This window comes from Streptomyces sp. 71268, from assembly GCF_029392895.1.
Taxonomy (GTDB): domain Bacteria; phylum Actinomycetota; class Actinomycetes; order Streptomycetales; family Streptomycetaceae; genus Streptomyces.
In genome coordinates this window covers 5,169,143-5,399,828 of record NZ_CP114200.1, presented here as the reverse complement: position 1 = coordinate 5,399,828, position 230,686 = coordinate 5,169,143, and the positions used below count along the sequence as shown (strand labels likewise).

181 protein-coding genes, 2 tRNA genes, 5 pseudogenes and 1 riboswitch (1 of these 189 only partly in view) are annotated in these 230,686 nt (G+C 73.7%); of the genes and pseudogenes, 73 read left to right on the top strand and 115 right to left on the bottom strand.

Annotation, left to right across the window (positions count from 1 at the left end):
* Positions 1-898, bottom strand: the 5' portion of a protein-coding gene (locus tag OYE22_RS21350) for an ATP-binding protein (protein ID WP_277321908.1). The gene continues 356 nt to the left of window position 1, outside the view; only the first 898 of its 1,254 coding nucleotides appear in the window; it begins with the start codon at positions 896-898; the stop codon falls past the left edge of the window.
* A gap of 167 nt (positions 899-1,065) precedes the next feature.
* On the bottom strand, positions 1,066-1,746 hold the full coding sequence (locus OYE22_RS21345) for a response regulator transcription factor (protein WP_277321907.1): 681 nt from the start codon (positions 1,744-1,746) through the stop codon (positions 1,066-1,068).
* Positions 1,747-2,595: 849 nt separating this feature from the next.
* On the opposite strand from OYE22_RS21345, the gene OYE22_RS21340 reads away from it, so the two are divergent.
* Positions 2,596-4,125, top strand: a complete 1,530-nt coding sequence (locus tag OYE22_RS21340; RefSeq protein ID WP_277321906.1) for an oligopeptide:H+ symporter — start codon at positions 2,596-2,598, stop codon at positions 4,123-4,125.
* Between the two features lie 685 nt (positions 4,126-4,810).
* Here the strand turns inward: OYE22_RS21340 and OYE22_RS21335 are convergent.
* Together OYE22_RS21335 and OYE22_RS21330 are read right to left on the bottom strand one after the other, a co-directional pair.
* Complete coding sequence (locus OYE22_RS21335; protein WP_277321905.1) at positions 4,811-5,296, bottom strand: ATP-binding protein; 486 nt, start codon at positions 5,294-5,296, stop codon at positions 4,811-4,813.
* Positions 5,297-5,467: 171 nt separating this feature from the next.
* On the bottom strand, positions 5,468-5,836 hold the full coding sequence (locus OYE22_RS21330; protein ID WP_277321904.1) for an STAS domain-containing protein: 369 nt from the start codon (positions 5,834-5,836) through the stop codon (positions 5,468-5,470).
* Positions 5,837-6,088: 252 nt separating this feature from the next.
* On the opposite strand from OYE22_RS21330, the gene OYE22_RS21325 reads away from it, so the two are divergent.
* On the top strand, positions 6,089-7,036 hold the full coding sequence (locus OYE22_RS21325) for an RNA polymerase sigma factor SigF (protein WP_277321903.1): 948 nt from the start codon (positions 6,089-6,091) through the stop codon (positions 7,034-7,036).
* A 254-nt stretch (positions 7,037-7,290) separates the two neighbouring features.
* On the opposite strand, the gene OYE22_RS21320 is transcribed toward OYE22_RS21325, so the two are convergent.
* Positions 7,291-7,989: a TetR family transcriptional regulator gene (locus OYE22_RS21320; RefSeq protein ID WP_277321902.1), complete on the bottom strand. Its 699-nt coding sequence runs from the start codon at positions 7,987-7,989 to the stop codon at positions 7,291-7,293.
* Between the two features lie 126 nt (positions 7,990-8,115).
* Here OYE22_RS21320 and OYE22_RS21315 point away from each other — a divergent pair, with 126 nt between their 5' ends.
* Positions 8,116-9,102, top strand: a complete 987-nt coding sequence (locus OYE22_RS21315) for a zinc-binding dehydrogenase (RefSeq protein WP_277321901.1) — start codon at positions 8,116-8,118, stop codon at positions 9,100-9,102.
* A gap of 235 nt (positions 9,103-9,337) precedes the next feature.
* On the opposite strand, the pseudogene OYE22_RS21310 reads toward OYE22_RS21315, so the two are convergent.
* Positions 9,338-9,904, bottom strand: a pseudogene (locus OYE22_RS21310) (TetR/AcrR family transcriptional regulator); the annotation flags it as partial.
* A 234-nt stretch (positions 9,905-10,138) separates the two neighbouring features.
* On the opposite strand from OYE22_RS21310, the gene OYE22_RS21305 reads away from it, so the two are divergent.
* Positions 10,139-10,555: a nuclear transport factor 2 family protein gene (locus OYE22_RS21305; protein ID WP_277321900.1), complete on the top strand. Its 417-nt coding sequence runs from the start codon at positions 10,139-10,141 to the stop codon at positions 10,553-10,555.
* A gap of 95 nt (positions 10,556-10,650) precedes the next feature.
* Here OYE22_RS21305 and OYE22_RS21300 read toward each other — a convergent pair whose 3' ends face one another.
* From OYE22_RS21300 to OYE22_RS21275, 6 genes and pseudogenes are all read right to left on the bottom strand, one after another.
* Positions 10,651-12,042 carry a class I SAM-dependent methyltransferase gene (locus OYE22_RS21300; protein ID WP_277321899.1) on the bottom strand — a complete coding sequence of 464 codons (1,392 nt, stop codon included), beginning with the start codon at positions 12,040-12,042 and terminating at the stop codon, positions 10,651-10,653.
* A 240-nt stretch (positions 12,043-12,282) separates the two neighbouring features.
* On the bottom strand, positions 12,283-13,533 hold the full coding sequence (gene hutI, locus OYE22_RS21295; RefSeq protein ID WP_277321898.1) for an imidazolonepropionase: 1,251 nt from the start codon (positions 13,531-13,533) through the stop codon (positions 12,283-12,285).
* 17 nt (positions 13,534-13,550) lie between these two features.
* The gene (locus OYE22_RS21290) at positions 13,551-14,936 is read right to left on the bottom strand and encodes a formimidoylglutamate deiminase (RefSeq protein ID WP_277324248.1); all 1,386 of its coding nucleotides are present in this window, start codon (positions 14,934-14,936) and stop codon (positions 13,551-13,553) included.
* A 183-nt stretch (positions 14,937-15,119) separates the two neighbouring features.
* A pseudogene (locus OYE22_RS21285) lies at positions 15,120-16,346 on the bottom strand (allantoate amidohydrolase); the annotation flags it as partial.
* Positions 16,347-16,513: 167 nt separating this feature from the next.
* On the bottom strand, positions 16,514-18,178 hold the full coding sequence (gene hutU, locus OYE22_RS21280) for a urocanate hydratase (RefSeq protein WP_277321897.1): 1,665 nt from the start codon (positions 18,176-18,178) through the stop codon (positions 16,514-16,516).
* Positions 18,179-18,377: 199 nt separating this feature from the next.
* Positions 18,378-19,127 (bottom strand): class I SAM-dependent methyltransferase, encoded by a 750-nt coding sequence (locus OYE22_RS21275; protein ID WP_277321896.1) that lies wholly within the window; start codon positions 19,125-19,127, stop codon positions 18,378-18,380.
* Between the two features lie 187 nt (positions 19,128-19,314).
* On the opposite strand from OYE22_RS21275, the gene OYE22_RS21270 reads away from it, so the two are divergent.
* The gene (locus OYE22_RS21270) at positions 19,315-20,328 is read left to right on the top strand and encodes an AraC family transcriptional regulator (protein WP_277321895.1); all 1,014 of its coding nucleotides are present in this window, start codon (positions 19,315-19,317) and stop codon (positions 20,326-20,328) included.
* Between the two features lie 353 nt (positions 20,329-20,681).
* Positions 20,682-21,989: a multidrug effflux MFS transporter gene (locus OYE22_RS21265; RefSeq protein ID WP_277321894.1), complete on the top strand. Its 1,308-nt coding sequence runs from the start codon at positions 20,682-20,684 to the stop codon at positions 21,987-21,989.
* Between the two features lie 80 nt (positions 21,990-22,069).
* Here the strand turns inward: OYE22_RS21265 and OYE22_RS21260 are convergent, their stop codons facing one another.
* The 5 genes from OYE22_RS21260 to OYE22_RS21235 are packed head-to-tail and all read right to left on the bottom strand — an operon-like array spanning position 22,070 to position 28,341.
* Complete coding sequence (locus OYE22_RS21260) at positions 22,070-23,182, bottom strand: proline racemase family protein (RefSeq protein ID WP_277321893.1); 1,113 nt, start codon at positions 23,180-23,182, stop codon at positions 22,070-22,072.
* Positions 23,182-24,267, bottom strand: a complete 1,086-nt coding sequence (locus tag OYE22_RS21255; protein ID WP_277321892.1) for a dihydrodipicolinate synthase family protein — start codon at positions 24,265-24,267, stop codon at positions 23,182-23,184. The genes OYE22_RS21260 and OYE22_RS21255 overlap by 1 nt, the downstream gene beginning before the upstream one ends.
* A 10-nt stretch (positions 24,268-24,277) precedes the next feature.
* Complete coding sequence (locus OYE22_RS21250) at positions 24,278-25,945, bottom strand: FAD-dependent oxidoreductase (protein WP_277321891.1); 1,668 nt, start codon at positions 25,943-25,945, stop codon at positions 24,278-24,280.
* The gene (locus OYE22_RS21240; RefSeq protein ID WP_348652235.1) at positions 25,942-27,540 is read right to left on the bottom strand and encodes an FAD-dependent oxidoreductase; all 1,599 of its coding nucleotides are present in this window, start codon (positions 27,538-27,540) and stop codon (positions 25,942-25,944) included. The genes OYE22_RS21250 and OYE22_RS21240 overlap by 4 nt, the downstream gene beginning before the upstream one ends.
* A 39-nt stretch (positions 27,541-27,579) precedes the next feature.
* On the bottom strand, positions 27,580-28,341 hold the full coding sequence (locus OYE22_RS21235; RefSeq protein WP_277321890.1) for a helix-turn-helix domain-containing protein: 762 nt from the start codon (positions 28,339-28,341) through the stop codon (positions 27,580-27,582).
* 246 nt (positions 28,342-28,587) lie between these two features.
* On the opposite strand from OYE22_RS21235, the gene OYE22_RS21230 reads away from it, so the two are divergent.
* A complete protein-coding gene (locus OYE22_RS21230; protein WP_277321889.1) occupies positions 28,588-30,099 on the top strand; it encodes a diaminopimelate decarboxylase in 1,512 nt (503 codons plus the stop codon).
* 115 nt (positions 30,100-30,214) lie between these two features.
* Here OYE22_RS21230 and OYE22_RS21225 read toward each other — a convergent pair.
* The 9 genes from OYE22_RS21225 to OYE22_RS21190 all read right to left on the bottom strand — a co-directional run bounded on the left by OYE22_RS21225 (position 30,215) and on the right by OYE22_RS21190 (position 37,105).
* Positions 30,215-30,283, bottom strand: a tRNA-OTHER gene (locus tag OYE22_RS21225).
* A 183-nt stretch (positions 30,284-30,466) separates the two neighbouring features.
* Positions 30,467-31,015: an AAA family ATPase gene (locus OYE22_RS21220; protein WP_277321888.1), complete on the bottom strand. Its 549-nt coding sequence runs from the start codon at positions 31,013-31,015 to the stop codon at positions 30,467-30,469.
* A 129-nt stretch (positions 31,016-31,144) separates the two neighbouring features.
* Complete coding sequence (locus OYE22_RS21215; RefSeq protein ID WP_348652275.1) at positions 31,145-32,353, bottom strand: GAF domain-containing SpoIIE family protein phosphatase; 1,209 nt, start codon at positions 32,351-32,353, stop codon at positions 31,145-31,147.
* A gap of 12 nt (positions 32,354-32,365) precedes the next feature.
* Positions 32,366-32,521, bottom strand: a complete 156-nt coding sequence (locus tag OYE22_RS33465; protein ID WP_348652234.1) for a hypothetical protein — start codon at positions 32,519-32,521, stop codon at positions 32,366-32,368.
* Positions 32,522-32,685: 164 nt separating this feature from the next.
* Positions 32,686-33,378, bottom strand: coding sequence for a cupin domain-containing protein (locus tag OYE22_RS33460; RefSeq protein WP_348652233.1), 693 nt, complete (start codon positions 33,376-33,378; stop codon positions 32,686-32,688).
* 293 nt (positions 33,379-33,671) lie between these two features.
* Positions 33,672-34,289: a hypothetical protein gene (locus OYE22_RS21205; RefSeq protein WP_277321887.1), complete on the bottom strand. Its 618-nt coding sequence runs from the start codon at positions 34,287-34,289 to the stop codon at positions 33,672-33,674.
* A 246-nt stretch (positions 34,290-34,535) separates the two neighbouring features.
* The gene (locus OYE22_RS21200) at positions 34,536-35,387 is read right to left on the bottom strand and encodes a MurR/RpiR family transcriptional regulator (RefSeq protein ID WP_277321886.1); all 852 of its coding nucleotides are present in this window, start codon (positions 35,385-35,387) and stop codon (positions 34,536-34,538) included.
* Between the two features lie 176 nt (positions 35,388-35,563).
* Entirely contained in the window at positions 35,564-35,974 is a 411-nt protein-coding gene (locus OYE22_RS21195; RefSeq protein ID WP_277321885.1) for a cupin domain-containing protein, read from the bottom strand.
* 234 nt (positions 35,975-36,208) lie between these two features.
* Entirely contained in the window at positions 36,209-37,105 is an 897-nt protein-coding gene (locus OYE22_RS21190; protein ID WP_277321884.1) for an alpha/beta hydrolase, read from the bottom strand.
* Between the two features lie 96 nt (positions 37,106-37,201).
* Here OYE22_RS21190 and OYE22_RS21185 point away from each other — a divergent pair, with 96 nt between their 5' ends.
* The gene (locus OYE22_RS21185; RefSeq protein ID WP_277321883.1) at positions 37,202-38,248 is read left to right on the top strand and encodes a helix-turn-helix domain-containing protein; all 1,047 of its coding nucleotides are present in this window, start codon (positions 37,202-37,204) and stop codon (positions 38,246-38,248) included.
* Positions 38,249-38,362: 114 nt separating this feature from the next.
* On the opposite strand, the gene OYE22_RS21180 is transcribed toward OYE22_RS21185, so the two are convergent.
* Positions 38,363-39,796 carry an acyl-CoA synthetase gene (locus OYE22_RS21180; protein WP_277321882.1) on the bottom strand — a complete coding sequence of 478 codons (1,434 nt, stop codon included), beginning with the start codon at positions 39,794-39,796 and terminating at the stop codon, positions 38,363-38,365.
* A gap of 385 nt (positions 39,797-40,181) precedes the next feature.
* Between OYE22_RS21180 and OYE22_RS21175 the strand changes: the two genes are divergently transcribed.
* Positions 40,182-40,619 (top strand): hypothetical protein, encoded by a 438-nt coding sequence (locus OYE22_RS21175; protein WP_277321881.1) that lies wholly within the window; start codon positions 40,182-40,184, stop codon positions 40,617-40,619.
* A 211-nt stretch (positions 40,620-40,830) separates the two neighbouring features.
* On the opposite strand, the gene OYE22_RS21170 is transcribed toward OYE22_RS21175, so the two are convergent.
* A complete protein-coding gene (locus OYE22_RS21170; protein WP_176162004.1) occupies positions 40,831-41,253 on the bottom strand; it encodes a MarR family transcriptional regulator in 423 nt (140 codons plus the stop codon).
* A gap of 199 nt (positions 41,254-41,452) precedes the next feature.
* Here OYE22_RS21170 and eno (OYE22_RS21165) point away from each other — a divergent pair, with 199 nt between their 5' ends.
* Entirely contained in the window at positions 41,453-42,799 is a 1,347-nt protein-coding gene (gene eno / locus OYE22_RS21165) for a phosphopyruvate hydratase (RefSeq protein ID WP_277321880.1), read from the top strand.
* A gap of 432 nt (positions 42,800-43,231) precedes the next feature.
* Here eno (OYE22_RS21165) and OYE22_RS21160 read toward each other — a convergent pair whose 3' ends face one another.
* The gene (locus OYE22_RS21160; RefSeq protein ID WP_277321879.1) at positions 43,232-44,620 is read right to left on the bottom strand and encodes a cystathionine beta-synthase; all 1,389 of its coding nucleotides are present in this window, start codon (positions 44,618-44,620) and stop codon (positions 43,232-43,234) included.
* A gap of 469 nt (positions 44,621-45,089) precedes the next feature.
* On the opposite strand from OYE22_RS21160, the gene OYE22_RS21155 reads away from it, so the two are divergent.
* From OYE22_RS21155 to OYE22_RS21145, 3 genes are all read left to right on the top strand, one after another.
* Positions 45,090-46,322 carry an SGNH/GDSL hydrolase family protein gene (locus OYE22_RS21155; RefSeq protein ID WP_277321878.1) on the top strand — a complete coding sequence of 411 codons (1,233 nt, stop codon included), beginning with the start codon at positions 45,090-45,092 and terminating at the stop codon, positions 46,320-46,322.
* Positions 46,323-46,611: 289 nt separating this feature from the next.
* The gene (locus tag OYE22_RS21150; protein WP_277321877.1) at positions 46,612-47,832 is read left to right on the top strand and encodes an acetyl-CoA C-acetyltransferase; all 1,221 of its coding nucleotides are present in this window, start codon (positions 46,612-46,614) and stop codon (positions 47,830-47,832) included.
* A 414-nt stretch (positions 47,833-48,246) separates the two neighbouring features.
* Entirely contained in the window at positions 48,247-49,149 is a 903-nt protein-coding gene (locus tag OYE22_RS21145; protein WP_277321876.1) for a hypothetical protein, read from the top strand.
* 109 nt (positions 49,150-49,258) lie between these two features.
* On the opposite strand, the gene OYE22_RS21140 is transcribed toward OYE22_RS21145, so the two are convergent.
* Positions 49,259-49,615: a hypothetical protein gene (locus tag OYE22_RS21140; protein WP_277321875.1), complete on the bottom strand. Its 357-nt coding sequence runs from the start codon at positions 49,613-49,615 to the stop codon at positions 49,259-49,261.
* Between the two features lie 120 nt (positions 49,616-49,735).
* Between OYE22_RS21140 and OYE22_RS21135 the strand changes: the two genes are divergently transcribed.
* Positions 49,736-49,966, top strand: coding sequence for a DUF4287 domain-containing protein (locus OYE22_RS21135; protein WP_176162010.1), 231 nt, complete (start codon positions 49,736-49,738; stop codon positions 49,964-49,966).
* A 170-nt stretch (positions 49,967-50,136) separates the two neighbouring features.
* Here the strand turns inward: OYE22_RS21135 and OYE22_RS21130 are convergent, their stop codons facing one another.
* The 3 genes from OYE22_RS21130 to OYE22_RS21120 all read right to left on the bottom strand — a co-directional run bounded on the left by OYE22_RS21130 (position 50,137) and on the right by OYE22_RS21120 (position 53,705).
* Complete coding sequence (locus tag OYE22_RS21130) at positions 50,137-51,021, bottom strand: Bax inhibitor-1/YccA family protein (RefSeq protein ID WP_277321874.1); 885 nt, start codon at positions 51,019-51,021, stop codon at positions 50,137-50,139.
* Between the two features lie 151 nt (positions 51,022-51,172).
* Positions 51,173-52,669 (bottom strand): carboxylesterase family protein, encoded by a 1,497-nt coding sequence (locus OYE22_RS21125; protein WP_277321873.1) that lies wholly within the window; start codon positions 52,667-52,669, stop codon positions 51,173-51,175.
* A gap of 133 nt (positions 52,670-52,802) precedes the next feature.
* On the bottom strand, positions 52,803-53,705 hold the full coding sequence (locus OYE22_RS21120) for an MBL fold metallo-hydrolase (RefSeq protein ID WP_277324246.1): 903 nt from the start codon (positions 53,703-53,705) through the stop codon (positions 52,803-52,805).
* A gap of 214 nt (positions 53,706-53,919) precedes the next feature.
* On the opposite strand from OYE22_RS21120, the gene OYE22_RS21115 reads away from it, so the two are divergent.
* Complete coding sequence (locus tag OYE22_RS21115) at positions 53,920-54,810, top strand: helix-turn-helix transcriptional regulator (RefSeq protein ID WP_277321872.1); 891 nt, start codon at positions 53,920-53,922, stop codon at positions 54,808-54,810.
* Between the two features lie 116 nt (positions 54,811-54,926).
* Here the strand turns inward: OYE22_RS21115 and OYE22_RS21110 are convergent, their stop codons facing one another.
* A complete protein-coding gene (locus tag OYE22_RS21110; protein WP_277321871.1) occupies positions 54,927-55,796 on the bottom strand; it encodes a LysR substrate-binding domain-containing protein in 870 nt (289 codons plus the stop codon).
* A gap of 69 nt (positions 55,797-55,865) precedes the next feature.
* Between OYE22_RS21110 and OYE22_RS21105 the strand changes: the two genes are divergently transcribed.
* Entirely contained in the window at positions 55,866-56,885 is a 1,020-nt protein-coding gene (locus tag OYE22_RS21105; RefSeq protein WP_348652232.1) for an EamA family transporter, read from the top strand.
* 517 nt (positions 56,886-57,402) lie between these two features.
* Here OYE22_RS21105 and OYE22_RS21100 read toward each other — a convergent pair.
* Positions 57,403-57,487 (bottom strand) — tRNA-Leu (locus OYE22_RS21100).
* A 774-nt stretch (positions 57,488-58,261) separates the two neighbouring features.
* Between OYE22_RS21100 and OYE22_RS21095 the strand changes: the two genes are divergently transcribed.
* Complete coding sequence (locus OYE22_RS21095) at positions 58,262-59,032, top strand: ABC transporter ATP-binding protein (protein ID WP_277321870.1); 771 nt, start codon at positions 58,262-58,264, stop codon at positions 59,030-59,032.
* 48 nt (positions 59,033-59,080) lie between these two features.
* Positions 59,081-61,609: an ABC transporter permease gene (locus OYE22_RS21090; protein WP_277321869.1), complete on the top strand. Its 2,529-nt coding sequence runs from the start codon at positions 59,081-59,083 to the stop codon at positions 61,607-61,609.
* A 135-nt stretch (positions 61,610-61,744) separates the two neighbouring features.
* Here OYE22_RS21090 and OYE22_RS21085 read toward each other — a convergent pair whose 3' ends face one another.
* Entirely contained in the window at positions 61,745-63,187 is a 1,443-nt protein-coding gene (locus OYE22_RS21085; RefSeq protein ID WP_277321868.1) for a cyclopropane-fatty-acyl-phospholipid synthase family protein, read from the bottom strand.
* Between the two features lie 211 nt (positions 63,188-63,398).
* Positions 63,399-63,797: a VOC family protein gene (locus OYE22_RS21080; RefSeq protein ID WP_277321867.1), complete on the bottom strand. Its 399-nt coding sequence runs from the start codon at positions 63,795-63,797 to the stop codon at positions 63,399-63,401.
* 93 nt (positions 63,798-63,890) lie between these two features.
* Between OYE22_RS21080 and OYE22_RS21075 the strand changes: the two genes are divergently transcribed.
* The gene (locus OYE22_RS21075) at positions 63,891-64,895 is read left to right on the top strand and encodes a WYL domain-containing protein (protein ID WP_277321866.1); all 1,005 of its coding nucleotides are present in this window, start codon (positions 63,891-63,893) and stop codon (positions 64,893-64,895) included.
* 226 nt (positions 64,896-65,121) lie between these two features.
* Here OYE22_RS21075 and OYE22_RS21070 read toward each other — a convergent pair whose 3' ends face one another.
* Positions 65,122-66,519, bottom strand: coding sequence for an NAD(P)/FAD-dependent oxidoreductase (locus OYE22_RS21070; protein WP_277321865.1), 1,398 nt, complete (start codon positions 66,517-66,519; stop codon positions 65,122-65,124).
* A gap of 836 nt (positions 66,520-67,355) precedes the next feature.
* Here OYE22_RS21070 and OYE22_RS21065 point away from each other — a divergent pair.
* From OYE22_RS21065 to OYE22_RS21030, 8 genes are all read left to right on the top strand, one after another.
* On the top strand, positions 67,356-68,942 hold the full coding sequence (locus OYE22_RS21065) for a SpoIIE family protein phosphatase (protein WP_277324244.1): 1,587 nt from the start codon (positions 67,356-67,358) through the stop codon (positions 68,940-68,942).
* Positions 68,939-70,033 carry a cobalamin-dependent protein gene (locus OYE22_RS21060; protein ID WP_277321864.1) on the top strand — a complete coding sequence of 365 codons (1,095 nt, stop codon included), beginning with the start codon at positions 68,939-68,941 and terminating at the stop codon, positions 70,031-70,033. Before OYE22_RS21065 ends, OYE22_RS21060 begins: the two co-directional genes overlap by 4 nt.
* A complete protein-coding gene (locus tag OYE22_RS21055; protein WP_277321863.1) occupies positions 70,030-70,461 on the top strand; it encodes an STAS domain-containing protein in 432 nt (143 codons plus the stop codon). Before OYE22_RS21060 ends, OYE22_RS21055 begins: the two co-directional genes overlap by 4 nt.
* Positions 70,462-70,511: 50 nt before the next feature.
* Positions 70,512-71,087 carry a MarR family transcriptional regulator gene (locus OYE22_RS21050; RefSeq protein ID WP_277321862.1) on the top strand — a complete coding sequence of 192 codons (576 nt, stop codon included), beginning with the start codon at positions 70,512-70,514 and terminating at the stop codon, positions 71,085-71,087.
* Between the two features lie 245 nt (positions 71,088-71,332).
* Positions 71,333-72,520, top strand: coding sequence for a helix-turn-helix transcriptional regulator (locus OYE22_RS21045; RefSeq protein WP_277321861.1), 1,188 nt, complete (start codon positions 71,333-71,335; stop codon positions 72,518-72,520).
* Positions 72,521-72,633: 113 nt separating this feature from the next.
* Positions 72,634-73,047, top strand: a complete 414-nt coding sequence (locus OYE22_RS21040) for a hypothetical protein (RefSeq protein WP_277321860.1) — start codon at positions 72,634-72,636, stop codon at positions 73,045-73,047.
* Positions 73,044-73,469: a hypothetical protein gene (locus OYE22_RS21035; protein WP_277321859.1), complete on the top strand. Its 426-nt coding sequence runs from the start codon at positions 73,044-73,046 to the stop codon at positions 73,467-73,469. Before OYE22_RS21040 ends, OYE22_RS21035 begins: the two co-directional genes overlap by 4 nt.
* A gap of 5 nt (positions 73,470-73,474) precedes the next feature.
* The gene (locus OYE22_RS21030; protein ID WP_277321858.1) at positions 73,475-73,756 is read left to right on the top strand and encodes a hypothetical protein; all 282 of its coding nucleotides are present in this window, start codon (positions 73,475-73,477) and stop codon (positions 73,754-73,756) included.
* Positions 73,757-74,431: 675 nt separating this feature from the next.
* Here OYE22_RS21030 and gap read toward each other — a convergent pair.
* Both gap and OYE22_RS21020 read right to left on the bottom strand, forming a co-directional pair.
* Positions 74,432-75,430 carry a type I glyceraldehyde-3-phosphate dehydrogenase gene (gap, locus tag OYE22_RS21025; RefSeq protein WP_277321856.1) on the bottom strand — a complete coding sequence of 333 codons (999 nt, stop codon included), beginning with the start codon at positions 75,428-75,430 and terminating at the stop codon, positions 74,432-74,434.
* A 272-nt stretch (positions 75,431-75,702) separates the two neighbouring features.
* Entirely contained in the window at positions 75,703-76,659 is a 957-nt protein-coding gene (locus OYE22_RS21020) for a helix-turn-helix domain-containing protein (protein ID WP_277321855.1), read from the bottom strand.
* 137 nt (positions 76,660-76,796) lie between these two features.
* On the opposite strand from OYE22_RS21020, the gene OYE22_RS21015 reads away from it, so the two are divergent.
* Positions 76,797-77,078, top strand: coding sequence for a type II toxin-antitoxin system prevent-host-death family antitoxin (locus OYE22_RS21015; RefSeq protein ID WP_277321853.1), 282 nt, complete (start codon positions 76,797-76,799; stop codon positions 77,076-77,078).
* A 420-nt stretch (positions 77,079-77,498) separates the two neighbouring features.
* Here OYE22_RS21015 and OYE22_RS21010 read toward each other — a convergent pair whose 3' ends face one another.
* The 8 genes from OYE22_RS21010 to OYE22_RS20975 form a co-directional block, all read right to left on the bottom strand.
* Positions 77,499-78,521, bottom strand: coding sequence for a Ppx/GppA phosphatase family protein (locus tag OYE22_RS21010; protein ID WP_277321852.1), 1,023 nt, complete (start codon positions 78,519-78,521; stop codon positions 77,499-77,501).
* Complete coding sequence (locus tag OYE22_RS21005) at positions 78,518-79,132, bottom strand: DUF501 domain-containing protein (protein WP_277321851.1); 615 nt, start codon at positions 79,130-79,132, stop codon at positions 78,518-78,520. Before OYE22_RS21005 ends, OYE22_RS21010 begins: the two co-directional genes overlap by 4 nt.
* Positions 79,133-79,280: 148 nt before the next feature.
* Positions 79,281-79,751, bottom strand: coding sequence for a septum formation initiator family protein (locus tag OYE22_RS21000; RefSeq protein ID WP_277321850.1), 471 nt, complete (start codon positions 79,749-79,751; stop codon positions 79,281-79,283).
* A gap of 245 nt (positions 79,752-79,996) precedes the next feature.
* A complete protein-coding gene (eno, locus tag OYE22_RS20995) occupies positions 79,997-81,283 on the bottom strand; it encodes a phosphopyruvate hydratase (protein WP_277321849.1) in 1,287 nt (428 codons plus the stop codon).
* A gap of 529 nt (positions 81,284-81,812) precedes the next feature.
* Positions 81,813-82,574 (bottom strand): transglycosylase family protein, encoded by a 762-nt coding sequence (locus OYE22_RS20990; protein WP_277321848.1) that lies wholly within the window; start codon positions 82,572-82,574, stop codon positions 81,813-81,815.
* A 2-nt stretch (positions 82,575-82,576) separates the two neighbouring features.
* A riboswitch (cyclic di-AMP (ydaO/yuaA leader) is annotated at positions 82,577-82,742 on the bottom strand.
* 275 nt (positions 82,743-83,017) lie between these two features.
* Positions 83,018-84,133: a transglycosylase family protein gene (locus OYE22_RS20985; RefSeq protein WP_277321847.1), complete on the bottom strand. Its 1,116-nt coding sequence runs from the start codon at positions 84,131-84,133 to the stop codon at positions 83,018-83,020.
* 545 nt (positions 84,134-84,678) lie between these two features.
* The gene (locus tag OYE22_RS20980; protein WP_277324243.1) at positions 84,679-85,917 is read right to left on the bottom strand and encodes a cytochrome P450; all 1,239 of its coding nucleotides are present in this window, start codon (positions 85,915-85,917) and stop codon (positions 84,679-84,681) included.
* 422 nt (positions 85,918-86,339) lie between these two features.
* Positions 86,340-86,789, bottom strand: coding sequence for a DUF6479 family protein (locus OYE22_RS20975; protein ID WP_277321846.1), 450 nt, complete (start codon positions 86,787-86,789; stop codon positions 86,340-86,342).
* A 473-nt stretch (positions 86,790-87,262) separates the two neighbouring features.
* Here OYE22_RS20975 and OYE22_RS20970 point away from each other — a divergent pair, with 473 nt between their 5' ends.
* A complete protein-coding gene (locus OYE22_RS20970; RefSeq protein ID WP_348652231.1) occupies positions 87,263-88,510 on the top strand; it encodes an MFS transporter in 1,248 nt (415 codons plus the stop codon).
* A 30-nt stretch (positions 88,511-88,540) separates the two neighbouring features.
* On the opposite strand, the gene OYE22_RS20965 is transcribed toward OYE22_RS20970, so the two are convergent.
* From OYE22_RS20965 to OYE22_RS20955, 3 genes are all read right to left on the bottom strand, one after another.
* Positions 88,541-89,650, bottom strand: a complete 1,110-nt coding sequence (locus OYE22_RS20965) for a MazG family protein (protein WP_277321845.1) — start codon at positions 89,648-89,650, stop codon at positions 88,541-88,543.
* 31 nt (positions 89,651-89,681) lie between these two features.
* Complete coding sequence (locus OYE22_RS20960; protein WP_277321844.1) at positions 89,682-90,326, bottom strand: SurA N-terminal domain-containing protein; 645 nt, start codon at positions 90,324-90,326, stop codon at positions 89,682-89,684.
* Between the two features lie 279 nt (positions 90,327-90,605).
* Positions 90,606-91,334: an HNH endonuclease family protein gene (locus OYE22_RS20955; protein WP_277321843.1), complete on the bottom strand. Its 729-nt coding sequence runs from the start codon at positions 91,332-91,334 to the stop codon at positions 90,606-90,608.
* A 266-nt stretch (positions 91,335-91,600) separates the two neighbouring features.
* On the opposite strand from OYE22_RS20955, the gene OYE22_RS20950 reads away from it, so the two are divergent.
* Together OYE22_RS20950 and OYE22_RS20945 are read left to right on the top strand one after the other, a co-directional pair.
* Complete coding sequence (locus OYE22_RS20950) at positions 91,601-93,103, top strand: DUF2079 domain-containing protein (RefSeq protein WP_277321842.1); 1,503 nt, start codon at positions 91,601-91,603, stop codon at positions 93,101-93,103.
* A gap of 210 nt (positions 93,104-93,313) precedes the next feature.
* Positions 93,314-93,733 carry an acyl-CoA thioesterase gene (locus OYE22_RS20945; RefSeq protein ID WP_277321841.1) on the top strand — a complete coding sequence of 140 codons (420 nt, stop codon included), beginning with the start codon at positions 93,314-93,316 and terminating at the stop codon, positions 93,731-93,733.
* Positions 93,734-93,837: 104 nt separating this feature from the next.
* Here OYE22_RS20945 and OYE22_RS20940 read toward each other — a convergent pair whose 3' ends face one another.
* From OYE22_RS20940 to OYE22_RS20930, 3 genes are all read right to left on the bottom strand, one after another.
* Positions 93,838-95,136 carry a DUF2786 domain-containing protein gene (locus OYE22_RS20940; RefSeq protein WP_277321840.1) on the bottom strand — a complete coding sequence of 433 codons (1,299 nt, stop codon included), beginning with the start codon at positions 95,134-95,136 and terminating at the stop codon, positions 93,838-93,840.
* A 337-nt stretch (positions 95,137-95,473) separates the two neighbouring features.
* Complete coding sequence (locus OYE22_RS20935) at positions 95,474-96,745, bottom strand: Ig-like domain-containing protein (RefSeq protein WP_277321839.1); 1,272 nt, start codon at positions 96,743-96,745, stop codon at positions 95,474-95,476.
* Between the two features lie 365 nt (positions 96,746-97,110).
* Positions 97,111-97,578, bottom strand: coding sequence for a hypothetical protein (locus tag OYE22_RS20930; protein WP_277321838.1), 468 nt, complete (start codon positions 97,576-97,578; stop codon positions 97,111-97,113).
* Between the two features lie 109 nt (positions 97,579-97,687).
* Between OYE22_RS20930 and OYE22_RS20925 the strand changes: the two genes are divergently transcribed.
* Complete coding sequence (locus OYE22_RS20925) at positions 97,688-97,972, top strand: hypothetical protein (RefSeq protein ID WP_277321837.1); 285 nt, start codon at positions 97,688-97,690, stop codon at positions 97,970-97,972.
* A gap of 61 nt (positions 97,973-98,033) precedes the next feature.
* Here the strand turns inward: OYE22_RS20925 and hutH are convergent, their stop codons facing one another.
* The 6 genes from hutH to OYE22_RS20895 form a co-directional block, all read right to left on the bottom strand.
* Complete coding sequence (gene hutH / locus OYE22_RS20920; RefSeq protein ID WP_277321836.1) at positions 98,034-99,590, bottom strand: histidine ammonia-lyase; 1,557 nt, start codon at positions 99,588-99,590, stop codon at positions 98,034-98,036.
* A gap of 33 nt (positions 99,591-99,623) precedes the next feature.
* Positions 99,624-101,993: a hypothetical protein gene (locus tag OYE22_RS20915; RefSeq protein ID WP_277321835.1), complete on the bottom strand. Its 2,370-nt coding sequence runs from the start codon at positions 101,991-101,993 to the stop codon at positions 99,624-99,626.
* A 792-nt stretch (positions 101,994-102,785) separates the two neighbouring features.
* Positions 102,786-104,114 carry a diguanylate cyclase gene (locus OYE22_RS20910; RefSeq protein WP_277324241.1) on the bottom strand — a complete coding sequence of 443 codons (1,329 nt, stop codon included), beginning with the start codon at positions 104,112-104,114 and terminating at the stop codon, positions 102,786-102,788.
* Between the two features lie 281 nt (positions 104,115-104,395).
* The gene (locus tag OYE22_RS20905) at positions 104,396-105,190 is read right to left on the bottom strand and encodes an enoyl-CoA hydratase-related protein (RefSeq protein ID WP_187059782.1); all 795 of its coding nucleotides are present in this window, start codon (positions 105,188-105,190) and stop codon (positions 104,396-104,398) included.
* Between the two features lie 359 nt (positions 105,191-105,549).
* On the bottom strand, positions 105,550-106,800 hold the full coding sequence (locus OYE22_RS20900) for an adenylate/guanylate cyclase domain-containing protein (RefSeq protein ID WP_277321834.1): 1,251 nt from the start codon (positions 106,798-106,800) through the stop codon (positions 105,550-105,552).
* A gap of 382 nt (positions 106,801-107,182) precedes the next feature.
* Positions 107,183-108,172 carry a biotin--[acetyl-CoA-carboxylase] ligase gene (locus OYE22_RS20895; RefSeq protein ID WP_277321833.1) on the bottom strand — a complete coding sequence of 330 codons (990 nt, stop codon included), beginning with the start codon at positions 108,170-108,172 and terminating at the stop codon, positions 107,183-107,185.
* A gap of 212 nt (positions 108,173-108,384) precedes the next feature.
* On the opposite strand from OYE22_RS20895, the gene OYE22_RS20890 reads away from it, so the two are divergent.
* The 4 genes from OYE22_RS20890 to OYE22_RS20875 all read left to right on the top strand — a co-directional run bounded on the left by OYE22_RS20890 (position 108,385) and on the right by OYE22_RS20875 (position 111,163).
* Positions 108,385-109,974: an acyl-CoA carboxylase subunit beta gene (locus OYE22_RS20890; protein ID WP_277321832.1), complete on the top strand. Its 1,590-nt coding sequence runs from the start codon at positions 108,385-108,387 to the stop codon at positions 109,972-109,974.
* A 16-nt stretch (positions 109,975-109,990) separates the two neighbouring features.
* On the top strand, positions 109,991-110,197 hold the full coding sequence (locus tag OYE22_RS20885) for an acyl-CoA carboxylase epsilon subunit (protein WP_187060312.1): 207 nt from the start codon (positions 109,991-109,993) through the stop codon (positions 110,195-110,197).
* Positions 110,198-110,294: 97 nt separating this feature from the next.
* Entirely contained in the window at positions 110,295-110,426 is a 132-nt protein-coding gene (locus OYE22_RS20880; RefSeq protein ID WP_277321831.1) for a hypothetical protein, read from the top strand.
* Between the two features lie 101 nt (positions 110,427-110,527).
* Complete coding sequence (locus OYE22_RS20875; protein WP_277321830.1) at positions 110,528-111,163, top strand: nucleoside triphosphate pyrophosphatase; 636 nt, start codon at positions 110,528-110,530, stop codon at positions 111,161-111,163.
* 82 nt (positions 111,164-111,245) lie between these two features.
* On the opposite strand, the gene OYE22_RS20870 is transcribed toward OYE22_RS20875, so the two are convergent.
* Positions 111,246-111,704, bottom strand: coding sequence for a hypothetical protein (locus tag OYE22_RS20870; protein WP_277321829.1), 459 nt, complete (start codon positions 111,702-111,704; stop codon positions 111,246-111,248).
* A 416-nt stretch (positions 111,705-112,120) separates the two neighbouring features.
* On the opposite strand from OYE22_RS20870, the gene OYE22_RS20865 reads away from it, so the two are divergent.
* Positions 112,121-113,902 carry a biotin carboxylase N-terminal domain-containing protein gene (locus OYE22_RS20865; RefSeq protein ID WP_277321828.1) on the top strand — a complete coding sequence of 594 codons (1,782 nt, stop codon included), beginning with the start codon at positions 112,121-112,123 and terminating at the stop codon, positions 113,900-113,902.
* 431 nt (positions 113,903-114,333) lie between these two features.
* Complete coding sequence (locus OYE22_RS20860; protein WP_277321827.1) at positions 114,334-115,053, top strand: TetR/AcrR family transcriptional regulator; 720 nt, start codon at positions 114,334-114,336, stop codon at positions 115,051-115,053.
* A 179-nt stretch (positions 115,054-115,232) separates the two neighbouring features.
* On the opposite strand, the gene OYE22_RS20855 is transcribed toward OYE22_RS20860, so the two are convergent.
* Together OYE22_RS20855 and OYE22_RS20850 are read right to left on the bottom strand one after the other, a co-directional pair.
* Entirely contained in the window at positions 115,233-116,249 is a 1,017-nt protein-coding gene (locus OYE22_RS20855) for a DeoR/GlpR family DNA-binding transcription regulator (RefSeq protein ID WP_277321826.1), read from the bottom strand.
* A gap of 99 nt (positions 116,250-116,348) precedes the next feature.
* Positions 116,349-117,788 (bottom strand): NAD(P)H-quinone dehydrogenase, encoded by a 1,440-nt coding sequence (locus OYE22_RS20850; RefSeq protein WP_176162052.1) that lies wholly within the window; start codon positions 117,786-117,788, stop codon positions 116,349-116,351.
* Between the two features lie 241 nt (positions 117,789-118,029).
* Here OYE22_RS20850 and OYE22_RS20845 point away from each other — a divergent pair, with 241 nt between their 5' ends.
* The 3 genes from OYE22_RS20845 to OYE22_RS20835 all read left to right on the top strand — a co-directional run bounded on the left by OYE22_RS20845 (position 118,030) and on the right by OYE22_RS20835 (position 121,450).
* On the top strand, positions 118,030-118,467 hold the full coding sequence (locus OYE22_RS20845) for a gamma-glutamylcyclotransferase (protein WP_176162053.1): 438 nt from the start codon (positions 118,030-118,032) through the stop codon (positions 118,465-118,467).
* A 164-nt stretch (positions 118,468-118,631) separates the two neighbouring features.
* Positions 118,632-119,453, top strand: a complete 822-nt coding sequence (locus tag OYE22_RS20840) for a purine-nucleoside phosphorylase (RefSeq protein WP_277324240.1) — start codon at positions 118,632-118,634, stop codon at positions 119,451-119,453.
* 242 nt (positions 119,454-119,695) lie between these two features.
* Complete coding sequence (locus OYE22_RS20835; protein ID WP_277321825.1) at positions 119,696-121,450, top strand: phospho-sugar mutase; 1,755 nt, start codon at positions 119,696-119,698, stop codon at positions 121,448-121,450.
* Between the two features lie 83 nt (positions 121,451-121,533).
* On the opposite strand, the gene OYE22_RS20830 is transcribed toward OYE22_RS20835, so the two are convergent.
* Entirely contained in the window at positions 121,534-122,106 is a 573-nt protein-coding gene (locus OYE22_RS20830; protein ID WP_277324239.1) for a PH domain-containing protein, read from the bottom strand.
* A gap of 606 nt (positions 122,107-122,712) precedes the next feature.
* Between OYE22_RS20830 and deoC the strand changes: the two genes are divergently transcribed.
* The 4 genes from deoC to OYE22_RS20810 all read left to right on the top strand — a co-directional run bounded on the left by deoC (position 122,713) and on the right by OYE22_RS20810 (position 127,068).
* A complete protein-coding gene (deoC, locus tag OYE22_RS20825) occupies positions 122,713-123,711 on the top strand; it encodes a deoxyribose-phosphate aldolase (protein ID WP_277321824.1) in 999 nt (332 codons plus the stop codon).
* 5 nt (positions 123,712-123,716) lie between these two features.
* Positions 123,717-125,198, top strand: coding sequence for an aldehyde dehydrogenase family protein (locus OYE22_RS20820; protein WP_277321823.1), 1,482 nt, complete (start codon positions 123,717-123,719; stop codon positions 125,196-125,198).
* Positions 125,198-126,082: an aldehyde dehydrogenase family protein gene (locus OYE22_RS20815; protein WP_277321822.1), complete on the top strand. Its 885-nt coding sequence runs from the start codon at positions 125,198-125,200 to the stop codon at positions 126,080-126,082. The genes OYE22_RS20820 and OYE22_RS20815 overlap by 1 nt, the downstream gene beginning before the upstream one ends.
* A 359-nt stretch (positions 126,083-126,441) precedes the next feature.
* Positions 126,442-127,068, top strand: a complete 627-nt coding sequence (locus tag OYE22_RS20810) for an ATP-binding protein (protein ID WP_277321821.1) — start codon at positions 126,442-126,444, stop codon at positions 127,066-127,068.
* A 317-nt stretch (positions 127,069-127,385) separates the two neighbouring features.
* On the opposite strand, the gene OYE22_RS20805 is transcribed toward OYE22_RS20810, so the two are convergent.
* Positions 127,386-128,177 (bottom strand): SigE family RNA polymerase sigma factor, encoded by a 792-nt coding sequence (locus tag OYE22_RS20805; protein ID WP_277321820.1) that lies wholly within the window; start codon positions 128,175-128,177, stop codon positions 127,386-127,388.
* Positions 128,178-128,380: 203 nt separating this feature from the next.
* On the opposite strand from OYE22_RS20805, the gene afsQ1 reads away from it, so the two are divergent.
* From afsQ1 to OYE22_RS20785, 4 genes are all read left to right on the top strand, one after another.
* On the top strand, positions 128,381-129,058 hold the full coding sequence (afsQ1, locus tag OYE22_RS20800; RefSeq protein WP_176166125.1) for a two-component system response regulator AfsQ1: 678 nt from the start codon (positions 128,381-128,383) through the stop codon (positions 129,056-129,058).
* Between the two features lie 50 nt (positions 129,059-129,108).
* Complete coding sequence (locus OYE22_RS20795) at positions 129,109-130,764, top strand: HAMP domain-containing sensor histidine kinase (RefSeq protein WP_277321819.1); 1,656 nt, start codon at positions 129,109-129,111, stop codon at positions 130,762-130,764.
* Complete coding sequence (locus OYE22_RS20790; protein ID WP_277321818.1) at positions 130,761-131,462, top strand: hypothetical protein; 702 nt, start codon at positions 130,761-130,763, stop codon at positions 131,460-131,462. Before OYE22_RS20795 ends, OYE22_RS20790 begins: the two co-directional genes overlap by 4 nt.
* 204 nt (positions 131,463-131,666) lie before the next feature.
* Positions 131,667-132,215, top strand: coding sequence for a VanZ family protein (locus tag OYE22_RS20785; protein ID WP_277321817.1), 549 nt, complete (start codon positions 131,667-131,669; stop codon positions 132,213-132,215).
* Between the two features lie 26 nt (positions 132,216-132,241).
* Here OYE22_RS20785 and OYE22_RS20780 read toward each other — a convergent pair.
* Positions 132,242-133,152 (bottom strand): IS5 family transposase gene (locus OYE22_RS20780; RefSeq protein WP_277319174.1). Its coding sequence is split into 2 segments (ribosomal slippage): positions 132,242-132,813 and positions 132,813-133,152, totalling 912 coding nucleotides; the frame shifts between segments, so codons are not numbered across the junction.
* An 83-nt stretch (positions 133,153-133,235) separates the two neighbouring features.
* On the opposite strand from OYE22_RS20780, the gene OYE22_RS20775 reads away from it, so the two are divergent.
* Positions 133,236-133,442, top strand: a complete 207-nt coding sequence (locus OYE22_RS20775) for a PspC domain-containing protein (RefSeq protein WP_277321816.1) — start codon at positions 133,236-133,238, stop codon at positions 133,440-133,442.
* 117 nt (positions 133,443-133,559) lie between these two features.
* Here OYE22_RS20775 and OYE22_RS20770 read toward each other — a convergent pair whose 3' ends face one another.
* Both OYE22_RS20770 and OYE22_RS20765 read right to left on the bottom strand, forming a co-directional pair.
* Positions 133,560-133,793 carry a hypothetical protein gene (locus OYE22_RS20770; RefSeq protein WP_277321815.1) on the bottom strand — a complete coding sequence of 78 codons (234 nt, stop codon included), beginning with the start codon at positions 133,791-133,793 and terminating at the stop codon, positions 133,560-133,562.
* A 173-nt stretch (positions 133,794-133,966) separates the two neighbouring features.
* The gene (locus tag OYE22_RS20765; protein WP_277321814.1) at positions 133,967-135,097 is read right to left on the bottom strand and encodes an adenosine deaminase; all 1,131 of its coding nucleotides are present in this window, start codon (positions 135,095-135,097) and stop codon (positions 133,967-133,969) included.
* A gap of 115 nt (positions 135,098-135,212) precedes the next feature.
* On the opposite strand from OYE22_RS20765, the gene OYE22_RS20760 reads away from it, so the two are divergent.
* Together OYE22_RS20760 and OYE22_RS20755 are read left to right on the top strand one after the other, a co-directional pair.
* Positions 135,213-135,986, top strand: coding sequence for an alpha/beta hydrolase (locus OYE22_RS20760; protein WP_277321813.1), 774 nt, complete (start codon positions 135,213-135,215; stop codon positions 135,984-135,986).
* A 274-nt stretch (positions 135,987-136,260) separates the two neighbouring features.
* A complete protein-coding gene (locus OYE22_RS20755) occupies positions 136,261-136,887 on the top strand; it encodes a TlpA disulfide reductase family protein (protein ID WP_277321812.1) in 627 nt (208 codons plus the stop codon).
* A gap of 73 nt (positions 136,888-136,960) precedes the next feature.
* Here the strand turns inward: OYE22_RS20755 and OYE22_RS20750 are convergent, their stop codons facing one another.
* Complete coding sequence (locus OYE22_RS20750; protein WP_277321811.1) at positions 136,961-137,890, bottom strand: LysR family transcriptional regulator; 930 nt, start codon at positions 137,888-137,890, stop codon at positions 136,961-136,963.
* Between the two features lie 660 nt (positions 137,891-138,550).
* Here OYE22_RS20750 and OYE22_RS20745 point away from each other — a divergent pair.
* Positions 138,551-139,723 carry an MFS transporter gene (locus OYE22_RS20745; RefSeq protein WP_277324238.1) on the top strand — a complete coding sequence of 391 codons (1,173 nt, stop codon included), beginning with the start codon at positions 138,551-138,553 and terminating at the stop codon, positions 139,721-139,723.
* Positions 139,724-139,821: 98 nt separating this feature from the next.
* Here OYE22_RS20745 and OYE22_RS20740 read toward each other — a convergent pair whose 3' ends face one another.
* From OYE22_RS20740 to OYE22_RS20685, 12 genes are all read right to left on the bottom strand, one after another.
* Positions 139,822-140,424: a Uma2 family endonuclease gene (locus OYE22_RS20740; protein ID WP_277321810.1), complete on the bottom strand. Its 603-nt coding sequence runs from the start codon at positions 140,422-140,424 to the stop codon at positions 139,822-139,824.
* Between the two features lie 244 nt (positions 140,425-140,668).
* Entirely contained in the window at positions 140,669-141,946 is a 1,278-nt protein-coding gene (locus OYE22_RS20735) for a thymidine phosphorylase (protein ID WP_277321809.1), read from the bottom strand.
* A 152-nt stretch (positions 141,947-142,098) separates the two neighbouring features.
* The gene (locus OYE22_RS20730; protein WP_277321808.1) at positions 142,099-142,593 is read right to left on the bottom strand and encodes a cytidine deaminase; all 495 of its coding nucleotides are present in this window, start codon (positions 142,591-142,593) and stop codon (positions 142,099-142,101) included.
* A complete protein-coding gene (locus tag OYE22_RS20725; RefSeq protein WP_277321807.1) occupies positions 142,590-143,897 on the bottom strand; it encodes an ABC transporter permease in 1,308 nt (435 codons plus the stop codon). The genes OYE22_RS20730 and OYE22_RS20725 overlap by 4 nt, the downstream gene beginning before the upstream one ends.
* Positions 143,894-145,012: an ABC transporter permease gene (locus OYE22_RS20720; RefSeq protein ID WP_277321806.1), complete on the bottom strand. Its 1,119-nt coding sequence runs from the start codon at positions 145,010-145,012 to the stop codon at positions 143,894-143,896. The genes OYE22_RS20725 and OYE22_RS20720 overlap by 4 nt, the downstream gene beginning before the upstream one ends.
* Entirely contained in the window at positions 145,009-146,610 is a 1,602-nt protein-coding gene (locus tag OYE22_RS20715; protein WP_277324237.1) for an ABC transporter ATP-binding protein, read from the bottom strand. Before OYE22_RS20715 ends, OYE22_RS20720 begins: the two co-directional genes overlap by 4 nt.
* A gap of 136 nt (positions 146,611-146,746) precedes the next feature.
* Positions 146,747-147,781, bottom strand: coding sequence for a BMP family ABC transporter substrate-binding protein (locus OYE22_RS20710; RefSeq protein WP_277321805.1), 1,035 nt, complete (start codon positions 147,779-147,781; stop codon positions 146,747-146,749).
* 142 nt (positions 147,782-147,923) lie between these two features.
* Positions 147,924-149,225, bottom strand: a complete 1,302-nt coding sequence (locus OYE22_RS20705) for an amidohydrolase (RefSeq protein ID WP_277324236.1) — start codon at positions 149,223-149,225, stop codon at positions 147,924-147,926.
* A gap of 243 nt (positions 149,226-149,468) precedes the next feature.
* Entirely contained in the window at positions 149,469-150,740 is a 1,272-nt protein-coding gene (locus tag OYE22_RS20700) for a hypothetical protein (RefSeq protein WP_277324235.1), read from the bottom strand.
* Positions 150,741-150,945: 205 nt separating this feature from the next.
* On the bottom strand, positions 150,946-151,869 hold the full coding sequence (locus OYE22_RS20695) for an N-acetylneuraminate synthase family protein (protein ID WP_187087812.1): 924 nt from the start codon (positions 151,867-151,869) through the stop codon (positions 150,946-150,948).
* A complete protein-coding gene (locus OYE22_RS20690) occupies positions 151,866-153,224 on the bottom strand; it encodes an acylneuraminate cytidylyltransferase (protein ID WP_277321804.1) in 1,359 nt (452 codons plus the stop codon). Before OYE22_RS20690 ends, OYE22_RS20695 begins: the two co-directional genes overlap by 4 nt.
* A 209-nt stretch (positions 153,225-153,433) precedes the next feature.
* A complete protein-coding gene (locus OYE22_RS20685) occupies positions 153,434-154,744 on the bottom strand; it encodes a DUF6716 putative glycosyltransferase (RefSeq protein ID WP_277321803.1) in 1,311 nt (436 codons plus the stop codon).
* 217 nt (positions 154,745-154,961) lie between these two features.
* On the opposite strand from OYE22_RS20685, the gene OYE22_RS20680 reads away from it, so the two are divergent.
* The 3 genes from OYE22_RS20680 to OYE22_RS20670 are packed head-to-tail and all read left to right on the top strand — an operon-like array spanning position 154,962 to position 158,511.
* Positions 154,962-155,939: a glycosyltransferase family 2 protein gene (locus tag OYE22_RS20680; protein WP_277321802.1), complete on the top strand. Its 978-nt coding sequence runs from the start codon at positions 154,962-154,964 to the stop codon at positions 155,937-155,939.
* Positions 155,939-157,327: a polysialyltransferase family glycosyltransferase gene (locus OYE22_RS20675; protein ID WP_277321801.1), complete on the top strand. Its 1,389-nt coding sequence runs from the start codon at positions 155,939-155,941 to the stop codon at positions 157,325-157,327. The genes OYE22_RS20680 and OYE22_RS20675 overlap by 1 nt, the downstream gene beginning before the upstream one ends.
* Before the next feature lie 38 nt (positions 157,328-157,365).
* Positions 157,366-158,511 carry an acyltransferase gene (locus OYE22_RS20670; RefSeq protein WP_277321800.1) on the top strand — a complete coding sequence of 382 codons (1,146 nt, stop codon included), beginning with the start codon at positions 157,366-157,368 and terminating at the stop codon, positions 158,509-158,511.
* A gap of 228 nt (positions 158,512-158,739) precedes the next feature.
* On the opposite strand, the gene OYE22_RS20665 is transcribed toward OYE22_RS20670, so the two are convergent.
* The gene (locus OYE22_RS20665; protein ID WP_277321799.1) at positions 158,740-159,414 is read right to left on the bottom strand and encodes a TetR/AcrR family transcriptional regulator C-terminal domain-containing protein; all 675 of its coding nucleotides are present in this window, start codon (positions 159,412-159,414) and stop codon (positions 158,740-158,742) included.
* A gap of 249 nt (positions 159,415-159,663) precedes the next feature.
* Here OYE22_RS20665 and OYE22_RS20660 point away from each other — a divergent pair, with 249 nt between their 5' ends.
* Positions 159,664-161,616, top strand: a complete 1,953-nt coding sequence (locus OYE22_RS20660) for an FAD-dependent monooxygenase (RefSeq protein ID WP_277321798.1) — start codon at positions 159,664-159,666, stop codon at positions 161,614-161,616.
* Between the two features lie 31 nt (positions 161,617-161,647).
* Here the strand turns inward: OYE22_RS20660 and OYE22_RS20655 are convergent, their stop codons facing one another.
* The 4 genes from OYE22_RS20655 to OYE22_RS20640 form a co-directional block, all read right to left on the bottom strand.
* Positions 161,648-162,826, bottom strand: a complete 1,179-nt coding sequence (locus OYE22_RS20655) for a hypothetical protein (protein WP_277321797.1) — start codon at positions 162,824-162,826, stop codon at positions 161,648-161,650.
* 442 nt (positions 162,827-163,268) lie between these two features.
* Positions 163,269-164,129 (bottom strand): GNAT family protein, encoded by an 861-nt coding sequence (locus OYE22_RS20650; protein WP_277321796.1) that lies wholly within the window; start codon positions 164,127-164,129, stop codon positions 163,269-163,271.
* 501 nt (positions 164,130-164,630) lie between these two features.
* On the bottom strand, positions 164,631-166,028 hold the full coding sequence (locus tag OYE22_RS20645; protein WP_277321795.1) for a gluconate:H+ symporter: 1,398 nt from the start codon (positions 166,026-166,028) through the stop codon (positions 164,631-164,633).
* A gap of 207 nt (positions 166,029-166,235) precedes the next feature.
* Entirely contained in the window at positions 166,236-166,760 is a 525-nt protein-coding gene (locus OYE22_RS20640; protein WP_277321794.1) for a gluconokinase, read from the bottom strand.
* 131 nt (positions 166,761-166,891) lie between these two features.
* On the opposite strand from OYE22_RS20640, the gene OYE22_RS20635 reads away from it, so the two are divergent.
* Positions 166,892-167,593, top strand: a complete 702-nt coding sequence (locus OYE22_RS20635; protein ID WP_277321793.1) for an FCD domain-containing protein — start codon at positions 166,892-166,894, stop codon at positions 167,591-167,593.
* 43 nt (positions 167,594-167,636) lie between these two features.
* Here the strand turns inward: OYE22_RS20635 and OYE22_RS20630 are convergent, their stop codons facing one another.
* Complete coding sequence (locus tag OYE22_RS20630) at positions 167,637-168,989, bottom strand: erythromycin esterase family protein (protein ID WP_277321792.1); 1,353 nt, start codon at positions 168,987-168,989, stop codon at positions 167,637-167,639.
* 423 nt (positions 168,990-169,412) lie between these two features.
* Between OYE22_RS20630 and OYE22_RS20625 the strand changes: the two genes are divergently transcribed.
* Positions 169,413-170,300: a L,D-transpeptidase family protein gene (locus tag OYE22_RS20625; RefSeq protein ID WP_277321791.1), complete on the top strand. Its 888-nt coding sequence runs from the start codon at positions 169,413-169,415 to the stop codon at positions 170,298-170,300.
* 395 nt (positions 170,301-170,695) lie between these two features.
* Here OYE22_RS20625 and OYE22_RS20620 read toward each other — a convergent pair whose 3' ends face one another.
* From OYE22_RS20620 to OYE22_RS20605, 4 genes are all read right to left on the bottom strand, one after another.
* Entirely contained in the window at positions 170,696-172,318 is a 1,623-nt protein-coding gene (locus OYE22_RS20620; protein ID WP_277321790.1) for a hypothetical protein, read from the bottom strand.
* Positions 172,318-173,202: an RNA polymerase sigma factor gene (locus OYE22_RS20615; protein WP_277324234.1), complete on the bottom strand. Its 885-nt coding sequence runs from the start codon at positions 173,200-173,202 to the stop codon at positions 172,318-172,320. Before OYE22_RS20615 ends, OYE22_RS20620 begins: the two co-directional genes overlap by 1 nt.
* 77 nt (positions 173,203-173,279) lie before the next feature.
* Positions 173,280-174,188, bottom strand: coding sequence for a DUF4328 domain-containing protein (locus OYE22_RS20610; RefSeq protein WP_277321789.1), 909 nt, complete (start codon positions 174,186-174,188; stop codon positions 173,280-173,282).
* Between the two features lie 523 nt (positions 174,189-174,711).
* Entirely contained in the window at positions 174,712-176,490 is a 1,779-nt protein-coding gene (locus OYE22_RS20605; protein WP_277321788.1) for a family 20 glycosylhydrolase, read from the bottom strand.
* Between the two features lie 422 nt (positions 176,491-176,912).
* Here OYE22_RS20605 and OYE22_RS20600 point away from each other — a divergent pair, with 422 nt between their 5' ends.
* The 5 genes from OYE22_RS20600 (at position 176,913) to OYE22_RS20580 (ending at position 181,166) form a co-directional block, all read left to right on the top strand.
* The gene (locus tag OYE22_RS20600) at positions 176,913-177,563 is read left to right on the top strand and encodes a 2-oxo-4-hydroxy-4-carboxy-5-ureidoimidazoline decarboxylase (RefSeq protein WP_348652230.1); all 651 of its coding nucleotides are present in this window, start codon (positions 176,913-176,915) and stop codon (positions 177,561-177,563) included.
* Positions 177,564-177,765: 202 nt separating this feature from the next.
* A complete protein-coding gene (gene sdhC / locus OYE22_RS20595; protein ID WP_176162091.1) occupies positions 177,766-178,146 on the top strand; it encodes a succinate dehydrogenase, cytochrome b556 subunit in 381 nt (126 codons plus the stop codon).
* 2 nt (positions 178,147-178,148) lie between these two features.
* Positions 178,149-178,619 carry a succinate dehydrogenase hydrophobic membrane anchor subunit gene (locus OYE22_RS20590; RefSeq protein WP_277321787.1) on the top strand — a complete coding sequence of 157 codons (471 nt, stop codon included), beginning with the start codon at positions 178,149-178,151 and terminating at the stop codon, positions 178,617-178,619.
* Positions 178,620-178,641: 22 nt separating this feature from the next.
* Positions 178,642-180,396, top strand: coding sequence for a succinate dehydrogenase flavoprotein subunit (sdhA, locus tag OYE22_RS20585; RefSeq protein WP_277321786.1), 1,755 nt, complete (start codon positions 178,642-178,644; stop codon positions 180,394-180,396).
* Entirely contained in the window at positions 180,396-181,166 is a 771-nt protein-coding gene (locus OYE22_RS20580) for a succinate dehydrogenase iron-sulfur subunit (protein WP_277321785.1), read from the top strand. The genes sdhA and OYE22_RS20580 overlap by 1 nt, the downstream gene beginning before the upstream one ends.
* Positions 181,167-181,294: 128 nt before the next feature.
* Here OYE22_RS20580 and OYE22_RS20575 read toward each other — a convergent pair whose 3' ends face one another.
* The gene (locus OYE22_RS20575) at positions 181,295-181,738 is read right to left on the bottom strand and encodes a MerR family transcriptional regulator (RefSeq protein WP_277321784.1); all 444 of its coding nucleotides are present in this window, start codon (positions 181,736-181,738) and stop codon (positions 181,295-181,297) included.
* A 246-nt stretch (positions 181,739-181,984) separates the two neighbouring features.
* Here OYE22_RS20575 and OYE22_RS20570 point away from each other — a divergent pair, with 246 nt between their 5' ends.
* Positions 181,985-182,749 carry an alpha/beta hydrolase gene (locus OYE22_RS20570; RefSeq protein WP_277321783.1) on the top strand — a complete coding sequence of 255 codons (765 nt, stop codon included), beginning with the start codon at positions 181,985-181,987 and terminating at the stop codon, positions 182,747-182,749.
* A 111-nt stretch (positions 182,750-182,860) separates the two neighbouring features.
* Here OYE22_RS20570 and OYE22_RS20565 read toward each other — a convergent pair whose 3' ends face one another.
* From OYE22_RS20565 to OYE22_RS20555, 3 genes are all read right to left on the bottom strand, one after another.
* Positions 182,861-184,357 carry an ABC transporter substrate-binding protein gene (locus OYE22_RS20565; protein WP_348652229.1) on the bottom strand — a complete coding sequence of 499 codons (1,497 nt, stop codon included), beginning with the start codon at positions 184,355-184,357 and terminating at the stop codon, positions 182,861-182,863.
* 712 nt (positions 184,358-185,069) lie between these two features.
* Entirely contained in the window at positions 185,070-186,740 is a 1,671-nt protein-coding gene (locus tag OYE22_RS20560; protein WP_277321781.1) for a metallophosphoesterase, read from the bottom strand.
* Between the two features lie 15 nt (positions 186,741-186,755).
* The gene (locus tag OYE22_RS20555) at positions 186,756-187,007 is read right to left on the bottom strand and encodes a hypothetical protein (RefSeq protein ID WP_232109995.1); all 252 of its coding nucleotides are present in this window, start codon (positions 187,005-187,007) and stop codon (positions 186,756-186,758) included.
* Here OYE22_RS20555 and OYE22_RS20550 point away from each other — a divergent pair.
* Positions 186,946-188,457, top strand: coding sequence for a D-alanyl-D-alanine carboxypeptidase (locus tag OYE22_RS20550; RefSeq protein WP_277321780.1), 1,512 nt, complete (start codon positions 186,946-186,948; stop codon positions 188,455-188,457). The two genes, OYE22_RS20555 and OYE22_RS20550, sit on opposite strands and share 62 nt — an antisense overlap.
* A gap of 423 nt (positions 188,458-188,880) precedes the next feature.
* On the opposite strand, the pseudogene OYE22_RS20545 reads toward OYE22_RS20550, so the two are convergent.
* From OYE22_RS20545 to trpS, 5 genes and pseudogenes are all read right to left on the bottom strand, one after another.
* A pseudogene (locus OYE22_RS20545) lies at positions 188,881-189,726 on the bottom strand (YihY/virulence factor BrkB family protein); the annotation flags it as partial.
* A 238-nt stretch (positions 189,727-189,964) separates the two neighbouring features.
* Positions 189,965-192,010, bottom strand: a complete 2,046-nt coding sequence (locus OYE22_RS20540) for an AAA family ATPase (RefSeq protein WP_277321779.1) — start codon at positions 192,008-192,010, stop codon at positions 189,965-189,967.
* An 805-nt stretch (positions 192,011-192,815) separates the two neighbouring features.
* Positions 192,816-193,586 (bottom strand): TetR family transcriptional regulator, encoded by a 771-nt coding sequence (locus OYE22_RS20535; RefSeq protein ID WP_277321778.1) that lies wholly within the window; start codon positions 193,584-193,586, stop codon positions 192,816-192,818.
* Between the two features lie 55 nt (positions 193,587-193,641).
* Entirely contained in the window at positions 193,642-194,322 is a 681-nt protein-coding gene (locus tag OYE22_RS20530; protein WP_277321777.1) for a 2'-5' RNA ligase family protein, read from the bottom strand.
* Between the two features lie 220 nt (positions 194,323-194,542).
* Positions 194,543-195,556, bottom strand: a complete 1,014-nt coding sequence (trpS, locus tag OYE22_RS20525; RefSeq protein ID WP_277321776.1) for a tryptophan--tRNA ligase — start codon at positions 195,554-195,556, stop codon at positions 194,543-194,545.
* 323 nt (positions 195,557-195,879) lie between these two features.
* Here trpS and rocD point away from each other — a divergent pair, with 323 nt between their 5' ends.
* Positions 195,880-197,109, top strand: a complete 1,230-nt coding sequence (rocD, locus tag OYE22_RS20520) for an ornithine--oxo-acid transaminase (protein WP_277321775.1) — start codon at positions 195,880-195,882, stop codon at positions 197,107-197,109.
* A gap of 111 nt (positions 197,110-197,220) precedes the next feature.
* On the opposite strand, the gene OYE22_RS20515 is transcribed toward rocD, so the two are convergent.
* On the bottom strand, positions 197,221-198,729 hold the full coding sequence (locus OYE22_RS20515) for a PLP-dependent aminotransferase family protein (protein WP_277321774.1): 1,509 nt from the start codon (positions 198,727-198,729) through the stop codon (positions 197,221-197,223).
* Positions 198,730-198,776: 47 nt separating this feature from the next.
* Here OYE22_RS20515 and OYE22_RS20510 point away from each other — a divergent pair, with 47 nt between their 5' ends.
* The gene (locus OYE22_RS20510) at positions 198,777-199,262 is read left to right on the top strand and encodes a carboxymuconolactone decarboxylase family protein (RefSeq protein WP_277321773.1); all 486 of its coding nucleotides are present in this window, start codon (positions 198,777-198,779) and stop codon (positions 199,260-199,262) included.
* A complete protein-coding gene (locus OYE22_RS20505) occupies positions 199,262-200,065 on the top strand; it encodes an isocitrate lyase/phosphoenolpyruvate mutase family protein (RefSeq protein WP_277321772.1) in 804 nt (267 codons plus the stop codon). Before OYE22_RS20510 ends, OYE22_RS20505 begins: the two co-directional genes overlap by 1 nt.
* Before the next feature lie 653 nt (positions 200,066-200,718).
* On the opposite strand, the gene OYE22_RS20500 is transcribed toward OYE22_RS20505, so the two are convergent.
* From OYE22_RS20500 to OYE22_RS20480, 5 genes are all read right to left on the bottom strand, one after another.
* A complete protein-coding gene (locus tag OYE22_RS20500) occupies positions 200,719-201,816 on the bottom strand; it encodes an ABC transporter substrate-binding protein (RefSeq protein WP_277321771.1) in 1,098 nt (365 codons plus the stop codon).
* Between the two features lies 1 nt (position 201,817).
* Positions 201,818-203,905 carry an ABC transporter permease subunit gene (locus OYE22_RS20495; protein ID WP_277321770.1) on the bottom strand — a complete coding sequence of 696 codons (2,088 nt, stop codon included), beginning with the start codon at positions 203,903-203,905 and terminating at the stop codon, positions 201,818-201,820.
* On the bottom strand, positions 203,902-205,350 hold the full coding sequence (locus OYE22_RS20490; RefSeq protein WP_277321769.1) for a glycine betaine/L-proline ABC transporter ATP-binding protein: 1,449 nt from the start codon (positions 205,348-205,350) through the stop codon (positions 203,902-203,904). The genes OYE22_RS20495 and OYE22_RS20490 overlap by 4 nt, the downstream gene beginning before the upstream one ends.
* Positions 205,347-206,888 (bottom strand): GMC oxidoreductase, encoded by a 1,542-nt coding sequence (locus OYE22_RS20485; protein ID WP_277321768.1) that lies wholly within the window; start codon positions 206,886-206,888, stop codon positions 205,347-205,349. The genes OYE22_RS20490 and OYE22_RS20485 overlap by 4 nt, the downstream gene beginning before the upstream one ends.
* 396 nt (positions 206,889-207,284) lie before the next feature.
* On the bottom strand, positions 207,285-208,787 hold the full coding sequence (locus tag OYE22_RS20480; RefSeq protein ID WP_277321767.1) for an aldehyde dehydrogenase family protein: 1,503 nt from the start codon (positions 208,785-208,787) through the stop codon (positions 207,285-207,287).
* Positions 208,788-208,994: 207 nt separating this feature from the next.
* Between OYE22_RS20480 and OYE22_RS20475 the strand changes: the two genes are divergently transcribed.
* Entirely contained in the window at positions 208,995-209,774 is a 780-nt protein-coding gene (locus tag OYE22_RS20475) for a hypothetical protein (RefSeq protein ID WP_277321766.1), read from the top strand.
* A gap of 354 nt (positions 209,775-210,128) precedes the next feature.
* On the top strand, positions 210,129-211,364 hold the full coding sequence (locus OYE22_RS20470) for a metallophosphoesterase (protein WP_277321765.1): 1,236 nt from the start codon (positions 210,129-210,131) through the stop codon (positions 211,362-211,364).
* 496 nt (positions 211,365-211,860) lie between these two features.
* Here OYE22_RS20470 and OYE22_RS20465 read toward each other — a convergent pair whose 3' ends face one another.
* The 6 genes from OYE22_RS20465 to purN all read right to left on the bottom strand — a co-directional run bounded on the left by OYE22_RS20465 (position 211,861) and on the right by purN (position 220,713).
* The gene (locus OYE22_RS20465) at positions 211,861-212,850 is read right to left on the bottom strand and encodes a malate dehydrogenase (RefSeq protein WP_277321764.1); all 990 of its coding nucleotides are present in this window, start codon (positions 212,848-212,850) and stop codon (positions 211,861-211,863) included.
* A gap of 985 nt (positions 212,851-213,835) precedes the next feature.
* On the bottom strand, positions 213,836-216,184 hold the full coding sequence (locus OYE22_RS20460; protein WP_277321763.1) for a DUF2690 domain-containing protein: 2,349 nt from the start codon (positions 216,182-216,184) through the stop codon (positions 213,836-213,838).
* A gap of 707 nt (positions 216,185-216,891) precedes the next feature.
* On the bottom strand, positions 216,892-217,389 hold the full coding sequence (locus OYE22_RS20455) for a DUF3017 domain-containing protein (protein WP_348652228.1): 498 nt from the start codon (positions 217,387-217,389) through the stop codon (positions 216,892-216,894).
* Positions 217,390-217,475: 86 nt separating this feature from the next.
* A complete protein-coding gene (locus OYE22_RS20450) occupies positions 217,476-218,339 on the bottom strand; it encodes a bifunctional methylenetetrahydrofolate dehydrogenase/methenyltetrahydrofolate cyclohydrolase (protein WP_277321762.1) in 864 nt (287 codons plus the stop codon).
* A 161-nt stretch (positions 218,340-218,500) separates the two neighbouring features.
* Complete coding sequence (gene purH, locus OYE22_RS20445; RefSeq protein WP_277321761.1) at positions 218,501-220,066, bottom strand: bifunctional phosphoribosylaminoimidazolecarboxamide formyltransferase/IMP cyclohydrolase; 1,566 nt, start codon at positions 220,064-220,066, stop codon at positions 218,501-218,503.
* The gene (purN, locus tag OYE22_RS20440; protein WP_277324232.1) at positions 220,063-220,713 is read right to left on the bottom strand and encodes a phosphoribosylglycinamide formyltransferase; all 651 of its coding nucleotides are present in this window, start codon (positions 220,711-220,713) and stop codon (positions 220,063-220,065) included. Before purN ends, purH begins: the two co-directional genes overlap by 4 nt.
* Positions 220,714-222,251: 1,538 nt before the next feature.
* Here purN and OYE22_RS20435 point away from each other — a divergent pair.
* A pseudogene (locus tag OYE22_RS20435) lies at positions 222,252-222,869 on the top strand (hypothetical protein); the annotation flags it as partial.
* A gap of 769 nt (positions 222,870-223,638) precedes the next feature.
* Here the strand turns inward: OYE22_RS20435 and OYE22_RS20430 are convergent.
* Positions 223,639-225,066: pseudogene (locus tag OYE22_RS20430) on the bottom strand (DUF6350 family protein); the annotation flags it as partial.
* A gap of 1,596 nt (positions 225,067-226,662) precedes the next feature.
* Between OYE22_RS20430 and OYE22_RS20425 the strand changes: the two are divergent.
* Positions 226,663-227,493 (top strand): hypothetical protein, encoded by an 831-nt coding sequence (locus tag OYE22_RS20425; RefSeq protein ID WP_348652227.1) that lies wholly within the window; start codon positions 226,663-226,665, stop codon positions 227,491-227,493.
* Between the two features lie 186 nt (positions 227,494-227,679).
* Here OYE22_RS20425 and sucD read toward each other — a convergent pair whose 3' ends face one another.
* The gene (sucD, locus tag OYE22_RS20420) at positions 227,680-228,564 is read right to left on the bottom strand and encodes a succinate--CoA ligase subunit alpha (RefSeq protein WP_277321760.1); all 885 of its coding nucleotides are present in this window, start codon (positions 228,562-228,564) and stop codon (positions 227,680-227,682) included.
* Positions 228,565-228,585: 21 nt separating this feature from the next.
* Positions 228,586-229,758, bottom strand: a complete 1,173-nt coding sequence (sucC, locus tag OYE22_RS20415) for an ADP-forming succinate--CoA ligase subunit beta (RefSeq protein ID WP_277321759.1) — start codon at positions 229,756-229,758, stop codon at positions 228,586-228,588.
* Positions 229,759-230,686: the final 928 nt, after the last annotated feature.

Sequence of the window (230,686 nt, the reverse complement as noted above, 5' to 3'; positions counted from 1 at the left end):
GGACGACGGCCCGGCCCTCGCTGCGGTAAGCCGGGCGCCACTCCTCGATCTGCTGCTTGACGACCTCGTCCAGGTCGAAGGCGACGGCCGAGCCGGAGCGCGGGTCCCGGGAGTTGGTGAGCAGCCGCTGTACGACGTCGGTCAGCCGCTCGACCTGGGCCAGCGCGATGGTGGCCTCCTCCTTGACGGTCTCCGGCTCGTCGGTGAGCGTGATCTCCTCAAGGCGCATGGACAGCGCCGTCAGCGGCGTGCGCAGTTGGTGCGAGGCGTCGGCGGCGAGCCGGCGCTCGGCGGTGAGCATCCGCGCGATGCGCTCGGCGCTGGAGTCGAGTACGTCGGCGACCCGGTCGAGTTCGGGGACGCCGTACCGCCGGTGCCGGGGCCGCGGGTCGCCCGAGCCGAGGCGTTCGGCGGTCTCGGCCAGGTCCGTGAGGGGCGCGGCGAGCCGGTGCGCCTGCCGTACGGCGAGGATGACGGCCGCCGCGACGGCCAGCAGGGCCACCGCCAGGATGATCAGTAACGTGCGGCCGATCTCCCGGCCGACGGTGCCGTGCGACTCCTCGACCCGGACCGTCACGCCCTTCGCGCCCTTCTCCTCCGCGGCGATGACGCCGCCCGACGGGCGGTCGCCGATCTCCAGCGGGGCGGACTGGCCGGGGACGGTGATGCGGGCGTAGCGGTCGGTGGTGATCTGTTCGCTCAGCACCTTGGGGGTGACCGCCTCGCCGCCGATGAGCCGCCCGTCCACGATGCTGAGCAGCCGCAGGGCCTCGGACTCCACGCTCTCCTGGGCGCTGTTCTCGATGGTGCGGGTCTCCACGATGACCAGGGAGACGCCGAAGACGGCGATGACGACGAGCACCACCGCGAGCGTGGAATTGATCAAACGGCGACGCATGGGCCCACTACCGTGTTCGGGTCAGCGCTGAGTGTTCAGCGTTCAGGTGCGGTTCCGGCCAGTCTTCCGCCCACATTCTGTCGGCTTTTTACTGGCTTTCTGTCGACTTTCACCGTCTCTGCGAGTTTCCGGCGTTTACCACCGGGTCTCCTCGCCGGGTTCCGGCGCTAGTTCTTCTCGAACCGGAAGCCCACGCCGCGCACCGTGGCGATGTAGCGCGGGTTGGCGGCGTCGTCGCCCAGCTTCTTGCGCAGCCAGGAGATGTGCATGTCGAGCGTCTTGGTCGAGGACCACCAGGTGGTGTCCCAGACCTCGCGCATGAGCTGGTCGCGCGTGACGACCCGGCCCGCGTCCCGGACCAGGACCCGCAGCAGGTCGAACTCCTTGGCGGTGAGCTGCAACTCCTCGTCGCCCATCCAGGCCCGGTGGGACTCGACGTCGATCCGTACGCCGTGGGTGGCGGGCTGCGGCTGCTGCGCCTCGACGGAGCCACGGCGCAGCAGGGCCCGCACGCGGGCCAGCAGTTCGGCGAGCCGGAACGGCTTGGTGACGTAGTCGTCGGCCCCGGCGTCCAGTCCGACAACGGTGTCTACTTCGTCGGCGCGGGCCGTGAGCACCAGCACGGGGAAGCCGTGGCCCTCGTTGCGCAGCCGCCGACAGACCTCCAGGCCGTCCATGCCCGGCAGGCCGAGGTCGAGGACGAGCAGATCGACGCCGCCTTGCAGGCCAGCGTCCAGCGCGGTGGGGCCGTCCTGGCGCACCTCGACCTCGTACCCCTCGCGGCGCAGAGCGCGGGCGAGCGGCTCCGAGATGGACGCGTCATCCTCGGCGAGCAGTACTCGGGTCATGCGGGAATGGTAGTCCGCGACCGGCCGGAGGAGGGCCGGGCCCGCGCTCTCAGCTCGACGGACGCCTCGCGGGCCCGGCCCGCCGACCACGGGTGCCCGCCGGGTCGCGGCCGCCACTCCCGCGTACGCCCCCCGGCGCCCGCCGCGCGCTCCGCGCCGAGCCCGCGCGCCTCGCGGCTCCCCGTGGAACGTGGCCCACGCCACGTGCGGGCGGCCTCGCTCCGCCGCCAACGTCACCGGCCCAGGCCCGCCGCGCGCGGTCGAGCCGCCGCGACGCCGACCCGGGCCACCCGGGCCGGCCACCCCCGGAGTCGTGTCACCCGGAGCCGCGCGTTCCGGAGGCCAAACGGCCGCCGCTGAACCGCCGTTGCCGGCGCCGCCCCGGCGCGGGCGATCTGGTGTGTGTTAGACCGTTATCAGGCCACCGTGAGCGACTGACCAGTTCTCTTCAAATGCGAGGCAAAAGTTGCGACCATGTGTCGTGAGTTACGTCTCATCGCCTTCCATTCGTGCCCCGCGTCTGGCGTATGGTGACGGAACGTCTGTAGCACTGCCCTGAGACCTTTGGTTCGCAAGACGCGCCAAAGGTTTCTTTGTGCCCGGGACTGGAGCCACCAGCCCCGTCAAGCACAGTGAATGACCTGCCGGCCGGGTCCGCCGCGTGTTCCTCGCGCGGGGGGCGTGGAGCGCGGCGGTGTGACCGCCCTTCCCGGTTCCCCCCATGGGTACCGCCCCCCGCGGGACGGGGGTGGGCGACGCGTCGTCGAAGCCGGCTACCCGACCGGGCGCGTGATCTTGATTCCGGCTAGCCGTCTTGGCCTCGCGTCCCGAGCCCCCCAAGGAACAACCATGGCGTCCAGCCTGACGAAGGGCGCGGCCAAGCAGGGAACCCCTGCCAACGGCGGCAAGACCTTCTTCGGCCACCCTCGCGGCCTGGCCACTCTCTTCATGACCGAGATGTGGGAGCGCTTCAGCTTCTACGGCATGCGGGCCCTGCTCGTCCTCTACCTGATCTCCGGCGGGCCGGACTCGAAGGACGGCAGCCAAGGCGGCGGCCTGGAGATGACCGAGGCCAACGCGGTCGCGATCTACTCCGTGTACCTGGCCATGGTCTACCTCCTGGCGATGCCCGGCGGCTGGTTCGGTGACCGGGTGTGGGGGCCGCGGAAGACCGTGGCCATCGCCGCCAGCATCATCATGGCCGGCCACCTCCTGCTCGCGGTGCCCGGACAGTTGCCGTTCTTCGGCGGCCTGGCGCTCGTCGCGTTCGGCTCCGGCCTGCTGAAGGCCAACATCTCCACGATGGTCGGCCACCTGTACGAGGGCCCGGAAGACCCGCGCCGTGACGGCGGCTTCACGATCTTCTACATCGGCATCAACATCGGTGGCTTCGCGGCGCCGTTGATCATCGGCACGGTGGGCCAGGAGGTCAACTGGCACCTCGGCTTCGCCATCGCCGCGCTCGGCATGGCGCTCGGCCTGATCCAGTTCCTGATCGGCACCCGTCACCTGAGCCCGCTCTCCAGCCAGGTGCCGACGCCGCTCAACATCGAGGAGCGCAAGAGCTGGCTCCGCAAGGGTCTGATCTGGACGGCGATCACGGCCGCGTTCTACGCCGTGGTCACCCTGACCGGTCACTTCACCCTCAACTGGGCGCTCGTGCCGATCACCATCGCCGGCCTGGTCATCCCGATCGCGGTGCTCGTCCGCATCAAGCGGGACAAGGAGCTGACCGAGCTTGAGCAGACCAAGGTCAGCGGCTACATCTGGTTCTTCGCCGCGGCGGCCGTCTTCTGGATGATCTTCGACCAGGGCGGGTCGACGCTGTCCGCCTTCGCCGAGACCAAGACGGCGGACAACGTCTTCGGCATCCGCTTCCCGTCGTCCTGGTTCCAGTCGGTCAACTCGGCCTGGGTCATGGCCCTCGCCCCGGTCTTCGCCTGGATGTGGCTGGCGCTGGCCCGGCGGAACAAGGAACCCAGCACCACGGTGAAGTTCGCCATGGCGCTGGTCCTCACCGGAGCCTCGTTCTTCGTCTTCGTGGTCCCGATGAGCATGGCCAACGACGGCTCGACCGTCAGCCCGGGCTGGCTGCTCTCGATCTACATGCTCCAGACCATGGGTGAGCTGTGCCTCTCCCCGGTCGGCCTCTCGGTCACCACGAAGATGGCGCCCGAGAAGTACGCCAGCCAGATGCTGGGCGTCTGGTTCCTCGCGGTCACCGCGGGCGACTGCACGACGGGCCTGCTCTCCATCGCCGGTGTGGACCTCAGCGGTGAAGGGGTGGTCGCCGCGGAGGCTTCGTTGGCGGTCCTGGCCGGTGTCGCCATCTGGATGTACCGCAAGAAGGTCGTGGCGATGATGGGCGACGTCCGCTGACGTCCCCACCCCCCGGCCCGCCCCCAGCGGGCACCTGAAGCACCCCCGAGGGCCCCGGCGCACCAGCGCCGGGGCCCTTGTCGCGTACGCCCCCCGGAATCGCCGTGCACGCCCGTCGTACGGGGCGCGCGGTCGGAGCGGTGGTGCGTGTGGAGCGCGCGGGCCGGAATGTCGTACGGGGCGCGGGGGTGCGGGCCGGGCCTGTCGGGCGGCTCCGCGCGTCGCGTCGGCGGATACGGCGCGCGGGCCGAGCCGCTCGGTTACGGGGAGCAGGCCGGGGGCCGGGGCGGGTGAGCGCGGCGGGCCCTGTGGGAGGGCGGCGTGGGGGCGCGTGCGGCGTGTACACGGCGACTGGGTGCCGTTCGCCGGGCCCGGGCGCGCGAAGCGCGTACGCGGCGACTGGGCGGGGCGCCGAGGGCTGGCCCCTGGCACGCGTGCGAGCCCCGGCCGGGTGGGGGCGGGGCTCGTGAGGGTGAGGGGGCGTGTGGTGTGTCAGCGCGTACGGGAGTGCCGGTGCCGGGCGGCACGGCGTACGGCGGTGCGGACGCGAGCGCGAGGGGCGCGGGGCGGGCGGGGTCGGCTCAGGGCGGAGGCGGGGCGTGGCCGCGGGCCCGGCGGGCATGCCGGGGCGGCTCGGGGCCCGGGCCGACGGGCGGTGCCGCGGCGGAGTGGGCGAACGGGCGGGTCAGCCTGGCGCGGCGAGTTCCGCCCAGACCGTTTTTCCGGCACCGTCGGCGTTCCGTATGACACCCCAGTCCAGGCAGAGGCGCTCCACGATGAACATCCCATGGCCGCCGGGGCGGCCGGCACGGTGCGGGGTACGCGGGGCCGGCGTGCCCGTGCCCCGGTCGCGCACCTCAAGGCGGAGCGACTTGGCGTCGCAGCTCACCCGGATTTCCTCGGGCCCCTCGGCGTGCAGGCACGCGTTGGTGACCAGTTCCGAGACGACGAGCAGCACGTCCTCCGCGGCGGCGCGCTGGTCCGCGTTCGCGGCGGGCAGCCAGCCCCAGTCGCGTAGCGCTTCCCGCGCGAAGTCGCGGGCGCGCGGCACGGCACCGCTGGCGTCGCTCAGGGCGAGTCGGCGGGTCTGCCCGTTCGACGGGCGGGCCGGAGCAGTGGCACCAGCCTCCGGGCCGCGGTCGCCCGGCGAGTACGGCCGCGCAGAGCTCATCAGCGCTTCACCTCACCGATTCACCGAATCTAGGACAGGGGCTGCCTGTCGCATCGAGCAGATTTAGCTGTCTCCTGCCCGGATGCGGCGTGAGAACACCCACTTGTTCGCCCCGGACTGTGTGACTCAGGTAACGCACGCATGAAGCGCACGCAACAGACCCGTACCGCGTCATTCGACGAGCGCGGCGTCCAGTGTGTCGTGCACCGTGAAAACGGCTTCGGCACCGGTGATCTCGAAGACCCGAGCCACCACCGGGAGCATGCCCGCCAAATGGACACCACCCCCGGCCGCCTCCGCCTTGAGCCGTGCCCCGAGGAGCACGTTCAAACCCGTGGAATCGCAGAACTCCAGCCGCGAGCAGTCCACGACCAGCCGGGGCCGCCCGTCGGTAACGCACTGCTCCAGTGGCTCGCGGAGCAACTCGGCGGTGTGGTGATCGAGCTCACCTGCCGGAGTTACCACCGCACTCACCCCCTGGTGTCGTACCTCGACTCGCAGTCGGCCTCTGCTCGTGCTGCCGACCATCCCGCGGTCCATGCACGCACCTCTTCTGGTGTCTCGTGGCTTTCGATTGCGCGCCTCGAACCCTACGCCCTCGATACGGCATGCGGTAGCCGAACAACTGGCATATATCACCAAATACGGACAACACGCACTTGCCACTTCCGGGTCAATGCGGGTAGGCGTAGTAGGACACACCCGAACACGGCCCGGCTTTGGAGGCGCCGCTCACCGCAGCACGACGATATGGCTTCGGCAGCCACATGCCGAGAATGATGGAGGACTCCCATGTCACCCCGGCTCGACGGACCGCGCACCGAACACCATCGGAGCCCCGCCTCGTCGACACCCTCGCCCCAGCAGGCCGAGCTCGTACCGGCCCCGGAGACCCGGACGGTCAGCGTGCCGGAAGACCCGGCGCTCACCGGTCATTTCGAGGATCTGCCCGAGATCCCGCCCTTCGACGAGGTCGGACCGGTCGATGCGAGGGCCCTGTCCAAGACCCTCTTCGAGCGCCTTGAGTCGCTTGAGGAAGGCACGCACGAGTACGCGTACGTCCGCAACACCCTGGTCGAACTGAATCTGGCACTGGTCAAGTTCGCCGCCTCCCGGTTCCGCTCCCGCAGTGAGCCGATGGAGGACATCGTCCAGGTCGGCACCATCGGCCTGATCAAGGCCATCGACCGCTTCGAGCTCAGCAGAGGCGTCGAGTTCCCAACCTTCGCGATGCCAACCATCATCGGCGAGATCAAGCGGTTCTTCCGCGACACCAGTTGGTCGGTGCGCGTCCCGCGACGCCTCCAGGAGCTCCGGCTCGACCTGGCCAAGGCCGGCGACGAGCTGGCGCAGACGCTCGACCGCGCCCCCACCGTGAGCGAGCTGGCGACGCGCCTGAGCATCACCAACGAAGAGGTCATCGAGGGCATGGCCGCGAGCAACGCGTACACCGCCAGCTCGCTGGACGCCCAACCGGATGACGACGACACCGAGGGCGCGCTCGCCGACCGTATCGGCTACGAGGACCACGGGCTCGAAGGCATCGAGTACGTCGAGTCGTTGAAGCCGATGATCGCCGAACTTCCGCCGCGCGACCGCAAGATCCTCTCCCTGCGGTTCGTGGCGAACATGACGCAGTCCGAGATCGGCGAGGAGCTCGGCATTTCCCAGATGCACGTCTCACGTCTGCTCTCTCGCACGCTGACCAAACTTCGCAAGGGCCTGATGCTGGAGGAATGACCACCGCATCACTCCTACGGAGCCGACGGCGCACCGGTCACGGCCGACCGCACCTCGGAAGCAGGGCCCATCCCGGGCCGCGACACACGCGATACGGGAGGGGCCCTGCTCCGTTTCCGGGCCGGGGCGCGGACGGCGGTCGCCGCTGACCCTGACGGCCGCCGCTGGTCCTGACCGCTGGTCCTGGTGATCGTCGGTGACGCTGGTGGCCGGCCGTGGTTCCGGGGGGCCCGGGAGCGCCGGGCGCGGGGTGGCTAGGCGCGGACGAGGGCGGCCACGTCGGGGAGGGCCGCGAAGGCCGCGCGCACGCTGGCGCGCAGGGCCTCCCGGTCCCGGCCGGTGTCGGCCGCCGGCGCCGCCTCGTCGGCCGCGGCCGACCACTCCCTGAGCGCGCCGCGCCAGGCGGCCACCATGAGTTCGAGCAGCAGGCGCGCGGGCAGTTCGCCGATCCCGCTGTCGGCCGGGAGCCTGCCGACGACCGTGCGCACCACCGCGTCCGTCACCTCCGCGCAGTGCTGGAGGCTGTGCGCGGTCAGGGCCGGCGTGCGGTCGGCGAGGGCGCGGCTGATCAGGAACCGGCCCTCCCAGCCGTCGGACATGTCCCCGATGGCGGTGATGAGCGCGTCCTGGTACGCGTCGAGCAGCGGACCGGTGAGGGGGGCGGCCTCGATCCGCCGCCGGTAGGTGTCCCACAGCTCCTTCTCGGGCGCGAGCGCCACGTCCTCCTTCGAGGAGAAGGCGCGGAAGAACGTGCGCTTGGAGACCTCCACCTCGTCCACGAGCTGGTCGAGCGTGGTATCCGCGAAGCCCCGCTCGACGAAGAGGCGCAGCGCCGCGTCCACCAACGCCTGTCGGGTGCGCAGCTTCTTGCGCTCGCGCAACGGGAGTTGGCGCGCCGGGTCGGGTGGGGTCGAGCCGGAGGGGCCGGATGGGGGCGCGGTCGCGGAGGTCACACAAGCAGTCTACCCACGCGCTCGCCTTGCAGAGGCAAGAGCCTCTTGCAGGCTTATGCCACTGAGTGGCACTATCGCGGCACCGGGGTCGCCGACCCCGCGTACCCGCGAGGATGTGAGTGAGCCATGCGCGCATGGACGATCGACCCCGGCGCCCCCGACGGACTGCGCCTGACGGAGACCCCCGACCCCGTGCCGGGTCCGGGTCAGGCGCTGGTGCGGGTGGCGGCGTTCTCGCTGAACCGGGGCGAGGTGGACGGCGTCATCCCGGGCGGCACGGCGGGGACGGTGCCCGGCTGGGACGCGGCCGGCGCCGTCGTACGGGCCGCCGCCGACGGCTCGGGGCCGGGCGTCGGCGACCGGGTGGTGACCCTCGGCGACGGCGGCGCCTGGGCCGAACTCCGCGCCGTGGACACCGAGCTCGTCGGCGCCGTGCCCGACGGCGTGGACCTCGCCGCGGCGAGCACGCTGCCGGTGGCCGCGGGGTCGGCGCTGCGCGCGCTGCGCCGCATCGGCCCGGTGCTGGGCCGCCGCGTCCTGGTCACCGGCGCGGGCGGCGGCGTGGGACGCTTCGCCGTCCAGCTCGCGGCCCTCGGCGGCGCCCACGTGGTGGCCTCCACCAGCACCCCGGCGCACGTTGACGCGTTGCGCGCGCTGGGCGCCGACGAGGTCGTGCTCACCGGGGCGGCGGAGCCGGCGGACTCCTCGTCCCCGGACGGGGGCGCGGGCCTGGTGCCCAGCGGGCCGGTGTACGGCGTGGTCGAGACGGTGGGGGGAGAGCAACTGGTGGCCGCCCACGCGGCGTTGGAGGCGAACGGCACGTTGGTGTCGGTGGGCCACGCGTCCGGCGTCGGGGAGACCTTCCCGTTCGGGGCGCTCTTCGGCCACCAGGGACGGCACAACCGCACGCTGGCCACCTTCTACCTGCTCCAGGACGCCACGCGGCTGGGCGACGACCTGTCCTGGCTCGCCGGGCTGCTGGCCGCCGGCACCCTCGACCCGCAGATCGCCTGGCGCGGCGACTGGTCCCTGATCGGCGAGGCCACGCGGGCGCTGGCCGGGCGCCGGGTGCCGGGCAAGGCGGTGCTTGAGATACCGGCGGCGGACGCGTAACGGCGACCAACGCGCGGCCGGTCTGGCCCGACCCCGCCCCCGGCCCGGCTCCCCCGGAGCCGGGCGGCCCCGCCCCGCCGCACGCGCGGGCGGGGCGAGGGCGTCACCCGCCCGCCAGGTCCGTGCGGGCCGTCGCGGTACGGGGGTCGGCCGGGGCCCCGTCGTCGCCCTGCTCGGCGCCCGGCAGGTCCGCGGCGGCCCCGTCGCCGTCGCCCTCGACGCCCTCGACGCCCACCGCCGCCAGCAGCGCCCGGGCCGCGGCGCGGGCCGCGCGGGCCGGTTCCGGCGAACCGGTGACGGCGGCCGTGACGATCGCCCCCTCGGCGAGCAGGGCCAACTGGTCGGCCAGCGGCCCGGGGGCGGGCGCGCCCGTGGCGGCGGTGAGTTCGCCGAGGTAGGCCCGTACCGCCGCCTTGTGGGCGCGCGCCGCCTCGGCCACGGCCGGCGAGGTGCCGCCGAGTTCGGCGAAGCAGTTGAGGAAGGCACAGCCCCTGAAGTCCGGCTCGGCGAACCACTCGTACAGCCAGTCGAAGACCGCGAGCAACCGGGCGCGGGGGGTGGGCCGGGCGTCGGCGTGGCGTACGAGCGCGGCGCGCCAGGCGTGGTCCCGGCGCCGCAGGAACTCCTCCACCAGGTGGTCCTTGGCGGGGAAGAGCTGGTAGAGGCGCTTGAGCGAGACGCCGGCGGCGCCGCGCACGGCGTCCATGCCGACCGCCCGCACCCCGCGCGCGTAGAACAGTTCCTCGGCCGCGTCCAACACGCGCGCCCGCGCCCGCTCCTCGACCGTGTCGCCCACCGTCATCCCGATCCCGCCTCGCCTCTCCCGCGTCCGGGCGACACCCGCCCGCCCGCCGTCATCCTCGCGCCCCCCGCCCGCCGCGTTCCGCCATCGACCGTCGGCCGCCGTCATGGCCGCTTGCGCGGAGAACGAGCGTTCTCCTATCGTACGCGGCAGCGCCGGAGAACGATCGTTCTCCCTTCCGTGCCCCGGTCGTTCGGGGCCCGGCACCGCCGCGCCCGGACGAAGGAGAGCGACATGTCCACTCGGCCACCCCTGCCGCCGTTCACGGAGGAGACCGCGCGCCGCAAGGTCCAGGCGGCGGAGGACGCCTGGAACTCCCGCGACCCCGAGCGAGTGGCGCTGGCCTATACCGAGGACTCCGAGTGGCGGAACCGGGACGTCTTCCTGCGCGGACGCGAGGAGATCCGCGCCTTCCTGCGCGAGAAGTGGCGCCGCGAACTCGACTACCGACTCCGCAAGGAGCTGTGGAGCTACACCGACCACCGCATCTCGGTCCGCTTCACCTACGAGTGGCACGACGAGGCCGGGCAGTGGTGGCGCAGCTACGGCAACGAGCAGTGGGAGTTCGCCGCGGACGGCCTGATGCGGCGGCGCTACGCCAGCATCAACGACCTGGCCATCGCCGAACGCGACCGGCAGCTCACGGACTGACCCACGGCCCGCGCCGCGCCGGGAACCGCCCGCTCGGCCGCCCGGCCGTCACCGGCCCGGCGCCCGGGCGGACGCGTCGGCGCGCGGGCGCCGGGCTAGTCGGCGTCCGAGGGCGGCGGGTCGGATATCGCGGTGAGCCGCCACAGCGAGGTGACCTCCGCCGCACGCGCCGCGTGCAGCGGGTCGGTCGGGTCGGTGGCGCGGCCGTGCCGGGGGCGGGTGTCGAGGCGGTCGAGCACGCGCAGGCCGGCCGCCGCGATGAGGTGCGACAACTCGTCCCGGGTGCGCAGGCCGAGGTGTTCGGCCAGATCGGAGAGGATGAGCCAGCCCTCGCCGCCGGGCGCGAGGTGGGCGGCCAGGCCGTCCAGGAAGCCGCGCAGCATGCGGCTGTCCGGGTCGTACACCGCGTACTCGACCGGCGAGCTGGGCCGGGCGGGCACCCAGGGCGGGTTGCAGACGACGAGCGGGGCCCGGCCGGGCGGGAAGAGGTCGGCCGCGCGCACCTCCACGCGCTCCGCGACCCCGAGCCGGGCGGCGTTCTCCCGCGCGCAGGCGAGGGCGCGCGGGTCCTGGTCGGTGGCCACCACGCGCCGTACGCCCCGACGGGCGAGCAGCGCGGCCAGAACCCCGGTGCCGGTGCCGATGTCGAACGCCACCTCGGACGCGCCCGGGGGCAGCGGCGCCTTCGCCACCAGGTCCACGTACTCCCCACGGACCGGCGAGAACACGCCGTAGTACGCGTGCACGCGCTCGCCGCCCAGCGCCGGGATCGGCACGCCCTTGCGCCGCCACTCGTGGGCGCCGATGAGGCCGAGCAGTTCACGAAGCGAGATCACCGCGGGCTCGGCCGCGTCGTCGGCGCCCCACGCCTCGCGGCAGGCCGCGCCGACGTCCGGCGCGCGCCGCAGCGGCACGCGGGGGCCGGCGTCCGCGTCGGGCCCGGGTTCCAGCGGGACGAGCAGCATGCCGAGCAGCCGGGCCCGCTGCGCCTGGGCCTTGCGGTGCAGGTGGAAGGCGCGGGCGGGCGACTCGTCGGGCGAGACCTGGTCGCCGGCCACGGGCGCGGCGGGACCGGCCGCGCCACGGCGGCGCTTGCGGGCGGGGCGCTTGCGGTCGGCGCGGCGGGCCATGGCCTGGAGAAGCTGGCGCGCGTTGTGGTAGTCGCCGCGCCAGAGCACCGCCGTGCCCTCGCAGACGAGCTTGTACGCGGCGTCCGCGGTCATCCGGTCGTCGCCGACCACCACTCGCCGGGGCGCCGGCGCACCGCTCTCGGAGCGCCAGCGCGCGGTGTGCGGCACCTCGCCCTCGGTCCAGCCGACGCGGGGGTGGGCCGCGTCGTCGGCGCCGGCCGTGGGCGACTCGGCCGAGCGGGCCTGCCCGGCCGTGGCGCCGGGCGGCGGGGTGCCGACGGCCGACGGGGCGGGGCCGGTGTCGCCGCTGGCGGTGTCGCCGGCGGCGGTGGTACGGCGCGGATCAGGGGTGTGCATCTCTTCCAGCCTCGCGGGGCGACGGGCGCGCGGCGAGGTCCCGACGCGCTGGAGACACCTTCCCACGGGCCACTGACAACGGCCGCCGCGGCGGCCACGGGCGGCGACCGGGGCCACCGGGCGCGGTGGCCCGACCCCGACCCGCGCCGCCCGCTCCCTGAGCCGCCCGCTGCCGGACGGGAGCCTCCCCGGGCGCCGGGCCCCGGTGGGCAGGGGAGGCGCGGGCCAGACGCGGTGGGCTCAGGTGCGCTGGCCGCCCCGCCAGACGGCCGTGACCAGCGGGACGCCGGGGCGGTAGGCGAGGTGGACCGGCGACGGCGCGTCGAGCAGGGCCAGGTCCGCGCGGGAGCCCGGGCGCAGGTAGCCGACGTCGTCGCGGCGCAGGGCCCGGGCGCCGCCCGCGGTGGCCGCCCAGACGGCCTCGTCCGGCGTCATGCCCATGTCCCGCACGGCGAGGGCGATACAGAACGGCATGGAGCTGGTGAAGGACGAGCCCGGGTTGCAGTCCGTGGACAGCGCGACGGTGGCGCCCGCGTCGAGCAGCCGGCGCGCGTCGGGCCACTTCGCGCGGGTGGAGAACTCGGCCCCCGGCAGCAGCGTGGCCACCGTGTTCCCGCTGGCCAGCGCGTCGATGTCGGCGTCGGTCAGGTGCGTGCAGTGGTCGGCTGACGCGGCGTCCAGCTCGACGGCGAGCTGGACGCCGGGCCCGTACGTGAGCTGGTTGGCGTGCACCCGGGGGGTCAGGCCGCGCGCCTTGCCGGCGCTGAGGATGGCGTGTGCCTGGTCCCGGTCGAAGGCGCCCTTCTCGCAGAAGACGTCCACCCAACGGGCGTACGGGGCGCAGGCGTCGAGCATCGGCCCGGTGACGAGGTCCACGTAGCCCGCCGGGTCGTCGGCGAACTCCGGGGCCACGATGTGCGCGCCGAGGAACGTCGTCTCCTCGGTGTGGGCGGCGGCGACGCGCAGGGCGCGGGCCTCGTCGTGCGGCGTGAGCCCGTAGCCGGACTTGGTCTCCAGGGTCGTGGTGCCCTGCCGGGTGGCCTCGCGCAGGTAGCGCAGCAGGTTGGCTTCGAGCTGCTCGTCGCTGGCGGCCCGGGTGGCGGCGACGGTGGTGCGGATGCCGCCCGCGGTGTACGGCCTGCCGGACATGCGCGCGCTGAACTCGGCGGTGCGGTCGCCGGCGAACACCAGGTGCGAATGCGAGTCCACGAAGCCGGGAATGACGGCCTGACCTGCGGCGTCGAGGTGACTGTCAGTGGCGGGTGCTTTGCTTGTGACACCGACCCAGGCAATGCGGTCGCCGTCGATGACGAGCGCCGCGTCCTGGATCAGACCGAGGGGGCCTTCGCCGAGGGAGGGGTCGTTGGTGACGAGGGTGCTGATGTGGGTGATGGCCGTCGTCGTGCGGGCGCTGTGGGTGCCGTGGGTGCTGCCGGGGGTGGCGGCGGGCCGGCCGGCGGGGGCGCCGTCCGTGGGGGTGTTGGGGGTCATCGCGGGGTTGTTCTCCTTCAGCCGAGCACGGCTGCGATGGACTGGGCCAGTGCGGTGGGCACGTCGGGGAGCAGGGCGTGTGCCCCGTCCCGGACGATATGGCGACCGCCGACGATCGTGTGCCGGACATCCGCGCTGGACGCCGCGAATACGGCCGTTTCGACGCCCAGCGCCGGCGGCGGGCCGGCGGTGCGCACCGAGTCCAGCGCCAGCGTGGTGAGGTCGGCGAGCGCTCCGGGAGCGATGCGGCCGGCGTCCTGCCAGCCCAGCGCCGCGTGACCGGCCGCCGTCGCGGCGTGCAGGAGTTCGGCCGCCGTCCAGTGGCCCCGGGCCCGGGTGCGCAGCCGCTCGTCCAGCTCCATCGCGCGCGCCTCTTCGAGCAGGTCGACGACGGCGTGGCTGTCGCTGCCCAGGGAGAGCGGCGAGCCGGCTTCCTGGAGGGCCACGGCCGGGCCGATGCCGTCCGCGAGGTCGCGTTCGGTGGTCGGGCACATGCACACGCCGGTGTGGGCGCCGCCCAGGAGGGCGATGTCGGCGCTGGTCAGGTGCGTGGCGTGGACGGCGACGGTGCGCGGTCCGAGTACGCCGTGTTCGGCGAGCAGTTCGGTGGGGGTGCGGCCGTGCGCGGCGCGGCAGGCGTCGTTCTCGGCGGTCTGCTCGGACAGGTGGACGTGCAGGGGGGCGCTCCGCCCGGCGGCCCAGCCGGCGACGGTGGCGAGCTGGTCGGCCGGCACGGCGCGTACGGAGTGGATGGCCGCCCCGAGCCGGGCGTGTTCGGGCGCCTTGAGGGCGCTCGCGCGCTCCGCCCACGCGTCGGCCGTGCCGTCGCTGAAGCGCAGTTGGGGGCGGGTCGGCGGATCGCCGAAGCCCGCGGAGAGGTAGGCCGTGTCGAGGAGGGTGATGCGGATGCCGGCGTCGGCGGCCGCCGCGAGGAGGGCCTCGCCCATGGCGTTGGGGTCCTGGTAGCGGGCGCCGCCCGGGGCGTGGTGCAGGTAGTGGAACTCGCCGACGCTGGTGATGCCGGCGAGCGCCATCTCGGCGTAGGTGGCGCGGGCGAGCGCGTGGTAGCTGTCCGGGGTGAGCCGCTCGGCCACGCCGTACATGACCTCGCGCCAGGTCCAGAACGAGTCCGGGGCGCGCCCGCCGCCACGGTGGGCATCGGTGGGCGCGACACCCGAGGAGGAGGTGGATGAGGAGGTGGTGGCATCCGGGGAGGTGGCCCGGGCGGCCGGGCTGACCTGGGCGGCGCCGCGCAGGGCGCGGTGGAAGGCGTGGCTGTGCGCGTTGGCCAGACCGGGCACGGTCAGTCCGCGCAGCACGACCGCGCCGGGCGGTGGCGTGGCCACGCCCGGGCGCACGGCGGCCACCCGACCGTCGCGTACCTCGATGAGGACGCCGGCCAGGACGCCGCCGCCCGGCGCCGGGCCCGCGGGGGTCGCGCCTTCGGAGCGCGGGCCAGCGGGGGTCGCGCCCACGGAGTCCGCGCCCTCGGAAGGCGAGGTCTCCGGGGGGCTGGGCGGGGGCGGCGCCCGGGGCCGGCTCGGTGGTAGGGGTGGGGTTGAGCCAGGCGTGCTCCGCCCAGTACGTCACGCGCACGCGAGGCCCTCCAGTACGTCGGCGAGGGCGTGGACGCCGGCGACGCAGTCGTCCTCGGTGGCGTGCTCGGCCGGGGAGTGGGAGACGCCGGTGGGGTTGCGGACGAAGAGCATGGCGGTCGGGACGGTGCCGGAGAGGATGCCGGCGTCGTGGCCTGCGCCCGTGCCGAGGACGGGGCGGGCGCCGCCCAGGATGCGGCCGAGCTCGTCCCGTAGGGCGTGCTCGAACTCCACGACGGGGGTGAAGGACTCGCGCACCATGCGGACGTCCACGCCGTCGCGCTGGCCGCGCTCGACGGCCGCGCGCTCGATCTCGGCCACCACCGCGTCCAGCGTGCCCTGGTCGGCCGCGCGGGAGTCGAGCCAGCCACGAACCAGCGAGGGGATGGCGTTGACGCCGTTCGGTTCGACGCTGACCTTGCCGAAGGTGGCCAGCGCGCCGGCCAGGGCCGCCTTCTTGCGGGCGGCCAGCACGGTGTTGGCGTAGGTGAGCATCGGGTCGCGGCGGTCCTCGATGCGGGTCGTGCCGGCGTGGTTGGCCTCGCCCCGGAAGTCGAACCGCCAGCGGCCGTGCGGCCAGATGGCGGAGGCGATGCCGACCGGGTCGCCGGACAGGTCGAGCGCCCGACCCTGTTCGACGTGCAGCTCCACGAAGGCGCCGACGCGGGCCAGGCGTTCGGGGTCGGGCCCGATCGCCTCCGGGTCGTACCCGGCGCGCTCCATGGCCCGCGGCAGGCTGGTGCCCTCACCGTCCCGGAGCTGGTGCGCGGCCTCCACGGTGAGCTGGCCCGCGGCCAGCCGGGAGCCCACGCAGGCCAGCCCGAAGCGGGCGCCCTCCTCGTCGCCGAAGTTGACGACGGCCACCGGCTTGGCGAACTCCGCTCCCCTCCGGCGGAGTTCGTCGAGCGCGGCGAAGGCGGAGACGACGCCGAGCGGCCCGTCGAAGGCGCCGCCGTCCGGGACGGAGTCCAGGTGCGAGCCGGTGACGACGGCCTCACCCGGGGCCACGTCGCGGTGGTCGCGGGCGCCGAGCCAGGCCCACTGGTTGCCGTTGCGGTCCAGTTCGTAGGCGAGGCCACGGGAGGTGGCCTGGGCCTGGAACCAGGCCCGGCAGTCGGTGTCGGCGCCGCTCCAGGCGAAGCGGCGGTAGCCGCCGCTGTCCGCGTCGCGGCCGATCGGGCGCAGGTCGCGCCACATCTCGTGGAAGGAGGCACCGGTACCGACCGGGCCGGGCGAGCCTGGTGACGCGGCCGAGCCCGCCGGGCCTCGCGCGCCCGCCGGGCCTTGCGAGCCTTCCGTACCTCGTGCGCCTGCCGGGTCTTGTGAGTCTGCCGAGCCTGGTGACGCGGCCGCGTCGGCCGCGGGTCCCTCCGGGGCGCGTTCGCTCACGACTGGTCACCCTCGCGCATCGGGACACGGACCGCCTTCTCCTCGGCGACGCGCTCGGCGATGTCGTACCCCGCGTCCACGTGCCGGATCACGCCCATGCCCGGGTCGTTGGTGAGCACCCGGCGGATCTTCTCGCCGGCGAGCGGCGTGCCGTCGGCGACCGTGACCTGGCCCGCGTGCAGCGAGCGGCCCATGCCGACGCCGCCACCGTGGTGCAGCGAGACCCAGGAGGCGCCGGAGGCGACGTTGACCATGGCGTTGAGCATCGGCCAGTCGCCGATGGCGTCCGAGCCGTCGAGCATGCCCTCGGTCTCGCGGTACGGGGACGCGACCGAGCCGCAGTCCAGGTGGTCGCGGCCGATGGCCAGCGGCGCCTGGAGCGTGCCGTCGGCGACCATGTCGTTGAACCGCTCGCCGGCCCGGTCGCGTTCGCCGTAGCCGAGCCAGCAGATGCGCGCGGGCAGCCCCTGGAAGTGCACCCGTTCGCCGGCCAGCTTGATCCAGCGGGCCAGCGACTCGTTCTCCGGGAAGAGTTCGAGGATCGCCTTGTCGGTGGCCGCGATGTCCTTCGGGTCGCCGGAGAGCGCCGCCCACCGGAAGGGGCCCTTGCCCTCGCAGAACAGCGGGCGGATGTACGCGGGGACGAAGCCGGGGAAGTCGAAGGCGCGCTCGTAGCCGGCGAGCCGCGCCTCGCCGCGGATGGAGTTGCCGTAGTCGAAGACCTCGGCGCCGGCGTCCTGGAAGCCGACCATCGCCTCCACGTGTCGGGCCATCGACTCGCGGGCGCGGGCGGTGAAGTCGGCGGGCTTGTCGGCCGCGTACGTCGCCATGTCCGCGAAGTCGACGCCGATCGGCAGGTAGGCCAGCGGGTCGTGGGCGCTGGTCTGGTCGGTGACGATGTCGATGGGCGCGCCGGCGGCGAGCAGTTCGGGCAGCAGCTCGGCGGCGTTGCCGAGGACACCGATGGACAGCGGCTTGCGGGCGTCGCGGGCCTCGGTCGCCAGCTCCAGGGCGTGCGCGGGGCTGTCGGCCCTGACATCGAGGTAGCGGTGTTCGATGCGGCGGTCGATGGCGCGCGGGTCGCAGTCGATACAGATGACCACGCCGCCGTTCATGGTGACGGCCAGCGGCTGGGCGCCGCCCATGCCGCCGAGGCCGGCCGTGAGCGTGATGGTGCCGGCCAGGGAGCCGCCGAACTTCTTGGCGGCGACGGCGGCGAAGGTCTCGTACGTGCCCTGCAGAATGCCCTGGGTGCCGATGTAGATCCAGGAGCCGGCGGTCATCTGCCCGTACATGGTCAGGCCGAGGGCCTCCAGGCGGCGGAACTCCTCCCAGTTGGCCCAGTCGCCGACCAGGTGCGAGTTTGCGATGAGGACGCGCGGCGCCCACTCGTGGGTCTGCATGACGCCCACCGGGCGGCCGGACTGCACGAGCATCGTCTCGTCCTGGCGCAGCGTGGTCAGGGTGCGCGCCATCGCGTCGAACGAGCGCCAGTCGCGGGCCGCCTTGCCGGTGCCGCCGTAGACGACGAGCTTGTCGGGGTGCTCGGCGACCTCGGGGTCGAGGTTGTTGTGCAGCATCCGCAGGGCGGCCTCCTGCTGCCAGCCCAGCGTGTTGAGCTCCGTGCCGCGCGGTGCTCGTACGGGTCGCGGTCCCGACATGGGTGCTGCCTCCCTGGCTCGACGGGTGGTACGCCGATTGGATTAGTTCATTCACATAGTCCTGTGATGAATAGTCCCAGTCAACAGGACGGCCCGACCTCCGGCCAGGCGAGGCCGCCGCCTGGCGGGTCGGGCCACCTGTCGGGTCGGGCCGCCGATTGGGTCGGGCCGGTTCGCGACGGTCAGCGGGCGGGCGGCCTCACCTCACCGCCTCCAGGACCAGCGTGGGCGGGTGCTCGGTGTAGCGCCGCCAGTAGTCCTGGCCGTACTGGGCGATCCCCTCCGGCGAGATCCGCCACGGGTGCCAGCGCACCTGGCCGAACCCGGCCTCACGCAGGGCCGACTCGTAGGTGCCGGACAGCCACAAGTGGAACTCGATGTCGACCGGGCGCCCGCCCATCGTGGTGTGCGCGCGCACCGTCGCGCCCTCGGCGCGGGGCTGGGGCACGTCGGCGGTGATGCCGAACGGGCCGTAGTAGTCGGGGTCGGCGGGCATGTCGTAGTTGGCGCAGTTGGCCACCAGGCGCCCGCCCGGCCGCAGCGCCCGACTCGCGGTGCGGCACATGGCCACCAACTCGTCCCGGCTGGCGCTGTAGTGCAGGACGTTGACGCCGGTCACCACGTCGAAGGCGGCCGCCTCGATGGCCTCGTGTCCACGGGCGACGTCGCCGACGTGGTACGTGATGCCCAGCCGTTCGGCCCGCTCGCGTTCGCGGGCCGTCTCCACCATGGACGCCGAGATCTCCAGGCCCTCCACCCGGCCCGCGCCCGCCCGCTTGATCCGGCGGGTCCAGATCCCCGTCCCCGCCCCCAGGTCCAGCACGTCCAGGCCGCGCACGTCCCCCATCACCGCGCGGAAGGTGGGTTCCTCCGCGTGTCGCGCATAGGTGAGGACGTTCAAGGTGTCGTCGTAGACATCGGCCGTCTCGTCGTACTGCTTGCTTCCCACGTCACGCCTTCCCGCACGCTCGGCAACAGCTCCCTTACGGTGCGTATGGGTGCCCTCGGGCCGTGCGGGCTACTCAGGCTGTAGGGGGCAAGGGCCCGGACGGGGGGGCGGGCGGGCGCACGACAGTTCGCTCCTCGTCCAGGGGAGCAGCGCGCGCTCCTTGCCACGGCGGCTAACCTGCGGACGTGTGACCCGGGTTCACCAGCTCGCCGGCGCGGCCGGCTCCGCCGCGTGGGAGGCGACGTCCGCCGCGTACTACGCCTCGATCGCGCGGGCCGACGCGCGCGGCGACGGCACCGTACGACACCTCCTGCGGCCCGAGGTCGGCGACGGGACGATCGAGGTGACGCCGCTGCGCAGCGGGTTCCACGTCGTCCGCTACGACGTCGCGTTCGCCGCCGGGCACCGGATCGACTACCGGTTCCCGGGCGACCACTTCGAGCTGGAGCACTGCGTCGAGGGGCGGCTGCGGGTCAGCGAGGACGGCGCCGGCGCGGACGAGTTGCACGCCGGCTCGGTGGCGCTCAGCCCGCGTCGCGCCACCGGCGGCGTCGTCGCGCACGGCGCCGGCGAGCGGTACCGGGCCGTGTCGGTCACCGGGAGCTGGGCCGGCCTGGACACCTACCTCGGGGGTCTCGGCGCGCGGGAGCTGCCCGCCATCGGTCCCGAGCACGTCGCGCGCGAGCGGTACCTCGGCCGGTCCGCCGCGCTGCGCCCGGTGGCGCAGCCGCTGGCGGAGATGTACGCGCACCGGCGCGCCTCCCCCGGGCGCCTGCTGTACCTGGAGTCGCGGCTGGTGGCGGCGCTCGCCGCGCTGCTCGACGGGCTCGCCGCCGACCCGCCGGCCAGCGGCGCGCCGGGCCCCGCGCTGGCCGCGCACGAGGTGGCCGCCCTGCGCCGGGTCCCCGAACTGCTCTGGCAACGCCGCCACGCCCCGCCGACCCTGGCCGAGTTGGCCCGCGCGTCGTCCATGTCCGTCCGACGCCTGACCACGGGCTTCCGCGCGCTGTACGGGGACTCGGTGTGGGCGTACCACCGGCGGCGCTGCCTCGACCGGGCCGCGGCGCTGCTCGTCGAGACCGACTGGCCGGTCTCCCGCGTCGGGCACGAGGTCGGCTACGCCTCGCCCAGCAACTTCGGCTACGCCTTCCGTCGCGACCGGGGCACCACGCCGGCCCGCTTCCGCCGCGCGCACACCTGACCGCCCACGGCCTGACCGCCTGCCTGGCCTGCCCCCCGCCTGGCCTGGCCGCCCGCCCGGCCTGGCTGTCCGCCCACCGGCCTGCCCGCCTGCCTGCCCGTCGGCCGGGACACACCGCGCACCGCCCTCCACACCCTCCGGACCCGCGCTCCACACCACCGTCCGCTTCCGGCGCCGAGGCTGTGACCGGCGGCGGTCGCACCGGCCGTCGCACCCACACGAGGAAGGCGCCCGATGTCCCCTCCGTACGCCCCCGCCGGCCGCCGCCCAGTCGGCCGGCACCCAGCCAGCCGGCGCCGCCGGGAACCCGCCGGCGTCTCGCCCCGGCGGCCCTCGCCCCCGGGTGAGCGGCGATGACCGAGCGAGCCGGCTCCGCTTCGCAAGCGACCGGGACGGTGCGGTTGGTGATCGTGTTGGGTGGGTTGTCGGCGATATCGCCGTTCGCCACCGACATGTACGCGCCCGGCTTCCCGGAGATCGTCGCCTCGTTCGGCACCTCGGGGACGGCCGTCCAACTCTCCCTGACGGCCTGTCTGATCGGGCTCGCCGTCGGGCAGGTCGTGCTGGGCCCGGTCAGCGACGCGCTGGGGCGGCGCCGGCTGCTGCTCGCGGGGTCCGGCGCGTTCGCCGGCCTGTCCCTGGTCTGCGCGCTCGCGCCGTCGATCGCCGTGTTCGAGGTGGCCCGGCTGCTCCAGGGCGTGGCCGGCGGCGCGGGCCTGGTCATCGGCCGGGCGGTGATCAGCGACCGGTACACCGGCGCCCGGGCGGCCCGCCAACTCTCCACGCTGAGCGTGGTCGGAATGGCCGCGCCGGTGCTGGCCCCGGTCGCCGGCGGACTGCTCCTCGGCGTCGGGTCGTGGCGGCTGGTGTTCGTCGCCCTCGCCGGGGCCGGGCTGCTGCTGGTGGCCGCGGTCTGGGCGTGGGTGCCCGAGTCGCTGCCGGTCGAGCGGCGCCGGCGCGGCGGCGCGCGGTCGGTGCTGGCCGCGATGGGCCCGCTGGTGCGGCGGCGGGCGCTGGTCGGCCACCTGCTCGTCATCGGCTGCGCGCTCGGCGCGCTCTTCGCCTACATCACCGGCTCGCCCTTCGTCTTCCAGGACGGCTACGGCCTGTCGCCCACGGCGTACGGCCTCGTCTTCGCCACCAACGCCGTGGGCACCGTGCTGGCCGGGGTGCTGTTCGGGGCGCTGGCCGGACGGGTGCGCCTGGGCGCCCTGCTGCTCGGCGGCGTGGCCACCACCGTGCTCTGCGCGCTCACGTTGGTGGCGCTGCTCGCCACGGGACTCGTCGCGGGAGGCGGCGCGTTCGGCGCCACCTGGGCCTGCCTGTTCGGCCTGACCTTCGGGTTCGGCCTCGTGCTGCCCGCCTCGACGACCCTCGTCCTCGCGCTCGGCGGCGACGCCCCCGGGGCCGCGTCCGGCCTGCTCGGCGGCGCCCAGTTCGTGCTCGGCGCGGCGGCGGCGCCACTGCCCGGCGCGCTGGGGCACACGACCGCCCTGTCGATGGCCGTTGTCGTGTTGGCCTGCGTCCTGCTCTCGGCGCTGGCGCTGGTCGCGCTGGCCCGGCCATGGCGGGACGACGGCGAGAGCGACGGCGACGGCGACAGTGACCAGGATGGGCACCTTACGAGCGCGGCGGGGGGCGAGTCGGCAGGCGGGCACTGAGGCGCGCTGGGGCGCGCTGAGGGCGGGCGCCCGCGCCCCCAGCGCGAGGCCGGCCGCCCCCAGGGCGCCCCCAGCCGCCCCTACAGCACGAAGCCGGCCGGGAAGGGGTCGGTCGGGTCGAGGAGGTACTGCCCCATGCCGGTGATCCAGGCCCGGCCGGTGAGGGCGGGGCGGACCGCGGCGCGGTCGCCGACGCGGTCGGCGGCGACGAGGCGGCCCGTGAAGTGGGTGCCGATGAAGGACTCGTTGACGAAGTCCTCGTGTAGGGGAAGTTCGCCGCGAGCGTGGAGCTGGGCCATCCGCGCGCAGGTGCCGGTGCCGCACGGCGAGCGGTCGAACCAGCCGGGGTGGATCACCATCGCGTTCCGGGCGTGGCTACCGCCCGCGCCCGGCCCCGCCCCCTCGACTCCCCCGGCCACGGCCGTACCGTCCCCGACCGACCCGGCCACCCCGCCCCCGCTCCCGCCCCCGGCCTCCGCCGCGCCGGCACCCGGCGTTCCCGGGGCCGTGAACTGCACGTGGCGGCAGCCGGCGATGCCGGGGTCGGTGGGGTGCTCGGGCCGCCGCTGCTCGTTGACCGCCGCCATGATCGCCATGCCGGCGGCGAGGATCTCGTCCTTGTGCCGCCGGTCGAAGGGGATGCCGAGCCGGCTCAGCGGGGTGATGGCGTAGAAGTTGCCGCCGTACGCCATGTCGTAGCGGACCCTCCCGATGCCGGGGACCTCCACGGCGGCGTCCAGCTCGTGCGCGTACGAGGCCACGTTGTGCAGCGTGACCCGCTCGGCGCGGCCACCGCTCACCTCCACCCGGGCCTCGACCAGGCCGGCCGGGGTGTCCAGGCGTACCGTCGTGACCGGTTCGGTGACCTCGACCATGCCCGTCTCGACCAGCACCGTGGCCACCCCGATGGTGCCGTGGCCGCACATCGGCAGGCAGCCGGAGACCTCGATGAACAGGACGCCCCAGTCGGCGTCCGGTCGGGTCGGGGGCTGGAGGATGGCGCCGCTCATGGCGGGGTGCCCGCGCGGCTCGTTGACCAGGAACCGCCGTACCGCGTCGAGGTGTTCTACGAAGTAGCGCCGCCGCTCGGCCATCGTCTGGCCCGGCACCGGGCCGATGCCGCCGGTGATGACGCGGGTCGGCATGCCCTCGGTGTGCGAGTCGACGGCGCTCAGGCAGCGCGCGGCGCGCATCAGCGGGCCTCGGCCACGGGAGCGCCGACCGCCGGCGCGACGGGCTGCCGCGGCCCGGCCGACGCGGCCTCGCCGGGTTGGGGGGCGGCCGCGTCGTCCACCGCCGCCAGCGCGTCGACGGCGCGCCGTACGTCCGCGTCCAGCGCGGCGAGTTGCTCCCCTGACAGCGGCCCGCGCGGCGGCCTGGACGGGCCGCCGTACCGGCCGACCAGGTCCATCGCCCGCTTGACGGCCTGGACGAACTCGGTGCGCGAGTCCCAACGGAAGGCCGCCACCAGCGGTTCGTACAGCGCCCGCGCCTCCGCGAGCCGGCCCGCGCGGGCCAGGTCGAAGAGGCGTACCGACGCGGCGGGGAAGACGTTCGGGAAGCCGGCGAACCAGCCCTCGGCGCCCATCAGCAACGACTCCAGCACGAGGTCGTCGGCGCCGGCGATCATGGCGAGGTCCGGGGCGCACTCCTTGATGTGCCGTACGCGCCGCACGTCGCCGGAGAACTCCTTGATCGCGACGACGTTGTCGATGGCGGCGAGTTCCCCGATCACCTCCGGGGTGAGGTCGACCTTGGTGTCGAGCGGGTTGTTGTAGACCATGACCGGCAGCCCGACCGCCGCCACCTGCTCGAAGTGGTGGACGACCTCGGCGGTGTTGGCGCGGTAGAGCGTCGGCGGCAGGCACAGCACCCCGTCGGCGCCGTCCTCGGCGGCGTGCTCCGCCCAGCGCCTGGCCTGGTGCGCGCCGACGCCGTGCACCCCGACCACCACCAGCGCGTCCCGGCCGACGGCCGCGACGGCCGCGCGGGCGACCGCGCGCCGCTCGGCGTCGGTGAGCGAGGAGTACTCGCCCAGCGAGCCGTTCGGGCCGACCCCGTGACAGCCGTTGTCCACCAGCCAGCGGCAGTGTTCGGCGTACCGGTCGAGGTCGGGCCGTAGCCCGGCGGGGGCGGCGGGGTCGTCGGCGTACGGGAGCGCGGTGGCGACCACGACGCCGGTGAGGGCGCGCGCGTGCGGCTTCGAGCGGGCGCCCGGCGTGGCCGACGGCGCGGCGGTGGTGGGCTGCGGAAGGTCGGTGGGCGGCTTGGTGCTCATGGGGTCTCCGTTACGCGTCCGGGGGCTGGGGGTCGCGGTGGTGCGGGGGCGCCAGTTCGTCCGGGGGCGGGGAGGTGAGCGGGGACTGGGTGAGGTCGGTGGGGTTCGGGGGGTCGGCGAGTATCGGGGAGACGACCGGGAGCCCGGCGAGGTCGCCGAGGCGGATCGGCTGGGCGACGGGGCGGGCGTCGATGGCGTACCGGTCGGCATGGCCGAGGGGCCGACGCCCGCGCGGGGTCGGCGCACCCGGGGCCGGAGCAACCGGCGCCGGCGCGTCCGGCATGAGGCCCGCCGCCAGATCCGTGACGGCGCGTCCGCAGGTGCGGCCCTGGCAGGCGCCGAGGCCGGCGCGGCAGGCGAGCTTGAGCGCGCGCGTGCCGTCGACGTGCCGCTCGGTGACGGCCGCGCGCAGCGCGTCGTACGACACCTCCTCGCAGCGGCAGACGAGGGTGTCGTCCCGCAGCCAGGTGCGCCAGCCCGGCCGGACCGGGTGGGCCAGGGCGAGCGCGGCGGCGAAGCGGCGGCCCGAGCGGACCCGGCGGCGCAACCAGGCGACGCGGGCCGGGTCGGCCGCGCGGTGGCCGAGCGCGGCGGCGGCCAGCACACCCGCCAACTCTCCCTCGTACGCCGCTAGTTCAGCGCCACCAACGCCGGTCAGCTCGCCGGCCGCGTACACGCCGGGCACCGACGTGCGCTGCCCCGCACGCAGCGCGACGCGCGGCGTGCCGTCGGGGCCGTCTTCGAGCGCGCAGCCCGCCGCGAGCGCGAGTTCGAGCTGTGGGCTGAACCCGTAGCCCACGCAGAGCGCGTCCACGCCTTCGACACGGCGCTCGCTCCCGGGCCGCACCGTCCAGTCCGGCGCGAGCCGGGCGGTGGTCACGGCGCGCAGCCGGTCCTCGCCGTGCGCCGCGACGACCGCGCGCCGGGTGCGGTACGGGACGCGGTGTCGGGCCAACGTGGCGGCGTATGCGGCGAGTTCGGGCAGCTTGCCGCGTCCGTCGCGGAGCGCGGCGAGCGGGGAGCGCAGCCAGCCGGCGGGCGAGCCGGCCTCCCAGACCCCGAGCACCCGGGCGCCGGCGCCGAGCAGCGCCGCCGCCACCGGCAGCAGGAACGGGCCGGTGCCGGCCACGATCACCCGCCGCCCCACGGCGAGCCGCTGCCCCTTGGCCAACGCCTGGGCGCCGCCGGCCGTGACCACGCCGGGCAGGTCCCAGCCGGGGAAGGGCAGCGACCGGTCGAACGCGCCCGGGCAGAGCACCAGCGCGTCGGCGGCGAGCGCGCGCGGCGTACGGAACCCGTCGGCCGGCCCGGTGAGGACGTGTACGAGGTGCGGCGCCGGCGCGCCGCCCCTAGCGCCCCGGGCCGGCTCGATCGACCAGGCGGTGGTGTGCGGCAGGTGGTCGATGGCGGGGTGCGCGGCGACGGCCCGCGCCAGGCGCTGGCCCTCCGGGGCGCGGCCGGGTGCGGGCCCGCCTGCGGGCGGCGCGAGGTGGGGGCCGGCCTGGGCGTGGCCGGGATTCGGCGCGTCGGCGGGCGGCGCGTGGCGGTGGTACTGGCCGCCGACGCGCGCGCCGTTGTCCACGAGGGTGACCCGCGCGCCCGCGCGCGCGGCGGCCAGGGCCGCGTGCAGCCCGGCCGGCCCGGCGCCGATGACGACGATCCGCCGCCCGTCCGTCATGCCCGGTCCGTCGCGGACCCCGGCAGTACGGCGCCGCGCTGCGTCTCCACCACGTCGCCCGCCGCGACCTCCCGCAGGCAGGCCCGCACGTCGGGCAGCCCGTTCACGACCACGAGGCAGTCGTGGCACACCCCGATGCCGCAGAAGACGCCGCGTGGCCGACCGCCGCCACGGGTGGTGCGCCACGCGGCCCGCCCCGCCTCCAACAGGACCGCGGCCACCGTCTGCCCGGGGCGGGCGCGCCGCGCGACACCGTCCACGGTGAGCGACACGCCCCCGCCCGCCGCCACCCGCGCCTCGTGCCCCGCCGCCCCGGCCGCATCCGTCCCCGCCCCGACCGCCCCGGACCCCGGCCGTACCGTCGCCGCTTCCGCCGCCGGTACGTCTCCCGCCGCCTCCGGCGCGCCGCGCAGCCCCGGGCGGTCCACCCGGAACGGGGCCGGGTCCAGGTGGGGCGGCTCGCCCGTGAGGAGTTCGGCGAGCAGGTCGCCGGTGGCGGCGGCGAGGCCGATGCCCGCGCCCTCGTGGCCCGTGGCGTGCCACAGGCCGGCCCGGCGCGGATCGGGGCCGATGACGGGGAGGTGGTCGGGGGTGTACGGGCGGAAGCCGCCGTAGGCGCGCAGCACCGGCACCGCGGCGAGCGGCGGGAACAGCGTGGTGGCGCCGCGGGCCAGCGCGCGCAGCACCGCGACGGGGATCGCCGGGTCGAAGCCCACCCGCTGCCGGCTGGAGCCGATGAGCACGGTGCCCGCCCGCGTGGCCTCCACGACGGTGGAGACCCGCAGGTCGGCGTCGGCGGCACCGACCGCGCCGACGTAGTCGGCGGCGTAGACCTTGTGCCGCACGGTGCCGGCCGGCAGCGGGGCGGTGACCAGGACCAGGCCACGGCGCGGCGCCACCGGCAGCGGGGCCCCGGCCGCGTCGGCGAACGAACCCGCCCACGGGCCGCAGGCGTTGACGACCGCGCCGCACGGCACGTCCCCGCGCGCGGTGCGCACCGCGCGCACCCGGCCGTGCCGGTCGCGCCGCACGCCGAGCGCGGCGACGCCGCCGCGTACCTCGCCGCCCCGCGCCCGCACCGCGGCGAGCAGCGCCGTCGCCGCCAACACCGGCTGGAGCTGGGCGTCCTGCGGGTAGCGCAGGACGGTGGTGGCCCGTGGCGTCAGGTGTGGCTCGTACGCGGCGACCTCGTCGGGAGCGAGCGCGTGGGCCTCGACGCCGACGGCGCGCTGGGCCTCGGCGAAGGTGTGCAGGGCGGCCGACTGCGCCGCGCCGATCGCGACGACGAGACCGCCCTTGCGCTCGTACTCGCACGCCGCGCGGCGCGGCCCGATCTCCTCCCGCAGCTCGGCGAGGAGCGCGGGCCAGCGGCGTAACGAGGCGAGCGCGAGCTCCAGTTCGGGGCCGGGCGGCTTGTCGGAGACCAGGAGGTTGCCCTCGCCGCTCGCGGTGGTGGCCGAGGCGACGGGCCCCCGGTCGAGCACCAGCACCCGCACGCCGCGCCGGGTCAGCGCCTCGGCGCAGGCCGCGCCGATGATGCCGCTGCCGACGACGACCGCGTCGGGATGTTGTCCGTACGTCCGTGAACCGTGCATGCAGCGCACCACCGTTCTCCAGAAAGAACGTTGGTGACGCTAGTGCGGCCTGGCGGGGCGGTCAATACCGGTGCCGGCCGGATACTCGATGAGCAACACGGACAGCACCGGCTCCGGGCCCGCCGTCTCGTAGACGTGCGGCTGGGAGCCGGGCAGGCGGACGTAGTCGCCCGGGCCGAGTTCGTACGGGTCCGCCGGCGGGCCGACGCGCAGGACACCCTGCGTCACCACCACGTGTTCCACCCCCGGGTGGCCGTTGGAGTGCTGCCTGGCCCCCGGCCGAACCCGCTGGTCGTACAGTTCGAGCACCCCGCCGCGCGGCTCGATCCGGCGCAGCATGCGCAGGTCGACGGCCCGGCTGCGCAGCACCTCGAGGCCGGCCGAGCGGACCAGCAGCACGTCGGGCGGCGCCGGCTCGGCGAGCAGATCGGACACCGGGACCTGGAGAGCGTTCGCCAGAGAGAACACCGTCTGGATGGTGGGGTTGCCGAGTCCGCTCTCCAACTGGGACAGCGCGCTCTTGGCGACGCCGGACCGGCGCGCGACCTCCGACAGCGACAGGCCGCGCTCCCCGCGCAGCGCGCGCACGTTGACCCCGAGCATGTGCCCGGCCCGCTGCGCTTCCCTGGCCTCGCCGCCGCCCCGCCGCTCGGGCGGCGCGCCGCCCGGGCCCTGGTTCCGGCTCACGGGCCGGTCCGCCGGAGCCCGCCGGCCCGCCGCTCCCCCGGCGCCCGTCGCGCCGCGCCCGTCGACCGGCTCCCCGTCCGGCTCTCCGACCAGCTCCCCGTCCGGCTCCCCCATGGCGGTTCCTCCTCGGCTCTCGGCGGCTGACGGCCGGCGCCACTGTAGCCAGCGCCGCGACGGCCGGCCCGAGCGGTGCGTGGCGGGCCGGCCCCGGCGTGCGGAACGAGGCCCCCCGCCACGGCCGTCGGCGCCTCGACGCGCGTGGTGGTTCCGCTACGCCGAGTGGCGTGGCTGGCGTAGCCGCCGGGCGCCGGTCGGCCACGCGTACTGGGCAGCGCCCGGCCCGAGTGGTGGAGTGCTGCCATGACCTCAATCGAGACGGGCCAGGGGCCACGGGACGACGCGACGCTCGGGCAACCGGAGCCGACGGGCCCGGACACGCCCGCACGGGACCGAGCGACGGCGGGCCCGGTGGCCGGGCCGAACGGAAACGGCGAGGCCGACCTGGGCGAGGCCGCCGCGCGCCGGCGCGACCAGGCGGTGCGGGCCGCCGTCGAACAGGGCCTGATCGGCCCGGACGCCCCCGTGATCGCGCTCGTTGACGTGGCCGCGATCCGCGCCTCGGCCGCGGCGCTCCAGGCCGCGTTCGCCGAGGTGACCGCGCCCGGCACGCCGGTGCTGCACGCGTTCGCGGTCAAGGCGGCCAACCTCGTACCGGTGTTGCGGCTGCTCACCGACGCGGGCCTGGGCTGCGAGGTGGCCAGCCCCGGCGAACTCGCCCTGGCCCAGGCGGCGGGCGTGGCCCCCGAGCGCATGGTGCTCGACTCGCCCGCCAAGACCGTGGCCGAGCTGCGGACGGCCCTCGCACTCGGCATCGCCGTCAACGCCGACAGCTTTCAGGAGTTGGCACGCCTCGACGAGCTGGTGGCGGCGGCGCCGACCGCGTCACCGCTCGGGCTGCGCGTCAACCCGCAGGTGGGCGGGGGCACGATCAGCGCGCTGAGCACGGCCACGGCGACCTCCAAGTTCGGCGTGCCGCTGCGCGACGACGGCCCGCGCGGCGGCTCGCCGGCCGAGGTGCGGGCCAGGGTCGTGGACGCGGTGTTGGCCCGGCCCTGGCTCACCCGGCTGCACGCCCACGTCGGCTCGCAGGGCTGTCCGCTGGAGTTGCTGGCGGGCGGCGTGCGCGAGGTCTACGAGTTGGCCGAGGAGATCAACGAGGCGGCCGGCCGGCAGCAGATCACCGGCTTCGACCTGGGCGGCGGGCTGCCGGTCAACTTCGCGTCCGACACCGTCGCCCCGACCTACCGCGACTACGCCCGGCTGCTGCACGCGACCGTGCCCGGGCTGCTCGACGGCCGGTACGCGCTGGTCACCGAGTTCGGCCGGTCCCTGCTGGCCAAGACGGGCACCGTGCTGGCGCGCGTCGAGTACGCCAAGTCGGCCGGGGGCCGCGCCATCGCCATCACCCACGCGGGCGCCCAGGTGGCCACCCGTACCGTCTTCGCCCCCCGCTCCTGGCCCATCCGCGTCGCCGGCTACACCCCGCGGGGCCTGCCCAAGCGCGGCCCGCTGGTGGCCCAGGACGTGGCGGGCCCGTGCTGCTTCGCGGGCGACCTGGTGGCCAAGAACCGGCCCCTGCCGCTGCTGGAGGCGGGCGACCTGACGGCCCTGCTCGACACCGGGGCGTACTACTTCTGCCACCACTTCGCCTACAACAGCCTGCCCAGGCCGGGTGTCTACGGCTTCGTCACGGACCCGGGGTCGGCGGGGGGCGTGCGGTTCGCCACCGTGCGCGAGCCGCAGACCGTGAGCGAGATCGTGGCGGAGAGCGGCGGCGCCCAGAGCGAGGCGCTGACCGACCTCGACTCCTGACGGCGGGTCACGGCGTACGGCTCGGGCTCTCCCGGGCCCCGGGTGGCACGCGTGCGCGCCGGCGCACACGGAAGAAGCCCTCCCCAGCCTGAGCTGGAGAAGGGCTTCCGAAAAGAGCGCCGAGCAGGCCTTGCACCTACATCCCTCGTTTGGAGACGAGTATCTTTCCTTAGACGACCGACGCATCAACCCCCGCCCCTCGGGGCGGCGTTGCGTGATCCACTTTACCCCAAGCCTCACGCTGCGTCGAACCATCCGCCGCCGCCCCGCGGTCCCGCCCAGGCCCCGATCCGTGCCCCGCCCGCCGCGTCAGAGCGCGGCCCGCCGCCAGAGCGCGGCCCGCCGCGTCAGAGCGCGGCCCGTGGTGTCAGAGCGCGGCCCGTTCGTGCGCCTGGCTCGCGATCGCGGCGGCCGTCTCCCCCGGGGTCTGGGTCGCGGTGTCCAGCCACCAGCCGGTGCCGGCAAGGCGCTCGCTCATCTCCCGGTACTGCGGGCCGAAGTCGAAGTGGACCCGGGAGCGCTCGGGGCGGCGGGCGTCGCGCTCCCGGCAGATCGCGAGCGGCGGCGCCAGCACCACGAACAGCACGGGACGGGGCCGCAGCCAGCCCACCATGGCGTCGAGCATCTCGCGGTCGGCGATGGTGTGCTCGATGACCGGGAAGACGTCGTTCTCGGCGAAGTTGTCGGCCAGCGCGCACATGTTGCGGGCGCACAGCATCGCCTGGCGCCGGGACTCATCGGCGGGCTCGCCGAGGAAGCCGACGCGGCCCCGCACCACCATGTACGACAGGACGTCGCCGCTGATGTGGGCCGCGCGTTCGTGGTGGGCGGCCACCAGCGGTGCGACCGTCGACTTTCCCGAGCCGGGCATGCCCGAGATGATCAGGCACCCCGTGGAGCGCGGACGCTGTGCCACGAACCCTCCCGCATCGCCTGGCCAGCCGGCCGCGCCGGGCGCGAGGCCACCGGGAGCCGGCCCTGTCGGGCGGCATCGTCGCAGCCGCCCCCGGGCCCGCGCACCCGACTTTCGCGGGCGGCGCGCTGCCTAGCCCCGGCCCGCCGACGGGGCGTTCCCCGGCGTCGCGGGCGTGCGCAGGGCGAGGACCGCCATGTCGTCGTGGCCGTCGCCGGGGTGGTGGTCGGCCAGCGCGGCGCACAGCTCCCGCAGCGGGGCGCCGGCGTGGCGGTGGGCGGTGTCGGCGAGCGAGTCCAGTCCCCGGTCCAGCGACTCGTCCGAGCGCTCGACGAGCCCGTCCGTGTAGAGGACGACGGTGCTGTTCGCCGGCAGCGCGACGTGGTGACCGGGGCGCGGCAGGGTGGTGTCCACGCCCAGCGGCGTGCCGGGCTCGGCGTCCAGGTAGCGCGCGGTGCCGTCGGGCCACAGGACGAGGGGTGGTGGGTGGCCCGCGCTGGACCAGTGCAGGGTCCACCCGCGCTGGCCCGGGTCGATGCGTACCACGCACGCCGTGGTCAGGAGTTCGCCGCCGGTCACCTCCATGATGCGGTCGAGCTGTTCGAGGGAGGCGCTGGGCGGGGTGCCGGCCTCGAACGACAGGGCCCGCAACATGCCGCGGGTCTGCGACATCGCGGCCGCCGCCCGCATGTCGTGGCCCACCACGTCGCCGATGACGGCCACACAGGAGCCGTCGGGCAGCTTCACCGCGTCGTACCAGTCCCCGCCCAGGTGCCCGGGCGGGGTGGCCGGCCGGTAGACCGCGCACGCCTGGAACGGGTCCAGGTCCGGAAGCCGGGGCAGCAGCAGGCGCTGGAACTGCTCGGCCCTGTTGCGGGCCTGGCGGTACAGGCGGGCGTTCTCGATCGCGACCCCCGCCGTACCGGCCAGGGCCAGGATCACCCCCTCGTCGTGCTCGTCGAAGGGCTTCCCGTCCTCGCGGTCCGACAGGTACAGGTTGCCGTACACGCGCCCGCGCACGGAGATGGCGACCCCCAGCAGCGTCCGCATCGGCGGGTGGCCGGCCGGGAAGCCGGCCGACTCCGGGTGCGCCGCGATGTGCTCCACCCGCAGCGGCTCGGGGTGCCGGATCAGATGCCCGAGCAGGCCGCTCCCGCGCGGCAGCTCCACCCCGGAGAGGTCCGCCAACTCCTGCGAGTTCAGGCCGAGGGGGACGAACTCGGTGAGGAAGGTGCCCTCCTCGTCCAGCACGCCCAGGGCCCCGTAACGGGCGCCGACGAGGTCCATCGCGGTGCGTACGATCCGGCGCAGCACCGCCGGCAGCTCCAGTTCGCCGGTGATGCCGAGGACCGCCTAGAGCAGGCCCTGGAGGCTGCGCTGCGCGCGGGCCAGGGCGTGCATCTGCTCGCCGATGCGGTCCAGGTCCGCGCTGAGCGGCAGGTTCAGCAGCGACGGCCGGGGCTCGTCGGCCGACTCGCCGTCCGGCGCGTCCCCCGCGTTCCGGGCCATGGGCTCACCTTCCTCATCCCGGTCCGCGCCGGGTCCACCAGTCGGGTGGCCGGCGGTACGGCGGGCTCCGCGGCGGACGTCAGGCCCGCCCGGCGCCCGTCACGCCCGCACGGGCCCCGCCTCCAGCATCAGGCCGACCACCACGTACGCGCAGTTCGAGCGGTTCACACGGGGCAGCCGGACGGTGGGCCCGCGTGGGCGGTACCGGATGGCCAGGACGGCGTGGACGGCGTCGGGCGGCGTGCGGCGGTGTGGGTGGCATGGACGTCGGAAGGCGCACAGCCGACGGTACGCACACAACGGTTCGCGGCGCTGTGCGGTGCGCACCCACCGGCAGGTGGCGTCCCACCGCACCCGACCGGGTGCGCCCACCGCCCTGGCCCCGCGCCCGGCCGGCACGGCCGTACCGACAGGTGCCCCGACCCACCTCCGGCGAGGGCGGGCCGCCCTACTCCCCGGCTCGCCCCTACTCCCCCGGCGCCGGGTCCTCCTCCACGACCAGCAGCGTTCCCGTGCTCCCGGGGGCGCACCCGGTGCGGGGCGCCGGCCGGCACGAGGAACAGCTCTCCGGCCCGTACGTCCACCGGCTCGCCCCGCACCTCCAGGGCGAGGAGGCCGTCGAGCACGAGCAGGGCCTCCGCGCTCTCGTGGCGCTCCTCCGCGAGGGGCAGCTCGCTCATCCGCAACACCTTGACCGCGCTCGTACCGACCCGGCCCAGCACCCGCGACCGCCACGCCAGTTGGCCGGCGGCCCGCCCCAGCGCGACGGCGGTCAGCGGCGGCTCGCCGGGCGCCCCGGGCCCGGCCGTGCCGGGCTCCCGCCCGGGGTCGGTCGCCGGTTCCGTCGTGTCGTCCACTCGCGCTCCGCGCACCGCACGCTCTTCCCGTCGCGCCGAGCCCGCCCCGCGGGCCGCGGCCGGCTACCGCTCACCGCCCCGGTCCGGACGGCCCTGACCAGGACGTTAGCCCGCGGATCCGGCGAGGTGGCTGACCGTTCGGCAAAGGCTCGCGGACCGTCGGGTCATGGCGTACCCGCTGGTCAGGCGGGCCGTCGGGGCGCGGCGTACGGGCTGGCGGGGCGTACGGGCTGTCGGCGCACGACGTACGGGCTGGCGCGGCCGGTCAGCGACGCCGGTTCAGCGCCGGTGGTTCAGCGGGCCGCCCTCGCCACGACGCGCTTGGCGCCGCCGGGTCGGGCGTCGCCGGCGACCACGCCGGTCGTCAGGTAGCCGGGCACCGCCGCGTGGGACGGGCCACCGACCGCCCACGGGCCCGGCAGCGCGTCCGTACGCACCCACAGCAGGCTCTCGTTGGCCTCTTCCCAGCGGCCGATCCACAGCGCCTTCCACCACAGCCCGACACCGACGCCGGCCAGCAGCATCCCGCCCGCGGCGGGCGCCGCGAACGAGGCGGCGACGGCCAGCAGGAACGCCGCAGCCAGGTGCCAGCGGTGGGTGCGCCGCCAGACGCGCACGCTGACGGCGCGGTCCTGGAGGATGACGGTCTTGCCGGCGCGCGACGCGGAGCGGGCGAGCGCCAGGTACCGCTTGCGCCGTACCGTCGCCGTCACCGCCAGCGCGACCAGGAACAGGGCCGCGCCGCCCAGCACGCCGATCGTGCGGCCGGTCACGCCCGGGAAGAGCAGCCCGATGCCGGCCGCGACCACCCCCAGCCACCACAGCCACCCGGCGGGTGCCCGTACCAACACCGCCACCCGTGCCACCGCGTACGCGCCGCGCCCCACGATGAACCTCCTCGACTCCGTCATCGAACTCCGCCCGGACCCACCGGCGCGCTCGCGCCCGCCCGGCTCTTTCGGCGGGACTGTACTCAGCGCGGATGAGAGTTCGCTGAGATACCCGGACAGTCGGGAGACGGGCGGGGTACGGGAGGTGCGGGCGGTACGGAGGGGGCGGGGCGACGGGCCCGGCCGCGGGGGCGGGGACGCGCGTGAGGTGCGGAGCCTCTCGAGTGCGGAGCGTCCCGGGTCCGGAGCCTCCCGACGGTGGGCGGGTCAGTCCTCGAAGAGGCCGCGCGCCGCCGCCCTGGCGTCGAACTCCTCCAGGCGGGCCTGCGCGTCCGGCAGCTCGTCGCACATGGCCTCCAGCAGCACCCGGCCCAGCAGCATCGGCGCGCAGGCCGTGTCGAAGGCGAGCCCGGTGCCCACGGCGGCCGGCAGCAGCAGGTCGCTGTGGCCGGCGACCGGCGCGAAGGCGCTGTCGGCGACCGTGACGACGGCCAGCCCGGCCGAGCGCGCGTACTCCAGCGCGGCGACCACCTCGCGCGGGTGACGGGGCAGCGCGAAGCACAGCAGGGCGCTGGCGCCCGCGGCGGTGGCGGCGTCGATGCGGTCGGCGAGCATCGTGCCGCCCTCGTCGAGCAGTCGTACGTCCGGGTGCACCTTGCGCGCGAAGTAGCTGAACCCGGCGGCCTGCGCCGAGGCCGCGCGCAGTCCGAGCACGGGCAGCGGCCGGGAGGCGGCCAGCAGCCGGCCGGCGCGGGCGACGGGCTCCGGGTCGGCCAGCAGCGTGGCCAGGTGGCGCAGGTTGTCGATCTCGGCCTGGACCGCCTGCTGGTACTCGTTGACCCCCGCCTGGTCGCCGCTCCGCTCGGTCGGGGCGACGTCGCGCAGGTGCTTGCGGAGCCCCGGGTAACCGTCGAAGCCGAGCGCCACCGCGAAGCGGGTCACGGACGGCTGGCTGACGCCGGCGAGTTCGGCGAGTTCCACGCTGGACAGGAAGGGCGCGTCGGCGGCGCGGCGCACCATGCAGTGGGCGATGCGGCGCTGGGTGGGCGTGAGCCGGTGCCCCTCGAAGAGCTTCTGGAGCCGCGCGGCTGCCCCACTCGCGTCCGGCGTCTCGTCCATTCGTGCCCTCCCGGCGACATCGGCGCCCCACGGGCGCTCGCCCACCGACACCGAACCGGCACCGGTCGGACCGGCGCCGGCCAGCGCCGCTCATTCAGCTACGGCTGACTCTGCATGAATATATGCAGCAGGTGGGGGTGGCGCGAAACGGGTGGGCTTACGGGGCTCCGCCCCCCTCACTCCCGCTTCTCCAACCGGCTGCCCCGCGGCACGGTGAGGGACATGATGTCGCTCGGGCCGTCCAGGGCGATGCGGTGCCAGCGGCCGCGCGGGACGATGACCGCGGAGCCGGCCGCCACCGCGACCTCCTCCTCGGCCTCGTCCGGGCGCTCCGGGCGGAAGTACAGGCGTATCCCGCCGGCGAGGCAGGCCACGACCTCCTCCGCTTCGGGGTGCACCTCCCAGTGGTCGCCGTGGACGTCGGCGTCGGTCTCCACGTGGAAGGTCATCAACTGCCAGCCCTCTCCCTCGTGTTGGAACACGGGCTCCGCCGCCCGGGCTCGGCCGTCCTGGTGCAGGTGGAGGAAGGAGGCGAAGAGGTCGACGGGACGGATGGGGGCGGCGGGGTCGATCGGGGTCGCGGTCATGGCGAGGGCTCCGTCTCTGGGATCAGGTTCTCTGGGGTCAGGGTCGTGCGCGAGGGGGTGGTGGGGTTGGTTGGTCGTACGCGGAGGGCGCCGCCCTCCGACGGCCGGTGCCGGCTCCCGCGTACCGGAGGCTTGGCCCGTACGGTCAGGACCGGGCCCGTACGGCCAGGATTCCGGACCCCGGGTCCGTACGGTCGGTGCTCCGAGCCCCGTGTCCGTACGATCACGGCCGGCTCACGCGTCCAGGGCGCGGCGCAGCGCGCCGCCGAGTTCGGTGAACTGTCGTTGGGAGATCTCGGCGGACAGGATGGCCTGCGAGCCGTGGAAGGTGCCGGCCCACTGGTGGAGTTCGACCGACACGCCGGACTGGAGCAGGCGCAGCGCGTAGTCGATGTTCTCGTCGCGGTTCGGGCAGAGTTCCGCGGAGGCGACGTAGGCCGGTGGTAGCCCGGACAGGTCGGTGGCGCGGGCGGGGGCGGCGTACGGGGTGGCTGCCTGGCCGGCCAGGTAGTGCTTCCAGGCGGCGGCGACCGTGTCCCGGTTCATCCAGGGCGTGTCCGTGAAGTTCCGGCTCGACCAGGTGACCTGGCGGTCGTCGAGCCCGGGCTGGTTGAGGAGTTGGAAGCGGATCGGCGGCCCCTGCTCGTCGCGGGCGCGCAGCGCGAGTCCGGCCGCGAGTCCCCCGCCGGCGCTGTGCCCGCCGACCGCGATCCGGTCCGCTTCGGCGCCGAGTTCGGCCGCGTGTTCGCTGGCCCAGGTCAGTACGGCGTACGCGTCGTCGAAGGCGGCCGGGAACGGGTGCTCGGGGGCCAGCCGGTAGCCCACCGAGATCACCGTCGCGCCGGAGGCCGACGCGAGTCGGGCGGCCCACGGGTGCTCGGTGTCCACGTCGCCCATCACCCAACCGCCGCCGTGCAGCCACACGATGGCGCCGCGCGCCCCGTGCGGGCGGTAGATCCGCACGGGCACGGCCGGGTCCGCGCCCACCGCGCGGTCCTCGACGTCCATGCCGGTGACGTCGGGCCCCGGCACCGAGGCGGCCAGCGCGGCGAAGTTCGCGCGCTCGGCGACCGGGTCGGTCAGCTTGGCTCGGGGAAGCAGCGGCAGGAACGCTTCGAGTTCTGGGTCCATGCCGACCATCCTCGCGACGGCCGACCACCGAGGTCATCCGCCAGCCGTCGGACAACCGGCCCACGCAGCGCGCCGATCGGCGCCTATCCTGCGGCCATGGAGGCACTGGCCGTACGGCTGTCGCGACTGGACACGCACGTCGAGGGCGCGATCCGGGTCGTCATGTTCTACGACACGCTGATGCGCCGCCGCGTGGACCTGACGGCGCTCGCCCGCGCGTCGGCCGGCCTGGCCGAGTGCGTGGCGGGGGTGCGGCTGCACAGCACGGGGCGGGCGGTCCGGCTCGCGCCCGACGGCCAGCCGGCGCCCGGCCCGCCGGCGCCCGCGTCCAGCCGGGCGCCGATCGTCCTGGACGAGGAGGAGATCGGCACGGTGTGGCTGGAGCGCCCCGGGCCGCCGAACCCGCTGGATGAGGTGGTCCTGGACCGGCTGGCCATCGCCGCAGCGGCGGTGGTCGAGCGGTACGGCCCGGCCCGCACCACCATGGCCGACCCCGCCCTGGTCGAGCTGGTGATCAGCGCCGACAGCGACGAGGCGGCCCGAGCCCGGGCGCTGCGGCTGCTGGGCTTCGCCGTCGGACGGCCGGTCCACGTGCTGGCCGTGCGCGCCCGGCTCCCGCTGGACCGGGTCGCCGGCCTGCTCTGCCCGGCCCACCAGGTGAAGGCCGCGCCGCTGACCGGCGTGGGTGTCATCCTGGCCAGCCACGCGGACCCGGCCCGGCTCCCGGCTGACGTGCGCGCGGGCATCGGCGCGGCCGAGCGGCCCGAGCTGTCCTGGCAGCAGGCCCGCACCGCGCTGCGCTTCGCAACGGCCCGCCAACCGGTCGTGCGCTACGGCGAGTTGGGGGCGCTCGCGCTGCTCGCGCAGGTGCCGCCGGACGCCCTGCGCGCCAACACGGACGTGGCCGCGATCGCGCGCCTCGCCGACAACCCGCGGGATCTGGAGACGCTGGACACCTACTGCGCCGCCGGCTCCCTGCGGCGGGCCGCCGACCTGCTCCACCTGCACCACAGCAGCGTCGCCCGCCGCCTCGAACCGCTCGGCAAGGCCCTGGACCTCGACCTCACCGAGCCCGCCGGGCTGGTGCGGGCCCGACTCGCCCTCGCCGCCTGGCAGCTCACCGGCGACCGCGCCCCGGAGTGACGGGCAGGCGACTCGGACCGACAGCCCAGGCCGGCGACGCGGACGGTGGCTCGGACCGGCTGCTCGGGGCGCGCCACGCGGGTCGCCCGGCCGCGCGCCCCCGAGGCCCGCGCCTCACGCCGGTGGCAGCAGGCGCTTCTGCGGCTTGCCCATCGCGTTGCGCGGCAGTGCCTCCAGGAAGCGCACCTTGCGCGGGCGCTTGTGGGCCGACAGGTGACCGGCGACGAAGTCGATCAGCTCCGCCTCGCCCACCCCGTCGGCCACCACGTACGCCACGATCTCCTGCCCGAGGTCCTCGTGCGGCGCGCCGACGACCGCCGCCTCGCGCACGGCCGGGTGGTCGAGCAGCGCGTTCTCGACCTCGCCGGCGCCGATGCGGTACCCCCCGGACTTGATCATGTCCGTCGAGGCCCGGCCGACGATGCGGTGCGTGCCGTCCGGCTCGATGGCGGCGATGTCGCCCGTACGGAACCAGCCGTCGGCGGTGTACGAGGTGGCCGTGGCCTCCGGCCGGTTCAGGTAACCGTCGAACAGGGTCGGCCCGGTCACCTCCAACTCGCCGATCTCCGCGCCCGGTTCGGCGACGATCCGGGTCCGGACCCCGGGCAGCGGGACGCCGACGTGGCCGGGGCGCCGCTCGCCGTCCGCGCGGGTCGCCACGGTGATCAGCGTCTCGGTCATGCCGTACCGCTCCACCACCTGGTGCCCGGTCAGCTCCGCCAGCCCGCGGAAGACCGGCGTGGGCAGCGGCGCGCTGCCGGAGACCAGCAGTCGGGCGCCGCGCAGCGCCCGGGCCGCGGCCGGGTCGCCGGCGACCCGGTTCCACACGGTGGGCACACCGAAGTAGAGCGTGCCGCCCGCCGCCGCGTACGCCTGCGGCCTGGGCCGGCCGGTGTGCACCAGGCGGCTGCCGACGCGCAGCGCGCCGAGGACACCGAGGACCAGGCCGTGCACGTGGAACAGCGGCAGGCCGTGGGCGAGCGTGTCGTCGGGGGTCCAGGACCAGGCGTCGGCCAGGCCGTCCAGGCCGGCGGCGACGGCGCGCCGCGAGATGAGGGCGCCCTTGGGCGCGCCGGTGGTGCCCGAGGTGTAGAGGATGAGAGCGGTGGCGGCCTCGTCCGGCTCCGGCTTCGCCCAGTCGGCGCGCTCGGCCGTGTCGACGGGCACCACCTCGACGCCCTGACCGCCCGGGCCGCCCGCGCCGCCCGCGCCTTCGCCCGGCCCGGCGGCGTCGTCCGCCCCGCCGACCCCGGTGAGCAGCAGGGTCGCGCCCGAGTCGCGCAGGATGTGATCGCGTTCGGCCGGCCCGGAGTCGGGCGGCAGCGGGACCACCGGTACGCCGGCCAGCAGCCCGCCCACCACGGCCACCACGGTCTCCAGGGTGGCCTCCGCCCGCACGGCCACCACCGGCGCGCCCGCGATCCGGGCCGCCACCGCGCCCGCGGCCCCCAGCAGCTCCTCCCGGGAACAGGGGCGCCCGGCGATGGTCAGTGCGTCGGGCCGGTCCTCGCCCGCGCTTGCCAGGGCCGCCAACAGAGCCTTGCTCACCAGCGTTTCCTCTCCTTCGGGCCACATCGCGCCCCGCGTGTGTCGTACGCCGTGCGTTTCGTACGCCGTGCGCTTCGTACGCCGCGTGTGTGTCGTACGCCGCGCGTGTCGTACGCCGCCGGGGGCGACGTTACCCACTCGCCCGCCCGTCCCGTGCGCGGGCCGCTCGCTGGCCGGACCCGGCCCGGGCGGCGGGAGGCCGGCGGGCTTCGCCCCGGTGAACGGCGGGCGTCCGGCGGTCCCGGCGCGGCCCGGCGAGCGGGGCTCGGGGCGGGGCCGGGGCGGAGTTCGCCTGGTCACGGGCCGGTCCGGGGGCTGAACCCCCGGCCCGATAGGGGGGCTGACCCTACTTACACCACCGGCGGTTACCCGTAGCGTAGGCACCATGGACGCCCGCGACCCAGAGGTGAAGAAGGAACTCGACGCGATCTTGCAGACCCGCAAGGAGCTCGGTCCTGAGTACGAGTCGGAACTGGTCGATTCCTTCATGGAGAAGGTCGAGCAGCGCTTCAACGACACCGCCGACCGGCACGTACGCCGGCAACTGGCCGAACAGCAGATGTCCGCCGCGCGCGGCGTGCGCTCGCCGGCGGGGGCGGGCTCGGCCAACGCCACCGGGATCGGCCTCGGCGAGCGGTTCGGCTTCGTCGCGGTCTCGCTGGTGCTGGCCATCCCGCTGTCGGCGATCGCCGTGGTCAACGAGGGGCTGTCGGGGCTGCTCGTCGCCTGGGGCGGGATCGTCGGCGTGAACGCGGTGCACTCCTTCGGCGGCTTCGCGTTCCTGCACCGGGAGCGGAAGAAGTCCACCAGCGACTGGGACTGACGACCCCGGCGTCCTCACGGCTCCGTCACGGCCTCCCGTACGCGGCGACGCCCGCCACCACCACCGTCCGACAGGACCCCGACCTCACGCCGGGCTGGCCCGCACCCGTGCCAGTGCCCGCGGCCGGGGCGCTCCCCCGCACCCGTGCCAGTCCCGCAGCCGCAGCCGGGGCGTACGGCTCGCCACACGTCAGGCCGCAGGCCGCAGGCCGCTAACGCGTGGCGAGCCGCTCCAACAGGGTGGCGCTGCGCGCCAGCAACTCCCGCTCCTCGTCCGTGAGTTCGGCCTCGATGGCCTGCGCGAGCCAACCCACCCGGCGGCCCCGCTCCGCTTCGAGCGCGGTCCGGCCAGCGTCCGAGAGTTCCACCAGCGACTTACGGCCGTCCGTGGGGTGCGCCCGGCGCGTGATCAGGCCCTGCTCCATCAGCAGCCCCACCGCGCGGGCCATCGACTGCGGGCGTACGCGCTGGTCGGCGGCGAGGTCGCTGGTGGTCATGGCGCCGTTGCGGTCGAGCGCGCCGAGCACGGCGACCTGGCCCAGCGGGATGCGGTCCTCGTGGGTCACGCGTCGGGTGAGCTTGCCCATCGCGGTGCGCAGTTCAGCGGCGATGGCGGCGGCTTCCGAGGTGGGCATAGGGCACTTTACCCCGCTGACCAGCAAGGCCGCCGAGGTGAAGCGTACAGCGACACTGCACAGCAACACTGCACAGACAAGCTGAACAGCAATTCTGCACAGCAAAACTGATCAGCATTGCTGTAGAGTCCACCGGGCCGGGGTCAGCGCCAGCGTCGTCGCACCACGGCCCCGGCACCCGACAACGGGAAGGGCTCCCATGTCCACACAGGCTGCTTCCACGTCCACGTCCACGTCCGCGTCCGCGCCGGCGGTCCACGCCGTCGACGCCCCCATCGAGACCGTCACCGCCCGCCAGATCATCGACAGTCGGGGCAACCCCACGGTCGAGGTCGACGTCGTCCTCGCCGACGGGTCGCTCGGCCGCGCGGCCGTCCCCTCCGGCGCCTCCACCGGCGCCCGGGAGGCCGTGGAACTGCGCGACGCGGACGCGGCGCGCTGGCACGGCAAGGGCGTCGAGCGCGCGGTGGCCCATGTGAACGGGGAGATCGCGGCGGCCGTGCGTGGCCGCGACGCGGCCGACCAGGCCGGGCTCGACGCCGCGCTGATCACCCTCGACGGCACCGCCACCAAGTCCCGGCTGGGCGCCAACGCGATCCTCGGCGTCTCCCTCGCCACCGCCAAGGCCGCCGCCACCGCCCGCCGCCAGCCCCTCTACCGCTACCTCGGCGGCGACAACGCCCACCTGCTGCCGCTGCCGATGATGAACATCGTCAACGGCGGCGCCCACGCCGACAACCCGCTGGACTTCCAGGAGTTCATGATCGCTCCGGTGGGCGCGGACACCTTCCTCGACGCCGTCCGGATGGGCAGCGAGGTCTTCCACACCCTGCGCCGCGACCTGCTGGCCGCCGGGCACTCCACGGCCGTCGGCGACGAGGGCGGCTTCGCCCCCGCGCTGCGCACGGCCGAGGAGGCGCTCGACTTCGTCATGACCGCCATCGAGCGCGCCGGCTACCGCCCGGGCACGGACATCGGCCTGGTCATGGACCCGGCGTCGTCGGAGTTCTTCCGCGACGGGGTGTACGACTACGCCGGCGAGGGGCTGCGCCGCACCCCCGCCGAGAACGCCGACTACCTGGCCAGGCTCGTCGACGCGTACCCGATCGTCTCCATCGAGGACCCGATGGCGGAGAACGACCTGGACGGCTGGCGCGAGCTGACCGCCCGCGTCGGCGACCGCTGCCAGCTCACCGGCGACGACGTGTTCTGCACCAACGAGACGCTGCTGCGCGAGGGCATCCGCACCGGCGTCGGCAACTCGGTCCTGGTCAAGGTCAACCAGATCGGCACCCTGTCCGAGGCGCTGGCCACGGTGGAGGTGGCCCACCGGGCGGGCTGGACGGCCGTCATGTCACACCGCTCGGGGGAGACGGAGGACACCACGATCGCGGACCTCGCGGTGGCGACCGGCTGCGGCCAGATCAAGACCGGTTCGCTCTCCCGCTCCGACCGTACGGCGAAGTACAACCAACTCATCCGCATCGAGGAGGAGTTGGGCGAGGTGGCACGCTACGCGGGCCGCTCCGCACTGCGCGGGGCGTGAGCGGGCGGGCAGCGTGAGCGGGCGGCGGTGACGCGGCGGTAGCCGCCGGCCCGGACCCGAGCCCGGGTGCGCCCGTACGCGCGAGTGGCCCGCGACCGGGAGGGTCGCGGGCCACCGCCGGCGTACGCGGGGACCGCCGCACCCCGGCGCACTCGCCGGGGGCGGGACGACGACGGTCCCCGCGGAGGACGCGGGACGGGCCTTGGGCCGGTCTCGCCGCGTCCGGGCGACCATGGAGGTCCGGGAGCCGCTCCGGAGGTCCGTGTCGCCGCACATCGGGTGTCGGTGTCGTCCTGCCGACGTCCACCAATGTGCCGGACGCGTGTTAAATGCGTGCTGCTGGCGCGTGACGCATACGTACCGCTTACGCGAAGGGGCGCCCACGCGGCTTTCCGTAACGCGCCCCTGACACGGGCGGCGCCGGCGGCCCGGCTACTTGGCCGCTCCCTTGGCCAGGTAGGCCAGCAGGTCCTGCCGGCTGACGACCCCGGTCGGCTTGCCTTCCACCAGCACGACGGCGGCGTCCGCCGCCCCGAGCACGGCCATCAGGTCCGAGACCGGCTCGCCGGAGCCCACCTGCGGCAGCGGCGGGCTCATGTGCTTCTCCAGCGGGTCGGTGAGCGCCGCGCGCTGCGCGAACAGCGCGTCCAGCAGCTCGCGCTCGACGACCGAGCCGATGACCTCGGCGGCCATCACGTCCGGGTGGCCCGCGCCGGGCTTGACGATGGGCATCTGCGAGACGCCGTACTCGCGCAGCACCTCGATCGCCTCGCCGACGGTCTCCTCCGGGTGCATGTGCACCAGCGAGGGCAGCCCGCCCTCCTTGCCGCGCAGCACGTCGCCGACGCGCACGGCGGGCCCGGCCTCCTCCAGGAAACCGTAGTCCGCCATCCATTCATCATTGAAAATCTTCGAGAGGTACCCCCGCCCGCTGTCCGGCAGCAGTACGACCACCACGTCGTCGGGGCCGAGCCGCTCGGCGACGCGCAGGGCGGCCACGACCGCCATCCCGCAGGAGCCGCCGACGAGCAGGCCCTCCTCCTTGGCGAGGCGGCGCGTCATCTGGAAGGCGTCCTTGTCGGAGACCGGCACGATCTCGTCCGCGACGGTCTGGTCGTACGCGCTCGGCCAGAAGTCCTCGCCGACGCCCTCGATCAGATACGGGCGGCCGGAGCCGCCGGAGTACACCGAGCCCTCCGGGTCGGCGCCGATCACCTTGACCCGGCCGTCGCTGACGTCCTTGAGATACCGGCCGGTGCCGCTGATCGTGCCGCCGGTGCCGACGCCCGCGACGAAGTGCGTGATCCGCTCATCGGTCTGCTGCCACAGCTCGGGCCCGGTGGACTCGTAGTGCGAGCGCGGGTTGTCCGGGTTGCTGTACTGGTCGGGCTTCCAGGCGCCGGGGATCTCGCGCACCAGGCGGTCGGAGACGTTGTAGTACGAATCCGGGTGCTCGGGGTCGACGGCGGTCGGGCAGACCACGACCTCGGCCCCGTACGCCCGCAGCACGTTGATCTTGTCCGTGGAGACCTTGTCCGGGCAGACGAAGACGCACTTGTACCCCTTGCGCTGGGCGACCATCGCCAGGCCCACGCCGGTGTTCCCCGAGGTCGGCTCGACGATCGTGCCACCGGGCTGGAGCGCCCCCGACTCCTCGGCGGCCTCGATCATCCGCACGGCGATCCGGTCCTTGACCGACCCGCCCGGGTTGAAGTACTCCACCTTCGCCAGGACGGTGGCCTGAATCCCCTCGGCCACGCTGTTGAGCTTCACCAGCGGGGTGTTGCCCACCAGGTCGATCATCGATTCGTGAAACTGCACGCCCTACTCCAGGTTCAGCGGGGTCTCCGCGGGTCAAGGGGCTGCCGCCGGCGCGGGCCCACTCCTTAAGCCTATTGCGCCACGGCCTGGCGACCACTGCCCTGTGGATAACTCAGCGCAACCGCGTCCCGGCGATCGGGCGACGACGGCATCCCCCACCCGGCCCACACCCCGCCCGGGGTCGACCGGTTTTCGGCCAGGACGGAGGGGGGCGGATTCCCGCCAGCCGACCCCCGACCAGTCCCCCGTACCGCACCCGCGCAGCGCCCGTACCGCACCCGCGCAGCGCCCGTACCGCACCCACACCGCGCCCCGCCCACGCCGCGACGTGCGGCGGGACCGCCCGATGGGCGCGTTGCGATCCGGCGCCGACCGGGCAACACAGCAGTAGGCCCGACCGGCGGTGCGCATCCGCCGGACTGGCCCGGGAGACCTACGCACGCGAGAGAGCACGGAGGTGAGCGGGCCCATGTCGATGTCGAGAGCGCGGGTAGCGCGGCGGATCGCGACCGCGGCGGCGTACGGGGGCGGCGGGATCGGGCTGCTGGGCGGCGCGGCCGTCGGGCTGCTGCTCACCGAGGTGCGGCTGGCCAGACGCGTGGTGGGTGGCTCCGGTGACGAGCCACCGGGGGCCGACGGACGGTACGGCACGGCCTTCGACCACGAGAGCGCCGCCCCGCCCCTGCGTCTGGCCTTCCTCGGCGACTCGACCGCCGCCGGCCAGGGCGTACGCCACGCGCACCAGACGCCGGGCGCGCTGCTGGCCTCGGGCCTTGCCGCCGTGGCCGAGCGCCCGGTGGAGCTGCGCGTGGCGGCGCGGTCCGGCGCGCAGTCCGACGACCTGGCCCGGCAGGTGGCGCTGCTGCTCGGCCCGCCGGCCGACGCCGAGGGGCCCGGCGCCCTGGCGGTGGGGGCGACGGTGGAGGCCCTGAACACCGTGGAGGCCGTGGAGGCGGGCCCGGCCCTGGCGGGTCCCGGGGCGGTGGGCGCGGCGGCGGGTGGTGCGGGGATGGACGGCGCGGCGGTGGGTGGCACGGGGGTGTACGGCGCGGGGACGGACGGTGCCGTGGTCGGGCTGCCCGGCGGCGAGGGTGGTGGGCCGCAGGCCGTCCGGTGTCCCGACATCGCCGTGATCATGATCGGCGCCAACGACGTCACGCACCGGATGCCGCCCGCGGAGTCGGTGCGGCTGCTCGCCGACGCGGTGCGCGCGCTGCGCGCCGCCGGGTGTGAGGTGGTCGTGGGCACCTGTCCCGACCTCGGCACGATCGAGCCCGTCTACCAACCGCTGCGCTGGGTCGCCAGGCGGCTGAGCCGGCAGTTGGCCGCCGCGCAGACCATCGCCGTCGTCGAGCACGGCGGGCGCACGGTCTCCCTCGGCGATCTGCTCGGCCCCGAGTTCGCGGCCCACCCGACGGAGCTGTTCGGGCCGGACAACTACCACCCTTCGGCCGAGGGATACATGACGGCCGCGATGGCCATCCTGCCGACCCTGTGCGCGGCGCTCGGGCTGTGGCCGGAGGAGGAGCGGCCGGACCCGGCCCGCCGCGAGGGGTTCTGGCCGGTGGCGCAGGCGGCGGCCAAGGCGGCGGACGAGGGCGGCACGGAGGTCGCGGCGGCCCGTGGCCCCTGGGCCCAGCTCTTCCGGCGCCGACGCCGCCGCCTGCCGGCCGACCCGGCGTCCGCCGCCCTCAGCGGCTGACCGCCCGCCGACCCGTGGGCGCCCACCGGCCGGTGGGCGCCCGTACGTCCTCGCGTACGGGCCCCGCGCGCCGTCGTCCCGTACGCGGGCGCGCGCCGGTACGCGACCGGCGGCTACGTACGCGGCGCGTGCGGGTAGGGGAACAGATGGGGTGGCCGGAAACCGCCCGTGCCACCGGGTGAGCAAGCGCTTAGAAAAGAGGCCCGCATCACAGCGCCCGGCCCGTGACCTCGTGGCTACGGGCGGGTAGCTTCCGACGCAGTGCCCGCCTTCGCCCTCTGGAGCCGTGATGACCGAAGCAGTGATCGTCTCAGCCGCTCGTTCCCCCATCGGTCGCGCCTTCAAGGGGTCGCTCAAGGAGGTACGGCCCGACGACCTGACCGCCCAGATCGTCGGGGCCGCGCTCGCCAAGGTGCCCGAGCTCGACCCGCGTGACATCGACGACCTGATGCTCGGCTGCGGCCTGCCCGGCGGGGAGCAGGGTCACAACCTGGGGCGGATCGTCGCCGTCCAGTTGGGCATGGACCACCTGCCGGGCTGCACCATCACCCGTTACTGCGCGTCCTCGTTGCAGACCTCGCGGATGGCCCTGCACGCCATCAAGGCCGGCGAGGGCGACGTGTTCGTCTCGGCCGGTGTCGAGACCGTCTCGCGCAGCGTCAACGGCTCGTCCGACGGCATGCCCGGCACCCACAACCCGCTGTTCGCCGACGCCGAGGCGCGCACCGCGCACCGGGCCGAGCACGGCGGCGAGGGCTGGCACGACCCGCGCGAGGACGGGCTGGTGCCCGACGCGTACATCGCGATGGGTCAGACCGCCGAGAACCTGGCGCGCGCCAAGGGCGTGACGCGCGAGGACATGGACGCCTTCGGCGTGCGCTCGCAGAACCTGGCCGAGCAGGCCATCGCGGCGGGCTTCTGGGAGCGCGAGATCACCCCGGTCACCACGCCCGACGGCACGGTCGTCAGCAAGGACGACGGCCCGCGCGCGGGTGTGACGCTGGAGGGCGTACAGGGCCTCAAGCCCGTCTTCCGCCCCGACGGGCTGGTCACCGCCGGCAACTGCTGCCCGCTCAACGACGGCGCCGCGGCCCTGGTGATCATGTCCGACACCAAGGCGCGCGAGCTGGGCCTGACCCCGCTCGCTCGTATCGTCTCCACCGGCGTCTCCGCCCTGTCCCCCGAGATCATGGGGTACGGCCCGGTCGAGGCGTCCCAGCGGGCCCTCAAGCGGGCGGGGCTGACGATCGGCGACATCGACCTGGTCGAGATCAACGAGGCGTTCGCGGCCCAGGTCATCCCGTCCTACCGGGATCTCGGCATCGACCTGGACCGGCTCAACGTGAACGGCGGCGCCATCGCCGTCGGCCACCCCTTCGGCATGACCGGGGCGCGGATCACCGGCACCCTGATCAACTCGCTCCAGTGGCACGACAAGCAGTTCGGCCTGGAGACCATGTGCGTGGGCGGCGGCCAGGGCATGGCCATGGTCATCGAGCGGCTGAGCTGAGCCCGGACCGCGAGGGGCCCGGTTGTCGACGGGCCCCGTCTCGGCCGTGCCACCGCCGGGCGCGCCCGTCCCGACCATGCGCGGCTCGCACGCCCCGCCGCGCGCCCCCCGCGTGACCACGCGCGACGCCCCGTCCCGTGCCGCCCGGCGCGGAGCGGGGCCGGGGCGGGGCACGGGGCAAGGGCCAGGGCAGCGTCGGGGCGGTGTCCGCCCACCGGGCCGTGACCGAATCTCCCCCAGGATGTGACCTATACCGCCGAGCGGAACCGATCGCGCAGGTCAGGGGTGTTCGGTACAGACTGTCTGGGTCTTTATACCCACCCAATCCATGACGTTGTGCACTGACACGGGGCGACGCCACCGGCCAAGCTGAGGTAGGAATTCGGGGGACCCACAGCAACCGGGAGTATGTCAGTGAGCGCTACGTCCCTAGCCGTACTGCTGGCCGCGGGCATCGCCACGGCCGTCGGCGTCGCGGCCCTGCACACCACTCGCGGGCTGCGCCGCCAGATCGCCGCCCTGCGCGCCGACGTCGCCACCGCCACGGCCGTCGGCGCCCGGGCCGGCTCCGCCGACGTGCCCGCCGCCCGCCAGAGCCCGGCCGAGGAGATACGCGCGGCCGTCGCCGACGCGCTCGCCGAGGAACGCGAGCGCGAACTGGCCGAGGCCCGCGCGTTCTGGGCCGCCCAGGAGGCCCGCGACGCGGCCTCCGGACACGAGGGGTCCGCGCTGCTCGGCGGGTTGGCCGGGTTCGGCGACGAGCCGTCCATGGACCCGACGCCGTACGTGCCCCGTCAGCCCGACCTCGCCGGCCCGCCGTCGGCCCTTGAGGCCGAGTTGCTCGACGCCGCGCTCGAGGCGGCGTTCGACCCCGCGCTGGACGCGGTGCTCGACCCCGCGCTCGACCTGGCCGGCGAGCCGGAGGGCCCGGAGGCGGCCGAGTTGGCCGCGGCCCGCCGCCGCCATCCCTCGCACCCGTCGCACGGCGCGGGCGACGGCGCGCAGCAGTCGGCCGTCGTCGGCCACGAGCGCACGGTCGCGCTCCTGGGTGAACTGGCCGACTCCCACACTCCGCTGGTCGACGTGCGCCCCGGCCCGCTCGGCACCCTCGACGTCTACGTCTTCGCCGACGGCACCACGGTCTGCATGACCCCCGGTCACCGCGAGACGGCCGACCAGCTCGCGCGGGCCCTGCGGGAGGGCGACGCCCCCGTGCTGCTCGGCGGCTCCGGCGTCGCCGGCGCGTACACGTTGACCTTCGGCTACGGCGACACCAACGTCTACGTCCTGGCCGACCGCGTCATCGCCTCGCTCTGACCCGCGCGCCGGGCGCCGCGTTCCGGGCGCCCCGGCGCCACCCGTCCGCCGACGAGCGCCGGCCCGCCCAACCGCCAACTCGCCGTGGCCCGCGCGCCGCGAGGCGCCGCTAGAGCCCGCAGCGCGCCCGGGCCTGTCGCACCAGCGCCGCGGCCTCCTGTGCCGCGTGCCGGGTCGCGGCGGGGAACGTCCGCTCCCGGCCGATGTCGGCCGGCTCCCAGCCGAGGGCGTGCGCGAGGTCGTGCCCGGCCACGGCCACCTGGTCGGCCACCACGAACATGCCCGCGTCGGGCACCGTACGAGGCGCGCTGTCCGGCTCCTCGAGGCGCTGGGCGCGCAGCGCCAACTCGCGCGCCAGCGCCAGCCCTTCGGCGGCCGGTCCCTGGCCGAGTCGGGACTGGGGCAGGGCCCGCAGTCGGTCGGCGAGGCGGTCCACGTCGGCCAGGAAGGCGGTCACATCATCCACGCCGCGACTCTACGCACCCCCCGCGGACTGTTGCCAACGCCCAAACGCTCAGGCACGGTGAGGTGAAGGACTGCTGGGCCACGTCGTGGCGCAGCGACCAGGACAACGCCGGAGGCGCCGATGTCCCAAGTCTTCTCCGAAGAGACCCACCGGAACCTACTCTCCCGAATCCCCCACTGCACGGGCCGCGCCGTGGCCGACTGGCTGCGCACGGTGGACGATGGCCCCGCCCTCTTCCGATTCGAGGAGAAGGTCAACTGGCTGCGCGGTGAGCACCAGCTCGCCTACGGACACGCCAAGGCGATCATCCATGAGCACGACCTGCGACGTGCGGCACGCAAGCTGCGGTAGACAGCGCCGGCCGCGCGCCGAACAGCGACAGAGCCCCGGAGGCGATGCCTCCGGGGCTCTGGTCGTGCGTCACGCGTGGTGCGTCGAGGGGGGCCTCGGGCCGCTGACTCGGGCGGTCGTGCCGTCCCCCGTGGTGCGGGGCGCGGCCGGGGTCGGCCGCGCCCTCGCGGCTACTCCCGGAACAGGGCGATCAGCCGCAGCAGCTCCAGGTAGATCCACACCAGCGTCAGCGTGAGGCCGAACGCGGCCAGCCACGACTCCTCACGCGGCGCGCCGTACGCCACGCCGTCCTCGACCTGCTTGAAGTCCATGGCGAGGAAGGCCGCGCCGAGGACCACGCCCACGATGCCGAAGACGATGCCGAGGCCGCCGCTGCGGAAGCCGAGGCCGTCGCCGCCACCGAAGGCCGCGAACAGCAGGTTGACCGCCATCAGCAGCACGAAGCCGATCGCCGCCGCCATCACGAAGCGCTGGAAGCGGGCGTTGACGCGGATCAGACGGGTGCGGTACGCGATCAGCACACCGGCGAAGACCGCCATGGTGCCGAGCACCGCCTGCATCGGGATACCGGACCAGCGAGCGTTGAACATCTCGCTGATCACGCCGAGGAAGACACCCTCGAACGCCGCGTACCCAATGATCAGGGCCGGGACGGGCTTGCTCTTGAACGCCTGGACCAGGCCGAGCACCATCGCGACGAGCGCGGCGCCGATCGCGATGCCGTAGCTCTTGCTGGACACCGGCAGTGCGGCCCACGCGACGATGGCACCGACGATGACGGTGCCGAGCGTCATGGCGGTCCGCATGACGACGTCGTCCATCGTCATGCGATCGGCCCGTGGCGGCGCCACCTGTCCGCCGTAGAGCTGCTGCATCTGCTCGGGGGTCAGGTCCTGCGCGCCCGGGGCATACGGGTTGGTGGGCTGAGCACCAGTGGCGTACGGGTTGCCCTGAGTCGCGGTGGGGCCCCCGGCCTGCGGCGGCGTGTTGAAGCCCGCGTAGGCGTTGTCGCGGCTGAAGCCCCGTCGCGAGAAGACCGGGTTGCTGCTCCTCATCTCACTCCTCCATGGCCGCCCTGCGCGACCTTGAGTCAAGGGTAATGGGTAAGCAAAACAATCACCCTAGTGCCAGGGGAGGATCTTTTCGCCCCTCTTTAGCCGCTACCCGCACGGCACCCGGCCATGCGGCGAACGCTCGGCGACGCCCTCACCACTCAGTGTCCGCCTCCGCGCCGACGGCCTCGACGTGCTGGCGTCGCGGGTCGTACGGGGCCCAGCCCGGGTCGCCGTCGCGGGCGAAGGAGACCCAGGCGCGGTGCACCCGGGCGGCCAGTTCGTGCGCCGGTTCGGCGGGGCCGAGCAGGCCGCCCTCGCCGCGCAGCGCCGGCAGGGCGGTGCGCGCGAAGACGAACGGCAGCTCCACGGCGTGCGCCGCGCCCAGCGCGCCCCCCAGCGCGGGAGAGCGCCAGCCGAACTCGTACGCGTACGTCGCGGCGCGGCCGTGCGCGGCGTGCGCCTGGGTCAGCCGCCTGCTGCCACGGCCGAACAGCGCCTCGCCCAGGACCGCCGCCCGCAGCTCGCCGTCGCCGGCCCCGGGCCTGCGGGCGCGGGCCGCCGCGATGTCGCGAGCCGCGTCGGCGTGCCGGCCCGCGGGGTGGGCCAGGGCGGCGGTGGCGGTCAGCTCCGCGCGCGTGGTGCTGGTCAGGTGTCCCTGCGGGACGACGTAGAGGTTCCCCTCGTCGGCGTTGGTGCCGACCATCAGGGTGACGTCGGCGCCGGCCGCCGTGGCCGCGAGGGTCTCGGCCGGTTGGCGGGCGAGGGTCAGGCTGAGGGGGCTGAGGCCGAGGAGTGGGTCACCCTCGGTCGCGGTGCGCAGGTCGAGGCCGGCGAGCGCGCCGAGGGCCGCCACCAGGCGCTCGTCGGGCAGCTCGGCGAAGGCCGCGGCGGTGGGCGCGACGCCGAGCGCGTCGGCCGCCGCCCGGGTGACGCGGGCCGCCTGCTCGGGGGTGTGCGCGCCGAGCCCGTTGCCGCTCTGCACGATCGCCCGCCGGAACAGGCCGGCCGCCGCGTCGTCGGCCAGCAGGGCGGCGACCAGGCTCGCGCCGGCGGACTGGCCGAACAGGGTGACGTTGTCCGGGTCGCCGCCGAAGGCCGTCGCGTGCCGCCGTACCCAGCGCAGGGCCGCCGCCACGTCGAGCAGCCCCCGGTTGGGCGGGGCCCCGGGCAGGTCGAGGAAGCCGGCGATGCCGAGCCGGTAGTTGACGGTGACGAGCACGACACCGTCGCGGGCGAACTGCTCCCCGTCGTACAGCGGCGCGCGGCCCGAGCCGGCGACGAAGCCGCCGCCGTGCACGAAGACCAGCACCGGCAGCCCGCGGCCGGGCGCCGGGGGCGCGGGGGCCCAGACGTTGAGGGTGAGGTAGTCGGGCCCCGGCACCCAGCCGGGGCCGAAGTAGGGCGACATGTCGAGGCCGCCGAAGGCGTCCCGGCGTGGCTGCGGCGCCGTCGGGCCGTGCGCGCCCGCGTCCCGTACGCCCGGCCACGGCGTGACCGGCGCGGGCGGTGCGAAGCGTGCGGCGCCCTGCGGCGGGCCGGCGTAGGGGACGCCGAGGAAGCGCTGGACGCCGTCGGCGCCGCGTCCGCGCAGCGTGCCGGAGGCGGTCTCGACGGTCGGCGACGGGGGGTGTGGGTCGTGGTGGGTCATGGCTGCTCGTTCCGTCCGGTCTGCCGGTCCGGGTTCGCGGGTCGGCCTGGTTCGGCCGGTCGGCGGCCCGGGCGGCACTCGGTGGGTGCTCGGGTGCTCGCTGGGGGGTGTTCGTTTGGATGGGCTCGGCGGGTCAGAGGCGGGAGAAGGGGGCCCACTTCCTGATCGCGAAGCCGGCGCCGCGCCGGCTGACCTCCGCGCCGCCGTGCCCGCCGAGGTGGGCCGGCAGGACCAGGGCGCGCTGGTCGGCGGCCCAGCCCAGCAGCCGGTGTCGGGAGGCGCGGGCCCGCGCCGGGTCCTCGCAGAAGCAACTGTTGACGTCGGGCTCGACGAACTGGAGCGGCGTGTGCAGCAGGTCGCCGACGAACACCGCGCGGTCCCCGCCCGAGGCGAGCTTCAGCACCGCGGAGCCGGGGGTGTGGCCTGGGGCGAGTTCGAGGCGCAGGTTCGCGTCGATGGTGTGGCCCTCGTCCCACAGCAGGGTCTGCCCCGCCTCGTGCACGGGCGCCACGCTGTCCTCGAACACGTTCTGGTTGCCCCGCCCGAGGCGGGGGCTGTGGCCGCGCGCGGGGTCCCAGAACTCGAAGTCGCGGCGCGGCATCAGGTACGTCGCGCGCGGGAAGGTCGGCGTCCACACGCCGCCGTCCAGGAAGGTGTTCCAGCCGACGTGGTCGACGTGCAGGTGGGTGTTGATGACCAGGTCCACGTCGTCGGGGCGTACGCCGGCGCGCGCCAGGTTGTCCAGGTACCCGGTGCGCAGATGGCTCCAGACCGGTGCGTACGGACGCTCCTTGTGGTTGCCGACGCCCGTGTCCACCAGGATGGTCCGGCCCTCGCTGCGCACCACCCAGGTCTGCACCGCGGACTGGCAGATGTCCGTGTCGGCGGCCAGGAAGTCGGGGACCAGCCAGGGCCGGTGGGCCTCCCAGGCGGTCTCGGGGCTGTCCGGGAAGAACTCCCGCGGACTCATGCGGACGGACCCGTAGTACTCGGTGACCCGGGTGATCGTGACGTCACCGAGGACGATCTCGTGCACGGCGGTCTCGGGTACGGCTGACGCGCTCGCGGCTGACGCGTTGGGGGCTGTGGTGTTCGGGGCTGTGTCGTTCATGGGGCCTCCTGCGGACGCCTGGGGTGGGGTGGGTCGGACCCGTTCAGGCTCTGGCCGGCGCGCGCCGCGGACCAGCCCCGCCCGTGCCCACCCCTGGCAGGGGCTGGCTCGCGTGGGCGGGGGGCGCGAGGCTTGGGGGATGGACGACAGGCGGCTCGGTGAGTTTCTGCGCGCGCGGCGGGCCCGGGTGCGGCCCGAGGACGTCGGGCTGCCCGACGCGGGGCGGCGTCGGGTGCCCGGGCTGCGGCGGGAGGAGCTGGCGTTGCTGGCCGGGGTCGGCGTCTCGTACTACACCCGGCTCGAACAGGGACAGGCGCACAACGCCTCGCCCGAGGTGCTGGACGCCATCGCCCGGGTGCTCGGGCTCGACGCGCACGGGCGCGCCCACCTCGACCACCTGAGCCGACCGGCGCGGCGACCGGAGCCGGGCCCGGACGCGGGCCCGGAGCGGGTGTCGGCCGCGACCCGGGAGTTGCTGGGCGCGGTGGGCGAGGTGCCCGCGCTCGTGGTGGGGCGGCGCGCGGACGTGCTCGCCTGGAACGGCCTGGGCCACGCCCTGCTGGCCGGCCACCTCGACCCGACCAGCCCCGAACGCCCTGCCGACCGGCCGAACCTGGCCCGGCTCCTCTTCCTCGACCCGCACGGCCGCGACCTGTACGTCGACCGGTGGCGCAAGGCCCGCGCCATGGTGAGCAACCTGCGGCACGTCACCGGCCGCCACCCCGGGGACGCCGGCCTGGCCGCGCTGATCGGTGAGCTGTCGATCGGCAGCCTGGAGTTCGCCGCGCTCTGGGCCGACCACCGCGTGCACCCGTGTGAGGGCGACGTCTACGAGCTGCGCCACCCGGTCGTCGGCCCGCTCACGGTCACCCAGCAGAACCTGCCGCTGCCGAGGTCGCCCGGGCAGTCCCTGGTGCTGGTCACCGCCGCCGCCGACTCGGCGTCCCAGCACGCGCTGACGCTGCTGGCCCAGGCGCGGCGCCGACACCCGACGGCGTCGCCCGCCCCCGGCCCGGCCGCCCGGACCTGAGCCCACGGCGCGTACGACCGACCAACGGCGCCCGCGTGACCGGCGCGGCTCCCGGCGCACACCCGTCGCCCGACGTGTGGTCCGTAACACCCGTCGCCCGACGTGTGGCCCGTACGTCATCCGGCGGGCGGGCGCTGGCGCGTCACCTCCCGGGCGAGGGCCGCGAGGTCGGCCACGGCCGGGTGGCTCGGCGGGTCGGTCCAGGCCAGGTAGACCGGCACGGGCGGGGCGTCGGTCAGCGGCCGGTAGGTGACGCCCGGGTGCGGGTGGAGGGCGGCGGTGGCCGAGGTGCTGACGCCGACCGCGCGGCCGGCCGCGATGGCGGCCAGCCAGTCGTCGGTGTTGCCGACCCGTACGGTCGCGGACGGCCCGCTCCCGGGCGGCCACAGCTCGCTGCTCGTCGTGCCGGAGACCGTGTTGAGGGTGACGCTCTGGTCGGCGAGGTCGGCCAGCGTCAGTGCGGCGCGCCCGGCCAGCGGGCTGTCGTCGGGCAGCGCCGCGACCCGCTCCTCGCTGAGCAGGTACGCGCTCCGCAGCCCGGGCTCGGCCAGCGGCCCACGCAGCAGCGCGGCGTCGGCCTTGCCCGCGGTGAGGCCGGCGCTGCGGTCGTCGATGCGCAGCAGTTCCAGCGGCGTGTCGGGGTGGGTCTGGCGCCAGCGGCGGAGCAGCGGCGTGGTGAGGATGCCCAGCGCCGACCAGGCGTGCCCGAGCCGCAGCGGCCAGGCGCCCAGGCGGCTCGGGTCCAGGGCCGCGTCCACGGCGGCCAGCGCGGTGGCGGCCCTGGCCCGAAAGGCGCGACCGGCGTCGGTGAGGCGCAGGTGGTGCGTGGAACGGTCGGCGAGCCGCACCCCGAGGTGGGCTTCGAGCTGGCGCAGGGAGCGGGACAGGGCGGGCTGGGTGAGGTGGAGCCGGGCCGCGGCGCGGGTCAGGTTGGCCTCGTCGGCGATGGCGAGGAAGTGGCGCAGATGACGCAGCTCCACGGTCATGACGGGCAAGCATAACCACCGCTCAACCGGCATTTCCCCGCGCGGCCCGCGCTGCCTAGCGTGGTCGGTGTGACCGATCTGCGCGCCCCCGCCCCCACCGCCGAACCGAGCGCGGGCGGCCCCGCCGCCCCGGCCGGGACGGCGGGCCGCACCGGGCCGGCCGGGGCCGGGCAGGGCGAGCGGGCCGCCGGGCTGGTCGGGGTCGGCCTGGTGGCCGGCGGCATCTGCTCGCAACAGTTCGGGGCGGCGGTGGCCGCCTCGCTCTTCCCCCGGGTCGGCGCGCTCGGCGTGGTCTCGCTGCGGCTGGCCGTCTCCGCGCTGGTGCTGCTACTCGTCTGCCGTCCGGCCGTACGCGGCTACGGGCGCGCCGACTGGGCCGTGGTCGTGGGCTTCGGGGTGGCGCTGGCCGGCATGAACACGCTGATCTACCAGGCCATCGACCGCATCCCGCTGGGCACCGCCGTGACCCTGGAGGTGCTGGGCCCGCTGACGCTGTCGGTGGTCACGGCGCGCGGCCCGGGCCGCTGGCTGTGGGCCGGGCTCGCGCTGGCCGGCGTGGCACTGCTCGGGCGCGGCGGGTTCGGCGAGTTGAACGCGGCCGGGGCGGGCTGCGCGCTGGGCGCGGGCGCGCTGTGGGCGGCGTACATCCTGCTGTCGGCCCGGGCCGGCAGCCGCTTCCCGCGCGTGGACGGGCTGGCGCTGGCGATGGCCTGCGGCGCGCTGTTGAGCCTGCCGCTCGGGGTGGCCGGCGCGGGCGGCGCCCTGCTCGACCCGGCGGCGCTGGTCCTCGGGGGCGCGGTGGCCCTGCTGTCGTCGGTGCTCCCCTACACCCTGGAGCTGCTGTCGCTGCGCCGCCTGGCGCCCGCCGCGTTCTCCGTCCTGATGAGCCTGTCGCCGGCGGTCGCCGCTCTCGCCGGGTACCTGGTCCTCCACCAGGGCCTGGCAGTACCGGAAGTCGCGGCCATCGCGCTGGTGGTGGCCGCCAGCGCGGGCGCCGTCCGGACGGCGACGACACCGAAGGCAAGGCAGCGCCCCCGGCCGCGCTCGGGCCGGCGCACGGGCCCGCGGCCGGGCCCTCGGTCGGGGTGACGCTCGGGTCCGGACCCGGGGGTGGCGTACGGGTTCGGGCTCGGGGATGGCGTACGAGTTCCGGTACGGGCCCGCGCAGGAGGCCCGCTGTGACGCCGCGTTCGGAACCCGAAGTGAACCGGTCGCTTCGGCGGGCGGGGTGACCGCGACGCGATGAGGGTCAGGGGGCGGGCCAAGGCGGCTCATTCTTGGGAAAGTTCGGGAAATCCGGCAAATCCCCAGAAGGGAGGACCCGTCTCGTCACGCCCTCCTCGCGGGGCGCGGTCGCGCCCCGCGCACGCCCAACTGGCCGCGGGTGAGGCGCGACACAGGGCGCGCGCCGCACCGAGAAAGCCGTCGGAGCGGGACGGGCGCCCCATCGCGCGCGGTGGTAGCGCGTCCCGGCGGGGAGTTCGCCCGGATCGGCGGCGAGTGGCGGTGGGTGGCGCGCGCGGGCAGCAGTGCCGCGCGACGCCGCAGGCGCGCGGGCGGGCCCGGGCTACGGGCCGTTTCTCCAGGTCAGACCGGACGAGCGGAGTGGTGCCCGGAGCCGGACTTGAACCGGCACGGCCCGTAGGCCAGCGAGGTTTAAGCTCGCCGTGTCTGCATTCCACCATCCGGGCAGGGGCGCTCTCGCTGCCGCACATACGGCGTACGGCCGTCCCCTCAAAGGAGAGCAGGACGAGCCTAGCCGGGGAAGGCGCCACGAACGGCTGAACGGTCGATCGCCGTTGTCTTATTTTATTGGCAACTGAGGGAGCATCAGTAGGGCGAACTCGCCACTGGCACATGCCGCTGGCCCATCAGCACTGTTGGTGCGGTACGTCACGCCCATCAGACCGAAATGACGGAAACTCGACGCAGCGTTGAGAAAAGTGACGAACGCGCTTCCGGTCCTCCACCCGTAGGCCGTACACCTCCCGTACGCGCCGAGCCGCGCCGAGGGCCACAACCCCGCCCCCGCCAGGGCCTGTCGGCACATCCCAAAGCGCCCGCACTAGCAGAAATCGAAACGGAGCAAAAGCCCCCGCTACGAGACACGGAATCGTACGCATCACGACCCACCCCAGCCCCAGCCCCTCGCTGGTCGCCGTCCCCCGCCGTACGTCTTCGTCGCCGGGGCGGCGACAGCCGCCAGGCAGCCGGAGGCGGCCGGGGGCGGCCAGGAGCAGGGGAAGGCCGGAGCGCGCGGTCGGCTCAGGGGCTCAGGGTGACGCGGGGGCGCCGCCCGCGACAGGCTGCCCCTCTCGGGGTTCTTCTCCTCCCCAAGGATGAGTCGCGTCCTCCGGTGTACCTCGTGAGTCTCGCCGGGAACGGGCGCAGGGGCTGATGGCCCGGGACGAAAGGCCGGTGAAGATAGTGGTGTCCCCAGGCACCGCACCGACAGGAGTTCGACCGTGACCACCACCTCCACCGCCACCCGCAGCACCGCGGTGGCCGCACGCGCAACGGATCTTCGCAAGGTCTACGGACAGGGCGAGACCCAGGTAGTGGCCCTCGGTGGTGTCTCCGTCGAGTTCCGGCAGGCCGAGTTCACCGCGATCATGGGCCCCTCCGGCTCCGGCAAGTCCACGCTCATGCACTGCATGGCCGGCCTGGACTCGGTCTCCGGCGGCTCGGCCCAGATCGGCAACGTCGAGCTGACGACCCTGAAGGACAAGAAGCTCACCCAGTTGCGCCGCGACAAGATCGGCTTCATCTTCCAGGCGTTCAACCTGCTGCCCACGCTGAACGCCCTGGAGAACATCACGCTCCCCATGGACATCGCGGGCCGCAAGCCCGACAAGCAGTGGCTCGACATGGTCGTGGAGACGGTCGGCCTCTCCGGGCGTCTCAAGCACCGGCCGAACCAGCTCTCCGGCGGTCAGCAGCAGCGCGTGGCCGTGGCCCGCGCCCTGGCCGGCAAGCCCGAGATCATGTTCGCCGACGAGCCGACCGGAAACCTCGACTCGCGCTCGGGCGCCGAGGTGCTGGGCTTCCTGCGCAACTCCGTGCGCGAGCTGGGCCAGACCGTCGTGATGGTCACCCACGACCCGGTGGCCGCGGGCTACGCGGACCGCGTGGTCTTCCTCGCCGACGGCCAGATCGTCGACGAGCTGTACGAGCCGACCGCCGACGCGGTCCTCGACCGTATGAAGCGCTTCGACGCCAAGGGCCGGACCAGTTGATCCAGGCGACCCCGACCACCGGCCCCCACCCCCAGGACTGACAGACCCATGTTCCGTACCGCCCTGCGCAACGTGCTCGCGCACAAGGCCAGACTGCTGATGACCGTCCTCGCCGTGTTGCTCGGCGTGGCGTTCGTCGCCGGCACCCTGGTCTTCACCTCGACCATCTCCGACGCGTACCAGAAGAGCTCCGAGAAGGGGTTCACCAACGTCGACGTCGCGATCAGCCCCGACGACGCCGACGACAGGGACAACCCGGGCGACGCGCCCAAGCTGAGCCAGTCCCTGCTCGACCAGGTGACGAAGCTGCCGGGCGCGGAGTCCGCGACCGGCACCGTGACGGGCTTCGCCGCGATACCCGACAAGGACGGCAAGCTCGTCGGCGACGGGTTCACCTCCTCCGGCGGCAACTACTTCCCGTCCAAGGACGGCAAGGACGCGCGCTACACGATGAAGGAGGGCCACGGCCCGACCAACGTGCGTGAGGTGGCGCTCGACTCCCGGACCGCGGACCGCGCCGACTACAAGATCGGCGACAGCATCGACGTGTCGGTCGACGGCCCCGTCCTGAAGCAGAAGGTCGTCGGCATCTTCACCACCGACGACGGCAACGTCGCGGCGGGCGGCAGCCTCGCGCTGTTCGACACCAAGACCGCGCAGAAGCTGTACGCGGAGCCCGGCAAGTTCACCGGCATCGAGCTGAAGGCCAAGCCGGGCACCACGCAGGAGGCGCTCAAGGCGCAGGTCGAGAAGGTCCTGCCGGAGCGGACCGAGGTCGAGACCGGCGAGAAGCTCGCGGACGACCAGGCCAAGGACATCGAGAACGAACTGAGCGGCATGCGGACCGGCATGCTCGCCTTCGCCGGGATCGCCCTGTTCGTCGGCATCTTCATCATCGCCAACACCTTCACCATGCTCGTCGCGCAGCGCACCAAGGAGCTGGCGCTGATGCGCGCGGTCGGCGCCAGCCGCCGCCAGGTGACCCGCTCGGTGCTCATCGAGGCGACGGTCGTGGGCTCGATCGCCGCCGTGACCGGCCTGCTCGCCGGCATCGGCATCGGCGCCGGGCTGCGCTCGCTGCTGAACTCCAGCGGCGCCACCGTCCCGGACGGCCCGCTGGTGATCACGCCCACGACGATCGGCGCCTCGCTCTTCGTCGGCATCGTGGTGACCGTGCTGGCCGCCTGGCTGCCCGGCCGCCGCGCGGCGAAGATCCCGCCGATCGCCGCGATGGGCAGCGTGCACGCCCCGCCGACCACGCGTGGCCTGGTGGTGCGCAACAGCATCGGCGCGCTCTTCGCCGGTGTCGGCATCGCCCTGGTCCTGGCCGCGACCACCATGGACGACGGCAAGGGTCCGATGGGTCTGGGCGCCGGGCTGCTGATGATCGGCGTCTTCGTCCTGACGCCGCTGCTCTCCCGTCCGCTGATCGCGGCCGCTGCACCGGTGCTGCGGATCTTCGGGATGCCCGGCAAGCTCGCCCGGCAGAACGCGGTGCGCAACCCGCGCCGCACGGCCGCCACGGCCTCCGCGCTGATGATCGGCCTGACCCTGATCACCGGCCTGACCGTGATCGCCGGTGGCATACAGAACGCCATCGACAAGATGGCCCGGGACTCGCTCAAGGCCGACTACATCGTCAGCATGGCCAGCATGACCCCGCTCGCCCCCGAGGTGGGCGAGAAGCTGGAGAGGCAGCCCGAGGTCGAGAAGTCCAGCCCGCTGCGGCTGTCGCCGTCCCGGATCGACGGCAAGAAGACGGACCTGGCAGGCGTCAACGGCAAGGCCATCGGCGACCTGACGAAGCTGGAGTTCACCGAGGGCTCCTTCGCCGGGCTCGGCGGCAACCGGGTCGTCGTCGACAAGGACCTCGCCGAGGACCGCGGTTGGAAGGTCGGCTCCTCGCTGACCACGACCTTCGAGGACGGCAAGAAGAGCCGCCTGGTGGTGTCGGGCGTCTACGAGGGCAACGTGATCATCTCCGGCGTGATGATCGACAACGCCACCCTCACCCCGCACGTGAAGGACATCGCCGACTTCCAGGTCCTGCTGAAGACCAAGGGCGGCCTGAGCGACGACACCAAGAAGTCGCTGGAGAAGGCGCTGGGTGACAACCCGGCCGTCAAGGTCCAGACGATGGACGACGTCTCCAACGACATAGCCAAGCTGATCAACCTGATGTTGAACATGCTCTACGGGCTGCTCGCGATGGCCGTGATCGTCGCGGTGCTCGGAGTGGTCAACACGCTGGCCATGTCGGTCTTCGAGCGGTCGCAGGAGATCGGCATGCTGCGGGCCATCGGCCTGGACCGCAAGGGCATCAAGCGGATGGTGCGGCTGGAGTCGCTGGTCATCTCGCTCTTCGGCGGCGTGCTCGGCATCGGTCTCGGCGTGTTCTTCGGCTGGGCCGCCGGCGAGCTGATCGGCCCGAGCCTGGGCACGTACGAACTGGTCCTGCCGTGGGGCCGGATGGGTCTCTTCCTCGTCCTCGCCGCGCTGGTCGGCGTGCTGGCCGCGCTGTGGCCGGCCCGCCGGGCCGCGAAGCTGAACATGCTCACGGCGATCAAGGCGGAGTAACCCGCCGAGCGGTACGCAGACCCGGGGCCCCGGGGCGACACCACGTCGCCCCGGGGCCCCGGCCGTTTCCGAGTGCGCCGCCCCGGGCCCGCCCGGTACGGCGTACGCTCGACGGGCCGGCCCGGCGAGGGGCGGTCAGTTCCAGGTGCGGGTGCGCAGCGGCAGACCGGAGGTGCCGGGCTCCGGGGTGCGGACGGCGAGGACCTGGTTGACGCCGATGCGGTTGCGCTCGAAGGCCAGCGCGCTCGCGGCCATGTACAGCCGCCAGACCCGGGCCCGGCCCGGCGAGACGTACCGGAGCGCCTGCGTCCAGTTCCGCTCCAGGTTGCCGACCCAGGCCCGCAGCGTCAGCTCGTAGTGCTCGCGGAGCGACTCCAGGTCGCGCACCTCGAACCCGGCCTCCTCCAACTGGCTCACCGTCCGCCCCACGGGCGCCAGTTCGCCGTCCGGGAAGACGTAGCGGTCGATGAACTCGTCCACCCGGTAGGCGTCCTCGTGGCGCTGCGGCGGCCGGGCGATCTGGTGGTTGAGCAGCCGACCGCCGGGCCGCAGCAGCCCGTACAGCAGCGCCGCGTACTCCCCGTACCGCACGGCGCCCACGTGTTCGGCCATGCCGATGGAGGAGATCGCGTCGTACGGGCCGTCGCTCACCCGGCGGTAGTCCTGGACCCGGATCTCGACCCGGTCGGTGAGCCCCGCGTCGGCGACCCGCTTGCGGGCGTACTCGGCCTGTTCCTGGGAGAGCGTGATGCCGACGGCCCGTACGCCGTACTCGCGGGCCGCGTGCAGCACCATCGAGCCCCAGCCGCAGCCCACGTCGAGCAGCCGCTGCCCGGGCTCCAGGCCCAGCTTCCGGCAGACCAGGTCGAGCTTGTCGCGCTGGGCCCGCGTCAGGTCCGCGGTCGCGGCGGGCCCGGACGCGGCAGGCCCGGACGCGGCGTCGGGCCAGTACGCGCAGGAGTAGACCATGGACGGGCCGAGGACCAGCTCGTAGAAGTCGTTGCCGACGTCGTAGTGGTGGCTGATGGCGGCCCGGTCCCGGCGCAGGGTGTGCAGCGGGCCGCGGCGCGCGCGTACCTCCTCGACGGGCGGCTTGGGGGGCGGCCACGGGCCGGCGATGGTGAGCAGGTCGCGGGCGGCGGAGCGCAGCCGGGGGTCGCGGGCCGCGTTCAGGGCGGAGCGCAGGTTACGTCGCGGCGTCGACTCCTCGCCGCGCTCCCAGAGCACCCCGGAGAGCAGGTCGAGGGCCGCGTACAGGTCGCCGTCGATGTCCAGGTCGCCGGCCACCCAGCCACGGGCGAGGCCGAGTTCGCCCGGCCGCCACAGCAGTCTGCGGACGGCCCTGCGGTTGCGCACCACGAGCGTGGGCGGCTTCGGGGCGGCGATCGCTGTGGCCGCCGCGTCCGCTGTGTCTCCGGCGTCGCCGGTGTCTCGGGGGCTTCCGGTGTCTCCGGTGTCGGGTGACGGGCCGGGCGGGGGTCCCGCCTCGCTGCCGTCCCAGGCCCGGATACGGACCGGGAACGGGGTCCCGAGGACCTCCTCAGCGAGCGCGGAGAGCCGTCCAGCGGCATCGGCCATGTCGCACACCTCCAGGGAGACGCGGTGATGTTGTGTCGGCACACCTCAGAAAGGTTCACCTGCCACGTAAAACACCGATCGCCCGTGCGGCAGTCCCGCACACGGTTGAGGAAACGGCAAAATCACCCGACCGCCCGGCCGGACCCGACCGGACCCGACCGCCCGGCCGGACCGGGGCCCGCCGCCGGGGCCTCCGGCCTGCCGTGCGAGGTCAGCGGGCGAACTTCTCGATGGCCGCCGGCGTGACCGGGGTGAAGAAGTTGACGAGGTTGCCGTCGGGGTCGCGGAAGAGCAGCGACCGGTTGCCCCAGGGCATCGTGGTGGGACCGCTGACGAAGTCGGTGACGAGGCCGGTCAGGTTCCGGTGCACGCGGTCCACGTCGTCGACGCGGAACTCGGTGATCACGCTCTGGTTGGCCGCCGGGCGGGCGGAGCCCGGGGCGAACAGCGGGACGGTGCGGGTGCCGGCGATCGCCAGGGTGGCGCCCGCGATGTCGAGTTCGGCGAAGTCCTCGGTGGCCCACCTCGCCCGCACCCCGGTGGCCCGCTCGTAGAAGTCGACGAGGCGTGCCACGTCGCCGGTGATGACGCGGATCGAGACGAACTCCATGGGGATCTCCTTGGCCGTGCGGAAGGCGTGCACCGCGCAGGCTAGAAGCAATACCGGACAGAAACGGTCCCGTATGCGCGTTAGATTGCGGCCATGTCCCGACCCACCGCCCGCGTGCTGACCCTCCTGGAACTGCTGCAGTCGGGCGGCACCCGGACCGTGGCCGAACTCGCCGACCGGCTCGGCGTCGAGGGGCGCACCGTGCGCCGGTACGTGGACCACCTGATCGACCTGAACGTGCCCGTGGAGTCGGTACGGGGCCGCTACGGCGGCTACCGGCTAGCGCCCGGGTACCGCCTGCCGCCGCTCATGCTCGGCGACGACGAGGCGCTGGCCGTGCTGCTCGGTCTGGTCGCCGGCCGCCGGGCGGGGCTGAGCCCGGCGCAGCGCACGGCGAACGAGACGGCCTCGGCGAAGATCCGGCGGGTGCTCCCCCGGCACATCGCCCGCCGGCTCGACACCCTCCTGGAGTCGTTGGCCTTCACGGACCAGCCCGGGCGGCTCGACCCGCCGGACGCCGAGATCCTGCTGACCGTCGCCGACGCGGTACGCCACCGCCGACCGCTCTCGATCCGCTACACCGACCGCGCCGGGCGGCGCGGCGAACGCACGCTGCACGCGTACGGGATCGTCGCGCACGCGGGCCACTGGTACGTCACCGGCGAGGACGCCGGGATCGGCGAGGACCGCACCCTCCGGCTGGACCGCGTCGCGGACGCGCGCGCCCTGCCCGGCTCCTTCGAGGCGCCCGCGGGCGTCGACCCGGCGCGGCGCGTGGTGTCCGCGCTGGCCACGGCCGCGTACCGGCACGCGGTGTCCCTGCGGGTCTACGGGACGGTCGAGCACGTGCGCGCCCACCTGCCCGCCACCGTCGCGAGTCTGGCGGAACACGAGCCCGCTCCGGATCGGGGGGACCGGGCCCCGGACCGGACGGCCGAGCGCTGGCTGCGCGTCGAGCTGCGGGCGGAGCGGCTCGACTGGTTGCCCCCGGTGCTCGCCGCGCTCGACCGGCCGTTCGTCATCGAACGCCCCGACGAGCTTCGCCACCTCGTCACCGCGCTCGCCGACCGCCTCGCGTCCCACGCCCGCCAGACCTGACCGCGAGCATCCCGCGCGCCCGGCCGCGAACATCCCGCGCGCCCGGCCGCGCGGGCTCCCGCCGAGCGTCGGCACGGCCACGGCCACGGAACGCGCGCACGCGCCGAGGACGCCCACCCCACGGATTGGTGGACGCCCTCGACGCGTGCTGGTCGCGGGCCTGACGGCCCGCTCGGTGTGCGGCCGGCGGGGAAGCCCGTACGAACGGGCTTCGGCGACCGGGTCGCTACGCCTTGGCCTTGGCGGCCTTGGCGTCGTCCTTGTCCGCCGGCGCGGCGGCGCGGGCCGAGACGGGGGACGCCGCCTCGTAGAACTCCTCGCGCGGGTTCTCGATGGCGCCCAGCGAGACGACCTCACGCTTGAGGAACATCCCGAGCGTCCAGTCGGCGAACACGCGGATCTTGCGGTTGAAGGTCGGCATGGCCATGCCGTGGTAGCCACGGTGCATGTACCAGGCGAGCCGGCCCTTGAGCTTGATCTTCATCTTGCCCATGACGATCATCGCGACGCCCTTGTGGAGGCCGAGGCCCGCCACCGCACCCTTGTTGGCGTGCTTGTACTCGCGCTGCGGGAAGCCCCGCATGCCCGAGATCACGTTGTCGCCGAGGACCTTGGCCTGCCGCAGCGCGTGCTGCGCGTTCGGCGGGCACCAGGCGTTCTCGTTGCCGGCCGCGCGCCCCACGAGGTCGGGGATCTGCGCGTTGTCGCCGGCGGCCCAGATGTAGTCGCTGCCCTGCACCTGGAGGGTGGCGGCGGTGTCCACGTGCCCGCGCGGGCCCAGCGGGAGGTTGAAGCGGGCCAGCGCCGGGTTGGGCTTGACGCCCGCGGTCCACACGATGGTGCTGGCGTCCACCTCAAGGCCGTTGTTGAGCACCACGTGGCCGTCGACGCAGGAGTCCATGCCGGTCTTGAGGTAGACCTCGACGCCCCGGCTCTCCAGGTGCTCCTTGCCCCAGGCACCCAGCTTCGGGCCGACCTCGGGCAGGATCTTGTCGGCGACGTCGACCAGCACGAAGCGCATGTCCTCGCGCTTGACGTTCGGGTAGTACTTGGCCGCGTCCCGGGCCATGTCCTCGACCTCGCCGACGGTCTCGGCGCCGGCGAACCCGCCGCCGATGAAGACGAAGGTGAGCGCCTTGCGGCGGATCTCCTCGTCGGTCGTCGAGTCGGCCTTGTCGAGCTGCTCCAGGACGTGGTTCCGCAGGCCGATGGCCTCCTCCACACCCTTCATACCGATGCCGTTCTCGGCCAGGCCGGGGATCGGGAAGGTGCGGGAGACGGCGCCGAGCGCGATGACGAGGTAGTCGAAGGGCAGCTCGTACGCCTCGCCGACCAGCGGGGCGACCGTGGCGACCTTGCGGTCCTGGTCGATGGTCGTGACGCGGCCCGTGAGGACCTCCGCCTTCGGGAGCACCCGTCGCAGCGGAACCACGACGTGGCGCGGGGAGATGCTGCCGGCAGCAGCTTCGGGAAGGAAGGGCTGGTAGGTCATGTACGACCGGGGGTCGACGACCGTGACGGTCGCCTCGCCGTACCGCATCTTCTTCAGGATGCGGCGTGCCGCGTACAGACCTACGTACCCACCGCCTACAACGAGGATTCGGGGACGCTCCGTGGTGCTCATGATTCGAGTATCCAGCACCCTCAGGGGGGTTGCTCGTGAGCCCCTTCACAAGGAGGGCAACTGGGTCTGTTACACTGCGCGGCCCTCGTGACCGATCCCATACGGCCCCGGGGGAACCGGAGGACGCCCCGGAGCGTTCCCCACCCCCACTGATCAGGCCCTGTCGCGCTACTCCGGAGTAAATAAGCGTCCCCCGCGGGCGGTCTGTATCTCACGTTTAACTCGGCCGAAACAGGGCGCGGTCCGACATCGGGTGGCCACGCCCCCGAGAACCGGCCCTCAGGGCCTCTTCGGAGCCCTCACCGGGACCTTTTTCATGTGAAGAGTTTCACGAACTTTCTCGCGGGCGAGGATTCGGGGCCGCCCGGAGAGCGCCAAACGCCCCGGTTTCGGCCCCGAATGGGGCCCTGGCGGCCCGGGGCGAGCGCGAGGCCGAGCACGCTCGCCCCGGGCCGCCGTCCGAGCCGGGCGCGGCTGGCGGGACGGGGCCGACGACGCGGCCGGTGAACGCCGCGCGCACCTCACGCCGGTCGCGGCGTGGGCCAGGGAACACCGGGTCGCCCGCGGCCCCTCCGGTTTGGACCGGCTCGTACGCGCCACTCGGTCGTCACCCACGCGCACGCCGCGTTCACCGTCGTGTGGATCTCGGGAGGGCACGGGCGCGGCTTGTCAGCACGCCGGCCCGTGGGGGATGGTTTCCAGAAGGCAACTATTCCGTTCTAGTTAACGAGGTGAGGGATTCGCTCAGCGGGTCCTCCAATGTGGTCTCCACCCAAGCGGACACCGTCACGCACGCGGAGCCGAACTTCCCATGGGCCCAGGCCCCGTACCCGGTACTGGTAGCTGACGGGTCGGGCATCCTCGTCCAGCGCAACGACGCGGCTCGGGCGCTGCTGCCCGCGGCCCACCCTGGCGCGCACCTGACCGACGTGGCCCCCCTCTGGCTGGCCACGGCCCACCGGGCGGTGGCCGCGCCCGACGCGCGGGGCGAGCGAGGGTCGAAGGCACCGGCCCCGGCGTCCGGCGAGATCGACGGGCTCCACTTCGAGGCGCACTCCACCCTGTGCGCCGACGGCACCGTCGCGTGGTGGCTGGTGGATGACACCAACCACCGACTCGTCCGTGAAGCGCTCCGCACACAGCGAGAGCGGACCGCGTTCCTGGCGAAGGCGTCCAGCCTGTTGCTCTCCAGCCTCAACCTGGGCCGCTGCATGGAGGTGACCGCGCGGATGGCCGCCGAGCACCTCGCCGATGCCGCGCTGGCCATCGCGCCGTCCCGGGGCCACCGGCTGCCCGTGGTGACCTGCCTGCGCGGCGACTCCCCCCGCACGTCGCAGGAGGAGGTGGAGCCCGAGGACGTCCCCGGCCTCGGCGAGGCGCTGCGCGGCTTCCCCCCGGTGCCCTCCCGGTGGATCGACCCCGCCTCGGCCCCGGACTGGATGATCCCGGACGGGTTCGGCCCGGTCGGCTCGATCGTCATCACCCCGCTGCCCGGGCACGGCGTTCCCGCGGGCGCCCTGGTGTTGCTCCGCAAGGTGGGCAGCGCCTCCTTCACCGACGAGGAGGAGGTCTTCGCCCGCCTCTTCGCCGCCCGCTCCGGTGCGGCCATGTCCGCGGCCCGTCTGTACGCCGAGCAGACGGGCGTCACCGAGGTGTTGATGCGGGAGCTGCTCCCGCCGACGCTGCGTCAGGTCTCCGGGGTGGACTTCGCCGGCGGCTACCGCGCCTCCTCGGACCACGAGCGGATCGGCGGGGACTTCTACGACGTGCACCCCGCCGCCGTGGAGGGCCAACCCTCTCTCGTCGCTCTCGGGGACGTCTGCGGGAAGGGCCTCGAAGCCGCCGTCCTCACCGGCAAGATCCGTAACACCCTGCACGCCCTGCTCCCCATGGCCGACGACCACCAGCGGATGCTCACCCTGCTGAACACCGCGCTGCTGAACTCCCATCACACCCGTTTCGCCACGCTGGTGCTGGCCTCCGCCGTCCGCGAGGGCAACGGCGTCGAGGTGAAACTGACCAGCGCCGGCCACCCCAGTCCGCTGGTCATCCGGGCGGACGGGGCCGTGGAGGAGGTCGACACCCGCGGCACCCTGGTCGGGGTGGTGCCGAAGGTTCCGGCCCGTACCGCCACGGTCACCCTCTCCCCCGGAGAGACCTGCATCCTCTACACCGACGGCTTCACCGAGGCCAAGGGCGGCCCGATGGGCGACGCCCAGTTCGGCGAGGAACGCCTCAGACGAGCCCTGTCCGAATGCGCCGGGATGCCCTCGGAAGGCGTCGTGGAGCACCTCCAGATGCTGGCCTCCCAGTGGCTCGGACAGCGCCGCCACGACGACATGGCCGTGGTCGCCATCTCGGCGCCCCGCACTCACCACCTGAGCGCGGTGGGCGGACACACCCGGGGCAGGTACACCGCATGATCACGAGCACCCCGTCCCGGCTCCCCCGCGACGCCCACCTCGACGAACTGGCCGACCGACTGTGGGAGAGCGTGACGGCCAAGGACGAGCACTCGGCCACCGAGGTCGTCATGGGCGCCCTTGACGAGGGCGTCGACCCCGAGTCCGTCCTCCTGGACGTCATCGCCTCGGTGCAGGGCAAGGTCGGTGAGGAGTGGGCCGCCGCCCGGATCAGCGTCGCCCAGGAACACGCCGCCACCGCCATCAACGAGCGCGTGGTCGCGGCGCTCGCCACGCACCCCGCCGCGCGCGGGACCGGGCACCTGGGCCGGGTCACGGTGGCCTGCGTCGACGGCGAATGGCACGCGCTGCCCGCCCGCCTGGTCGCCGAGGTGTTGACGCTGCGCGGCTGGCAGGTCGACTACCTCGGCGCCCAGGTCCCCTCCTCCCGCCTGATCTCGCACCTGCACCACACCGACGCCGACGCGGTCGCGCTCTCCAGCTCCATCGCCACCCGGCTGCCCACCGCGCACGCGGCGATCACCGCGTGCCAGGCCGTGGGCGTGCCCGTCCTGGTCGGCGGCGCCGCGTTCGGCCCGGACGGCCGGTACGCACACCTGCTGGGCGCCCAGGCGTGGGCGCCCGACGCCCGTACCGCCGCCGACATCCTGGCCATGGGGCCGCTCCCGCAACCACGGCCCGACCACCAGCAGATGGACGACCTGCCGCACCTGGCCGACCAGGAGTACACGATGGTCGTCCGCAACAGCGACGCTCTCGTACGGGCCGTCTTCCACGCGCTGGAGGACGCCCTGCCCCTCATGCGGGAGTACGACGAGGCCCAGCGGGAGCGTACGGCCGAAGACCTCGCGCACATCGTGGAGTTCCTCGGCACGTCCCTCTACCTCGGCGACGAGGACCTGTTCGTACGGTTCCTCACCTGGACCGAACAGATCCTGGTGGCGCGCGGGGTGCCCACGCGGTCCCTGCCGGCCGCCCTCGGCCTCTTCGCCCGTGAGCTGAAGGACTTCCCCCGGGCCGTCCGCCTGCTGGAGCGCGGCTCCGAGGCCCTGACCACCGACTCACTCACCGACGCCGGACGACACGCATGACCACCCCGCCCCCCACCCTGCGCCTGACCACGGTCGAAGCCGAGGACGGCGTCCGCATCGAGATCACCGGAGACCTCGACTACGACAGCGCCGACCGCCTCCTGGAGGAGGCCACCGCCCGCCTTGCGGCCCGGAGCGACCTGGACAGCCTGCGGCTGTCCTTCGCCCGGGTCGGCGTCGTCGACTCCACGGGCCTGTCGGCCCTGCTGATGATCCACCGCCGTGCGACCGCGGCGGGAGTGCGCCTGCGCCTGGACGACCGGCCCCCGAAACTGGACCGGCTCCTCACCATCACCGGTACGCTCGAACACCTCACGGCGCCACCCCCCGCCGGCGCCGCGACCCCGCACCAGGTCACGGCACCACCCCTCGCGACCGAGGCGGAGACGAGATCGGCTCGCCCCACCGGGCCCCACAGCAGCACCTGAGCCACTTCCCGGTGCCACCACCGGGCACAAGCACCAGCCGACGGGGAGCCATGCCCGCACCAGACGCCGGCCCCGACAGCGCCTGCTGTTCGGAGACCACCGACGCCGTCAGCGGCATCGCCGAACTCCTCGACGTCATGTGGGAACGCGCGAGAGACGCCACCGCGCGCGCCACCGCACCCGCGTCCGTCTCGCAGTTGCGCTTGATGTACGTCGTCGACCGGCAGGACGGCATGCGGATGCGCAGGCTGTGCCAACTGCTGGCCTCCTCGCCACCGAACGTCAGCCGCATGTGCGACCGGCTACAGACCCTCGGCTTCCTGGAACGCCTCCCCTGCCCCGACAACGGGCGCGAGGTCGCGCTGAGGCTCAGCGCGGCGGGCCGCGGCCACCTCCAGCGCGTCCGCGAGGAGCGCGAGAACGTGCTCCACGAGGCCCTCCACGGCATGGCCGCCCACCAACGCCTCGCCCTGGCCCAGGGACTCACCGAACTCGCCACCCGACTCACCACCCACGACGAAGCCCCCAGCGACCGCCCTCTCCCTCACCTCTCGCCCCTGACCCTCCTCCCCCGAACCCCTCTCCCGTCGCCGTGGGTCGACACGCCCTGTGCTGACGGGGGGTGACGGTGGGTGGGGCGGGGAGCGCGGGGGGGGCAGGTGCGGGGACAGAGGCGGTGACCCGGCTCGTTGGGGACGAATCCGCCTTAGCCAGTGCCGCCGACCCGCTGCGTCAGTTCGCCGAGCCAATCGTCTTGCCTGTGCGCCTCCCTCAACTCTCCTACCACAGCCGCATCTTGCGACCGCCCATCATGGCCCGACCGCTTGGGGCAGAGGTACCGTTCTCGTGACGAGCCTGAACGGAGTGTTATATGTCCGAGAGCATCAGCATGGGCGCGACTCTCTGCGACATCCGCAAGCGGCGCGGCCTCTCGCAGAAGGCGCTGTCCGAGGCCAGCGGCGTTTCCCTCTCCCTGATCAGAAAGCTGGAGCAGGAGCAGCTCGATCACACGCGCCTGGAGACCGCTCACAAGCTGGCCGCCGCCCTTCGCGTCCCGACGACGCACCTCCTCGACCGTCGCGAATCCCCCGAAGGCGCCGACCCCGATGCGTCACCGGACGCCGAGGTGTGGGCCCCGGTCCGGCACGCCGTGGAGCGTCCGCCGACGGACGCCGCCACCGAAGCACCCACCCTGGAAGGCGTCCAAGCGGCGGCGGATGCCGTGGGGGCGGCTCGGGCCACCAACCAACTCGCCACAGCCGCCACGCTGCTTCCGCCCGCGCTGCGCGACGCGGAGGCGCTCGGAGACGAGGGGCGCGGCGTACACGCCTACGTGCTCCAACTCGCCGGCTCTCTCCTGACGCAGACCAGGCAGTACGACGCGGCCGAGACGGCGCTTCGGCGTGCCCTGGACGCCGCTCAAGGGCAGCACCGGAGCGCTTCCATCGCCGCAACTATGTGCTGGCTCGCCATCAGGCAAGGCAAGCTGACGCAGGCTCGTACGCTCGCGACGCGGTGGGCGGACGACATCGAGCCGAGGGTGAGTCGGGCCACGCCGGAGGATTTGGCGGCCTGGGGCGCGCTGCTGCTTCACCTGGCCGCAGCCTGCGTGCGCGACAACCGACCGGGCGAAGCCGCCGACGCGTTGAGGTTCGCGCAAGCGGCTGCGGTGATGACCGGCCACGAACTGCCGGTCGGACGTCGGATGGCGTCGTGGGGGCCGTTGACGGTCGCCTACAAGCGCGCGGAGCGGCACATGATCGTGGACCGCCCGGACAAAGTGCTGGAGATCGCGGAAGGCACCGAGGCGCACACGAGTGACGCGGGCCGAGTGCAGAACGGCTTCAACCGCCACCAACTCGACGTGGCAGCAGCGCACATCCGCATGCGTCACCACGCCCAGGCCGTGAAGGTTCTGTCAGGGGTGCACGCTCGGGTTCCGGAGTGGTTGGCCCAGCAGCGGTACGCCAAGGACATACTCAGCGACGTGGTCAAGCGACGCCGCACACTGACGCCCGAGATGCGGCGCCTCGCCGACACTGTGGGGCTACCCCTGTAAACGACTTGACACTTAGAGCGATGCCCCGCTCAAGGTGTCATGGCATAGGCACGCACAACCCCCTTACGGTCAGTCATCACGCGATCACCCCTGATGACACCGGAGGCTGCGCCATGCCCATCGGAGCCGAGTACACCTCTCCCTCGCCCTATGACTGGGTGCCGCCTGGGGGTGGGGTGCGGTGGACGCGGGTGGGCGAACTGGGTTGGCACGCGCTGTCGCTGCCGTGCTACCTGGGCAATCGGGTGCTGGCGGGGCTCGGGGAGGCGAGCGGGGCGGTCATCGAGGAGGACGTTCCGGCGCGGCTGGTGTGGCTGATCGAGCCCAAGGCCCCGGCCGTGCAACACCTCGGAGACCACGAGGAGATCACCATCGCCGGTGACGATGGGTCGTATCTGTTCGTGCCGGGCATGGCCCGTGCCCGCTTGGTCTGGTGGCGCATCCCTCCAAGCCCGGGCCGCCTCCTGACCGACGCCGACCGGCTGGTCAAGGCAATCGCCGTACTGCGCCCGGGAGTTCGGCCGTGACCCACCCCGACTGGTGCCCACCACCCAGCGACAGCGTCTCACTGCTGCCCGCCGGCCGGGACTGGGACGCCGTACGCGCCGACGCGGCCACCGCACGCTGGGCCTTCCCCATCCTCAGCGGCCCGCACGAGAGCGCGGCCATCGTGGACCCGTACGCCTGTGCCACGTACTGGCTCCTGCCACCGGGCGAGGCACACGACTTCATCCACTGGCAGCGCCTGCACCCCCACGTGGCCGTGCTCCCGGCCAGGCCCGGTACGCACTACGTCGGCATCCCGCCCGCGCACCGGCGTACGGGCCCGGGGTTGCACTGGTACGTGCCGCACAACTGGTCCGGCCGCTACCTCACCGAGCCCGCCTACCTGGCCGCCGCCCTCGCCCCCGCCGTCCACGCCGCCCACGGCCCCCACAACAACCGGTAACCGCCATGACCCACCGACGCCGTTACCGCTACGTCGAAATGAACCTGGCCCCTGATCCGACAGCCGATCCGTACACCGTCCGCGCCACGTGCCTGACCTGCGCCGAACAGTCCCCGGAACCCGAACCGTCGGAGTCCATCACCGGGCAACACCAGCGGGCTCAGCGCTGGTGTACGAGCCACGCGGCCCGCGACCACCCCGACGGCCGCCATCTCCGCTACACCGCCCACGTGACCTTGCGATGGCTGGTCACACCCGGCGAGGACATCGGGCCGACCGCACCGTAACGGCGCGAAGTTGGTGGGCGAGGAGACGGGCCGTGCCGGTTGTGGGGCCGTCTACTGGATAGGCTGCGAGCGCTGTCTTGCCGGGATGGGGATGTGAGTCGTATGCCGGGCTTGGGTGGTAGGTCGGAGTTCGCGGAAGTTGCAAAAAACCGGGGTACCGCGCGGTAAAGGTGCAGGTCAGTTGCTCTGGTCCCCGCGCGCGGGGATGGTCCCAAGGTGCTCGGCGCCTTCAACCCGCTGCTGCTCTGGTCCCCGCGCGCGCGGGGATGGTCCCCATCTGGGCATCGGCAAGGAACACGCGAAATCCTGGTCCCCGCGCGCGGGGATGGTCCTTCGAGTTCCTGCATGGCGACGGCGATGGCGGGCTGGTCCCCGCGCGCGCGGGGATGGCCCCTGAGGGCGCCTCTCAGTCGCGCTCTGGCGGGCCTGGTCCCCGCGCGCGCGGGGATGGTCCCGGCATCGAGTTCGGCCGCGATGGTGACGACCCCTGATCCCCGCGCGCGGGGATGGTCCGCGATCCGTACCGATCGCACGGCCGATCTCCGGGCTGGCCCCCGCGCGTGCGGGGAGACCCCACCCCACGACCGAGCGCCCCGGTCGGCCCGCATGGCCAACCAGAGCGCTCACAAACGTTGCCGAGACCAGCTCACTCGCTGACGACGGCGGCAGGGGCCGTCATCCGGCCGCCAGCAGCTCCAGCGTGTCGATCACGCGGTTCGAGAAGCCCCACTCGTTGTCGTACCAGGCGACCACCTTCACGTGGCGGCCGTCCACCCGGGTGAGGGCCGAGTCGAAGATGGACGAGGCGGGGTTGCCCGTGATGTCGGAGGAGACCAGGGGGTCTTCCGAGTACTCCAGGACGCCGGCGAGGGGGCCTTCGGCTGCCTTGCGGTAGGCCGCCAGGATGTCGTCGCGGGACACGTCGCGGGAGACGGTCGTGTTGAGTTCGACGATCGAGCCGACCGGTACCGGGACGCGGATCGAGTCGCCCGACAGCTTGCCGTCGAGCTGCGGCAGGACCAGGCCGATGGCCTTCGCGGCACCGGTCGTGGTCGGGACGATGTTGACGCCGGCGGCACGGGCGCGGCGGGGGTCGCGGTGCGGGCCGTCCTGGAGGTTCTGCTCCTGCGTGTAGGCGTGCACCGTCGTCATGAAGCCGTGCTCGATGCCCGCGAGTTCGTCCAGGACCGCGGCCAGCGGCGCGAGGGCGTTCGTGGTGCAGGAGGCGTTGGAGACGATCGTGTGCGCGGCCGCGTCGTACGCGTCGGTGTTGACGCCGTACGCGAGCGTCACGTCGGCGCCGTCGGACGGCGCGCTGACGAGCACCTTGCGCGCGCCCGCGTCCAGGTGGGCCCGCGCGGCCTTGGCCGCGGTGAAGCGGCCGGTGGCCTCCAGGACGATGTCGACGTCGAGTTCGGACCACGGCAACTGCGCCGGCTCGCGCTCGGCCAGCACCTTGATCCGGCGGCCGTCCACGACGAGGACGTCCCCGTCGACGGTCACCGGGCGACCGAGTCGGCCGGAGGTGCTGTCATAGGCGAGCAGCCGGGCGAGGGCGGTGGGCTCGGTCAGGTCGTTGATGGCCACGACCTCAAGGGCGCTGTCGCGCTCCAGCAGTGCGCGCAGCACGTTGCGCCCGATGCGGCCGAATCCGTTGATGGCGATGCGAGTCATGAGTGACGTCCCTTCCCTTTCACACCCGGGCTCGTTTCCTTCCCCACCAGCCTCGCGCGCGGCCAGCGCCCCTGACAGTGGCGGGATCGCCATGGTTCACAAGGATCGCGCCACCCCACCGGGACGGGCCGTGCCACACCGCGCGGACCGCGCGGACCAGGCCGTACGGGGCAGAACGCGTCGCACCGGACGGGGCGCGCCGTACGGGGGCCGGCCGCGACGTACCGGGCGGGGCGCGCCGTACGGGGGCCGGCCGCGACGTACCGGGCGGGCTACTCGCCCCGGGTGAAGGTGCGCCGGTACTCGCTCGGCGTGGTGCCGAGGATGCGCTGGAAGTGCAGGCGCAGGTTGGCGCCGGTGCCGAGTCCGGTGTCGGCGGCGATCTGCTCGACGCTGCGTTGCGAGCGCTCCAGCAGTTCGCGGGCCAGGTCGATGCGGGCGCGCATCACCCACTGCATGGGCGTGTAACCGGTCTCCTCGACGAAGCGCCGGGAGAACGTGCGCGGCGAGACTCCCGCCTGCCGCGCCAGGACGTCGAGGGTCAGCGGCTCGCCGAGCCGGTACAGCGCCCACTCGCGCGTTGCGGCGAACCGTTCGCCGCGCGGCTCGGGCACGCTGCGCGGTACGTACTGGGCCTGGCCGCCGCTGCGGTAGGGGGCCGCGACCAGGCGGCGGGCCGCGTGGTTGGAGGCGGCCACGCCGAGGTCGCCGCGCAGGATGTGCAGGCACAGGTCGATGCCGGAGGCCGCGCCGGCTGAGGTGAGCACGCTGCCCTCGTCCACGAACAGCACGTTCTCGTCCACCTTGACCTGCGGGTACCTGGCCATGAGGGCGCGCGTGTAGTGCCAGTGCGTGGTGGCGCGCCGGCCGTCGAGCAGGCCCGTGGCGGCCAGCGCGAAGGCACCCGTCGAGATGGCGGCCAGCCGCGCGCCCCGCCCGTGCGCGTCGACCAGCGCCTCGACCACGGCTGACGGCGGGTCGTCGCGGTCCGGAAACCGGTAACCGGGGACGAAGACGATGTCGGCCCAGGCGAGCGCGTCGAGGCCGTGGGCGACGTCGTACGCGAGGCCGTCACCACCGGTCACCCGACCGGGCGCGGCCCCGCACACCCGCACCTCGTACGGCATGCTCGCGCGGGTCGTGAAGACCTGCGCGGGAATCCCGACGTCGAGCGGCTTCGCCCCTTCGAGCACGAGGACGGCGACGCGGTGAAGACGGGGTGCGGGCACAGGGAGAGGTTACGTGGGGTGTCGGCAGGTCCTACGTTTGCCGCTGCGCGGGGCGGGTGAGCCGGGCAGCTCGGCGGCCGTTGGGCCAGTCCGCCCGAATCCCGCCGCGTGTACGCGCGGCTACGTACGCTGAGTTCATGGTTGAGATCACCGTGACCGTACGGGAAGCCCGCGCGCGTTTGGCGGACTACATCAACCGGGCCGAAGAGGGCGTTCCGACCGTCATCACGCGCGACGGCGTATCGGTGGCGGCCCTGGTCCCGATCTCGGACCTCGAAGCGCTGGAGGAACTGGAGGAAGCGGCCGACGTGTTCTTGGTGCATGAGGCGGAGGCGGTCCTGGCCGAGGGCGGGCCGGCGGCGACGATGGCCGAACTGCTGGCGGACCTGTTCAGCGAGCGCGATGCGGGCGCGGCGTGACGTACGCGTTCCGGTTCACTGCGGCAGCGCAGCGGGCGCTTCGGGCGGCACCGTGGGCTGAAGGGCCCACTCGCTCGCATAGACCCTGCGTGAGCGATTTGGCTAGATTGGGCGATAGGTCGCGATCAGTGGAAGTTGCAGGAAACTAGGGTTCCGCGCGATAAAGCCGCAGGTCAATTGCTCTGGTCCCCGCGCGTGCGGGGATGGCCCCTTCTTTATGCCCACTTCCCCTTGGGCCCGTGCCTGGTCCCCGCGCGTGCGGGGATGGTCCCAACGCTAGCGGGTCGAGCACGGCGAGCCTAGGCCGGTCCCCGCGTGCGGGGATGGTCCCATGCCGCACCAGGCCGGCCGCCTGTACCTCATCTGGTCCCCGCACACGCGGGGCTGGCCCCCGCACCCGACATCGCCCCCGCCCCACCATCACCCCCCGGCGCGTTCCGCCACCCCGAACGCGATCCCGTCCAGAATGTCGTGCTCGCTCACGACCACCTCGTGCGCGCCCGCGCGTTCCATCAGGGCCAGCAGGACCAGTGCGCCCGCGCCGATGACGTCCACGCGGCCCGGGTGCATGACCGGGATGGCGGCGCGTTCGGCGTGGGTGGAGTTGAGGAGGCGGTCGGTGATCTCGCGGACGCGGTCGAGCGGGATGACCGCGTGGTGGATGGCGGCCGAGTCGTACGCGGGCAGGTCGAGTGCGATGGCGGCGATCGTGGTGACCGAGCCGGCCAGGCCGACCAGGGTGTAGCTGCCGTCGGCGGGGCGGAGCGGGACCGTTTGTTCGACCGTGTCGAGGGCGGCCTCCACGTCGGCCCGTATCGCGGCGATCTGGGCCTCGGTCGGGGTGCCGGGTTCGGGGACCTGGCCGGTGGCGTCGGCGAGGTGGCGTTCGGTCATGCGGACGCAGCCGACGTTCACGCTGCGCGCGGCGCGCACCGTGCGGTCGCCGACGACGAACTCGGTGGAGCCGCCGCCGATGTCCACCACGAGGTAGGGGCCGGCGCCGGCCGGGGACTGGCCCTGGGTCCGGTCAGCCGGGTCCTGGTGGGCCGTCAGTTCGCGGGTGGCGCCGGCGAAGGAGAGGGCGGCCTCCTCGTCGCCGGTGATGACCTCGGGTTCGACGCCGAGGATGTCGCGTACGCCACGGACGAAGTCCTCGCGGTTGGAGGCGTCGCGCGAGGCGGAGGTGGCGACGAAGCGCAGCGCGGGGTTCGGGCCGCCCGGGACGCCGTGCTCCCTGATGACCTCGGCGTACTCGCGGCACGCGGCGAACGTGCGCTCCAGCGCCTCGGGGGCCAGCCGGCCGGTGCGGTCCACGTCCTGGCCGAGCCGGACGATGGTCATGCGGCGGTCCAGCTCGTGCAGGGCGCCGGTGTCCGGGTCGATGTCGGCGACCAGCAGCCGGATGGAGTTGGTGCCGCAGTCGATGGCGGCGACGCGCTTCACTCGCGGTCTCCTTCGGGGGCTTCGGCATCGGCACCGGCATCGGCTCCGGCGGTGCCGGGGTTCGCGGACGCCGCGGAGTCGCGGGTGCCGCCGTCGGCGCACGGGGTGACGCACGGGCCCTTGCGCCACCACTCGGGCAGCAGCGCGATCGCCTCGTCGCCCAGCGGGTTCACGCCGGGGCCGGCGGCCAGCGAGTGGCCGACGAGGACGTGCAGGCACTTGACTCGGTCGGGCATGCCGCCGGCGCTCGGGAAGTTCTCCAGGACCTCGACGGCGTCCCGGCGGGCGATGTAGTCCTCGTGGGCCGCGCGGTAGGCGGCGGCCAGCTCCGGGTCGGTGGCCAGCCGCGCCGTCATCTCCTTCATGACGCCCTCGGCCTCCAGCGTGCCGATGGCGGAGGCGGCGCGCGGGCAGGTCAGGTAGTACAGCGTCGGGAACGGCGTGCCGTCCGGCAGCCGGGGCGCGGTCTCGACGACGTCCGGGTTGCCGCACGGGCAGCGGTGGGCGATCGCGCGCAGGCCGCGCGGGACCCGGCCGAGCTGGTCACCGACGGCGGCGACGTCCGCGTCGGTCGGGGCGGCGGGTGCGGTCTGCGGAGGGGGCGTTTCCATGCGAGCAGGGTTCTCTTCGGTTCGTCGGGCCGCCGCGCCGGATGCGACGGGCGCGGCGGAGGTGGCGGGTGGGGCGGGTACGGGGTGGCTGGTGCGGCGTGGCAGGTGTGGTGGGGCGGGTTACGGGAGGGGTGGCCGGCGCCGTGGGTCAGCGCTGGGCGTCGGCCGTGTCGACCTCGCCCCACAGGTTGCCGTACCAGGGCTGGTCGGCGGAGCGGTCCTCGTCGGAGCGCTCGGCGTCGTCGTCGCCCGGGCCCAGCATGCTGTACCCGGTCTCGCCGGGGCGCAGGTAGTGCAGGTGCTCGCGGGCCAGGCGCTCGACATACGCGGGGTCCTCGAGGCGGGCCTTGCGGTCGCGCAGCCGCTCGACGTCCTCACGGATCCGCTCGGCCTGCCGGCGCTGGTCGGCGATGTCGGAGCGCTGCGACACGTACTGCCGTATCGGGTACGCGAGCGCGACGACGAGCGAGCAGACGACGAGCGCGAGGAGCGCGGCGCGGCCGGTGAGCCGGCCGCGGCGGGGCGGCCTGGCCCGGGTGCGGGCCCGGTAGACCCGGGCCGCGGCGTTCTCGCCGAGCGCCCTCAGCCTGGTCGCGGTGGAGAACCGGTCCGCGGGCACGTCTTACCCCTTCGTCCGTAGGTCGTCCGTGAGCGGCCGTCAGCGGCCGTACGACGGCGGTCAGCCGTCGTCAACCGGTCAGCCGGGCGCGCTCGGACGGGTGCGCCTGGTCGGTCGGCGTGCGCCGGCCGCCGAACGCGCGCCGCCAGCACACACGTGCGTCCCCGGCCACGGTACGGGACCGGGGCCGGGGACGGACGGAAAAGCGGTGGGCTCGCCGTGCGGTGGGCGCGGCGCGGCCCGGCTCAGCCCTCGAAGCGGAAGCGCGGGAAGGCGCTGCGGCCCGCGTAGACGGCCGCGTCGTCGAGGATCTCCTCGATGCGCAGGAGCTGGTTGTACTTGGCCACGCGCTCGGAGCGGGCCGGGGCGCCGGTCTTGATCTGACCGCAGTTGGTGGCCACGGCCAGGTCGGCGATGGTGACGTCCTCGGTCTCGCCGGAGCGGTGGGACATCATGCACTTGAAGCCGTTGCGCTGGGCCAGCTCGACCGCGTCCAGCGTCTCGGTCAGCGAGCCGATCTGGTTGACCTTGACCAGCAGGGCGTTGGCGGTGCCGGAGTCGATGCCCCGGGCGAGGCGCTCCGGGTTGGTGACGAACAGGTCGTCGCCGACGATCTGCACCTTGTCGCCCAGCTCGTCGGTGAGGGTCTTCCAGCCGTCCCAGTCCTCCTCGTTCAGCGGGTCCTCGATGGAGACCAGCGGGTAGGCGGCGACCAGCTCGGCGTAGTACGCGGTCATCTCGGCGGCGCTGCGCGACTGGCCCTCGAACGCGTAGGCGCCGTCCTTGTAGAACTCGGACGCGGCGACGTCGAGCGCGAGCGCGATGTCCTGGCCCGGGGTGTAGCCGGCCTTCTTGATGGCCTCGACGATCAGGTCGAGCGCCTCGCGGTTGGAGTCCAGGTTCGGCGCGAAGCCGCCCTCGTCGCCGAGGCCGGTGGACAGGCCGCGCTCCTTCAGGACGCCCTTGAGCGTGTGGTAGACCTCGGCGCCCCAGCGCAGGGCCTCGGAGAAGGACTCCGCGCCGATCGGGGCGATCATGAACTCCTGGATGTCCACGTTGGAGTCGGCGTGCGAGCCGCCGTTCAGGATGTTCATCATCGGCACCGGGAGCTGGTGCGCGTTCGGGCCGCCGAGGTAGCGGAAGAGCGGCAGGTCGGACGCCTCGGAGGCGGCGTGCGCGACGGCCAGCGAGACGCCGAGGATGGCGTTGGCGCCGAGCGAGGACTTGTCCGGCGTGGCGTCCAGGTCGAACATGGCCTGGTCGATCAGGCGCTGCTCGGTGGCGTCGTAGCCGACCAGCTCCGGGCCGATCTGCTCGATGACCGCGAGCACGGCCTTCTCCACACCCTTGCCGCCGTAGCGGGCCTTGTCGCCGTCCCGCAGCTCAAGGGCCTCGAACTGGCCGGTCGAGGCGCCGGACGGCACGGCAGCACGGCCGGTGCTGCCGTCGTCGAGGCCGACCTCGACCTCGACCGTGGGGTTGCCTCGCGAGTCGAGGATCTCGCGAGCTACGACGACGTCGATAGACGGCACGAGCGGTCTCCTTCGTGTGGGTCTGAGCTTCTGCGACACGAGCCTAACCGGCCCCGGCACCCCGGCTCGCCGCACGCCCGCCGGACGAGACGACAAGAGGGACAAAAGCGCAGATCGATGGGTGAACGGCGCAACCGAATCGGCCGCGCGGCCCCGGACAGCGCCGGCCGGGACGTCCGCGCGAGGCGCCCGCGGCATGCCTACCGGGCCCAGGCGACCGGGCGCCGTCCGGACGGCGGCGGCCCGGCGTCCGTACGGCGGCGGCGCGGGGCCCGTACGGCGGCCGGACGGCGCGTGGCGCGTCGCGGGGGGGCGTACGGGGAGGGCGTACGGGACGGCGTGTGCGGGCGGCGTACGGGGGCGGCTCGGCCGGGCGCGGCCCGCGCGGGGTGGCAAACGCGGAGCCCCGCCGCGATGCGCTCGGGGGTGGGCGCACCGTGGCGGGGCGGTCTGCGGTCCCTCCGGGGCGGGGAGGGACGGACGCCGGGCCGGCTCTGGGGCGGAGCCGGCCGGGCGCCGGAGGCGGGGATCAGCTCAGGTGGAGCTGCTGGCCCGGGAAGATCAGGTCGGCATCGGTGACGATCTCGTCGTTGAGGTCGTACAGCTTCTGCCAGCCACCCTTGACGTTCTCGGCCTCGGCGATCTTGGCGAGGGTGTCGCCGGCCTCGACCTTGTACTCGCCGTCGCCCTTCTTGATCGTCTTCGGGGCGCTCTGCTGCGGCGCGGCCTGCTTCGGGGCGGCGTGCTTGGGCACGTACCGCTCGGAGCTGCGGCTCGGGGCCTGGTCGTCCGAGGCGCGCGGGCCGGCGTGCTTCGGGGCGGCCTTCGGCGCGGACTGCTGCGGCGCGGCCTGCTGCTGCTTGGGCGCGGCCTGCTGCGGCGCCTGCTGCTTGGGGGCCTGCTGCTTGGGCGCGGTGTAGCCGCCCTGGGTCAGGTTGACGCCGCAGTGCGGCCAGGCGCCCTTGCCCTGGCTGGCCAGGACCTTCTCGGCGATCTGTATCTGCTGGGCCTTGGACGCCTTGTCGGCGGTCGGGGCGTAGGCGGTGCCGCCGTACGCGGCCCAGGTGGAGGCGGAGAACTGCAGGCCGCCGTAGTAGCCGTTGCCGGTGTTGATCGACCAGTTGCCGGTCGACTCGCACTGGGCGACCTGGTCCCACTGGCCGGTGGTGGCGGCGTTGGCGCCGGTGGCCCCCATCAGCGGCACGGCGACGGCGGCACCGGTGACACCGGCGAGCGTGGCGATGCGGGTGGCCTTGGACGGACGGCGGTGCTTGCCCTTGGAAATCAGCATGTTGGTTTCCTCACCGACGCCTACGAGGTGAGCTGTCGGGTTCGGACTGTGAGTTGCCCGGCCGCGGTTTCCCGCGGCTTCACCCCAAGCCGTTCAGCCCCCTCGTTTCACGGACCGTCCGGCACTTACCTGTGGTTCCCCCGCTCCTGCCTTCGGCGCTTGACGCGTCGGTTCCCCCCGGCCGCCGGCAGGATTCGGCGTGACGACCAGTGGCGCCCGCGGTGGCGAGCGATGAAGACCGTAATCACAGATCCCCGGGGTGCTCAAACCCCAACATCCCTGGAAAGTCAGTGGGGTTTACCCGCAAGAAAATCACATCACCGCAGGTCAGACAGTGCACCTGATGGACGGACAAGCACGACACGCCGGAGATCGAACGAGACCCATGTCTCACTTTCGCGAATCGGTGCACACCTGGGTGAAACACCCAAAGTGACGACCGATCAGCGGTCCGCCGTGGCCTCCAGGTCGAGCTTCTGGCCGGGCAGGATCAGGTCGGGGTCGTCCCCGATGACGCTCTCGTTGGCCTCGTAGAGCGCCGGCCAACCGCCCGGCGTCTCGTGCTGCTCGGCGATCGCCCACAGCGTGTCACCGGACCGGACCCGGTGCTCACTCCGCGTCTCCCCGTCCGACCGGTCGCCCACGCGCCCGCGCTCGCTGCGGTCGGCGTGCCGGCCCTCGGGGCGCTGTCGGTCGTCGTCCCGGCCGTCGGGGCGGCCCGGGGCGTCGGCGGGCTCCTCGCGGGGCTCGCCGCGGTGCTTGCCGGTGCCCGCGCCGTCCTCGCGCGCCCCCTCGCCGGCGCCGGGCCGCTCCCCGTCGCCACGCGGCGCGTCGGGCGTCTCGCGCCCGGCCTCGCCTCGGTCGGCGGGCCGCTCCTCGCCCCGGTTCGGGCTCGGGGTGGTACGGGGCGTCCCGGCGGGCTCCGCGTCGTCGCTGGGCGCGGACGCGTCGGGGCTGGGCTCGCCGCCCCGGCTGGGCGCCTTGTCCTGGGCTGGCGTGGCGTCCGGCGTCGACTCGGCGTCCGGGCCCCGCTCGTCGGTCGGGGTCGGCTTGGCGTCGTCCGGGGTGGGCTTCGCGTCCGGGGTCGCGTCCGGCTTCGGGCTCGGGGCGTGGCCGTAGTCGCCCCGGTCGGTGCCCCGGTCGTCGTGGCTGGGGTCGCCGGGGTTGACGTCCGGGATCTCGCCGTCCTCGGTCAGGCCGGCCGTCTGCGCGCAGTCGTTCCACGCCACGGGGCCGCGCTCGGACAGGATCGTCTGGGCGATGGCTATCTGCTGCGCGCGGCTGGCCAGGTCCGGACGGGGCGCGTGGTCCGTGCCGCCGTAGAGCTGCCAGGCGTCCAGGCTCAGGCCGAGGCCGCCGTAGCGCCCGTTGCCCTCGTTGGCGCTCCAGGTGCCCCCGCTCTCGCACTCGGCAACGCGGTCCCAGGTGGCCGTGTCGGCGGCGCCGGCGCTGGTGGCGCCGAGCAGCGGGAGGGCGATTCCCGCGCCGGTCACCCCCGCGGCGACGACGATGGCCGGGGCCTGACGGGGGCGGCGATGTTTGCCGTTGCCGGATCGCATGCGGTGGCCTCTCAGGTTGGCGGCAGATTTTGACGGTCGAACATACTGCCGGCCCGGGACCGTCACAAGCTGATGTAGCGGAGGTCACGCGGCGATCACACCTCTGACGGTACGTCAGTTCGCGGATGTGCGCGCCCGTTTGCCCGCCCCTCTAGCACAGGGCCGTAACGCGCTCGCGGGCGGCCGGCCGAAGGCCCGGCGCGCGGCCGTACCGAGGGGCGCGGGAGGTCAGGAACGGGGCACGGGGCGCGCGGGGTCGGCAGTGGCGGTCGGCGTCGCGCTGCCCGGCACGTCGAACGGCCGGCGCACGGGGCGCCCACCGCCCCTTTCCGGCACCCGGGCGCGTCAACGGCGCCTCCTCCCATCGCCGTACGCGCCCTACGTAGCCGACCGCACGGGCCCGGCCCGGCTGGAGGTCACCTCGCTGGAGGCCCCCGTTGGAGGCCGACGCCGCTGGAGTCGGCCCGCGCGGGCCGCCGTACTAAGGGGAGGCCGCCCGCGCGGGCCGCCGTACCAGGAGGAGGTCCCGGTCGCGGGTCGCCGTACTAAGAGGAGGCCGGAGCGCCGGGTGGGGTGAAGGTGACCGGCAGGGTGCGCAGGCCGCGCATGATGAGGCCGCCGCGCCAGCGCAGTTCGTCCGGGTCGGCGTCCAACCGGAGGTCGGGCAGCCGGGTCAGCAGGGTGCCGATCGCGGTGCGCGCCTCGATGCGGGCCAGCGGGGCGCCCACGCAGTAGTGGATGCCGTGGCCGTAGCCCAGGTGCTGGTTGTCGCGGCGGGAGAGGTCGAGCCGGTCGGGGTCGGGGAAGCGGCGCGGGTCGCGGTCGGCGGCGGCGAGCACCACCAGGACCGGTTCGCCCGTCGCGACGTGCTGCCCGTCGATGGTCAGTGGCGCGGTGGCGAACCGCCAGGTCGCCAGCTCGACCGGCCCGTCGTACCGCAGCAGCTCCTCCACGCCGGTGTCCAGGAGCGTGGTGTCCCCCGTGGCCAGCGCGGCCTGGAGCCTGGCCCGCTCGGCGGGGTGGCGCAGCAGGGCCAGGGTGCCGTTGCCGATGAGGTTGATGGTCGTCTCGAACCCGGCGAACAGGAGGACGAAGCACATGGCCGCGGCCTCGTTCTCGGTCAGGTGCTCGCCGTGGTCGCTGGCCCTGATGAGCCCGGAGATCAGGTCGTCGCCCAGGTTCTCGCGCTTGCGGTGGATGAGGTCGGCGAGGTAGTCGCGGATCTTCCTCACCGCGCGGGCCACGCCGCCGCGCGGGCCGCCGCCGTGCCGGATCATCATGCCCGCCCAGTCCCGGAAGTCGTCCTGGTCCTCGGGCGGGACGCCGAGCATGTCGCAGATGGCGTAGATGGGGAGCGGGAAGGCGAACTCGTGGATCAGGTCGGCGCTGCCGCGCTCGGCGAACGCGTCGATCAACTGGTCGGTCAGCTCCCGCACGCGCGGCGCGAACTCGGCGGCGCGGCGCGGTGTGAACGCGGTGGAGACCAGCCGGCGCAGCCGCGTGTGGTCCGGCGGGTCGATGTTGAGCAGGTGCGTCATCAGGTCGGCGCCGCGCTCCCCCGGAATGCCGACCCGTCCCTTGGCGTGCGCGGCGGCGCTGTGCCGCAGCGGGTTCTTCGACAGCCGCGGATCGGCCAGCACCCGCCTGGCGTCGGCGTACCGCGTCACGAGCCACGCCTCGACGCCGCTGGGCAGCGTGGTCTTGTGGACGGGGGCGTGCTCGCGCAGCCAGGCGTACGCGGGGTACGGGTCGCTGGCGAACTCCCACGTGAACAGCGGCGGCATCGGCGGCACGCCGACCCCCGACGCGCCCGCCTCCGGCGCGGCCGGGCCCGACCCGGCCGAGCCCGGCGCCCCTGAGCCGGGCGCCCCTGGGCCGGGCGACCGTGAGCCCGGCGCCTCTGAGCCCGGTCCGGCTGAGCCGGACGCGTCCGACTCGGGGGTGTGCGGGCCTGGTGGGCGGTGCCCGGGGGCGTCGGGCGCCGCCCCGCCGGGCAGCGGCTCGTGGGCCGGCGGGTCGGTGAGCGGGTGGTGGGCGGCGGCCCGCGCGGCGGTCTGGTCGGGGGTCTGGGCCAGCGGGCAGGTCGGGGCCGGCGGGCGGGGAGCGGTTTCTTCGGGCACCCTCCGACGCTACTCGCCCCGCGCCGGCCCCCGGCGCGGTGGCGCGGCGCCGGGGCGGCCGGGCGAAGGGGCGGCGGAGCGGCGGGTTACTTGCGGCGGCGCCGGCCGGTGTACTCGCCCTCGCGGGCGGGCCTGGTGCCCTCGTTGCCGTGGTCCTTGAACTCGTACGGCATCATCCGGTGCCGCCCGTCGTGCTTCGGCACCTCGTCCGGCACCCGATGCTGGGTTTCGTAGCCGGTCTCCTCACCCTCCTGGTGGCCGGGGCCGTGGTCCGGTGGGCAGTGGCCGGAGCGGTGTTCTTCGGAGGTCTCCCACGCGCCGGAGCGCCGCTGGGGCTCCTGCGGGGGCGGCGGCTCGCGGTCTCGACGGCGGAGACCGTAGACCACGGCCAGGATCAGCACGGCGACGACGGCGAGCCCGGCCACGAAGGGCGCGATGCCGACCAGGTGGTCGCGTTTGACGGCGAGCTCGACGACCACGTCGGAGGCCGAGCCCGTCGGATAACCGGTGGTGGGGGCCATGCTCTGGATGTTCATGGGCCACGGGTACCCCTCTTGTCCGTGCTCAGTCGGCCCAACTGGACAAAACGGCGCACGCGCCTCGGGTTCCCCCGCCCGCACGCGGCTCCCGGGCGCCCCGGCCACCGTCGGCGAGCAGGACGGACGGGGCGATTAAGCGCTGGACGCCCCCGTGCTCGTCGGGGGAGGGTCGGGCGGGCGCCGCGCCCCGACGCGCGGGGCACGACCGGCCCGACAGGAGGCGCGCGGCGAGGATGGCGGAGGAGAACATGCGGGACGACGGCGTACGGAGGACGGCGCCGGACGCGGCCAGGCCGCCCGCGACCGGGACGCGCGGAAGCGAGACCCACGCGTCCGGGGCGCGCGGAAGCGGGTCACACGCGGCCAAGCCGCCCGCGACCGGGGCGCGCGGAAGCGGGTCACACGCGACCGGGTCGCACGGGAGCGGACCGCGCGAGGACGGGTCGCGAGCGGCCGGGACGGGAGGCACCGTGCGGGACGCGGCCGGTTCAGGCGGCGACGGGCCGGGCGGCGCCGAGCCGGAGGCGGGCGCGCCGGGCGTCGGGCGCGGCCTGTTGCTGCTGATGTCGGTGGCGGCCGGCCTGTCCGTGGCGGGCAACTACTTCGCCCAGCCCCTCCTCGACACCATCGGCGACGACCTGGGCCTCGGCTCCTCGCTGGCCGCGCTCGTGGTCACGGTGGCCCAGGTGGGCTACGGGCTCGGCCTGGTCCTGCTGGTCCCGCTCGGTGACCTGGTCGAGCGGCGGCGGCTCGCGGTCGGCCTCACCGCGGCCACCGCCGCCTTCCTCACCGTGACCGCCAGCGCCCCGAACGGGGTCCTGCTCCTCGTCGGCACCGCTCTGACCGGCTTCACCTCGGTCGCGGCCCAGGTCGTCGTCCCGTACGCGGCCACCCTCGCCGCGCCGCACGAGCGCGGGCGCACCGTGGGCACCGTCATGTCCGGGCTGCTGCTCGGCATCCTGCTGGCCCGCACGGCGGCCGGCGTGCTGGCCGACCTCGGTGGCTGGCGCACCGTCTACTGGGTCAACGCCACCCTGATGGCGATTCTCGCGGTGCTGCTCCACCGCTACCTGCCCCGGCTGCGGCCCACCTCCACGCTCCGCTACCCGGCGCTGCTGCGCTCGACGGCCGCGCTGCTCGGGCAGGAGCCGGTACTGCGGCGGCGGGCGGCGATCGGGGCGCTGACGTTCGGCTCGTTCAGCGTCCTGTGGACCGCGATGACCTTTCTGCTCTCCGGGCCCGACTACCGCTGGTCCGACTCGGCGATCGGACTCCTCGGCCTGGTGGGGGCGGCCAGCTCCCTCGTCGCCTCGATCAGCGGCCGGCTGGCCGACCGTGGCCTGGCCCACCAGGTGAGCCGCGTCGGCGCGCTGCTGTTGCTGCTCTCCTGGGGGCCGCTGCTCGCCGCGGGCCCCGGCGGCCCGTGGGCGGTGGCCGCGCTGCTGCTCGGCGTGCTGACCCTGGACCTGGCCGTGCAGGGCGTCCACATCAGCAACCAGAACCTGGTGTACGCGGTGCGCCCCGAGGCCCGTAACCGGCTCAACTCCGCCTACATGAGCAGCTACTTCGCCGGCGGCGCGGCGGGGTCGGCGATCACGTCGGGCGTGTGGGCCGCGGGCGGCTGGCCGGCGACCTGCGTGGCGGGCGCGGCCCTCGCGGCCGGCGCGCTGCTCCTCGCGGCACCGCCCGCGCCCCGGGCCGCCGCGCCGAGCCCGTAACGGGCGGCGCCGCGCGGGCCCGGGCGGCGGCTACTCAGCCGACTCCCCGGCCCCCGTGGCGCCCGACGCCCGCCCGTCGGACTCCTCCGCCGCGCGGATCGCGTCCCGGTAGGTGCGCGCGGCGGCCCGCAGCGCCGTCTCGGGGTCGATGCCCGCCGCCTCGGCGCGGGCCGCGAGCGCCAGCAGCTCGTAGCCGACACCGGGGCCCTCGGGCAACGCGGAGATGCCGGCCTTACGGGCCCGCAGCGCGAGCTTGGCGGCCAGCGCGAGCGCGGGCTGACCGAGCGGGACGCCCTCGGTGACCGAGCCGCGCTGCTTCTCGACCGCCTTGGTCCGTAGCCACAGCTCCTTGACCTCCTCGGGCGTGCGCGCGGTCGCGTCGCCGAAGATGTGCGGGTGGCGGCGGACCAGCTTGTCCACGATGGTGGCCGCGACGTCGTCGATGCCGAACGGCTCCGCCGGGTCGTCCTGCGCGACGCGGGCGTGGAAGACGACCTGGAGCAGCACGTCGCCGAGTTCCTCGCGCAGCTCGTCGCGGTCCCCGGCCTCGATGGCCTCGACCAGCTCGTACGCCTCCTCGATGCCGTACTTGGCCAGGTCCTGGTGGGTGCGCTGGCTGCTCCACGGGCAGGCGAGCCGGATCTGGTCCATGATCTGCACCAGGTCCAGGAGGCGCGCCCCGGGCAGGTCGTACGAGCCGGGCAGCAGCTCCAGGTCGGGCACGGCGGCGCGGCCCGAGCCGGCGAGGGCGGCCAGCTCGTTGGTGAGGGCGGACTCGCCGGCGGCCGAGGTCACCACGACGACGGTGTGCCCGCCGGCGGTCGCCTCGGCCTCATCGTCGCCATGAGCCCGATCATCGGCATGCGCCCCACCGTCAGCGGCGGCGGGGGCGTCGGCGACGCAGTACGCCACCAGGGTGCGGGCGTCGGCCTCGGCGATCTCGACGGCGATCCCCGCGTCCCGCAGGTACGGGAGTTGGGGGTGGTCCGCGTCGGCGCACAGCACCCGGTCCGCCGCGCGCAGCGTCTGCCACGCGGGCCAGGACAACAGGCCCGGCGCGACCCGGTGGGTGGTGGTGAGCAGGACGAGTCGGCCGGTGCCGGGGGCGGCCTGGGGGGCCGACGTTCGAGGAGCGTTCACCCCTCGAACGTAACCCACCCGGGGGAGCCGGCTACGCCGGGCGCCGCTCCGGCTCGTTGACCTTGATCCACGGCTCCTTGGTCGGCACGGCCCGGCCCTGCAGGCTGTCCCAACTGCCGTAACGCGGGTTCACGTCGATGCCAAGGCGCTTGGAGGTGGACTGGAACGCGGTCACGGCGGGGCCCTCACCGAGTTGCTGGATCAGCTTCATGCGCAGCAGCTCGACCCGCATCGTGGCGTTGATCTGCTGCGGCGCGATGCCCTGCTCAAGGAAGACGGCGCGCAGCGCCTTGGCGCCGCCCGGCCGGTTCTCGGCCCGCTTGACCTCCTGCTGCACCTCGCGCGGCGTGACCTTGATGCCGTTGTCCTTGGCGGCGCGCTCCACCACCCTGGTGTGGATCATGCGGATCAGCGTGTCCCGGCTGAGCTGCCCCGAGCGCGCGATCAGCTCGGTGCCCTGCGGGGAGTCACGCTGGGCGTCCCGTACGTCCCTGACCTGCGACTGGAGCTGCGAGACGGTGATCCGGTCACCGTCCACCACGGCCGCCGCCCCGGGGTGCGCCTCGCTTCCGCAGCCGGTGAGCAGCGGCACCGTGCCGAGCAGTGCCACGGCGGAGACGGCGAGCGCGGGCCTACGGCTCCGCGCGGTCCTGGGGCTTCGAAGCGAACGCAGCATGGAGCCTCCCGGCAAGGTTCAAGACCTGAGGAGGGGCGGGCGGAACCCCTCCAGGGGTGTGCGCATCGACCTGGCGTTGATCGATGGTAAGGAGTCGCAGCGGCGGTAGCCACTGGTTCGACCAACGATTCGTGTTCGGTTGGGATGCGCGAGCGGGACGTACGGGCGAATTAGCGGACGGATCACCGCCCGCGCGCCCGCCCTTCGCCCCGCCCCGGCGGGCCCGCCGGGGCGGCGCGTCGGCCCAGCGGCTCGGCGCGTCCGCCCCGGCCCGCCGGCTCAGCGGCCCGGCGCGTCGGTGGGGGCGGTGCCCACCGGCAGGGCCGTCGTCGGGCAGCCGCGCAGCACCCGGGCCATCGCGTCCTTCTCGGCGCGCGTGACCCACACCCCGTACTTCTTCTTCACCGCGACCTGCCGCGCCACGTACGGGCAGCGGTAGCCGGTGTTGGCCGGCAGCCAGGTCGCGGCGTCGCCGTCGCTCTTGCGGCGGTTGGCCGACGCCTCGACCGCGATCAGGTTGAGCGGGTCGTTGGCGAAGGCGATCCGCTTGCCGCGCGGCCACCGGCCGGCGCCCTTCTGCCAGGCGTCGGAGAGCGCGACGACGTGGTCGATGTCCACCTTGCTGCGGCCGCGCCGGTAGGCGATGTCGCGGCCGGTGTACGGGTCGTCGGCCAGGGTGCCGGCGACGACGACGCACTTGCCGTCGCGGAACCGCACGTCCTTCAGGTCGCGCCGGAGGATGTCGTCGCGGGTGCCGCAGCCGTTGCGGTCGGTGTCGGTCCACGCCCGGCCGAACTGGCCGCGCTCGTACCCGGTCCTGGGCGCGCGCCCCTTGACCGCCAGGTCGTCCAGGGCCCGCAGCGCGCTGGCCGTGCCAGCGCTCGGCGCGGGCCCGCCGCTCGGCGACCCGCCCTTGTCCGACCCGTCCTGGTCGGGCGAGCAGCCGGTGAGCGCGAGCAGCGCGGCGAGGGCCGCGGCGGGCAGGGCGGTGCGGCGGGCGCGTATCACGGGGTGCTGTCCGTTCGTCAGGCGTGGGGCGTGGGTGTGCCGTGGGCGGCATCACGGTACGGGCTGGCGCGGCGCGAGGTGGCCGGGGCGACGCGATCGGCGCGGACCCGCCGTCCGGACCTCGGTCCGGGCCGGTGACACCCCTGCTGGGAGCGGGTCCGATTCGCGTATCTTTGCGGCGGGGGTGGGCTCCTTCGTCCCCGCGCGCGGGCACCGCGCACCGCGCCGCGCACCGTCACCGCCGCTCGCAGCCAAAGGACCGCACCATGGATTCGGCCCCCTCCGTCGCCGCCTCAGCCGAGTCGGCGGTGCCCGACGGCTCCCCCGACGACGCCGCCGACGCGCAGCCCACCGGGCACCGACTCCGGCGCTTCGCGCGGCGGCTGGGGGAGGCCAGGTTCGACCCGTACTGGCTGGCCGCCGCGCTGTTCGTGGCGTACGCGACGCTGTCGGTCACCCGGTACCGCCGGTTCGCGTCGATGTCCTGGGACCTGGGGATATTCGAGCAGGCGGTGCGCTCCTACGCGCACCTCCAGGCGCCCATCGTCGACCTCAAGGGGCCGGGCACCAACGTGCTCGGCGACCACTTCAGCCCGGTCACCGCGCTGCTCGCGCCGTTCTACCGGGTCTTCCCCAGCCCGGTGACGCTGCTGGTGGCGCAGGCCGTGCTGTTCGCCGTCTCGGTCGTGCCGGTCACCCGGGTCGCGGCGCGCCTGCTCGGCCGCCGCCGTGGCCTGGCCGTCGGCGTCGCGTACGGCGTCTCGTGGGGCGTGCAGCGGGCCGTGGACTTCGACTTCCACGAGATCTGCTTCGCCGTCCCGCTGATCGCCTTCGCCCTTGAGGCGCTGCTGCGCGAGCGCTGGCTGGCGGCGGCGTGCTGGGCGGCGCCGCTGGTGCTGGTCAAGGAGGACCTCGGGGCCACCGTCGCGGCGATCGGCGTGGTGCTGTTCCTGCGCGGGCGCCGCGCGCATGAGAAGGTGACGCCGCTGGCCCTGGGCCTGATCGGATTCGGCGTACTGGCCTCGGCGTTCGCGCTCGGCGTGGTGATCCCGGAGTTCAACACCAGCGGCTCGTACGACTACTGGAACAAGATCGACGCCGAGGGCGGCGGCCCGGCCCCCACCATCCCGCTGGAGACGGCGCTGCGCACGTTGGCCTGGGTCCTGGTGCCCACCACCGGGCTGCTCGCGCTGCGCTCGCCGCTGCTGCTCGTGGCGCTGCCGACGCTGGGGTGGCGGTTCGTCTCGCACGAGGAGCACTACTGGGGCACCGACTGGCACTACAGCGCCGTGCTGATGCCGGTGGTCTTCCTCGCCCTCGTGGACGCGGTCCACCGCTCGCGGCGCAGCCGGCGCGGCTGGCTGCGCGGCTACGCCGACCAGTTGCCGGCCGCGGCCGCCGCCGCGGGCCTGGCGCTGTGCACGGCGCTGCCGATGGCCGGGCTCACCGAGGCGGACACCTACCGCAAGCCGGCCTGGGTCAACGAGGCGGAGCAGCTGCTCGACCGCGTCCCCGACGATGCCACGGTGGAGGCCAACATAGGGCCGATCAGCCGCCTCACGCAGCGCTGCCGGGTGCTGTGGATCGGCGACACCCGAGGCGTGCTGCCGGACTACATCGCCCTGCACGAGCCGAACGGCCGCACCCCGGACCAACTCGTCGACTACGCCCGCCAACTGCACCCCACCGCGCGGTACGCGCACGTCGGCAGCGCGGGCGGTGTCGAACTGCTGGCCCGGGTCGGCGGCGCGGGCCAGGCCACGGCATAGCGGCCGGACGGTGCCCGGGGCGGCGGCGCCGGGGGCGTGCGGGGCGGGGCGTACGGGGCGCGCGGCCCGGTGGCTGTGCGCAGGGCCACACCGTCCGGCGTTTGCCTGGCGACCCGGCACCGGCGATAGTCACGGGTGGTCAACCGACCACGCAGGTCTGGCAGAACGGGCCGCCACGGCCCGGCAGACGAGAACCGAACGAGGGGTCCCATGCAGCCGATCACCGTGCCGATCACCGTACGTGGCTATGAGACGGACTCGCAGGGACACCTCAACATGAGCGTGTACATCCAGTACGCGGAGCACGCCCGGTGGGGCCTGTTCCAGGCCGCGGGGCTGACGCAGGCGGCGCTGCTCAAGGCGGGCGTGGGGCCGGTCAACCTGGAGACCAACATCAAGTACCTGCGCGAACTGCGCGCCGGCGACGAGGTCGAGGTGAGCTGCGCGGTCGTGTGGGGCGAGCGGAAGACGTTCGGCATCGAGCAGACCATCACCAAGCGGGACGGCGCGGTCGCCGCCGAACTGCGCAGCGTGGTCGGCATGCTCGACCTCGCCGAGCGCCGCATGGTGGCCGACCCGCGCGGCTGCCTGCGCGACCTCGGCGCCGACCCGAAGATCCTCGACCTCTGAGTCAGCCGCTGGCCCGGTCATCCTCGTGGCCAGCGCTCCCCCGGGACCAGTGCTTTCCCGGGGCGGGTACTTTCCCTTGAGCGGGAGCGCGGCCGGCGGGGCGGCTAGCGCAGCCGCGCCTCGTCGGCCGCCGCGAGGCCCGAGGCCCAGCCGTGCGCGTCGCGCCCCCTGAGCCGGTGCGAGACGGTCCGCGGGAACATCCGCTCGGCCGCGTCGCCCACGCTCACCTCGCGCGCCGCGAGCACCGGCAGCGGGTCGGCCGTCCGCTCCCGCGCCGCCTCGTGCGCCGCCTCCCGCTCGGCCTGCCGGGCGGCGCCCGCCAGCCGTTCGCGGATGCGGCCCGCGTAGGCGATCAGGAACGACTCGCGGAAGTCACGGGTGCGGCGGGCCCGGCCGCCGGCGTGGTGGCGGTCGCCGGCCCGTCGCATCGCGGTCGTCGCCTGCACCAGCAGCGAGGTGTGCAGCAACTCCACGAGTTCCAGGTCCGCGGGGTAGCCCACGACCGTGGAGAAGGCGAACTCGGCGGACCACACGGCCTGGCAGCGGTTAGCCTCGGCCACCGCGTCGAGCAACAGCGCCTTGGCCGACTCGTACGGGCCCTCCACGCCGATCCGGCACGCCCGCGGCCCGTCGTCGTCCAGCGCCCCGGGGCCGCCCGGCCGTGCCGGGTCCCGGGCCGCGAGCAGGGCCTCGTCGATGCTGTGCCGGGCCATCAGTTGCTGGGCCTTGGCCGTGAGCGCCTCGGCCTCCTCGGGGAACTCCGTCGACTCCGCCTTGGCCAGCAGCGCCCGTACCCGCTCCAGGAAGCGCGGGTCGGCGCCCCGCTGGGCATCGCGCGCGGGAGCGCCGCCGGTGGGGCGCGGGCCGCCGCGCGCGCCGGCGTACGGGCCGGGCGGCGGGCCGACGGGGGTCAGCGGCGGCAACTGGCCGACGAACCGCAGCACGTCGAGGGCGCGGTGCGCCACCTCGAAGCGGCTGGCCCGCTCCCGGCGCGCCAGGGCGTCCAGGTAGCCGGCGGCGCCGCCGTCCCACCACACCCGGGCCTCCGGCGCCCGCAGTTGGGCCGACCAGCGCTCGGGCAGTTCGGCGGGCGGGCGGCGGCGGGTGTCCTCGGCGATCAGGTCGAGGACCAACCCGGCCCGGTCGGCGGGGCGTTCGCGGCGTAGCAGCCGCACCACGTCCGCCGGGTCCCAGCCACTCCCCCAGCACCGGGCGAGGCTGGCACGCGCGGCGCGCAGCAGCGCGCGGCTGACCACCGGGGCGCCGCCGGGCGCGGCGGCGAGGGCGGACGCGCCGGCGTCCAGCGCCAGGTCCACCGCGTCCGCGTCGGCGCCGGCCGGCACGCCCAGCACCTCCCGCAGCACCCGCTCCACCAGCGCGCCGGTCTCCTCGCGCTCACCCACCACAGCCTCCCGCCGTCACGCCTGCCCGCCTCTGCCGCTTGCCCACCCACACCGCCGGCCCGCCCCTGCCGCCCGCCTGCTCCTGCCGCCCGACCGTCCCGCCCGTACGCGCCCCACTCCACCACACCGGCACCCGACCGCCAGGGCCGCCAGGCCCGTCCGAGGGGGACGGCGCCGCTGGGGGCGATACGACGTCCGCCGGGCGGCGATCGGCGGGGAGCCGATCGCCGCCCGGCGGCGGGGAGGGGGTCGGGCCGTCGGCCCGGGTGGGTCAGCGCGCGGAGGCGCGGACCCGGGTGGAGTTCAGCGGGTGGGGTTCAGCCGGCTGGTGGGAGAGTCAGACGGCGCTGCCCGCGACCCACTCGTTCCAGTCCATGTTCCAGCCGTTGAGCCCGTTGTCCGGCTTGATGGTCTTGTCCGGGGAGTTCTTCATCACGACGACGTCGCCGAGGATGGTCTGCTCGTAGAACCAGGCGCCGTCCTGCGAGGGGTCGCCCGCGCCCTTGGCGTCGTTCAGGCCGATGCAGCCGTGGCTGGTGTTGGCGGCGCCGAAGATCGAGTCGGAGCCCCAGTAGTTGCCGTGGATGAAGGTGCCCGACGTGGACAGCCGCATGGCGTGCGGCACGTCCTTGATGTCGTACTCGCCCTTGCCGTCCTTGCCGGTGAAGCCGACCGTCGAGCCGTCCATCCGGGTCTCCTTGAACTTCTCGGAGATCACCATCTGGCCGTTGTAGGTCGGGTTCTCGGCGCTGCCCGCCGAGATCGGGATGTCCTTGATCTTCTTGCCGTCGCGCACCACGGTCATCCGCTTGGTCTTCGCGTCCACCGTGCTGACCTGCGAGCGGCCGATCTTGAAGCTGACGGTCTTGTCCTGGACGCCCTTGACGCCGTTGGACGCCTCGACGCCGTCGAGCTTCATCTTCATCGTCACCTGCGACCCGGCCTTCCAGTACTCCTTGGGCCGGAAGTCGAGGCGGTTGGCGCTGAACCAGTGGCCGACGATCTCCTGGCCACTGGTGCTCGTGACGTTGATCGCGGACTGCACGTCCTTCTTGTTCGTCACGGGCTTGTCGAAGTTGATCGACACGGGCATGCCGACGCCGACCGTGGAGCCGTCCTCGGGCGTGAAGTTCCCGATGAAGCTGTTGCTCGGGGAGACGGTCGTGAAGGACGTGTTCTCCGTGGCCTTGCGGCCCTCGGAGTCCTGCGCGGTCGCCTTGATCTTGTACACGGTCGAGCGCTCAAGCTGCCCGCTCGGCTTCCAGGAGGTGCCGTCCGGGGATATCACGCCGGGGACCTCGGTCCCCGCGGCGCTGGTCATGCTGACCTCGGACAGCTTGCCGCCACTCACGGTGACCTTGGCGTCACTGTTGATGCCGGCGTTGTCGGCGCCGTCCTTCGGCGTGATCTTGATGTGCGCGTCGGACGCGTCCTTGGCCGCGGCCTTGTCCACCTGGGCCTGCGACTTGCCCGGCTTCTCCTTGTCGCCACCGCCGTCGCCACCGTCGTCCCCGCCACAGGCGGAGAGGGTCAGTACGCCGCCGAGCAGCGCAGCCACGGCCACGAGGCCCTTGCGGCGCTTGCCGTCCGTCATCACACGCTTCTCCATTACTGCTGAACCCCGTCAATCCCCGAGCCGGACGGTCGGGCAGACACGCGTACCGGCCACTGCATATGAACGCGTGCACCTTTTGGCCCGTTCCACTACCAGTGAAACTGTGGGCAAGGCCACTCACCAAAAGACCCCGGTCAGACCATATGCCTGACCGGGGCTCCGGTGGTACGGGTCAGCGTCCGCCGCCCCCTTCCCGCATCGGTTTCGTTACCCTCCCGCCTCGCCCACCCAGCATCTTCCCGCCCTGCCCAGCCGGCATCCTCCCGCTCCTCCCGCGCAGCGCCCAGCCGCGCGGCGCGCGGGCCCGGGTTCGCGCCGCCCGGCGCGGGTGCGGGGCGGATCGGCGCGCGGCGGGCGCCTCACGGCTGCCGGTAGCCACCGGCGGCCCAGCCGCCGGCCGGGTCGTAGGTGGCGTCGGGGTCGTCCGCCGCGGCGTCGATCCGCCCGCCGAGCCCCACGTCGTGGCCGGCGCCGTCCTCATCGTCACGGTCGTCCGGCAGGTCGTCGTCGTACAGGTCCTCGTCGTCGTCCAGGCCCCACACCTGGGCGTCCGGGTCGAAGTCGACGGGCTCGCTGCTCCACGACGCCTGGGCCAGCTCGATCCCGGGCACCTCCTTGACCAGGGCGTACGGATCGATGAGGTAGGCGAGCGCCTCGGCCTGGTCGTCGCGGATGGCCACCCGCGCGTGCGCGCGTTCCTCCTCGGGCATGAACGCGTCGCCGTCGATCTGTTCCCGCGCGGCGACGGCGAGTTGTTCGGCGTCGTTGATGTCGAGTACGAGCTCCACGCGAAGCCGTACGAACGTGGATGTTTCCGGAGTGCTCATGTTCCGGAGCGTAGGCGGCCCGCGCCCAGCCTTCCGCGCGACCCGCAGCGGTCACTACCATCGGCCGATACAGGGCCAATTGGCCGCCAGCACAAGGGGGATCTCCTACGTGACCACCGCACGCCGACCACTGCTCACCGCCGCTGCCGCCGGCGCGTTGCTGTGTGCTCTGTGGTTCGTGCCCTCCGCCAAGGCGACGGAGGACGGCCCCGAGAACCGTCAGCCCTCGTCCCGACCGGTCCCCGCCGCGGGCCCGAACGCCCCCGCCGGCCAGGCGCGGCTGGCCGAGTCCGGCAGCATCGACACCACCCCGTACGTGGTGGGCGGCGTCGGCTTCCTCGGCCTCGGCGCGGCGATGGTCACCGTCTCGCTGCGCCGCTCGCGCGCCCACTGAGCACCCGGTCGGGCCAGGCTGTCCGCCGGGCCCGACCGTCTCGGGGCGCGCCCCCGTGGGGTCAGGCCAGCGGGCCCGTCACCGGCTCCACGGCCTCGATGAGCGCCCCCGAGCGCACGAACGCCTCGGCCGCGGCCAGGTCAGGGGCGAGGAAACGGTCCGCCCCGGGGCCCTCGACACCGGCCGCGCGCACGGCGGCGAGCACGGCCTGGGTGGCCGGCGCCGGGGTCATGCCCTCGCGCAGTTCGATGGCGCGGGTCGCGGTGACCAGCTCGACCGCGATGATCCGGGTCAGGTTGTCCACCGCCGTACGCAGCTTGCGCGCGGCCGACCAGCCCATCGAGACGTGGTCCTCCTGCATCGCGGAGGACGGGATGGAGTCGACCGAGGCCGGCACCGCCAACCGCTTCAACTCGCTGACCAGGGCGGCCTGCGTGTACTGAGCGATCATCAGGCCGGAGTCCACGCCCGCGTCGTCGGCGAGGAACGGCGGCAGGCCGTGCGAGCGGTTCTTGTCCAGGAGTCGGTCGGTGCGCCGTTCGGCGATGGAGCCGAGGTCGGCGACGGCGATGGCGAGGAAGTCCAGGACGTAGCCGACCGGCGCGCCGTGGAAGTTGCCGTTGGACTCGACCCGGCCCGTGCCGTCGGCCTCGCGCAGCACCACGGGGTTGTCCACCGCGGCGGCCAGTTCACGCTCGGCCACCAGGCGCGCGTGCGCCAGGGTGTCCCGGCCGGCGCCGGCGACCTGCGGCGCGCAGCGGATGGAGTACGCGTCCTGCACCCGGGGCGCGTCGTCCTGGTGATGACCCGTCAGCCCGGAGCCGGCCAGCACGCGCAGCATGTTGTCGGCGCTGGCCGCCTGCCCGGGGTGCGGGCGGATGGCGTGCAGCTCGGGGGCGAGCACCCGGTCCGTGCCGAGCAGCGCCTCAAGCGAGAGGGCGGCCGTGATGTCGGCCGAGGTGAACAGGCGGGCCAGGTCGGCGCAGGCCATGACGAGCATGCCCAGCATGCCGTCGGTGCCGTTCAGCAGCGCGAGCCCCTCCTTCTCGCGCAGCTCGACCGGCGCGATGCCGTGCTCGGCGAGCAGCTCGGCGGCGGGCCGGGTCACGCCGTCGGGGCCCTGCGCCTCGCCCTCGCCGAGGAGGGTGAGCGCGCAGTGCGAGAGCGGCGCGAGGTCGCCGGAGCAGCCGAGCGAGCCGTACTCGTGCACCACCGGGGTGATCCCGGCGTTCAGGATCGCGGCCATCGTCTCGACCACCACGGGTCGGACCCCGGTATGCCCGGAGGCCAACGTCTTCAGGCGCAGGAACATCAGCGCGCGCACCACCTCGCGCTCGACGTGCCGCCCCATGCCGGCCGCGTGCGAGCGCACGATGTTGCGCTGCAACCGGGCGCGCAGCTCGGGGCTGATGTGCCGGACGGCGAGCGCCCCGAACCCCGTCGAGACCCCGTACACGGGGTCGGGCTTGGCCGCGAGTTCGTCGATGACCTGGCGCGAGGCCGCGACACCGGCCAGGGACTGCGGCGACAGCTCGACGCGCGCCAGCCCGCGCGCCACAGCGATCACGTCCTCGGCGGTCGTACCGGACGTCCCCACCACCACAGATTGCATATCCATATTCAGGCACCCTAGAGACTGAATCGCGACCTGTCACCATCCGTTCGTCGCGACCTCCGCGTCCGCCGCCTCGTCCGCCCCGCGCCCCGCGAGCCCCGGTATCTTGCGGACGAACTCCCGCTGCCGCTGCCTGCGCTCGCGCCGCAGGCCGTCCTTGGCGACCTGGTCCAGGGCCTTCTTCCGCTTCTTGCGGGCGGCCTTGCGGAGCCGGGTGAACTCGGCCAGTTCCCCGGGGTCCCCCTGGCGCAGCGCTTCCAGCAGGCACTGCTCGTACGCGGCGGTCTCGGCGGCGGAGGCCGCGAGCGCCACCGCCAGCCTGACCCGCTCCGGGACCGGCGCGCCCAGCGCCACGTCCCGTACGAGCGACCGCGCGAGCCGCTCGTCCCGGCTGGCCAGGTCCGACAGCAGGCCCAGGAAACGGGCGCGGTCGCCGCTGCCCGCCTGGGCCAGCAGGGAGCGCGCGTCCTGGGGGTGCCCAGCCGCCGCCAGGGCGCAGGCCAGATCCACGACGTCGCCGACCGAGGCCCGGTGGGCGTGGTCCCGCAACGCGGCGGGGGCCAGCAGGTCGCTGCCGCGTTGGCGCACGCTGCGCACCAGGTGCACCGCGTGCCCGGCGAAGTGGCTGCGCAGCCCCTTCCAGAAGACCCGGCTCGCGTGACCGCGCGCCCCGCACTCGCCCAGCCGCGCGATGAGCACCGCGAGTTCCTCCGGTGTCTGCACCGCACAGGCTTCGGAGAGGATCGTCCAGGCGCCGCCCTCCAGGCTGTCGTCGACCACCGCGACCAGCGAGGCCGCCTCGTCCGGGCCGTGCGCCCGCAACGCCTGGGTCAGTACGTCGACCGCGTGCTGCCAGTGCCCGGCGACGTACAGCGCGCCCACCAGCCTCCCGACCTCCGGCACGCTCCAGTCGCCCACCGCGTGGGAGAGCAGCCAGGTGGCCCGCTCGTGGAGGCTCGCCGTGTTCAGCGCCGTGACCAGCGCGACCAGGTACCCGTGCTCGTGCCGCCGGTGGTTGACGCTGTGCCACAGCAGCCGGTCCGCGCCGGAGCGCGCGAACCGGGAGACCATCACGGCCAGGTCCACGACGTCGCGGGCGGGCCGCGTCTCGGCCGCCACCCGTTCCAGGCAGGTCGCCGCCTCGCGGGACGGGCCCACCGCCAGCAGCTCGCACAGCTCGGCCACCTCCTGGACGGAGCGCTCCCGCGCGCACACCTCCAGAGCGGCTTCGACCGTCTGCCGGGCGCCCACCCCGTCGAGCAGGACGACCAGGTCCACCACGTCCGTGACGGGTTTGACGGTGGTGGCGGCCCCCAGGTACACCCGCGCGCTGGCCCTCTGCCCGAACCGGACCAGATTCAGCACCACGTGCGCGATGTCGGACATCGAGTGGATCTCCAGCGAGGTCTTCATGACGGTCGCCGTGGCGGCCTCCAGACCCTCCCCGCCGAAGTGCCGGATGAAGACGGCGACGTCGGCGGCGGGCCGCACCAGCACCAGGGCGGGCAGCGCCGCCTCCGCCTGCCGGTGGTGCCCCGCTCCGTACAACGCCTCGATCAGGGTGGCGGCCTCCTCCACCGGCCGCGACTGGCCCGCCGACTTCACCAGCTCGGTGGCCATCGCGGTACGCCCCGGCACGCTCAGGTGGGTCACCAGGTCGACCAGTTGGGGTACCGAGGCCGTACGGTCCGTCGTCTCCAGGATCTCCAGCAGACCCGGCCGCTCGCCGGCCTCCCCGGCCCGCTTCTCGGCCTCGGCGAGCTGCCCCTCCAGCCGGGTGCACTGCTCCTCGGCCTCGCTGACCTCCCGCTTGGCTTCGGCCAGCGCGCCCTGGAGGTCGTCCACCTCGCGCAGCAGCCGGTCGCGCTCCTCCCGCAGCTCCTGGTAGGTGCCGCGCCAGGCGATCAGCGCCTGGCCGTACGCGTGGCGGTCCGCCGCGCGCTCCTCCTCCAGCCGGTTGATCTTGCGCTGGAGCGTCGCGAGCCGCCGTTCCCGGTCCCGTAAGACCTCGGTCAGCGCCCCGGCCAGCTTCTTGCCCTGGCGCGCCTCCGCGTCGGCCTCGGCGAGCCGGTCGTGGAGCCGCTGGACCTCGGAGGCGGCGGAGCCGGCCCGCCGCGACCTGCCGTGCAACTTCCGCAGCAACTCCTCGACCTCGGCCGTGACCGGCTTGCCCTCGTCGGCGAGGTCGGTCATCAGGTTCGCGATGAACGACCAGGGCGGGGTGCGGCCACCGTTCAGGTAGCGGGAGACCGTTCCCTTGTCGAGGTGCCGGTGTATCGCGTAGCGCCGGACGCTGGTTTCCAGGCACGCGAACAGCTCGCGCAGCGTCTGGGCCAACGCCCGCTTGTCCTCGGCCAGTCCGGTGTTCAGCGGGGCCAGTGCCCCTGCCGTGCTCTCGCCTGCCACGCCCGCCCCTTGACTCGGTGTGTCGCGGGCCCGCTGACGTGTCCCGCCGCTCGCGTCGGCGGGGACGACCGCCAACTCCCCCACTATCGCGGCCCGGTGTGCGGCTGACGACCGGTTCGACCGTTGCCAGTCACATCGGCGACACCCCGTCGCCACCTCCGGCGACGGGGCGCCGCCGCGCGGGGTGTCGCCCCGCCTGGCGACGGGTGCGGGACGGTGTCGCCGATTCCCCGCGCACCCCCCGTCGCCCCTTGCCGCAACTCCCCGCCGCCGGTCGACAGTGAGCCCCACCGGCCAGTACCGACCCGAGGAGGAGCCATCACCAGCACCCACCCACCCAGCCGCCGCCCCCACGACGGCGAGGAGGCGCCACCGCCCGGCCGGCCCCGCCGGTGGCGGCGGCTGACCCGCCGCCTCGCGCTCCAGGCCCTGGCCGGCGCGGCGAGCGCGGGAGGCTCGGCGCTCGTCACCCTGCTGATCGTCTGGGCACAACGCCGCTGAGCCCCGGGCGAGCACCCCCACCGAGCCCGGCCGCCGCCCGCGTCAGGGCTCCCGGGGGCCGTACCGCCCCGGCCGACGCGCGGGGACTCGGCCGGCGGCGTACGAACGACGTCGGCCGGCGCACCGCGCCAACCGGGCCAGCCGTCACGCGCGGGAGCTGTCCCCACGGCGTACGAGCGATGTCGGCCGGCGTCCGGCGCGCCGCACGCCACACCAACCGGGCCGAGTCGCACCCGGACCCGCCACGCGCCCGCAGGCGGCGGTGAACCCGCCACATGCTCGCGCCCCCGCTCACCGCCGCCCGCGGCCTCCCGCCAGCCCGCCGCCGGGCACGCCACCGCCGCCGGACAGGCCACCGCCGGGGCCGTTGCCGGCGCCCGGGGAGCCGGGGGCGCCGGGCGTGCCGCCCGGGGCGCCGCCGGGCTGGGGGGCGGCCTTGCCACGGGAGGCGCCGTTGCCGCGGCCCCGGCCGCGGATGCGGCGGCGGTCCGCGGTGGGGGCCGGGGCGTCGGCGAGCCGGACCACCGGGTCCTTGGTGCCGCCGTCGCGACCGGCGACCACCGGGCGGTCCGCGTGGGCGGCCTTCGCGCGGTACTGGGCCGCGTCCGCCAGCCGGAACAGCCGGCGCGCCGAGCGCACCGGGCCGATCGGGTCGCCGGTGGACGCCACGCCGCAGGCCACGCCCTCGCCCAGTTCGAGGGCGCCCGCCCGGCGGCACAGCTCGTCGGCGATCGCCACCACCTCGTCCGCCGGCGGGCCGACCGCGAGCAGGCAGAACTCGTCGCCGCCGAGCCGGGCCGCCAGCGCCCCCGGCAGCATCGCCCCACACACCGAGAGCACCGAGCCGAATCGTTCCAGCAACCGGTCGCCCGTCTCGTGGCCGAGCGAGTCGTTGACTCGCTTGAGCCCGTTGAGGTCGCACACCACCAGGCTCACCACCGCGCCCTGCCGGGTGTGCGCCTCCAGCGCCTCGTCAAGGCGCATGTCCACCGCGCGCCGGTTGGCCAGCCCGGTCAGCGGGTCGGTGAAGGCCAGCCGGTGAGCCTCCTCAAGCCGCTCGCTCTGGGCGATCCCGGCGGCCGTGACCGACGCCAGCACGGTGGCGAAGTCGGCGTCGGCCCGGTCGAACGCCGGCCGCCCCGGGGGCCGCGCCACGTACAGCTCGCCCCACGCCCGCCCGCGCAGCACGATCGGCGCCACCACGCAGCAGCCCCGGCCGCGCCGCCGCAGCGCCGCCACCCGCCCGGACCGCGCCCCGCCACGGCGCCCACCACCCGCGCCGGCCGCACCGGCCGCCGCCTCGCCCGAGGCCGCGCCGGCCGCCACCTCGTCCGTGGCCACCTCGCCCGACGCCGTCTCCACCCAGGCGCGCGGCTCGCCGCCGTTGATCCACCGCTCGTGCAGGAACTCCGTGATCTCCGGGAAGTCGTGCACCGGGTACGCCTCGTCCACCGGGAACTGCTCCTCGCCCGGGGCCAGCTCCCCCACGTTGACCAGCACCCGCAGCCGCCCCAGCTCGCGCTCCCACACGCAGATCGCGGCGAACGACCCCTCAAGGGCAGCCAGTGCGCTCAGCGCGGCGGCGCGCATCGACTCCCGTGCCGTGTGCGCGGCCGCCATCGCCTGCGCGAGCTCCACCACGGCAGCCAGCCTCGCATCGCCCCGGTCCGTCACACACGCCTCGCATTCCGTCACTGTCCGCACATGCCTGCACCTCAGCGTAAGAATGTTCGGCAATTTTCGCTTGCGGCAGGTTTAGACGCGGAAGAGAGGCCCATGCCGGCGCCACTCTCCCGCCCCCGGAGTCTCGGTCAACGCGGAAGGACGGTCAACGCTGCTCGCCCGTAACCTCCCGCATCCATACCAACCGGACCCCCGTCACGCCGCCCGCGCCAGCCCGCTCACTCACCCGGCCATCGCGGCGTCCGCTTCTCGTTGAACGCCGCCACGCCCTCGGCCCGGTCGCCGGAGAAGGCCACCGACCGCCACGCCGCGTCCTCGACCTCAAGCCCGGCCCGCAGGTCGAGGCCCTGGCCCAGGCGCAGCGCCCGCTTGGCCGCCCGCAGCCCCACCGGCGAGTGGGCGGCGATCCGGCCGGCCAGCTCAAGCGCCGCGGTCCGGGCCTCGCCCGCGTCCACGAGCTGGTCCACGAGGCCGAGTTCGCGCGCCTCGTCGGCGGCGACCCGGCGCGCCGAGAACACCAGCTCGGCGGCGCGCGCCGCGCCCACCCGGCGCGGCAACAACTGGGTACCCCCACCGCCGGGAATCACGCCCACGGACACCTCGGGCAGCGCCACCACGGCCGTCCGGTCGGCCACGATCACGTCGCACGACAGGGCCAGCTCGAACCCGCCGCCCAGCGCGTAACCGTGCACCGCGGCGATGGCCGGGACCGGCAGCTCAAGGACGCCGGTGTACGCGCCGCGCGCCACCGGCCGCTGCCGGCCCAGGTCGGCGTCGCTGAACGAGTTGCGCTCCTTCAGGTCGGCGCCCACGCAGAACGCGCGCTCGTGCGTCGAGGTCAGCACCACGGCCCGCACGTCCCGGTCCGCGCCGAGCGCGGCGCACGCCGCCGCGATGGAGCGGGCCATCTCCGTCGAGACCGCGTTCATGGCCTGCGGCCGGTCGAGCACCAGCTCGGCCACGAAGCCGTCCCGTCGCACGGCCACCCACTCACCGAACCGCTGCTCCGCCATCACGCCACCCTCCCGGTTAACGATCGTGAACCTGCCGTCGGATCATCGCAGCCCCACCCGCACCCCCGCTACCTCCCGCCCCCACCGACCGACCGTCCGACCGTCTGACCGACGACCGGAAGAGCGCGGAGAGGAAGGCGGGTGCTGAGCGGGTCGGGTGCGGGTCGGTCCGCGACCTCGGCGTACGACAACGCCACCGGTGTACGGAATGGGCGTACGACACGCCCCTGGTGTACGGAATCCGCATACGGCACGGCCCCGCGCCCCCGACCCCGGAAGCAGCGCGGCGCCGGTGCCGGAGGGGCAGCGGCGCCGGGCGCGGGGGCGGGGGCCCGGGGCAGGGCGGGGCCGGGGCGGGGTCAGGGGCGGCGGGTGAGGAGCCAGGGTTCGACGACGCCGAGTCCACGGACGGCGCGCTGCCACATGGGCTGGAGCGCGAACCGGTACTTCACGGACTCGCCCTCCTTCTCGGCCGCCGCGGCCTCCGCCTCGGAGCGCGGCGCGTCGCCGGTGCGCGACAACTCGTCCGCGAGGGCGCCGTCCACGAGCACGGCGTCCTTCGGTGCTATCGATGTCAGCCGGCTCGCCAGGTTGACCGTCGTACCGAACACGTCGCCCATCCGCGTCGTCACCGACCCGAAGGCGAGCCCCACCCGCAGCGCCGGCATCGTCTCGTCGTGCGACATCGTCTCGATGAGCCGCAGCCCGATCTCCGCCGCGACGCCCGCGTCGTCGGCCGCGTACAGCACCTCGTCGCCCAGCGTCTTGATGAGCCGTCCGCCGTGCGCCGCCACCAGGTCGGCCGCCGTGGTCTCGAACGCCTCGACCAGCTCGCCCAGCTCCTCCTCCTCAAGGCGCCGGGTCAGTCGCGTGAACCCGACCAGGTCGGCGAAGCCGACGGCCAGCCGGCGGTTGACCATCTCCGCGTCGTCCTGCGCCTGCACCACGCGCCCGGTGGCCGCCGCCAACTGGCGTCGCCACACGTAGACGATGAACTCCTCCAACTCCGGCAGGAGGAGTTCGACCAGCGGGTACGCGATCTCGGTCCGGGTCATCCCCGGCTCCTGCGGCTCGGTGAGCCCCTCCAGGAAGGAGTCGATCTGCCAGTCGGCGAGCCGCGCCGTGGTCTGCCCGGTCGAGCGGGCGACCTGCACCGCCATCGGCTCGCTCAGCAGCCCGGCCTCGACCAGGCCCGCGAGCCGGCGCAGCGCCAGCACGTCCGCCTCGGTGAGCGCCTTGGCCTGGCCGATGTCCGCGAACCCCATGGCCCGCCAGAAGCGGGAGGCCAGCTCCATCGAGACACCGGCGCTGCGGGCCGCCTGGAAGGGCGTGTACCGCCGCTCGGCGCCCAGGATGAGCTGCTCCAGCTTGAGCGCGATCGGGTCGTCCTCGACGGCGGCGGCCCGCTCGGCCGCCGCGTTGCGGTCGTGTCCGGCGCCGGGGTCGGTCGGGGACGGGGGCGCCCCGTCCTCTTCCGCCCCCGCCTCCTCGACGGCGTCCGCCGGGTCGGCGGGGCGCTCGGCGCCCGAGGCGGCCCGCGCCGCGTCCGGCGCGGTGCGCGGAGGGTGTGGGGGAGCCGGTTCACCGGCACCCGAGTCGTCGACGCTCACCGGCGTACCCCTGTCCGTGGCGTGGTCGCCCTGGGCGAGGAGGCCCCAATCCCTGTCCGGTCCCTGCGCACTGCCCTTCCGTTCTTCCGCTCGCCCGTGACGCCCCGCCCGCCCTCGCGCGCGACGCCCCGCGCACCACCGCGCGCACACTCGAAGCCCACGCGGATACCGCACGCACCACCGGTCACCGACCGTGTGCTGCCGATCGTGCCCGGTGCCACGGGCGGCACGCGTCGCTCGGCGCCCCCGGAACACCGGGCGGCGGCAGCGCCCCAGCCCGGCCGCCTACGCGACCACGGCCGGCGGGCACCGCCCCCGCTCCCGTCCCACCAGCGGGCCAGCCGGACGGACCAGCACAACGATACGACAGGTGTGCCGTAGCTCACTCTCCCGTCGAAGCAGGACGCAGGTGGACGATGTCCCCGGCGGACACCGCTTCCCGGCCCCCGCCCTCGGTCTCGATGACCAGCCGGCCGTACCCGTCGATGGCCACGGCCTGGCCGACGCACTCCCGCTCGCCCGGCAGCATGGCCCGCACGGACCGGCCGAGGGTGGCGCAGCCGGCCGCGTACGCCTCCTGAAGCCGACAGGCCGTCGGATCGCCGTCGGCCTCCCGCCACCTCCCGTACCACTCCTCGAACGAGCGCAGCACGGCCCGCAACAACGGGTCGCGGTCCACCTCCTTGGCGCCGGCCAGGGTGAGCGAGCCCGCGCCGGGCACGGGCAGCTCGGCGGCGCGCAGCGAGACGTTGAGCCCGACGCCGACCACGACGCCGGCGCCGTCGGCCTCGTCCGCGCCGGCGACGTGCGCCCCGCGCGCGTCGGTGCGCGAGTCGACGCCCGGCTCGGCCCCGGCGCCGTTCGCGCCGGCGGTGTGCGCCATGGTGCGCTCGGCGAGGATCCCGCCGAGCTTGCGCTCCTCCCCGTGCACCGTGACCAGCAGGTCGTTGGGCCACTTGAGGGCCGTGTCCACACCGGCGGTACGGGACAGGGCGCTGGCCGTGGCGACGCCGGCCAGCAGCGGCAGCCAGCCCCACCGCTCGGCCGGCACCGACGGGCCGGGCTGGAGCAACACGGAGAAGAAGAGGCCGGAGCGCGGCGGCGCGCTCCAGCCCCGGTCGAGCCGGCCGCGGCCGGCCGTCTGCTCCTCGGCGATCAGGATCTGCCCCTCGCCGGCGCCGGCCGCGGCGCGGGCGACGAGGTCGGTGTTGGTGGAGCCGGTCCTGGGCAGCACGTCGAGCGCGGTCCACAGGCCGCCGGGGCGCAGCAGCGACCGGCGCAGCGCGGACTCGTTGAGGGGCGGCCGGTCGAGGTCGGACCAGCGTTCGCCGCCGGAGAAGCGTGGGGTCTGTGGGGCATCAGATGAGGTCATGCGGCCAGCCTAGAAGCGGAGGGCGCGTGATCCGTGGACGTCACACCCGGTCGAAACGGTGCGATCCACAGCCCGCCGGTGTGGCCAACGACGCACCGCCGGAGCGCGGTCACGCCGATACCCTACGACTCGGTAGCCAAGCCGACCCGCGCGGCACGAGCAGGGAGCGCGGGTGGCCCACACCCCCGAGGACGAGCAGGAGCCGCATCCCGATGTCCGAGCCGGAATACGACATCCACACCACCGCGGGGAAGCTCGCGGACTTCCAGCGCCGCGTGCAGGAGGCCACCCACGCGGGCTCCGCCCGGGCGGTGGAGAAGCAGCACGCCAAGGGCAAGCTCACCGCGCGCGAGCGGATCGACCTGCTGCTGGACGAGGGGTCGTTCGCCGAGCTGGACGAGTTCGCGCGGCACCGCTCGACGAACTTCGGCATCGAGAAGAACCGCCCGTACGGTGACGGCGTGGTCACCGGGTACGGCACCGTGGACGGGCGCCCGGTGTGCGTGTACTCGCAGGACTTCACCATCTTCGGCGGCTCGCTGGGCGAGGTCTACGGCGAGAAGATCGTCAAGGTGATGGACTTCGCGCTCAAGCACGGGTGCCCGGTCATCGGCATCAACGACGGCGGCGGCGCGCGCATCCAGGAGGGCGTGGTGGCGCTCGGCCTGTTCGCCGAGATCTTCCGCCGCAACGTGCACGGCTCGGGCGTCATCCCGCAGATCAGCCTCATCGTCGGCCCGTGCGCCGGCGGCGCGGTGTACTCGCCCGCGATCACGGACTTCACCGTGATGGTCGACCAGACCTCGCACATGTTCATCACCGGCCCCGACGTGATCAAGACCGTCACCGGCGAGGACGTGGGCTTCGAGGAGCTGGGCGGCGCCCGTACGCACAACACCACCTCGGGCGTGGCGCACCACATGGCGGGCGACGAGAAGGACGCCATCGAGTACATCAAGGCTCTCCTGTCCTACCTGCCCTCCAACAACCTCTCCGAGCCGCCCGTCTTCCCGGAGGAGGCCGACCTCGAGGTCACGCCGGAGGACCTGGAGCTCGACACGCTGATCCCGGACTCGGCGAACCAGCCGTACGACATGCACCAGGCCATCGAGCACGTGCTCGACGACGCGGAGTTCCTGGAGACGCAGGCGCTGTTCGCGCCCAACATCATCACCGGCTTCGGCCGCGTCGAGGGCCACCCGGTGGGCATCGTGGCCAACCAGCCGCTCCAGTTCGCGGGGTGCCTGGACATCGACGCGTCCGAGAAGGCCGCCCGCTTCGTGCGCACCTGCGACGCCTTCAACGTGCCGGTGCTCACCTTCGTGGACGTGCCCGGCTTCCTGCCCGGCGTGGACCAGGAGTACAGCGGCATCATCCGGCGCGGCGCCAAGCTGATCTACGCGTACGCGGAGGCCACCGTTCCGCTGATCACGGTCATCACCCGCAAGGCGTTCGGCGGGGCGTACGACGTGATGGGCTCCAAGCATCTGGGCGCGGACCTCAACCTGGCCTGGCCCACGGCGCAGATCGCGGTCATGGGCGCACAGGGCGCGGTCAACATCCTGCACCGGCGCACCATTGCCGCCGCCGAGACCCCCGAGCGCGCCGAGGAACTGCGCAAGGAACTCATCGCCGATTACGAGGACGCCCTGCTGAATCCGTATGTCGCGGCCGAACGGGGGTATGTGGACGCTGTGATCATGCCGTCGGAGACCCGTCGCCACATCGTCCGCGGCCTGCGCACACTGCGGAACAAGCGCGAGTCCCTGCCGCCGAAGAAGCACGGCAACATCCCGCTGTAGGAGGGCCGTTGACATGGTGATCAAGGTTGTACGGGGTAACCCGACCCCCGAGGAGCTCGCCGCCGCCCTGGCGGTGGTCCGGGCCCGCGCGGCAGCGCGCGGCGCCGCCGCGTCCGACGGCGAGGCCCCACAGGAGTGGTCCGACCCGGCCCGCACCGTCCCCGGCCGCCGGCTGCCCCACCCGGGGCCGAAGGCGTGGCGCACGGCCTTCTGGCCGGCCTGACCCACCCGTAAACCGCCAGAAAACCAGCACGGCACGGTCCGGCGCCTGAGTACCCGTACTCAGGCGCCGGCCGCTTTTCCGGCGCACGATGTTCCGCATGTTGTGGTCCGACCCGCCCGATGAACCACCCGATGAACTCCGGGTGACGGAGTCCATGGTGCGCCGGGCGGGCACTGTCCTCGCGGTCGCCACGGTCGTCCTGATGCTCATCATCAGCCTCAGCGCCTGAACCGCCCGCCCCCACTCCCCCCACTCCCCCCGTACGACCCTCCTCCCCCCAACCCCCCGGCCCGCCGTGGCCCCCGCGCCGCCCCCTCTTACGATGGCCGCATGAACGCCCACCACGCCGACCGCACCGGCCCCCGACGCCTCATCCTCGCCTCGCAGTCGCCCGCCCGACTCGGCCTGCTCCGCCAGGCGGGGCTGGCCCCCGAGGTGATCGTCAGCGGCGTGGACGAGGACGCGCTCAGCGCCGACTCGCCCGCGCGCCTGGCACTGGTGCTCGCCGAGGCCAAGGCGCGCGCCGTGGCCGAGCGCCCGGCGGCGGCCGACGCGCTCGTCGTCGGCTGCGACTCGGTCCTCGAACTGGACGGACAGGCACTCGGCAAGCCGGCCGACGCCGAGGAGGCCACCGCGCGCTGGAAGGCGATGCGGGGCCGCTCCGGCGTGCTCCAGACCGGCCACTGCGTCATCGACACCGCGACCGGCGCGCAGGCCAGCGCCACGGCCTCGACCACCGTCCGCTTCGGGCAACCGGAGGACGCGGAGATCGCGGCGTACGTGGCCAGCGGCGAACCCCTGTACGTGGCGGGCGCGTTCACGCTCGACGGCCGCTCGGCGCCGTTCATCGACGGCATCGACGGGGACCCGGGCAACGTGATCGGCCTGTCGCTGCCGCTGCTGCGCCGCCTGCTGGCCGAACTGGGCACCGGCATCACCGACTTGTGGCAGCCGCCGACCCGCTGAGCCCGGCCGCCCGTACGCCGTGACCCGCGCCCCGGCGCGCGGGCACGGCGGCGCGCCGATGTCGTGCGCCGACGCCGTGCGGCTACGCGTTCGTGGACGGCGCGGGGCCGACCGGAGGCGCCTCTCCGCCGCCCGGGCGCGCGCCGTCGCGCTCCTCGTCGTAACTGAAGAGGCTGAGCACGATCAGGCCGAGCACGACCATCATGAACGCGAAGGCGGGCCAGCCGACCAGGCCGACCGCGAAGGCGCCCAGCAGGCCGTGGGTGACCGCGCAGGTGATGAGCAGGACGCGGGCGAAGCGACCGGGCGGCAGGTCCCGCACGGCCATCCGCAGCAACGCCACGCCGCAGCCGACCAGGTAGAGCCCGATGAGCCCGCCCGCGATCCAGGTGGCGACGGTCATCGCGCCGGGGTCCAGGTCGGCGAGGGACATGTCCTGGTGGTCCACGACCAGCCCCAGGACCCAGTTGAGCAGCGCGATGACGACCGCCTCGACCATCAGCACCACAGCCGCCACAGCGGCCACCGTTCTGCGCGCCACCCACGTCACCTCTTCCGTGCCGCCCGGACCGTTACCCCCGGTACGCCGTCTCGCGGAACGCTACTAACGGGTAAGGCGCCCCGACAAGGGGCCTGCACCGGTGGCGTGACCGGCGCGCGCCGTAAACCTCCGCGCCATCAGGCACGGACGACGAGAAGGCAAAGTTTCCGCCCCGCGTTAGTAGATTCCCCACAAAGAATCCCGGTCCCCCGCCGGGGCGTCCAGGCGAGACCTTGCCCACACGCGGAAGCGCTCCGGTAGTCGCGAAAGCGGGGCGTACCGTGGTGCATCGGGGGATGTGGTCCCTCTGCGGGGACCTGGTGCGTGCACTCTGTGGTCAAGCTCACTCTCGGAGGCTTCTCGGCGCACAGTGTTGCCTGTACCTAAACTCTGCTTGTTTCAAGGAGGGAGCCATCGTGCGCAAGGTGCTCATCGCCAACCGTGGCGAAATCGCTGTCCGTGTTGCCCGTGCTTGTCGGGATGCCGGGATCGGGAGTGTGGCGGTGTACGCGGACCCGGATCGGGACGCGTTGCATGTGCGGGTTGCTGATGAGGCGTACGCGTTGGGTGGTGACACTCCGGCCACCAGTTACCTGGACATGGGCAAGGTGCTGGCCGCGGCGGCCGAGTCCGGCGCGGACGCGGTCCACCCCGGTTACGGCTTCCTGTCGGAGAACGCGGACTTCGCCCAGGCCGTACTGGACGCGGGGCTGACCTGGATCGGCCCGCCCCCGCAGGCCATCCGGGACCTGGGCGACAAGGTCGCGGCCCGCCACATCGCCCAACGCGCCGGCGCCCCCCTGGTGGCTGGTACCCCCGACCCGGTCTCTGGCGCGGAGGAGGTCGTGGCCTTCGCGCGTGAACACGGCCTCCCGATCGCGATCAAGGCGGCCTTCGGCGGCGGCGGACGCGGGTTGAAGGTGGCCCGCTCGCTGGAGGAGGTCGCCGAACTCTACGACTCGGCCGTGCGTGAGGCGGTGGCCGCTTTCGGGCGGGGTGAGTGCTTCGTGGAGCGGTACCTGGATCGGCCGCGGCATGTGGAGACCCAGTGTCTGGCCGACCAGCACGGCAACGTGGTCGTGGTCTCCACCCGCGACTGCTCCCTCCAGCGCCGCCACCAGAAGCTGGTCGAGGAAGCCCCCGCCCCGTTCCTTACTGCGGAGCAGAACGCGGAGTTGTACCGGGCGTCGAAGGCGATCTTGCGTGAGGCCGGGTACGTGGGCGCGGGCACGTGTGAGTTCCTGGTGGGTCAGGACGGCACGATCTCCTTCCTTGAGGTCAACACCCGTCTGCAGGTGGAGCACCCGGTGACCGAGGAGGTCACCGGTCTTGACCTGGTGCGGGAGATGTTCCGGATCGCCGATGGCGAGGAGTTGGGGTATGACGACCCGCCGGTGCGGGGTCATTCCTTTGAGTTCCGGATCAATGGTGAGGACCCGGGTCGTGGGTTCTTGCCGGCGCCGGGGACGGTGACGCGGTTCGCGGGGCCTTCGGGGCCTGGGGTGCGGTTGGATGCTGGTGTGGAGTCGGGGTCGGTGATCGGTCCGGCCTGGGACTCGTTGTTGGCGAAGTTGATCGTCACGGGTGCTACGCGGCGGCAGGCGTTGGAGCGGGCCGCGCGGGCGTTGGAGGAGTTCGAGGTCGAGGGGATGGCGACCGCGCTGCCCTTCCACCGCGCGGTGGTCGCCGACCCGGCGTTCGCTCCCGAGCGCTCGGGCTCGACCGAGGCGTTCGCGGTGCATACGCGGTGGATCGAGACGGAGTTCGTCAACGACATCAAGCCCTTCACCCCCGGCGAGAGCGCTGGTGAGGACGGTGAGGGCGAGGGCGCCGGTCGCGAGACCGTGGTCGTCGAGGTCGGTGGCAAGCGCCTTGAGGTCTCCCTCCCCGCATCCCTCGGCTTCGCCCCGGCAACCGCCAGCGGTGGCCAGGCCAAGAAGCCCAAGCGCAAGGCCGCCAAGAAGTCCGGCTCCGCCGCCTCGGGTGACGCGCTGGCCTCCCCGATGCAGGGCACCATCGTCAAGGTCGCCGTCGAGGAGGGTCAGGTCGTCGAGGAGGGCGAACTGGTCGTCGTGCTTGAGGCGATGAAGATGGAGCAGCCGCTCAACGCCCACCGCGCCGGCACCGTCAAGGACCTCACCGCGGAGGTCGGCGGCTCCGTTTCGGCCGGCGCGGTCATCTGCGAGATCAAGGACTGAGTGCGGGCTGAGCGCGCTGTTCCCAGCCGTATCAAGCCATATCGAGCAGCGCGGGGCGTAGTCCCCCGCCGCACGCGGGCGCGGGCCCCGGCCAGGATCACCCTGGCCGGGGCCCGCGCCGTTTTCCCGCCACGCCCTCTGCCCGCGTGCAACACTGCGACATCACCCGAACCAGTGGCACGGCGGGCTCGCCGGCATCCGACGACCGTCAGGGCGCGCGCCCGACCAGTGCGATGCTGGAGGCAGGGTCATGCCGGGCGGCGCGCCGCTTAGCGGGATGCGTGGACGGCGCACGCCGGCGCGACGCCGCCGACGGGGGGCCGGCGCGTCGCCCACCACGGGCCACGGCGCGGCAGGGCATGACGGGACGCACGGACGGACGGCGTCGCCGCCGCCACAGGGCGCGCGGTGCGGTCCACGGGAGGGCCATGATGGCGAGCGGAACGGCGGGGGTCACCGAGGGGCGGCCGAGGCGCGCCGACGCGCGGCGCAACTACGAGCGCCTGCTGACCGAGGCGCGTACGGCGTTCACCGAGCGCGGCACCGACGCCTCGCTGGAGGAGATCGCGCGGCGGGCCGGCGTCGGCATCGGCACCCTCTACCGTCACTTCCCGCACCGCACGGCGCTGATGAGCGCGATCTTCGAGGACGAGGTCGAGGCGCTGCTCGCGCGCTCCCGCGAACTCCTGGCCGCGCCCCAGCCGTGCGTCGCGCTCCTGGAGTGGCTGCGGGCCATCGTCACGCACGCCAGCACCTACCGGGGCCTGTCCCGGGCGCTGATGGCCGCGCACAGCGACGACGGCTCGGCCATGTCGCGGTGCAGTATGCCGATGCTCGCGGCCGGCAGCGAACTCCTGGACCGGGCCCAGCGGGCCGGCGCCGTACGGGCGGGGGTGGACATCGCGGACCTGATGCAGTTGACCAACGCCATCGCGCTCGCCGTCGAGCAGTCCCCCGACGACCCGGAGCTGGCCGACCGATTGCTGACCCTCACCCTCCAGGGGCTGCGCGCCCGACCCACTGAGCCGAGCCAGCCGCCGCGCGGCGGCGAAGCCCCCCAGGTCGGCGACGCCCCTGGGGCTGGCGACGCCCCCGAGGTCGGCAAGGCCCCTGGGGCCAGCGAAGCCCCCGAGGCCGGCGACACCGCGTAACGCGCCCGTACGCGCCACGCCCCACCCCGCCCCGGGTCGCGACCGACCCACCGGCCGGGTCGCCGAGGACCGGCCGGCGCGGACGCGCACGCGCCCTCGGGCCGGCGCGCGGTGTGCGTCGGCCCGAGGGCGCGTGCGTGCGGACCCGGGCGGGGCTCCGTGCCCGGCCCGGGGCGTGCTCAGCGTCGGCGGGGTGCCAGGTCCGCGACCCGGCCGCCGAGTTGTTGGTCGGACAGGGACACCGGGCCCCGCAGCCCCGGGCCACCGGGTGCCGTGGGGGGATGCGTACGGCGCGGGCCCGGCAGCGGCATGTCGCGCCGCGCCGGCCGCCCCACGGTGGGGCCGCCGTCGGTGCGGCCCGGGCCGACGCCGGGGCCGGCGCCCTGGCCCTGCCCGGGGGCGGGGGCCTGCTGCCCCACGCCGGCGACGGTGATCTGCACCCCCTGGTCGGCGAGGGCCTGGAGTTCGGTGGCCGAGCGCTCGTCCCGGGTGAGCGGCTCGTTCGTCACCAGCCGCGTGATCACGTCCGTGGGCACGGTCTGGAACATGGTGTCGGTGCCCAGCTTCGAGTGGTCCGCGAGGACCACCACCTCGGCCGCCGCCTGCACCAGCGCCCGGTCCACGCTCGCCGAGAGCATGTTGGACGTGGACAGGCCGCGCTCGGCGGTGAGCCCGCTGCCGGAGATGAAGGCGCGCGAGACCCGCAGCCCCTGCAGGGACTGCTCGGCGCCGCTGCCCACCAGGGCGTAGTTGGAGCCACGGAGGGTGCCACCGGTCATGACGACCTCGACCCGGTTGGCGTGGGCCAGGGCCTGGGCGACGAGCAGGGAGTTGGTGACCACGGTCAGACCGGGGACGCGGGCGAGCCGGCGGGCCAGCTCCTGCGTCGTCGTCCCCGCGCCGACCACCACGGCCTCGCCCTCTTCGACGAGGCCGGCGGCGAGATCGGCGATGGCCGTCTTCTCCGCGGTTGCTAGATGGGACTTTTGCGGAAAGCCGGACTCCCTGGTGAAACCACCCGGCAATACCGCACCGCCATGCCGGCGGTCGAGCAGTCCTTCCGCCTCCAGCGCCCGCACGTCCCGCCGTACGGTCACTTCGGAGGTCTGGACGACACGGGCGAGCTCACGGAGCGAGACGGCTCCGTTCGCGCGCACCATTTCAAGGATCAATTGGCGACGTTCTGCAGCGAACACGAAACTGACAGTAACGCCAACGACCGTCTGCTTTCAGCCGGTTCCGCCAATTAGCAGAAGTTGTTCACTGCTGGGCAGCACAGGTGGTATAGGAGTGCGTTACAGCTCGTTTTGCGTCTTGCGGGTCTGGAGCTGGCGGGCCACCTCGGCGATCGAACCCGACAGCGAGGGGTAGACCGTGAAGGTGTTCGCGATCTGCGCGACCGTCAGGTTGTTGTCCACCGCGACCGAGATCGGGTGGATCAGCTCGCTCGCGCGCGGCGAGACCACCACGCCGCCGACCACGATGCCGGTGCCCGGCCGGCAGAACAGCTTGACGAAGCCGTCCCGGATGCCCTGCATCTTGGCCCGCGCGTTGCGCAGCAGCGGCAGCTTGACCACCCGGGCGTCGATCTTCCCGCTGTCCACGTCGGCCTGCGTGTACCCGACGGTGGCGATCTCCGGGTCGGTGAACACGTTCGCGGACACCGCCTTCAGGTTCAGCGGGGCCACCGGCTCGCCGAGGAAGTGGTACATCGCGATGCGCCCCTGCATGGCCGCGACCGAGGCCAGGGCGAAGATGCCGGTGCAGTCGCCGGCCGCGTACACGCCCGGCGCGCTCGTACGGGAGACCTTGTCGGTCCAGATGTGACCGGACTCCTTCAGCCTGACCCCGGCCTCCTCAAGGCCCATCCGCGCGGTGTTGGGGATGGAGCCGACCGCCATCAGGCAGTGCGTGCCGGAGATGACGCGCCCGTCGGCGAGCGTCACCTCGACCCGGTCGCCCACCCGCTTGGCGGACTGCGCGCGCGAGCGGGCCATCACGTTCATCCCACGGCGCCGGAAGACGTCCTCCAGGACGGCCGCCGCGTCCGGGTCCTCGCCCGGCAGCACCCGGTCGCGCGAGGAGACGAGGGTGACCTTGGAGCCGAGGGCCTGGTACGCGCCGGCGAACTCGGCGCCGGTGACGCCCGAGCCGACCACGATCAGCTCGGCGGGCAGCTCGTCGAGGTCGTAGACCTGGGTCCAGTTCAGGATGCGCTCGCCGTCCGGCAGCGCGTCCGGGATCTCGCGCGGGTGGGCGCCGGTGGCGATCAGCACCGCGTCGGCGGCGAGCGTCTCCTCCGTACCGTCGGCCGCCTGCACGGTCACCGTGCGCGAGCCGTCGGGCGCCTGCGCGGGCTCGATACGCCCGCGACCGCGCATGACCCGGGCACCGGCACGGGTGACGGAGGCGGTGATGTCGTGGGACTGGGCCAGCGCCAGTCGCTTGACCCGGCGGTTGACCTTGCCCAGATCCACGCCGACCACCCGGGCGGCCTGCTCCATCGGCGGCGTGTCGTCGGCGACGATGATGCCCAGCTCCTCGTACGAGGAGTCGAAGGTCGTCATCACCTCCGCCGTCGCGATCAGCGTCTTCGACGGCACGCAGTCGGTCAGCACCGAAGCGCCACCGAGACCGTCGCAGTCCACGACGGTCACGTCCGCTCCGAGCTGCGCCGCGACCAGCGCCGCCTCGTAGCCGCCAGGTCCGCCGCCAATGATCACGATCCGGGTCACTGAAGTTCGCCTCGCGTATTCGTCTCGGTCGGCCCGGGATGCCCGACCGCGCCGCGAAGGCGGCCGGTGTCACCGCCGGCCGGTCCGGGGGTCGCCCCCAGGGGGATGAGTTACGTGCCCCATTGTCCCGCACCCAACAAAACACCCGCCTGTCGGGGCCCTCCGGGCCGGCCGCGCGCGTCCGGGCTGCGCGGACGCCGTCACAGACGTCACCTCGCGGCTCTCCCGTACCCTCAAGGTCATGTCGCTCTACGCCGCGTACGCCGGCAACCTCGACGCGCGGCTGATGTCCCGCCGCGCCCCGCACTCGCCGCTGCGCGGCACCGGCTGGCTCTCCGGCTGGCGACTCACCTTCGGCGGCGAGCAGATGGGTTGGGAGGGGGCGCTGCCGACGCTGGTCGAAGTGCCCGGCTCGCAGGTCTTCGTCGCCCTCTACGACATCGCCCCGATGGACGAGGAGTCGCTGGACGGCTGGGAGGGCGTGGGGCTCGACATCTACCGCCGGGCGCGCATGCGGGTGCACACTCTGGACGGCGAGGAGAGCGCCTGGCTGTACGTGCTCAACGGGTACGAGGGCGGGCTGCCGTCGGCCCGCCATCTGGGGGAGATCGCGGACGCCGCGGAGTCGGCGGGCGCACCGCACGACTACGTGATGGAGCTGCGCAAGCGCCCCTGCTGAGCCCCCGCCCGGCCGGAGCAGTGTTACCGCAGGTCACAGCGGTTTCGTACGGGCCAGTAAGGACCGAACCAGGCCACTGGTCCGCACATCGTCGCAAACGCATCTACGCGCGTAGGGGATTACCGGTTACCCTCGTGCGCGTGAACGCATCAGCTTCTTCGGACATCCAGGGCGGCCCGCTCCACGCCGGCGGCCAGACCCCCTTCGCCGCCGCCGACGGCGCCGCCGCACGCCTGCGCGAGCTCACCGGCGCCGAGACCCACGACGTCGCGCTCGTCATGGGCTCCGGCTGGGTGCCCGCCACCGACGCGCTCGGCACCGCGGACCACGAGTTCCCGGTCACCGAGCTGCCCGGCTTCCCCGCCCCCGCCGTCGCCGGCCACGCCGGCACGGTCCGCTCGTACCGCATCGGCGACAAGCGCGCGCTGGTCTTCCTCGGCCGTACGCACTACTACGAGAGCCGGGACGTGGCCGCCGTGGCGCACGGCGTGCGCACCGCCGTCGCCGCGGGCTGCAAGACCGTCGTGCTCACCAACGGCTGCGGCGGGCTGCGGGTCGGGATGCGGGTCGGCCAGCCGGTGCTGATCAGCGACCACATCAACCTCACGGCGACCTCCCCCATCGTCGGCCCCAACTTCGTCGACCTCACCGACCTGTACTCGCCGCGGCTGCGCGCCCTGTGCCAGCAGGTCGACCCCTCGCTTGAGGAGGGCGTCTACGCCCAGTTCCCCGGGCCGCACTACGAGACGCCCGCCGAGATCGCGATGATCCGCACGATGGGCGCCGACCTGGTCGGCATGTCCACCACGCTGGAGGCCATCGCCGCCCGCGAGGCCGGCGCCGAGGTGCTCGGCATCTCGCTGGTGACCAACCTCGCCGCGGGCATGACCGGCGAGCCCCTCAACCACGAGGAGGTCCTCCAGGCCGGCCGCGACTCGGCCGCCCGGATGGGCAGCCTGCTGAGCCAGATGCTCGGCAAGCTCTGAGCGCACACCCCGGGCCCGGCCGGCTCGGGTCGGGCCCGCCCGCGGCGGACCCGCCCCAGGCGGCGGCTCGGGGGCGCGCGCCCGGGGCGGCCCGGGGCCGGGCCGGGCCCGGTGGCGTACCCGTACCGGCCGAGGCCGGCCGTTGCTCGTAGGCTCGCCCGCACGCGCCCTGTGGCGCCCCGAACCGGCGCCCGAGCCGGCATTTCGAAGGACGCGACCCCCACGCGAGAGGCGGAACCACCGTGCAGCACGAACTGATCGCCCAAGCCCGGGCCTGGCTGTCGGACGACCCCGACCCGGACACCCGGCAGGAGCTGACGGACCTCGTCGAGGCCGGGGCGGGCGACGAGCTGGCCGCGCGCTTCGCGGGCACGCTCCAGTTCGGCACCGCCGGGCTCCGCGCCGAACTGGGCGCCGGCCCGATGCGGATGAACCGCGCGGTGGTCATCCGGGCCGCCGCCGGCCTGGCCGGCTACCTGAACCGGCAACGCCCCGCGCGGGACGCCCAGGCCGACGGCGGCCAGCCCGGGCCGGGGCTGGTCGTCATCGGCTACGACGCCCGGCACCGCAGCGCCGACTTCGCCCGCGACACCGCCGCCGTCATGGTCGGCGCCGGGCTGCGCGCGGTGCTGCTGCCGCGCCCGCTGCCCACGCCCGTGCTCGCCTTCGCCATCCGGCACCTGGGCGCGGTCGCCGGCGTTGAGGTCACCGCGAGCCACAACCCGCCCCGTGACAACGGCTACAAGGTCTACCTCGGCGACGGCGTCGCCGGCACCGCCTCCCGTGGCGGCTCGCAGATCGTCCCGCCGGCCGACGCGGAGATCGCCGCCGAGATCGCCGCGGTCGCCGGCGTCCACGCGGTGCCCCGCCCCGACGCCGGCTGGGAGATCGCCGGCGAGGACGTCGTCGAGGCGTACCTGGAGCGCGCCACCAGCGTGCTGACCGAGGGCTCGCCGCGCGCGGTGCGCGTCGTCTACACGCCGCTGCACGGGGTCGGACGGGAAACCCTGACCGCCGCGTTCGCGCGCGCCGGCTTCCCGGCGCCCACCGTCGTCGCCGAGCAGGCCGAGCCCGACCCGGACTTCCCGACCGTCGCGTTCCCCAACCCGGAGGAGCCGGGCGCGATGGACCTCGCGTTCGCCACGGCCCGCGCGGCCGCCGCCGACGCCGCCCCCGACCTCGTCATCGCCAACGACCCGGACGCCGACCGCTGCGCCGTGGCCGTGCCCGCGCCCGAGGAGCCCGCGGGCTGGCGGATGCTGCGCGGCGACGAGGTCGGCGCGCTGCTCGCGGCGCACCTGGTGCGCACGGGCCGGGCTGGCCAGAGCGCGACCGACACCACCTTCGCCACCACCATCGTCTCCTCGTCGCTGCTGTCCCGGATCGCGGCCACCGCCGGCGTGCCGTACGCCGAGACGCTCACCGGCTTCAAGTGGCTGGCCCGCGTCGACGGCGTGCGCTACGCGTACGAGGAGGCGCTCGGCTACTGCGTGGACCCGGCCGGCGTGCGCGACAAGGACGGCATCACCGCCGCGCTGCTCGTGGCCGAGCTGGCGGCGGGGCTCAGGGCGGAGGGCCGGACGCTGGTCGACCTGCTGGACGAGCTGGCGCTCGCGCACGGCCTGCACGCGACCGACCAGCTCTCGGTGCGGGTCGAGGACCTGTCCGTGATCGCGGCGGCCATGGAGCGGCTGCGCGCGCAGCCGCCCACCGACCTCGCCGGGCTGCCGGTCACCTCGGCCCAGGACCTGTCCCAGGGCTCCGAGGCGCTGCCGCCCACCGACGGGCTGCGCTACCACCTGGCCGGCGGCGCGGGCTCCGGCGTCGAGTCGGCCCGGGTCATCGTGCGGCCGAGCGGCACCGAGCCCAAGCTCAAGTGCTACCTGGAGGTCGTCCTCCCGGTGGCCGCGCCCGACGCGCTCCCCGGGGCCCGCGCCCACGCGCGGGAGGTGCTGGCGGCCGTCAAGCGCGACCTGGCCACGGCGGCCGGCATCTGACGTTCGGGCCGGCGGTACGCCGTGGGGGCCGGCCCGGGTCGGGTGACTCGGGCCGGTCCCCACGCGTGCGCGTACGGCCGCGATCAGCCCGTGCTGGCCAGGACGATCAACAGCACCGCGCCCACCGCGGCCGGTGCCAGCACCTCCCACGCCCAGCGCGCGGTCGGCTGGCCCTGGGCGCTCGGCCGAGTGGCGTGCCGCTCGGCCAGCTCGCGGATGTCGTCGATGGCCTGGTCGGAGGGGGCGCGGCCGGAGTCGGCCAGCGTGTCGCCGCGCCGGACGCCCACCGGTGCGCGCCCGCTCACGTCCTCGGCGGCGGCGCGCGCCTGCTGCCGCGAGGCGCGCTTGCGCTGCCGCAGCGAGACCGGGATGGCCCAGAGCTGGTACTTCCGGCCGTCGGCCAGCACCTCGCTGCTGTAGCCGGCGCGGGCCCCCTCGACCGACTGCCAGGGCAGCGTGATCGTACGGAACGGGTTGCGCACCAGCAGCCGGTCCGCGCCCGCGAACACCGCGGGGCGCAGCGTGAACGCCACCACCAGCGGCACCACGAGGAGCAGCCCGGACAGGGACAGCCACGGTGTGCGTCCCTCGCCACGGACCAGCGCGTCGCCGCCGAGCCAGGCGCCGAGCACGAGCAGCAGCACGCCGGTGGCCATGGCGCCGGTGGAACGGTAGACCCGGTCCTCGTACACCTCCGCGTCCGCGCCCGCGTCCTGCGGCGGGGGTGCCGGGCGACCCGCCGGCCGGGCGCTCTGACCCGATCGGGTGGCGCCGCGCCCCGCGCCGGCCGCCCCGGACCCGGCGGTGGCACGGGGCGTCTTGGTCAGCCTGGTCCGCGCGGGCGACTCAGGCCGCTCAGTCCGCTCGGGCTTCGCGCGCTGTACGGCCTGCTCGGACTCGGCGCGCTGCCCCGGCTTCCCGGGCTGCCCCGGCTTCTCAGGCCGTCCGTCCTGGTCTGCCTGGCCGGCCTGGTCGGCTGGGGCGGTGGCGGCCGCGGGATCTGCCGGGTTCGCGGTGCCCGCGGGGTCCGACCGGTCGGCCGTGCCGGCGGGCCGGTCCGCGCCGGTCGGCTCGGGCGGCTCCGGCCGCGCGCCGGCGGCGGACTCCGGCCGCGCGGGTGAGGAGGAGGGGTCCGGACTCGTCATGCGCCCGATTGTGCCCGACGCTCCGGAATGCGGACGTTGCGTTACGGCATCGAAAAACTGCGTCGATTCGCGGGGGTGACAGGCTGCTACGCGCGTAGATATGCTCGCCTGGTGACCATGCCCACCACAGTTCCCGCATACGGCGACGAAGCCGCGCGGCGCCTGGCGTCGCTGGCGGACGTGACCGCGAGCGACGGCGCGCTGCGCCGCTTCCTGCACGGCCTGCCGGGGGTCGACGCGGTCGGCCTCGACGCCCGCGCCGCGACGCTCGGCACCCGCTCGATCAAGACGTCGGCGAAGGCGTACGCCATCGACCTGGCGATCTCGATGGTCGACCTGACGACACTCGAAGGTGCCGACACCCCCGGCAAGGTCCGGGCCCTCGGCGCCAAGGGCGCGCGCCCCGGCGACGGGGCGCCCCCGGTCGCCGCCATCTGCGTCTACCCGGACATGGTGGCCACCGCGCGCCAGGCCGTCGCCGGCTCCGGGGTCAAGGTCGCCTCGGTGGCCACCGCGTTCCCGGCGGGACGCGCCGCGCTGCCGGTCAAGCTGGCCGACACGCGGGACGCGGTGGCGGCCGGCGCGGACGAGATCGACATGGTGATCGACCGCGGCGCCTTCCTCTCCGGCCGGTACATGGAGGTCTTCGAGGAGATCAGGGCGGTCAAGCAGGCGTGCGCCCGCCCGGCCGGCTCCGAGGCCGGCGACGCCGCCCACCTCAAGGTCATCTTCGAGACCGGCGAGCTCCAGACGTACGACAACGTGCGCCGCGCCTCCTGGCTCGCGATGCTCGCGGGCGCCGACTTCATCAAGACCTCGACCGGCAAGGTGGCGGTCAACGCCACGCCACCGGTGACGCTGCTGATGCTGGAGGCGGTGCGCGACTTCCACGCGACCACCGGCGTGCAGGTCGGCGTCAAGCCGGCCGGCGGCATCCGGACGACCAAGGACGCCGTCAAGTACCTGGTGATGGTGAACGAGACACTGGGCGAGCGCTGGCTGTCGGCCGACTGGTTCCGCTTCGGCGCCTCCAGCCTGCTGAACGACCTGCTGATGCAGCGCCAGAAGCTGAGCACCGGGCGCTACTCCGGTCCCGACTACGTGACGGTGGACTGAGACAGATGGCTTTCGACTACGCACCCGCACCCGAGTCCCGCGCGGTGGTGGACATCGCGCCGTCCTACGGACTCTTCATCGACGGCGAGTTCCAGGAGGCGGCGGACGGCAAGGTCTTCAAGACCGTGGCGCCCGCCTCCGAGGAGGTGCTCTCCGAGGTCGCCCACGCCAGCGAGGCGGACGTGGACCGGGCGGTCAGGGCGGCCCGCCGGGCGTTCGGCCCGTGGTCGGCGCTGCCGGGCTCCGAGCGCGCCAAGTACCTCTTCCGCATCGCCCGGATCATCCAGGAGCGCTCGCGCGAGCTGGCCGTCCTGGAGTCGCTGGACAACGGCAAGCCCATCCGCGAGTCCCGGGACACCGACCTGCCGCTGACCGCCGCGCACTTCTTCTACTACGCGGGCTGGGCCGACAAGCTGGACCACGCGGGCTTCGGCCCGAACCCGCGGCCGCTGGGCGTGGCGGGGCAGGTCATCCCGTGGAACTTCCCGCTGATGATGCTGGCCTGGAAGATCGCCCCGGCGCTGGCCACCGGCAACACGGTGGTGCTCAAGCCGGCCGAGACCACCCCGCTGTCCGCGCTGTTCTTCGCCGACGTCTGCCGCCAGGCCGGGCTGCCGCGCGGCGTGGTCAACATCCTCACCGGCGACGGCTCGACCGGCGCCGCGCTGGTGGCCCACCCGGACGTCAACAAGGTGGCGTTCACCGGCTCCACCGAGGTCGGCCGGCAGATCGCCCGCACGGTGGCCGGCACGGACAAGAAGCTGACGCTGGAGCTGGGCGGCAAGGCGGCCAACATCGTCTTCGACGACGCCCCCGTCGACCAGGCCGTCGAGGGCGTGGTCAACGGCATCTTCTTCAACCAGGGCCACGTGTGCTGCGCGGGCTCGCGGCTGCTGGTGCAGGAGTCGGTGGCCGACGAGCTGCTGGACGCGCTCAAGCGGCGCATGGCCACGCTGCGCGTCGGCGACCCGCTCGACAAGAACACCGACGTCGGCGCCATCAACTCCGCCGAGCAGCTCGCCCGGATCACGGCGCTCGCCGAGGCCGGCGAGGCGGAGGGCGCCGAGCGCTGGGCGCCGGCGTGCGACCTGCCGTCCACGGGCTACTGGTTCGCGCCGACCCTGTTCACGGGCGTGACGCAGGCGCACCGCATCGCCCGCGAGGAGATCTTCGGCCCGGTCCTGTCGGTGCTGACCTTCCGCACCCCGGCCGAGGCGGTGGAGAAGGCCAACAACACCCCGTACGGCCTCTCGGCCGGCATCTGGACCGAGAAGGGCAGCCGCAGCCTGTGGATGGCGAGCAAGCTGCGCGCGGGCATCGTGTGGTCCAACACCTTCAACAAGTTCGACCCGACGTCGCCGTTCGGCGGCTACAAGGAGTCGGGCTACGGCCGCGAGGGTGGCCGGCACGGCCTGGAGGCGTACCTCGCCCCGGCGGGCCCGCGGGGCGACCGCGCCGGAACGACGAGCCCGGAGGGCGATCGCTGATGTCCACTGTTGACCGCTTGAGCGTGCTCAAGACCTACAAGCTGTTCGTCGGGGGGAAGTTCCCCCGGTCCGAGAGCGGACGGGTGTACGAGGTGACCGACGCGAAGGGCGCATGGCTGGCGAACGCCCCGCTCTCCTCCCGCAAGGACGCCCGGGACGCGGTCGTCGCGGCCCGCAAGGCGTTCGGCCCCTGGTCGGGCGCGACGGCGTACAACCGGGGCCAGATCCTCTACCGGGTCGCCGAGATGCTGGAGGGCCGCCGCGAGCAGTTCGCCGCCGAGGTGGCCGCGGCCGACGGTGTGTCGGCCAAGAAGGCCGCGGCGCGGGTGGACGCGGCGATCGACCGGTGGGTCTGGTACGCGGGCTGGTCCGACAAGGTGGCCCAGGTCGCCGGCGCGGCCAACCCCGTCGCCGGACCGTACTTCAACCTCTCCACGCCCGAGCCGACCGGCGTGGTCGCGGTCCTGGCGCCGACCGACTCCGCCTTCCTCGGCCTGGTGTCGGTGATCGCCCCGGCGATCGTCACGGGCAACACGGTCGTGGTGGTCGCCAGCGAGCGGGCGCCGCTGCCCGCCCTGTCCCTCGGCGAGGTGCTGGCCACCTCCGACCTGCCCGGCGGTGTGGTCAACATCCTCTCGGGCCGGGCCGCCGAGCTGGGCCCGCCGCTCGCCGCCCACCAGGACGTCAACGCGATCGACCTGGCCGGCGCGCCCGGCGAGTTGGTGGTCGAGCTGGAGCGGGCCGCGGCCGACAACCTCAAGCGCGTCCTTCGTCCACAGCCTGGGGACACGGCCAAGGGCGACCACTGGCTGGCCGACCCCGGCACGGAACGGATGCTCGCCCTGCTGGAGACCAAGACCGTCTGGCATCCGATGGGCGTCTGAGCCGTCGGCCCTGACGGGCGACGCGCGGGCGGGGCCGGGGCACAAGCCCCGGCCCCGCCCGTACGCCCGGCCCCGCCACGGGCCCCACATCGCCGCGTGCGGATCAGCCGGAGCCACCGCGCGCGTCGCGCCGCCGGCCGCCAGGGCCGCGCCGGCAGCCGTGACGACCAGCCCCGCGCGCCAACCCGCGCGACGCGGGGGCCTGCCCGTCACCCGTACGTGAGGCCATGTGCGCCTGCCAGTTTCCTCCGGTACAGCGTCACCGGCCGGACACGCACGGAAGTCAAAGCGGTCGGCGGGCAACCACTCGCCTGCCCAGGGGGTCCCTCGTTCGGCCCCATGCCGCACACTGGTGTCCCGTGACAGCGCCTCCCTCGTATCCTCGCGTGATCTTGCTGGCCGGCCCGTCGGGCTCGGGGAAGTCCTCCCTGGCCGCCCGCAGCGGGTTGCCCGTGCTCAACCTCGACGACTTCTACAAGGAGGCCACGGACCCGTCCCTGCCAGCGCTCCCCGACGGCGGCGGTGCCGACTGGGACTCCCCGCTGTCCTGGGACGCGGACGCGGCGGTCGCGGCCATCGGCACGCTGTGCCGCACGGGCCGCACCGAGGTGCCGCTGTACGACATCCCCACCAGCTCGCGCACCGGCAGCGCCAGCCTCGCCCTGAAGGGCGCACCGCTGTGCGTCGCCGAGGGCATTTTCGCGGCGGAGATCATCGACCGGTGCCGGGAGCTGGGTCTGCTGGCCGACGCGCTGTGCCTGACCGGCCGCCCGCTGACCACCTTCCGCCGCCGGCTGGTGCGCGACCTCCGCGAGGGCCGCAAGCCGGTGCCCTATCTGCTACGTCGCGGACTGCGCCTGCTGCGCGCCGAGCGGGGCATCATCGCCCGCCAGACCGGCCTCGGCGCGCACCCGTGTGACGCGGCGGGCGCCCTGCGCCGGATCGCCACGGCGGCCACCACCCCCGCCGCGCACCTGGCCGCCTGACCGCCCGCCCCGCGCTCGTACGTCGCTCCCCGGCACCGCCCCGTAACGCCTCGCGCCCGCGCACAGCAGTGCGGGGCGGGACCGGCACACCCCCCGCGCGCCGGTCCCGCCCCGCTGTCCCCCGTGTTTCCCCCCATGGTGTTCCGCCCTCCCCCCGGAAGACGGCCCCCCGTTTCCCCCGTGTTCCCCCCGTTTCCCCCCGTGGCGTTCCGCCCTCCCCCCGGAAGACAGTCCGCCGGTTTCCCCCCACAGTTCCGCCTCTCCCCCGAAAGACGGCCCCCGATTTCCCCCGTGCTCCCCCGTGTTTCCCCCTGCCTTCAGGCGACGAGCTCGCCGAAGGACTCCTCTTCGTCCCGCCCGAAGGCGAGCGTTTCGTCGCCGCGCAGTCGGCGCAGCGATCGCCAGATGCTGGACTTCACCGTCCCGACGCTGATGTCCAATATGTCGGCGATCTCCGGGTCGGTGCGGCCCTCGTAGTAGCGCAGGACGAGCATCGTGCGCTGCAACTCGGGCAGGCGGGCCAGGGCCTGCCACAACACGGCGCGCAGCTCGGTACCGCGCATCGCGTCGTGGTCACCGACGGTCTCGGGCAGTTCCTCGGTCGGATACTCGTTCAGCTTGCGACGACGCCAGGCACTGATGTGCAGGTTCGTCATGGTGCGGCGGAGGTATCCGCCGACAGCGGCCTTGTCACTGATACGGTCCCAGGCCCGATAGGTGGAGAACAGCGCGCTCTGCAGCAGGTCCTCCGCCTCGAACCGGTCACCAGTCAGGTGGTAGGCGGTGGCGAAGAGGGAGGCGCGGCGCTCCTGGACGTAGGCGGTGAACTCCGCCTCGGCCCGGTTGTCGCTTCCCCCGTGCGCCGTGCCCCCGTTTCCCCCGTTGCCTACGGCGACCGCGGCGCCCCCACGGGCCTCCGTGGCCGCGTCAGCCGCCGCCACGTACATGATGGGCGACCGCTGACGTCCGGTGCCGCGAGCGCACCCCCGCCCGCTCACGGCACCGGACTTGTCTCCCCCAGACTCCGTCTGAGGGTTCCCCCAGCTCCAACCGGCGTGTAGGCGCGTCCGAATACCTGCGCTGGTTGTCGTGCCGTGCAAGGTGTTCATGTCGCGCCCCCCGTCGTGGAGCTTGTCTCGGTCTCTTGCCTGCCGGGTGGGTGCCGCCCGGTGACCAAAAGACTGGCAAGCCAGTTTCATCGCGTTGTCCGTCGACTGTCACAGCCGTGTCACAGGCCCCGAATCCCGGGCGAGCCGTCGCGCGCTGCCCCGGAGGTCGAACTCCAGCCCACCTGTAGGCCAGAATGACCAACGTGCCTTTCCTGTTGCTGATCGAGGACGACGACGCCATCCGCACGGCCCTCGAACTCTCCCTGTCCCGCCAGGGCCACCGTGTGGCGACGGCGGCCACGGGAGAGGACGGCCTCAAGCTGCTGCGCGAACAGCGGCCTGACCTGATCGTGTTGGATGTGATGCTGCCCGGAATTGACGGCTTTGAGGTGTGCCGCCGCATCAGGCGTACCGACCAGTTGCCGATCATCCTGCTGACCGCGCGGAGCGACGACATCGACGTCGTGGTGGGCCTTGAGTCCGGCGCGGACGACTACGTGGTCAAGCCGGTGCAGGGGCGGGTGCTCGACGCCCGTATCCGGGCCGTGCTGCGCCGCGGTGAGCGGGAGGCGAACGACTCGGCGTCGTTCGGCTCGCTGGTGATCGACCGCTCCGCGATGACCGTCACCAAGAACGGTGAGGATCTTCAGCTCACCCCCACCGAGCTGCGACTCCTGCTGGAGCTGAGCCGGCGCCCGGGGCAGGCGCTGTCCCGGCAGCAGTTGCTGCGCCTGGTCTGGGAGCACGACTACCTCGGTGACTCACGGCTGGTCGACGCGTGCGTGCAGCGGCTGCGCGCGAAGGTCGAGGACGTGCCCTCGTCACCGACGCTGATCCGCACGGTGCGTGGGGTCGGATACCGACTGGACACCCCCCAGTGACGGACGGGCCCAGTCGAGTACGGGGCTGGGCTGCGGGAATTCTGCGGTGGATGAGCCTCCGGTTGCGGCTGATGCTCGTGTTCGCCGTGGTGGCCCTGGTCGCCGCCGTCTCGGCGTCCGGCATCGCGTACTGGCTCAACCGTGACGCCGTCCTGAACCGGACCCAGAACGCCGCGCTCGACGACTTCCACAAGTCGCTTGAGGACCACACCGGGGCCCTGCCACTGGAGCCGGACTGCAACGCCCTGGACGTCGCCGCGCAGCACATGGCGGAGAGCTCGCAGAAGTACGAGGTGCTGCTGATCACCCAGCGGAACGGCCACACCGGCTGCGCCGCCTTCTCCAACGAGCAGGTCTTCGACTGGGAGATGGTGCCGGACGCGCTGCGCACAGCGGTCAACAAGAAGCGCGAGGTGGACGGCTCGAACGCCTACCCCTACCACCTGTACTGGCAGCGGATCTCGCTGGACGGGGCACCGTACCTGGTGGGTGGCGCCAAGGTGATCGGCGGCGGCCCCACCGGCTACATGCTCAAGTCGCTGGAGAACGAGCGGCAGGACCTCAACTCGCTGGCCTGGTCGCTGGGGATCGCCACCGGGCTCGCGCTGATCGGCTCCGCGCTGCTGGCGCAGGCCGCCGCGGCGACGGTGCTGCGGCCCGTACAACGCCTCGCGGACGCGGCGCGCAAGCTCGGCGAGGGCAAGCTGGACACCCGGCTGCGGGTCTCGGGCACGGACGAACTGGCCGACCTCTCCCGTACGTTCAACCGGACGGCCGAGGCGCTGGAGAAGCGGGTCGACGATCTGAGCGCGCGGGAGGCGTCCAGTCGCCGGTTCGTCGCCGACATGTCGCACGAGCTGCGGACGCCGCTGACGGCGATCACCGCCGTGACGGAGGTGCTTGAGGAGGAGGCGGACTCGCTCGACCCGATGATCGCGCCCGCCGTGCAGCTCGTCGTCAGCGAGACCCGACGGCTGAACGACCTGGTGGAGAACCTGATGGAGGTGACCCGCTTCGACGCGGGCACCGCCCGCCTCGTCCTGGACGGCGTGGACGTCGCCGACCAGGTGACGGCCTGCATCGACGCGCGGGCCTGGCTGGACGCGGTGGAGCTGGACGCGGAGCGCGGCATCGTCGCCCGCCTCGACCCACGGCGCCTCGACGTCATCCTGGCCAACCTGATCGGCAACGCGCTCAAGCACGGCGGCTCGCCGGTGCGCGTCTCGGTGCGGCCCGTCGCCGACGAGTTGCTGATCGAGGTACGCGACCACGGGCCGGGCATCCCCGAAGAGGTGCTGCCGCACGTCTTCGACCGCTTCTACAAGGCCAGTGCCTCCCGTCCGCGCTCGGAGGGCAGCGGCCTCGGGCTGTCGATCGCCCTGGAGAACGCGCACATCCACGGCGGCGAGATCACCGCTGCCAACTCTCCCGAGGGCGGCGCGATCTTCACGCTGCGCCTGCCGATGGACGCCTCCGAGGTCATCGCGGACGTGGGCCGGTCGGACCCGGCTGGCCAGAACAAGAAGACCGGAAAGACCGGGAAGGCCGACAGGTCGGAGAAGTCGGAGAAGTCGGAGAAGCCTGACCGGGCGGACGGGGGCGGCAAGCCCGCCGACAAGGCTGACAGGACCGACAGGACTGACAAGGCCGACAAGCGGGACGGCAAGAAGGACCGGGACCGGAAAGACAAGAGGAGTGAGCGATGAGCCCCCGGACCGCGGACCCGCACGGCACGCAGGGCTCCGGCCCGCCCCTCCGGGGGCCGCGCCGCGCGCTCGGCGTCCGGGCGGCGACGCTCGGGGTGTTCGGTGCGGTCGCCGCGCTGCTGGTCGCCGGGTGTGGCATCCGCTCCACCTCGGTCCCCGTGGACGCTGGCGCGGCGCCCTCGCGCGCCTCGTGCCAGTTGCCCAGCGCCGCGGCGTCCCCCCGGGCCACCGAGGGGGTCGCCGTCACCGTGCAGCTCGTGTGCTCCGCGCAGTTGCTGCCCGTGCGGCGGGTACTCCGGCTGCCGAAGGGTGACCAGGCACCGCGCCCCGACGAGTTCGCGCGGGCGCTGCTCAACCAGCTCCAGCAGCCGGTGTCGGCCGCCGAGGCGAAGGTGGGCATCAACACCGAGGTGGCCTCCTGGGTGCAGGTTTCGGGGCCGGCCAAGGGCGACCCGGCCGGAACGCTGCGGCTGAACCGGGAGCCCGACGAGCTGCCCCCGTACGCGCTGGCGCAGCTCGTGTGCACCTTCGCCGAGACCCCGGCGGTGGGCAGTCGGCGCACGGTGGTGCTCGGCGGGCCGGCCGCACCCGAGGGGGAGGACGCGCTCGGGGCCGGTGGGCTCAAGCGGTACGAGTGCGGCGCGGACCTGCGCATGCGGCCCGAGAGCGCCCAGAGCTCGGGCACCCTGCTGGAGTAGGCGGCCGGCGGGGCAGCCCGCCAGCGCCCCGAAGGTGCGGGTCGCCTCGGGGCGGTGGGGCTGACTGGGCGGGCGGGACTGGCCGGGCTGGTGGGGCGGGCGGGTAGCGGCGCAGGTCGGGGCGGGCTTCGTCGCGCGGGGCGTGAGGCCCGTCACCGTGGGGTCGGCGGAACCGGTACGGCGGCGCCGCGCGTCCTGACTGGCGTGCAGGGTCATGGTCCCGGCCGCACGGCCGACATCCGCTTCCGCCTCGCGGGCATCCTCCTCCTGGTGGCGCAGCTCGCCTTCATCGGCTGGCTCTCCCTGCGTCCACTGGCCGCCACCTGGGTCACGGCCAGCAACCTGGAGCCGTTGGCCTCCATCCGCGGAGACCTCGACGTCGGGTTCGCCGAGGCCACCCGGCGCATGGCGCGCGAGCTGCTGCTGTACGCGCCGCTCGGGGTGCTGCTGCCGCTGGCGGGGGGCCGCGTCGACGCCCACCGATTGGCGTCGCTGCTGCGTACGGTGCTGGCCAGCGCGTTGATCTCGTGCGCCGTCGAGCTGGCCCAGTCCACGGTCGCGGGCCAGGTCGTGGACGTGGACACGGTGCTGCTCAACACGGCGGGCGTCGCGCTGGCGCACCTGGCGGTGGTGCCCGCCGTACGGGCCCGGCTACGCCGCCGGGGGCAGGACCGGGCACCGGCCGCCCTTCCCCGGGAGGAGGCGGCCTCGGGGGTGACCCCGACGATCCCCAGGGTCGGCATCGCACCGTAGTGCGACGCCCCGTCGGCCGCAGGCACCTAGGGCCTGTCTGACAAAGGATCTTGGTTGGGTTGGCGGAGCCAGAGGATGAGTGCGGCGAGGTGGATGCCGGCCTTGTAGCGGGTGGCGAGTTTGTCGAAGCGGGTGGCGATCGCGCGGAATTGCTTGAGGCGGTTGAAGCAGCGCTCGACCACGTTGCGGGCCTTGTAAAGCTCGCGATCGAAGGCCGGCGGTCTGCCGCCGGCCTTCCCTCGCCGTAGGCGGTTGGCCTTCTGGTCCGCCCGCTCCGGGATCACTGCCCGGATGCCTCTGCCTCGCAAGGACTGGCGGATCGCCCGGGAGGAGTACGCCTTGTCCGCGATGACGGCATCGGGCCTAAGGCGCGGGCGCCCGGCGCTGGCCCGGGGCACCCTCAGCGCGTCCATGACCGTGTCGAAGACGGTGGAGTCGTTGACGTTGCCGGGCGTGAGGACAACGGCCAAGGGCAGGCCACGGCCGTCGCAGGCGAGGTGGAGCTTGGTGGTCAGCCCGCCGCGGGAGCGGCCCAGCGCCTGGCCAGCCGACGGATATGCCGGATCTTCCAGTTCGTCCCCCGCCGCCGCCCCCTTTTGCGGGCCCCGGCGGCGTGCTGATGCGCCCGGTTGATCGTGGAGTCGACCGACACCACCCACTCCACGGCTCCGATGGAGTCGTCACGGACCTGGACCTGCTCGAGCAGGCGAGCCCAGGTACCGTCCGCCTCCCAGCGAGCGAACCGCTCATAGACCGTCTGCCACGGTCCATAGCGTTCGGGCAGGTCACGCCACGGAGCACCGGTCCGCAACCGCCACAACACCCCGTTGATCACCTGCCGATGATCCCGCCACGGCCGACCACGACCATCAACACCCGGCAGCAGCGGGACTACCCGCTCCCACGCCGCATCCGTCAGCTCTCCACGACCCACCACAAGACCAATTATCAGACAGGCCCTAGCGTGGAGCTATCGACAGTTCCTCGGGTGAGACCGCGGACGACGACAAGGAGTCACCCATGAACACCGCTCTCGTACGCCCCCAGAACAGCAAGATGATCGCCGGTGTGTGCGCCGGCCTGGCCCAGCGCTTCGGGACGTCCGCGACCACGATGCGGGTGATCTTCGTGGCCTCGTGTCTGCTGCCGGGGCCGCAGTTCCTGCTCTATCTCGCGCTGTGGATACTGCTGCCGGCCGACAACAAGAACCGGGCCGGCGCCTGGTGAACCACCGGCCCGGGCTCGTGCGCCGGGCGCGGGAGCGCGGGAGTGGGGGCCACTCGCGGCGGTGGGCCGCCCGCCCGTCGCCGGACGTGCGGCCCACCGTGGCCTGCGCGCGGAGCGTCAGCCCCCGATCGGCAGCCCGCCGAGCAGGCTCTGCACCGGGTTCGGAGCGGCCTTGGTGTCGGGCTTCGTGAGCTTCTCCGTCTTCTTCGGCAGCGTCTTCACCGCCTCCTTGGCCGGGCCCGTGACCGGCCCGAGCCCGGACGGGGCGGCCGACGCGGTTCCCGCGGCGGTGGCGGCGAAGGCGATACCCACGGCGGCGACGCCGAGGGTCTTGATCGTTCCCTGCTTCATCAGAAATCTTCCTTGGTACGGGGTTCTTGAGCGGCACTGCAACGTAGCCAGCCGCTCCGATGGCCCGCAAACACCGGAGATGGGCGGGGATGTCGGGAGTGCCGGTGCGTACCCGCACCGCCACCACCCCCGTCGCGGCACCCCACCGCACCAGGAGAACCGCTGGTCAGCGGCTATCCGACGGCGGTCTGGCGGAACAGCCACTCGGCCTTCAGCTCGGCGTATCCGGGCTTGATCACGTCGTTGATCATCGCCAGACGTTCATCGAAAGGGATGAATGCGGACTTCATCGCATTGACGGTGAACCACTGCATGTCGTCCAACGTGTAGCCGAAGGTCGAGACGAGGTGCTCGAACTCGCGGCTCATGCTGGTGCCGCTCATGAGCCGGTTGTCGGTGTTGACCGTGGCCCGGAAGTGCAGCTTGCGCAGCAGCCCGATGGGGTGCTCGGCATAGGAACTCGCGGCGCCCGTCTGCAGGTTGGAGGTGGGGCACAGCTCTAGCGGGACGCGCTTGTCCCGCACGTAGCTCGCGAGCCGGCCGAGCTTGATGCCGCCGTCCTCGGACACGTGGATGTCGTCGATGATCCGCACCCCGTGGCCGAGCCGGTCGGCGCCGCACCACTGGAGCGCCTGCCAGATCGACGGCAGGCCGAACGCCTCGCCGGCGTGGATGGTGAAGTGGTTGTTCTCGCGCTTGAGGTACTCGAACGCGTCCAGGTGTCGGGTGGGCGGGAAGCCCGCCTCGGCGCCCGCGATGTCGAAGCCGACGACGCCCAGGTCGCGGTAGCGGTTGGCCAGTTCGGCGATCTCCAGCGAGCGGGCGGCGTGCCGCATCGCGGTGAGCAGCGCGCCCACCCGGATGCGGTGACCGGCCGCGCGCGCCCGGCGCTCGCCCTCGCGGAAGCCCTCGTTGACCGCCTCGACCACCTGCTCCAGGGTCAGCCCCTGCTCCAGGTGCTGCTCGGGGGCGTAGCGCACCTCTGCGTAGACGACGCCGTCGGCGGCGAGGTCCTCGGCGCACTCGGCCGCTACCCGGCGCAGCGCCTGCACGGTCTGGAGGACGGCGCAGGTGTGGGCGAAGGTCTCCAAGTAGCGTTCGAGCGAACCGGAATCGGCCGCCGCGCGGAACCAGGTGCCGAGTGCGGTGGGGTCGGTCTCGGGCAGCCCCTCGTAGCCGTTCTCCCGGGCCAGTTCGACGATGGTGGCCGGGCGCAGCCCGCCGTCGAGGTGGTCGTGCAGCAGCACCTTGGGGGCGCGCCGGATCTGCTCCGGGTTGGGTTGCTGGGTGTTCTCGCTCGTCATCTGCGCACCATAGCCCCTACGCGCGTAGATCGCCCGGGGTAACCGGCTGGATAGATACGGAACAGTGACCAGTCTGCGTAGTGGAGTACACCGTTGCTTCTGCCATCGTTCTGACATGGCTCAGCAAGCGTTGCCGGAACGACCGGATCGAAGCGCCCGGCTGGGGCGGCCCGTGGGGGTGGCGGCGGAGGGGAAGGCCGTCGGTGGGGTGGCGCTGCTGCTGCCCGACGGTACGCCAACCGGAACCCGACGGCCGACCGCGCTGTCGGCCGCGGCGATGTGGCCGCTCGCGCGCGGGCTGGCGAAGGCGGGGCGGCCGGAGGGGCTGACGGCACACGTCGTCCGCTATCGATGTCGCGGCTGGAACGGGTCGGCCGCGGACCCCGTCGCGGACGCCGAGTGGGCCGTGGACGAGGTGGTACGGCGCTACGGGGACGTGCCGATCTGCCTGGTCGGGATGGGCATGGGAGCGCGGGCCGTGCTGCTCGCGGCGGGACACTCGGCCGTGGGCTCGGTCCTGGCCATCGCCCCGTGGCTACCGAGCCCGGAGGCCACGCTGAGCCCGGACCCGGTCAAGCACCTGGCGGGCAGACAGGTGCTCGTCGTGCACGGCAGCAACGACGAGCACACCGATCCCGAACTCTCTTACCGGCTCGTCGAGCGGGCCAAGAAGATCAACAACACGGTGTGCCGCTTCGAGGTGCACACCGACGGCCACCGCCTCCACCACCACCGGCAGGAGGTGTACGCGCTCGCCGCCGACTTCGCGCTGGGCTCCCTCTTCGACCAGGACTACGCGCGTCCACTGGCGGACGCGCTGGCCGCCCCGCCCCCGCTCGGCCTGCGGATGCCGCTCGCGGCGGGCTTCGGCTCCTCGCTGCGGCGGTAGCCCGGGCCGGGAGCGAGGCGGGAGCCGAGCCCGTGGGCTTGGCTGGGAGCCGGGCCGGCGGGCGCCGCAGGGGGTGGGGGGCGGCGGGGCTCGCAGGGCGGCACCGGGGCGCGGCGACGACTCGGCGGGAGCTCGGTGACGACTCGGCAGTGGCCCGGCGGCGGGGGGTCAGCAGCGGTGCGGGGATGGTGGTGCGGCAGCGTGGCCGAGGCGCGCGGCGTAGGGGGGTGGGGCGCACGGGGGTGGGTGCGGGGCGCATGGAAGACTTGTCGGCATGCCTCACCGCCGGCCGGTTTCCCGCACCCGTGTCCGCAGCCGTCGCACCGCGCTTGCCCGCGCGGCCGGCCTGATGTCCGGCGCGCTCGCCGCCACCGTGGCGCTCACCGGGTGCGGCAGCGGTAGCTCGTCGGGCAAGGCCACCTTCACCCGCAACGGGTCCAGCACCATCGAGACCGTGGCCAAGGCCGACCGTCAGGCCGCGCCTGACATCTCCGGGGCCGCGCTGGACGGCGAACGGCTCCGGCTCGCCGACTACCGGGGCAAGGTGGTCGCGATCAACCTGTGGGCCTCCTGGTGCCCGCCGTGTCGCGCCGAGACCCCGAGCCTGGTCAAGGTCGCCGCCGAGACCAAGGACGACGTGGCGTTCATCGGCCTGAACAGCGACCACGAGAAGGCCCAGGGCCTCAAGTTCGAGAAGGAACTCGGGGTGCGCTACCCGAGCTGGCACGACCCGACGGGCAAGTTGGCGCTGCACTTCCCCAAGGGCAGCTTCAACCCGCAGGGCATCCCGTCCACCCTCTTCATCGACCGCGACGGCAAGATCGCCGCCCGCGCGCTCAGCCCGGTCGGCGAGGACGACCTGCGCGAGGCCCTCAAGCCGCTGCTGGCCGAGAAGTCCTAGCCGCCGCGCGGCGCGGGACGCCGGCCGGACGGCCGGGCAGCGAGGGCGTCAGCGCGGACATCGGCGGCGACCGTCAGCGGGGCAGGAGTTGGCCTCGGCGGCTGAGCAGGAAGCGCTTGAAGGCGGTCACCGGCGGCGTGTCCGGGTGCCCGTCAAGCCAGGCCACGCCGATCTCGCGAACCGCGCGCGGTGCCGTGACCGTCAGCTCCACCACGCCGGGCCTCGGCACCGCGGGAGGTGGGAGCAGCGCCACACCGAGGCCGGCCGCCACCAGGCCGCGCAGCGTCTCGGCCTCCTCGCCCTCGAAGGCGATCTTCGGCGTGAACCCGGCCTCGGCACACACCGCGTCGGTGATCCGGCGCAGCCCGTAGCCCGGCTCCAGGGTGACGAAGAGTTCGCCGGACGCCTCGGCGAGGCGGACCCGCTTGCGGTGCGCGAGCCGGTGGTCGTCGGGGACCACCAGGCGCAGTTTCTGCTCGTCGAGGCGGCGTGCGACCAGGTCCGGGGCGTCGGGGACGGGCGAGGTCAGGCACAGGTCGAGGTCGCCGGCGCGGAGGCGTTCGAGCATCGCCTCGCCGTAGTTCTGGACGAGTTGGAAGCGCACCCGCGGATGGTCGGCGCGGAACGCCCGGAGCAGCCCGGGCACGGTCTCGGTGCCGAGCGTGTGTAGGAAGCCGAAGGCGACCTTGCCCGCGGCCGGGTCGGCGTCGGCGCGCACCGACTCCGCGGCCCGCTCCACCTCGGCCAGCGCCCGTTGGGTGGAGGCCAGGAAGGTGTGGCCGGCCGGGGTGAGCGAGACGGTACGGCCGTGCCGGGCGAACAGGGCGACGCCCAGGTCCGCTTCGAGCCGCACCATGGCCCGGCTCAGTGTGGACTGCGGCACACCGAGTTGCTGTGCGGCACGGGTGACGTGCTCGTACCGCGCCACGGCCGCGAACTGCACGAGTCTCGGCGCCAGGGCCGCCGCCCACGAGGCGGCGTGGGTGCCGGTCGCGGCCGGCACCGACGCGGACGAGGCCGGGCGCGTGGACGGGGACGGAGGCGGGCCGGCGGCCGGGGGCGGGGTCGGAGCCCGGGTGGGGGTCACGGCCGGCGGTCGCGCGGCGGTGGGTGTGTCCGACGTGACTTTTTCCTTTCCCTGACGTGACACGGAACGGGCTGACCTGCGCTCATGCACCATGGGATTGATTATCGCGATGTTGTGCATTGGACGCATGAGAGCGCCCTGCTTACGGTCGTGGACATGCCTCCTGCTGATACCGGGGCGTCCACCGAACTCCGTGTGGGCGCCTCTACCGCGCCGTTCCCCCGTTCCACCACGACCGCCGCCGCGTCGCCCGCCACGGCCGCGCCCGAGCGGCAGGCCGCGCCGGTCTCCGAGCCCGCCGCCGACTCCGGTCGCCTCGCGCGCCGTTGCCGCGCCGCCGCCTCCCGCGCGCGCCGGCGCCCGACCCCGCAGGGGCCTCGCCCCTGCCGCCCCGCCCCCGGCCGGGCCGCCCGCGAGAGCAACCCGAACTCCGGGCCCGCCAAGGCGCGTACGACCGAACAGGACCACGAGGCCGGTCGGCCCGTGCCGCGCGCGCAGGGATCGGCCGGCGGTGCGGGCGAGGGGGCCGACGCCGACGGCGGCAAGCTGCGTCCCGGTGGGCCCGGCTACCGACGGATGAGCTTCGGGCTGCTGGCGGCCGGCATCTCCACCTTCGCGCTGCTCTACTCGACGCAGGCGCTGCTGCCCGCCATCTCCGGTGACCTGGGCGTCTCGCCGGGCCAGGCGAGTTGGACCGTCTCGGCCGCGACCGGCGCCCTCGCGCTCGCCGTGCTGCCGCTGAGCGCGCTCTCCGAACGGTTCGGCCGGCGCACCCTGATGACCGCCTCGCTGAGCGTCGCCGCGGTCGTCGCTCTGCTCACGCCGTTCGCGCCCAACCTGGGCTGGCTGGTCGCGCTGCGCGCCGTCCAGGGCGCGGCGCTGGCCGGGGTGCCCGCGTCCGCGATGGCGTACCTGGCCGAGGAGGTGCGGGGCAAGGCCCTGGTCGGGGCGATCGGCCTGTTCGTCGCGGGCAACAGCATCGGCGGCATGTCCGGTCGCATCCTCACCGGCTGGGTCGCCCAGGCGTGGGGCTGGCGGGCGGCGCTGGCCGCGGTGGGGCTGCTGGCGGCGGTGTGCGCCGTGGTCTTCCGGCTCCTGGTGCCCCGAGCCCGGCACTTCACGTCGCACCCGGTCGGACCCCGCGCACTGGCCCGCACCATCGGGGGCCACCTGGCCGACCCGCTGTTGCGCCGGCTGTACGCGATCGGGGCGCTGTTCATGACCGTGTTCGGCGCGGTCTACACCGTCATCGGCTACCGGTTGATCGAGGAGCCGTTCAACCTCCCGCAGGGCGTGGTCGGGTCGATCTTCCTTGTGTACCTGGTCGGGACCCTGTCCTCGGCGGCGGCGGGGCAACTCGTCGCTCGGCTCGGCCGGCGCAGCGCGCTCTACCTGGCGGTGGGCACCACGGCGCTCGGCCTGCTGCTCACGCTGACCTCCACGCTGCTCGCGGTGCTGCTCGGGCTGGTGTTGATCACGGCGGGCTTCTTCGCCGGGCACGCCGTGGCCTCCTCCTCGGTCAGCCGCACCGCCACGACGGGCCGCGCGCAGGCGTCCGCGCTCTACCAGTCGGCGTACTACCTGGGCAGCAGCGCGGGCGGCACGCTGGGTGCCATCGCCTTCCACGCGGCGGGCTGGGAGGGCACCGTCGTGCTCGGCCTCGCGGCCATGGTCGGTGCGGCGAGCATCACGCTCTACGCGACCCGCAAGGCGCTGGCGCAGCGGCGGGCGCTGGCGGCGGCGCGGTAACCAGCGGAACCAGGCTGCCCGCCGCGTCGCCGGCCCGCCCGCCGGGCGGCCGTCCCCCCGCGCGAACGCGGTCGCGGAAGCGGCCTCGGGCGCGGCCATCACGCCGCCCGGGTGGCGAAGGCGCCGGTGCCGAGGGTCATCTCGAAGGGTTCGGGGAGGTGGAGGTCCGCCCCGAACCCGACCGCGCTGAGCACGCGATACGCCTCCCCCTTCGGGGCCCCGTACAGCGTGACGACGGGGCCCCGAAGGGCCCATCGGTCCACGAGCACGTACAGCGGGACACCGGCCAGCGCGTAGCCGGCGGCCTTGGTGGTGCGGTCCCGGTGGGCGCTGGCCCGCGACGTGATCTCGACCGTCATCCGGGCCGTGGCGGCGGGGACGTACGACGTGGGCTCAGCGCGCGGCGCACCCCGCTTCGACACCACCGCCAGGTCGGGGACGAAGATGCTCTCGCACTCGGGGACGGCCAGGCCCAGCCGCTGGTAGACCCCCCAGTCCGGCGGGATCGCCGCGTACAACCGCCGTTGGATCTGGTCCAGGACGTGATGGTGGTGGCGGTCGGGCGGGGGCGAGAGGGTGACGGCCCCCTCGATGAGTTCGGCCCGCCACCCCTCGGGGGCGTCCGACTCCTCCCAACCGCGGGCGAGATCGGCCCACCCGCCGGTCATGGCCGGCACCTGCTCGCTACGTCGCGCACTCATGACGCCCCCTCCTCGGGAACCGCCCCCTGCGGCTCCCGTGCGGTCACGTCATCCATCCCAGCACGATCCGTGGTCCCCGAGCCGGTTCGCCGCCCCACGCCACTCGAACGTGTGAGCGCATTCCGAACCCGCGCGCCCCCCGGGGCGATCCACCCACGCCCCGCCCGAGCCAACGCACCCGTGCCCCCACGCCCGGCCCAAGCCGACGCGCCCACGCGCCACCGCCCGCAGCGGTGTCCGCGCGCTAACCGATGCGGTCCAGCACCACCGGCTGCGGCTCGAACCGCGTCTCGGGCGGGGCGATGAGGACGCCGCCGTTGAGGGCCTCAAGGGCGTAGCCGAACTTCTCCGGGGTGTCGGTGTGCAGGGTCAGCAGCGGCTGACCAGCGGTGATGCGGTCGCCCGGCTTGGCGTGCAGTTCGACGCCGGCGCCCGCCTGGACCGGGTCGTCGCGGCGGGCGCGGCCGGCGCCGAGCCGCCAGGCGGCGACCCCGACAGCGTAGGCGTCCAGGGTGGTGAGCACGCCGTCGACGGAGGCGTTGACCACGTGCTGCTCACGCGCGACGGGCAACTCCGCGTCCGGGTCGCCGCCCTGGGCCAGGATCATCCGGCGCCAGTGGTCCATGGCCGAGCCGTCGGCGAGCGCCCGCGCCGGGTCGGCGTCGGGCAGCCCGGCCGCCGTCAGCATCTCGCGGGCCAGCGCCACGGTCAGCTCGACCACGTCGGCCGGGCCGCCGCCGGCCAGCACCTCGACCGACTCGCGCACTTCGAGGGCGTTGCCCGCGGTCAGCCCGAGCGGCGTGGACATGTCGGTCAGCAGCGCGACCGTGCGCACCCCGTGGTCCGTGCCGAGGCCGACCATGGTGGAGGCCAGTTCGCGGGCCTCCTCGATGTCCTTCATGAAGGCGCCGGAGCCGACCTTGACGTCCAGGACCAGCGAACCCGTGCCCTCGGCGATCTTCTTGGACATGATCGAGGACGCGATGAGGGGGAGGGACTCGACGGTCCCGGTGACGTCGCGCAGCGCGTACAGCTTCTTGTCGGCGGGGGCCAGGCCGTCGCCGGCCGCGCAGATGACGGAGCCGACGTCGGCCAGCACGCCGAGCATCTCGTCGTTGCTGAGCGCGGCCCGCCAGCCGGGGATGGACTCCAGCTTGTCCAGGGTGCCGCCGGTGTGGCCGAGGCCACGGCCCGAGAGCTGCGGGACGGCGGCGCCGCAGGCGGCGACGAGCGGGGCGAGCGGCAGCGTGATCTTGTCGCCGACGCCGCCGGTCGAGTGCTTGTCGGTGGTCACCCGGGGCAGCGAGGAGAAGTCCATCCGCTCGCCCGAGGCGATCATGGCGGCGGTCCAGCGGGCGATCTCGGCGCGGTTCATGCCGTTCAGGTAGATCGCCATGGCCAGCGCGGACATCTGCTCGTGGGCGACCTCGCCACGGGTGTACGCGTCGATGATCCAGTCGATCTGGGCGTCGGTGAGGCGGTGGCCGTCGCGCTTGGCGCGGATGACGGAGATGGCGTCCATGGGCGTGCGGGCCTTTCAGGGCGGGGGTGGCGCGGGGGCGCGCGGGGTGCGCGCGCCCCCGGCCGCCGCGCGGTCGGGTGCAGGCGGCCGCCCCGGGCGTCGAGACGAGGCAGGTGGCACGGCCACTGGCCCGTGCAACGTCCGGGGCGGTCCTATCGTTCGAGGTCGGCGCCGGGACCGGATTCGGCGCCCGGTTCGGGGTCGGCGCCGGGCCCGGGGGCGGCGGCGCGCTCGAGGTCGGCGGCGCCGAAGGCGTCCGGGAGGAGTTCGGCCAGCGGGCGGACGCCGCGGGCGGTGTCCATCCGGAGCCACGGGCCGCCGTGTTCCCACAGCAACTGCCGGCAGCGACCGCACGGCATGAGGATCCGGCCCTCGCGGTCGCAGCAGGTGAACGCGGTCAGCCTGCCGCCGCCGCTCGCGAACAGCGCGGAGACCAGGCCGCATTCGGCACACAGCGCGACCCCGTAGGCGGCGTTCTCGACGTTGCAGCCGCTGACCGTGCGGCCGTCGTCCACCAGGGCGGCGGCCCCGACCGGGAAGCCGGAGTAGGGGGCGTAGGCCCGGGACATCGCCTCCCGGGCCCGCTGCCGCAGCTCCTGCCAGGCGCTCTCGGGGAGCGGGGCGAGGGTGTCGGGGGCTTCGGTCATCCGCCCTGTCCCCTTCGGTAGGGCCTGTTGTTGGCCTTGGGCATGCGGAGCCGTTGCGCCGCCAGGGCCATCACCAGGAGGGTGACGATGTACGGCGTGGCGCCGACGAGCTCGTTCGGTACGGAGTCGGTCATCGCGTACCAGACGATCAGCAGCGCGGCGGCCAGGCCGCTCAGCCCCGCCGCGATGTAGTGCTGACGGGTCAGTCGCCATACGGCGAGTGCCAGCAGGCCGAGCGCGACGAGCAGTATCAGGGCGTGCACGGTGGTGCCGCCGCTGCGCAGTTGCAGCGCGTCGGAGTAGCCGAACAGGCCCGCGCCCATGGCCAGGCCGCCGGGGCGCCAGTTGCCGAAGAGCATGGCCGCCAGGCCGATGTAGCCCCGGCCGCCGGTCTGGCCCTCGTTGTAGATGTGCGAGCGGACCAGGGCGAGGAAGACGCCGCCGAGGCCGGCCAGCGCGCCGGAGGTGACGACCGCCGCGTACTTGTAGAAGTAGACGTTGACGCCGAGCGACTCGGCGGCGGTCGGGTTCTCGCCGCAGGAGCGCAGCCGTAGCCCGAACGAGGTCTTCCACAACACCAGGAAGGTGCCGGCGAACAGGGCGATGGCCAGCACGGTCAGCGCCGAGATGTCGGTGACCAGGCCGCCGAGGATGCCGGCCACGTCGGAGACCAGGAACCAGTGGTGCTTCTCCAGGTCGGCCAACCAGTCGGCAAGACCTGGCACGGTGAACTGCTGGATGTCGTCGACCTGCGGCGACTGCTTGGGGCTGCCGCCCTCGTCGGCCAGCGGCTCGAACCAGCGCTTGGCCAGGTACGACGTGGCGCCCAGGGCCAGGATGTTGATGGCCACGCCGGAGATGATGTGGTCCACGCCGAAGGTGACCGTGGCCACCGCGTGCACCAGGCCGCCGATCGCGCCGCCGAGCACCCCGGCCAGCACGCCGGTCCACGGCCCCCACTGGTAGCCGGCCCAGGCACCGAAGAAGGTGCCGAGGATCATCATGCCCTCAAGCCCGATGTTGACCACGCCGGCCCGCTCGGCCCACAGCCCGCCGAGGCCGGCGAGGCCGATGGGCACGGCCATGGACAGGCCGGCGGCGATCTGGCCGGATGAGGTGATGTTGTTGAACGCGGGGGTCTGGCCCGAGGCGACCTGGTCGATGATCTCGCGGACCACCGACAGCGTGATCAGGGCGCCCGCGATGATCAGCAGCACCTTGGCGAAGGACAGCCGTCCGCCGGCGGTCCGGGAGGCGCCGGGCGGGCCCTTCGGGGTCTTGGTGAGAGTCGGGGCGCCGCTCACTGGGCCACCTCCCGCTTGGTGAGATTGACGGCCTGCTGGGCGAGTTCGGCGCCCACCCGCTGCTGCTGGCGCTTGATGCCGAAGCGGCGCACCAGTTCGTACGCGATGACGACGCACAGCACGATCACGCCCTGCATCACGCCGACGATCTCCTTGTCGTACCCCTCGAACTCCAGCCGGTTGGCGCCGCGTTCCAGGAAGCCCCACAGCAGGGCGCCGAGCGCGATGCCGACCGGGTGGTTGCGGCCGAGGAGGGCCACGGCGATGCCGGTGAAGCCGACGCCGAGCGGGAAGTCGGCGGTGAACTGGTGCGTGTCGTTGAGCACGGTCGGCATGCCGACCAGGCCCGCCATCGCGCCGGAGAGCACCATGCTGGTGACGATCATGCGCTTGACGCCCACGCCGCTGGCCTGCGCCGCGGGCTCGGAGCGGCCCACCGAGCGCAGGTCGAAGCCGAACCGGGTGCGGCCGAGGACGAACCAGAACGCGAACCCGGCGAGCACGGCCACCACCAGGAAGCCCCAGACGGGGTCGAGGTCGCCGCCGGCCGGGATGGTGAAGAAGTGGCTGGACTCGGGCAGCGGCTCGGTCGAGACGATGTTGGTGTCGGGGTCGAGCACGCCGAGCCGGCCGTCCACGAGCAGGTAGCTGATCAGGGCGGTGGCCAGCGAGTTCAGCATGATGGTGCTGATGACCTCGCTGACGCCTCGGTAGACCTTGAGCAGTCCGGCGATCGAGGCCCACATGGCGCCGACCAGCATGGCCACCAGGATGATCAGCGGGATCTGCACCAGGCCCGGCAGGTTCATCGCGCCGCCGGCGGCTGCCGCGATGAAGGCGGAGAGCCGGTACTGGCCGTCCACGCCGATGTTGAACAGGTTCATCCGGAAGCCGATGGCGACGGCGAGGCCGGCCAGGTAGTACGTGGTGGCCTTGTTGAGGATGTAGACCTGGCTGTCGGCCTTGCTGCCGTACTCGAACATCACGCCGAAGGCGTTGAACGGCTCCTTGCCCGTGGCGAGCAGCACCAGGGCGGTCACCGTGAACGCGGCGACCAGGGCGAGGGCGGGCGCGGCGATCGCCAGCAGCACCCGCTCCTTGTCGAACTTCTTCATCGGCCCTCTCCCGGCCCGTCGGTGGGGTGCTCCAGGTGGCCGCTGGCCGCGCCGGTCATCGCCGAACCCAGCTCCTCGGGGGTGATCGAGGCGGGGTCGGCGTCGGCCACCAGCCGGCCTCGGTACATCACCCGCAGCGTGTCGGACAGGCCGATCAGCTCGTCCAGGTCGGCCGAGATCAGCAGCACCGCGAGGCCCTCGCCGCGGGCGGCGCGGATCTGGTCCCAGATCTGGGCCTGCGCGCCGACGTCCACGCCGCGCGTGGGGTGGGCGGCGATGAGCAGCTTGGGCAGGTGGCTCATCTCCCGGCCGACGATGAGCTTCTGCTGGTTGCCGCCGGACAGCGAGGCGGCCGTCACCTCGATGCCGGGGGTGCGCACGTCGTACTCGGCGACGATGCGCTCGGTGTCGCGCCGCGCGGCCCTCGGGTCGAGCAGCCAACCTCGGCTGTTGGGGGCCTCGGTGACGTGCCCGAGGATGCGGTTCTCCCACAGCGGGGCCTCGAGCAGCAGCGCGTGCCGGTGCCGGTCCTCGGGGATGTAGCCGATGCCGCCCTCGCGGCGGGCGCGGGTGGGGGCGTGCGAGATGTCCCGCCCGTCCAGCGTGATGGTGCCGCCGTCGGGGTCGCGCATGCCCATGATGGCCTCGACGAGTTCGGCCTGCCCGTTGCCCTCGACGCCGGCGATGCCGAGGACCTCGCCCTTGTGGATGGTGAGGTCGATGCCGTCGAGTACGGGGCGGCTCACGCCGTCCGCGTCGACGGCGCTCAGCCGCAGGTCGGCGACGCGCAGCAACTCCACGTCGGTGACGGTCGACTCGCAGGTCTGCGGCGAGGGCAGCTCGCTGCCGACCATCAGCTCCGCGAGTTGCTTGGCCGTGGTCTGGCTCGGCTCGACGGAGGCGACGGTGGTGCCGCGCCGGATGACGGTGATGTCGTCGGCGACCGACAGCACCTCGCCCAGCTTGTGCGAGATGAAGATGACGGTCAGGCCCTCGGCGGTCAGCTCGCGCAGGTTGTCGAAGAGCGCGTCGACCTCCTGCGGCACCAGCACCGCGGTCGGCTCGTCCAGGATGAGGACGCGGGCCCCGCGGTAGAGCACCTTGAGGATCTCCACCCGCTGCCGGTCGGCGACGCCGAGGTCCTCCACCAGCGCGTCGGGCCGCACGCCGAGCCCGTACGCCTCGGAGATCTCGCGCACCCTGGCGCGCGCCCTGGCCCCGATGCCGTGCAGCTTCTCGGCGCCGAGGACGATGTTCTCCAGGACGGTCAGGTAGTCGGCGAGCATGAAGTGCTGGTGCACCATGCCCACGCGGCGCGCGATGGCGTCGGCCGGGGAGTGCAGTTCGACCTGTTCGCCGTGGAGGGCGATGGTGCCCTCGTCGGGCCGCTGCATCCCGTAGAGGATCTTCATCAGGGTCGACTTGCCCGCGCCGTTCTCGCCGACGAGGGCGTGCACGGTGCCGCGGCGGACCGAGATGTCGATGTCGTGGTTGGCGACGACGCCGGGGAACCGCTTGGTGATTCCGCGGAGTTCTACGGCGTAGGGATGTTCCTCGCCGGCGGGTGGCTCGCCCGTGGGGGCGCTGGCGGCTTTGATGGCGACTCCAGAGGGTGGGGTGGTGGCGGCCCCGCGGGGAGCGGGAGGCCGCGCCCCAGGGGAAGGGCCCGGAGAAAGCAGCGGCGACGCGGCTTCCTCCAGGCCCGGTGCAACGGCCTCGCGGCCTGGGTGCGGGTCAGCCCGCGTAGGTGGACTTCACCTTGATGTCGCCCGCGATGATCTTCTTCTTGGTCTCTTCGATCTTCGGCTTGATGTCGTCGAGGAAGCCGCCGGAGTACGAGAGGGAGACGCCACCCTGCTTGAGGTCGTACGTCTGAACGCCGGTCATCGCCTTCTTGTCCTTCAGGACGCTGACGATGAAGTCGTAGACGGAGCCGTCCACGTTCTTCACCACCGAGGTGAGGATGGAGTTCTTGTAGTCGGCCAGGCCCTTTTCGTAGTACTGGTCGCCGTCGACGCCGATCGACCAGGCGCCCTTCTTCTTGGCGGTGGCCTCGATGGCGCCGGAGCCCGAACCGCCCGCCGCCGAGTAGATGACGTCGATGTTCTTGTCGAGCATGCCCTCGGCGATGTCCTTACCGCGGTCGGGCAGGCCGAAGCCGTCGGTGCTGCCCGGGGTGACCCACTGGACGTCCACCGTCGCCTTCGGGTTGGTCTCCTTGACGCCCTGCACGTAGCCCGCGGCGAACTTCTTGATCAGCGCGCTGTTGGTGCCGCCGATGAAGCCGACCTTGCCGGACTTGCTCTTCAGCGCGGCGGCGACGCCGGCCAGGTAGGAGCCCTCCTGCTCGGCGGAGACCAGGCTGGCCACGTTCTTGGCCTCGACCACCGAGTCGACGATGGCGAAGTCGGTGTCCTTGTACTTCTTGGCCGCCTTGGCGAGCGAGGGGGTGTAGGCGTAGCCGACGCCGATGACCGGGTTGTAGCCGGCCTCGGCGAGGTCGGCGAGCTTCTGGTAGCGGTCGGCCTCGGTGTCGGTGTTCTTGGCGGTCATCTCCTTGCCGCCCACCTTGAGGTCCTTCTTCGCCTTGTCGAAGCCCTTGGCCGCGGAGTCGTTGAAGGAGTGGTCGCCCCGGCCGCCGACGTCATACGCCAGGCCGATGCCCTTGTCCTTGTCCCCTTCTTCCGAACTGCTGCCACACGCGGTGGCGGAGAAGGCGAGAGCCGCGGTAGCGATGCCCGCGACGGCGATCTTGGATGCCCGGCGCACGAGGGTCCCCTTCACTCGAAGCGCCATCTGTGGCGCTGATTTCCGCCGCATCGTAACGCGCGTAGAACCGCAGAAAAGGGGAGTCAGTAAGCCGTTATCGGATCGTCGCGAACCTGCCGCGACGATCCCGTCTACGGCGGCCCTACGGAAGGTTGCGATCGAGCAAAGCGGCGGCCGTGAACAGCTCCACTCCCACCTCGATGGCCTCCTCGTCCACGTCGAAGTCCCCGGCGTGCAGGTCGCGGCGGGTGGTGTCGCCGACGCGGCGCACCCCGAGCCTGGCCATCGCGCCCGGAACGTGCTCCAGGTACCAGGAGAAGTCCTCGCCGCCCAGGCTCTGCTCGGTGTCCTCGACGGCGTCCGCGCCGCGCCGGGCCGACATCGCGCGCCGCAGCAGCTCGGTCACGTCCGGCTCGTTGACGACCGGTGGCACCCCGCGGATGTAGTTGATCTCGAACTTCGCCCGGTGCAACGTGGCGACCTCCTCGATCGCGGCGTGCACCAGGTCCGGCGCCGACCGCCAGCCCGGCAGGTCGAGGCAGCGCACCGTACCCGACAGCTCGGCGTGTTGCGGGATGACGTTGGAGGCGTGGCCCGAGGCGATACGGCCCCAGGTCAGCGCCAGCCCGGAGCGGGTGTCCACGCGGCGGCTGAGCACCGCGGGCACCTCGGTGGCGACCTTGGCGGCGGCGGTGACCATGTCGGTGGTCAGGTGCGGCCGGGCGGTGTGGCCGCCCGCGCCGTCGAGGGCGATCTCCACCCGGTCGCAGGCCGAGGTGATGGGCCCGACGCGCAGCCCGAGCCGCCCGACGTCCACCCGCGGGTCGCAGTGCACGGCGATGATCCGGCCCACCCCGTCCAGCACGCCGTCCTCGATGATGTCGGCGGCCCCGCCGGGCAGCACCTCCTCGGCCGGCTGGAAGATCAGCCGCACCGGGTGCGGCAGCCTGCCCTCACGGGCCAGCTCGGCCAGGACGAGACCGGCGCCGAGCACCACGGTGGTGTGCACGTCGTGCCCGCAGGCGTGCGCCCGGTCGGGCACGGTCGAGCGGTAGGCGACGGTCTTGGTGTCCGGGATCGGCAGCGCGTCGATGTCGGCGCGCAGTGCGAGGAAGGGCCGGCCGTCGTCCCGACGCGCGCCCGCGCCGTCGCCCGGGTACCCGTCGCCGTACGCCGAGCGCGCGTCCCCCTCGCCCCGCTCGGCCGCGCCGTCGTCGATCAGCCGCGCCGGGTCGATGTCGCACACGAGGCCGGTGCCGGTGGACAGGGCGCGTGGCGCGAGGCCGGCCTGCTCCAGTCTGGCCTTGATGGCCGCGGTGGTCCGGAACTCGCGGTTCCCCAGCTCGGGATGCATGTGCAGGTCCCGGCGGAACGCGATCAGTTCGGCGCGCAGCGCGGCGGGCAGCCGGCCGGGCAGCTCGGCCTCTGCGGTGACACCGGGCAGCTCGGCTTCGACGGTGGCTTCGGGCTCAAGGTCGCGGGGCGTTACGTGGTTCACGCGTGCAGCGTAAGACGCCACGCGGGGCAACTGCGCGGCGATCAACAAAAGTTCAGCCCGTTAGGGGAAGAAAAATCGGGCCGCTGGTCGCATGAGTGGCGACCCCGTGGGGTATGAACGCTGTTTACGCTCGCCCGCCGAACGGCGGTCCGCTCACCCAGGGTGAGCGGACCGGGAAGCGCGGCGAGGCTACGGCTGACTCGGCGAAGCCGGCGCGTACGGGAGTCTCTGCACGTCGCGGGCGGTGCCCGTGACGCCGGACAGGAACCCCTGGGCGCGTGGCGAGGCGTTCGAGGTCAGCCAGGCCGGATCGACGTCACACACGGCGACCTTGATGCCGGTGCCCGCGAGCGCCAGCGGCAGCGTGTGCACGACCGTCGAGGGAAAACTCAAGATCATCCGCCCTATGGGACCGCGCCGGGCGATCACCTCCAGCGGGAGGTCGGGCCGCACGATCTCCAGGCCCACCTCGACGCTGATCCGGTGCAGCTTGTCGGTGGCCTCCTTGCGATGCGCGAAGTAGCGCGTGGCCCCGTGCTCGCGGGTCAGCGCCGTGACCGCCTCCACGTACCGCTCCAGGTCCACCACGCCGGTCTCCACCAGCGAGGTGCCCACCAGGTCGGTGCCGCCCGTCAGCTTGGGCGGGCCGAACCGGGCCCGGGTCCAGGCGAACGTGTTGGAGGTGACCATGACGCCGGACGGCGGGTCGACCGGCATCGAGCTGAACACCTCGACCCGACGGCGCTGACCAGGCGTCAACCGGCGCCGCGCGCCCGCCGAGACCGGCGCGAACACCAGGTCGCGCGGGCCACGGCTGCCGCGCCGGTGCCAGCGCTCAAGGCGTTCGCCGCGCGTCAGTTGGGAGATGAACTCCATGGTGGCGGTGCCGTCGTCCACGACGATCAGGTCGCGGGCCTTGGTCATGGTCAGCAGGAGTTGCACGTAGCGCGAGAACGGATCGCCGATGACGATGCGCCGCGCGGCGCGCAGCAGCGAGGCCAGGCCGCTGATGGTGCGGAATGGCGCGGACGCGCCGCCCCGCGCCTCCTCCCAGCGCACCCGCACGCCCTCTTCCCTGGCCAGCTCCGCCATCCGACGGAGCTGGCCACGGGTCATCGGGTCGTGCGGCGACAGCACGATGACGGTCAGGTCCCCCGGTGCCCCAACACCGGTGTCCCCTCCGACCCGGGCGCCCGCCGGGGCACCGGAGCCGTCCGCGTCGTCGGCCGCCACGCGCGGCGCGTCGACCGTGTGGTCGGAGGCGCGGAGCGCGTCTGTATCTCCCGACGCGCGGAGCGCGTCTGTGCTCCCCGACGCGCGAAGCGCGCCGGCACCCTCCGACGCGCGAAGCGCGTCAGCGTAGGCCCACTCCAGAACATTCAACAGTTGCACCGGGCTCTCCACGAAGGCGAGCGTGCTGCCCGGGGCGGCGTCCTGGGGGGACGCGCCGCGCCCGGGCAGCGCCCGGGCGCGGCGTTCGGAACCGGCCCCACCCGCGGTGGGGGTCGGTTCCGGAACAGGGCCGAGCGGCCCTGTGGTTGAGCTCACGAGGTCTACCTCACGCTCTCGGCGGCCTCGCCTCGCGACGAGGCCGCACTGCCGACGGGAGTTGCCGGGTGCCTGGCCCGGAAGGCGGCGCGGCGTGCCCACGGCCCGTGGACACGGGTCACACGGTGGCGGGCTCGCGCTCCTCGGACTCGGCGATGACGCCGGTGACGCGGCGCAGCTTCTTCATCGGGCCCAGCTCGCTCTCGTACACCTTCTTGACGCCGTCACCGAGAGACTCCTCGATGGTGCGGATGTCGCGGACCAGGCGCTGCAGGCCCTGCGGCTCCACGGAGGCGGCCTGGTCCGAGCCCCACATGGCGCGGTCGAGGGTGATGTGACGCTCCACGAAGGTGGCGCCGAGCGCGACCGCGGCGAGCGTGGTCTGCAGGCCCGTCTCGTGGCCCGAGTAGCCGATCGGCACGTTGGGGTACTCGGCCTGCAGGGTGTTGATGACCCGCAGGTTCAGCTCCTCGGCCTTGGCCGGGTAGGTGGAGGTGGCGTGGCAGAGCAGGATGTTGTCGCTGCCCAGCACCTCGACCGCGTGCCGGATCTGCTTCGGCGTGGACATGCCCGTCGACAGGATGATCGTGCGGCCGGTGGCGCGCAGCGCGCGCAGCAGCTCGTCATCGGTCAGCGAGGCGGAGGCCACCTTGTGCGCCGGGAGGTCGAACTTCTCCAGGAAGGCGACGGCCTCGGTGTCCCACGGGGAGGCGAACCAGTCGATGCCGCGCTTCTTGCAGTGCTCGTCGATCTTGCGGTACTCGTCCTCGCCGAACTCGACGCGGTGCCGGTAGTCGATGTACGTCATCCGGCCCCAGGGGGTGTCGCGCTCGATGTCCCACTGGTCGCGCGGGGTGCAGATCTCCGGGGTGCGCTTCTGGAACTTGACCGCGTCACAGCCGGCGTCGGCGGCGACGTCGATCAGCTTGAACGCGTTCTCCAGGTCACCGTTGTGGTTGATGCCGATCTCACCGGTGACGTAGACCGGCTGGCCGGGCCCCGCGGTCTTGGCGCCGAGGGTGCGGAGGCGGGTGGAGCTCATGAAGACAGTTCCTTTCCAAGAATCCACGAGGCGATCTCGCGGATCGCACCGTCTCCTCCGGGGGTGGAGGTGACCGCGCGTGCGGCGCCACGTACGACGTCGTGCGCACCGGCGACCGCCACGGGCCAGCCGACGAGGCCGAAGCACGGGAGGTCGTTGACGTCGTTGCCGACATAGAGCACGCGCTCGGGCGCGATGCCCTGCTCCTCGCACCACTGCTTCAGTGCGAGGTCCTTGCGGTCGATGCCGTGGAGTACGGGAACCCGCAGCTTGCGGGCCCGCGCGGCGACGACCGGGTTTTGCTCCGTGGACAGGATCAGCAGCGGGATGCCGGCTCGGCGCATCGCCGCGATACCGAGCCCGTCGCCGCGGTGTACGGCGACGAGTTCGCGTCCTTCGGAGTCGATCAGCACCCTGTCGTCCGTCTGGGTGCCGTCGAAGTCGATGACCACCGCGTCGATGTCGTCGCGGGTGGGCAGGTGGGTGGGGAGGTAGTCGCCGCGGGCCTTCGGCCCCGGCCCGTCCAGGAGCGGGGCCAGCGCGCGGGCGCGCTCCAGGTCGTGCGGGTCGTCGATCTCCAGGACCCGCGCGGCGTCGGTCCGTACCAGCGCCGTGTGGCCGAAGAAGCGGTGCTTGTGGACGCGGAAGCCGTCGGCGCGCATGCCGTAGGCGGCGCCGGTCTCCAGCAGGTCCTGCGGCCGGTCCTGGCGGCGCGGGCGGAACGACTTGTCGTGGTTGACGCCGAAGCCGCCGCTGGCCCCGTCGGCCGCCGGAGCGGCCGTGGCCGAGCCCGCCTCGGCCTCGCCGGCCGCACCGGACTCGTCCGCGTCGCGCCAGACGAAGCCGTGGAAGGGGGCGACGGTCAGCGCGGTGTCGGCGCCGCCGTCGAGGATGGCGCCCACGACGCCGTCGATGTCCTCGCGGGTGATGAACGGGCTGGTGCACTGCACGAGCAGCACCACCTGCGTGCTGCCGGGCCCGTCGTGCCCGGCCTCGTGCGCGTCCATGGCGTGCAGTACGGCCGCCTCGCTGGTGGCGGTGTCGCCGGCGATGGCGGTGGGGCGCTGGATGACGTCGGCGCCGGCGCCGCGCGCGGCGGCGGCGATGCCCGGGTCGTCGGTGGAGACCACGACGTCGGTGACCAGCCGGCTGGCGCGGCACTCGCGCACGGCGCGGGCCACCAGCGGCACGCCACCGACGGCGGCGAGGTTCTTGGCGGGTACGCCCTTGGAGCCGCCGCGCGCGGGGATCACCGCGAGCACCCGGCCGCCGCCGGCCCGTTCGCCGTCGCGGCCCTCGGCCGTCGTGCTTGTGCCCGGCGCGCTGGCGCGTCCTGCGGGCTCCGAGGTGGACATGGCGGCTCCTGACTCGTGGCGCTGCGCGCCTGGTGGTTCGTGGCGCTGCGCGCCGGGGTGGGTGGGGGGCGTCCCCGGTGTGACCTGCCGGTCCCGCGGCGGCCTGGCCGGGTGGGCGTCGGTGGTGGGGTGGCCCCGCTCGGTCGCGGGCGCCGGGCCCGCGGTCGGCTCCTGGGCCCGTGCGGTGGTGCGCTCGCCGGGCGCGGGCGTCACAGCTCCCCCATGCGGCGGATGACGGGGGCCACCCGCTGCACGCCGTGCCGGTAGGCGCCGCGCGCGGCCTCGCGCATCGTGTTGCGGACGACCCGCTTGAACCCGGAGGCGTCCTGCGGCTCGACGCTGACGCCGGGGCGCGGGCTGCCGTCGGCCTGGAAGCCGTAGCGACCCAGGATGCGCGGCAGGTAGCCGGGCGCGGTGACGGCCGTGTAGTACGGGGTGACCGGCGGCAGCGGCGGGCCGGTGAGCAGGTCCTCCAGCCGGTTGCGCACGGCGTCGAAGGCGTGCTCGTACGCGCCGTCGGCCGCGGCCACGCCCTGCCGCTCGACCCACTCCGGGTCGGCCTTGGGGCGGTAGCCCGCATCGAGCTGGTCCCAGGAGGCCAGGCAGCCCGAGCCGAGGAAGTGGTGGTTGCCCAGGCCCTCGCGGATGCCGAGGTCGGTGAGGATGGCGGTGGGGATGTTCCGGTGCAGCGATTCGAGTGCGGCCGTGGAACTCACCGTCACCAGCAGGTCGGCGCCGTCCAGCACCTCGCCCATGTGCCCGTAGACGAGCCGGAAGTTGCTGGGCAGCGCGCCCGCGTGCCGGTCGGCCAGCTTCTGGTAGGGCAGTTCCTCGATGTGCGTGGTGTGCTCGCCCGGCTTGCTGCGCAGCTTGACCAGGACCTCGCGGTCGGGGTGCTTGCGGGCGTGCTCGACGGCGCGGCGCAGCAGGTAGGCGCGGTCGGCGCGGTTGTCGGGCACGGACGGCTGGACGGCGAAGACGACGGTGCCACCGGTGTAGGGGCGCCGGGTGCGCGCGGTCTCGTCGTACGGGTCGCCGCCGAGGAAGGGCAGCGCGCACTCGACGACCACGTCGGGGTCGGCGCCGACGCCGCGGTAGACCTCGCGGAAGCGCTCGGCGTCGTAGCGGCTGTTGGCCAGCACGATGTCGGCGCCGTTGCGCAGCAGCAGGCCGTCGGCGAGCTTCTCGTAGACGACACCCACGTAGCCGGTGATGAGGACCGGGCGGTGGTCGGCGTCGCGCAGGGCGTGACCGAGGGCGTGCAGCATGGCCTGGACGCCGCCGCCGACGCAGGAGAGCACCACGGCGTCGTAGCGCTCGCGCTCTATCGCGTGGAGGAACTCGATGCCCGTGACCTCGCGCATGGCGTCCGCGCGCACCCCGACCTCGGAGAGCTGACGGGCGGTGGGGGTCGCGCGTCCTCGCAGCAGGTATCCGTCGAGACGGTGGTCCGGTGCGACGCGGTGTGCGGTGAGCGCGCCCCACTTCCACCGAGTGTCGGAATCTGCGAGAACGGCCACACGAGGCTGGGAATTGGTACGGGTGGGCACGTCGCTGACGCTAGGAAGGGTTTGCGAGTCACGGCCCAACACAGACGCAACAAACGGTTAACAGCATGTCGACTGTTGGCGAACCCGGCCGCGAGAGCAGCGGGTTAACCATTCCGCCTTCCTTCGTTCACCTTCTCGTAGGCCATAGGTCAAGACGAATGCCGGGCGGACACCTACCGTCACCCGAGTGGTTAAGCTCTCCGTCATCGTGCCGTTCTACAACGTGCAGACCTACGCACCAGACACACTGAGAAGTCTGCGCGCCAACGCGCGGGAGGACTTCGAATTCATTCTCGTCGACGACTGTTCACAGGACGGGACCCCCGAGCTGTTGGAGCGCGCCGAGCGCGACCTGCCCGGGGCGGTCCTCGTACGGCACGAACAGAACGGCGGGCTCGCCACCGCGCGCAACACGGGTCTGGACGCGGCACGTGGCGAGTACCTGACCTTCCTCGACGGGGACGACTGGCTCGCCCCCGGGTATTACGAACAACTCCTTGCCGCCATGGAGGAGTTGGGTTGCGACTTCGTGCGCACCGACCACGTGCAGGTGACCAACCGGGCGCGCTCCATCCACCGGGTGCCGGTCGGACTGCGCAACACGGTGCTCAATCCGCGCGACGTGATCCTGCCGTCCGACCGCTCCACCTCCGTCGACTACGCCTTCGCCTGGGCCGGCATGTACCACCGGCGGCTGCTCGACGACGGGCTGCTGCATTTCCGGGACGGGCTGCGGACCGCCGAGGACCGGCCGTGGATCTGGAAACTGCACCGCGAGGCCAAGTCATTCGCGGTCCTGGGCATGCTCGGGGTGTTCTACCGGCGCGGGGTCGCCTCGTCGCTCACGCAGATCGGCGACGTCCGGCAGCTCGATTTCATTCGCGCGTTCGACCAGGTGATCGAGGAAACGTCGCGCGATCGGGAAGCCGCGCGTTTCCTTCCGAAGGCCGTGCGCACCTATTGTGCGATCATTTCCCATCACCTTGGTGGCATTGAAAGGTTTGAACCGGCCGTGGCACGTAAGTTGCGCATCATGAGCGCGGCGGCGATGAAGCGGATGCCGCAGCAGGTGCTGAACGAGGCGCTCGACGCGATGGACTACGATCGCGCCGCCCGGCTGCGCAAGCTGCGCCGCCGCCCCGTCGGCCCGGAGGTCGCGGTCTGATGAACACGCGTAACCGCACCCAGATCTTCTTCGCGTCCACGCTGTACGGCGCCGCCACGCTGGCCGCCGCCATCGACGCGGACTGCTTCGCCGAGGCTGACCGCCGACTGCTGCTGATCAGCAACAACGCGGCCATCCCGGAGACCACCCCGAGCCTGGACGAGATGCCCGGCTTCGAGGTGCTGCGCACCCGGTTCGACGGCGTGCTGTCCTGGAACGAGACCATCAGCCCGTTCCACCCCGGCGGCTGGTCCCCGCGCGCGGACGACGCGCCGCTGTGGGAGCGGCACCTGCGCCTGCTGTGGGGCCTGGGCGACGACGACATCGAACTCGTCCTCGAATCGATCCAGGTCAACCCGGCCCTCGCGGTGGCCAGGCTGTTCCCCAACGCCCCGCTTGAGGTCTACGCGGACGGCCTGATGAGCTACGGGCCGACCCGCAACAAGCTCTCCCCGCTGGTCGGCACGCGGGTGCGCAGGCTGCTCCACCTGGACCTGGTCCCGGGGCTCAAGCCGCTGCTGCTGACCGAGTTCGGCGTCCCGTCGGAGATCGTGCCCACCGACCACTTCACCAAGGTGCTCGACGAGATCGCCGGGGTCTCCCCCGAGGTCACCGTCCCGGACGCGGTCCCCGGCACCAAGGGCCCGGCGCTGCTGCTCGGCCAGTACCTGTCGGCACTCGACATCCTCACTCCGCAGGAGGAGGAGGAACTGCACGTCCGGATGTTGCGCGGAGTGGTCAGGCTCGGCCACCGCGAGGTGGTCTTCAAGCCGCACCCGACCGCGCCGGCCCGCTGGTCGCGCCTCCTCGAGACGGAGGCGAGCACGCTCGGCGCCGAGCTGACCGTGGTGGACTCGCCGGTGCTGGCCGAGGTCCTCTACCAGCGCACCCGGCCCTCGCTCGTCGTCGGCTGCTTCTCCACCGCGCTGATCACCGCGAGCGCCCTGTACGGCCTGCCCGTCGCCCGCACCGGCACCGAGATCCTGCTGGAGCGGCTGACGCCGTACCAGAACAGCAACCGCGTGCCGGTGACCATCGTGGACGCGCTGCTGCCCAACCTGGACGACCACGCCGCGGTCCAGGCGTGGCAGGCACCGCCCGGCGACCGCGCGGGCAAGGAGCTGACCGGCCTGGTCACCGCCGTCGGCTTCGCCATGCAGGCGAAGATCTACCCGGACCTGCGGCCGGCCGCCGAGCGCTACCTCTCCGCCAAGCTCAACGCCCACACCTGGCGGTACTTCAAGCGCCGCCGCCTGACCGCGCTCGGTCTGCCCGGCGCGGTCCCCTCCCACCTCTCGTTCCTGCCGCGCAACCCCACGGTGCGCAAGGTGGCCCGCAGGGCCCGCGCCGTACAGCGCCAGATCAAGAAAAGGGCAGCCTTCGGATGACGGCTCCGAGTACCGCACCGGGGCCGCTCCCCGATGCCGTGACCGCCACACCCCCGGCCGACAGGTCGGGGGTGCCCGACGCCCCGGTCGCCGCCCTGGAGGGCAAGCCTCCGGGGCAGCGTCCGCCGTCGCGGCTACGCGCACTGGACGGGCTGCGACTGGTCGCGGCGCTCATGGTCGCCTGCTACCACTACGGGGGGCGCGACGGCGAGATCGCCAAGGCGTGGGGCTCGTCCCCCTCCCACCAGTTCCCCACCGCGTCCGAGTGGTTCGCCTACGGCTGCCTCGGCGTGCAGATCTTCTTCGTCATCAGCGGCTTCGTGATCTGCATGAGCGGTTGGGGCCGTCCGCTCAAGGACTTCTTCGCCTCCCGCGTCTCGCGGCTCTTCCCCGCCTACTGGGCGGCGATCATCCTGGTCACGGCCGTCTTCGCGCTCCCGGCCGTGGCGTTCGCGACCGTCTCGCCCAGCGACACGCTGGTCAACTTCACGATGCTCCAGCAGCCGCTTGGCGCCGACCGCGTGCTCGGCGTGTGCTGGACCCTCTGGGCGGAGCTGCGGTTCTACGCGCTCTTCGCCCTGTTCGTGGTGTTGCCGGGGGCGAGCCGGCACCGGGTCGTGCTGTTCTGCGCGGTGTGGACGCTGGCCGCGGCCATGGCCGACGCCGCCGACCAGCCACTTCTGGACATCGTGCTGATGCCGGAGTACGCGCCGTACTTCATCGGCGGCATCGGCCTCTATCTGGTGCATCGTTTCGGCAATGACGCCCTGGCATGGGGCATCGTCGGGGTCAGCTTCCTGATAGGACAGCGGTACGCGGTGGACGAGCTCTGGCACCCCCAGAACCCGGACTTCTTCTCGTACCGCCACACCTCGGTCATCATCGGCATCGTGGCGCTGGGTTACCTGGCCGTCGCCCTCGTCGCCCTCGGCAAGCTGAACTGGGCCAACTGGCGCTGGCTCACCGTCGCCGGCGCCCTGACCTACCCCTTCTACCTGGTCCACGAACACCTGGGCTGGGTCGCCGTGGAGACGCTCCACCAGGACCTCGACATCCCCTCGCACGCGACGTTCGCGCTCACCATCGCGATCATGCTCGCCCTCGCCTGGCTGCTGCACAAACTGGTCGAGAACCCCCTGACCCCGGTCATCAAGCGATCGGTCTCCGGCAAGCGGAAGCGGTAGGTAGCGGTAGCTGCGGAGCGACCGCTGACCCCAGCGGCCCGGCACGCGCGCACAGCGCGTTGCCGGGCCGTTCGCGTTGTGGGGCGTTTGTGGGGTGGGGGTGCTGGTGTTGCGGGGGTGGCTCGCGTTGCGGGGGCGTTCGGGTCGCGGGGTCGTGCGCGCGTGGCAGGGTCCCGGTCGCGTCGCGGGGCCGTGTGTGTGGCGGAGCCGTTCGCGTCGCGGGGCTGGTCAGGCGGGTTGGCTCGCCTGGCTGGAGGGGGCGGGCCTGGCCAGCAGGGTGGCCTCAAGGCCGGCGACGATCACCCGCAGCCCCTCCTCGAACCGGTCCCCGTAGTCGTGGAAGAGGTCCGGGCCGGCTTCGACCGCCAGCGGGAACTCCGACCCTATGAACTCGGCGCGCTCCGCCACGTCGTACCCGGGCGCGCGCTCCCCCGGTACCGGGTGCACCGCCTGCTCCTCGATGACGAAGCCGAGGGTGTAGGTGAACGCGATGAACGAGGCGCGGGCGGCCAGCCCCGCCGGGTAGCCGGCGTCGACGAACACCCGCAGGTGCGCGTCGAGCGACTGCGCGTGCCCGGCGTCGGTGAAGCGGCTGCCGCTGAAGACCTTCGCGCCGTCCCGCAGGCCGAGCAGCGTCCGCCGCAGCCGCCTGCTGGACTCGGTGAGTTGCCCCTGCCAGGTGTCCGCGACGATCGGATGGTCCTCGCGCATCCGGCGGTAGATCGCCGTGGCCATCTCGTCCAGTAGCTCCTGCTTGTTCTTGAAGTGCCAGTACAGCGCGGGCGCCTGCACGTTCAGCTCTTTGGCGATCCTGCGCAGCGTGAGCCCGTCGAGCCCCACCTCGTTCAGCAGCCGCAGCGCGGTGTCCACCACCTGGGCCCGGTCCAGTCGCGTCGTCGCCATGTGGCCATTTTCCCCTCCCGCGCCGGTCCCCCGCCCCAGGGGCCGGCGAACCCTTGACAGCTTAACGACGTTAAGGGCACACTCCGAGTACGGCGAATTTAACGACGTTAAGGAGTTGTGATGGCTGCTCGCTCGACACCCGACGCGTCGTCGACGCCCGGATCCACCGCCGCGCCCGACACCCCACCTGAGGGGGCGGCTCCCGGGGTGGCGCGGCCAGCGCGGGCAGTGGACGCCTCCGCGCCAGGGATGCCGACAGGGCCGGCGACAGGCCCGCTGTCGCAGGCCGCGGCGGAGGTCGCACCGACGGCCGTGCTGATCGTCGGTGCGGGTCCGACGGGCCTCACGCTCGCCTGCGACCTGGCTCGGCGCGGCGTGCCCGCGCGCGTGATCGAGCAGTCGGCCACCCTCTTTCCCGGCGCGCGCGGCAAGGGCATCCAGCCGCGGACCCGGGAGATCTTCGACGACCTCGGCATCGGCCCGGCCATCACCCGGTTCGGTGGCCCGTACCCGCTCATGCAGCGGTGGCGCGGCAGGCAGCGCCTGGAGGAGTGGGAGATGCTGGACCGGGCCGAGCCACACGAGGGCGCTCCGTATCGCGAGACGTGGATGGTGCCGCAGTGGCGCACCCAGGAGCTGTTGTACGAGCGGCTGCGCGAACTGGGCGGCAGCGTCGAGTTCCGCACCAGGCTGACCGGGTTCCACCAGGACGCGCGCGGCGTGAGCGCGACGGTGGCGAGACCCTCCGGCCCCGACGAGACGATCCGGGCCGCCTATGTCATAGCGGCCGACGGCGGGCGCAGCACGGTGCGCCGGCTGACCGGCGTACCCATGAGCGGACACACGGTGGACCCGCTGCCGATACTGGTCGCCGACGTACGCCTCGCGACCTCGTACGACGCGGCGCCCCACGCCGTGCCCGACGACCTGGGGGCACTCCACCCGGCCTCGGACGCGGTGGATACGGCGGACGCGGTGGATACGGCGGTGGGTGCGGCGGACGCGGCCGGGTCAGCCAACGAGACGGCCGGTCCTGGCGGCACCGAGGCGCTAGAGGGTTCCGAGTGGCTGGCGGCGGCGCAAATCGATCGCGACCACTGGCACGTGTGGTCGGAGGGCCAGGACGGGAGCACGGCGCTGTGTCCGCTCGCCGGTACGGACACGTTCCAGTTCCTGGCCCAGTTCGATGACCCGGACGCCGTGCCGGACACCACTGCCGACGCGGTGCGCCGGTTGCTGGCCGAGCGCACGTCGCTGCCCGCGTCGGCCGTCCGCGAGGTGCTCTGGGCCTCGGACTTCCGACCGCGCGCCGCCATGGCCGAGCGGTTCCGGATCGGCAGGGTCTTCCTGCTCGGCGACGCGGCCCACGTGCACTCGCCTGCCGGCGGCCAGGGCCTCAACACCAGCGTGCAGGACGCCTACAACCTCGGCTGGAAGCTGGAGCAGGTGCTGCGACACGGCGCACACGAGAGCCTGCTCGACACCTACGAGGAGGAGCGGCTACCCATAGCCGCCGAAGTGCTCGGCCTCAGCACCCGACTGCATCGCGCGCGCCCGCTCGACGAGGCCGGCGGCGGCGTGCGGATGGGCTCCGACACCCACCAGCTCACCCTCTCGTACGCGGGAGGCTGGCTCGCCGTGGACCGTCGTGCCCCGCGCCCGGCTCCGGACTCCGACGCCGACTCTGACGCCCTCCGCCCCGGCGACCGGGCCCCGAACGCGCGCTGTGTGGACGCCGCCGGCAAGGAGTTCGCCCTCTTCGACGCCTTCCAGGGCCCGCACTTCACCCTGCTGGACTTCCGCACCGCCCACGACCTACCCGACACGCCCACGCCACCCGCCCCGCACGCCCCCCGCGACGAGCCCTCCCAGACCGCCCCCCTCACAGCCGCCACCGCCACCGCCACCGCCACGGCCGCCGGACCGCCAACGCTCCCCCAGCCCACCCACCACCACGACCAGGTCCCACTGCGGCACATCGTCATACGACACGCCTCCGCGCACGCCCAACAGCGGTACGGCAAGGCGGTGTTCCTGATCCGTCCCGACGGCTACATCGGCCTCATCACCAACGACCCCAGCGACGTGGCGGATTACCTCACCCGCATACGCCGCGGGCGCCCCACCACCAAGCCTCCCGGCGCGACTCCCGGTGTGGACCGCGCGGTGGAGCGGGGATCCGACACCTCCGCGAACCGGTAGCGGCTGGGCGGCCCCCGCCCCGCCCAAACCGTCAATTCCAACCCAGGAGGTAGGTGACTCCGGAATCCGGCGCATCGGCGATTTTGACGGGGCTCGAACCCGCGCGCAGCGACTGGCGGTAGACCTCGACCTTGTCACCGCGTTCGGCGAGAAAGGCGATCTGTTTCTTGTCCGGCGATGGCACCGCACCATAGGAGGGGAGATCGGACTCGGGGAGGAGTGGTTCTACGTCCCGCACGATCTGGAGGTCTGCCGTGAATCGCACCCGCAGGATCTGGGCGTCCGACTTTCCCGCGTGGGAGCAGACCAGGTCGCGCGAGTCCAGCCAGAATTCGGGCGAACAATCGGGGACCTCGGTGCTGCCTCGGGGAATGCGCGGCCCGTTGCCGCCGTAGTCCGCGCTTTTACTCAACGGAATACCGGCGTCGCGGTCGGCACCGCGCTTACGGAGTTGGAGTTGGTTCCAGACGGTGTTGTGTTCGGCGATGTAGCCGCCGGTGGGGTGAATGGCGGACTCGTTCAGGTCGGAGTCCTTCGCCCGCCAGGCCACGCCGCCACCGAAGGAGACCTCACTGAGCGGCTCGCCATCCGCGTCGACAGCCGGGCCACGGTCCCGGGCGCTCTCCGGCGGGTTCTCGGGCAGCCGACTGCGCAGCCGGCCGGTGCGGTCGATGTACCACAGGTCGCCCTCGTGGAAGACCGGATAGCTGTCCCGCGGGGCGTCGGCGGGGTTCCCCGCGTCCGGCTCCGGTCCCGTCGGCAGCCCCGTGCGGACCTCGAAGGCCACCGCCCGCTCGCCCACCCCGCCGGGCCCGGCGATGCGCCCGGCCATCAGGGTGTAGTCCTCGTTGAACATCTGCCGCAGCGCCGAGGAGGCGGGATATCCACCGATGCCGTCGTGACAGGCGTAGGAGCCACTGGGGTTCTGATCGGCCGGCAGGTCTCCCGAAGCGGCGGACACGACGCTGCCGTCGCGTACGGAGAGAGCGGTGAGGGCGAGTTCCGCGGCGGGAGAGCAGTTGAGCAGCAGCACCGTCTCCGGGATTCTGAATTCGGTGCCCCTTATCCGGCTTTCGATCCCGCCCTTTACGGCGGTGGGCGACGGCGGAGAATCGGATGAGCTGTCACAGCCGGCCTGGAGGGCGATGACGGAGAAGGCGAGCAAAGCGGTCAACAGTTGGGGAGTCTGTCGACGGAGAATGCGCCCCATGTGGTTCTCCTAGAGTCACCGGTCGGGCTTCGACACGCTGCGGTGCAAGGCGAGAGAGCGAGCGTCACTGTATCCGCCCGTGGGGCGGTGATCCAGGGCGGCGAAGGGAACGGAGGGTCAAGGCCGTTGGCGAATCCTTTCCGCTGGCGCACCCCTCTTTCCTTTCGTCCGCACGCCCGTTTTAAACTCCCGCTGACGCCTCTCGTTCCGCTCCCTGCCCACGTTTCCCTTCCGGTGCGCGGCAAGGTGAGATACACCCACGTTTCCCGCCCCATCTCTCCTTATCACCGGCTATTTCCGGCCGTACGCGGAGCCTCCGCCCGTTTGACCGGGCCGGCCGTAGCCCGCCGTACGCCAAAAGGGCAGGGAGAGGCGAGGGGCGAATCGGAGGGGGCGGGGCCGGGCGAGCGCCCGGCAGCGGTGGGACGTTGCCCGGCGGAGGTCAACGTCGCAGGCGGGCGTGCCAGTCGTGTTCGAGGATGGCGTACTGGACGGTGTCGTGCCAGCCGCCGTTCGCGTAGACGCAGTGCCGCAGCACGCCCTCGCGGGTCATGCCCGCCTTCTCGGCGGCGCGTTGGGCCGTGGTGTCGGACGGGAGGACGCCCGCCCAGAGGCGGTGCAGGCCGAGCCGGTCGAAGCCCAGCACGCCGAGGAGGTAGCCGACCTCCATGCTGTGGCCGACGCTGGCCTGGTCGGCGCGCAGGGCCATGCCGACCTCGGCGCTGCGGTAGCCGGTGCGTACGAGGGCGTCCCGCGCGGGCCGGTCGAGGACGAGTTTCGCCGTGCCGATCAGTTCGCCCGAGTCGGCTCGGCTGACGGCGAGGCGGTAGTGGGTACGAGGTCGCCGCCGCGCGCTGGCCAGGGCCTGTTCGACCAGCGCGACCGCGTCGCGCCGGCGAAAGGGGCTCGTCCCGTACGCGCGCGGGGGGCCGGGGTCGCCGAAGACGGCCAGTACGGCGTCCACGTCCGTGGGCGCGAGTTCGCGCAGCCGGAACCTGCTGCTCTCCACCACGACGGCGCGCTCGCCGGGCGGCCTCGGCTCGCCCGGTCCCCGCGCACCCCGGTGCGCCGCCGGCTGCTCGGGCACCGGCAGCGCCCAGGACACGTCGGGGACGGCCTCGTGGTGCGGGTCGGCGGCCCGTGCCGGCGGGGCCGTGCCGGGGGCGCCGTCGCGTACGGGGGCCGCGGCCCGGTGGCCGGCGCCGTTCGGGTCGGTCTCCGAGGTGCCGTGACCCCGTTCCCGGGTCCGCTCGTGCGCCCGCTCGTGGCCCCGCTCGCGATCCCACGCGGCACGCCGCGACATGTCGCCACGCCCGTTCACCGGTCGCCTCCCGCGCGCTGACCCGTCGGCCCGTAACTCCCCCGGCGCGGGCCGCAGTCACGGCGTACGGCGTGGCGGCGGGGTCCACCGCGAACCGTGTCGCGCGGGGCCGCGGGGAGGGCCAACGCCCTTGGCGTGTCCGGGAGTACGGGCCTTCGCCCCCGTACGTCCCGCTCGTGTACCTCCATGCGGCGAGCGTGGCGCAGCGGTGGCGGGCACACCAAGAAGCGTCACTCCACTGCGCGCAAAGCCCACCCGTCCGACTGAGGGTCGGCGCCGCGACGTGGGCGCGGGTTGACCGCGCCCGCCGTATCCGCCGCACCCGCCGTACCCCGGAGTCGCCGGCGTACGCGGGGCCGCGCGCCCGCCGTACCCGACCGCCGGAGAAGGACAGCCGGAGAACGACGGGCGCGACGGGCAGCCGACGGTGCCGAACGGCCGACGGCGACCGGCGAGCAGCAAGCAGCGGATAGCGGGCGGGGACTAGATGATCAGGGACAGGAGCAGGATCAGGCCGCCCGCCACGACCGAGATGATCGTCTCCATCAGCGACCAGGTCTTGATCGTCTGGCCGACGTTCATCCCGAAGTACTCCTTGACCATCCAGAACCCGGCGTCGTTGACGTGGCTGAAGAACAGCGAGCCGGCGCCCACGGCGAGGACGAGCAGGGCCTGGTGGGTGGTGGACATGTCGGTGGCCAACGGCGCGACGAGGCCGGCGGCCGAGATGGTGGCGACCGTGGCCGAGCCCGTCGCGAGTCGGATGCCGACCGCGATGAGCCAGGCGAGCAGCAGCGGCGAGACGTCCCAGTCGTTGGAGAAGTCCAGGATCATCTGGCCGACGCCGATGTCGATCAGGGTCTGCTTGAACCCGCCGCCGGCGCCGACGATGAGCAGGATGCCCGCGATGGGAACCAGCGAGGTGTCCACGATGCTCGACAGCCGCTCCTTGGCGAAGCCCGCCGCCCGGCCGAGCGTGAACATGGCCACCAGGACGGCGGCGAGCAGCGCGATCAGCGGTGAGCCGATGACGTCGGTGACCCGCTGGAGGTGGTTCTCCGGGTCGTCCACCACGATCTCCACCAGCGCCTTGCCCAGCATGAGCACGACGGGCAGCAGCACCGTGCAGACGGTGGCGGCGAAGCTGGGGCGGCGCTCCAGCGTCTCGGACGGCCGCTGCGGAATGAGCCCCTCGGGCGGCTCGATGTCCACCCAGCGCGCGGCGTACCGGGCGAAGACGGGGCCGGCGATCACGACGGTGGGGATGCCGACGAGGACGCCGAGGGCGAGGGTGACGCCGAGGTTGGCGTCGATCGCGTCGATCGCGGCGAGCGGGCCGGGGTGGGGCGGCACCAGGCCGTGCATCACGGACAGGCCGGCCAGGGCCGGGATGCCGATGCGCATGAGGGAGTAGTTGCCGCGCTTGGCGACCAGCAGGACGACCGGGATCAGCAGCACGATGCCGACCTCGAAGAAGAGCGGCAGTCCGATGATGCCCGCGATCAGGGCCATGGCCCAGGGCATGGTGCGCTGGTTGGCGCGGGCCAGGATGGTGTCCACGATCTGGTCGGCGCCGCCGGAGTCGGCCAGGAGCTTGCCGAGGATCGCGCCGAGCGCGATGAGGACGCCCACACCGCCGACCGTGGAGCCGAGCCCCGTCGTGAAGCTCGCGATGGCCTTGTCGAGCGGCGCCGCCGCGACCGCGCCCAGCACCAGCGACCCGATGGTCAGGGACAGGAACGCGTGGAGCTTGAACTTGGTGATGAGCAGGACGATGGCGGCGATGCCGACGAGGACGGCGACGCCCAGTTGGGCGTGGCCGGCCGAGGTGATGGGTTCGGCGGCATCCGCTGCCAGCATCTCGACGCTGAGAGTGCTCACGGAACGGTTCCTTTACGTGGACGGGGGTGCGGGGGGCGCGTGCGGGGACACGGGGGTGGCGTGTGGTGCGTACGAGACAGAGGGCAGGGGGTGAGGCGCGTACGGGGCGCGTGGCACGGCCCGTAGGCGGGGGTACGGGCACGGGCTCGCACCGACGGGGCGGGAGGCGGCCTCGACGAGCAGGCGGTTAGGGCGGGTCGAGGCCGGTCAGGTGGTCGGGAGGTCCTCGTCGAGCCGGGCGATCTCCTCGATGGCGCGCTGGGTGATGACGGCGGGCTGCGGGGTGACGTCCACCGCCACTCCCCGTTCGTCGTCCTGGAGCGGTTCGAGGTCGGCGAACTGGGAGTCGAGCAGCGCGCCGGGCATGAAGTGCCCCTTGCGGGCGCTGAGCCGTTCGGCGATGAGGGCACGGTCGCCGGTGAGGTGGAGGAAGACGATGCCGGGGGCGGCGGCGCGCAGCCGGTCCCGGTAGACGCGCTTGAGCGCCGAGCAGCTCACGACGCCACCCTGGCGCGTCTGGCCCTGGGCCCAGGCGCCGATCGCGTCGAGCCAGGGGGCGCGATCCGCGTCGTCGAGCGGGGTGCCGGCGGACATCTTGGCGATGTTCCGTGGCGGGTGGAAGTCGTCGGCCTCGGCGTACGGGACGCCGAGGAGCGCGGCGAGTGAGCGACCGATCGTGGACTTGCCCGTACCGGACACGCCCATGACGACCACGACGTGGGGGGCATGCATGAACAACCTCGCTGTCTTCATCGACCTCGACGACGCCCCACACCTTCACGTATAGGTACGACGTATTCAAGAGGATGTGACTTAAAAGTCATACTTATTTCGGGTGAGCCCCACGCCGTAGGCTGACCGCCATGGAAAACCACGGGCAGGGGCTCCACGCCCGCGTCCTGGCGTCACTCGGTCCGGCGATCACCGCGGGCGAGTACCCGCCGGGCACGGTGTTGCGCACGGACGAGCTGGAACGGCGCTTCGACGTGTCGCGCACCGTGATCCGTGAGGCCGTACGGGTGCTGGAGTCCATGTACCTGGTGGCGTCCCGGCGCCGGGTCGGCGTCACGGTGCGCCCCACCGAGGAGTGGAACGTCTTCGACCCACAGGTGATCCGCTGGCGCCTGGCCGGGGCCGACCGGCCGCGTCAGCTCCGCTCCCTCACGGTGCTGCGCTCGGCGGTCGAACCGGTCGCCGCCGGCCTCGCGGCCACCCTCGCCACGCCCGAGCAGTGCGCGCGGCTCACCGAGCACGCCCTGGGCATGGTGGCCACCTCACGCGGCCAGCAGCTCGATGCGTATCTGGTGCATGACGTGGCCTTTCACCGAACGGTGCTGAACGCGTCGGGCAATGAGATGTTCGCGCGCCTCGGCGACGTGGTGGCCGAGGTGCTGGCCGGGCGGACCGAACACCATGTCATGTTCCCCGACCCGGACCCCGCGGCGGTCTCCCTGCACGTGCGCGTCGCCGAGGCGATACGCGAACGCGACGCGGCCCGCGCCGAGTCACTGACCCGCGAGATCGCCACCGGCGCGATGGCCGAGCTGGACGTGCTGGCCCCGTAGCCGCGCCGTCCCGTGGCGCCCGGGCGGGTCCGACCGGGCCAGCTCAGGGCAGCCAGTCGAGCGGGGTCACCCGGGGTACCCAGGCCAGGATGTCGAACCAGGTCGCGAGGCGTCCGCCGGTGATGTGGAAGTCGGCGTCCCGCTCCGCCCGATAGCTGGGCCCGATGACCCGGACCGTGGCCGGCGCGTCGAACCAGTTGTGCACCGCGACGGGCTGCGGGGCGTGCAGGTCGAGGAGGTACGCGTCGGGGCGGGCGGTGCTCAGCACGGCGTCGGCGAGGGCGGGGGACGGGGGCGCGACGGTGTGCAGCGCCTCCCCGTGGCCGAACATCAGGGCGACCGACACGTACCCGGCCCCGAAGTGCCGCCGCAGCGCACCGCCTTCCGCCCACCGCGTGACCGGGGGCGCCGCCGCCGGCGGGAAGGACGCGGTGAGCGGGGCGCCGGCCGCGGTGTGGGCGAGGCCGCTCCACAGGACGAGCCGGTGGCCGGTGTGTTCGTGCCACCAGATCGCGTTCTCGGCCATGAGCGGCAACGAGCCGTCCGCGCCACCGACGGCGTCCGGGCCGCCGGGCTCGGGGTCGCGGCCCTGGTCATGGCCCTGTTCGTGGTCGTGGTCGCGCTCGTGGTACGCGTAGAACCCCTCGATCACCCGCGCGTGGCGCAGCGCGAGCGCGTGCCCGGGGCCGGGCGGCAGGCCCGCCACGAGTTCACGGGCCCGCCGCGCCGCCGCACGCAGGGGAGCCTGGTCGGGCAGCTCGGCGTACCAGCGGGCGTGCTCGGTGACGGGGCGCGCGGGGCGCAGGTCGGCGTAGAGGGCGAGGAGTTCGGGCAGTTGGTCCGGGGCCGTGGCGCGGACGTGGTCGGTCACCGCGTCGTAGACGTGCGCCCGCACCGCGCCGTGGTCGAGGCCGACGACGCGTACCCGGTCCTCGGGGTGGCGCTGGTTGAAGGCGCGTATCCAGTGCAGCACGGCGAGGAACTCGGCGCTGCGGTGCGGCCGCCAGGCGTCGGCGAGCAGTTCGCGCGGGGTCCCAGGACCGTCACCGCCGTAGCCGGGCACGGGAGTGCCGGCCACGTACGCGTCGTACTGGAGCCCCTTCGACCAGTCCTCGTCCAGGGCCAACGAGCGGAAGCCCAACTCCTCGACGAGGTAGCGGATCAGTTGATGGGCCAGCGTGGTGAGTTCGGCCGCGCCCCGGGTGGCCGCGCCGAGGCCGACGACGCGGGCGTCACCGACCATGGCGCGCAGCGGCGCGAGGTGGTCGAGCGGCGCGCGGGCGCCGACATCGGGGAGCGGGTGCGCGTGCCCCGCTATCCAGTGCCGTACGGCCGTGGCTCCCGACCCGCCGTCGGGTACGGGGAGCGGCTCGAAGGGATCGGCGGGCGCGGGCATGGCGTGCTCCTCGGTCGCGGCGTCGGGCCGTCCCGGCCGGCGCGGTGGCCGCGTCACGGCCGGGCCTGCGGTGGGACAGCGTACGGTCGCCCCCAGGCTCCGGCCTCACCCTCGGTTCAGGTCAAGGGCTCGTGCGCCCCCGACAACTCCCGCGTGCCCACAGGCCGGCCGTTCCGGCGCACGGGCCGGCGTCCCGGAAGACGGCCGGGTTCAGCGACCAGTGGGCCGTTCCCGACCGCTGGTTGAGCGACCGGTTCCCGCCCGTTGATCGAGGCGCGGGCGGGCGCCCCTCGCCTTCGCTCGACGCGAGGTTCGACACCCGGCGGCCCCGGGCATAAGTGGAAGGGAAAAAAATTGCCGTGATGTGGGGGGCGACAGATGCGCCGGATGTCCGTTTCCGTCTTACGGACCACGCTCGCTGTGGTGACGGCGGCAGCCGTGACCACGGTCGCCACGGGATGTGAGCCGGCGTCCGTGCAGTCCGGGGCGTCCCGGGGGCCGACCGCCACCGCGGAGCCCGAGCGCACCACCCCGCAGCGCACGCACAAGGCACCCGAGCCCACCCGGACCAAGCCCCGCACGCAGCGCCCCGCGCCGCCGCGCACCCACCGCCCGGCCCCGGCCCCGACCCGGACGCCGACCAAGCGCACCTGGCCGACGCGTCCCGCCAAGCCGCTGCCGCGGCCGGTGCTCGCGCTCGGCACCAGCGGCGAGAAGGTGCGGGAACTTCAGGCCAGGCTGCGCCAACTCGGCCTGTTCGACCGTCAGCCCACGGGGTACTACGGCTCGGTCACCGGCACGGCCGTCTCCGCCTTCCAGCGCGGCCACAACCGCCCCGCCTCCGGCACCCTGGACGCCAAGACGTGGGCCAAGCTGCGCGATCTGACGGACCGGCCGAGCCGGACCGCGATGTATCCGCCGACGAGCCGCCCGATAGCCAAGCCCGACCCGCGGTGCATGACCGGGCGGACGCTGTGCATCAGCAAGGCCAGCCGGACGCTGTCGTGGATGGTCAACGGCAAGGTGCTCGCGGCGATGGACGTCCGGTTCGGCTCGCAGTACACGCCGACCCGCGAGGGCACGTTCAAGGTGGACTTCAAGAGCCGCGACCACGTCTCGACGATCTACGACACCCCGATGCCGTACGCGATGTTCTTCAGCGGCGGCCAGGCGGTGCACTACTCGTCGGACTTCGCCGCCCGTGGCTACAGCGGCGCCTCGCACGGCTGCGTGAACGTGCGCGACAAGAAGAAGATCGCCTCGGTCTTCGCCCAGGTGAAGGCCGGCGACAAGGTGGTCGTCTACCGCTAGCCGCGCCTTCCCCGACCGTACGGGCGGGCGCGCCGCTCCCCCGGGCGCCGCCACGTTTCCGCACCCTGTGCCACACCCGCCGGCATCGGGTCGTACGGGCAGCCGGGCGGCGGTGGGCGTACGGGAAGGAGGGGGCGCGGGCAGGGCCGGGGGAACGTGCCCCACCCGCGCCGGTTGCGCGTAGCCGCAGGTACGGGGGGAACCCCGGCTTGCGCGCGGCCGATGACCAGTCGGCCCGCTCCATTCAGCGCCGCGACGCGAGAAAACGTCACACCTCATCGGTTCTGGCCGGTACACGGTGCCCCACAGCGGGCACTTCGTCCGTTAACCAGCGGTATGCCGGGCGGAAGTCGCCCGCACACTTTCCGCTCGCCCGTGCGAGCGGCCGCGAACATTCAGTGACGCGTGGCCGGACTCGGCGTCACACCCGCGGTGTGGCTGGGGGTCGCGGTGGCGGTTCCCGTGGGTGAGGGGCGACCCTGCCCGGGAGGCCGCCCGTCGCCGTCACCGCCGCCCGGGCCGCCCTCGTCCGGCTCCTCGCCGGGCTCGCCGCTCTGGCCGCCACCACCACCGCCGCCTCCGCCGCCGGGGCGCGGGGGGCTGTCCTCGTTGAGCAGGCCGGCGCAGAACTTCCGCACCGCGCTCGCCCCGCCCGCCGCGCGCTCCAGCTTCAGCAGCGTGTGCGGGTCCAGGCCCACGTCCTCGCCGTTCTTGTGCGCGACGTAGTCCCGGCACATGGCGAGGACCCAGCGCTTGCGGTTCGGGTCGGGCGTCCAGCGCGGTGGCTGGCTGCTCGGACGGTTGCCGGGCGCGGTGGCGTCGGGGCCGTCGCCGGGTTCGTGGCCGGGGTCGTACCCGTCGCCCGCGCCGTCGGTCGCGCCACCGCTCGGGCTCGCGTCACCGCTTCGGCCCGGGCCGTCGGGGCGCGCGGAGGCGGACTCGGTGGGCCGCGTGCCGTCGCCGGGCGGCCGCGCGTGGCTCGGGTCGTCGGACGGCGTACCCGTCGCGCCGCTGATTTTCGGTTGGGGCACCGAGCCGTCGGAGGTCCCGGCGGCGGTCACGCTCGCGGCCGGGGCCGGCTGCACGTCGCCCCGAAAGGGCGTCGGTAGCACGCCGGTGCCCGCGGCGACGGCGACGCTGCCGAGCGCGCAGCCCACCAGCGCCGCGGCGAGGCCGGCACGCAGCGGGCCGCGCACCGGCACCGGTCTTCCCCGGGCCGGCCTGCCCTTGCGGCCGGGGCCGGTGTCCGCCCGGCCGACCACGGTGGTCGCCGAAGGGCCCGTGGTGCGCCTGCCGCGACCCGTGGCCAGCGTGGAGCGGTTCTTGGCGGACGCGCCCCGCGCGTCGGAGGCCGACTCGGCGGCCCCGGGCGTGCGGGCGGGCGCGCCGGCGGCGCCCCGTTCGTCGCGCGCGGCGGCCAGCGGGGCGTCGCCGTCACCGGCTCGCGGCCCCTCGGACAGCGCCGCGACGGCCCCGTGGACGTTGCCGAGCGTGGGCGCGGCGGGCTCGGCGCGCGGCCCGTCGGCGGACGCCGCCGGGGCCGCGCGCGCGGCACGGAAGGCCGCGACCGCCGCCTCCTCACCGGGCAGCGGCCCCTCCTCGCACTCCAGGCGGCCAAGCGGCCCGATCGCGTCCTCGGCCACGGCCGCGAGCACGGCGGCCAACCGCTGGGCGGCTACCTGTTGGGCCGTGGCCCGGTCGGGGTGGTCGTGCGTCGTGGGAGCGCCGCGACCGGGGGTCGCCGGGCCGCCGGCGGCGGTCGGCCGCGCCCCAAGGGCGCCCAGGTCGTCGGTCTCGGTGTGGTCCTCGGCGTGGGCGAGGCCGTCGCCGGGGCCGCCGACGCCCGCCGTGGCGATTCGTTCCGCCTCGCTCCGCCCCTGGTCAGCGAGGGTCGGACCAGCCTCGTTTCGCTCTCTTCGCGCTCCGCCGAACCCGCTCTGGCCAGGCACCGGGACGCCGCGCAGCAATCGCTCAGCGGCGTCATCATCCAGCCAGCCGTACTGGTGCTTGTCGGCCATCACATGTCCCTCTGCGTCCGCGCGCACGAATCCGTCACACTCGCGGACGTCGTCGCGCCGCTACGTCCCAGGCGCTGCGACGGGATCGCCTCTCCCGTCGCGTCCGCTCCCACTTCGGCCGGTGTGCTCTCCCTGCCGGTGAGCGCCGCCGCCCCCGGTCGTACGGCGGAAGCCGCCCCCCTCCGTGGCAGCGGGGCCGGTTCCCGCGCCGCCATGCTCTCCATCCGCCCCGTCCCCGGGGGTGGGCCCGCGCCACCGCCGGGGCCGCCGCCCGGGCCGACCGGGCCGGGTGGGCCGAGGGGGCCCGCGCCGCCCTGGTCGACGGGCTCGCTCGGTGGGCCTTCGATGAGGTCGGCCAGGCGCCGCAGGCCCCGGTGGGCCGAGGTGCGCACCGCGCCGGGGCGCTTGCCGAGCACGCCGGCCGCGCTCTTGGCGTCCAGGCCGACGACCACCCGCAACACCACGGCCTCGGCCTGGTCGCGGGGCAACTGGGCGATGAGCGCGAGCGTGTGCCCGGTGCCCAGCGACTCCAGGGCCTCGCGCGCGGTGTCCGCGTCGGCCGGCCGCTCGGCGAGTTCGGTCTCGTCCCCGCCGATGGCCGGGCGGCGCCCGCGCATCCTGATGTGGTCGAGCGCCCGGTTGCGCGCGATGCGCGCCGCCCAGCCCCGGAACCGGTCCGCGTCCCCGTTGAACCTGCCGAGGTCGCGCGCGATCTGCAACCAGGACTCCGACGTGACGTCCTCCGCGTCCGACTCGCCGACCAGCGTCCGTACGTATCCGAGCAACCGAGGGTGCACGGACCGGTAGACGGTTCGGAAGGCGGCCTCGTCCCCGTCCTGCGCCGCGCGCACCGCGGCGGTCAACTCCCCGTCGTCCCCCTGCACGCCCTCATCCTGCTCCACTTGGAGAATCCGCTGCTCAGCGGCGCCGTACGTGGTCGTCGTCCGGGCCGCCTCCGGTCTCAGTACCCGGCGGGACCGGAGCCGTACGGGTACTGCTGCTGGCCCGGCGCCTGTTGCCCCGGCGCGGACGGCGTGCCGGGGCCGCCGCCGTACTGCTGTCCACCGTACTGCGGGCCGCCGTAGGGAGCGGCGCCTCCGTAGGGCTGGTTCGGGTAGGGCTGGCCCGCCGGGGCCCCGTACGGCAGACCGCCGGACGGGCCGTACGGCGCGGGGCCGGACTGCGGCGGGAGCGTGGCGCGCTCGGCCTGCATGGCGGTGATCTGGCGGACGAGGAGCAGGGCGAGGATCGCGGCGGCGATCAGTACGCAGGAGGAGAACATGCTGGCGCCGAGCGCGGAGTGCATGGAGTCGATGGTGTCCATGGCCTCCTTCGGCGTCTCGATGTCGCCCTCCTCCATCTTGGTGTTGGCCACCTCGTACCGGATGCTGGCCACCATGCCGATGACCTGACCGACGATGAGCGTCACCCACCAGCCGTTGAGCAGGCCGCGCTTGGCGGCGTGCGGGCCCTGCGGGGAGCTGGCCCGCCAGATGTCGTTGGCGATCTGCTTGGGGAACCAGAGGTTGACCACCGGCGTGAACCAGGCGCCCGCGGCCCAGCCCGGCGTGAACCGGTGCTGCCCCGGCGCGAAGACCTCGGCGTTCAGCCGCAGCCGGCGGAACCAGACGGCCCACACGATGGCGACCGCGACGACCACGAAGAAGTTGATGACCGACATGCCCATGGCGAAGTCGTCGGCGTCGTCGGCCTTCTCGTAGGAGATGAGCTTCCCGTCCTGGAAGTCCCCGAGGATGCTCCACTGGTCGGTCACGGCCACCAGGACCGCGATCTCCGAGGCGATCAGCACCCCGAACAGCACCGTCAGCGCGGTCGACAGACCGCGCCGCAGGTCCACGGGGGCGGGCATGCCCATTCCCTGTGGACCGGGAGCGGGGTATCCGATCGGGGGCGCACTGGGCAACGGCTGCTGCTGTTGCTGCTGGTAGGAGCCGCACGCGGTGCAGCGCCCATCGGCGCCGACAGCGGTGGCGCGGCAATTCCCGCACGGAAACATTTCAGGCCCCCTGGAACGCGGCCGGCGATCCGGGCCGCGATGAGATATGCAAACGGCGCGCACGACGGCGCGGACCTGCACGTTACGGGCATCCGCTAGGGCGCGTCCAGACCGGTCCTCGGGGCCGGTGTGACGCATTCGAGGCGCGTGGCGCTGTAGGTGATACGGGCTCGTACGCGGGTCCGTCTCGTACGGCGGTCGGGGCCTCTCCTGTGGGGGGTGGCGGCCCCGACCGTCTTGAGCTTTACCCCGGCCCTGGCCTGCGATGACACGCGGACCAGGGCCTTCGTGCGACCCACGCGTGACCAACGCGTGACCAACGGCGCGCGGCTTCGGGAGAGTCCGGCCCGGCCGGTGGGGTGCCGCGCGCCGCCGGCTACCGGCCCGTCACCTGTTCGCCCAGCGCCGCGAACCGGGCCCAGGGCTCGCGGGGCTCGCGCGGGTCCCACACGCGCTGCGCCAGCGCGCGCAGGGGCGCGCGGATGCCGCGCGCGATCTGTTCCGGCGTCTGCGCGTCGGCGATGTCGCACCAGATGCCGAACCGACCACCCACCACCCGGTCCCGGCCGCCGAGCGCGGCCGGCACCGGCTCGCTGCCGCGCAGCACCCGGGGCGACCACTCCTCGTAAATCCGCTTCCCGGTGGGGTACGCGAAGTCGTTGGGCTCCCCGAGCACGTAGTAGAGGTACTCGTCGTTCACGTTGATCACCGGGCGGCCCTCGCGCAGGTACTCCTCCGGCTGTCGGGCCCCGATCTCCTTGCCGGTCCAGTACTCCACCTCGCGGTCCTTGTCCGCGCGCACCACGCCGCCCCGGAAGAGGCCGTCGTTCCACGACTTGACCCGGGCCCCGGCCGCGCGGGCCGCCTTGGCGCGGTCGTTGAGCCAACCGGTGGCCAGGTCCTGCACCCGTGCCCCGGACCCGTACCTGCGCTCGGCGTGCCGGGCCAGTTGCGGGAAGGTGTTCTCCGGGTCGCGCACGGTCAGGGCCAGGTACTCGTCCCCGCCCAGGTGCCAGTACGGGCCGCCGCCGGCGTCGGTGGCGAACAGCGGGGCGAACTCGCGCAGCAGGTCGTCCAGGATGCGGGCCGCGCCGGGCGCGGAGATGTCGACCGTGCCGCGCGGGGCGCTGCCGTCCGCGCCGCGCAGTTGCAGCGAGGGGTGGGCGCGGATCACCGTGCCCAGGTGGCCGGGCGAGTCGATCTCCGGGATCACCGCGACGTGGAGCCGCTCGGCCAGCCGCACGATGCGCCGCACCTGAGCCTTGGTCAGGTGCTGGGCGGAGACGATCTCCGGGTGCGAGCTGCTCTCGATCCGGAAGCCCTGGTCGTCCGAGAAGTGCAGGCCTACCTGGTTGAGCTTGAGTTCGGCGGCCTCGCGCACCCGGTCCTCGATCCAGCGGGCCGTGAAGTGCTTGCGCGCCGTGTCGATCATGAGCCCGCGCTGTGGCCGGTCAGGGCCGTCCCGCACGACGCCGGCCGACAGCCGCCCGTCACCCGAGCGCAGCGCCTGCCGGACCGTGCGGGTGCCGTAGAAGACGCCCGCGTCGTCGGAGCCGGTGATCAGCGCCTGCCCGTCACGCACCGTCAGTACGTAGGACTCGCGGGCGATCTGGTCGTCGCCGGGCGAGCCCGGCTCGCCCGCGCCCTCCCGCGCCGGCCGCCGCGCGACCCCGTCGGCCGGCCGCCGCCCCGCCCCCTTGTCGTCCCCGGCCTTGGGCGTGGCCCGGATGACCGACGCGGGGCGCAGCGCGAGGGCGATGTCGCCGCGCCGGGGCGACCCCTCGGCGACGGTGAGCCCGAGTTCGCGGGCGAGCCGGTCGGCCTCGTCGGCGAGCGAGCCCTTCCGGTCCACGACCACCCGCGAGTCCTTCCCCGGCCGCCAACCGGGCCCGCCCTCGGGCTCGTACGAGCGGACGGCGGGGATGGTGCGCGGCGCGGGCGGCGGGTCGGCCGAGCCGAGGGAACGGGGCGGGCGGCCGTCGAGCGGTGGCGGCTCCGAGGGCCCGGCGGAGGTGGAGCCGGGACCGTCGCGCGCGGGGTCGGAGTCGTCGCCGCCGGGCCACCCCACCACGGCCAGCACGATCGCCAGGGCCGCCGCGACCGCGAGGGCCGCGACGATGATCGTGGTCTTGGAGACAGAGCGAGGCATCCTCATGGGGGCAAACCTCCCATTGAGGGGCGAAAGAGCGGAGATAGCGGAGGCAAATCGTCCACCACCCGCAGAAAAACTCTCTCCTTCGGGTGAAGTTGACGTCGCACCGGGTCCATTTCGGAGAGGTATCGCTACCGTGACCTCCGCCTCCCCCCTTGAGCCCTCGCCTGCCCTCCGCGCACCCTCCCGCTCACCGCTCCCGCTGGCCCACCTCGCCCGATCCCCCTCCCGCCCGCCAGGCGTCCCTCTCGGCGACCCTGGCCACCGCACTTCCTCTTCCCGCCCACTTTCCCTGGCCGTTCCCTTCACGTATCCAATTCGTCACGCTCCGCAGCGGTCGGCCTCCACGGTCCGGCCCCGCGGTCGCCCGTACCCGCCCCGTTCGCCGCCTTCTTCTCCGGGCCGCTCATCCCGAGGAGGCCACCGTGTCCAGCGACACCCCGGACGTGCTGACCGGCGCCGCCACCGCGCCGTCCCAGCCCTCAGCCATCGCCCCCGCCACACCGGCCCCGGCCACCGCGCCCGCGCCCGCGGCCGGGCCCCCGGCCGCGCCGCCCCCGTCGCCGGCCGCGCCACCGCCACCGCCCGGCTGCGCGCTCGACCGGCTCAACGCCGCCCAGGACGGGGCCGTCGAGGCCGCGCTGCTGGCCTGTTGCGGCAGCCGCCGCTGGGCCCGCCGGCTCGCGACCCACCGCCCCTACCCCGACCTGCCCGCGCTGCTGGCCGCCGCCGACGAGGCGAGCTACGACCTCACGCCCCGCGACCTCACCGAGGCGCTCGCCGACGAGTCGGTGGCCCAGCACGCGCCCTCCGGCTCCCGTGGCCCCGGCACGCTCGCCGCGCACACCGCGCTGCGGGCGGCGCACGCCGCGTACGAGAGCAAGTTCGGGCACGTCTTCGTGGTGTGTCTGGACGGCGTCCCGCACGAGGAGGTGCTCGGCCACGTACTGGCCGCCATCCGCGCCCGGCTCGACAACGACGCGGAGACCGAGCGCGAGGTGGCGGCCGACGAACTGCGCCGCATCGCGCGGGGACGGCTCGCCCACCTCGCCGCGACCAGGCCACACGGAACCTGACGCTCCGCGCGCCGCGCCGCGCCCGAGGCGTCGGGGGCCGGGCCGCCCTAGGCCGTACGTGGCTGTTTGATCACACCTCCGGACCCCGGCGCGGGGAACCGACAACACGTCGCTACGATGGCCAGGGCCGGTGGACCGTACCCGGCCGGGCCCGACCGACAGCAAGCCGGTGGCCCCAGTCCCCGCTCCCGGAGGGTTTTCCGTGCCGGCTGGAACGCTGTACCGCGGCCGGGAAGGCATGTGGTCCTGGGTGGCTCATCGAGTCACCGGCGTGACCATTTTCTTCTTCCTGCTCGTCCACGTGCTGGACACCGCGCTCGTCCGCGTATCGCCCGAGGCGTACGACGACACGATCGCGATCTACAAGAATCCCGTAGTGAACCTGATGGAGTACGGCCTCGCCGCCGCCGTGCTCTTCCACGCGCTCAACGGCCTGCGCCTGATCGCCGTGGACTTCTGGTCGAAGGGTCCCCGGTACCAGAAGCAGATGCTCTGGGCCTCGGTGGGTATCTGGGTCGTCCTGATGGCGGGCGCCTTCTACCCGATCATGGAGCACTCCCTCCGCGACCTCTTCGGGAGCTGATGATGGCGACTGACACCACCCCCGCGACGGCCCACGCGAGCACGACGTACGACGTCGACAACCCCGCGCCGGTCATCGAGCCGCCCCGGGCCCGCACCTCGAAGACCCCGAAGGCCAGCCGGACCAACTTCGAGCTGTACGGCTGGCTGTTCATGCGGCTGTCCGGCATCCTGCTCACCGTCCTGGTCCTCGGTCACCTGCTGATCCAGCTCGTGATCGACGGCGGCGTCTCCCGGCTCGGCTTCGCCTTCGTCGCCGGCCGCTGGGCCTCGCCGTTCTGGCAGGCGTGGGACCTGGTGATGCTGTGGCTGGCGATGCTGCACGGCGCCAACGGGCTGCGCACCATCATCAACGACTACGCGGAGCGCGACCAGACCCGCTTCTGGCTGAAGACGGTGCTCTACTGCGCCACCGTGTGGACCATCCTGCTGGGCACGCTGGTGATCTTCACCTTCGACCCGAACATCCGCTAGAGCCCGGGGCTGACGCAATCCGATGAAGATCCACAAGTACGACACCGTCATCGTCGGCGCCGGTGGCGCCGGGATGCGCGCGGCCATCGAGTCGACCAAGCGCAGCCGGACCGCCGTCCTGACGAAGCTCTACCCGACCCGCTCCCACACCGGCGCGGCGCAGGGCGGCATGGCCGCCGCCCTGGCCAACGTCGAGGAGGACAACTGGGAGTGGCACACCTTCGACACGGTCAAGGGCGGCGACTACCTGGTCGACCAGGACGCCGCGGAGATCCTGGCGAAGGAGGCCATCGACTCGGTCCTGGACCTGGAGAAGATGGGCCTGCCGTTCAACCGCACCCCGGACGGCACCATCGACCAGCGCCGGTTCGGCGGCCACTCGCGTAACCACGGCGAGGCCCCGGTCCGCCGGTCCTGCTACGCGGCGGACCGCACCGGCCACATGATCCTCCAGACGCTCTACCAGAACTGCGTCAAGGAGGGCGTGGAGTTCTTCAACGAGTTCTACGTCCTCGACCAGCTCATCACCGAGGTCGACGGCGTCAGGAAGTCGGCCGGCGTGGTCGCGTACGAGCTGGCCACCGGCGAGATCCACGTCTTCCAGGCAAAGGCCGTCATCTACGCCTCCGGCGGCTGCGGCAAGTTCTTCAAGGTGACCTCCAACGCGCACACCCTCACCGGCGACGGCCAGGCGGCCGTCTACCGGCGCGGGCTGCCGCTGGAGGACATGGAGTTCTTCCAGTTCCACCCGACGGGCATCTGGCGGATGGGCATCCTGCTCACCGAGGGCGCGCGCGGCGAGGGCGGCATCCTGCGCAACAAGGACGGCGAGCGCTTCATGGAGAAGTACGCGCCCGTCATGAAGGACCTCGCCTCGCGTGACGTCGTCTCCCGCTCGATCTACACCGAGATCCGCGAGGGTCGCGGCTGCGGCCCCGAGGGCGACCACGTCTACCTGGACCTGACCCACCTGCCGCCGGAGCAGCTCGACGCCAAGCTGCCGGACATCACCGAGTTCGCGCGGACCTACCTGGGCATCGAGCCGTACACGGACCCGATCCCGATCCAGCCCACCGCGCACTACGCGATGGGCGGCATCCCGACCAACGTCGAGGGCGAGGTGCTGGCCGACAACGACACCGTCGTGCCCGGCCTGTACGCCGCCGGCGAGGTCGCCTGCGTGTCCGTGCACGGCGCGAACCGGCTCGGCACCAACTCGCTGCTCGACATCAACGTCTTCGGCCGTCGCGCGGGTATCGCCGCCGCCGAGTACGCCGCCAAGGCCGACTACGTCGAGCTGCCCGAGAACCCGGCCTCGCTGGTCATCGAGCAGGTCGAGCGGCTGCGGGACTCGACGGGCAGCGAGCGCGTCACCGAGATCCGCAAGGCGCTCCAGGAGACCATGGACGCCAACGTCATGGTCTTCCGCACCGAGCAGACCATCAAGACGGCGGTCGAGGAGATCGGCGCCCTGCGCGAGCGCTACCGGAACGTTTCCGTGCAGGACAAGGGCAAGCGGTTCAACACCGACCTCCTGGAGGCCATCGAGCTGGGCAACCTGCTCGACCTGGCCGAGGTGATGGCCGTCTCCGCGCTGGCCCGCAAGGAGTCGCGCGGCGGCCACTACCGCGAGGACTACCCGAACCGCGACGACGTCAATTTCATGCGGCACACCATGGCGTACCGCGAGGTGGGCGCAGACGGCACCGAGTCGATCCGGCTCGACTACAAGCCCGTCGTGCAGACCCGCTACGAGCCGATGGAGCGTAAGTACTGATGAGCAGCGCGACCCTTGAGAAGAACTCCTCGGCACCGACGGACGCCGAGTCCGCCGCGCACCTGATCACGGTCACGTTCCGAATCCGCCGGTTCAACCCGGAGGTCTCGGACCAGGCGGTCTGGGAAGACTTCCAGATCGAGATGGACCCCAAGGAGCGCGTCCTGGACGCCCTCCACAAGATCAAGTGGGAGCTGGACGGAACCCTGACGTTCCGCCGCTCGTGCGCCCACGGCATCTGCGGCTCGGACGCCATGCGGATCAACGGCCGCAACCGGCTCGCCTGCAAGACGCTGATCAAGGACATCAACCCGCACAAGCCGATCTCGGTCGAGCCCATCAAGGGCCTGACGGTCCTGAAGGACCTCGTGGTCGACATGGAGCCGTTCTTCCAGGCGTACCGGGACGTGATGCCCTTCCTGATCACCACGGGCAACGAGCCGACGCGCGAGCGCCGGCAGTCCGCGGCGGACCGCGAGCGCTTCGACGACACCACCAAGTGCATCCTGTGCGCCGCGTGCACCTCCTCGTGCCCGGTGTTCTGGAACGACGGCCAGTACTTCGGCCCGGCGGCGATCGTCGGCGCGCACCGCTTCATCTTCGACTCGCGTGACGAGGGTGGCGAGCAGCGGCTTGAGATCCTCAACGACCGGGACGGCGTGTGGCGCTGCCGCACGACGTTCAACTGCACGGAGGCATGCCCGCGCGGCATCGAGATCACCAAGGCGATCCAGGAAGTCAAGCGGGCGCTGATCACCCGCCGCTTCTGACCTCGCGGTCGGCCCCAACGCGTGTGAGGGCCCCGTATCGGCTGTTGGCCGGTACGGGGCCCTCGCGGTTGTTCGAGCGCGCTCCTGTGCGGCTGGCGGCCGGTGGGCGGCCCGGGGCGGGCGCCGGGCTAGCTCGCGACGCTGGAGGGCGCGGCCGAGGAGGGGCCCGGGCCCGGTGTCGGGCGCTGCGCCGTGACCGGGGCGGGGGCCGGGGCCGGGGTGGGGAGGTCGGAGAGGGCCGCGTAGTCGGTGAGGGCGGCGCGGCGGCGCTGGAGCTCGGCTATGTCGTCGTCCAGCTTCGAGAGCTGGCCGTCCACGATGTCGGTGAAGTGCGCGCAGTCGCGTACGCCGGGGCCCGCGCTGTGCGTGCAGGGCAGCACCGTACGGATCGCGTCCGTGTTCAGCCCCGTGGCCAGCAGCTCGCGGACCCGGCGGACCGTGTCCACGGCCTCCGGGGCGTAGCGGCGGTAGCCGTTGCTGTCCCGCTCGGAGCGGAGCAGGCCCTGCTCCTCGTAGTAGCGCAGCAGCCTCGTGCTGACGCCCGTGCGCCGTGCCAGCTCGCCGATCAGCATTCCGCCCGGCCGTCCTTCCGCCTCGACTTGACCTTCACACCGATGTCAAAGGGCAACCTACCGGCCATGGCACAGATTCCCGCGGCCAGCACCGCGCACCCAGTCCTGTCCCCGTCCTCTTCCTCTTCCTCTTCCGCCACGTCTGTCACGTCCGCGTCCGTCGCTGGCGCGGCAGCCTCCACCGCGTCCGGGCGCACCGGCCCCGGCCCGGTCTCCGCCCCGGCGCCGGCCGCGCCGATCGGTCCGTTGGCCACCCGGGTCACCGGCTCGGGTCCTGGCGTACTGCTCGCGCACGGCGCTGGCGGCAGCATCGAGGGCAACTACGTGCCGATCCTGCCGGCGCTGGCCGCGGGCCACACCGTCGTGGCGCCCGACTACCCGGGCTCCGGGGAGACGCCGCGCGCCGGCGCGCCGCTGACCCTGGACGGGCTGGCCGACGCGTTGGTGGCGGAGGCGGTCGGCGCCGGCGTGGAGACGTTCACGCTGGTCGGCTACTCGCTCGGCACGACGGTCGCCGTACGGGCCGCCACCCGGCATCCGGAGCGGGTGCGCGGTCTGGTGCTCACGGCCGGGTTGGCCAGGGCCGACAACCGGCTGCGGACCACGCTCGCGCTGTGGCGCCGGCTGCTGTCCCTGAGCGACCGGCGGGCCTTCGCGGAACTGGTGGCGCTGACCGCGTTCGCCCCCGCGACGTACGAGGGCCTGGCGGCCGACCAACTGGACCCGCTGCTCGACGACATCGCCGCCTCCGTGCCGCCCGGCACGCCCGACCAGGCGGCGTTGGCGGGGGCCGTGGACACCACGGCCGACCTCCCGCGCATCGCCGTGCCCACGCTGGTCGTCGCCACGACCGAGGACCTGCTGGTCTCCCCGCACCACTCGCGCCCGCTGGCCGAGAACATCCCGGGGGCCGAGTACGCCGAGTTGGCCACGGGGCACCTGCCCATGGTGGAGGCGCCGACGGAGTGGGCCGAGCTGATCACGGACTTCCTGGCCCGGCACGGGCTCTGAGCACGGGCTCAGAGACCACGCTCCGAGCGCGCGCTCTGGGGCCGCGAGACCGGCATCGGAAGTCCCCCACTGGCCGGGCCGCCCGTGGACGGGGTCGGCCCGGCGTGGTGGTCAGATGCGGTCCAGCTCCCAGAGGCGCCACATGCCGGTGCCCTCGGAGAGGAACTGGGTGCCGGCGATCCCGTCCTCGCTGACCACGATGTCCTTGCCCTGCCACAGCGGCAGTATCGGCACGTCGTGCGCGATCAGCCGCTGGATCTCCCGGAAGTCCCACACCACGCGTTCCCGCTGCGGGGTCTTCTGGGTGTCGCGGATCAGGGACCGCACCCGGTCGCTGCGATAGCCGTTGTGCAACGTGGACTGCTCCCCCACCAGCGGGCTGACGAAGGTGTCCGCGTCGAGGAAGTCCGGATACCAGATGATTCCGTACGCGTCGTAGTCGCCCTTGTTGAAGCCGCGCTGGAACTCGTCCCACTTGTACTGCTTGAACGACACCTTGAACAGGCCCGTCCGCTCCAGTTGCGCCTTGATTTCCTCGCCTTCGGCCTTGGCCGCCGAGCCCGGCGCGTACGCCATGCGGAAGCTGACCGGGGTGGAAATGCCGGCCGCCTGGAGGAGTCGGCGGGCCTCCTCGGCACTGGGCTTCGGGTAGGAGTCGTAGAAGGCGGTGTTGTGGCCGGTGACGCCCTTCGGGATGAGTGAGTAGAGCGGATCGACGGTGCGGCTGTGTGCCTTGCGGATGATCTCGCCCCGGTCGACGGTGGCGGCAATGGCCCGGCGCACGGCGGGGTTCTTCAGCGCCGATCCCTCGCGCACGTTGAAGACCAGATTGCCGGTGGTGGCGCCCGGGTTTTCCATCACCTTCATGGCGGGGTCGGTCGCGGAAAGCGAACGCACGTAGGCGGCCGGCAACTGCCGCGCGGCGACGTCCACGTCCTTCTTCTTCCAGGCGTCCCGGAGGGCCTCCGAATCCGCGAAGTAGCGGACCGTGACGGGCTTTCCGGTGTCCTTTATGGCGCCCTGGTAATCGCCGTTGGGGCGCAGCTCGGCTATTTTCTCGGGCTCGTACTTCTTGAGCACGTACGGCCCGGACCCCGTCACGTCCTCGCTGGTGCTCAGCTTGTCGGGGCTGTACTTCTCCCGGTCCACGATGGAGCCGGCGCCGGTGGCGATCTTGTACGGGAACGTCGCGTCGGCCGACCTGAGGTGGAAGATCACCTTGTCATCGCCCTGAGTCTCCACCGACTTGAGGCTGGTCAGCAGCGACATCGGGCCGCGCGGGTCGTTGATGGCGACGATCCGGTCGAAGGAGAACTTCACGTCCTCCGCCGTGATGTCGCGACCGCCGGCGAAGCGCAGGCCGGGCCGCAACTCGCAGATGTACGTCCGCAGTTCCTCGCCGGCGAAGTCGCATCTCTTCGCCGCGTCCGGCACCGGCTTCGGGCTCTCGGTCCGGAAGGTCAGCAGCGACTGGAAGACGTTGCTGTACAGGCCCCAGGAGCCCGCGTCGTACGCGCCCGCCGGGTCGAGCGTGGTCACCGGGTCGGCCGTGCCCACCGTGATCGGCTCGTCGTCGTCCGACGAGGACAGGACGTCACAGCCGCTCACGCCCCAACCGGCCACCACGGCACCCAGCGCCCACCCCAAAGCAAGACATCGCTTGCCGACCCATCGCATCCCGCGCCCCCTCCGGCACTTCACAACCCGGGGAAGAAATCGCAGGCGCATGCGACAAACCCGCAACCTGTTCCCCGCTCAACAATGCGCTTCACCCAATCACACGGCTGACGCATGCGCTAGCAACCTTCTTTTCCCGTCGGGGATTTGACCGCTTTACGCATGCGTACGGTGCGGCAACCACGCACCGGTAAGCGGCCCGCCCCCGGAAAGGGCCTTTCCGCCCGCATCTCGACGCGGCGGTCCACGGAGATACCGGAAGAGGCGGGCAAAGGACGCGGTTTCGCCGTTCCGGGGCTAAAGAGGGGCCGATCCGCACCACAAAGAGGGCAAGTCACTCGGCAGCGGCCAACATATCTCCCGAACCGCCGCCATTTCACCGCCGGCGACGCCCCGATAAACGAAAGTCCTTGCGGCTGTGACACGGTGCCGGTTTGCGAAGCGGAGCGGTGTGGGCGCTCGTGGCGCCGGCTTGTGGTGCGGAGTGCGCGGCTACGGGCGGGCGGTTCGGGGCGTGGTTACGGGTATGTGGTACGGGCACGGAGGCGTGGCGCGTAAAGGCTCAGACCAATGCGCCGGAGGGGGATAAGGAAGGGAAGTAAGCCGTCCGATCGGGTGCGCGGCGAAATGCGGAACGAACGCTTTAGGCGTGCGGGGAGGCGAGTTGGACGACCGTGATGTCCGGCGGCGCGCCCACGCGCACCGGCGGGCCCCACGCGCCCGCGCCGCGCGAGACGTAGAGCTGGGTGTCGCCGTACCGCTCAAGCCCCGCGACCGTGGGGTTGGCCAGCTCCGCGAGGTAGTTGCCGGGCCAGAGCTGCCCGCCGTGGGTGTGGCCGGAGAGCTGGAGGTCCACGCCGTGCCGCACGGCGTCGTAGATGACCACGGGCTGGTGCGCGAGCAACACGGCCGCGCGGCCCCGGTCGCGGTCCCCGAGCGCCTGCCGGAAGTCGGGGCCCTTGCCCTCGTCCTCGCCCGCCACGTCGTTGACCCCGGCGAGGTCGAAGCCGGGCAGTTCGGTGCGCTCGTTCTCCAACGGGCGCAGGCCCAGCTCGCGCACGTGGTCCACCCACGCGTCGGCGCCGGAGAAGTACTCGTGGTTGCCCGTGACGAAGAACGAGCCGTCCCGCGCCCGCAGGTGTCGCAGCGGCTCGGCGGCGGGCCCCAGGTCGGCCACGCTGCCGTCCACCAGGTCGCCGACCACGGCCACCAGGTCCGGGTTGACCCGGTTGATCGTCTCCACCACACGCTGGGTGTGCGCCCGGCCCAGGATCGGGCCCAGGTGGATGTCGCTGACCACCGCGATCCGGTACCCGTGCGCCTGCCGGGACAGCTTGGCGAGCGGCACGGTGATCCGCTTGACGCGCGGGCCACGGAAGACGCTGTACGTGCCGTACCCCACGGTCGCGGCGGCGACGGCCCCCGCCCCCGCGGCCACGGTCCGCGCGACGAACAGCCGCCGCGAGGTCTGGGCCGCGGCCGGGGCGGCCTGGTCCGAGGTTGCCTGGTCGGAGAGTGCCTGGTCCGAGTTTGCCTCGTCTGGCGTGGCCCCGTCCGGGGTGACCCCGTTCGGGGTGGCCTCGTCTGAGGTGGGGGTGCGGTCCGGGGTGGGGGCGTCCGTCGCACCGGACGCGGTGGCCTGGGGCCGGGTGGTGGCGGGGGCGGTCGCGGTGACCCCGTCCGGGGCGAGCGTGGTGGCACGGTCCGGGATGGCGGCGGCGACGGTGGCGTCCGGGCTGGCGGTGGCGTTAGCGCTGTTGGTGGCGTTCGCAGGGCCGGTGGCGGTGCCGGACGGGGCGGGTGTGGCGGCAGTGGTGGGGGCGCCGCTGGTCGTGGTGGTGGCCGGCGCGGTGGGGCGTGCGGTGGTGGTGGCCACGGGAGTGGAGGCGGTGACGGTCTCCGTGGCGGGGGTGGCCGTGGCGGGGGGCCCGGCGGAGGCGGTCGTGGTGGAGGCGGTCGTGGTGGTGGGGGGTGTGGTCGGGGCGCGTCTCGCGCGCCGTTCGAGGGCCCGCAGGAGGAGCGGCCGGACCGCCTCGCCGACGATCAGGGCGAGGGTCAGGTACAGCAGCGTCGCCAGCCACATGTACCCCGGCCAGGCCAGCACCCGCTGCACGGTGAACGGGGCGCCCGCGCGCCCACTGACCAGAGCCCCGACGCTCAGCAACGGCAGGGCGACCACCGCCCAGGTACCGACGCGCCGCGGCCAGCCACCCGCCGCAGTGACATCGCGCACCATGCGGCGCCAGACGTACCAGTGCACGCCCCCCAGCAGTGCGACGATCAGCAGCGCGACCAGCGCGAAGACGGCGACCATCCCCCCATCCTTCCGTTACGTCGAGGCGCCTTCGCGCCGCAGGGCCCGCACGCCACGGAACCCGAGCACCCCGATCCCCGTCCCCAAGAGAAACGAGGTGATCGCGAGCGCGAGATGGACCCAGAAGTACGTGGTCGGGTCGCCGGACTCGTCGAAGGCGAGTCCGCTTGAGTCTTTCCAGAGGTTTTTTACAAAGGTGAACCAAATGCACCAGCTCCACGCCCCGAACGCGAGCAGGAACCAGGACACGGGGCGGCTGAGCTTCATGGCTTCCAGTATGCGGAACCACTCCACGGAGCCGGTGGGAGGGTCGCGTTCTCCCGAGGCGCCGGTGACGCCCCGTACCGCTACCGATACGTTCACGTCCGTGCCGACGACTTTCCGTACCTCGCGTACCCCCCGCGCTCCGCGCACCGCCGACGCCCCTCCCCCGCCTCCGCGCTCCCACGGGCGCGGGCGCGCCGCGGCGGTCGCCGCGCTGCTGGCCTCGTGCCTGCTCGCCACGGCACACCCCGCGCTCGCCGATGACGGGCCGCGGAAGGAGGAGTCCAAGGAGCCGAAGCCGCCGGCCGCGATGTCCACCGTGGGCGGTACCCAACTGGGCAAACCCGGCACCCAGGTACGCCTCAAGGCGGGCGCGCCGCCGCTGCCGAAGGGGCTCACCGCGCGGTCGTGGATGGTCTCGGACGCCGAGTCGGGCGAGGTGCTGGCCGCGCACAACGCGCACTGGCGGCTGCCTCCGGCCAGCACGCTCAAGATGCTCTTCGCCGACACGCTGTTGCCGAAGTTTCGCAAGGACCAGACCCACAAGGTGGAGCTGTCCGACCTGGCGGGCGTGGGCGAGGGCAGCAGCCTGGTCGGGGTCAAGGAGAAGTACACCTACTCGGTGCACGACCTGTGGCTCGGCGTCTTCCTCCGCTCGGGCAACGACGCCGTGCACGTGCTCTCCGCGATGAACGGCGGCAAGCCGCAGACCGTACGCGACATGCAGGCCCACGCCGACGAGCTGAACGCGCGCGACACACATGTCGTCAGCCCGGACGGCTACGACGAGAAGGGGCAGGTCAGCAGCGCGTACGACCTGACGCTCTTCGCCCGCTCCGGGCTGCGCAAGGCGGACTTCCGCGAGTACGCGTCCACCGCGCGGGCCAAGTTCCCCGGTGAGGTGAAGAAGGACAAGAAGACGAAGAAGGCCAAGCGCGAGCACTTTGAGATCCAGAACACCAACCGGCTGCTCACCGGCGACACCGACCTGGACCCGTACCAGGGCATCGCCGGGGTCAAGAACGGCTCCACCACGCAGGCCGGGGCCACCTTCACCGGCGTCGCCGAACGGGGCGACCGGGTGCTGCTCGTCACCGTCATGAACCCCGCGAAGAAAGAGCACAACGAGGTCTACCGGGAGACCGCGAAGCTCTTCGACTGGGGCTTCAAGGCGGCCGACGCCGTCGAACCGGTGGGCACGTTGGTGGCGCCGGGCCCCGACGGGGTGGCCGACGCCGCGGCGGACGAGAAGAGCGGGGAGGCCGGCGGCGGCAAGAACAGCCACCAGCAGGCCAACGCCGCAGTCCCGGCCGGCGGCGAGGGCGCGGGCGGCGGAGCCTGGACGGCCGCGGGCATCGCCGGCGGCTCGCTGGCCCTCCTCGCGGCAGCCGCCTACGCCGTACACCGCCGCTGGCCCCTGCCCGACATGGTCCGCCGCCGCTCCCGCCCCTGACGTCCCAACCCGGGGCCGTCCCACCGGACCCTCTCGGCCCGGCCCCGGGCGAAACGGCTAGCCGCTCCCGGGGCCCGGCCTTTCCCGGGTCCCCGGCTCGCGCTCCCGCTCCGCCGGGGCGCCGGCCGCGCCCGTCGGGAAGCCGGCCGCGCCCGTCGGGTCCGCGGCGTGACCGGCGTCCGCCGCGTCCTGTCGCGCCCGTACGACGTCCGCGGCTTCCGGCGTCGCTCGCGCGTGCACCGCTTCCGTGGTCGCGGGTCCCGTGCGTACGGGCTCGCCGTGTGTGGGGTCCGCGTGGGCTCCCTTGGTCAGCCGGACCCGCCCCTCCGGTCCGGCCTTCCCCTCGGCCGGCCCTGGCGCCGCCTCTGTCGGCCCGGGCTGGTCATCGGCCGTCGCCTCGGGGGGCGCGGGTACCTCGTGGGCCTTGGAGGGGGTCGCCGTCCAGCCCGCGCAGAACAGCGAGAGCTTGGCCGTGAAGTTGATCCACAGCAGTAGTGCGATCGGGGTGCCGAACGCCCCGTACATGCTCTTCGCCGCCACTCCCTGTATGTAGCCGCTCAGCAGCGACTTCAGCAGTTCGAAGCCGATCGCGCCGATGAGCGCGGCGACGACGACGGCGCGGCGGGGCGGGGTGACGCCCGGCAGCCAGGTCAGGACGTAGCACAGCAACAGGAAGTCGGCGCCGACCGCGGCGGCGAACGCGGCCAGCCGCAGCAGCCAGCTCCCCACCCCGTCCTCGGGGATGTCCAGCTTCGAGGCCGCCCAACCCACCGCGGTGACCGCGAAGGTGGAGACGGCGAACGAGCCAAGGGCCACTCCGCCGAGGCCCAACAGGATGCCGCCGTCCTTGAGCTTGCGTAGCACGATGTTGTCGTGTTCGTCGTCCAGCTCCCACACGGCCCGCAGGCACTCGCGCAGCGAACCGACCCAGCCGATGCCGGTGAACAACAGCGCCGCACCCGCCAGGACACCGACCGTGGCCGCGTTCTCCACCAGCGCGCTGAGGTCGAGCTGCCCCGAGATGCCCGGCACCTGGGCGGCCAGCTTCCCCTCCAGTTCGCGCATGCTGGCGTCGCTGAGCACCGCGGCACCGATGGCCGCCCCCACCGTGATCAGCGGAAACAGCGCGAGGAAGCTGATGAAGGTGATGGCGGCGGCCAGCCGCGTCCAGTGAACCCGCTCCAGGGTCTCGTACGTGCGCCACGCGTGCGTACGCATCAGCCGCCCCGCGATCGGGCCGATCCACGGCAGCCGGGTCAACCAGTCCATGAGCCCTTTTCTACCCTTACCCGCATATTCATTCCTCTGCCGGTCCGCGTTCCGCCTGCCTCGCCCGACTCGTCTCGTCTGGCTCGGGTGGCTCGCCTGGTTCGGGTGCTGGCCTGGCTCGCCTGGTCTACCAACCCTCCCGCTTCTGTGTGGTCCGGTCCGCCCCCGGTGATCCTCGGCCCCCGGTGGCTGTCCGACCGCGCCTGTCTGGGCTGCGCGTTCCCCGTTGCCGCGGGCGCTATCCCTCTCCGGTCGAGGGTTCGGTCCCGGGCTGGGCCCGCAGCGTGCCCAGGGCCTGCGGCAGCGGGTGGGAGTGCACGATGCGCAGCCCCGACACCGCTCGGGTGAGCACCACGTACAGCCGGTGCAGCCCGCGGGGCTCGGCCGCCACGATCGCCGCCGGCTCCACGGCGACCACCTGGTCGTACTCCAACCCCTTGGCCAGGGACGCGGGCAGCACCGTCACCCGCCGCGCCGGGTCGGCCTCGTCGGGCTCGGCCGTGGCGATGCCCGCCTTCACCAGGGCCCGGCGCACGTCGGGCACGGCGGCGTCGGCGGCTATCACCCCGATCGAACCGGCCGCGCGCCGCGCGGCGCGCACCGCCGCCACCGTGCCGGCCATGGCGTCGGCCACGGAGTGGACGTGCAGTTCCCCGTCGCTCCGCAGCGAGCGGGCGGGCGGCACCTGGGTCGCCAGGTGCGGCAGCAGGGCGTTCGCCACGGCCACGATGGCGGCCGGCACCCGGAAGCCGGTGGTGAGCGGGGCGACCGTGGCGTTCGGCTTGCCCAGATGCGCCAGGTGCTCCGGCCAACTCCGCGCCGCCCAGGGCGTGGTGCCCTGAGCCAGGTCGCCCAGCACGGTCAGGGAGCCGAAGTCGCTGCGCCGGGCCAGCACCCTGCACTGCATGGGCGACAGGTCCTGCGCCTCGTCCACCACCACGTGGCCGAAGCTGCCCGGGCGTTCGATCAGGCCCGCCACCTCGTCGATGAGCACCAGGTCCGCCGCCGACCAACGGGCGCTCTTGACCGAGCGGGGCGGCTTGGTCCAGCGCAGCGCGGCCTGTTCGGCAGGCGAGAGCAGCCCGTCCGAGGCCGTCTGGATCACGTCGGGCGCGCTCAGCAGTTCGGCGACGACCTCCTCGGGCCGCACCACGGGCCAGGCGGCGTCCAGGAACGCCTTGACGGCGCGGGAGCGGCTCATGCGGCGCACCCACTCCTGAGGCGGCGGGCCCGCGCGCCGCTCGACCTGGCGGCGGACGAGTTCCATGGTGCGCGAGAGCACCCAGTCTCGGCCCGTGGCGTAGGGCGGGGCCTGCTCCCGCACCTGGGCGACGATCTCGGCGAGTTCGTCGGCGTCCACCCGCCAGCGGTAGGTGCCGTCGGGGATGGCCAGCGACTCGCCCGGTGGGCGCACACGCCGGTAGAGGGCGCGCGCGAGGACCTCGGCCATGCGGGGGTCGTGCTTGACGGCGGCCGCGTCCGGGGGGTCCTCGGCGCGCACCGGAAAGCGGTCGATGAGGTCTTCGGCCGTGCACTGGCGGACGTCGATCTCCCCGAGCGCGGGCAACACCTCGGCGATGTAGCGCAGGAAGGTGCGGTTGGGCCCGACGACCAACAGGCCGCCGCGCTGGATGCGTTGGGGGTAGGTGTAGAGCAGGTAGGCGGCGCGGTGCAGGCCGACGGCCGTCTTGCCCGTGCCGGGAGCGCCCTGCACGCACACCGAGTCGGCCAACGCGCCCCGTACCAGGTTGTCCTGTTCGGGCTGGATGGTGGCGACGATGTCCCGCATGGGGCCAACCCGGGGGCGCTCGATCTCCGCGGCCACGATCCGGCTGCCGCCCGCGACCGTCGCGGCTTCCTCCCCCCGGCCGGCCGCCGTGGCCGCCGCGCCGAGTCGCTCGTCCTCCAGGCTGGTGAGGTCGCCCGGCTCGCCCTTGCTGGCGGGGGCCCAGCCGAACCTGCGGCGTACCGCGACGCCTTGCGGGTCGCGCGAGGACGCCTGGTAGAAGACGCGGGAGACGGGCGCGCGCCAGTCGATCACCATGGGCGTCGCGGTGGCGTCGGCCGCGATGTGGCGGCGGCCGATGTAGTACCGCTGGCCTCGATGGTCTCCGGTGGAGGGGGCGGTGTCGAAGTCGAGGCGCCCGAAGAACAGCGGGGCCTCCGGCTCCTCCGCCATCTGCCGGGCGTAGCCGCGGAGGTACCGGCCCAGCACCTCGGCGCTCGCGCCGTCACCGGAGACGTCCTCCCCGAGCGTCACCTGACGCCGGGCCGACTCGACCATGCGGGCCAGCGTGGCCCGGCACGCGCCGACGTGAGCCCGCTCGGCGGCGAGCCCTTCATCCGGCCCCCCTCCAGCACCACTATCCGGGTCACCGCTGGGACCACCGCTCGGGCCCCCGCCGGGACCACCGCCCGGACCACCGCCCGGGTCGCCTTCGGAGCCACGGCCCGGGCCAGCATCCGGGCCGCCGCCCGGATCGTCGGGGCGGGGGGTCGATAGGCGCGGGTCGGACGGGGGCGGGCCCGGCCGAGGCGGCCCCGGCTCGGCCGGGGAAGGCTCAGCCGGGGAGGACCCAGTCCGTGAAGGTTCGGGCGGCGAAGGCTGAGCCGGAGGCGACCCTTTCCGGGAAGCGGAGGCCAGGGGCCGATGGGGCGCGTCGGCGGCCACGCCGTCGGGTGGTGAGGTCATTTCGGTACACCTTTCGCGTAGGAGTGGCGGGCAGGCCGGCTCGGCGGGAGCGCACGCGGGCAGCACGCATCGCCGCTCGGCGCGCCGAGCGGGGGCGAACGGTCGGGTGGTGGTGCGCTGCGGGGCGCGGCCCCGCGAGCTGAGTGGCGGAGGACGGATGGTCGGCGGCGGCCGGCTCCCCCGGGCACGGCCGGAGCCGAAGGCAGCGCCCCATGGCACGACCCAAGGCAGCGCAAGCTCACGCCTCACGGACGAGCCCGCGCCAGCGCACCCACGACGCGCGGTCAGCCGTCGACCGTCAGCCGTCAGCCGTCAGCCGTCAGCCGTCAGCCGTCAGCCGTCAGCCGTCAGCCCAGGGTGTGGGTGGGGCGTCCGTCAGGGGCGCTGGCCTCCTGGGTCAGAGGTGGGAGCCGAGCACGGAGAAGGCGTGGTCGGCGGCGGCGACGGCCGACGGGTAGACCGCGTCGGCGCTCTCGCCGTCGGCTATCCGGCGCCAGTTGTCGAGCGCCAGGATGCGCTGAGCCGCGATGACCTGGCTCGCGGTGAGGCGGGCCGTCAGGGCCTCCAGCCTGGTCGGCTCCCCGGGGCCCGGCAGGGCAGAGCCGGGAACCGGCAGGTCGGGACCCGCGCCCGGCAGGCCAGGACCGACGAGCGGGCCCGGGACCGCCCCGGTGACGGCCACCGGCGCGTCGGCCGGGCGGTGCGTCGCCTCGGGGGCGTGTGCCACCTCGTACAGCGTGCGGGCCAGGGCCTCCTCGGACCGCGTCGTGTACGCGTACAGCCGCGCCACCAGGCTCGGCGTGCCGTACAGCAGGCGGTGGAAGGCGAGGACCTCGCTGTCGTCGCACAGGCCCGTGACCGGGTCGCGGCGGTCGAGGCCGGCGCGGAAGTGCGCGTGCAGCGCCTGCAGGGGGCTCTGCTCGGGGGCGCGGTCGCGGACCACGCGGCTGGCCTCGCCCTCGTGGTCCGCGAAGCGGTAGAGAGCGAGGTCTTCCTTGGTCGGGAAATAGCGGAACAACGTGGGCTTGGACACCATGGCCGCGGCGGCGATCTCCGCCACCGAGACCTGGTCGAAGCCCTGCTCAAGGAAGAGCGCGATCGCGGCGTCGGAGATCGCCTGATAGGTGCGCTGCTTCTTGCGCTCGCGAAGACTCGGGTGGCCGTCCATGAGAACAGCCTACCGATTTTGAGACCCGGTTAAAAGTGCGTCGCGGGATCTTTTTTCACTCGGTCACATTCAGCGATTCGTTCCGCGCTCCACCACGGCCTCGGCCCCGGTCGCGAGCCGAGTCCAGGCTCCGGACGCGGTCGTGCCCGTCGCGGTCACGGTCCGCGTGCTGCGTCTGGCGCGGGAAGGTCGGGCCCGGACCCCGCCCTCCCGCCGAGCCGAAAGGGTATTCGCGCTCCAACCGCCAGACGCCGTCCTGGCCTTGTTCGTAGAGCGCGAAGCCCTCGATGGTCCACGCCGCCTCGTAGTCCTTCAGCTCGGCGTACGCGCGGTCCATCGCCTCCTCGGAGATGCCGTGCGCGATGGTGACGTGTGGGTGGTAGGGGAACTGCAGCTCGCGGGCGCACGGCCCGGACGCCGCCCGGACGCGCTCCTGGAGCGCCGTGCAGTCGTCGGCGCCCTCCACGATCTTCACGAAGACGACCGGCGAGAGCGGGCGGAAGGTGTCCGTCCCGGACAGCCGCATCGGGAAGGGGCCCCAGCCGGCCGCGACCTCCGCGAGGTGGCGCTCGATGCCGGGCAGCGCCGCGGCGTCCACCTCGGTGGGCGGCAGCAGCGTGACGTGCGTGGGGATGCCGTGCGCGGCCGGGTCCCCGAAGCCCGCGCGCCGCTTCTGGAGGAAGCTGCCGTACGGCTCCGGGACCGCGATCGAAACGCCGATCGTTACGGTCCCCACTGCGTTCTCCCTTCCGCACCACTGTCTGGTCGAGCTGTCCGTCACGCCGCACGCCCTCGTGTCCCTGTCAGGCGGCCGAGCGCCCGTGTCAGTGTGCCGGCTTCCCGGCCGTCCCGGCTAGGTTCCTCGAGCCTCACCGGCCTGGACCCATACCCCGCCCGCGCCCGGACCGGGCCCGGTCGCCGGGCCACCGCCGGCCCGGCGGGCGGGGCGTGGCCGCTCAGTGCTTGGCGGGCAGCATGCCCACCTTGTCGTACGCCAGGGCCAGGGTCTCGGCCGCGACGGACCGTGCCTTCTCGGCCCCCTTGGCCAGGATGTTGTCCAGCGTCTCGGGGTCGTCCAGGTATTCCTGGGTGCGGCTGCGGAACGGTGTGACCCAGTCGACCATGACCTCCGCCAGGTCGGTCTTCAGCGCGCCGTAGCCCTTGCCCTCGTACTTGCGTTCCAGGTCGGCGATGCTGGTGCCGGTGAGGGTGGAGTAGATGGTGAGCAGGTTGCTCACGCCGGGCTTGTTCTCCTCGTCGTAGCGGATCACGGTGTCCAGGTCCGTGACCGCGCTCTTGATCTTCTTCGCGGAGACCTTGGGCTCGTCCAGCAGGCTGATGATGCCCTTCGGCGTGGACGCCGACTTGCTCATCTTGATCGACGGGTCCTGCAGGTCGTAGATCTTGCCGGTCTCCTTGACGATGTGCGCCGAGGGCACCGTGAAGGCGTGGCCGTAGCGGCTGTTGAACCGCTCCGCGAGGTCCCGGGTCAGCTCGATGTGCTGGCGCTGGTCCTCGCCGACCGGGACCTGGTCGGCCTGGTAGAGGAGGATGTCGGCGACCTGGAGGACCGGATAGGTGAACAGGCCCACGGTCGTCCGGTCGGCACCGTGCCTGGCCGACTTGTCCTTGAACTGCGTCATGCGGGACGCCTCGCCGAAGCCGGTGAGGCAGTTCATCACCCAGCCGAGCTGCGCGTGCTCGGGCACGTGGCTCTGGATGAAGAGCGTGCACCGCTCCGGGTCGAGCCCGGCCGCCAGCAGCTGCGCGGCGGCGAGCCGGGTGTTGGCGCGCAGTTCCCGCGGGTCCTGCGGGACCGTGATCGCGTGGAGGTCGACCACCATGTAGAAGGCGTCGTGGGTTTCCTGCAAGGCGACGTACTGACGGATCGCACCGAGGTAGTTGCCGAGGTGGAAGGAGCCCGCAGTGGGCTGGATACCGGACAGCGCGCGAGGACGGTCATGGGCCATGGCATCCATTCTCTCAGGTACGCGGCGCGACCACGGCCCCCGGTCGAAGACTGGGGGGCGGTTGGCAGCACCCTGCCGCAGCGCGCGAGGCAGGCGCCGGCGCGCGCCAGCGCGCACGGCACGCGCGCGTCACGGCACGGCCACGCACAGCGACCCGACAGCGACCCGTCGGCGATGTGCCGGCGGTCCGCCGACACGGCGTCGGCGCGGCCCGGGCCCGTAGGTGGCAACACGGTTGGCTACGCAATTTTTCTTCGCATTCCCCCCGGGCAACGATAGAAAGAAGGCTGCACCCGCCCCGACTCCGTAAGGATGGAGCGCACGTGACCGCTAGTGAACGCAGCATCGCCGCAGCAGAGGCGCACAGCGCGCACAACTACCACCCGCTGCCCGTCGTCGTCGCCGCCGCGGACGGCGCCTGGGTGACCGATGTCGAGGGGCGCCGCTACCTCGACATGCTCGCCGGATACTCCGCGCTCAACTTCGGACACGGCAACCGCCGCCTCATCGACGCCGCCAAGGCCCAGTTGGAGCGGGTCACGCTGACGTCGAGGGCGTTCCACCACGACAGGTTCGCCGACTTCTGTACGGAGCTTGCCGCGCTGTGCGGCAAGGAGATGGTCCTGCCGATGAACACCGGCGCCGAGGCCATCGAGACCGCGGTCAAGACGGCCCGCAAGTGGGGCTACCAGGTCAAGGGCGTGCCGGACGGCCAGGCCAAGATCGTCGTCGCGGCCGACAACTTCCACGGCCGCACCACGACCATCGTCAGCTTCTCCACCGACCCGGAGGCACGGGCCGACTTCGGTCCGTACACGCCCGGCTTCGAGATCGTCCCGTACGGCGACCTGGCCGCGCTGGAGGCGGCGGTGGACGAGCACACCGTCGCCGTGCTGATCGAGCCGATCCAGGGCGAGGCGGGCGTGCTGGTGCCGCCGGCCGGCTACCTGCCGGGGGTGCGGGAGCTGACCCGGGAGAGGAACGTGCTGTTCATCGCGGACGAGATCCAGTCGGGGCTGGGGCGCACCGGCAGGACCTTCGCCTGCGACCACGAGGACGTGGTTCCGGACGTGTACGTGCTGGGCAAGGCGCTCGGCGGCGGCGTGGTGCCGGTCTCCGCGGTGGTCGCCGACCGCGACGTGCTGGGCGTCTACCGCCCGGGCGAGCACGGCTCCACCTTCGGCGGCAACCCGCTGGCCTGCGCCGTCGCCCTCGAGGTGATCGACATGCTGCGCGGTGGCGAGTACCAGCAGCGGGCCACCGAACTCGGCGAGCACCTGCACCGCGAGCTGGCGGCGCTGGCCGGCGGCGGCGCGGTGCGCGAGGTGCGCGGGCGCGGCCTGTGGGCCGGCGTGGACATCGACCCGGCGCTCGGCACGGGCCGCGAGGTCTCCGAGCGGCTGATGGCCCGCGGGGTGCTGGTCAAGGACACCCACGGCAGCACCATCCGGATCGCCCCGCCGCTGGTGGTCAGCAAGGAGGACCTGGACTGGGGCCTTGAGCAGCTCCGCGCCGTGCTGACCTCGGCCGGCGAGGGCGCCCAGGGCGGCTGACCGGGCCGCCCGGGGCGGCCAGCGACAGCCGGGCGGCCAGCTCACCCGGCTCACCCGGCTCACGAAGGGGGCGGGCCCGCGCCACGTGATCGCGCGGGCCCGCGCCCCGCGCTATGGCAACGCCCGGCACAGGGCGTCCAGCGCGCCGGCGTACGCGTGGTCGGGCGGGGTGCCGTAGCCGACGACCAGGGCGTCGCCGATGACGTCGTCGCGCGGGGCGCCGTCGCCGCCGGTGCCCGCGCCCAGCCGGAAGCGGCGCAGCCCCTCCAGGGCCAGGCCCTGCCAGACGGCCCCGTTGATCACCGACTGCTCGGTGCCCGGCGGGAGTTCGAGCACCGCGTGCAGACCGGCCGCTATGCCGCTGACCTTCACGTGCGGGGCGCGCTCGGCCAGGGCGGCGACGAGTTGGTCGCGGCGGCGCTGGTAGCGCTGGCGCATGCCGCGTACGTGCCGGTCGTACGCCCCCGAGGTGATGAACTCCGCCAGCGTGAGCTGGTCCAGGCCGCTGGTCTGGGAGCCGGGGCGGCGCTTGAGTTCGGCGACGGCCGCGAACAGCCGCTCCGGCAGCACCAGCCAACCCAGGCGCAGCGCGGGCGACAGGCTCTTGCTGACGGTGCCCATGTAGACGACGTGTTCGGGGTCCAGGCCCTGCACGGCGCCGACCCGCTGCCCGTCGTAGCGGAACTCGCCGTCGTAGTCGTCCTCCAGGAGTACGCCGCCGGTCTCCACCGCCCACTTGACGGTGGCCGCGCGCCGGTCGGGCGGCAGCGAGACGCCGAACGGGAACTGGTGGGCCGGCGTCATCAGCGCCGCCCTGGCCCCCGTACTCGCCAATTCCTCGGTGCGCGGGCCGTGTTCGTCGAAGCCGACGGCGACGGTGCGCAGCCCGCAGCCGGTGAGCAGGTCGCGGTGGATGTCCAGGCCGAAGGACTCGACCGCCACCAGGTCGGCGCCGGGTGTCGCGCCGGGCAGCCGCGCGGTGTCACCGAGCACCTCGCCGACCAGGCGCAGCCCCTCGGACAGGCCGGAGCAGATGAGGATGCGCTCGGGCGCCGCGCGTACGCCCCGGGCGCGGGCGAGGTACTCGGCGAGCGCCCGGCGCAGTTCGGGGCGGCCGGCGACGTGCGTGCCGTAGCCGAAGGCGTCGTTGGGCGCGTGGGTGATGGCCTTGCGGGCGGCGGTCAGCCAGGCGGCGCGCGGGAAGGAGGAGACGTCGGGCGAGCCGGGCATCAGGTCGTAGACCGGGGTGGGGGCGGGCGCGGGGCGCGGGGGCGGGCGGCGTACCGGGGTCGGGGGCTCGACGCGGGTGTCGGAGGGGACGGCACGCTCGGCCACGCGCGTCCCGGAGCCCTGGCGGGCGGTGAGCCAGCCCTCGGCGACGAGTTCGGCGTAGGCGTCGGCGACCGTGTTGCGGGCGATGCCCAGGTCGGTGGCGAGGGTGCGGGAGGAGGGCAGGCGGGTGCCGGGGGCGAGCCGGCCGGATCGTACGGCGTCCCGCAGCGCGCTCATCAGCGACGCCCGGACACCTCCCGTTCGACTCAGCTCCAGGTGGAGGTCGCTGCCGACGGCGAAGTCGGCGGCGGAGTCGGACGGCGTCTCAGTGGCCCAAGAATCTGCCATGGAAATGGACCATACCCCTGGGCTAGTGCCGCCGTAGCGTGAGGGCCATGGCGACGAGCGAAACGGCCCGTAGACGGGGTCCGAGGATGGCACTGCCCACCCTCGCACCCGAGTTCTACAAGGCCATGATCAATCTTGACGCGGCGGCCAGACGGGGTCTCGACCCCGCTCTGATCGAGCTGGTGAAGATTCGCGCGTCGCAGATCAACCACTGCGCCTTCTGCATCACGATGTACACCCGGGACGCACGGACGGAAGGGGAGAGCGAGGAGCGGATATATCTGCTCAACGCGTGGGAGGAGTCGCCGTCGTACTTCACCGCCAAGGAACAGGCAGCGCTCGCGCTGACCGAGGCGGTGACCGTCCTCACCGACGGGTTCGTACCGGACGCGGTCTACGACCGGGCGGCCGAGCACTTCGAGGCCGCCGAACTCGCCCAACTCGTCAGCCTGATCATCACGATCAACGCGTGGAACCGGATCAGCGTGACCACGCGGATGTCCCCTGGTAAACCGCCCTCCGAGGAGTTGTGATGCCCCCCACTCACGCCGACAACACAGCGGGCAGCGCTGAGAACAGCGACGCCGCCAACGCCGACAACACCGCCAAGGCGTTCCTGGCCCTGCACCACGGCCGGGCGCCCGCCGACCCGCTGATCCTTCCCGGTCCCTGGGACGCGGCCAGCGCGCGGATCTTCGCCGACGTCGGCTTCCCGGCGCTGGCGACGCCGAGCGCGGGCATCGCGGCCTCGCTCGGCTATGAGGACGGCGGCGGCACGCCGGTCGACGAGATGTTCGCGGCGATCGCCCGCATCACCCGGGTGGTGGACATCCCGGTGTCGGCCGACGTCGAGGACGGCTACGGCCTGGCCCCGGCCGAGTTGGTGGAGCGGTTGCTCGAAGCGGGCGTGGTGGGCTGCAACCTGGAGGACACCGACCTGGCGACCGGCCAGCTCAAGGACGCCCGGCAGCACGCCGACTGGCTGGCGCGGGTGCGCCAGGAGGCCGGCGACCGGCTGGTGATCAACGCCCGGGTGGACACCTTCCTGCGCGGCGACACCAGCGCGGCGGCGGCCATCGAGCGGGCCAGGTTGTACGTCGCCGCGGGCGCGGACGTGATCTACCCGCTGCTGGCCCCGGTCGAGTTGGTCACGGAGTTGGCCCAGGGCGTCGGCGCGCCGCTGAACATGGCCGCCATGCCCGGCGGCCCGACCCTGGCCGAGATCGGCGAGCTGGGAGCGGCCCGGATCACCTTCGGGCCCGGGCTGTTCCACGAGGCGATGGAAGCGCTGCGCGGGCACGCCGAGCGACTGCGCTCGGCCCAGCCCGGAGCGTAGCCCCTGATCGGGAGCGCCGGACACGGGGGTTCTGGCGCCCCTGGCCTCCGCCGCGGTCATCCGTGGCGGAGGCCCACAGCGGGCCGGTGGGGTGGGACGCGTACGACGGGGGACGTGCGTACGACGGGGGCCACCTCACCGGCCGGATCGCCGGGCAGCGGGGCGTGGCGGGCGCCTCGCCACCCGCGGGCGGGCCCATCGGGCCAGGCCGCGCGGGAGCCCGGTGCACGACGCCGGGGCCTGCGGGCCCGGTGGAGCAGGACGCCACGGCCCACGGGCCATGGCGTGACGGGGGAGCCGCGTCGCACGGGGGCGACGGGGCCGACGGGGGGCCGCGCCACCACGGGGGTGGCACGGCGACAGGGGGGAACCGCGCCGCCTGGTCGGGGCGCGGTGTACGGGGAAGCCGGGCCGCCCGATGGGCGGCCCGGCGCAACGGGGGTGCCGCGCCGCTCGTCGAGCGGCCGGCCGCACGGGGGAGACCGCGGTGCACGGGGGCACCGCGGCGGACCGCCGAAACGCCTGGTGTTCCACGGCGTTTCGGCGGCCCTTTTCCGTGTGCGGGGCGGCGTCTTTCCGTGTTGCGGGCAGCCTTTTGTGCGGGGCGGGCCGCTACCGGTGTCGGGGGCCGGCCGCTACGTCGGTGCCGACCGTCACGGCAGCCAGCGCTGCCACACCTCGGGGTTGGCCTTGACCCAGCGCTCGGCGGCCTCGTCGGCCGACAGGCCCTGCGAGGCGATCATCTCCGAGACGTCGTTCTGGTGCTCCTTCGACCAGTGGAACTTCTTGAGGAACCGGGCCGCGTCGCCGCCCTTGTCCGCGAAGTCCGCGTTCAGGTACTTCTGCAGCGGGGTCGTCGGATAGGCGCAGTCGACGGAGGCCGGGTCCTCGGTGCCCCTGGTGGCGCACTCCTCGGTGTACTCCGGCAGCTTCACCTCGACCATCGGCACCTCGTTGAACAGCCACTGCGGCTCGTACCAGTAGGTCAGGAACGGCTTCCGCTGCTTGGCGAACTGCTTGATCTGGGTGATCTGCGCCGCCTCGGAACCCGCGAAGACCACCTGGTAGTCCAGGCCCAGGTTCTTCACCAGCGCCTTGTCGTTGGTGACGTAGGACGGCGAGCCGTCGAGGAGCTGGCCCTTCTTGCCGCTCTCGGCCGTGCGCAACCGGTCCGCGTACTTGTTGAGGTTCTTCCAGTCCGTGACGTCCGGGTGCGCGTCGGCGAAGTACTTCGGCACCCACCAGCCGATGTGGCCCCGGACGCCGAGGTCTCCGCCGCGCGCGATGGTCTTCTTCTCCTCGACGTACCGCCGCTCCTGCTCCGGGTGGCCCCAGTCCTCCAGGATCGCGTCCACCCGGCCCTGGCTGAGCGCGTCCCAGGCCGGCACCTCGTCCACCTGCACGGTGTCCACGCGGTAGTCGAGCTCGTGCTCCAGCAGGTACTTGGCGACCGCCACGTTGCCCTGCGCGCCCACCCAGGACTGGACGGAGAGGGTGACGGTCTTCGCGCCGGACACGTTCGCGTACGGGGACGACTGCTTGGTCATGTCGGCCTTGCCGCAGCCGGTGAGGACCAGCAGCGACGCCACCGCGGCGAGCGCGCCGACCGTACGGAACCGTCCACCGGGCCGCCGAACCCTGCCAGCGGGTACGGCGGATCGGCGGGTAGCGTCCGCGCGGGCCCGGGGGGTGCGGATGGCGCGGGAGTCGCGAACCCGAAAGGCGCGGGAGTTGGGCGTACGGATAGCCATGTCAGGCCCCCTTCCGGGCGCGGCGCGCCGTCGGCTGCGTCACGCGGTCGAGCATCAGGCCCAGGCAGACGATGGCCGCGCCCGCGACGAGGCCGGTGGCCAGGTCGCCCTGGGCCAGGCCGAACAGCACCTCGTAGCCGAGGCCGCCGCCGCCCACCAGCGAACCGATGATGACCACGGCCAGCACGAGGACGACGCCCTGGTTGACGGCGAGCAGCAGCGCGGGCCTGGCGAGCGGGAGTTGCACCTGGCGCAGTTGCTGGCCACGGCTCGCGCCGAGGGAGCGGGCGGCCTCCAGGGCCGCCGGGTCCACCTGGCGCAGCCCCTGGGTGGTGATGCGGACGACCGCGGGCAGCGCGTAGACGATGGCGGCCGCGGCGGCCGGGGCGCGCCCGACGCCGAACAGCGCGACCACCGGGATCAGGTACACGAACTGCGGCATCGTCTGGAACACGTCGAGCACCGGGCGCAACAGCCGCTCAAGGCGCTCGCTGCGGGCCGCCGCGATGCCGATCGCGAAGCCGATGACGAGCGTGACGGCGACGGCGGCCAGGACCTGGGAGAGCGTGTTCATCGACTCGTCCCACACACCGAGCACGCCGACGGCGGCCATGGCCAGGGTGGCGGTCAGGGCCGTGCCCCAGGTGCCGATCAGCCAGGCGAGGGCGGCGACGATCAGCAGCGCCGACCACCACGGCAGGGCCTGTAGGCCGTCGCGCAGCGGGTCGAGCACCCAGGAGGTGAAGTGGCCGGCCCAGTCGGCGGTGCCGCCGACGACCGGGACGCCCGTGTAGAGGTGGTCGGTCATCCAGTCGACGGCGTCGTTGACGGGCTCGGCGATCTCCACCGTCCAACTCTTCGGCCACGTCAGCGAGTCGGCGAGCTGGCCCGCGACCAGGGCCGCCGCGACGGCCCAGCCGTCCAGGCCGCGCAGCCAGCGCGGGGCGGCCGGGGCGTGGGAGTGCTCGCCCGCGGCGGCGGTCGTCCGGTCCAGGACGACCGCCAGCAGCACGATCGGGATGCCGGCGGCCAGCGCGGCCCCGACGTCGACCGAAGAGAGCGCCTGGTAGACCCGGTCACCGAGGCCGCCGCCACCGATCATGGAGGCGATCACGGCCATCGAGAGGGCCATCATGATCGTCTGGTTGAGGCCGAGCAGCAGCTCCTTGCGGGCCAGCGGCAGCCGGGCGGTCACCAGGCGCTGCCAGCGGCCGGCGCCCAGCGAGTCGACGGCCTCAAGGACGCCGGGGTCGGCGCCGCGCAGCCCGAGCGCGGTGAGCCGGGCCATGGGCGGGGCGGCGTAGATGACGGTGGCCAGCACCGCGCCCGGCACGCCGATCCCGAAGACCAGGACGACGGGCAGCAGGTACGCGAACGCCGGCAGCACCTGCATGGTGTCGAGCACCGGGCGCAGCACCCGGAAGGCCCGCTCGAACAGCCCGCCGGCCAGCCCCAGCAACCCGCCGACCACGACGGACAGCGCGACCGCGACGACCATCAGCGCCAGGGTCTGCATGGTCGGCACCCACATGCCGAGCAGCCCGCACACCGCGAACGAGACGGCGCTGGTCAGCGCGGTCCGCGCGCCCGCGGTACGCCAGGCGACCAGCGTCGCGGCGGCGGTGACGCCGGTCCAGCCGAGGGCGAGCAGCACCAGGTAGACGCCGCGCACCGAGGCCACGATGCCGTTGCTGATGTGCCCGAAGAAGTAGAGGAACAGCGGGTGACTGTCGCGGTTGTCGATGATCCAGTCGTTGGTGTCGGTCAGCGGGTCCGTCAGGTCGACGGTCAGCGCCTCCGGCCAACTCCCGCTGGACCACTTGGCGTGCGCGATCGGCACCAGGACGGCGGCCAGCACGGCGAGCACCGCGAGCTTGTGCAGGCCACGGTGGCGCAGCAGGGCGCGGACGCGGCTCTGTTCGCGGCCGTCACCCTCGGCGGGGGCGGGCCCGGAGTCGGGCTTGGGCCTGGGCTTGCGGGCTTCCGTGCTGCCCGCGCTGCCCGTGCCCGGCGCGTCGGCCAGCGTGGTGGCGGGGTCGGCGGTGGGCGCGGACCCCTGGCCGGTGGCGGGTGGGGTGGCGGCGCTCATCCGCGGCCCCCAGAGCCGGCCGCCGTGGCGGATGGGGCGCCGTCGCCGGGGGGTTCGGGGGCTGGCTCACCGGTCCGGTCCGGGATCTGGGCGGGAGCCTGGTTGGTGGACTGGCCCGCGGCCGGCTCGGGCGTTGGGGCGGCCGGGGCCGTCGCGGCCGGGTCGGTGCTGGCTGGCTCGGCGGGAGCGGTGGTGGCGGGCGGTACGGCGGCGGCCGGGTCGGCGGGAGCGGTCGTGGGGGCCGGCTCGTCCAGGCCGGCGACGACGTCGAGCAGGCGGGCGTGGTCGACCACGCCGAGGCAGCGGCCGGCGTCCATCACGCGGGCCGGGCCGCCGGAACGGGCCACGGCCTCGATGGCCTCGGCGACGGTGGCGCCGGGTGCCAGCGCGGGCCCCCGGTCGACCTCGTCGGGACGGGCCGGGCGCATCGCGCGGCGGACGGTGAGCACCTGCTCGCGGGGGACGTCGCGGACGAAGTCCCGTACGTACGCGTCGGCCGGGGAACCCACGATCTCCTCGGGCGTGCCGAGTTGCACGATCCGGCCGTCGCGCATCAGCGCGATGCGGGTGCCCAGGCGCAGCGCCTCGCTCAGGTCGTGGGTGATGAAGACCATGGTGCGGCCCTCGTCCCGGTGCAGGCGGATGACCTCCTCCTGCATGTCGCGCCGGATCAGCGGGTCGAGCGCGCTGAACGGCTCGTCGAACAGCAGCACCTCCGGGTCGACCGCCAGCGCGCGGGCCAGGCCCACGCGCTGTTGCTGGCCGCCGGAGAGCTGGCCGGGGCGGCGGTGCTCCAGGCCGGTCAGGCCGACCTTGGCCACCATCTCGGCGGCCTTCGCGCGCCGCCGCGCCTTGCCCACGCCCTGCACCTCGAGCCCGTACGCGACGTTGTCGAGCACCGAGCGGTGCGGCAACAGGCCGAAGTGCTGGAAGACCATGGCGGCGCGGTGCCGACGCAGTTCGCGCAGCCGGGAGCGGTCCATGGCGAGCACGTCCTCGCCGTCGATGTCCACGCTGCCGCTGGTCGGCTCGATGAGCCGGGTCAGGCAGCGCACCAGCGTGGACTTGCCCGATCCGGACAGGCCCATCACGACGAACACCTCGCCCTTGCGGACGTCGAAGCTCACGCCGCGCACGGCCGCCGTGCAACCGGTGCGCTCGCGCAGCTCGGCGGCGGGCAGGTCGGCTTCGGGGCTACCGGGGATGCGGTCGGCCTTCGGTCCGAAGACCTTCCACAGGTCGCGCACCGCGAAGACGGCCGGATCGCCCGCCTGCCCGGTGGCCGAGGTGGCGGCGGCCGGGCTGGTCGGGGTGGGGGCGGCCGCGCTGGTCGAGGTGGTGGTGGCAGCCGCGTTGGTCGGGGTGGCGGCGTCGGAACGCGCGCGCTCCGACGCCGGCGGTTTCGGTCCCCGCGTGGTGTCCTGGGAGTGGCGGGCGCTGCTCATGCGGCACCTCCCGGCGTCTGGGTGCGCACCAACAACTCGGCGCACTTCTCCCCCACCATCAGGACCCCGATCATGGGGTTGACGGCCGGCATCGTCGGGAAGACCGACGCGTCGGCTATCCGCAGGTTCCGCAGGCCGCGTACGCGCAACTCCGGGTCCACGACGGCCAGTTCGTCGTCGCCGGCGCCCATCCGGCAGGTGCCGGCGGGGTGGTAGACGGTGTGCGCGACCTTACGGGCGTACTCGCTGATCTCCTCGTCCGAGGTGACCTCCGGGCCCGGGCACACCTCGCGCCCCAGCCAGCCGGCCAGCGGCTCCTGTGCCGCGACCCGGCGCGCGATCTTGATGCCGTCCACCAGCGTGCGGCCGTCGTAGTCGTCCTCGTCCGTGAAGTACCGGAAGTCGAGCGCGGGCTTGACGGCCGGGTCGGCGCTGGTGAGGTAGAGCCGGCCACGGCTGCGCGGCTTGGGGATGTTGGGCGTCATCGACACGCCGTGCGTGGGCTTCTCGTAGCCGAGGCGTTCCGGGTTGTCGGTGAAGGGGATCTGGTAGAAGTGGAACATCAGGTCCGGGCCGCGCGATTCCGGGTCGCGACGGACGAACAGGCCGGCGTCGGAGTCCATCGCCGAGTTGTCCGGGATCGGGCCGTTGGTCTCCCACACGATGACCGACTCGGGGTGGTCGAGCAGGTTCTCGCCGACGCCCGGCAGGTCGTGGACGACGGGGATGCCCAGCGCCTCCAGGTCGCCGCGCGGGCCGATGCCCGAGTGCATCAGCAGCCGCGGGGTGTCCACCGCGCCCGCGCACACCAGCACCTCGCGCGACGCCTCGACGAGTTCCTCGGTGCCGTCCTTGGCCCGCACCCACACGCCGGTGGCCCGGTCGGCGTCGAGTTCGAGCCGGTAGGCCCAGGTCTCCAGGAGGAGGGTGAGGTTCGGCCGGTCGCCCGCCTCGATGTGCGGGTGCAGGTAGGCGACGGAGGCGGAGGAGCGCTTGTTGTCCTCCGGGTGGTACGCCAGGTCGAAGAAGCCGACCCCCTCGTGGAACGGCGCCTTGTTGAACCCCTCGACCCGCGGCACGTCGAGGGCGGCCTGGGCGGCGGCGACGAAGTCGCTGGCTATCGCGTTCCGGTCCTTCTCGTGCACCGGGACGATGTTGTTGCGCAGCCTGGCGAAGTACGGGTCCATGGACGCCGCGTCCCAACCCCGCGCGCCGGCCTCGGCCCACTCGTCCCAGTCGCCGGGCAGCGGCTTGAAGCTGATGAGCGTGTTGTGCGAGGAGCAACCGCCGAGGACCCTGGCGCGGCTGTGCCGGATGTGCGAGTTGCCGCGTGGCTGCTCGGTCGTGGGGTAGTCGTAGTCGAGGTCACCGCCGAGCAGGCCGAGCCAGCGGCGCAGGGTGAGCACGTCGGGGCGGTCGATGTCGGTGGGGCCGCCCTCGATGACGGCGACGGTGACGTTCGGGTCCTCGGTCAACCGGGAGGCGATCACCGAGCCGGCGGTGCCACCGCCGACCACGACGTAGTCGTAAACGGGCATGGGGGGTCGCTCCTTCTGCAAGGTACGTGCGTGAACGTGGGACGTGGGCAGGCGGGTTGGCTTGCCTGCGAGGGGCAGGCGGTTGGCGTGCCCGCAGGGGCAGGCGGCTGGCGTGCCGCCGAAGGGGGGCAGGCGGGTGGGCGCGTCCGCGCGAGGGCGGGTGGGTTGGGTGCGTCCACGGCGGTCGGCGGGGTGATCCGCCGACAGCCGGGGGCGGGTAGGCGGGTTGGCGGGTGGGTGCGGGCCGTTGGTGCGCCCGCGAGGGCTGGCGGGTTGACGTACCCGCGAGGGCGGGCGGTTGGCGCGCCCGTGGAGGCGGGTGGGTTGGTGCGCCCGCGAGGCAGGCGGGGTGGTGCGCCCGCCGGGGCGGGTGGGTCGGTACGCCCGCCGGGGCGGTCAGCCAGCGAACCAGCGGACGGGCCGCGGGTCCAGGTTCTGGTAGACGTGCTTGGCCTCGCGGTACTCCGCCAGGCCCGAGGGGCCCAGCTCGCGCCCGACGCCGGACTTGCCGAACCCGCCCCACTCGGCCTGCGGCAGGTACGGGTGGTAGTCGTTGATCCACACGGTGCCGTGCCGCAGCCGCCCGGCGACCCGGCGGGCGCGGCCCGCGTCGGCGCTCCACACGGCGCCCGCGAGCCCGTACTCGGTGTCGTTGGCGAGCGCCACCGCCTCGTCCTCGGTGCGGAAGGTCTCCACGGTGAGGATGGGCCCGAAGGTCTCCTCGCGGACCACGCGCATCTCGCGGTGGCACTGGTCGAGCACGGTGGGGGCGAAGAAGAACCCGGTGGCGGGGCGGTTCGCGGCGGGCTCGGGCTGGCCGCCGCCGCAACGCAGCGACGCGCCCTCGGCGAGCGCCGACTCGACGTACGCCCGCGTCTTCTCCCACTGCTGGCGGGAGACGAGCGGGCCGCACTCGACGCCGGGCTCGGTGCCCCGGCCGAGCTTGATCCGCTCGGCGCGGCGGGCGAGTTCGGTGACGAAGCGCTCGCGCACCGACTCCTCGACGATCAACCGGGCGCCCGCCGAGCAGACCTGGCCGCTGTGGATGAACGCGGCGTTCAGCGCCTGGTCGACGGCGGTGTCGAAGCCCTCTTCGGTGGCGCAGGCGTCGGCGAAGACGACGTTGGGGTTCTTGCCGCCCAGTTCGAGGGCGACCTTCTTCACGGTCGGCGCGGCGGCCTGGGAGACCTTGACGCCGCTGGCGAGACCGCCGGTGAAGGAGACGAGATCGACGTCCGGGTGCTCCGACATACGGGCGCCCACCGGGTCGCCCGCGCCGGTCACCAGGTTCGCCACACCGGCCGGCAGCCCGGCCTCCACCAGGAGGCGCACCAGATGGACCGTGGACAACGGGGTGACCTCACTGGGCTTGAGGACGAAGGTGTTGCCCGCGGCCAACGCCGGGGCGATCTTCCAACTCGCCTGGAGCAGCGGGTAGTTCCACGGTGTGATCAGCGAGCAGACGCCGACCGGCTCGTGGACGACCACGCTGTGCACGTCCGGGCTGCCCGCGTCCACGACCCGGCCACCGCTCTCGTTCGTCACGAGGTCGGCGAAGTAGCGGAAGGCGGCGGTCACGTCGTCGACGTCGACCCGGCCCTCCTCCAGGGTCTTGCCGGTGTCCCGGCTCTCGGTCAGCGCGATCTCCTCACGGTCCCGCTGGAGGAGGTCGGCGACCCGGCGCAGCAGCGCGGCGCGCTCGGCCACCGGCGTACGCGGCCACGGTCCGCTGTCGAAGGCCCGGCGCGCCGCGGCGACCGCCGCGTCGACGTCGGACGCGTCGCCCTCGGCCACCTTCGCGAGAACGGTCGCGTCCGCTGGGTCGAGCACCTCCCGCTCGGCGCCACTGGCAGCCGCTCGCCACTCTCCGTCAACATGGATGGTCTCGATCGCCGACACGTTGGTTCTGCCTTCCGATACACCGAAATGTTCCACTGCTGGTCACACCAGCAACCGAAACCCCTCCCCGGAAGGCACCAACGTATGCATCACTTTTCATGGAAAGTGGTCTGTCTCACTATCTGTGATCAAGCCTGGCAAGCTTTGGGGAGTAAAGAGCTGATAAATTCACCCTCCGCTAGTTAACTGAGGGGGATGGATCTCACCATGACGAGGAAGTACGGCGTGCTGGCCGCGACGGCCTGCGTGGTTGCGGTGCTGGGCCTGTCGGGCTGCGGCAACGACAGCGACAGCAAGAGCGACAAGGCGTCGCAGGAGCCGAAGAACGAACTCGCCAACCTGTCCGCGCAGCAGATCTCCGACAAGGCCAAGGAAGCCCTGCTCGGCGCGACCTCGCTGCGCATGAAGATGGACCAGGGCACCGGCGCGGAGTCGCTGAAGATCAACCTGGCCCTCGACAAGAAGGGCAACTGCAACGGCACCATCGGTGATGCCCAGGGCGCCAGCTCCGAGCTGATCAAGGCCGACACCAAGGTCTGGATGAAGCCGAACGCCAAGTTCTGGACGCAGCCCGACGTCGGCGGCAAGGAGGGCGAGGCGGCGGCCGAGCTGTTCAAGGACCGCTACATCCACGGCACCACCGACGACGAAATGCTCAAGGACAACGCCGACATGTGCAACCTGGCGGCGATGCAGGCGTCCATCAAGTCGGACAGCGACACCAAGGACAAGCTGACCAAGGGCGAGCCCACCAAGCTCGGCACCCAGCTCGTCGTCCCCCTCACGAGCCCCAGCGACGACGGCGGCAAGCAGACGATGTTCGTCGCCGCCACCGGCACTCCGTACCCGCTCAAGATCAGCGTCGTGGGCGGCAAGGAGCCCGGCACCGTCGAGCTGAGCGACTACGAGAAGCCCGTCGACACGACCCCGCCGCCCGCGAGCGAGGTCATCGACATCGCGAAGTTCGAGGAGCAGTTCGGCAAGTAGGGCGCACACCCTACGGATCCCCGCTACGGCTTCCGCTGTGGATACCTCCACGGATTTCGCTGCGGATTCTCCTACGGCCCGCCTCGCCGCTTGGCGCGGGGCGGGCCGTTGGTGTGTGGGTGGGCGCGGGGTGGGTGTGGGGCCTGTGGGGAGCGTGGGGTGGGTTCACGTGGGGGGCGGTGGTGAGGGGCGGGCGTAGGGGGGCCTGTGGGCGGGGCGTGGGGGGGCGGCATGTGGGGGTGGGGCCCCTCCCCCCTCCCCCTCCCTCCCCCCCCCCCCCGCCGCCCGCAGACCTTCACCGGGTGTTCGCAACGCCTCCACCAGCGGGTCGAAGTTACCTGCGAGAAACCTGGCATGTGCGATGACGAATACACACCGCCGCGCCCCGATCTGACCGAGAGGCAGTGGCTCGACCTCGACGACAGCATCGTCACCACCGGTCGGCCCGCCGCCGAGCCCGTCGTCGACGCCGCTGGTCCGGGCGTGGGCCGTCGCACCGTGCTGGGTGGCGCGGTGGCCGGAGCGGCGGCGCTCGCCCTGCTACCGCAGGCAGCCCAGGCGGCGCAGGCCGCGCGGGCGGCGAGCGGTGCCCCGGTGGACAAGTTCCCCCTGCCCAGCCGGCCGGGGCCCGGGGGTTCGTATGCGGTGCTGGTCACCGGGGACGCGGGCACCGGCAACGAGGCCCAGTACGCCGTCGCCGAAGCCGCGCGGAAGGTGTGCCGCACGGAGGGCGTCGGGCTGGCCATCGGCCTGGGCGACAACCTGTATGAGAACGGGCCCGAGTCGGCGCACGACGACGAGTTCCACACCAGGTTCGAGAAGCCCAACACCGGCATCGACGTGCCGTGGCTGATGGTGCTCGGCAACCACGACTGCTCCGGGCTGATACCCGGCAGCGGCGGCGACCCCTCGCGCGGCGACCGCGAGGTGGCCTACGCGACGACGTCGCGCCGCTGGTACATGCCCGCGCGCTACTACTCGACCGCACTGCCGGCCGGCCCCGGCAGAGGCGCGCCCGTGGTGGAGTTCTTCGCGGTGGACACCAACCCGGTGGCGTCGACCGTCACGCAGCTCGACCCGTATTTCCGCTGGGACGGCCCGTACATGCGCGAGCAGCGGCGTTGGGTGGACTCGGCGCTCACCGCCTCCCGCGCCACGTGGAAGATCGTCATCGGGCACCACCCGTACCTGAACAACGGCAAGCACGGCAGCGCGGGCTCCTATGACGGTTTCACGATCGGCCACTACACCAGCGGCGTGCACCTCAAGGAGTTGTATGAGGAGGTGGTGTGCGGCCGGGCCGACCTGATCCTGTCCGGGCACGACCACACGCAGCAGATCCTTGAGCCCACCAAGCGGTCGCGGGGCACGCGGCAAATCGTGTGCGGCACGGCGGGCAAGAAGGGCGACGGCAAGGCACATGACGATCACCCGGCGCGCTGGCAGGACTTCGGCCAGCACGGCTTCATGGTGATGAAGGTGTCGACGGGCAAGCTGACCATCGACGCCTACACCGTGGACGTGGCCACCGCCACCGCCACGCGGGTTCATCGCTTCACCTCCACTTCGGCGTTGAGCGCGCGCTCCTGACGTAACGTCAGCCCCGCCGCCACGGGTACGGGAGTGTCCCGCGAGGACACGCCCGCCCGTCGGTGCGACGGCGAACGGCACCTGATCCGCGATGCGGTGCGGGGGTGCGTTCGCGAGCTGTGCTTCACGTTAGAGGAGGCGGGGCGAGCGTGGGGAAGAGCGGAAGAGGCTGTGGATAAGTGGGGCTGGACCCCTGTGGATAACTGCTGGTTCGTATGCCTTACGCGTGCCGTAGGTGGGGCGCGCCCCCGCCAGCACGCCTCGTCCGCACGTACCGCACGTACCGCGCGTACCGCACGTCCCATCCATCTCGTCGGCGCGGCCCGGCGCACGGCAAAGGCCGTCCCCCAGCGCACTGCTGGGGAACGGCCTTTCGCATAGCTCTCAGGCGCGGCCTACGCGCCGAGGTCCACTCGGACGGCCAGCGGCCCGCGAGCCCGCTCGGACCAGAGGTCCGTGAGCCCGCGCGGTCCCGTGGATCGGGCGGGCCGGTGGATCAGAGCAGGCCGAGGCCGCGCACGGCCTCGCGCTCCTCCGCGAGCTCCTTGACGGACGCGTCGATGCGGGTCCGCGAGAACTCGTTGATCTCCAGGCCCTGCACGATCTCGTACGTGCCGCCCTGCGTGGTGACGGGGAAGGAGGAGATGAGGCCCTCCGGCACGCCGTACGAACCGTCCGACGGGATGCCCATGGAGGTCCAGTCGCCAGCGGCGGTGCCGTTGACCCAGGTGTGCACGTGGTCGATGGCGGCGTTGGCGGCCGAGGCGGCCGAGGACGCGCCACGGGCCTCGATGATCGCGGCGCCGCGCTTGGCGACGGTCGGGATGAAGGTGTCCGCCAGCCACTGCTCGTCGTTCACGACCTCGGCGGCGTTCTTGCCGGCGATCTCGGCGTGGAAGATGTCGGGGTACTGGGTGGCCGAGTGGTTGCCCCAGATCGTGAGCTTGCGGATCTCGCTGACCGGGGTGCCGGTCTTCTGCGCGAGCTGCGAGACGGCGCGGTTGTGGTCCAGGCGGGTCATCGCGGTGAAGCGCTCGCGCGGCACGTCCGGCGCCGCGGCCTGCGCGATGAGCGCGTTGGTGTTGGCCGGGTTGCCCACGACCAGGACCTTGATGTCGTCCGCGGCGTGGGCGTTGATCGCCGCGCCCTGCGGCTTGAAGATGCCGCCGTTGGCCTCCAGCAGGTCGCCACGCTCCATGCCCTTGGTCCGCGGGCGAGCGCCCACGAGCAGGGCGACGTTGGCGCCGTCGAAGGCCACGTTCGGGTCGTCCGTGATGTCGATGCCGCGCAGCAGCGGGAACGCGCAGTCGTCCAGCTCCATGGCGGTGCCCTCGGCGGCCTTGAGGCCCTGCGGGATCTCCAGGAGGCGGAGCTTGACCGGCACGTCCGCGCCGAGGAGGTGACCGGAGGCGATGCGGAAGAGCAGCGCGTAGCCGATCTGGCCGGCCGCGCCGGTAACGGTGACATTGACGGGAGTGCGGGTCATGGCAATCTCCTGCTGCGAGCTAGCGGTGGGTGTCCCTGCCCATTTTCCGAGGTCTCTTGGTATCGAGAGACGCGGCGCCAGGCTATCCGACGCGGCGAACGCCCACTCCGCTGCCCGGTGTGTCCCACCTCACCGGCCGTGCGGCGGCGACCGAGCCGGCACGGCGGTGACGACCGAGCCGGCACGGCAGTGACGACCGAGCCGGCCGTGGCCGCGTCCGCACGCGCGACGTTACGGGCCTGCCGGCGCGGTGGTCTGCGTCTTGTCCTACGGAGTGGCGGCCGGAGTCGACGGCGCCGTGGCCGGCGCGTCAGCCGAGGCCGGCGGGACCGTCATGCCATCCGGGACCGGCGTGCCATCCAGGGCCGGCGGGACCGGCGAGGCGGGACCGGCGGGGCGGCGCGGGACGCGACGGGGCGGTGCCGGGCGGAGGTGGGCGCGAGAGTGCGGAACGCGTCGGCGACATCGGCACCGGGTCGTCGACCGGGCCGGCGGCGAGCCCTGACGAGTCAGACCCGGGGTGAACCGCGCGGGCCCGGGAGTAGGGCCGGCCGGGTGGGCGGGGCTGGCCCGGACATGCCAGCGGCGGCCGTTCGCGCTCAGGAGGAAACGCGAACGACCGCCAGCGGCCTTGCCGTACCCGTGGGGGGTTACTAGTCGCTTGCCCCGCATTGGCGTGCGCATGCCCCCGCGATGCGCACTATCACCGAACGGTCACTCGCCCTACGCAATTCACCAACAGAACAGGGCAAAATAGGCCGTCGGAAGTGACGCTCTGTCAAGACGCCGTCAACCTTCCCCGCACCCGGGCGATCGTGCCCACCCCCGCACCCCCGCCGCTCCCCCTGCCCGGGCGCCGGCGCCCGGGCCGTGCCGGCGGCGCTTTCGCACCGCTCGGGCGCGCCCCGCGTACGGCCGGGCGATCCTTGACCGCCCGGCCGGCGAAGCCGCTACGCCCGTACCGGCACCCGCCGCTGACGTCGCGTCACGAGCTGGTGCACCCGGTTTCTCCCGTCGTCCGTGTGACACACGCCGTGGCCAGCTTCGCGGACCGCACGGGCACCATGGCGGTGTACGCGTCACCGTCGGCGTTCGCGGTCCGGCGCCGCTCCTGGCCGCGTTCCGCGTCCGAGGCCCCGCCCCGTACGCGCACCTCGTCGCCGGGTGCCGCCTGGGCGATACGGGCCCAGGCGGCGCCGCACACCTTGCTGTAGCGGACCTCCACGTACACGCCGCCCACCATGGCGTCGGTGGCGGTCTTCGCGTGCGTACCGCCGCAGCCCATCGCCTCGGGGTCCTTGCCGCCGCAGGCCGCGCCGGTGCATCGGACGCCCTCCGGCAGCGGTGCGCTGGGCGTCGTCGTCGGGGCGGACCGTTTCGACTCGCCGTCCCCGAACCGGACGTCGAAGACGAGCATCACCGCCGCGACCACGAGCAGGGTGCCCACCACTCCCGCGGCGAACATGCCCAGCCGGTGCCAGCGCCCGCCCACCGCTCCGGTCGGAACCGCCCCGCCGTCCGCGACAGGCTTCGCCGGCGCCCCGGGCCCGCCTCGCGGCGCGGGCTCCGCACCGGTACGGGCACTGGCGCCGGTGGCAGGGGCGGCGGCCGGGACCGGGGCAGACAGCACCAGGCTCCGCGCCGGCGCCCCAGGCTCGTCGGCCCCCGCCGGCTCGTGCGCCCACGACTGGCGCGCCGGGCGCGCGCCAGCGCCGGCCCGTGACGCGGGGCCCGTGGGTGTGCGCGGCGGCGCGCCCTGGCCCGGCGTCGGCGTCGCGAGCGCCCGTGGCCAGGCCAGCCGGGGCGCGGGCCGCGCGGCCTCGTCCGCCGCGTCCGCTGGCTTGGCCGCCTCGGTCGTCCTTGAGGCCGGCCGCGCCCCGGCGGGGCCCTTCGCCCGCCCCGCGCCGGCGCCGGCCTTCGGCTTCCCCGCACCAGCTCGAACGGCGGGCCCCGGCGCGTCGCCCCGCACCGCGGGCTTCGGCGGCCCCGCTTCGGTGGTCGCCCCCTGCGGGGAGGCGTCGTCGGGCTCGGCCACCGGCCCCGCCTCCGCCACGTCCGCCACGTCCGCCGCGTCCGTCGCGTTCGTCTCCCCGGGTTCCTTCTCCGGAGCCGTCGTCGGACCCGTCTCCGCCTGGCCCGTCGCCGCTTGGCCCGCCTTCGCCTGACCCGTCGCCGCCGCCTCGTCGGGCGTGGCGTCGGACGGCCCGGCGTCCTCGTCGGCCGTGCTCTTCGCGCGCGCCGCGTCCCGTGCCTTGAGCATCGCCGCGAGCAGGTCGGCCGCCCGCCGCGCCTCGATCGTGTCCGCCGGCAAGGCCAGCTCGTCCGCACCCGCACCCGCACCCGCACCCGCGCGCCGCGCGGCCTTCGGCGCTGCGGCCGCGGAGGCCGCGCCGGATGGGTCGACCGCGGCGTCCGCGTCTGCGGCGTCCGCGAACGGCCTTCCGGGCAGGTCCGGCCCCTCGGGCGCCGGCCCGCTCGCGGTGGGTTCCGCGTTCGACGCCGCCTTGCGGGTCAGCGCCTTGCGGGCCGTCAGGAGCGAGCGCTTGGCTGCCGGTCGGCGGGGCTCGGATCGCGGCGCCCGTGGCTGCGGCAGGGCCCGCTGGCCCCGGTCGGGCAGCGACCGGCCGCCGGCCTGTTGGCCGTCCGCCGACCTGCCGTCGGCCACGGCCTCGTCGCCGGTGACCGCCTGCCGACCCGCGACGGCCCGCTCCCCCGCCGGGGCGCGCCGCGCCGCCGGGCGGCGGACCAGCGCGGCGGTGGGCCCGCCGTTGCCGAGCGCGCGCTCCCGGTCGAGGACCGGCCAAGCCCGTGGCGGGGTGCGCCCGTTCGACGCGGCCGGCGCCGCCGCCGTAAGCCGCCCGGCACCCGGGGCGCCGTCGGCCGTGCCGGCCGGCTCGCTCGTGTCCGTACGCGCCGAACCGTCCAGCTCCCCAGCTCGGCGTTCCTCCAGCTCGGCCCGCGCCGGGGCCTTGGCGCCCGCTCCGGCGCGCAGCGCTACCGGCGCGAGCGCGGGGCGCACGGGGGCGCCACGGGGTGGTGTCGACGCGCGGTCGTGCCGCGACTCCGCACCGCGCGACGCGTGCTCCGCCGCGTCCCGCAGCGCGTCCAGCTCGTCCACGTCGGCTCCGGCCGCCTCGGCCAGCGCCGTCACGGCGTCGCGCGGCGGCAGCGCCCTGCCGCCGAGGAAGCGCCCCCACGCGGCCCGCTCGTAGCCGGTGCGCTCCGCGACCGCGCTCGCGCTCAGCCCGGCGCGCTCGACCAGCTCGCGCAGCCGCTCGGTGAAGTCCCGCACGCGCGGATCGAGTTCCTCCGGAAGCTCTCTCCAGCGAGGCATCGTCCCCCCGCCCCCCTACTTCCTCATTCGATTCGTACGACGTCGTCATCGGGCCCATCCGTGCGCCCGGCTCCGGCGGGCGCCCGACGACGCCCGCGGCCCGGTCAGCACCACACCGACCGTGCGACCTGCCGACCGTACGTTCATCCGACCGTCAGATCCGCTGACCGCAGGCCGTACCCAAGGATGACAGTTTCCCGCATACGGGACGCACCACGGGACCGCGTTCCGTCGCGTCGCCCGCCCCGGCGACCTCGGCGAGCGTGGCGACCGGCTCGCTCGTCGCACCCCGCCGTCGGTCCACTCGCCGCCGGGCGGGCGGCGGCCAGGTCGGAGGGGACGTGTTCGCAGCGGTCTCGTTGCGTAACCGCGACGTGGTACCGGAACAGTCACTTCCGCGCCACAGGCCACACCCCGCGCTTGATCCACGGCGTCCCCCGCGGCGATGCTCGTACACAGTTCGAAACGCGAGCCGGGAAACAATCCGCGCTCCAGTGCGACACCAGCGTGATACCACGACACCAGCGCGACACTGCAATACCGCGCGACAGTGGCCGTCACTTCTGAAGCACCGGAGGACGTGGGCCCGGACGCAGCGAGCGGCGGCTCGTCCTCCCACGGGGGTGGAGGACGAGCCGCCGTCATGTCGTGCCCGCGCGCCGCGCAGCCGACCGGCCGAGCCGACCGGCCGGCGCGCGGAACCCGGCTCAGCGGACCGTGAACTCCATCAGGTCCTCCAGGAACGGGATCTCCAGCCACGGGTCCGGCTGCGTCATCATCGACAGCACCACGATCAGGGACCCGAGCAGCCCGTACGTCACCATGTCGGTGAAGCGCGAGCGGACCGCCAGCATCCCCACCGACGGCAACAGCCAGCGCAGCAGCGCCCCGAGGAGCAGCGAGAAGCCGACCACCAGGGTGCCGGCGCGCTGCGCGTCGAGCGCGACGACCAGCAGCCCGGCGGCGACGCCGCTCATCACCGTGAGCAGCGGCCACTGGCGCGCCGGCGCGGGCGCCTGTCCGCTCGCCGCCCGGCCGCCGCCCTCCGGGCGAGCCGTGTCCCGGGTGATGCGCGGGAATCTGCGCGAGCCGCGCCCGGGTCCGGAGTGGCGCTGGGCCCGCGTTCCCGCTCGCGGCCCGTGCTGCGCCGCCGCTCCGGCCGCCGCGGCGGCCAGGCCGCCCTCGCCGCCCGCGTGCGCACTCATGGCTGGCTCATGGCTGGTCGCCCCCTTGCTCTGGAATTCTCGTGACCCACGGGCAGCCCGGGTGCCGGCGGCACCCGGGGCCGGGGTCAGCCCTGCGTCCGCGCCGCGCGCTCGGCGGCCTCGACGACGTTGACGAGGAGTTGGGCCCGGGTCATCGGGCCGACGCCACCGGGGTTGGGCGAGAGCCAGCCGGCGACCTCGGCGACGCCGGGGTCCACATCGCCGACGATCTTGCCTTCGCCGTCCCGGCTGATGCCCACGTCGAGCACCGCGGCGCCCGGCTTGACGTACTCCGGCTTGATCAGGTGCCCCACGCCCGCGGCGGCCACGATGATGTCGGCCTGGCGCAGGGCGGCCGGCAGGTCGCGGGTGCCGGTGTGGCACAGGGTGACGGTCGCGTTCTCCGACTTGCGGGTCAGCAGCAGGCCGATCGAGCGGCCGACGGTGATGCCACGGCCCACGACGACGACGTGCGCCCCGTCGATGGCCACGTCGTGGTGGCGCAGCAACTGGATGATGCCGTACGGGGTGCACGGCAGCGGCCCCGGCTCACCGAGGACGAGGCGGCCCAGGCTCATCGGGTGCAGCCCGTCGGCGTCCTTGGCCGGGTCCATCAGCTCCAGGACCCGGTTGGTGTCGATGCCCTTGGGGAGCGGCAACTGCACGATGTAACCCGTGCACTCGGGGTCCTCGTTCAGCTCGCGGACGACCGCCTCGATCTCCTCCTGCGTCGCGGTGTCCGGCAGTTCGCGCCGGATGGAGGCGATACCCACCTGCGCGCAGTCGCGGTGCTTGCCGGCCACGTACCAGGTGCTGCCCGGGTCGTCGCCCACCAGCAGGGTGCCGAGGCCGGGCTGCACGCCCTTGGCCTGGAGCGCCTCCACGCGGGTTTTGAGAGCGGACTTGATCGCGGCGGCGGTGGCCTTGCCATCGAGAATCTGGGCGGTCATGGACCCATCCTCCTGGATAAGCGGAGATCGGCGCGCTCCCGGGCCGGTCGGCGCTGACCTGGCCCCGGGGGTGCGGCCCCGTACGGGTGGGGGGAACGGCTGGGCCACCGGCCCCGCCGGGGTGGCGGGACCGGTGGGCTCAGGCTGAGCTCAGAGTGGGCTCAGTGGAAGAAGTGGCGCGTGCCCGTGAAGTACATGGTCACGCCGGCCGCCTTCGCGGCCTCGACGACCTGCTCGTCGCGGACCGAACCGCCGGGCTGCACCACGGCCCTGACGCCGGCCTCGGTCAGCACCTCGAGGCCGTCAGGGAAGGGGAAGAACGCGTCGGAGGCGGCGTACGCGCCCCGCGCCCGCTCCTCGCCCGCGCGCTGCACCGCGAGGCGCGCCGAGTCCACCCGGTTGACCTGGCCCATGCCGACGCCGACCGTGGCGCCGTCCTTGGCCAGCAGGATCGCGTTGGACTTGACCGCGCGGCAGGCGCGCCAGGCGAACGCCAGCTCGGCGAGCCCGGCCGCGTCCAGCGCCTCGCCGGTGGCCAGGGTCCAGTTCGCCGGGTCGTCGCCCTCGGCCTGGAAGGCGTCCTTGGCCTGGGCCAGGCCACCGCCGTCGATCGGGCGGAACTCCACCCGCGCGGCGGGGGCCTGCGGGCAGCGCAGCACCCGGATGTTCTTCTTCTTGGCGAGCGCCTCGACGGCGCCCTCCTCGTAGTCCGGGGCGATGATGACCTCGGTGAAGATGTCGGCGACCTGCTCGGCCATGGCGCGCGAGACCGGCTGGTTGACCGCGATCACGCCGCCGAAGGCGGACAGCGGGTCGCAGGCGTGCGCCTTGCGGTGCGCCTCGGCGACGTCCGCGCCGACCGCGATGCCACACGGGTTGGCGTGCTTGATGATGGCCACGCACGCCTGGTCGGCGCCGTGGTCGTAGGCGGCGCGGCGCGCGGCGTCGGTGTCGACGTAGTTGTTGTACGACATCTCCTTGCCGTGCAGCTGCTCGGCCTCGGCCAGGCCCCCGTCGCCCGCGGTGTAGAGGGCCGCGGCCTGGTGCGGGTTCTCGCCGTAGCGCAGCACGTTCTTGCGCTCGTAGGTGGCGCCGACGAAGCCGGGGAACTCCTCGCCGTCCCCGACGTAGTCGGCGGCGAACCAGGAGGCGACGGCCGTGTCGTACGCGGCGGTGTGGTGGAACGCCTCGGCGGCCAGCCGCTTGCGGTGGTCGAGGTCGAAACCACCGTCGGCCACGGCGGTGAGCACCTGCGGGTAGCGGTCGGGGTTGACGACCACGGCCACCGACGGATGGTTCTTGGCGGCGGCGCGGACCATGGAGGGCCCGCCGATGTCGATCTGCTCCACGCACGCGTCCGGGTCCGCGCCCGAGGCCACGGTCTCCTCGAACGGGTACAGGTTCACGATCACCAGCTCGAACGGCTCCACGCCCAGCTCGGCGAGCTGCTCGCGGTGCGCCTCAAGACGCTGGTCGGCGAGGATGCCCGCGTGCACGCGCGGGTGCAGGGTCTTGACCCGGCCGTCCAGGCACTCCGGGAACCCGGTCAGCTCCTCGACCCTGGTCACCGGCACCCCGGCCGCGGCGATCTTCCCGGCCGTCGAGCCGGTCGAGACGAGCTGGACGCCCGCGGCGTGCAGGCCGAGCGCCAGCTCCTCGAGCCCACTCTTGTCGTAGACGCTGACCAGCGCGCGGCGGATGGGCCGCTTCGTACCTTCGACGGTCACGGGATTCTTACCTTTCGTCCCTCAATGCGGTAGCCGTGTCGGGCCAGACGCCCCACGACATCGACGAGCAGCCTGCGCTCGACTTCCTTAATCCGCTCGTGCAGAGCGGCCCCCCCGTCTTCCTCGTCCGCGTCCCGGACCTCGACCACGCCCTGGGCGATGATCGGACCGGTGTCGACCCCGTCGTCGACGAAGTGGACGGTGCAGCCGGTGACCTTCGCGCCGTACGCGAGCGCGTCCCGCACGCCGTGGGCGCCCGGGAAGCTCGGCAGCAGCGCGGGGTGCGTGTTGACGATCCGCCCCCCGAAGCGGGCCAGGAACTCCGGGCCCACGATCTTCATGAACCCCGCCGAGACGACCAGGTCGGGCTCGTACGCGGCGGTCGCCTCGGTCAGCGCCCGGTCCCACTCGGCGCGCGTTCCGTACGCCCCGACCCGGCACACGAACGTCGCGATCCCGGCCCGCTCGGCCCGCTCCAGGCCGGCGATGCCGGTGCGGTCGGCGCCGACGGCGACCACGCTGGCGCCGTACCCGTCCGGGTCGGCGGCGATGGCGTCGAGCAGGGCCTGCAGGTTCGTCCCCGACCCGGAGACCAGCACGACCAGCCGGGCGGGGGGCTCGCCGGGCCCGCGCGGGGCGACGGCCACGGTGCCGGGGCGCTCGCCGGCGGCTGCGGTGCCGCGCGCCCGGGACGGGTCGGCGGGGACGGGCGCGCGCTCGGCACCCGCCGATGCGGTGGAGGGCGCGGAGGGGGGCGGGGAGGCCACGGCGGTCTCTTTCTCGTGGTGCGCGCACGGGCGCCGCACGCGCATGCGGGGTTCCTCACGCGGGTGGTGCGAGTGGTGCGGGCCGTGCGGGGTGGTGCGCTGGTCGTACGGGTGGTGCGGGCCGATGCCACGGCGGGCGGCGCGCTCCCCCGACCCGGGTCGGGTCGGACGGTCGGAACGAGCGGTATCGGCGGGACGGACGGGGCGGAACGGACGGGCGACCGGAGCGGGCGCGCCGGACGCGGTGGAGCGGTATGCGGTTGCCAGGCGCCGGCACGGCGGTTGACCTGGACATTCCGCCGCGGCCGGGCTTTGTACGGTCGTACGAGATCGCGGAACGCGGAATTCCAGGGAACTCTACGAAGCGGCCGACCGTCGGCAACGATACCGGCACACGCAACGGCCCCCACGGGACGGGGGCGCGCACGAGAGGTAGCGTCTGGACTGCGAATGCGCTGGGAAAGCCGGAGAAACCGCCCCGGAGGCCCGGGAAAACCACCGGGAACCCACCGGGGGACCCGTCAGGAAGAAGGGTCGCCAGGGGGCGGGGTCGAGCGGACGGACCGGGGGATTCGCTGACGACGTGGGAACCACAGTCCCGTCTGCGCCCAGGCCGGACGGCGCCAGCCGGGCCACCAGGCCCGGCCCGCGGGACGACGACACAAGGGGAAGACACACTCCACATGCCGGACCCATACCGCCGCGCGGCGCTCCACTTCCCACTGTCTTCCCTCCGTGCCGGGGGGGTCGCGATGAGGTACGTCGACACGCCACGCGTGCTGCCGCTGCTGCGCGACGGGCGGCCCTCGTCGCCCGCTTCCCCCGGCGACGGCCCCAGCGACCCCGCCACTGGGCCCGCGTCGGGCCCGCAGGGCGACCCCTCGGACCCGCAGGGCGCGCCCGACCCGCAGGACTCACGGAAGTCACAGGAGCCTCGGGACGCGCACGGCTCGCAGGAGGCTCAGGACCCACAGGGTTCGCGGGAGCGGGGCGCCGGCGACGCGCGCCCCGGCGCCGACGGGGAGCATGGCGGCGGCTCCGGCGCGGCCGGTGAGCCGCACGCGCCGGCGCAGCCGCCAGCGCAGCCGGGCCAGCAGCCGCCGGCCTGGCCCGCCGCGCCCGGCGGCCCGCCGGCGCCGGGCGGGTCGAGCGCCGGCGCGGGACAGCGCGGCAAGCGCGACCGCTGGGCCCGCTGGGGTCCTGCGGCCAGCGACCAGCCCACCGGCCACGGCCAGCAGGACGGCGGCCAGCGGCCCCCGACCGGCCCGGGCGCGGCACCGGGTTGGGGCCCGCGCCCCGGGGACCAGGGCGGCGCGCCACCCCAGGGCATGGGTCAGGGCCAGAGCCATGGCCAGGGCCACGGCCAGCAGTCCGGCCCGGACCAGGGCTCACAGCAGGGCCAGGGGCAGGGCCAGGGCGAGGAGGAGCGGCCGCCGGCGTGGGGCAACCAGTGGAGCAGCCGGCAGCCGGACCGCAGCAGCGGTGGCGGCTTCGGCGCGAGCCCGAGCGGCGGCCGGCCCGCGGCCCAGCGCGGCCAGGGTGACCAGGGCAACCAGAACGGTCAGAAGGGCAAGGGCGGCGCCCGCTGGGATCCCACCGACCCGGCCCAGCGGCGCGCCCGCTACTCGCTGCTGTCCGGCATGTGGGCGTTCTTCTTCGCCCTGTTCAGCCTGCCGGAGATCGCCCTGCTGCTCGGCGCGCTGGCGCTGTACTGGGGCGTCAGCGCGCTGCGGGCCAAGCAGCGCCGGCCGGAGCCCGCGGCGGCGGCCGTGGACGCCCCGCCGCCGGCACCCGACGCCACCTCGGCGCCGCTGCCCGCGCCGAAGAACGGCAACGGCTCGCGGCAGCAGTCGACGGCGGCCATCAGTGGCGTGGTGACCGGCGGCATCGCGCTGGCCATCGTCATCGCGACGTACACCTTCCAGCTCGTGTACAGCGACTACTACACCTGCACGGACGACGCGCTGACCAAGTCCTCGCGCCAGACGTGCGACCGGCACCTGCCGGAGCCGCTCCGGCCGATCCTGGACGACTGAGGGCGGCTGAGGACGACTGAGCGGACCATCGGGCCTCCCGTAGCGGCCCGACGCGAGCGACCCGTGGGGGCCGGCCGATCGACGGCCGGCCCCCACCGGCTTGTACGGGGCCTCGCAGCGGCCAGCCGTCCCCGCCACCCCGCGCGGCGATCACGCCCCCCTCGCCCGGGCCCCGATCATCCGAGCCCGGCCGGTTTTCCCGGTCCGGCTGACTCTCCGGCCCCCACTGGTTCGGGCCGGGGCCGAGCGGCCGGCGCGGGTAGCGGTCGCCCGGCTCGACGCTCACCCCGCCGCTCCTCACCTGTTCCGGCCCGCCCGGGTCACCGTCGCCCGTGGTCGGGGCGGCGTCGGTAGTGGCCGCGGGCTGTGAGACGTCCCGCTCGACGGCGGGGTGCGGCTGCGGCGCGTACGAGGCTGGCGCTGCGGCGGGCGAGGTCGCTGGCGCTGGGGCGGGCGAGGTCGTTGGGGCGGGCTCGGCGGTGTCGTCGCTCCGGATGGTGGGCTCGAAGTCGGCCATCAGCCCGCCCGACGACTCCCGCAGCGCCGCCCAGCGCGCCCGCCGGGCGCCCGTCGCGTGCCACGCGTCCTGCCCGGCTTCGGCGCCCTCGACGCCGCTGACCTCGTACGCCCGTTCCACCGCGGCCTCGTACGCGCTCCACCGCGCCGCGTATGCCCGCGCGCTGCGCCACCGGACGTACCACGCCGGCCGCAGGCGCCACGTGTGCAGGCGCCACACGTGCCGGCGCCACCAGCGCACGAGCAGCGCGCTCGGTACGCCGAACACCACCGTCCAGACCAGCGCCGCCAGTCCGGCCCACCACGGGTCGGGGCCGAACTCCGCCAGCGTGCCCGTGCCGAGCGGGCCGCCCGAGGCCCAGGCGAGCAGGGCCGTCGCGGCGCCGCAGACCAGGCCGGCCAGTGCGGCCGCGCGGGCGGTGCGCGCGCAGCCCCACCCCCGGTCCCGGCCGGCCCGCCCGCGCTCGGGGCTCGCGGCCACGGCGACCGCGCGCCCCAACGCGAGCCCGGCGACCGCCGGCACCGCCCCGACCAGCCCCCACAACGTGAGGTCGCCCCGCCCGGCCTCGGGCAGCGCGGCGAACAGCGGGAAGTGCGGCAACACGGGGTACGCCGTCGTCTCCACCGGCCCCACGAGGCTGCCGGCGCCCACGGTGAAGCCGGTTCCGAGGCCGTAGGAGGCGCCCCACACCATCGCGTTGGGGAACAGCGCCAGACAGAGCGCGAGCACCGCGAACCGTCCCGACCAGTCGCGCGCGAGGTACGGAAAGGCGCCCTCCACCGCGCCGGCGTTGGTCACCAGCGACACGGTGGTCAGCACCGCGCCCCCGGCCACCAGCACGAGCGCGGCCCAGCCGCCGGCGCGCAGCGCGGCCACCACCACGGGCGTCGGCAGGTCGCGGCATACGGCCGACGGCACCAGATCGAGCGCGAGGCGGGCGGGGGCCGGCAGCGGCCAGGCGGGGCGGCCGCTGGCCAGCCACGCCCCGGTGGTCACCGCCACCAGGGCCAGGGCCGCCATCCGCAGCAGGGCGCCGCCGGGTTCGACGGGCAGCGCGCCGGAGTCGGCGTACACCAGCGCCGCGACGCCGACCAGCAGGTACCCGCCGACCACCAGGCCGATCACGGAACGCGCCGCCCGCCCGGGGTGGTCCGCGCGGTCCGAACCGAGCAGCGGCGAGCGGGCGGTGGGCCGGGCGTCCGCGGGCTGTTCGGCGTGGCCGCCGGCATCCACGTCCGCCGGCCGTCCGTGCTCGGGGCGCGTCGCGGGCCCCGTGACGGGCACGCTCTCCCACCGCCCCGGCCTGCGCCCCGACCTCGCGCCGGCGGCTTCGGCCTCCTCGACGGCATGCCGCCCGGCGCGGTAGAGGAGCCAGCACGGCAGCGCGGTGAGCAGCAGAGGGGTGAGGCCCATGGTGGTCTGGCCGCCGGTCACCGTGTGCGTGCGGACGAGTTCGGCGCCGTGGGCCAGCAGCCACAGGCCCGCGGCGATCCGCAATGTGCCGTCGGGGCTGCCGTCGGGGAACGGCGAGGTGATCCACAGCAGCAGGACGACGACGGCGAGCGCGCCGAGGCCGAGCCCGGCGGCCACCGCGCCGCTCAGCAACGCCTGTCCGGCGGCAGGCGAGCGCCGGGCGGCAACGCGGCCCCGCGAGGACAACGAAAGGCTGAGGTCGGTCATGTGGGTCACCCGGCCATGCTCCCAATAACACCCGTTTTGTCCCCGCAGCAGGCACATGGTCGCCGTGTCGCTCAACATATTCATATGCGAGCTTTGACCCGCTTTGCCCGTACCGTCTCGGCCACCACGACCGCCCCCGCGACCGAGCCTCCCGCATGAGACGCCGCAAGGCCGCGCCGCCTGACGCCACGGCGCCTGACGCCACGACCTCCGAGGCCGCGACGCCTGACGCCACATCGAACGCCGCACCTGCCCCCGCGCAGTCGCCATCGCCGTCGCGGTGGCCGTCGCCGGCGCCGGGTGGGGGTGGTGGCCGGCGGCGGAGGTCGGGGGCGCGTACGAACGATTCGTCAGCCCGCAGGGGCGGCCCCGCGCCGCGCGGGGCCAAGGCGGCCGACCAGGGCCCGTCCCCTGCGGACACACGCCGGGCCCCGACGGGCGGGGACGGCGCCACGGCGGGTGGGAACCGCGTCACGGCAAGGGGTGTCGCGGGGAAGGGGAGCGCTGCCGGGGACGGCGTACGAGCGGAGATATCCGGCCACCCTCGACGCTCGGCCGGAGCGGACCAGTCCGGGCGTACGCCACGGTCGCCGGCCCGTACGGCTTCCCAGAACCACTCGGATCGGCCAGTTCGACGGGACCGGTTGGGGCAACCGAAGCCGGCGCGGCGACCGCCACGGGGCCAGCACAACCGTGGCGCCCCGCCGGGTCGCTCGCGCGGCTGGGAGCGGCCGGGCGGGCCGGTCCGCTGGAAGCACCCGGAACGGGAAGTGCGGCCGAACGACGCCAGCCAGCCGCACCGGCCGGCCGGCGCGAACAGCGAGCCGAACCCCGGAAAAGCGCCAGCCAGCGGGGACCGGCCAGGCCCCGGGAGGGGGCCGGGCCCCGGGAAGGGACCGGACCTCAGGCAGGGGCCGAGCCGAGCGCGCGGGTCACGGGCCGGAGTGTCCGCGAGGCCCACGGACCGTGGCGGCGGCAAGCCCGGGGCGAAAGCCGCGAACCGCCACGGCGTACGGAGTCGCGGAACCTCTGACTCCGTGCCGCACCGCACGGCGGACGACGCGCCACCACGCACCACGGGCAACGACGCGCGGCCCACGGCCGCGCCGGCCACCGACGAGCCGCCCACCCACGCGAAGGCCGGGCCCGGTGGCGCCCCCGCACCCGGCGGGTCGGAGTCGGCCGCCGCCGAGGCCGGTGGGCTCGACGCCCCGACCACCCCCGCCGCCGCGTTCGACGCCCTGTACACCCGGCACGCGCCGGCGCTCACCCGGCAGGCGTACCTGCTCACCGGGCGGTCCCAGCTCGCCGAGGAGGCCGTGGAGTACGCGTTCCAGCTCGCCTGGCAACGTTGGCCGAAAGTCGCCGTTGATCCCGATCCGGCCGGCTGGGTGCGGGCCGCGGTGTACGAGTTCGCGCTCTCCCCGTGGCACCAGTTCCGCCCGGAGCGCAAGAAGCCACCCCGCCCCGCCCCCCGCCGGCTCCCCCACCGCGACGGAGAGCGCGCCCGAGACGCGCGAGCGCCCGCCCCGCCTCCGCCTGCCCCGCCCGCACCTGACGCGCCCGCGCCTGCCCCGGCGCAGGCCCGTCGCCGCCGTGCCCACGGCCCAGGACGCACCGGCCCGCTCCACCAGCCGGGCCACCACCCACACCACCGCCGAGCCCACCGAAGCTGCCGAGGCCACCGCGGCCCGCCCCCACGCGGCCGAGGCCAGCACCGACGCGGGCGCCAGCGCCGCCGCACCGCCCGTGCGTACCGACCGGCGCCGCCGCTGGGCCCGTGGCCGAGTGCTGGGCGCGCTACGACAGGCCGTGCGCCGGGCCGCCATCGAGGCCGGTCCCGGCGCCGTACCGCCCAGCGACCCGGCGCTGCTCGACGCGCTGCTGAGCCTGCCGCGCTCGTACCGCCGCACCCTGCTCCTCTACGACGGCGTGGGGCTGGACCTGCCCGAGACGGCGGCCGAGACCGAGGCCAGCACCCCCGCGACCGCCGGTCGGCTCGTGCACGCCCGGCAGGCGCTGGTCGAGCGGCTGCCGGAGTTGCGACGGGTCCCCCAGGACCACCTGGGCGCGGCCCTGCACCAGCGCCTGGGCGCCCTGGCCGTAGCGCAGCCGGTACGCGTGCGCGCGGCGGAAGCCGTCCGGAGCGGCAGTGAGCGCACGACGAGCCTCATGGTCCGCGCGTCGGTGGGGCTCACCGCGTTGATCGCCGCCGCCACCGCGCTGACCCTCGTGACCAGCGCGGAGTCCGACGCGCCCACCACGGGCCCCGCCCGCCCCGCCGCGACGTCCCCGGACCCCGCCTCCTCCGCGCCTCCGTCCCCCTCGACCTCGTCCTCCGCCACGCCCGCGTCCCCCACGGAGGGGGCCACCACCACCGGACCCACCCGTTCCACCGAACCCACCGGGCCCGGGGGACAACCCTGACGGACCGACACGGCGACCGGCGCGCGGACGGGGGCCGCCGCCATCGGCGCCGGATACGACAACGGGCGCGGGCCCACGCCCCCGAAAGGGGAGTGGACCCGCGCCCGTCGCGCGGTTCAGTCAGCCCACGCGGTCCCGGGCGGCCTGGTCGGCCGGCCCGGCGGGACCGCGTACGGGGCGACCGTGTCAGCCGGCGAGGACCTCGCGGGCCAGGCGGGCCGTCTCGGACGGCGTCTTGCCGACCTTCACGCCCGCGGCCTCCAGGGCCTCCTTCTTGGCCTGCGCCGTGCCGGAGGAGCCGGAGACGATGGCGCCGGCGTGGCCCATGGTCTTGCCCTCGGGCGCGGTGAAGCCCGCCACGTAGCCGACGACCGGCTTGGTGACGTTGGCCTTGATGAAGTCCGCGGCCCGCTCCTCGGCGTCGCCACCGATCTCGCCGATCATGACGATCAGGTCGGTGTCGGGGTCGGCCTCGAACGCGGCGAGCGCGTCGATGTGCGTGGTGCCGATGATCGGGTCACCGCCGATGCCGACGCAGGACGAGAAGCCGATGTCGCGCAGCTCGTACATCATCTGGTACGTCAGCGTGCCGGACTTGGACACGAGGCCGATGCGACCCGGCTTGGTGATGTCGGCCGGGATGATGCCGGCGTTCGACTGACCGGGGGTGATCAGACCCGGGCAGTTCGGGCCGATGATGCGCGTCTTGTTGCCCTTGCTGCCCGCGTACGCCCAGAAGTTGGCGGTGTCGTGGACGGCGATGCCCTCGGTGATCACGACGGCCAGCGGGATCTCGGCGTCGATCGCCTCGATGACCGCGTCCTTGGTGAACTTCTCCGGGACGAAGATGACCGTGACGTCGGCGCCGGTGGCCTCGATGGCCTCCTTCACGCCGCCGAACACCGGTACCTCGGTGCCGTCGAAGTCAACGGTGGTGCCGGCCTTGCGCGGGTTCACGCCACCGACGATGTTCGTGCCCGAGGCAAGCATCCGCTTGGTGTGCTTCTGGCCCTCGGAGCCGGTCATCCCCTGGACGATGACCTTGCTTTCCTTGGTGAGAAAGATAGCCATGGTTACTGGTGACCTCGTCCCTTACTTCGCAGCCAGCTCGGCGGCCCGCTCCGCGGCACCGTCCATCGTGTCCACCTGCTGCACCAGCGGGTGGTTCGCGTCGGTCAGGATCTTGCGACCCAGCTCCGCGTTGTTTCCGTCGAGGCGCACGACCAGCGGCTTCGTGACGTCCTCGCCCTTGGTCTTGAGGAGCTCCAGCGCCTGCACGATGCCGTTGGCGACCGCGTCACAGGCGGTGATGCCGCCGAAGACGTTGACGAAGACGGACTTCACGTCCGGGTCGCCGAGGATGATCTCCAGGCCGTTGGCCATGACCTCGGCGGACGCGCCACCGCCGATGTCGAGGAAGTTGGCGGGCTTCACGTTGCCGTGGTTCTCACCCGCGTACGCGACGACGTCCAGCGTGCTCATGACGAGGCCCGCGCCGTTGCCGATGATGCCGACCTGGCCGTCGAGCTTGACGTAGTTCAGGCCCTTGGCCTTGGCCGCCGCCTCCAGCGGGTTGGCCGCGGCCTTGTCCTCAAGCGCGGCGTGGTCGGGCTGGCGGAACTCGGCGTTGGCGTCGAGCGACACCTTGCCGTCCAGCGCGATGATCTTGCCGTCACCGGTCTTGACCAGCGGGTTCACCTCGACGAGGAGCGCGTCCTCCGCGATGAAGACCTTCCACAGCGTCTTCAGGACCTCGGCCACCTGGTCGGCGATCTCGGCCGGGAACTTCGCCGCGGCGACGATCTCGCGAGCCTTCTCGTCGGTCACGCCCTCGATGGCGTCCACCGCGATCTTGGCGAGCGCCTCGGGGTTCTGCTCCGCGACGACCTCGATCTCCACGCCGCCCTCGACGGAGGCCATGGCGAGGAAGGTGCGGTTGGTGCGGTCGAGAAGGAAGGAGACGTAGTACTCCTCCGCGATGTCCGCGGTCTCGGCCAGCATGACCTTGTGGACCGTGTGGCCCTTGATGTCCATGCCCAGGATCTGGTTGGCCTTCTCGACCGCGTCGGCCGGGTCGGCGGCGAGCTTCACGCCACCGGCCTTACCGCGGCCACCCACCTTCACCTGCGCCTTGACGACCGCCCGGCCGCCGAGACGCTCGGTCACCTCGCGCGCCGCCTCAGGCGTGTCGATGACTTCACCGGCCAGCACCGGTACACCGTGCTTGGCGAAGAGGTCCCTCGCCTGGTACTCGAACAGGTCCACGCGCGTCCGTCCCTTTGCTTCTCAACTACACCGGCGGTCTGAGTGATCGCGGTTCTTGTCTGCGCGGGCGTGCCGCGAAGGGCAGCGTGACGACGCGGTCACCAAGGTCGCTACAGGGTGGCTTCGAGGTTGTACGCGTCAGCCGGGTACGCGGCATGTCCGCCTGGCAGGTTATCCCCGCATGCCGGGGCTCCCTAAATCACAGATCACACTTGGGCGGTGATAACAGTCACAGATCGCTACGCAATGGTGGCTGAGCACCACAGTGGATCACCCGCTCGGCCGATGTGGGACCCGAGTCGCCCGATGACCTTCGCATGCCAGGCGCGGGCCGTTCACGCCGTCGAAACCCTTCCCTCCCGGGCCTCCACCCCGTCGGCTCGTCCCGCCCGGACCGCCCCCGCCACGCCTCCCGGTAGCCCCTCGCCCTCTCTCGCTCGTGCCTCCTCGGTAGCGCCGCATCCGTAGCGCCGCCTCCGGTGGGTGGCGGAGTGCGCCCGGGCGGCGGAGCGCGCCCACGGCCGGCCGGGCAGCAGCGGCGGCAGGCTCGTACGGGGGGACTCGTACGCCGTGAGGGCGCGCGGCGGGGGCGGGTGGTGCCGCGCGGCGACCGTCCCCGTGCGACGCGCGCCGGCTCGGGACGGGCTCGCTCGCGGTGGGCGTGCGGTCCGGCGCCCGCCGGGGCTCCCCGCGGCGGGCGGTGGGGGGTGCCGGAGAGCCGGGCCTGGCGGAGCCCGGCTCTCCGGCGGCTTGGGGGCGGAGCGCCCGGCGCGGCCGAGGCCGCCTGGTCGGCGCGGCCGCCGCGCTCCGCCGTGGGAGTGCCGCCACCGAGTACGAACCCGCTCGCCGCGCGGCCCGCCGCCCACCGTCCCCGGCCGCAGCGTCCCCGGGCCCGACCTCCCCGGGGCCCGCCGACACCCCGTCCCGT

Coding starts and splice junctions, on each gene's coding strand:
- sdhA (WP_277321786.1), top strand. CDS start 178,642: ATGAAGATCCACAAGTACGACACCGTCATCGTCGGCGCCGGTGGCGCC.
- OYE22_RS21315 (WP_277321901.1), top strand. CDS start 8,116: ATGCGCGCATGGACGATCGACCCCGGCGCCCCCGACGGACTGCGCCTG.
- OYE22_RS20620 (WP_277321790.1), bottom strand. CDS start 172,318: ATGGCCGACAAGCACCAGTACGGCTGGCTGGATGATGACGCCGCTGAG.
- OYE22_RS20830 (WP_277324239.1), bottom strand. CDS start 122,106: ATGGCCACCGGCGTGCTGCTGCTCGTGCTCGGCGCCTGGCTCGGCGGC.
- OYE22_RS20845 (WP_176162053.1), top strand. CDS start 118,030: ATGTCGCTCTACGCCGCGTACGCCGGCAACCTCGACGCGCGGCTGATG.
- OYE22_RS20745 (WP_277324238.1), top strand. CDS start 138,551: ATGAGCTTCGGGCTGCTGGCGGCCGGCATCTCCACCTTCGCGCTGCTC.
- OYE22_RS21075 (WP_277321866.1), top strand. CDS start 63,891: ATGTCCCGACCCACCGCCCGCGTGCTGACCCTCCTGGAACTGCTGCAG.
- OYE22_RS21300 (WP_277321899.1), bottom strand. CDS start 12,042: ATGCACACCCCTGATCCGCGCCGTACCACCGCCGCCGGCGACACCGCC.
- hutH (WP_277321836.1), bottom strand. CDS start 99,590: ATGGATATGCAATCTGTGGTGGTGGGGACGTCCGGTACGACCGCCGAG.
- OYE22_RS21110 (WP_277321871.1), bottom strand. CDS start 55,796: ATGACCGTGGAGCTGCGTCATCTGCGCCACTTCCTCGCCATCGCCGAC.
- OYE22_RS21330 (WP_277321904.1), bottom strand. CDS start 5,836: ATGGACCGCGGGATGGTCGGCAGCACGAGCAGAGGCCGACTGCGAGTC.
- OYE22_RS21090 (WP_277321869.1), top strand. CDS start 59,081: ATGTTCCGTACCGCCCTGCGCAACGTGCTCGCGCACAAGGCCAGACTG.
- OYE22_RS21055 (WP_277321863.1), top strand. CDS start 70,030: ATGACCACCCCGCCCCCCACCCTGCGCCTGACCACGGTCGAAGCCGAG.
- OYE22_RS20500 (WP_277321771.1), bottom strand. CDS start 201,816: ATGGCTATCCGTACGCCCAACTCCCGCGCCTTTCGGGTTCGCGACTCC.
- OYE22_RS21060 (WP_277321864.1), top strand. CDS start 68,939: ATGATCACGAGCACCCCGTCCCGGCTCCCCCGCGACGCCCACCTCGAC.
- OYE22_RS20485 (WP_277321768.1), bottom strand. CDS start 206,888: ATGCCCGTTTACGACTACGTCGTGGTCGGCGGTGGCACCGCCGGCTCG.
- OYE22_RS21150 (WP_277321877.1), top strand. CDS start 46,612: ATGACCGAAGCAGTGATCGTCTCAGCCGCTCGTTCCCCCATCGGTCGC.
- OYE22_RS20695 (WP_187087812.1), bottom strand. CDS start 151,869: ATGAGCTCCACCCGCCTCCGCACCCTCGGCGCCAAGACCGCGGGGCCC.
- OYE22_RS20975 (WP_277321846.1), bottom strand. CDS start 86,789: ATGAACATCCAGAGCATGGCCCCCACCACCGGTTATCCGACGGGCTCG.
- sucD (WP_277321760.1), bottom strand. CDS start 228,564: ATGGCTATCTTTCTCACCAAGGAAAGCAAGGTCATCGTCCAGGGGATG.
- OYE22_RS21050 (WP_277321862.1), top strand. CDS start 70,512: ATGCCCGCACCAGACGCCGGCCCCGACAGCGCCTGCTGTTCGGAGACC.
- OYE22_RS21195 (WP_277321885.1), bottom strand. CDS start 35,974: ATGACCGCGACCCCGATCGACCCCGCCGCCCCCATCCGTCCCGTCGAC.
- OYE22_RS20665 (WP_277321799.1), bottom strand. CDS start 159,414: ATGGCGACGACGCGACTGGACCGGGCCCAGGTGGTGGACACCGCGCTG.
- OYE22_RS20755 (WP_277321812.1), top strand. CDS start 136,261: ATGCCTCACCGCCGGCCGGTTTCCCGCACCCGTGTCCGCAGCCGTCGC.
- OYE22_RS21135 (WP_176162010.1), top strand. CDS start 49,736: ATGTCCCAAGTCTTCTCCGAAGAGACCCACCGGAACCTACTCTCCCGA.
- OYE22_RS20735 (WP_277321809.1), bottom strand. CDS start 141,946: ATGGACGCCATCTCCGTCATCCGCGCCAAGCGCGACGGCCACCGCCTC.
- trpS (WP_277321776.1), bottom strand. CDS start 195,556: ATGGCCCATGACCGTCCTCGCGCGCTGTCCGGTATCCAGCCCACTGCG.
- OYE22_RS20580 (WP_277321785.1), top strand. CDS start 180,396: ATGAGCAGCGCGACCCTTGAGAAGAACTCCTCGGCACCGACGGACGCC.
- OYE22_RS21170 (WP_176162004.1), bottom strand. CDS start 41,253: ATGCCCACCTCGGAAGCCGCCGCCATCGCCGCTGAACTGCGCACCGCG.
- OYE22_RS20650 (WP_277321796.1), bottom strand. CDS start 164,129: ATGTCGCGGCGTGCCGCGTGGGATCGCGAGCGGGGCCACGAGCGGGCG.
- OYE22_RS21040 (WP_277321860.1), top strand. CDS start 72,634: ATGCCCATCGGAGCCGAGTACACCTCTCCCTCGCCCTATGACTGGGTG.
- OYE22_RS21255 (WP_277321892.1), bottom strand. CDS start 24,267: ATGAGCACCAAGCCGCCCACCGACCTTCCGCAGCCCACCACCGCCGCG.
- OYE22_RS21265 (WP_277321894.1), top strand. CDS start 20,682: ATGACCGAGCGAGCCGGCTCCGCTTCGCAAGCGACCGGGACGGTGCGG.
- OYE22_RS21260 (WP_277321893.1), bottom strand. CDS start 23,182: ATGCGCGCCGCGCGCTGCCTGAGCGCCGTCGACTCGCACACCGAGGGC.
- OYE22_RS20895 (WP_277321833.1), bottom strand. CDS start 108,172: ATGACCTCATCTGATGCCCCACAGACCCCACGCTTCTCCGGCGGCGAA.
- OYE22_RS20510 (WP_277321773.1), top strand. CDS start 198,777: ATGGCGACGAGCGAAACGGCCCGTAGACGGGGTCCGAGGATGGCACTG.
- gap (WP_277321856.1), bottom strand. CDS start 75,430: ATGACTCGCATCGCCATCAACGGATTCGGCCGCATCGGGCGCAACGTG.
- OYE22_RS20760 (WP_277321813.1), top strand. CDS start 135,213: ATGGCTCAGCAAGCGTTGCCGGAACGACCGGATCGAAGCGCCCGGCTG.
- OYE22_RS20790 (WP_277321818.1), top strand. CDS start 130,761: ATGAGCCCCCGGACCGCGGACCCGCACGGCACGCAGGGCTCCGGCCCG.
- OYE22_RS20720 (WP_277321806.1), bottom strand. CDS start 145,012: ATGAAGAAGTTCGACAAGGAGCGGGTGCTGCTGGCGATCGCCGCGCCC.
- OYE22_RS20910 (WP_277324241.1), bottom strand. CDS start 104,114: ATGGCGGCCGCGCACACGGCACGGGAGTCGATGCGCGCCGCCGCGCTG.
- OYE22_RS20460 (WP_277321763.1), bottom strand. CDS start 216,184: ATGCCTCGCTGGAGAGAGCTTCCGGAGGAACTCGATCCGCGCGTGCGG.
- OYE22_RS21070 (WP_277321865.1), bottom strand. CDS start 66,519: ATGAGCACCACGGAGCGTCCCCGAATCCTCGTTGTAGGCGGTGGGTAC.
- OYE22_RS20490 (WP_277321769.1), bottom strand. CDS start 205,350: ATGAGCAGCGCCCGCCACTCCCAGGACACCACGCGGGGACCGAAACCG.
- OYE22_RS20905 (WP_187059782.1), bottom strand. CDS start 105,190: ATGGCGGAGCAGCGGTTCGGTGAGTGGGTGGCCGTGCGACGGGACGGC.
- OYE22_RS20960 (WP_277321844.1), bottom strand. CDS start 90,326: ATGCTGCGTTCGCTTCGAAGCCCCAGGACCGCGCGGAGCCGTAGGCCC.
- OYE22_RS21205 (WP_277321887.1), bottom strand. CDS start 34,289: ATGACGGAGTCGAGGAGGTTCATCGTGGGGCGCGGCGCGTACGCGGTG.
- OYE22_RS20475 (WP_277321766.1), top strand. CDS start 208,995: ATGACGAGGAAGTACGGCGTGCTGGCCGCGACGGCCTGCGTGGTTGCG.
- OYE22_RS21175 (WP_277321881.1), top strand. CDS start 40,182: ATGGACGCCCGCGACCCAGAGGTGAAGAAGGAACTCGACGCGATCTTG.
- eno (WP_277321880.1), top strand. CDS start 41,453: ATGTCCACACAGGCTGCTTCCACGTCCACGTCCACGTCCGCGTCCGCG.
- OYE22_RS20880 (WP_277321831.1), top strand. CDS start 110,295: ATGTTGTGGTCCGACCCGCCCGATGAACCACCCGATGAACTCCGGGTG.
- OYE22_RS20450 (WP_277321762.1), bottom strand. CDS start 218,339: ATGACCGCCCAGATTCTCGATGGCAAGGCCACCGCCGCCGCGATCAAG.
- OYE22_RS21325 (WP_277321903.1), top strand. CDS start 6,089: ATGTCACCCCGGCTCGACGGACCGCGCACCGAACACCATCGGAGCCCC.
- OYE22_RS20675 (WP_277321801.1), top strand. CDS start 155,939: ATGAACACGCGTAACCGCACCCAGATCTTCTTCGCGTCCACGCTGTAC.
- OYE22_RS20980 (WP_277324243.1), bottom strand. CDS start 85,917: ATGCCGCCGCTGTTCACGTGGGAGTTCGCCAGCGACCCGTACCCCGCG.
- OYE22_RS20875 (WP_277321830.1), top strand. CDS start 110,528: ATGAACGCCCACCACGCCGACCGCACCGGCCCCCGACGCCTCATCCTC.
- OYE22_RS21125 (WP_277321873.1), bottom strand. CDS start 52,669: ATGACCCACCACGACCCACACCCCCCGTCGCCGACCGTCGAGACCGCC.
- OYE22_RS20805 (WP_277321820.1), bottom strand. CDS start 128,177: ATGAACACCTTGCACGGCACGACAACCAGCGCAGGTATTCGGACGCGC.
- OYE22_RS21190 (WP_277321884.1), bottom strand. CDS start 37,105: ATGGACCCAGAACTCGAAGCGTTCCTGCCGCTGCTTCCCCGAGCCAAG.
- OYE22_RS21345 (WP_277321907.1), bottom strand. CDS start 1,746: ATGACCCGAGTACTGCTCGCCGAGGATGACGCGTCCATCTCGGAGCCG.
- OYE22_RS21200 (WP_277321886.1), bottom strand. CDS start 35,387: ATGGACGAGACGCCGGACGCGAGTGGGGCAGCCGCGCGGCTCCAGAAG.
- OYE22_RS20890 (WP_277321832.1), top strand. CDS start 108,385: ATGTCCGAGCCGGAATACGACATCCACACCACCGCGGGGAAGCTCGCG.
- OYE22_RS20935 (WP_277321839.1), bottom strand. CDS start 96,745: ATGGAGAAGCGTGTGATGACGGACGGCAAGCGCCGCAAGGGCCTCGTG.
- OYE22_RS20495 (WP_277321770.1), bottom strand. CDS start 203,905: ATGAGCGCCGCCACCCCACCCGCCACCGGCCAGGGGTCCGCGCCCACC.
- OYE22_RS20950 (WP_277321842.1), top strand. CDS start 91,601: ATGGATTCGGCCCCCTCCGTCGCCGCCTCAGCCGAGTCGGCGGTGCCC.
- OYE22_RS20990 (WP_277321848.1), bottom strand. CDS start 82,574: ATGCTGATTTCCAAGGGCAAGCACCGCCGTCCGTCCAAGGCCACCCGC.
- OYE22_RS21340 (WP_277321906.1), top strand. CDS start 2,596: ATGGCGTCCAGCCTGACGAAGGGCGCGGCCAAGCAGGGAACCCCTGCC.
- OYE22_RS20765 (WP_277321814.1), bottom strand. CDS start 135,097: ATGACGAGCGAGAACACCCAGCAACCCAACCCGGAGCAGATCCGGCGC.
- OYE22_RS21130 (WP_277321874.1), bottom strand. CDS start 51,021: ATGAGGAGCAGCAACCCGGTCTTCTCGCGACGGGGCTTCAGCCGCGAC.
- OYE22_RS20860 (WP_277321827.1), top strand. CDS start 114,334: ATGGCGAGCGGAACGGCGGGGGTCACCGAGGGGCGGCCGAGGCGCGCC.
- OYE22_RS20815 (WP_277321822.1), top strand. CDS start 125,198: ATGTCCACTGTTGACCGCTTGAGCGTGCTCAAGACCTACAAGCTGTTC.
- OYE22_RS21250 (WP_277321891.1), bottom strand. CDS start 25,945: ATGACGGACGGGCGGCGGATCGTCGTCATCGGCGCCGGGCCGGCCGGG.
- OYE22_RS20775 (WP_277321816.1), top strand. CDS start 133,236: ATGAACACCGCTCTCGTACGCCCCCAGAACAGCAAGATGATCGCCGGT.
- OYE22_RS20465 (WP_277321764.1), bottom strand. CDS start 212,850: ATGACCCGCACTCCCGTCAATGTCACCGTTACCGGCGCGGCCGGCCAG.
- OYE22_RS20555 (WP_232109995.1), bottom strand. CDS start 187,007: ATGAAGCTCAGCCGCCCCGTGTCCTGGTTCCTGCTCGCGTTCGGGGCG.
- hutU (WP_277321897.1), bottom strand. CDS start 18,178: ATGTCGGGACCGCGACCCGTACGAGCACCGCGCGGCACGGAGCTCAAC.
- OYE22_RS21030 (WP_277321858.1), top strand. CDS start 73,475: ATGACCCACCGACGCCGTTACCGCTACGTCGAAATGAACCTGGCCCCT.
- OYE22_RS20630 (WP_277321792.1), bottom strand. CDS start 168,989: ATGCCCGCGCCCGCCGATCCCTTCGAGCCGCTCCCCGTACCCGACGGC.
- OYE22_RS20605 (WP_277321788.1), bottom strand. CDS start 176,490: ATGAGGATGCCTCGCTCTGTCTCCAAGACCACGATCATCGTCGCGGCC.
- OYE22_RS20660 (WP_277321798.1), top strand. CDS start 159,664: ATGCCGACAGGGCCGGCGACAGGCCCGCTGTCGCAGGCCGCGGCGGAG.
- OYE22_RS20590 (WP_277321787.1), top strand. CDS start 178,149: ATGGCGACTGACACCACCCCCGCGACGGCCCACGCGAGCACGACGTAC.
- OYE22_RS20945 (WP_277321841.1), top strand. CDS start 93,314: ATGCAGCCGATCACCGTGCCGATCACCGTACGTGGCTATGAGACGGAC.
- OYE22_RS21185 (WP_277321883.1), top strand. CDS start 37,202: ATGGAGGCACTGGCCGTACGGCTGTCGCGACTGGACACGCACGTCGAG.
- OYE22_RS20635 (WP_277321793.1), top strand. CDS start 166,892: ATGGAAAACCACGGGCAGGGGCTCCACGCCCGCGTCCTGGCGTCACTC.
- OYE22_RS20550 (WP_277321780.1), top strand. CDS start 186,946: ATGCACCAGCTCCACGCCCCGAACGCGAGCAGGAACCAGGACACGGGG.
- OYE22_RS20655 (WP_277321797.1), bottom strand. CDS start 162,826: ATGGGGCGCATTCTCCGTCGACAGACTCCCCAACTGTTGACCGCTTTG.
- OYE22_RS21235 (WP_277321890.1), bottom strand. CDS start 28,341: ATGGGGGAGCCGGACGGGGAGCTGGTCGGAGAGCCGGACGGGGAGCCG.
- OYE22_RS20640 (WP_277321794.1), bottom strand. CDS start 166,760: ATGCATGCCCCCCACGTCGTGGTCGTCATGGGCGTGTCCGGTACGGGC.
- OYE22_RS20740 (WP_277321810.1), bottom strand. CDS start 140,424: ATGAGTGCGCGACGTAGCGAGCAGGTGCCGGCCATGACCGGCGGGTGG.
- OYE22_RS20610 (WP_277321789.1), bottom strand. CDS start 174,188: ATGCCCGCCCCCGTGGACCTGCGGCGCGGTCTGTCGACCGCGCTGACG.
- OYE22_RS20770 (WP_277321815.1), bottom strand. CDS start 133,793: ATGAAGCAGGGAACGATCAAGACCCTCGGCGTCGCCGCCGTGGGTATC.
- OYE22_RS20820 (WP_277321823.1), top strand. CDS start 123,717: ATGGCTTTCGACTACGCACCCGCACCCGAGTCCCGCGCGGTGGTGGAC.
- OYE22_RS21335 (WP_277321905.1), bottom strand. CDS start 5,296: ATGAGCTCTGCGCGGCCGTACTCGCCGGGCGACCGCGGCCCGGAGGCT.
- OYE22_RS20985 (WP_277321847.1), bottom strand. CDS start 84,133: ATGCGATCCGGCAACGGCAAACATCGCCGCCCCCGTCAGGCCCCGGCC.
- OYE22_RS21015 (WP_277321853.1), top strand. CDS start 76,797: ATGGTTGAGATCACCGTGACCGTACGGGAAGCCCGCGCGCGTTTGGCG.
- OYE22_RS20795 (WP_277321819.1), top strand. CDS start 129,109: ATGAGCCTCCGGTTGCGGCTGATGCTCGTGTTCGCCGTGGTGGCCCTG.
- OYE22_RS20470 (WP_277321765.1), top strand. CDS start 210,129: ATGTGCGATGACGAATACACACCGCCGCGCCCCGATCTGACCGAGAGG.
- OYE22_RS20505 (WP_277321772.1), top strand. CDS start 199,262: ATGCCCCCCACTCACGCCGACAACACAGCGGGCAGCGCTGAGAACAGC.
- OYE22_RS20730 (WP_277321808.1), bottom strand. CDS start 142,593: ATGACCGAAGCCCCCGACACCCTCGCCCCGCTCCCCGAGAGCGCCTGG.
- OYE22_RS21155 (WP_277321878.1), top strand. CDS start 45,090: ATGTCGATGTCGAGAGCGCGGGTAGCGCGGCGGATCGCGACCGCGGCG.
- OYE22_RS21085 (WP_277321868.1), bottom strand. CDS start 63,187: ATGGCCGATGCCGCTGGACGGCTCTCCGCGCTCGCTGAGGAGGTCCTC.
- OYE22_RS33465 (WP_348652234.1), bottom strand. CDS start 32,521: ATGGCCCGGAACGCGGGGGACGCGCCGGACGGCGAGTCGGCCGACGAG.
- OYE22_RS21045 (WP_277321861.1), top strand. CDS start 71,333: ATGTCCGAGAGCATCAGCATGGGCGCGACTCTCTGCGACATCCGCAAG.
- OYE22_RS20575 (WP_277321784.1), bottom strand. CDS start 181,738: ATGCTGATCGGCGAGCTGGCACGGCGCACGGGCGTCAGCACGAGGCTG.
- OYE22_RS21240 (WP_348652235.1), bottom strand. CDS start 27,540: ATGCACGGTTCACGGACGTACGGACAACATCCCGACGCGGTCGTCGTC.
- OYE22_RS20540 (WP_277321779.1), bottom strand. CDS start 192,010: ATGGTCGAGTCGGCCCGGCGTCAGGTGACGCTCGGGGAGGACGTCTCC.
- deoC (WP_277321824.1), top strand. CDS start 122,713: ATGCCCACCACAGTTCCCGCATACGGCGACGAAGCCGCGCGGCGCCTG.
- OYE22_RS20535 (WP_277321778.1), bottom strand. CDS start 193,586: ATGGACGGCCACCCGAGTCTTCGCGAGCGCAAGAAGCAGCGCACCTAT.
- OYE22_RS20560 (WP_277321781.1), bottom strand. CDS start 186,740: ATGGTCGCCGTCTTCGCGCTGGTCGCGCTGCTGATCGTCGCACTGCTG.
- OYE22_RS21005 (WP_277321851.1), bottom strand. CDS start 79,132: ATGGAAACGCCCCCTCCGCAGACCGCACCCGCCGCCCCGACCGACGCG.
- OYE22_RS21115 (WP_277321872.1), top strand. CDS start 53,920: ATGGACGACAGGCGGCTCGGTGAGTTTCTGCGCGCGCGGCGGGCCCGG.
- OYE22_RS20515 (WP_277321774.1), bottom strand. CDS start 198,729: ATGGCAGATTCTTGGGCCACTGAGACGCCGTCCGACTCCGCCGCCGAC.
- hutI (WP_277321898.1), bottom strand. CDS start 13,533: ATGACCCCCAACACCCCCACGGACGGCGCCCCCGCCGGCCGGCCCGCC.
- OYE22_RS21305 (WP_277321900.1), top strand. CDS start 10,139: ATGTCCACTCGGCCACCCCTGCCGCCGTTCACGGAGGAGACCGCGCGC.
- OYE22_RS20455 (WP_348652228.1), bottom strand. CDS start 217,389: ATGAGTGCGCACGCGGGCGGCGAGGGCGGCCTGGCCGCCGCGGCGGCC.
- OYE22_RS20930 (WP_277321838.1), bottom strand. CDS start 97,578: ATGAGCACTCCGGAAACATCCACGTTCGTACGGCTTCGCGTGGAGCTC.
- OYE22_RS21080 (WP_277321867.1), bottom strand. CDS start 63,797: ATGGAGTTCGTCTCGATCCGCGTCATCACCGGCGACGTGGCACGCCTC.
- OYE22_RS21230 (WP_277321889.1), top strand. CDS start 28,588: ATGACCTCAATCGAGACGGGCCAGGGGCCACGGGACGACGCGACGCTC.
- OYE22_RS20690 (WP_277321804.1), bottom strand. CDS start 153,224: ATGTCCACCTCGGAGCCCGCAGGACGCGCCAGCGCGCCGGGCACAAGC.